Genomic DNA, 183,199 nt, shown 5'->3' with positions numbered 1-183,199 from the left:
TTGCACTACCTATGAGGAGACCGACCAATCGGCTCGGATTGATGTCAAAAAATCGTAAACGCGAAACCGCCAATCAGCCGCGTCGAGTTGCTGCAAATTTTCTGAGTATGTCTGTTGGCTCATAGGGAGCTTGCGGTACTGGGGCGTCTCCCGTGTTTTCCAAAAACCAATCGATAGATAAGGATGCGATTTCACAGTACCGCGAAATCGCCGCCGATGGCGTTGATTTTGTGCCAGCAGAGTCACCGATGCGTGGAGCCGCCCAAAACACCAACCGCGAGCAAAACTTTGTACCGCCGATTTGCAAAATCTTGGACTCACGGATTGTTCAAACTGCCGGTACCACGAAAAGTGAAAAGAGAGACAAGGCGCACTATAGGAACGGGGCGTTCACATCGATGCAGGCCCTTCCGGCGGTGTACCAAAAAATGACAAAGGACAGCGTTAGCGCGGGACCACGGATTTGAAAAATCGTGGCACCATGATTTTGTGGCTGGATTGACGAATTCTTGTGCCACGAATCTGCGTGCCAGCGCGTACCGGAAATAAGCAAGAGTACCGCGCTCTCCGGCGAGGCTTGGCCGGTTTATCATGCGGCCACGGCGGGCAGTCTGATCATGGGGTCATCGCTCAAGGTGGCGATGATCGGCCAGCGTCATGATCACCCTTCCGGTTGGATCGGAATTTGGCTATTCTGGCGCCAATCAGGGGCGGATAAGCCGCCCATCTGGGAAATGACGGCTTGTATTCTGTTTCAGGATTGCAAGGGCCGCGTGGGGGGGCATGCATCCGGTATTAAGACGAATTATCTTCTGGCAGCCTTCGGGTCTGCTCCGCCCGGTAACGATGGTCGTTATCGTGCTGGTGGTGGCATTGCTTGTTGGCGCACACTTTCATTTGGGTCTCGAGTATGAGTTCCATCTTTTCCTTAGTTTGCCTGTCGTTATTGCTGCTTGGACTTTTGGTGCCGCCTTTGGCGTGGTGATCTCCACGTTGACGATTGTACTTTGGCTTTGGGCCGACTGGCTGCTAGACCAACACGAGACGCACACTATCCTGCTTGTCAATACCGGGATGCGGTATGTGATCTTGCTGACCGGTTTATTCCTGATCTCACAGATGCGGACCCTCTACGATTACTTCCACACGATGGCCCTCAAGGACCCACTGACCGGTTTGCCGAACCGGCGGGCATTTGAAGAGGTTGGGCACCAATCCTGGGCGATGGCGGTGCGGCAGCGGACCCCGTTTACCTCTATCTTTTTCGATCTTGATCGCTTCAAGGAAGTCAACGACACTCTCGGCCATCACGTCGGGGACCAATTGCTCAGGGTCGTAGCCGAAGGATTGCGGAAACATATTCGGGCCTGTGACGTGGCCGGCCGACTAGGTGGTGACGAATTCGCCCTACTGCTCCCGGACATGGGGCCGGTTCCTGCCGGGCGTTATGCTGATAACCTAAGGCTTGCACTCCTTGAGCTAATGAGGGCCAACGACTGGCCTGTGACCTTCAGCATTGGGGTTGCTTGCTACGTTGAGCCGCCGCCGAGTTTCCGGGCGATGTTGGCCGATGCGGACGGGCTGATGTATGAGGCGAAAAGAACCGGCAGAGACCGCATCCTGCAGCGTGAATTTGGTCCCAACGAAGCAGCTGATGACCTGCAAAACTCAACTGCTGGTTAAGATATGGCGCGACAATCTGAATGAGGATTGTCAGTTGCGGCGAAGAGGTGATCGGCGCTCCGCGCCATCAAATCAAGTTATATTTCGCCTTATCTTGAGTGACCGTTTCTGGCACATCCCGGTCATCCGCCAGGACGCAGCTACAGCACCTCTACCGCAGCGGCATCATCTGATCGTTGACCTCGATGTAGCGCTGCGTGGTGGACAGTCGGGTGGCCAGTTGCTCTTACACCTGATCAGCAAGCTCTACGAACAAACAACGGTGATCGTGACCACCAATCTGGCCTTCGGTGAATGGCCATCGGTGTTCGGAGATGCCAAGATGATGGCAACCAGCTGTGGCAGAACGACTTCACCTATCTCAAGGTGATTGGCTGGGGCTGGTTCTATCTCTCGAACTGCTCGCTTAAACGGATTCGCCCACATCTGACCTGTTTGTCCCGATCCCTGACCCGAAAAATTGTCCCGATAGTGTCACGACACGCTGCGGACAATGACGGTGAAACACCATAAAATCAGTTAGTTATTGGAACGCGTCGGCCATCCCCTAGGGGACGCCAATATTTCCATCACCTTGTAACGGTTTGACTTCCTGCTTTGCCGCAGGAGATGAAAGTACGAACTTTCTTGTCGTCACCGTTCTTTCAGTGACAGCACCAGCGTCATCGGCTGCGTGGGCGAGGCGATGAAACCAAAACGCTCGTAAAAGGCCTTGGCTTCTTCGGAAATCGCATGAACCAGCAGCCCGCGAATGCCAAGAATGTCTGCGGCTTCGGATGTGCGGATAACGGCATCTTGCAAGAGGGCAACACCCAATCCCTTGCCCTGCCAAGTCAGGTCAATCGCCAAGCGGCCAAGAATCGACATAGGTATCGGATCGGGCATGCTGCGCTTCACCTTGCCGGGGGCTTCGTTCAACGCCAACGCACCCGAGGCAAGGCAATAATAGCCGACAACTCGCTGCCCCTCGGCAACCACATAAGATCGGGAGGCCCCGCTGATCTGGTTTGGCCGCGCGCGCCGTTTCAGCCAATCGTCAAGGCTGGCGACACCGCAAGCAAATGTATCAAGCCCATGCTGATCTGATAGCAGAACCGGGGCCGACAGCATCAGGGAGTCCAGGGCTTCTTCGCCTTCATCAGGCGCTCGAATCCCTTGCCCTTGGGCGGTTGGTCGAGAACCTTGAGAAAGTGGTCGTAGGTTTGTTGATCAACGCGCACGAAGGTTTGATCCAACAACGCCTCCTCCGCCGCCCGCCTAGCCGCATCGATCATAAAATCCGAACGCGTTTTGCCGTGCGCCTTGGCGGCCCTGTCAATCAGGGTGCGGACATCATCGCGGACCCGCAGATTGACGGCATGGGTCGCTGAGGCGGAAGGGTGCGATTGCATGGCTATTCTCCTTAGCGGGAACCCTAGCACATTAGATACACAATGTGTATCCAATTCCGTGCCCGTCCCCCCTCTTAGAGAGTAACGGCAATCTCGAAGTTCCCGCTTTCATCCCCCGCGGCACGCCATCGCCCAATCCCCCCAAGCACCATAGTCTTTGAAAATCAATAATTATCGCTTGCTTCGCCGTGATGTGGATGGCCGTTCATATCCAATCCACATCCTGTCCACATCGCATCCCCAAGGTGAGGGTAGGGCCTTCTGGGTCCAAGCCATGTCCGCATTCAATCCTTTAGGGGGGAAGATTCATGTCATTTCAGCGTAAAGCGCTGGCCACGTTGCTTGGCTCGCTGTTGATCATTTTTGCGGCGGTCGCCTATCTGACCAGCAATCTGTTCGTGCAAAGCACCGAAAAGGCCGAGACCAGCCAGTACGAGCTGATGAAGAAGATCGTCGAATTCAACATCCAGGGTCTTGAGACCCGAGCGCTGGCCAGGGCCGAACTGGTTGCCAGCCTGCCCAATGTGCGCGACATGGTTGCCAAAAAGGACCGCGATGGTCTGGCCGCCGAATTGAAGCTGATGTTCGAGACACAGCGCGACAAGTTCGGCGTCGATCAGGCGCAGTTTCACCTTGCCCCCGCCACCTCGCTGCTGCGCTTGAACAATCTGCCCAAGTTCGGCGACGACTTAACTTCCTACCGCCCCATCGTGGTGGCGGTGAACAAGGACAATGTGGCCCGCAAGGGTCTGTCGATTTCGCGCTCGGGGCCTGGCGTGTTCGGCGTGGCTCCGGTGTTCGACCGCGCCGGCAAGCCGGTGGGCAGCTTCGAGTTCGGCAGCAATTTCAATTTGGTTCTGGACGGCATCAAGCGGGCTTATGGGCTGGAATCGGCGCTGTTCATGGACGAGGCGAGGCTTAAGTCGGCAGCGCCCGATCTGGGCGGCGACGTCTATTCCGAAAAGAACCGCATGGGCCGCTTCATCAAATACGGTTCGACCAATTGGGAATTGCTGCGCAATCTGGTGACCGATTCCGAATTGTCCGATCCCAGCATCGCCAGCAATCCCTATACCGCGGAATTCCAGGGCACGGCCTATGGCGTGGTCGCGGTTCCGCTGCTGAATTCGGCGGGCGACATGTTGGGCATGATCATCACGGCCAAGGATTTCAGCCCGACGCGCAGCACGTTGGGCCAATCCCTGATTTGGCTGAGCATGTTCGCCCTGTTCGGCCTCGTCTTCATGGCGGGCGTGATCATCGTGATCGTGCGCGGCGCCATCGCCAGCCCGCTGGCCGCCCTCAACCAGCGTTTCCAAAGTCTGGTCAAGGGCGAAGACGCCCAGCCGATCGAAAGCAGCGAAGGCTTCTATGGCGAGATCGGCGAGTTGGCGGAACATTACGAAAGCCTGCGCGCGCGCCAGTCAGCGGACGGCAGCAAGGCGGGTGCGCAATGATTCGCTGGCTGCTCGCAATTTTGTTCTCGCTGCAGGCCTTCGGGGCCGCAGCGCAGGACGACCCGGCGCAACTGCCCTGGGGACAGGGATTCCCGGTTCTGGTGCGCGCCGGTCTCAGTTTCGTCGAAGTGAAGGCGATCAACGAGAACGAAGGCAACTTCACCGCCACGGTGGATATGCGCCTGCGTTGGCGCGACTTGCGCTTGGCCTATCCGCCGTCGCAGGCCTCGTCAACCGGCTATGTCGACTATAAGGAAGACGCCGCCGAGAAGAAGCTAAGCGAAATCTGGAATCCCCGCTCCGAGTTCGGAAACATGAGCGGCGAGCCGACCTTCCAGAAGACCGGCCTGCGCATCTATCCCAACGGCCAAGCTGAATTGCTTCAGCGCACCACGGCCACTTTCAACACCGACTTCCCGCTGGAAAAATTTCCTTTCGACAACCAGCTTCTGACGGTGGAAATTCTGTCGCGCATCGAACCCTTGCAGAAAGTGCAGTTCGATTTCCGCCAGGACGAACTGGAATTCAGCAATACGCGCTACATTAAGGAAATCGATGGCTGGACGGTGGGGCTGGTCGAACTGGCTCCGACCCCGGTTCCATCTTGGCGCGGCGAAATGAATACCGGCGTAACGGTGGGGCTGGCGATCCAGCGCGATCAGGCCAGCCTGTTGGCCACCATCTTCGTGCCGCTCTTCTCATCGCTGCTGATTCCGCTGTTGGCCTTGTGGCTGAACAAGATGGAAGACGGTGAGTTCACCGTCGATGCGACGGAACTGACCAATATCAGCATCGGCGGCCTGTTCGCCGTCGTCGGCTTGAACTTCACGGTGAATTCAAGCTTCGTCAATCTGGCGGTTGGCGACAATCCGGTGATGCGCCTGTTCGGCTTGAACTACTTCTTGCTGGGCCTGTGCATCGCCATCGGCATTGTCTTCTATCGCTTCAATGCCGTGAAGAAGCTGTTCGGCCATCATGTGCAGAACGAATTGTTCGTCTACATGAACTGGGCCATTCCCTTGCTGGTGCTGTGTACGGCGACAGCCATGGTGATGATGGCGATGTTCTAAGGACGCGCTCGCCACCCTGCCGGGATGTTTCCGGCAGGGTGGGGCGCATGCCGCATGAAGCAGCAGGATCAGACCACGTATTTTTTGTCTTCAAGCAAGATATGGTTGCGCAGCCAGTCGGCCACGAAGTTGGCGACCTTGTCGCCCAGGCTGTCGTTGCCTTCGTAGAAATTCGCGCGGATGGCCCTTAGCTCATCGACCAGATCGCGGTGGATCGCCTCGTGGCGCTCGATGCCGCTAAAACCGATCCGGCGCAGATGCTCCTCTTCTCGCGTGAAATGGGCGGACGTATAGCCCAACAGCTCGTCCAGCACGAATTCCAGCACCGTCCGGTCGCAGCGATTGGCGGGCAGGCTCATCTGATTGACCAGACCGATCAGCGTCTGATGATCGCGGTCAAGAACGGGATGGCCGACGCTCATCGTCTCCGACCAGCGGATGACCGGCGTTTTGCGACGTTCCTCAAGAACCAGCAGGGTCGCTGAAATGATTTGCGGATCGAACTGACGTCCCGCTTGCTGGGCCAGATAATTGATCGCCTCTTCCTCGGTCCATGCCCGCTTGTAGGTTCTGTCGCTGGTCAGGGCGTCGAAGACGTCGGCGACGGCAACGATGCGGGCTGCCAATGGTATCTTGTTCTTGCAAAGCCCCTCGGGATAGCCCGATCCGTCATAGCGTTCATGATGGTAGCGGGCAATCTCGGCGGCGATGCGCAAATACTCGCTGTCGGGCGCTAAGGACAGCGCCTTGGTCAAGATGGCGGCTCCGGCGGCGGAATGTTCCTGCATGGCCAGCCGCTCGACCTCGTCAAGCAGCCCCGGCTTTCTTAATAGATCGTCGCCTATCGCCACCTTGCCCACATCGTGCAGAATGCTGGCAAAGCCGATTTGGGCGCGGAAATCCTGGTCGATCTCGTTGGGAAAAACCCTGGCGTTGTCAAGTGCGCGGGTGATCTCCTGGGTCAGGCGCGCCACACGCATCACATGCTCGCCGGTGTCGGTGTCGCGAAACTCGGCCAAGTCGGCCAGGGCAAGCACGGTGGCGCGTTTGGCGTTCTTAAGCTGCACTGATGCGGCCAGCTCGGTCTTAATTTCGGCGTAACTGAAAGCGTAGCCGCCGCTGTCCAGCGGCGCTCCCGTCTCTTCCAACATGCGCCCATCAAGCAACAGCCATTGGCGGCAGATTCTTTGCCTGTTGCGAACCGGGGCCAGTCTTTCTTCCAAGATGGCGTCGTCGATATCTTGGCCAAACATGCCGCGTTCTGAAAATATCCGAATGATAGCCGCGTAATCGGCCTTGGCGTGGCAGACGCGCTCCTTCAGGTCGAACAGACGGCGATATTTGGCGCTTGCAAATGCGATTCTGGCGCGGGCATCCAGAATAAGCACGGCTTGGTCCAGGCTGTCGAAGGCCTCGGCCATCGACAATGCTGGCGTCGCTTCAAGACGATCCAAGGGTGATTCCCTCGTCTCGGAATCAAGATGGGACATTCGCAGCTCCTAAAGACGATGCAGATTGTTTAAATAGGCATAAAATATTGACAGCATATGCATGGCCTGTGAATGGCGGTCCACAAGGTTACAATCTTGCACCCTTTTCCTGGACGCAGCGCTTACGAAGACATTACCATAAAAAGTTGCCTGACATTGGAGTTCGTTGTGCGTCGCCTAGGTATCTTCCTTTACTGTGTTATGTGCCTTGTCCTTTGCGGACAAGCTGCCCTTGCCAAGGCGTTGCCTTGGGATATGGTCGTTCCGCCCGCCTTCAAACATTTGAACTCCGCCAATGGACTGCCCTATCCGGTGGCCTTCTCGATCGAGCAGGACGGCGACGGATATATCTGGGTGGCGACGCCTGGCGGCTTGGCGCGTTGGGATGGGCTGCGCCTGTCCGTGTTCAGACACGATGAAAAGGACAACGGCTCGCTGCCTGAAAACATCGTTACCCATCTGCACACGGATCGGCAGGGAAGGTTGTGGATCAGCAGCGCATCCGGAATCATCTCAAGGTTCGACGCGCCAAACCGCAAATTCATTTCCTATCGCGACAATGGCAGCGGCGTTGGCCGGGTGCTCGATCTGGCCAGTGACGACAAGGGCGGCGTTTGGATTGCGGGCAGGCGAGGCTTGGCCAAGCTGGATTCCAAGACGGGGGATTGGAAAGCGCAAGGCGCGGCAGAGGGCATGCCGCAAGGCGAAGTGACCAGCCTTCTCGTCGACAGCAAGGGCCGCGTATGGGTGGGAAGCGCCGAAGGCTTGATGCGAAAGGATGATGCCGATCAGCCGTTCCAGCGCGTGGCTATGCCGACGCGCCCCAAGGTCGGGAAACTGACGGCCTTGTTCGAGGACAGCCGCAACACAATTTGGTTCGGAACCGGGAAGGGCTCCGTCGGCACGGTGGATGTGGAAAAAGGTCAGTTGAATTTCGAGCCGACCCTGCCGCTGACCGGACATCAGGTTTCCGCCATCGTTGAAGTTGGTCCGGGGGTGCTGTGGGTCAGCGAATTCGGAAACGGAATTCGCGAGCTTCGCACGCCGTCCTTCCAAACCAGACACTTCCAGAACAATCCCTCTCTGCCAGCCAGCCTTGGCGACAATTCGGTCACCGGATTGTTGGTTGACCGCTCGGGCATCGTCTGGGCCAGCACACAGGCAGGCGTCAGCTACAGCCTTCCCGTCAACCGACAGATCATGACCATCGTTCCCAGCCCGCCGAGGGGGTTTCAAGGAACGGATGTCAGAAGCCTTGCCGCATCGGAAAAGGGCCGCGTGTGGGTTGGCCATAGAAGAGGCGGCATCGCCCTGCTCGATCCGGTCTCGAATGTGCTCAAATCCATTCCAACCGGCAACCAGCCCGGCGACCTGCCGGTCGGCACCGTCCAGACCATTCTTGACAGCGGCGACGGCAAGCTGTGGGTCGGTCTTCCCTCGGGCCTGTATCGGGTCGATCCGGCAAGTGGACAGACCGCTCCCTACATGCCCTTGGCGAACACGGATGTGCGCGCCCTGCTTTTGGACAAGCGGGGCCTTTGGGTGACGGGTTCGGAAGGGCTGGCGCTAATCGCGTCCGAGAATGCGCCGCCTAAATTCTTTCGCCCGTCGCGCGACGATCCAACCAGCATCAGCGACGCAAGCGGTATGGCGTTGGGCCAGGACAAGCTGGGCCGAATATGGGTGGCGACGCAAAGGGGGCTTAACCTGCTGGAAGACGAGAAGGAGGGCAAATTCCGCCGCTTCGTCGCCGATCCAGGCAACCCCGATGGCTTGCGCAGCGACGTCGTTGCCAGCATTGGGTCGGACAGCTTAGGTAGGTTCTGGCTGGGCACAGGCGAAGGCATCGTCATATTCGATCCTACGCAGCCGGGAGAGCCGAAGTTCAAACGTTTGGGCGTTGAGCAAGGGCTTCCTCATGACACGGTTCTGTCGGTGATTGAGGGCGCCGATGGATTGATGTTTGCGGGAACCGGCGGCGGCTTGGCCGTCATCGATCCCAAGGACTTTTCAATTCGCACCATCGAAGCGGCGCAAGGTGCTCAGATCGGCACCTTCTGGGCGGGATCGGCGACAAGGCTTGGCGATGGAACCTTGGCGCTGGGCGGCTTCGGCGGCATGGTGGTGATCCGTCCCGGTCCGCTTCCGGAATGGAATTTCAAGCCGCCCGTGGTGCTGACCGAGGTGCGTGTTGGCCGCAGGGCGGTTGCGGCATCAGGCGCCATCGCCATCGATCCAGAACATCGCGGCTTTTCGGTGGAATTCGCCTCGCTCGATTTCACGGCGCCTGAAAAGATCCGCTATGCCTACCGCTTGGTGGGCAGCGACAGGGATTGGATCAGCATTCCGGCGCGCCAACGCTTTATCCGCTACGCCAATTTGTCGCCGGGAAAATATCGCCTGGAGGTCAAGGGTAGCAACAGCGCTGGCAGCATGAACGCCGAACCGGCAAGCCTCGATATTCTGGTTCTGCCCGCCTGGCATCAAACTTGGTGGTTCAGGCTGTTGATCGCGCTGGCCTGTCTTGCCGCCTTGGTTGGGCTTTGGCACGGGCGCAAGCTCTATTATCTGCGCCGCGAACGGGAGCTAACCTTGCAGGTGGCGGCCAAGACGAGCGAGGCGGAGGCGGCCATGCGTCGCGCGATGGCGGGAGAGGAGGAGGCCAAACGGGCCAAGGAAACGGCTGAATCCGCCGATCAAATGAAATCGCGTTTTCTGGCGATCATCGGCCACGAAATCCGCACGCCCTTGAATGGCCTGCTAGGCATGCTGCAACTGCTTGATCCACGCTCGCTCGAGAAGGGGCCGCGCGAATTGCTGAGCACGGCGAAAGAGGCTGGCAATAATTTGCGCTATCTGGTCGAGAGTATTTTGGAATATGGCCGCAGCAGCGTCAAAGATCCCGAGATTGCCTTGAGCGACGTCGAGCTGCATCGGCTGGCGGCCGACACGCTGGCGCTGATCCGCCCGCAGGCGCAGGCGAAGGGCCTTGACCTGATCTTGAAGGTGCGCCCGGAGCAACCGCTTTGGATACGCTGCGATCATATCAAGCTGACGCGTATCTTGATCAATCTATTGGGCAACGCGGTCAAGTTCACCGATGCGGGAAGCATTACGGCGGACCTTTGCGTTCGGGGAGATGGCGATAACTTGCGCCTGTCAGCAGCCGTCATCGACACGGGAATCGGCATTGGCGAAGAAATGAGCGAAGCGATCTTCGGCGATTTCGTGCAGGCCGACGATTCGATAACAAGAAGATATGGCGGCGCTGGTTTGGGTCTGGCCATATCCAGGCGCATGGCCGCTCAAATGGGGGGGACGCTGACCGTAGACAGCCAAGTGGGGACGGGAAGCAAATTCCTACTCGACATCCAAGTTGAAGCGGCAAAGCCCATTCTTGAAGCCGAGGTTAGCGAAGTTCAGTCGTCAACGCCCAGTTTGCGGGTCTTCGTGGTGGATGACGACGAAATCAATCTGCGCGTCGCCAGGCAATTGCTGTTGCGCCTTGGCCACAGCCCCACTTGCTTCAAGAGCGCCAAGGATGCGATCAAGGCGCTGCCCGGCGCCGACGTCGATGCGATTCTGATGGATCTGCGCATGCCCGCCATGGACGGCATGGAGGCGACGCGCCGGATCCGGCAGTGGGAGAAGGATCGCCATGGCAGGCTGCGGATTCTGGCGATGACGGCCGATCTGTCCAAAGACATTTGGCGGCAATGCGAGGAAGCGGGCATGGATGGCGGCGTATCGAAACCCGTGCAGATGGAGAAGTTGAAAGAGGCCCTTGACGAGATCGAGCTGCCTGACCTGCCGATCTATCCGCGCGGCAACGCCCTGGACAAAGGATTTATTAGCGCGCAGTTGGAGATGTTGGGGGCTGGCGAAATGATTCGCCTGGCGCGCTTGTTTCAAAGGTCGTCGCGTCTCATGATTGATGTCATGGAGGCGGCTGCCCTGGCGGGCGACAATCAGACCGTCGAGGCCCAGGCGCACAGAATGCGTAGCGCGGCAGGCCCGCTTGGCTTGGTGGATGTGGCCGACAAGGCTGGGCGGGTCGAGGAAGAATCGCGAGGCGCTTCTACAGCGCATCTTCAGACGCTGGTCGGCATGCTTCGCAAGGCGCGCCGATCCGGCTTGGAGGCGCTGGGCGCCGCCTCGCGCAGCCTTGGCGCGGATCAGGACGAAACGACGGGGGCGGCGAACCTGTAGCCGACGCCGGGCACTGTGACGATGACGGTGCTTAACCCACTCAACAGGTTCAGCTTGCGTCTTAGGCGGGAAACCAGGGAATCGACGGTGCGCGTATCGCCTTCGCCCGAGCGCGTGCTGACCACTTCGGCCAGAAAATCGCGGTACAGGGGCCGTCCTTCCGCTTCGACCAGGGCCGCCAACAGGTCGAACTCGCCGCGCGTCAAGGCGATCTGCTCGCCGGAATTGACGGCCAGTTCGCGCCGCGTCAGGTCAAGAATATAGGGGCCGAAGGACAGAATGGTGGGCCGCTTGCCGGGCGCGCTGTACAGCTTTCGCCTGCGCAACAAGGCGCGCGCGCGCGCCATCAATTCGCGCAAATTGACCGGCTTGGTCACGTAATCGTCGCCAGCCGATTCCAATCCGACGACGCGGTCGATTTCATTGTCGTTCTGGGTCACGAAGATGATGCCGACTTGACTGGCGGCGCGCACTTCCTGGGAAAAGGAAATGCCGTTGGCGTCGGGAAGGCGTATGTCGACGAACAATAAATCAATCGGGCCGCGCTTCAGGATCTTGCGGCATTCCGAAGCGGTTCCGGCTTCCTGAACGTCGAACCCCTCGCCGGAAAAGTAATTTCCGATCATCGATCTGGTGACCGGGTCATCATCCAGCACGACAAGGCTGGGCCGAGCCTCTCTACTCGCCCTCGATATCAGCTGGCTATTTTCAAACATTCTTTTTCACGTCAAACAAGCCTCTTGGGGAAAAATTATAGTTCTTCAAGCTCTTATTCACAAGAAGCGAAGGGGTTATAAGCCTTTTGGCGGATCGTGCGATAATTAGCGTCGATCTACGGGGGCGCATACTGATCGGCGAAATCGCCGCTCAACCCCTTCTTCGCAGGATCGGTGACATTTCCGCACTCCCCGTACTTTTTCGTCATCGTAATTAAGGGAAGGGTTTCATTTCAGTGCGCGGGCTGTAAATAGTACAAATGCATCAAAGCCGCACATTTGGATAGCGCACGCTCGTATAACTCCGAGTCACTCTGCGACGCGGAGTTATACGTGAATCTGCTCTAGGCGGTTACGGCTTGTCCGGCCCGCTTCGCAAGGTGCGCGACGCCAGGATATTCGTCAGTTCGCCTTTATCAGAAACGCCGACTTTCTTGTAAATGTTGGCCAGCGTGTTGCGCACCGTAATCGGGGAAATTTCCAACTGACGGGCGACTTCCTTATAGCTAAGTCCGCTCGCGAACAGGCCTGCGACTTGCTTTTCTCTGCGTGTCAGATCGTCGAAGCGGTCTTTGCGCCTTGCGGAAAGAAGAAACAATTCTCCCTGGGGTTGAGACAGAATGACGATTCTGACTCCGACAAATTGGCAAGGCGTCGCATTCAATAAGTTGCGTGGCGCGATGGCCCCCGGTAATTGGGGACCCTGCCAGTCCGGCCATTCCTCCTTGATGATTTCAAGAAACAAGGGATGGGTGTGATGGAGCGCTCCGCCGGAATCGGCGACGGCCATCGAGCTTCCCCGATCTTGCATGGCGACAGAATGGTCTAAAAAAGCCAGTGCCTGCGAGCGCAACACCGCTTGGATGTGGGGCGAGGCAAGCTCGTGAAGACAGCGCTCGGACTCCGTATAGGGAACGTCCTTAAAGCGATAGAGGGAAATAATGCTGAATAGTTTCGTGGCTGGGTCGAGCAGGTAGATGGCAAGAAGATGACGGATGCCGTGGCTGGAGAACAGTTGGGGAAATACTCGCTCAAAGCCTGGCGTGTGCGCATTCACGATATTCCCTTTGCCAGGATTTGCCAGCTGATGGGCGATCATTTTCGCCCGCGCCTCATAATTTTCCGGCAACTGCCAGAAAGCAGAAATCTCGTTGGGCAGATTGTAGAAATGCATGTAGTGGATGGCGGGGTCGTGGGGAAAGCTGGGTCCGTACCGCGTGCCGCTCCAAAGGGCGGCGTCATGCGCAATCAGCTTGGCGTAGCGGTCAAAAATAAGGTCGATGAACTTTGACCGGTCGCAACGCGTATCGACTTGATAGATGTCAATAAGGCAGTTGCTTAATTGATGCAGCCGATCCAGGGCAAGGGGCTGGTCTTGCTGTGTCGACATCGGCAAAGGATCAAGGAAAGACATTCAAGACCCATGAACTAATCTGACGAAGCGAAGCCGCAAAAGTTTGAACCGCGCCATGCCGCCCCTGTTCGTTAAAGCAATTACTTGTTCTTTGGAAAGGAGCCGCATGCCAGGAAGTTACCTGATTTGCCGGAATGGTAAAACAACGGCTTCACGCAAAATAAGCCATAAGTTTTCGATCGATTAGCTAATGAAATGCCCGCAGTCCGCTTGTCAGCGAGGGAACCCTCGGATGGATGCGGCCTGTTTAGAAAACAACCCATTGCAAACATGGACATGACATCTTTGGGTAGGATTCGGGAAAACGCCAAGCTGTGGATGGCTGTCAATATCCCATCGACATATTATCCATATATTGAATTTACTATCAAAAATATAAGCTAGCCACTCGATTGAATTCACACGAATTCATGGGCTGCTTAATGAAACATCCAGGAGGGTGAGGGTATGAGAAAATTGATTCTGGCCGCGGCGACAGCCCTGGTTCTGCATTCCGGCATGGCCATGGCAGCTGGCGCCATCGCGGTTGACGACGAAGCGGGGATCGGGGCCAGCGATGTCGGCTTCGGCGTCGGTTCTGGTTCGACCCGCGAGGAAGCCGGGGCCGACGCCGTGCGCGAATGCAAGAAGGCGGGCAATAAAAGCTGCAAGGTTGCCGTGCGCTACGACACCTGCGGTGCCTATGCCGTTTCCAAGGAATATTCAGGCATCGGTTGGGGCAGCAGCGAATCCGCGGCGAAGAAGAAAGCGTTGGATGAATGCGGCTCGGGCTGCAGGATCGTCGTCTCCGACTGCGACAATTAATCCGCTAGCGCTTTGGCGCACAGGAAGGGTCCTCGCAAGGGGGCCTTTCCTGGCGCGCCAAGGGCAATAAATTCGTAGCTATGACATGAAATCGTTTGGGGGAGCCTGACATGGGTCTTATCGAAAAGATCGTCGACAACAAGACATTCCAGTGGTTCATCATCGGGGTGATTCTGGCCAACGCGGCCATCCTTGGTTTGATGACCATGGAACTTACGCCCGAGACCCACCATTTGCTGGAAGTTCTGGACAATGCCTGTCTGGTCATCTTCTGCATCGAAATCGCCATGAAGCTGCTGGTCAGGCGCTTGGCCTTCTTCAAGGACGGCTGGAACGTGTTCGACTTGATCGTGGTTGGCATCGCCCTGGCGCCGGCGACCGGCGAACTTGCCGTGTTGCGAGCCTTGCGCGTCCTGCGACTGATGCGTCTGGCCTCGGCGATTCCCTCCATGCGCCGCGTGATCAACGGCATGTTCGCCGCCATTCCCGGCGGCGGTTCGGTGGCCGCCGTTCTGTTCGTCATGTACTATGTGGCGGCGATCATGGGCACCAACTTCTTCGGCAAGACCGTTCCCGCCCATTTCGGCGATTTGGGAACGACCTTCTTCACGCTGTTCAAGATGATGACGTTGGAAGGCTGGCCGGATATCGCATCCGACGTGCTGGAACATCATCCCAGGGCGTGGATCTTCTTCGTCATCTTCATCGTCTTTACGACCTTCACCACCTTGAACCTGCTGTTCGGCATCATCGTTGACGCCATGGAACAGGCCAAGGAGGCGGATGCCCGCACCAAGATGGCCGAACAGGGCGTCGAGATGAGCGAAGAGTCGAATGAAATGCGTTTGGCGATCATCGAAGGCGACGTCAAATACATCCGCACGCTGCTGACCGAAATGGCGCCCGACAAGGTGCCGCACCGGCCCGCCGGGGAATAGTGGGCAAAGGGGAACGGGGGTTCCCTGACGATACAGACTGGGACGGTGAAATCCATCAGTCATGGATTTCGATGGGGGGGGAAGGCGCTGCATCAAATTTGATGGATGCAGACGCCTTGGGTGCGCGCGCGACGATGCGATCGACAACGCAACTTTACGAATCGGCCACAATGCAAACTGAGGCGGCAAGACATATGTGTTTCTTCGCGTCAAAAAGGGTCCTTGTCATGCTGGGTATCCTGTTGACTATCGCGTCTGCGCAAGCGGAGCCCGTTCAGGAGCGCGCCATTCAAAAGATCCTTGACGGCTATGTCGAGCAAGAGGATTTGCCCGGCGGCGTGTTGCTGGTTTCGATGCCGGGGCAACGCATCCTGGCCGTATCGGGAATGGCTGATCGGCGTCGCAAGACGCCGGTCGAGGCGGACAGCCGCTTCTACGTAGCGTCGGTTGGGAAGTTGGCGACGGCGACGGCGGCGCTGCAGTTGATCGAGGAAGGAAAGCTGGACGAAAACGCGCCAGTGGCGTCGCTGGTGGGCAAGCTGCCAAATATCGGAAAGCTGCCCAACGCCAAAAAGGCCAAGCTGGGTCAGCTTCTCGATCACACATCGGGCATTCCCGATTACCTGACCGACGATTTTGCGCAATTCTACCATGCCAACACAACCCGCCTGACGCCGGAACGCGTGCTGCCCTTCGCCTTTGAGGAAGAGGCGACTGGGCGCCCCGGCGAGGCGCATGAATACAGCAACAGCAACTATGTCTTGTTGGGCGCCGTTGTGGCGCAAGCCGATGGCGCGTCATTCGAAAGCGCGCTGCAAAAGCGCGTGCTGGACAAGGCCGGGATGCGCGACACGACGGTCGGCGCCACAGGCGAAAACGTGAAGCTGGCGCACGGCTACGCAGATCTGGAGGAAGACGGCGAGGAGGTGGATGTTAGCCAGTCTGCCTGGAACAGCCCGCTTGGCGATGGCCCGCTGGTCACGACGGCAGGTGACCTTGAGCGCTTCGTCTTCGCGCTGTTCAGAGACGGAAAGCTGCTCAAGCCCAGCACGCTGGCGCGCATGATCAAACCTTCGGTTCACGATGAAGAATATGGTTTGGGCGTTCAGTTGGGCGAAAGCAAGTGGGGCCAATGGGTCGGTCATGATGGCCTGGAAGATGGGTTCGAAGCCGAGGTGAGGTACTACCCCGAGCGTCAAACGGCGATCATCTTCATGACGAACGGCAACGCGATCAGCGACGAGAGCGTTACGGACAAGGTGGCGATTGCGCTGTTCAAGGCGGAGAAATCCGAGAAGGATCCGTCAAAAAAGCGCAGATGATTTGCGGCTTGGCGCTGGGCGTTTTCCCGGCGCGAATTGGAAAGGGGAAAGACCTTCCCCAAAGCAATGTGAGCGGATTGGCCGTTCATATCAAGCGTGGCGGCCTCAAAGCCGACATGCAGAAAAGGAGCGTTACATGAAGTCGATGATGATTATGCTTGCCGCTCTGTTCTCGTTGAGCGTTTCAAGCGCCGCTTTCGCGGCCGACGAGTACAACAAGGTTCCCGCCGGAGACGCTCAGTACAAGGCTTGCAAGGCCTATGCGCTGAAGAAGTACGAAGGCGGCGAAGAAAAGAGCCCCATCGCCGGTCAGACCAAGGCGGAAGCTTGGTGTACCTGCATGTGGAACGAGACGCCTGAAGACTTCAAGGGCAGCTTGGCCAAGTTCTCCGAGACCGCCAAGGGTGCTAAGACCAACAAGATCTGCGAAAAGTACTCCAATTGGGGTGATTGATCGCTGTTGCGGCGCTAAAAACGCCGCACCGGTATAAATGCAAAATGCCGACGGATGCCCCTAGCGTTCGTCGGCATTTTCATGCGCTAGTGGCGCGACGGGGCGCAAATGTCGGAATGGGCCACTAGTGGAGCGAATTTGACATTCGAGTCCCACGGTCAGCGCGCTTGATCTCGAATGTCAAATACAAAAGCTCCACTAGAAACATATAGTTGCTAGTGGTCCTGTTGATTCCGACATTTGCTTTCGAGACTGCCGCGACGGGGCGCAAATGTCGGAATGGGCCACTAGCCATGGACATTCCAGGTAGAAATACATATTATAAAATTCACGGCGAAAATGGGGCCGGACCCATGCTATCCAAACAGCGTCGCTTCCCGGCTCCCACCCAACTGGGTTATCCTGTCCTGGGGTGCGTCAATGACAGCAAATCGGGGACAATTGCCGATGAATCACGGACCTTCGCGGATGAAGCCGCTTAGAAGCGGCAAACCCGCTTCGTTGCTTTATGAGCTTCCACCGCTTGGCATGGACGAAGAGGCACTGACCCTGGATGTGCGCCGCTATTTCGGCAGCCTTTTGGGGCGCGACAAACATTGCCGTTCGTCGCACTATCCCTACCGCGCCTTTGTGCTGGCGGTGCGCGACCGTTTGATGGAACGCTACAAGAGAACGCGCAACGCCTATGAGGCGGCGGACGCCAAGCACGCCTATTACCTGTCACTGGAATTCTTGATGGGTCGCAGCCTGTCCAACGCGCTGCTCAATCTGGGGCTGGGCACGGCCAGCGAAGCGGCGATGAAACGGCTTGGCCTGGATTTGGAAGAGCTGATTGACAACGAACAGGATGCGGGGCTGGGCAATGGCGGCCTGGGCCGTCTGGCCGCCTGCTTTCTGGATAGCTGCGCCAGTCTAAGTTTTCCGGTCATGGGCTATGGCATCCGCTATGAATACGGCATGTTCCGCCAGAACATCGAGAACGGACGCCAGGTCGAAGAGCCCGATCATTGGCTGAGAGACGGCAATCCTTGGGAATTGGAGCGCCCCGAACATACTAGGCGCGTGCAATATTACGGGCGCACCGAACATTACCGCGATCCAAGGGGCCGTCTTTACGTGCGCTGGGTGGATAGCAAGGATGTGCTGGCCGTTCCCTATGACGTGTTGGTGCCGGGATACCGGAATGGCACGGTGAATGTATTAAGGTTGTGGAGCGCTGCGGCGACCGACGAATTCGACCTGGGCGAGTTCAATGCCGGTTCGTATCCTGAATCGGTGGCGGCCAAGAATGCCGCCGAAAACATCACCATGGTTCTGTATCCCAACGACGCCAGCGAGAACGGCAAGGAATTGCGTTTGCGCCAGCAATATTTCCTGGCCTCGGCCAGTCTGCAAGACGTGCTGGAACGCTGGGAATTGCATCATGGCGACGACTTTTCGCAATTCGCCGCCAAGAACTGTTTCCAGTTGAACGACACTCATCCCAGTTGCGCCGTGCCGGAACTGATGCGCCTCTTGATGGACGAGCAAGGCCTGGAATGGGACGAGGCCTGGAGGGTCGTCACCTCGACCATGGCCTACACCAATCACACATTGCTGCCCGAAGCGCTGGAAAAGTGGCCGGTTCGCCTGTTTGGCTTGCTGTTGCCGCGCCTTTTGGAAATCATCTACGAGATCAACGCCCGCTTCCTGACCGAAGTGTCGCGCCGCTGGCCGGGCGACAGCGCTCGCATGGCCCGCATGTCCTTGATCGAAGAAGGCCCCGATCCGCAGGTACGCATGGCCTATCTGGCCATCGCGGGCAGTTTCTCGGTCAATGGCGTGGCGGCCCTGCATTCCGATCTGCTGCAAAAGGGTCTGTTTCGCGATTTCTACGAATTATGGCCGCACAAGTTCAACAACAAGACCAATGGCGTCACGCAACGCCGCTGGCTGGCCTCGGCCAATCCCGAACTGTCGCGCCTGATCTCAGACGTCATCGGCGAAGGCTGGATCACCAAGCTGGATCAGTTAAGCGCCCTGGCCGGCAAAATCGACGACGCCTCCTTCAAGGAACAGTGGCGGCGCACCAAGCGGCTGAACAAGGAGCGCCTAGCCCGCATGGTTAGGCATGACTGCAAGGTCGATTTCGATCCCGACGCCCTGTTCGACGTGCAGGTCAAGCGCATCCATGAATACAAGCGCCAGCTTTTGAACATCTTGCACGTCATCCATTTGTACGCCCGCCTGAAAAACGGCGACAACGCCAACTGGACGAACCGCTGCGTGTTGATCGGCGGCAAGGCAGCACCTGGCTACAAGATGGCGAAAAGCATCATCAGCCTGATTTGCAAAGTGGCCGATGTGGTCAATAGCGACCCCGACATCGATGGCCGCTTGAAGGTGGCCTTCCTGCCCAACTACCGCGTATCGGCGATGGAAGTCATAGCGCCCGGCACCGATCTGTCCGAGCAGATTTCGACGGCGGGCAAAGAGGCGTCGGGAACGGGCAACATGAAATTCATGATGAACGGGGCCGTCACCATCGGCACGCTGGACGGGGCCAATATCGAAATTCTGGAAGAAGTGGGCGAGGAAAATTTCTTCTTGTTCGGCTTGACGGCCGAGCAGGTGGAAGCCGCCAGAGCCGCTTACGATCCCCAGGCCATCATCGATGCCGATCCCGATTTGGCGCGGGTGATGGAACTGCTGGAATCCGGCCATTTCAACCGCTTCGAAAAGGGGCTGTTCGATTCCATCATCGACGCCATTCGCAGCCCGCACGATCCTTGGCTGGTGGCGGCCGATTTCGGCTCGTTCGTCCAAGCGCAGGAAAAGGCGGCGGCGGCTTACCGCGACCAAGACAAGTGGACGCGCATGAGCATCTTGAACACCGCCCGCTCCGGCAAGTTCTCGACCGACCGCACGATGGAAGAATACAACGCCGAAATCTGGAAGCTGACGCCGGTGACGGCGGGTTAAGATGTCGCTTGCATAAGCAGTGGGTGCGTCGGTTCCGAGAATGGATCGACGACGGTCGTGCCCCGCCATGTGAAGCCGTGTTGCATGTCTTCGGAAAGAAGGATCCGGCATCCATTCTCGGCAACGACGCTGAGTATCAGCGCATCCCAGATCGAAAGGCGATGGGCAACTGTCAAATCCAAAGCGGATTGAAAGGCCGTTGCGGTGGTTGCGCAGGTGGAAAAAGCATCCTGCCAACAGGCGATGGCGTCTCTGGCCTGCTGGTTTGGCCGCTTCATTTTTGACGTCAGGACGCGAAACAGCTCACCCAACGCCTGCACCGGCACCATGACGCCATTTGCCGGAAGGGCCTGAAGCAGGGCAACAGAGCGTTCCTGGCGGAACGCGTCGTTCACACCCTCGGCATAGGCCAGGATATTGGTGTCGAGGCCGACGATCACGCCTCATCCTCATACAACTCGTCACGATCAAAGCTGATGCCCATGGCGGGTTGGGCGGACAGATGCTTGAACAAGTTGGCGCGGGCCAGCCGTTTCGGTTCAGCCAAGGCCGGGGTGGCTGGCAAGATGACGGCGACCGGGCGACCGTGCGACGTCACCGTCACGCTTTCACCTTCCTGAACGTTGCGAAGCAATTGCGAGAAGTGCCGGTTGGCGTCGGCGGCTGAGACATGGCGCATGGCACCCTCATGTAGATAATTACACTACAATATCGCCAGGTGCTGGAATGATCAAGCAAAACAAAAGGGCCGCCCCGAAAGGCGGCCCAGTGCTTGATGCGCGTCCGCTTACCGGCCGCCCCACCAACCCAGGCGCGCGGCCGCGTGATCGGGGCGTGGACTTTGGAAGTCCATGCCGCTCATGCCGCAACAAAGCTAAAGAAGGCTTGGAATATCCCGGTAGCCGCTGAGAACGCGGACGATTTCTAAGGCAGTGCCCTTCCTGTAGACGATCAGGTATCGAAGTACGGGCCAGAATAGAACGGGCTGGCTTGTCAGATCGGATCGCTGATGCCCAATGCCCGGCGCGGCGGCAAGTCGTGCGAACGCTTCATCGAACCTGTCGATCAAACGGTCTGCCGCAGCTGTGTCGCTATCGGCAACAAAATTCCAGATGTCGATTAAGTCCTGCCTGGCCGCCGGGGCGACAATAAAATCAGGCATGGCGCCTTTGATCGCGCATGCTTTTCAACTCGGACAGAACCTGCGCTCCATCCAGTCCCTGGCCCTCGTCCAATTGATCCAGTCCAAGCTGAATGGCCTTGCGAAGCTGGTTCTTGCCTTCGAGCGAGGAAAGAGACTTCTCGCTTTCCAACTCGTTCAAGATCAGGCACGCCACGAATTCCTGCATGTCGTCAGGCTGGCGCTGCAATTCGGTCAAGGCTTTCTCAAGCATCTTGTTCATGGCGTCATTATAGCTTCAGCCGACCCAAAACAAAAGGGCCGCCCCGAAGGGCGGCCCCAATGCGTTAGGCAACTAGGTGGCTGGACTTTAGAAGTCCATGCCGCCCATGCCGCCCATGCCACCGCCCATGCCGCCCATGTCGGGCATGCCGGGGCCGTCCTTCTTGGGCTTTTCAGCGATCATGGCTTCCGTGGTGATCAGCAGACCGGCCACCGAGGCGGCGTCCTGCAGAGCCGTGCGCACGACCTTGGTGGGGTCGATGATGCCAGCCTTGATCATGTCGCAGAAAACACCTTTCTGGGCGTCGAAGCCGAAATTGGTGTCCTTGCTTTCCATCAGCTTGCCAGCGATCACGGCGCCGTCTTCGCCCGCGTTCTCGGCGATCTGACGAGCCGGGGTCTGCAAAGCGCGACGCACGATTTCCACGCCGACCTTCTGGTCGTCGTTGGCAACCTTGACCTTCTCGAGGCAGCGAACGGCGTAGAGAAGAGCGGCGCCGCCACCGGCGACGATGCCTTCCTCGACGGCGGCGCGCGTGGCGTGCAGCGCGTCGTCAACGCGGTCCTTGCGTTCCTTCACTTCGACTTCGGTGGCGCCGCCGACCTTGATCAGAGCCACGCCGCCGGCCAGCTTGGCCAGACGTTCTTGCAGCTTTTCCTTGTCGTAGTCCGAGGTGGTTTCCTCGATCTGCGCGCGGATCTGCTTGCAGCGGGCTTCGATGTCGGCCTTCTTGCCAGCGCCGTCGACGATGGTGGTGTCGTCCTTGGTGATGGTGACGCGCTTGGCCTTGCCCAGCATGGCCATCGTGACGCTTTCCAGCTTGATGCCGAGATCTTCGCTGATCACCTGACCGGCGGTCAGGATGGCGATGTCTTCCAGCATGGCCTTGCGGCGATCGCCGAAGCCAGGAGCCTTGACGGCGGCAACCTTCAGGCCGCCGCGCAGCTTGTTGACCACCAGGGTGGCCAGGGCTTCGCCTTCAACTTCCTCGGCGATGATCAGCAGGGGCTTGCCCGACTGAACGACCGCTTCCAGCACCGGCAGCAGGGGCTGCAGGCCCGAGAGCTTCTTTTCGAACAACAAGATGTACGGGCTTTCCAGCTCGCAGATCATCTTGTCGGCGTTGGTGATGAAATAGGGGCTGGTGTAGCCGCGGTCGAACTGCATGCCTTCCACGACGTCCAGTTCGGTTTCCAGGCCCTTGGCCTCTTCCACCGTGATCACGCCCTCGTTGCCGACCTTTTCCATTGCCTTGGCGATCATCTGGCCGATATCGGCTTCGCCGTTGGCCGAGATGGTGCCGACCTGGGCGATTTCCTGGCCGGTGGTGATCTTCTTGGTGCGCTTCTTCAGGTCTTCCAACACCGCTTCGACCGCGAGGTCGACGCCGCGCTTCAGATCCATCGGATTCATGCCGGCGGCCACGGACTTGCAGCCTTCGCGCACGATCGATTGAGCCAGAACGGTGGCGGTGGTGGTGCCGTCACCGGCGATGTCGTTGGTCTTCGAGGCCACTTCGCGCACCATCTGTGCGCCCATGTTCTCGAACTTGTCGGCCAACTCGATCTCCTTGGCGACGGTCACGCCGTCCTTGGTGATGCGAGGAGCGCCGAACGACTTCTCGATGACGACGTTGCGGCCCTTGGGGCCCAGCGTCACCTTGACGGCGTCGGCGAGGATATCGACGCCGCGCAGCATGCGCGCGCGGGCATCGGTGGAGAATTTAACGTCCTTGGCAGCCATGTTGGCGCGCTCCTTATTTCGACTTCTTGGCGGGCGAGGATTCGATCACGCCCATGATGTCGGATTCCTTCATGATGATCAGGTCCTTGCCATCGAGCTTGACCTCGGTGCCGGACCACTTGCCGAACAGCACGCGGTCGCCGACCTTGACGTCAAGCGCAACCAGCTTGCCGTCTTCGCGGGCACCCGGGCCAACGGCCAGGATCTCGCCCTCTTGGGGCTTTTCCTTGGCGGTATCGGGGATGATGATCCCCCCGGCGGTCTTCTCCTCCTGCTCGATGCGGCGCACAACGACGCGATCGTGGAGCGGTCGGAACTTCATGGGTTCGTTCTCCGTCATAATTGAAAGTTTAGGATACCCCGGCTTGTTAGCACTCAAGGCCGGCGAGTGCTAACCAAATAGTGCAGGAAGCCGCCCCTGTCAAGCGGACGGACCAAAATTTGCGGAAATCACTTTATTTAGAGAGGTCTAATTCTCTTCGTCCAAATCGGCGTCCAGGCCGCGATCCTTGCGGAAGCGCCGATATAGGAACACGCCAAGCCCCGCCGAGACGACGAAAAGGGCGACGCTTAGGCTGGTGCGCAGCCCGGTATCGACCTGAATGCCACTGCCCAGCAGCACGAAAACAAGAGTTTGCGGGATATATCCCAAGGCCGAGCCGCTAAAAAAGGGCATTGGCTTGATGCTGGAGACGCCGCTCGCGATGTTGGTCAACAGGTTCGACCCCAGGGGCAGCAGGCGGATCAGCAGGGTCATGGTAAAGGGATTGCCCGCCAGAAAACCGTCGATCTTTTGAATTCTGGCCCCGAACCAGCGCTGTACCAGCGAACGGCCCAGATGGCGGGCGTAATAGAAGCAAAGCACGCAGCCCAGCACCGAGGCCAGCATCGACCAGCCCAGCCCCTCAAGGAAGCCGAAGGCGTAGCCGCCCATGAAACAAACGACTTGGCGGGGAAAGCCAGCCCCGACCAGCAGGCTGCCTGCCAGCAGGTAGGCCATTTCGCCCTTCAAGCCCTGGCCCTTGACGGCGTTGTCGACCCAATGTTCGCTGAGATCCGTGCCGATCCCCAGCCATTTCAAGGCGTAACCGGCGGCAATCAGCGACAAGATCAGGATGGCGCCCTTGATCAGGACCTTTCGGGCAAGCCGGGCCTGGCTCATCGGCCTTCGACTTCCGTCACCTTTGGGGCCATCGGGCGGGTCATCAGCCACATTACGCCGAACAGATCGACGATACCCACCCACAGGCGATTCCAAAGACCATATTTGGACATGCCACGCTCGCGGGGGCGGTGGTTGACCGGCACGCTGAGGACGCGCCCGCCCTGGCGGATCATCATGGCGGGCAAGAAACGGTGCAAATGGTTGAAATGGGCCATGTCCAGGAAGGATTGGCGGGGAAACAGCTTCAATCCGCAGCCGGTGTCGGGCGTGGCGTCGTTCAGCAAGAACTGGCGCACCCCATTGGCGACCCTAGATGAAAAGCGGCGAAGCCAAGTGTCGCGGCGCTTGGCGCGCTGGCCCGCCATCATGACCGGCTGTCCGTTCGGGGGCAGCGCGTTCAGCGCTTTGACCAGGGCGGGAATGTCGGCCGGATCGTTTTGTCCATCGCCATCCAGGGTGGCGATCCAGGGATACTGCGCCGCCTTAACGCCCGAGCGGATGGCGACACTTTGCCCGCTGCCCTTGGCGTGGCGCAGGATGACAAGGTTTGGAAAGCGGGTTCTGGCCTGCTGCAGACGCTGCCAAGTGGCGTCGGTGCTGCCGTCATCGACGAAGACCATCTCGAAATCGATGAAGCCGTTCAGGGCCTTATCGATTTCCTCGATCAGCGGCACCACGTTTTCATCTTCGTTCTGGGCGGGCACGACCACGGAAACCTGGCGGCAAGGCGGCGGCGGGGCGAAAGGGGCGGGTATCTCAATCATGATGCGGCGCATTATCCAGAGTGCGGCAAGTTTGGCAAGCTGTGGCCGAATGGTATATAAAGAAATATGAGCGATGTCCTGACTGAGTTGCGCGATGCGGTGGCCGAGTGCGCCGTGCGTGGCAAAACCCCCCACCTGATCCGGGTTGGACCGGGTTTGTTCAATGAATTGAAGGACAAGTACTGGATTGCCCAGCGTCCGCCCGACGAAGGCGGGGTGGCCGCCGATCTTTGGTTCTATCAGGGCATCCCCGTCGAGCGCGAGGAATCGCTCTCGCCTCGTGAATTTAGGATGACGGTGCTGTAAATGATCGACTTTTACAGCTGGGCCACCCCCAACGGGCGCAAAATCTCCATAGCGCTCGAGGAAATGGGCTTGGCCTACCGGCTACATAAAGTGGATATCACCAAGGGCGAGCAGTTCACCCCTGGCTTCCTGGCCCTGAACCCCAACAACAAAATTCCGGTGATCCAAGACCAGGATGGGCCGGACGGCCAGCCGATCACGGTCTTCGAATCCGGGGCCATCCTGATTTATCTGGCCGAAAAAACCGGCCAGTTCCTGCCGCAAGACCGGCGCGGGCGAACCTTGACGCTGCAATGGCTGATGTTTCAGATGGGCGGGCTGGGGCCGATGCTGGGCCAAACCCACCATTTTTTGCATTTCGCGCCCGAGAAGGTGCCCTATGGGATCGAGCGCTACAAAGGCGAGACCAAACGGCTTTACGGCGTGCTGAACAGGCGCCTGGGCGAAGCCGCCTTCATGGCGGGCGATTATTCCATCGCCGACATGGCGGCCTATCCTTGGATCGCGGTGCATCCGCGCCAGGAAATCGACATCGGCGACTTTCCCAATGTGGCGCGCTGGCTTGCCGAGTTGTCGGCACGGCCTGCGGTGCAGCGTGGCATGGCGGTGGGATGATGCTCGACCTTGAAACCAAGGAACTTCTCGCCAAGCTGCGCGAGGTGGAAGAGGCGTTGGAAGCGCGGCTGGATGCCAAGCGGGCCTTGTTCAATTACCAGATCGAGCAAGGCCGGGTCGTCTTTGAAAGCGAAATCCGGGAAAGACACAAGCGGCTCAAGACCGGGCTGCTGACCTTCCTGCGCCATTCGCAACTGTCGCGACTGATCACGGCGCCGGTGATCTATTCCCTGATCGTTCCCTTCGCGGTCCTTGATCTGTCGGTCGCCCTTTATCAGGCGGTCTGCTTTCCGATCTGGGGCATCAAACCCGCCAAGCGCTCCGATTACATCATCATCGACCGCCATCAACTGGCCTATCTCAACGCGGTCGAGAAGCTGAACTGCGTCTATTGCGGTTACGCCAACGGGCTGGCGGCCCTGGTCAGTGAAGTGGCCAGCCGGACCGAGCAATATTGGTGCCCGATCAAACATGCGTCGCGGGTGAAGAATCCCCATGCCCGCTACAGCCGCTTTGTCGATTACGGCGACGCCGAAGGCTTCAGGGCCATACTGGAAGAACTGCGCGAGGAAGTCAGGAATAGTTAGGCAGCGTCAACAATCGCCATCAACCGATCCAATTGCCGGTTCCAACTGAACGGGACCAGATGCGAAGCCGCCGCCAATCCCAGGGCTTTCGCTTCATCTCGCTTTTCATAGGCTCGTTCCATCGCCGCCAACACTTCTTCGACCGAGGATTCGCCCCAGCCTTCGGTGGAACGATGAAAGGGCACGTCCTGCACACGCCCCTGCTGTGAAAGCACATAGGCGATCTTGGGGTCGGCGAAATCGAGATGTCCGCTATTGGCCGACAAGATGATGGGCAGACCCGACGCCATCGCTTCCATGGCGGGCAAGTTGGTGCCGGGTTCGCAGCGGCTGGGAAAGAGGGCCAGATCGGCTTCGCGCAGCAGGGGGGCCAGTTGGAAATTGGGCAGTTCGGGCAGCAGCAGCACATCGTCGTCGCCAAAGCCTTGCAGCGCCAGCCAGGCCTTGATGTCCGGCCTGTCGTCGCCGTCCAGGGGGACGGGGGGCATGGCGTGCGGCGACAATTCGATGCTGGCCGCCGATTTGGCCCAGCCATTGTGCCAAGCCGCCATCAGCAGGGCCTCGGGATGGCGGCGCTTGAACTGGCGATAGGCGGCCAGCACGATATCCTGGCCTTTCCTGAATTCCAGCTTGCCGCCCGAAAAAATGACAAAGCGTTCCGCCAGCAGGCCCGCCTTGGGGGCCAGATGAAATGCGCCGGTATCAATGCCTTGAATGACCAGATGCACGCGGGGCACGCCTGCCGCTTCCAGCAGCACGGCGTTCCAGGTCGAGCCTGCGATCACGCCGTCCAACCCATGGCCGATGGCGCGCGCCTCGGCCCCCAGCGCCGGATCGACGAAGAAGGTGACGCCGACGTTTTTCGCCCCCCGTATTTCGCGCCCGCCCATGGGTGGGAGCAATAATTCTTCGCCCAGCCCGTGCAGCAAGGTGGCGGGCAGTTCCAGGCGCTGGCCTTCGCCCAAGCAGCGGAAATGGTCTTGCAGCTCGTAAGATTGCTGCGCGATTGCCTGAAATTGGCGGCTTTCAAGCGGTGGAGCCAGGCAATCGGCAGGTGGCCATAAAAGCCGAACATCGCGTCCTTGCATATGCAGATGCAAGGCGAGATTGAAACCGTACAGCCCCCAGCCCGAGCCGGTCCCGGCCTGCCAATTGATGACGATGGGGAGGTGCATGTCCGGATTTCGGTTCAAAGCAGGCATCCCCATCCTTCGAGACGCTTCGCTCCTCAGGATGAGGATGCTGGGAATTTGAATCAAGCCTCATCCTGAGGAGGCCCAAAGGGCCGTCTCGATGGATGAGGGCAAAAACTATCCCTTGTCTTCCGGATCGCGCAGCACATAGCCGCGCCCCCAGACGGTTTCGATATAGCTTTCGCCGCCGGTGGCCTGGGCCAGCTTCTTGCGCAGCTTGCAAATGAAGACGTCGATGATCTTCAGTTCCGGCTCGTCGATGCCGCCATACAGATGATTGAGGAAGGTTTCCTTGGTCAGCGTGGCGCCCTTGCGCAGGCTGAGCAATTCCAAGATGCCGTATTCCTTGCCCGTCAGCTTCAAGGGTTCATTGTTGACGCTGGCCACGCGGCTTTCCAGATTGACCGCCAGCTTGCCGGTATGAATCACCGATTGCGCATGGCCCTTGGCGCGGCGCACGATGGCTTGCAGGCGCGCGATCAGCTCGCCCTTGTCGAAGGGCTTGGTCAGGTAATCGTCGGCGCCGCCGGAAAGCCCCTTGACCTTGCGGTCGGTGTCGGCCAAGCCGGTCAGAATCAGAACCGGCGTTTCCACCTTGTTGGCGCGCAAACGACGCAGCACTTCGAAGCCGTCCATGTCGGGCAGCATCAGATCCAGGATGACGATGTCGTAATCGTACAGCTTGGCGATATCCAGCCCGTCTTCGCCCAGGCCTGCGGCATCCACCACCATGCCTTCGCTCTTCAGCATCAGTTCGATGCTTTTGCTGGTCGCCGGATCGTCTTCCACCAACAAGACGCGCATGCCAAGCCCCCCTCTTTAAGATATATTAACTTTATGCCGAGATTGTTAACTGTTCAAGCTGCGGTTTCCCATGGTCCTGCTGCGAAATCTTCTAAACGACATTGATCGGGTGCCCGATAACCAGATTTACGGTCGGGTGACGGCTGTCCAGGGCATGCTGGTCGAGATCGGCGGGGTTCAGAACAACCTGTCGGTGGGCGACCGTTGCCAGATCGTGGCCCGCGCCAACCGGCTAGTAACCTGCGAAGTCGTGGGATTCCGCGAAGGGCGCGCCCTTCTGATGCCCTTTTCCCCCTTGGACGGGGTGGGGCTGGGTTGCCGGGTCGAAGTCGCCAACGCGGAACCCGTGCTTTATCCCGACAATGCCTGGCTGGGCCGGGTGATCAACGCCATGGGCGAACCGATCGACGGCAAGGGGCCGCTACCGGGTGGCGAAAAACCCTATCCTATCCACAACCGGCCACCACCCGCGCATTCCCGGCAAAGGGTGGCGGGCAAGATCGATCTGGGCATTCGGGCCATCAACACCTTCCTCACCTGCTGTCGCGGCCAGCGCATGGGCATTTTCGCAGGCTCGGGCGTGGGCAAATCCAGCGTGCTTTCGATGATGGCCAAACATACCAAGGCCCAGGTCAGCGTGGTCGGGCTGATCGGCGAGCGCGGGCGGGAAGCCCGCGAATTCATCGAGGACGATCTGGGCGAGGAGGGCCTCAAACATTCGGTGGTGGTGGTCGCCACGTCGGACGAATCGCCGCTCATGCGCAGGCAGGCCGCCTATGTCACGATGGCGGTCGCGGAATATTATCGCGACGTCGGCAATGACGTGCTGTGCCTGATGGACTCGGTCACGCGCTTCGCCATGGCCCAGCGCGAGATCAGCCTGTCGGCGGGTGAGCCGCCTGCCTCCAAGGGCTACACGCCGTCGGTCTTCGCCGAATTGCCGAAATTGCTGGAACGCGCCGGACCCGGCGGGCCGGGCCAGGGCAACATCACCGGCCTGTTCACCGTGCTGGTCGAGGGCGACGACACCAACGAGCCGATTTCGGATGCCGTGCGCGCCATTCTGGACGGCCATATCGTGCTGGACCGCGCCATCGCCGAGCGCGGGCGCTATCCCTCGATCAACATTCTGCGCAGCGTGTCTCGAACCATGCCGGGCTGCAATACCGACGAGGAGAACGCCATCGTCTCGAAGGCCAGGCGATTGCTGGCGGTCTATGAGGACATGGCCGAACTGATCCGCCTGGGCGCCTACCGCAAAGGTACCGATCCGGCGGTGGACGAAGCGATCAAATATTATCCCGCCATCGAGGCGTTCTTGTCGCAAGGCAAGAAGGAAGCGGCCGATCTGGCCAGCGGCTATCAGCAGTTGGCTGATATTCTGGCGCAGTAAACGGCGATGGCCAAGAAACTAAAGACGCTGATCCGTCTGAACAAATGGACGGTGGATGAACGCCGACGCGAGTTGGGCCAGCTGCTGGCGCGCGAAGACGAATTGCGCACGCTGCTGGCCGTTTTGGAACAAGACCTGCTCGACGAGCAGAAGACGGCGGCCGAAGACCCCACGCTGGCGGGCTTCACCTATGGCGGCTACGCCCAGCGCTATCTCGACAACAAGGCCAAGCTGCTGCGCCTGCTGGCAGCACTCGCCAAGGAGATTCTGGCTGCGCAGGAGCGCTTGGCCGAAGCCTACCGCGCCCTGAAAACCGTGGAGGAGGTCGAGAAGACCCGCGCCAAGAAGGAATTGGAAGAGGCCAATCGAAAAGAGCAAAAGATGCTGGACGAAATCGCCAGCACAAGACATCAAAGGGCTAAGGAAGGAAATTAGAAATAACCAAATTTATTCTTGCTCTAAACTGAGCGGTCTTATTGAAGAAAAGTAAAGTAATCAGATAAATTTGTGTGAACCAAAGGCGATGTAATATACTGATTGTAAGCAAGAACAGCCCTGGCGGCTAAACAAGCATCCTTGCCGAGGGAAGAATGCCGGACACGTCAGTCCATGATGGGGACCCACAGGAACTGGGCGTCGGCAAGCCGCAGCCCCGGAAGGTTGGGGCGTTGCCAGACAAGGGCTTTGCTTCGGTCATCTTGTTCGTAGCTGCGACCTTGGTGTCCCTGGGCGTCATTCTTTTCGTCATGTTGAGCGGAAGCCTCGGACAAGAAGAGGAGAAGGCGGAAAGTTCGTCGCGCGGCCAGGCGGACATCCTGGAAGCATATTTGCGCAGCGCCGTTCACGAAGTCGATTTAGTGATGCTTTCGGCTGTCGAGGAGATCGGCCATCAGCAGGAGACGGGAAAGATAATCCCCGACGCCTTGAACGCGTATCTTGCGCGGCAACAGGCGCGATTGCCACAAATCATCAGCCTGCGTGTGACCGATGCCACAGGGAATGTCCGGTTTGGGCCGGGCGTCCAGGAAGCGGCGCCCACCAATGTGTCCGACCGCTCATTCTTCATGGCGCAAAGGGATAATGCAAACTCAGGCCTAGTTTTCGGACCGCCGGTCATGGCCAGAATTTCCAAGCGCTGGGTTCTTCCGCTATCCCGGCGCCTGACGAACCCCGACGGGTCTTTCGGCGGCATTGTTTACGCGAACATCGCTCTGGATTATTTCAGTCAAATTTTTTCCAAGGTTGATACAGGCCCCAACGGAACGGTCACCCTGCTCGATGCTGGGCGGTCCGTCATTGCCCGCCATCCATCGCCTAGCGATCAAGGCGGATTTATCGGGCGCGTCCTTTCCTCGCCGCAAATCGTCGAGATCATGAATGCCGGAAAAACAGAGGCCAGCTTTTCGGCATTGGGCACGTTGGACGGAATAACCCGTGCTTTCTCGATCAAGAAGCTTGAAAACTATCCGTTGTATATCAGTGTTGGTCTGGCCGAGTTGGACTATCTGGCCTCGTGGCGCCAGCAAACCAGGATTGCCCTTGCTACCTTTACGGTGTTCGCGGTCATTCTCTTTGTTTCGTCTGCCCTGTTGCTGCAGTCCTGGAAACGCCAGGGCCGGACAATGGCGGAACTGGTCCAGGCCCAGGCGGCGGCTGGCCGGTCCATGATTGAGCTGCGCAAAAGCGTTTCCGTGCAGCGGGCGACCGCAGCCCGGCTGGAACTGGTCTTGAAAACGGCGGCCGAGGGAATTGTCGGCATCGACCCCGAAAGCAAGATCACCTTTGCAAATCCCGAAGCCGCCGCCTTGCTGGGCTATTGCGGGCCAGAAGAAATGCTTGGTCTGACGACGATAGACGCCTTCAAACATCGATTGGCGCAAGGTCAGCTTTGTACGGATGGTTTCTGCGCCATTCGTCAGACCCTGCAGGATGGCGAGGTCCGCCGCGCTAGCGATGAAAGTTTCGAAGGGGTGGGCGGCAAACCTATTCCCGTCGAATATGCGGTTGCGCCACTGAGAATCGAAGACAGAATTGCTGGCGTCGCTCTGATCTTTCATGACATCAGCGAGCGAAGGGACATGGAGGCCGAGCTTAAGCGTTCGAACGCCGAATTGGAGCAATTTGCTTATGCGGCTTCGCATGATTTGCGCGAACCCTTGCGCATGGTCAGCAGTTTCGTCACGCTTTTGGAAAAGAAATATGCCAGCACGTTGAATGACGAGGCCCGCGAATTCATCGGCTTTGCCCGCGATGGCGCCCAACGCATGGATCGGATGATCCACCATCTTTTGGATTATTCGCGTATCGGACGATCCAAGGAACCTTTCCGTCCCGTCGATCTGAATCTGGTCATGAAGGATGTTCTGCAAGACCTTGGGCCTTCCATCCTGCAATTGCAGGCCAGCGTCGAGGCGGATGGATCCTTGCCCGTCGTTTTGGGGGACAGCGAAGAGTTGTCGCGTCTATTGCAGAATCTGGTGGCCAACGCGCTCAAATACCGATTGGCCGAGCGCCGGACCGAGATTCGCGTCAAGGCCAGGATCGAGGGGAGGTTCTGCACGCTATCCGTTCAAGATAACGGCATCGGCATTCCCGCCGAACATCAAGATCGCATCTTTGCCATTTTCCAGCGTCTGCACACCCAAAGCCAGTATGAGGGAACAGGCATCGGCTTGGCCTTGTGCAAGAAGATCGTCGAGCGGCATGGCGGGCGGATTTGGGTGGAAAGCCAGCCAGGGGAAGGCAGCACCTTTTTCTTTACGCTTCCTTTGGCCCATCAATGAGCTTTGATTCTAGCCAAGTATGCAGGCTGGCGTCCCAGGGATGGCCTGCGACATTGAAAGCGGCTGCCAGTTCACCGTGCAGCTCCGTGAAACTTTGGCCGCGCGCGCCGTCAAGGTCGTTGGTGAAATGCATGAAACTTTCAATCATGTCGCAATATTGCACATCGGCTTTTTGCTCGAGAAAGTCGATCACCGAATTTGCCGCCGATCTGGCATTGACGGTTTCAAGCCTTTCCTTCGTGTCTTTGATGCGATTGATCGCCGTCTGGCGAATGGCGGGCGGCAACACCAGGACGCTCAAGAAGCCGGGGCCAAGTAGGATACTGGCGATGCAAGGCAAATTGTGGCGGTCGCAATAGACAAGAATGTCTGGAAAGTTCAAAAGATTGTAAGCCTGCACGGCGACGGCAAAGGCCAGGGAAATGTTGGGCGTCTGCTTGACGCGGGCAACATTGCGGTCGATCACATCCCATTTGGCGGGATAACGAATGTATTCGAAGACGGGGCCTATGCCATCGACGCTGGCCCACAGTTCTACATGCTTGAACCGGGACAACAGCTCTAGCGTTCGGTCGCTGAGTTGGGTGAAGTTGGTGACGATTTGCAGGTGAATGTTTTGCGCCGCGCCGGAAACGATCAGATGATCCAGAATTTCCGGCGTTTCCTTATTCAGGAGGGATTCCCCGCCTTGCAAGATGAGCCGACGCAGCGAAGGAAGCTCTGCCATCAACTCGCCGAACAACAGGCTTCGCTGCGTCCACCAGCCGCCCGGCTCGGAAAAGCGCGTCAGGCTCAGTTTCTCCGTTCCCGAGTGGGGTTGGCTGGTGACAGCCAAATTCAGAATGCCAATGCCGAAGGACTTGTCGCTTTCTGGAACGCCAACGGTCGAACTGAGCATGCGCAGCCGGAATGTCGTGGCGGGAAACAGTTCTGAAATATCGACATCGACGTCCGTCGCCTGTTCGCCGACTTGGCCGAAAAAGATTTCAAAGCCGTTCAACATGATCTTAAGCGTCAGTTCCGTGCCAGGAGGGGCGCGAAGCGTCGCCTTCAGGCGCCCGAAACTCGCGCCTTCTGGCGGCGAGAAAGAGATGTCGCCGTTGCCCGCACTCCACCTGACCAGTCGACGCTTGTCATCCAGCTCTTCGGAATAAAAGCCGTCAAAATGTATGTTGGTGTAGGCCGTTGGCCCCAAATTCAGGGTGTCGCCCCGCCATTTTGCCATGTCTTGCAGCATGCCCGGACTCCAGGCCGACAAGACGGGATCGGCGGCAATCCTCGAGGAATAGTCGCTGTTGCACATCCGGCAAGCCAGGTTGCACAGATTGCCCATGTTCAGTTGATAGTGAACCGGGCGGCCTGGGATGAGGTAGCCGTTCCCGGCGGCGCTTTCCAAAAGACCTTCCAAAGACAGGCCCAACTCGCCAGACGACAGGGCGTTCATCTGGGTGCGAAAGCTGATGCCCAAACCGGCTTCGTCGCGATAGCAGCGATTGCAAGCGCCGGTCTGACGGCCTTCCGCCATAGCCCGTCGAACATCGACCATGTAGTTGGAATTCCAGATCTCCTCAAACGAATGGCTGTAAAGCGACATGGGCGTGCCGCGCTTTTGCACCTCTTCCTGCGCCACGCAGCACAGCTTGACCGTTCCGGTCGGCGTGATCTGAAGATGCGAGAAGGGCAGGGAACAAAAAGTGCTTGGAAGCATAAAATGCCGTCCTGTAAGCCAACTAGCTGGGAAAAAGAGAATATCAACTTGCAAGTGGCACGGGTAACGAAAATCCTGTGTCGGCCCCTGCTGTTTGCCATGTTACCGGCAGAATCCTGGAAACAGGGAGAAAGGGAGGGAAATCCGCCCGAATTTCGATCCCCTGGTTGACTTCCCCCCCTGAACCCGCTATACGACCACGCTCGATTTCCAAGACTTGCCTAAAACCGGAGTATGTACCGTGAAGCGCACTTTTCAGCCCAGCAAGATCGTTCGCGCCCGCCGTCACGGCTTTCGCGCCCGCATGGCCACCGTTGGCGGTCGCAGCGTGATCAACCGTCGCCGCGCCCGGGGCCGCAAGCGGCTGTCGGCCTAGCTTTCGCATGAGCAAGCTCGGCCGCCTTAAGCAGCGGGCCGAGTTCCTGCGATTGGCGGGTTCCGGCCGCAAAGCCGCCTCGCCGGGCCTGGTTCTCCAGGCTGGCCCCCGTCCTGATCAGGGCGGGGTTTTCGATTCAAAAGACCTGCCCCGCATCGGCTTTACCTGTTCGCGCAAGGTGGGCAATGCCGTGGCCCGCAACCGCGCCCGGCGGCGCCTGAAGGCGGCAGCCGATCAGGTTTTGGCGCAACACGCCAGGGAAGATTACGATTTTGTCATCATCGGGCGGACGGAAACTCTGGTCCGTCCCTTCGCTCTGTTGTTGCAAGACCTGCTTGGGTCGCTTAAACGTGTGGGCGCCATGAAACCCGCCAACCCCCAAGATGGCCAGCCCGCAGCATGAGTCCCGCCGCCCACCTTCTTAGGCTCCTGATCCGCGCCTATCAGCTTGTGCTGTCCCCGTTGGTGGGGCCGACCTGCCGATTTGGCCCCTCCTGCTCGGCCTATGCTGCCGAGGCGGTGGCAGTTCATGGGGCGGTCAAGGGCGGCTGGCTGGCCGCCAAGCGCCTGGGGCGCTGTCATCCCTGGGGCGGTTCGGGCTATGACCCGGTGCCCGCCAAAGAAACGCCTATAAGCTCGAGGAACCCTGCCGATGTCCGATAACCGCAATATGATCCTGTTCGTCGCTTTAACGGCGATGGTCCTGATCGGCTGGGAATACATGTTCGGAAAGTCGTTCCAGCCGCAAGACCCGACCGTGCAGGCGGTATCGACCCAATCATCGGTTCCCACGCCGGCGGCGTCAGCCCCTGGCGTCACGCCAGCAGCGCCCGCCATCGCCGCCATTGCCCCCAACCCCGAACTGTTGCGCTCGAAGGCCTTAAGCGAAGCGCCGCGCCTGCGCATTTCCACGCCCAAGCTGCATGGTTCCGTCTCGCTGGCGGGCGGTCGGTTGGACGACATCACCCTGGCCAAGTTCCGAGAAGCGCTCGACCCCACCAGCCCCGAGATCGTGATGTTCTCGCCCGCTGGCTCGGCCGCGCCCTATTACGCCGAATTCGGCTGGGTCGCGGCGGGCGAGGCTAGGCCCAAGCTGCCCGGTCCCGACAGCCTGTGGACGACCGCCACCCCCACCCTAGAGCCGGGCAAGCCGGTCACCCTGTCTTGGTCGAACGGCGAGGGGCTGACCTTCCTGCGCACCATCGAGGTGGACGAGGAATATATGTTCACCATCACCGATCAGGTGAAGAATGACGGAGCGAGCGCCTACAGCCTTGCCCCTTACGGGCTGGTGTCGCGCACCGACAAGCCCAAGCTGGAAAATCTGTACATCCTGCATGAGGGGCCGATCGGCGTGTTCGGCGGCGCTTCCAAGGAAGTGAAGTACGAAGACCTGGACGAGAGGGGCGAGATCGTCGAAAAGAACGTCACCGGCGGCTGGGTCGGCATCACCGACAAATATTGGCTGGCCGCCGTTGCCCCCGATCCCAAGTCCGAGGTCGACGCCCGCTTCTTGCATCGCCGCCTGGACCAGCACGACAAGTATCAGACCGACTTCCTGGGCCGCGTGCAAGCGCTGGCACCCGGCGCCAGCATCCAGTTCAAGTCGTACCTGTTCGCGGGCGCCAAGCATGTGCTGCTGCTCGACGTCTATTCCGAGAAGCTGGGCATCCAGCGGCTTGATCTGGCCATCGATTTCGGCTGGTTCTATTTCCTGACCAAGCCCTTCTTCTACATCTTGCAATGGCTGCACGGGCTGCTGGGCAATTTCGGGCTGGCCATTCTGGCCATGACCGTCTTCCTGCGCGGGCTGATGTTCCCGCTGGCCAACAAGTCGTACAAGGCGATGAGCAAGATGAAGGCCTTGCAGCCCCAGATGAAGGAGCTGCAAACCAAATTCGCCGACGACAAGAACCGCCTGAACCAAGAGATGATGGCGCTTTACAAGAACGAGAAGGTCAATCCCATGGCGGGCTGTTTGCCCATCCTGGTGCAGATTCCCATCTTCTTCGCCCTGTATAAGGTGCTGTACGTCACCATCGAAATGCGCCACGCCCCCTTCTATGGCTGGATTCACGATCTGTCGGCGCCCGATCCCACCAACCTGTTCACCCTGTTCGGCCTGCTGCCCTGGAACCCGCCCGCCTTCCTGATGCTGGGCATCTGGCCGATCATCATGGGTGTGACCATGTTCTTGCAGCAGAAGCTGAACCCGCAGCCCGCCGATCCCGTGCAGGCCCGCATGTTCATGATCCTGCCCTTCGTCTTCACCTTCATGCTGGCCACCTTCCCGGCCGGTCTGGTCATCTACTGGGCCTGGAGCAATGTGCTGTCCATCATCCAGCAATGGGTGATCATGAAGCGCATGGGCGTGAAAGTCGGATAGATGGACGAGGCGGCGAAGCCGGATATCGAAGCCGGACGGCTGCTGTTCGCCAGGCCCTGCAGCTTCATCAAGGGCGTGGTGGCGGTGGATGGCCTGCCGCCGGAACAGGGCGTCGAGGTGGCCTTCGCCGGGCGCTCGAACGTGGGCAAGTCTTCGCTCATCAATGCGCTGACCGGCCATCACGGGCTGGCCAGGGCCTCGAACACGCCGGGGCGCACCCAGGAAATCAATTTCTTCAATCTGGACGGTCACCTGATGTTGACCGATCTGCCGGGCTATGGTTTCGCCCAGGCCCCCAAGGACAAGGTGGACGCCTGGACGCGCCTGATCAAAACCTATCTCAAGGGCCGTTCGGTGTTGAGGCGCGCCCTGCTGCTGATCGATGCCCGCCACGGCGTCAAGGACGTCGACCGCGAGATCATGAAGCTGCTGGACACTTGCGCCGTCGTTTACCAGGGCGTGCTGACCAAGGCCGACAAGCTGAAGGACGCCCAGTTGCTGGCCGTGACCGAGGCGGTAGGGGCCGAGCTGAAAAAGCGCCCCGCCGCCCATCCCATTCTACATGTCACCAGTTCCGAGACCGGTTTGGGCATTGCCGAACTTCGGGCCGAACTGGCAGAATTGGCCGAATTCAAGACAGGAGCCGCCCCATGACCAGCCGCAAGCCGGACGCCGGCGCCAAGGACGTTCACGCCAACGCCAAGGTGCTTTCGGAAGCGCTGCCCTATATGCGCCGCTTCGCGGGCGAAAGTTTCGTCATCAAATATGGCGGCCATGCGATGGGCGAGGAGCATCTGGCCCAATTGTTCGCCCGCGACGTGGTGCTGCTAAAGCAGGTGGGCATCAATCCCATCGTGGTGCATGGCGGCGGCCCTCAGATCAACAGCATGCTGAAGCGCCTAGCCGTGCAAAGCAGTTTCATCGACGGCTTGCGGGTGACCGATCAGGAAACCGTGGACGTGGTCGAGATGGTGCTGTCGGGATCGATCAACAAGCAGTTGGTGACCGCCATCAACGGCCAGGGCGGTTTCGCCATCGGCCTGTCGGGCAAGGACGGGAATCTCATCAAGGCGCGCAAGCTGAAGCGCACCAAGAAGGACGCGTCGACCAATGTCGAGCAGATCATCGATCTGGGCTTCGTGGGCGAGCCTTCGGAGATCAATCCGCATATCCTGGACTTCTTTGCCGAATCCGACATCATCCCGGTGATCGCCCCCATTGGCGTGGGCGAGAAGGGCGAGACCTACAACATCAATGCCGACACTGCCGCCGGCGCGGTGGCGGGGGCGGTGGGTGCTGCCCGCATGTTGATGCTGACCGACGTGCAGGGCGTGCTGGACAAGAACGGCAATCTGATCAGCGAGCTGACGCTGGGCGAGGCCAAGAAGCTGATCAAGGACGGCACGATCAGCGGCGGCATGATCCCCAAGGTGGAAACCTGCATGCAGGCGGTGGAGGGCGGCGTGGAAGCCGCCGTCATCGTCGATGGCCGGGTCGAACACGCCATCTTGCTGGAAATCTTCACCGAAAAAGGTGCGGGGACGTTGATTAAACGGGGGTAGGGCTTAATCGCCCACCCCTTGCCGCTATCGCATAATTGCGATAATATGCGCTCATGGATTGGCGGGTTGTAGCGCTATGAGAACTCCGGTAAGAAAACTTCACGAAGAGTGGATGAAAGACCCGGCATATCGCGCCGCCTATGACGCGCTGGAGCCAGAGTTTGCGCTTGCCAGCGAACTGATCAAGGCGCGTTCAAAGGCGGGCATGACCCAGGCAGAAGTGGCCGAGCGCATGGGTACCACTCAATCGGTTGTGGCCCGCATCGAAGGCGGGCGCACGCCGCCCAATTTGAAGACGCTCGAGAAGTACGCCGCCGCCGTTGGACGGCGGGTAAAGGTGAAACTGGTTCCGGCGGCGTGATGTCATGGCCGATTTTGCCCCCGCTCATCCCGGCGAAGTTTTGAAGGAAGATTTCCTGAAGCCCATGGGCCTCAGCCAATATGGCTTGGCCAAGGCGATTGGCGTGCCGCAAATCCGCATCAGCGAAATCGTCAACGCCAAACGTGCCGTGACACCCGACACCGCGCTGCGCCTAGCCCGCTATTTCGGAACCAGTGCAGAATTCTGGATCGGCATGCAGGCGACCTATGATTTGGAAATCGCCCGCGATCAGGTAGGCACGGAGATTGAAGCGCAGATTCACCCAAGGGCGGCGTGAGGGGAAATTTGCCCTGCTTGGACCTGATGGCTCACCTAAATTAATTCTGTTCGAAGCTTTTCAATGTCACTCTGGGAATACCCGCGACAGCACAGCCAGTCTGAGAATTTTAACTGTCTTCAAACTGCCTGGAAATCGGATTGATAATTTGCAATCTGCCTGTTTCTGGATTGATCGCTAATAACACAGTGCCGCCAATTGCTCTTGTTTGAACAAGCGCGTCATTCATTGTGTCGTCGAGCGAGTTTGAATAATGTGCAACAAGGAAATCAGCAATAACTTCTATACTTCTATCCGCCTCTTCATCTGAAACATCCATTGGGATGAGAAACTTAATTTTCCTATTCGGCCCAGCTTCAGCCAGAATTGAGTAGAGAAGCGAATATGGCTGCTCTCGATGTACCTTGCCTTGGGAGCCAACGAGAGTGACTGTCCTTCTGCCAAAGTGCTTCAGTAGATGCTTCATGCCGCTCTTGAGAAGATGGTAGTGTTCCTTTCCCGCTTCGCTAAGAAAGCCTTCGAAATAAGCCTTCCCAATGAAAAGAACAACTGCGGTTGAGAGTAGCCACTCCAAGCCCGCAAATGGTCCTGGCGGAGGGTGTGACTCTATTCGAATATCTAACCCATCAGCGGAGACAATTCTGCGAAAGTCTGAAATTGGGTCCTCGGGTAACGAGTCATCATAACTTAAACCGATATGTAGTTTGGTTGCTGTCATTATGTTTGGCCCTTCATTTTGGCAATTGCGAAATCAAAAGTGGCTCAAGCAGGCAAGCATGAAACATCCTATGGGTTTCCTTCAAGCCGCCACCTTCTCGCCCGACACCTGATCGACCACGATTTCCAAGCGGTCGAAGGTGAGGCGCGGGGCCTTGGAACGTCCGGCTTCCGCCATCCGCACCAAGCCGTATTCCTCCATCTTCGCCAGGGTGCGCGACAGGCTGGGCAACGAGCGCCCGGTCATCTCGGCCACTTCAGTCAACGAAGCGGGCTTGCCATCGCGGATCGTAGCCAACAACGCCATGTTCTCTTCGTTCAGCAATTGGGCAAGGCTGGCCAGCGACGACAGCCAGACCGTGGGTTCGTTCTTGGCGCGTTTGGCTTGTCCCCTGGCGACAGCCAGCAGGCGGGCCTTGGCTTCCTCGTGGCTGCGAATGCCGATGCGCAGTAATTTCATAAACTTATATTAACATGCTGTGTTAATATGGCAAGGGGGCGCTTAAGGGGTTTCCCCACCCTCCAACGCCTCATGGGCGGCTAGCCACACAAGCTCGGCGGCTTCAAGTTCGCGATCCAGCGCGCCGATATCCAATTGCAGCTTGGTCATCGCATCAGCCGGGCCATCGTACAATTTGGGATCGGCCAGCTTGGCCTTCAGCGCCGCTTTCTTCTCGTGCAGTTTCGCCAGCACGGCGTCGGCGTCCTTGGCTGCCTTGCGCAAAGGGGCCAGCTTGGCGCGCGCTTCGGCCGCCAATCGGCGCTCGTCCTTGCGAGACGGCTGGCTTTGTTGGCTGGGCGCCGAGGGGTCGGAACCCGCCGAGCGCCGGTTCTCGGACAAAAGGCCGCGATAGTCGTCAAGGTCGCCGTCGAAGGGCGTGCAGGTGCCATCGCCCACCCGCCATAATTCGTCGCAGGCCAGTTCGATCAAGTGCGCGTCGTGGCTGACGATCACCACCGCGCCGTCGAAGGCGTTCAGCGCCTGCACCAAGGCCTCGCGGGCGTCGATGTCCAGATGGTTTGTGGGTTCGTCCAGCACCATCAAGGATGGCGCGTCGCGGCACATCAGGGCGAACAGCAAACGCGCCTTTTCGCCGCCCGACAGATTGCCCACTTTGGTTTCGACATGATTGGCGGTAAAGCCGAAGCGGGCCAGATGGTTGCGCATCCGCTCGGGCGTCAATTGCGGCGCCAGGGAACGCATATGGCCAAGCGGCGTGTCGGCCATATCCAATTCGTCGGCCTGATCTTGAGAGAAATAGCCGACGCGCAGTTTGGATGGCTTCGTGATATTGCCCGTCATTGGCGCCAGCCTTCCCGCCAGCAGACGCGCCAAGGTGGTCTTGCCGTTGCCGTTGGGTCCCAACAGGGCGACGCGGCCGTCGGGATCAAGCCTGAGATTGAGGTTTTTCAAGACCGGTTGGCCTGGCGTATAGCCGACGGACACATCATCGATGGCGATCAGGGGCGGCGAGAAAGCCTCGGGTGCTGGAAAGTCAAAGCTGATCGGCTGGTCTTCCACCACCGGCACCGCCAGTTCCATCTTCTCAAGCATCTTCAAGCGGCTTTGCGCTTGGCGGGCCTTGGTCGCCTTGGCGCGGAAACGATCGACGAAAGATTGGATGTGGCGGCGCTGCTCCATTTGCTTCGTATAGGCCTTGGCCTGCAAATCCAGGCGCTCGCGCCTGGTGCGTTCGAAACGATCGAAATTGCCTTGATAGGCGTTCAGCTTCAAACCCTCGATATGGGCGATGCGATCCGCCACCGCATTCAGAAGGTCGCGATCATGGCTGATCATCACCATCGTGCCCTGCCATTTGGCCAGATGTTGGGTCAGCCACAGCACGGCTTCCAGATCGAGATGGTTGGTGGGTTCGTCGAGCAGCAGCAGATCGGGTTTGGTGAACAGCGTGCGGGCCAGGGCGACGCGCATGCGCCAGCCGCCCGAGAATTCGCCGATGGGACGGGCCTGGGCTTCGGCGTCGAAGCCTAGGCCAGCCAGAATGGCGCCAGCGCGGGCCGGAGCGCCATGGGCGTCGATGTCGGTCAGGCGTTGATGAATATCGGCGATGCGATGGCCGTCTTCTTCGGTTTCGGCATCCTGCAAAAGTTGCGTGCGTTCTTCATCGGCGGCCAGCACGATGTCGTGGGGCGTGACGTCGCCCGACGGCATGTCCTGCGCCACGTGCCCTACCCGAATGCGTGGGCGCAAATTCACCTCGCCGCCATCGGGATGAATCTCGCCTAGAAGAAGCCTAAAGAGCGTCGTTTTGCCCGAGCCATTGCGGCCAATCAGGCCCAAATGCTGGCCTTGCGGCACGTGCAAGGTGGCCCCCGAGAAAAGGAGCCGACCCGATTGGCGAAAGACAAGATCATTAATGTGCAACATGGGGAGGGGGTTTAACACGTTAACAATTAAAGCGCCATTGCTAGGCGCAGGAATTAGGGCTATAACCCCCGCCGCGCCAAGGGCAGCCTTTGGCCATAAGTGTTAACAACCAAGGACACCTATAAGATGGCCATCGAACGCACGCTCTCGATCATCAAGCCGGACGCCACGCGCCGCAACCTCACGGGAAAGATCAATGCCCGTTTCGAAGATGCCGGTTTAAGGATCGTGGCGCAGAAGCGCATTCACCTGACGCTGGGTCAGGCGCAGGGCTTTTACGCCGTGCATGCCGAACGTTCGTTCTTCAACGATCTGTGCGCTTTCATGACGTCGGGTCCCGTGGTCGTGCAGGTGCTGGAAGGCGAGAACGCCGTGGTCCGCAATCGCGAGATCATGGGGGCCACCAACCCCAGCAACGCCGACGCCGGCACCATCCGCAAGGACTTTGCGGAATCGATCGAAGCCAATTCGGTCCATGGTTCGGACAGCCTTGAGAACGCCGCCAAGGAAGTGGCCTATTTCTTCTCGGCCATCGAGATCGTCGGCTAAACAGTTTCCGACATTCGAAGATCAAACAGCCCCGGTCGAAGCCGGGGCTGTTTTCATTCGTACAGGCTTTCCAGCTTGGCGCCCCACAGCTTGCGGATGACGTGCCGCCTGATCTTCAAGGTCGGCGTCATCATTTCGTTGGCGACGGTGAAAGGTTCCGGCACCAGCAAGAATCGGCGCACTTTCTCGATATTGGACAAGTTGCGATTGACGCGGTCCAGGGCGGCGAACACGGCCTTGTGGAAACGCGCATCCTCGGCCAGGGCTTCCATGCTGAAGGGCACGCCGTTGTCGGTGGCCCAGCCTTTGGCGAATTCCTCGTCCGGCACGATCAGCGCCACCAGATGCGGGCGCTTGTCGCCATACACCATGGCTTGCGACACTTCCGGTTCCAGCGACAGCAGCCCTTCGATGCGCTGGGGCGAAATGTTGTCACCGCCTGAATTGACGATGATGTCCTTCTTGCGGTCGGTGATCTGCAAATAGCCGTCGGCGTCGAATCGGCCGATGTCGCCGGTATGCAGCCAGCCGTTCTTCAACACTTCGGCGCTGGCCTCGGGATGGTTCCAATAGCCCTGCATCACCAACTCGCCCTTAACCAGAATTTCCCCATCCTCGGCGATCTTCACCTCGGTATTGGCCAGGGGCGGTCCCACCGTATGCAGCTTCGAGCGCAAGGGCGTGTTGCAAGAAATGACGGGGGCCGATTCCGTCTGCCCATAGCCTTGCAGAATGCGAAGACCAAGGGCGGTGAAGAACAGACCGACATCGTAATTCAAGGGCGCTCCGCCCGACACCAGGGCCTTCAAGCGTCCGCCGAAGCGGGCGCGCACCTTATCGCGCACCAATCGTTCAAGCGCGGCGTCGATCAAGCGTTCCATCAGCGACAGCGAGCCGGGCTTTTCATAGGCCTTGACGCCAAGCGCCAGCGCCTTCATGAACATCGCCTTCTTAAGGCCGCCCGCCCGCTCGACCCCTTTCAGAATTCTGGCGCGCATGTTTTCATACAGCCTGGGCACGGCGGTCATGATGGTGGGCTTGGCTTCGACCATGTTGTCGGCCAGCTTTTCAACGCCTTCGCTGAAATAGATTTGGGCGCCGATCGCCATCGGAAACATCAGGCCCGCCGTATGTTCGTAAGAATGCGAGAGCGGCAGGAAGGACAGGAACACCTCGTCCTTCAATCCCAGGCTTTCCAGCAAGATGCGCGCACCCTCGACATTGTGCAAAAGCGATCCATGCGACAGCATGACGCCCTTGGGCACGCCGCCGGTGCCCGACGTATAGATCAGGCAGGCGGTGTCGCTGCGCTCGAGTGCCGGGAAATTGTGATCGGCGAAAGCGGTGCCGAGATCCAGCGCGTCTTGCCAGCGGATGATTTCAAGCCCCGGATTCTGATCCAGGTTTGGCGGCTCGATGGAAATGATTCTGGGCTGGTGGCGGGTGGACAAGGCCGCCTTCATGACCCGCTCGGTCAGGGCCGCGCTGGAAACGATGACCAGTCTGGCCCCACTGTCATTCAGCACATGCTGGTGGTCGGCGGGCGTGTTGGTGACATAGGCGGGAACCGAAATGGCTCCGACCGTCATGATGGCCATGTCGGCGATGAACCATTCAGGGCGGCTTTCCGAAACCAGCATCACCCGGTCGCCGGGTTCGATCCCCAGGGCCTGCAGGGCCTTGGCGGCCTTCTGAACCAGGTCGGCGGTTTCTTGCCAGGACAGGGACCGCCATGCGCCATCCTGCTTGCTCCACAAGAAGGGCTGGAAGCCGCCATGCTGGGCTTTGGTTTCGAACGCATGGGGAATCGAGGGACAGGCCATCAAATCCAAAGCCACCGCTGCTCTCCCTGAATATCGTTGACACTTTCCCGTCACGATACCCATATGCCCAGGGTACGCAAGGAGATATCGATGACACATATGCCGTCCCCCGATTTGACCCCCCCGCTGCCCGAATGGGATCTGGCCGACCTTTATGCAGGGCCGAAAGCCCCCGAGCTTGAGCGCGATCTGACCGCGGCCATGCACGACGCCAAGGCTTTGGAAGCCGAGGTCAAAGGGCGTTTGGCCAGCCTGTCGGGGGCCGAATTCGGGGCCGTCATCGGGCGCTTCGAGCGGGTCTACGAAACCCTGGGCCGGGTGCTCAGCTACGCCCAATTGCTGCATGCCGCCGACGTGGCCGATCCCGAGCGCGGGCGATTCTCCCAGACCATGCAGGAGCGGGCCACCGACATTTCAACCCATACCCTGTTTTTCACGCTGGAAATCAATCGGCTGGACGACGACACGCTGGCCGACAAGCTGAAAGACCCCGCCGCCGCGCGCTATGCGCCCTGGCTGCGCGACCTTAGATCCTTCCGGCCGCACCAATTGTCGGACGAGCTTGAGAAGTTGCTGCATGAAAAGGAAGTGACGGGCCGCTCGGCTTGGATGCGCCTCTTCGACGAAACCATGGCCCGGCTCAAATTCCCCATCGAGGGACGCGAGATGTCGATCACCCAGGCCACCGATCTTTTGTCCGATCCTGACCGGGCGCGCCGCCAGATGGCGGGCCAAGCGATTGGCAAGGTGCTGGGCGATCACGCGCCAACCTTTTCGCTGATCACCAATGTGTTGGCCAAGGACAAGGCGATCGAGGACGACTGGCGCAAATATCCGCACCCGGTCAGCGCTCGCAACCTGTCCAATCAGGTCGAAGACGAGGTGGTGGACGCGCTGGTCACGGCGGTCAAGGGTGCGTGGGATCAGTTGGCGCACCGTTACTACAAGATGAAGGGCCGCTGGATGGGCCTGGATCACATGGATTATTTCGACCGCAACGCGCCGCTGCCCGAAGACATGGATCGGCGCTATGGCTGGGGGGAAGCGGTCGACCTGGTGCTGTCCGCCTATGGACGCTTTTCACCCGAATTGGCGCAAATAGGCAAGCGCTTCTTCGACAATCCCTGGATCGACGCAAGCATCCGCCCAGGCAAGGCGCCCGGCGCTTTCGCCCACCCCACGGTGCCTTGCGCGCATCCCTATCTGCTGGTCAATTTCATGGGCCGCGCCCGCGACGTGATGACGCTGGCCCATGAATTGGGCCACGGCGTGCATCAGGTGCTGGCGGGCGCCCAGGGACCGCTGCTGTCCGAAACGCCGCTGACGCTGGCTGAAACCGCCTCGGTCTTCGGCGAGATGCTGGTCTTCAGGGCGATGCTGGCCGACGAACCCGATCCCAAGAACCGGCGCGTGCTGCTGGCGGGCAAGGTCGAGGACATGCTGAACACCGTGGTCCGTCAGGTGGCCTTCTACGAATTCGAGCATCGGGTGCATTCCGAGCGGCGCTTAGGCGAAATCGGACCCGACCGCTTGGGCGACATGTGGCTGGACGTGCAGAAGGAAAGCCTGGGTCCCGCCTTCAAGTTCTCGGACGAGTACCGCCATTTCTGGTCCTACATTCCGCACTTCATCCATTCGCCCTTTTACGTCTACGCCTATGCCTTCGGCGATTGCCTGGTCAATTCACTCTATGAAAGCTATCGCCAGGGGCTACCCGCTTTCGAGGAACATTATGTCGAAATGCTGAAGGCGGGCGGCACCAAGCGGCATCGCGACCTGCTGAAGCCCTTCGGCCTGGACGCCTCGAATCCCGCCTTCTGGCGACAAGGTCTGGACGTTATCACCGGCTTCATCGACGAGTTGGAGAAGATAGGGTGAGTTAAGCGCCTTGAAGAAGATGAATAACCACCAAGACGCCAAGCCGTTGCCTGTTCCCGAATTTCGTCATGCCCGCGCTTGACGCGGGCATCCACGCCCTTTTCCTTCCTGCCGGATGGATCGCCGGGTCAAGCCCGGCGATGACGAAGAAAAGAGGGTGATGCAATGCAAGATCGCACCAATCATTTATCAGGTCGCGTCAAGCGCTATGCCCAGGTGGGCAGGGCGATGGGCGGCGTGGCTTTGGGCGGTCAGGATCAGCGGGCCAGAAAACTGAAGGAAGCGCTGGGCGGCTTGAAAGGGCCTTTGATGAAGGTGGCGCAGATCATGGCCACCATTCCCGAGGCGCTGCCAGCCGAATATGCCGCCGAACTTCGCCAATTGCAGTCGAACGCGCCGCGCATGGGCTGGCCCTTCGTGAAGCGGCGCATGGCGGGAGAGTTGGGTTCTGACTGGCAGGCTAGGTTCCGCCACTTCGAGCCTGAGGCGGCGCACGCCGCGTCGCTGGGCCAGGTTCACCGGGCGGTGGGGCTGGAGGGCGCCGATCTGGCGGTCAAGCTGCAATATCCGGGCATGGATTCGGTGGTGGCGGCCGATCTGAAGCAATTGAAGCTGATCTTCGCCCTGTACAGGGCCTTCGACAAGGCAATCGATCCCGCCGACATTCACGCAGAATTGGCCGAGCGGCTGGCCGAGGAACTGGATTACGAGCGCGAGGCCGCGCATATGCGCCTCTATGCCGCCATGCTGGCAGACGAGCCGGGCGTTGCGGTTCCCACTCCCGTCCCCGATCTATCGACCAAGCGTCTGCTGACCATGACGTGGCTGGATGGCGCGCCGCTGCTGATGTTGAAAGACGCCCCGCAGGACATGCGCGACCGCGTGGCCGTGAACATGTTCCGCGCTTGGTATGCGCCTTTCTATCGCTATGGCGTCATCCATGGCGATCCGCATCTGGGCAATTACTCGATTCGTTCGGATGGCACGGTCAATCTGCTGGATTTCGGCTGCGTGCGAGTTTTCTCGCCCCGTTTCGTGCAAGGCGTGCTGGATTTGTACAAAGCCGTCGAGACCGGCGACGAGGAACTGGCGGTGGCGGCCTATGAGGGCTGGGGGTTCGCGAAACCCGACAAGGCCTTGATCGCTGTTTTGAACCGCTGGGCCTCGTTCCTGTTCGCGCCGCTGCTGGAAGACCGGCCCCGCCTGATCCAGGAAACCCCCTCGCCGGGCGCTGAAGGTTACAAGATCGTTTCCCATTTGCGCGAGGACCTTAGCCGTTTGGGTGGGGTCCGCCCTCCCCGCGAATTCGTGCTCATGGACCGGGCCGCCATCGGGTTGGGGTCGGTCTTTTTGCACCTGCGAGCAAGCGTCAATTGGCACCGCCTATTTCACAGTCTGATTGGCGAGTTTTCCCAAGAAGAGCTAGGGAAACGCCAGGAAGCAGAACTTTTGGCGGCCGGTGTTGCACCCGCGAAAAAATGACGAAGCATCGGCTTGCGTGGGCAAGGTGAGTGTGGTAGACAAACCACGCGCTTGGGCAGGGCTGTCCCAAGCCGAACGGTAATTTTTTGACAAATCAGGCCTTTGGTTTTCCGAAGGCCCTTCTTCGAGGGCATCAAGCGCGTGTCTAGCGAATCATCCGGCCTTGCCGAAAGATATGCTTCGGCGCTGTACCAATTGGCCCAGGAAGGTGGAAACCTCGACCGGGTGGCTTCCGACCTCAAGGACCTGAAGGCCATGATGGCAGGCTCGGAAGAGCTGCGCCGCTTTCTCAAGAATCCGATCCATTCCCGCCAGGAACATGAACAGGTGCTGCAAGCCCTGGCCGAAAAGGCCGGCTTCGATGGGCTGACGCGCCGTTTCCTGGGGCTGGTCGCGCGTTCGCGCCGCCAATCCGGGCTTTCCGGCATGATCGGCGCCTATCTTGCCCGTCTGGGCAAAAGCCGCGGCGAAATGACCGCCGTGGTGCGCGCCGCCCAGCCGATGACCGATGCGCAGACCGCCGCCCTGAAGGCCGAACTGTCCAAGACCTCGGGCGGCAAGGTCGATCTCGATATTACCGTCGATCCCTCGCTTCTGGGCGGACTTGTGGTCCGCTTGGGTTCGCGCATGATCGACTCGTCGCTGAAAACCAAGTTGCAAAACCTCAAGCTCGCTATGAAAGGGGTCGGGTAATGGAAATCCGCGCCGCCGAAATCTCTGCCATTCTCAAGCAGCAGATCGCCAAATTCGACACCGAGGCCAAGGTAGCCGAGGTGGGACAAGTGCTGTCGGTCGGCGACGGCATTGCCCGCATTCACGGCCTCGACAACGTCCAGGCGGGCGAAATGATCGAGTTCCCGGGTTCCATCATGGGCATGGCGCTCAACCTTGAAATCGACAATGTCGGCGCCGTGATTTTCGGCGATGACCGCACGATCAAGGAAGGCGACACCGTCAAGCGCACCGGCGCCATCGTCGAGGTGCCGGTCGGCAAGGGCCTGTTGGGCCGCGTGGTCGACGCTTTGGGCAATCCCATCGACGGCAAGGGTCCGATCAAGGCCGATTCGCGCCAGCGCGTCGACGTCAAGGCGCCCGGCATCATTCCCAGGCGTTCGGTGCACGAGCCGATGCAGTCGGGCATCAAGGCGGTCGACGCCCTGATCCCGGTCGGTCGCGGCCAGCGCGAACTGGTGATCGGCGATCGTCAGACCGGCAAGACCGCCGTTCTGCTCGACACCATCATCAATCAGAAAAACGTCAACGCCGGCACCGACGAGAAGCAGAAGCTGTACTGCATCTACGTCGCCATCGGCCAGAAGCGCTCGACGGTCGCCCAGATCGTCAAAACGCTGACCGATCACGGCGCCATGGACTACACCATCGTGGTCGCCGCCACCGCTTCCGAGCCCGCCCCCCTTCAGTATCTGGCCCCCTATACGGGCTGCACGATGGGCGAGTTCTTCCGCGACAACGGCATGCACGCCCTGATCATCTATGACGATCTTTCCAAGCAGGCCGTGGCCTATCGTCAGATGTCGCTGCTGCTGCGTCGTCCGCCCGGACGCGAAGCCTATCCCGGCGACGTTTTCTATCTGCACTCCCGCTTGCTGGAACGCGCCGCCAAGATGAGCGATTCGCACGGCTCGGGTTCGCTGACGGCGCTGCCGGTCATTGAAACGCAGGCCAACGACGTGTCGGCCTACATTCCGACCAACGTGATTTCGATCACCGACGGCCAGATCTTCTTGGAAACCGAACTGTTCTACAAGGGCATCCGCCCCGCTCTGAACGTCGGTCTCTCGGTGTCGCGCGTCGGCTCGGCCGCCCAGATCAAGGCCATGAAGCAGGTCGCCGGTTCGATCAAGCTGGAACTGGCCCAGTACCGCGAAATGGCGTCCTTCGCCCAGTTCGCCTCCGACCTCGATCCGGCCACGCAAAAGCTGCTCAATCGCGGCGCCCGCCTGACCGAATTGCTCAAGCAGGCGCAGTATTCGCCGATGCCGGTCGAAGAGCAGGTGGTGTCGATTTATGCGGGCGTGAAGGGCTATCTCGACAAGCTGGCCGTCAACGACGTGACCCGTTTCGAAGCGGCCATGCTGAACGAGTTGCGCGCCAAGCAGGGCGCTCTGCTCGAGGCCATCCGCACCGAGAAGGCGCTGACCCCGGCCATTGAGGAAAAGGTCAAGGCCTTCCTCGACGGCTTCGCCAAGACTTTTGCGTAAACCCTAAGGGAAGAAAGCGGTTCGCCGATGGCAAACCTTAAGGACTTGCGGGTCAGGATCAGCAGCGTCAAGTCGACGCGAAAGATCACGTCGGCCATGAAGATGGTTGCCGCCTCGAAGTTGAGGCGCGCCCAATCGGCTGCCGAGGCGGCTCGTCCTTACGCCGAGCGCATGGACCGCATGGTCGGTTCGCTGGCCGCCAATCTGCCCCAAGGCGTGCAGGGTCCTGCGCTTCTGTCGGGCAACGGCAACGATCTGATCCATTTGATCGTGCTGCTCACGTCGGATCGCGGCCTGTGCGGCGGCTTCAACAGTTCGGCCGTGCGCAACGCCAAGCAATTCGTCAACGAAAAGCTGGCGGCGGGCAAAGAGGTCAGAATTCTGTGCGTGGGCCGCAAGGGCCGCGACCAGTTGAAGCGCGAATACGGCCAGTTCATCATCGACACTTATGAAGGCCTTGGCCGCAAGGGCATGCGCTATTCCGAGGCCGTCGAGGTGGCCAACCGCATCACGACGCTGTTCGAAGAAGGCAAGTTCGACGTCGCCACCCTGATCTACAGCCGCTTCAAGTCGGCGATCAGCCAAGTGCCGACGCGCCATCAGATGATCCCCTTCGAAAGCGGCGACGTGGCCGAAGAGTCCGGCGATCCCGCCATGAAGGCGATGTACGAGATGGAACCCTCGGACGAGGAAATTCTGGCCAAGCTGCTGCCGCGCAATCTGGCCACCCAGGTCTTCCGCGCCCTTTTGGAAAGTTTCGCCTCCGAGCAAGGGGCGCGCATGACGGCCATGGACAATGCGACCCGCAACGCAGGCGACATGCTGAATGCGCTGACGCTGCGCTACAACCGCACGCGTCAGGCCAACATCACCAAGGAACTGATCGAAATTATTTCCGGCGCCGAAGCGCTGTGACGAACGCGTAAAGGAGTTCATCCATGAGTGACAGCAAAACCGGCTTCATTACCCAGGTTCTGGGCGCCGTCGTCGACGTGAGATTCGAAGGCGAACTGCCGGAAATCCTCTCGGCGCTGCATGTGCAGCATCAGGGACACACGCTGGTGCTCGAAGTGGCGCAGCATCTGGGCGAATCGACCGTGCGCACCATCGCCATGGACTCGACCGACGGTTTGGTGCGCGGCCAGCAGGCCGTCGCGACCGGCGCTCCGATCACGGTTCCCGTGGGTCCGGAAACGCTGGGCCGCATCATCAACGTGGTCGGCGAGCCGGTGGACGAGCGCGGCCCCGTGAAGACGGCCAGGCGCTTTCCCATTCACCGTTCGGCCCCTGAATTCGTCGATCAGTCGACGGAAACCGAAGTGCTGGTCACCGGCATCAAGGTCATCGATCTTCTGGCGCCTTACTCCAAGGGCGGCAAGATCGGCCTGTTCGGCGGCGCTGGCGTCGGCAAGACCGTGCTGATCATGGAGTTGATCAACAACGTCGCCAAGGCGCATGGCGGTTATTCGGTGTTCGCTGGCGTCGGCGAGCGTACCCGCGAAGGCAACGACCTGTATCACGAAATGATCGAATCGGGCGTCATCAACCTGCAGGGTTCCGGCTCGAAGGTGGCGCTGGTGTACGGTCAGATGAACGAGCCGCCGGGTGCCCGCGCCCGCGTCGCCCTGTCGGGCCTGACCGTCGCCGAATATTTCCGCGACGAAGAAGGCCAGGACGTGCTGTTCTTCGTGGACAACATCTTCCGCTTCACGCAGGCCGGTTCCGAAGTGTCGGCCCTTCTGGGCCGCATTCCTTCGGCGGTGGGCTATCAGCCGACGCTGGCCACCGACATGGGCACGCTGCAAGAACGCATCACTTCGACCAAGAAGGGGTCAATCACTTCGGTGCAGGCCATTTACGTGCCCGCCGACGATTTGACCGATCCGGCGCCCGCCACGTCCTTCTCGCACTTGGACGCCACCACGGTGTTGTCGCGCCAGATCGCCGAGTTGGGCATCTATCCCGCCGTCGATCCCCTGGACTCGACCTCGCGCATTCTGGACCCCAACGTGGTCGGCAAAGAGCATTACACCGTCGCCCGCGAAGTCCAAAGGGTGCTGCAGACCTACAAGTCGCTGCAAGACATCATCGCCATTCTGGGCATGGACGAATTGTCGGAAGAAGACAAGATGGTGGTGGCCCGCGCCCGCAAGATCCAGCGCTTCCTGTCGCAGCCCTTCCATGTGGCCGAAGTCTTCACCGGCAGCCCCGGCAAGCTGGTCAGCCTGGAAGACACCATCAAGGGCTTCAAGGGCATCGTGGCTGGCGAATACGACCATCTGCCCGAGTCGGCCTTCTACATGGTTGGCGGCATCGAGGAAGCGGTCGAGAAAGCCAAGAAGATGGCCGCCGAAGCGGCGTAAAGGGTAAAAGGTCATGGACATCAACAAGGTACAGTTCGACCTAGTCAGTCCCGAGCGGCTTTTGGTGTCCGATCTCTATGACATGGTCGTGGCTCCGGGCGAGGAGGGCGATTTCGGCGTCCTGCCCGGCCATTCGCCCATGATCGCCAATCTGCGTCCCGGCGTGATCGACATCTACGAGAACGGCGTCATTACCGACCGCTTGTTCGTGGCGGGCGGCTTTGCCGAAGTGACCGGCGAGCGCCTGACCGTTTTGGCCGAGGAAGCGATCCCGGTGCATGAAATCAGCGCCGAAGACGCCAAGGCGCGCCTGAAGGCGGGCCAGCAGGCCTATGAGGAGGCGGACACCGACGCCGCCCGCGCCGAGGCCGAGGCCCAGATCGCCATCGCCGACGCCATGATGGCCGCCATTTCCAAGGCCGACGGCGCGGGGCATTAACCTTTTCCCGACGGCCTTCTTGCGATCAGCGGGCTTTGGAGGCAAACTCCTGATTGGGTAAGGAGTTGCTCATGAACAAGCATTGGAACATGGATACGGATATCCCCTGGGACCGGTTCGACCGCTCCTTGGTGGATGACGACACCGTCAAGGTCATCAAGGCGGCGGCGCTGACCGAATACAACGCGCCGCATTACACGGTCTATCTGCGCAACATCTTTCACGCCGATTCCAAATTCCAGGCCATTTCCTACCAATGGGCCGACGAAGAAGTGCAGCATGGGCTGGCGCTGGGGCGCTGGTCGGAACTGGCCGATCCCGGCTACGATTTCCAGGCGGCCTTCAAGAAATTCACCAGCGCCTATGTAATTCCCGTCGACAAGGACAAGTCGATCCGCGGCACCTTGCAAGGCGAGTTGCTGGCCCGCTGTCTGGTCGAAACCGGCACCAGCTCCATGTATTCGGCCATCGCCGACAGCGTGGACGAGCCGGTGCTGAAATTGCTGTGCCGCAAGATCGCCGCCGACGAATTCAGGCACTACAAGCTGTTCTACACCTACATGCAGCAGGTTCCCGCGTCTGAGAAGGCGTCGCTGCTGGGGCGCATTCAGGTGGCGGTGGGGCGCTTGCGCGAGGTGGACGACGACGAGCTGGCCATCGCCTTTCATTGCGCCAACGAAGCCGATCAGCCCTATGATCTGGCGCGCTGCAACAAGGCTTATTCCAGCCGCGCCTTCTCCTATTACCGGCGCTATCACGTCGAGCGCGCCATCGGCATGATCTTCAAGGCCGTGGGGCTGAAGCCCTATTCATGGATGGCTAAGCTGGCCAGTACCTATGCGCAAGGGGTCATGAAAGACCGCGTGGCGGCATGATCGACATCGATCAGGTCCGCCATGTCTATCCCGGCGGCAGGAAGACGGGACCACGAGCGGCGCTGGCCCAACTGTCGCTCTGCGTGACCGAAGGCGAGTTGACGATTCTGTCCGGCCCCAACGGTTCTGGAAAATCGACCCTGTTTCGCATCCTGACCGGTCTTCTGCGGCCCAGTTCGGGAACCGTGCGCATCGGCGGCCACGACCTGTTTGCCGACGCGGCCAAGGCGCGCGCCCTGATGGGGGTGGTCTTCCAAAGTCCGGCCCTGGACAAGCATCTGACCGTGATCGAAAACATCCGACTGCAAGGTGCCCTATACGGCCTTTCCGGTTCCTTGCTGGAAAGTCGGATCGAAGAGGCGCTGGGTTGGAGCGATGTGAAATCGCGCCTCGACGACAAGGTGATGGCGCTGTCTGGCGGCTTGGCCAGACAGGTGGAACTGACGAAATGCCTGCTGGCCCGGCCCCGTTTGTTGCTGCTCGACGAGCCGACGACCGGGTTGGACCCCGCTAGTCGTCGCGCCTTTCAAGACACGCTGGCCCGCCTGCATGCCGAGCGCGGCATGACAGTGCTGATGACCAGCCATATCTTCGCCGAGGCCGAAAATGCGGACCGCGTCGCCATTCTGAAGAACGGCCATCTTTTGGCCTATGACACGCCTGGAAATCTGCGCTCGAAACTGGGGCGCGAGATGATCGTCATTCGTTCGAACGCGCTGGAAAATCTGGAAGCCAAATTGAAGGGCGAGACCGGAGTCATGAAACTGCGCCGCTATGGCGACGAGTTGCGCATCGAGGATGTGGCGCAAGAAGAGTGCCTGCCTTTGCTGGAGCGGCTGCTTGAGCGCCATCGCGACGACATCGTCAGCATCGCCATCAAGCAGCCCGAGCTGGAAGACGTGTTCCTGCACGTAACCGGCCATCACATCGATCCGCTGGGCAACGACGCCGAGGAGTTGGCGGCATGAGCGCCAATGCCAACGTCGCCGTCGCCCTGGCGGGGCGCGAATGGGTGCGCTTCATCCGTCAGCCGCAGCGCGTGCTGGGCAGCATCGGCCAGCCTTTGCTGTTCTGGCTGTTCTTAGGTTCCGGCTTTTCGCCCTCGTTCAAGCCGCCCGGCATGGGCGAGATCAGCTATCTGGAATATTTTTTCCCGGGCGCGCTGCTGATGATGTTGCTGTTCGCTGGCGTCTTTTCCTGCATCACCGTGATCGAGGATCGCGACCAGGGCTTCTTGCAAAGCGTTCTGGCCGCCCCGGTGGCGCGCTTTTCGATCGTGGCGGGCAAGGTGGGCGGGGCCGCGCTGATCGCGCTGTTTCAGTGCCTGATCTTGCTGGTGGCGGCGCCCATGGTGGGGCTGGTTCCCAGCCTGGGCGGCGCGGGGCTGTTGCTGCTGGGGCTGCTTGTGGCGTCGGTGGGCTTTACGGCGCTGGGCTTCGGCATCGCCTGGGGCATGAACAGCACGTCGGGTTTTCATGCCGTGATGATGGTCTTTCTGATGCCGCTTTGGATGCTGTCGGGCGCCCTGTTCCCCACGGCGGGCGCGCCCCTGTGGCTTGAGGCCGTCATGCTGATCAACCCGGTCAGTCACGCGCTGACCCTGATCCGCGCTCCCTTTTACGCCGACGTGCCGCAACTACTGTCCAATGGCGGCTATCTGACGGCCCTGGCGGTCGCCAGCTTGTGGGCCGCCTTGTGCCTAGCCTTCTCGCTTTGGCGTGTGGGACGGGTCGAGAAAGGTATATAAATTTGGCTCATCGACGTTGGGCGTGGAATTTATCGGATTCCTCAATCCGTCATGGCCGGGCTTGACCCGGCCATCCACGATGTTCTGCAAAAACAGGCAAGGCGTGGATGCCCGGCTCAAGGCCGGGCATGACGATGTGTTGAAAGATTTGCAAATCCAGCTAAAACTTCGAAGGGCCTTAAATCTCAGGGCATCTTAAGCTGGACAGCAGTCTTTCGCCCGAGCCATAGCGGCCAAGATCGCGCATATGCCTAAAGACTTGTTCCGATCCTGCGAAGGCGTGCAGCACCGGCGCTACGCTGGTGACCAGGGATTGCGGGACCAGCGCGGCAATGCCCGATGGCGTTCGCCACAGGGGCTGAAAGACAAGGCCATGTTCGGCCCCCAGCGCCTCGACGGCGCTTAACAGGGAAAAGCTGATGGCGTCATGGAACAGCCATAGCGCTTCTGGGCTGGCGAAGGGGCGCGCCGCCGCAAAATCGATCGCCACCTGCAGCGGCGTATGCTCGCCATCAATGAACAACATGTCCCAGGGCGTTTCCTTGGCGTGCTCGTGGGCAAGGCGTTCGATGTCGGTGGGCGAATGGCCGCGCACCGCCAGCAAGTTCGACAAACCTTCCTCGGACGCGATGCGATTGGTGAGCGCTAGGCCTTCGACGGTGAAAACGTCGTCGCCGGAATCGATGGCCAGCACCCGGCTGCCCGGAAAGGCCAGCGCCATGGCGACGGCGCTCCAGCCGAAGGAATTGCCGACGATCAGGATGTGTCTGGGCTGCCAGGCCCCAGCCAGGGCTTCCAGGAAGTAAAGTTCCTGCACGGCGATTCCGGCCGCTGAATTGACCGCCTCGCCGTTCTGGAACAGATAGGTGAAAGGGGCGACCGGCTCGCCATAGACATGGGTGGGATTCAGGCCGGTCGAAATGTCGAAGCCCAGCCTCTCGTAAATCGAGGTCAAGCGGACCAGAATCGCCATCAGTCTATGCCGCTTCGGGATTGAGCGGCGAGGGCAGCTTCATCATGCGGGTCATCAGAAATTCCAAATCCTCGGCGCCGAACTGCACGTCATCCATGCCGTACTGGGTCAGGATGCGTTCCAGCATCAGGCGGGAATGACGCTCGCGGTCGCGGGGCGCTCCGTCATAGCGGGTTTCGCGCTCCACCTCGACGGCGACGTGGAACGCCTGGAATAATTGCTTGGGAAGGCCGGCCCGCTCGAAGATGGCGCGGAAACCCAGGCGGCCGGAATCATGGATCAGGATGCGGGTATTGACCACCGGCACGCCGGAAAGCTGCGACAGGCCAGCTTCGAAAAAGCGCAGGTCGCCCATGCACAGCGAGCGCAGAATGATCGAGGCGGTCAGGCGTTCGTTGCGGTGCAGATGGCGAACCAGCAATTCGACGTCGCCCATCTCATAGTCGCCAGCCAAGCCCAGCAGGGCGCGTTCGCGGCTTTGCAGCGCCACCATGTCGGCCTGCTCGGCGGTCATCTCCGGGCGGCTTAGGAGATAGCGGCGCAAATTCTCGGACGCCCTGGCCATCAGGCGCTCGGCCACCGTAATCGGCAGCTTGGCCCGGTGCGCCAGCTTGTCTTGCACGCTTTCATTGTCGCCAAAAGCGTCGACCACGGACTTCAGCGAGTTTTCGGAAATTTCGGCGCCCTCGTTGGCGACCAAGGTTTCCACGACGACGGCGCTCTTGGTTTCGACCAGGGCTTCGGAAACCGATTCAGACACTTTGGGGCGGCTGGCGATCGCCAGTTGATGGCCGGTGCCTTGGCTTTGCACGATCTCGATCAAGTCTTCGTCGGTCAGGATGTCCGAATATTTCAGCATCGGAACCGCCACCGTCTCGACGTCATGGGCCAGCTTCAGGGCCACGTCGCGGGGAACTTCGGGGCTGCTTTTCAGATGCAGGGAAAGGGCGCGGCGCACGCGCTCTTCGGCGTCGTGCATCATGATGCGGAAGATGTCTTCGGCTAGGCGGCGTTCCGAATCGGTCAGGGTGCGGGCGTTGAAGCCCTCGGCCAGCTTGGCTGCCGTATCGGCCCGCGCCTCTGCTGAGGGGTCGGCAAGCAGGCGTTGGACATCCGCCTCGGATAGGCCGCTTTTCACGCTCATCAACGTCTCAGCACGCTAGAAACATCCATCTCGTTCAGAATAAACGTCATTATGAGACTATACCTTTCGAATCGGGTTAACGCTACACTTCTTGCGGCGACGGGCCATGAACCGGACAATAGGCCTATAACCTATGTGGTTAACTTTTCGGGGGTTGCGATGCTTCTAGACGCTTCTCGCTCTTTTTTGGCGGTGATCGACATTCAAGAACGGCTGTTGCCGGTGATGGCCGAACCCCGTCAAGTGCTTTGGGGGGCCGCTATCTTGATGCGGGCGGCCAGTCGCCTGGGCATCCCCTTGATCGTGACCGAGCAGTATCCCAAGGGACTGGGGCCGACCCAGGCTGATCTAAGGCCCTTCATTCCCGACGACGCCTTGTTTACCAAGATGCATTTCGCCAGTACCGGCGAAGCGGGGTTCTTGGAGCGCGTGGCCGCATTCGGGCGGCCTCAGGCGGTTTTGGCGGGCATCGAATCCCATATCTGCGTCACTCAGACGGCGCTGGGGCTTCGTGCGGCGGGTTATGACGTGTTCGTCGCCCTCGACGCCTGTTCCTCGCGCCAACCGGCCAGCATCGAGACGGCCAAGCAGCGGCTGCAGAAGAACGGGGTGGATATCGTGACCGTCGAAATGGTTCTGTTCGAATGGATGGGCTGCGCCGGAACGCCTGAATTCAAGGAACTGTCCGCCCTGATCAAGTAGGAGACGACCCATGACCCAACCGGTCGTGCTGCTTCCCGGCCTGCTGTGCGACGGCGATCTGTTCGCCCCGGCGGTGGAGAGCCTTTCTGACCTTGCGCATTTCGAGGTGGCCGATCTGACGCAAGACGACGCCATCAAGGCGATGGCCAGCCGGGTTCTGGCCTCGGCGCCGCCCCGCTTCGCCCTTCTGGGCCTGTCGATGGGCGGCTATGTGGCGCAGGAAATCATGCGCCAAGCGCCGGGAAGAATCACGCGCCTGGCCCTGCTCGACACCAGTTTCAAACCCGATACGGCTGAGGCCAAGGAAAGAAGGCTGGGCTTGATCGATTTGGCGCAGACCGGCAATTTCAAGGGGGTAACCCCCCGCCTGCTGCCCATGCTGGTCCATCCCGATCATTTGCAGCGTCCCGAGGTGGCGGGAACCGTTCTGGCCATGGCCGAACGCGTGGGGATGGACGCCTTCATCCGTCAGCAAAAAGCGATCATGGGGCGCGTCGATGGGCGGGCCGATCTCGAGCGCATCGCGTGCCCGACCCTGGTTCTTTGCGGGCGACAGGATCAGTTGACCCCCTTCGAGATCCATCGCGAGATGGCGGCCTTGATCCCCGGCGCCAAACTGGTCGTGGTGGAAAAAAGCGGGCATCTGCCGCCCCTGGAGCAACCGATCGCAATCAGCGCCGTTTTGCGTTATTGGCTGGCTTCGTCTTGACCGCGGGCGCAGGGGCGGGACCGATGACTTGGCGCGTCGAGGCATAGGCGATGCGCATCGCCACCAACAGCAGCAACAGCAGGAAAACGGGCAGGGCGACGACCAGCAGAAGCTGGTGGTCCAACTCCTCGATCGGCGGCGTCCAGGCCAGCGGTTGGGCGCCCGGAACCGGCGTTCCTTGCGGGGCCAGGGCCGGAGGTGACGCGAAGCGTTGGCTGTAGGTATAGATCAGCCCTTCGCGAATTTCCGCCTGGGCCAGCACCGGCTCGGCGCCCGCCAGACCCTGTCGGCTGGAAAGAACCAGTCCTTCCGAAGGCACCAAAGTTGCTAGCCATAGATTGCGCAGTCGGTCGGGGCACTGCGAAGCGACCACCGAGACAGAACGGCGCAGAAGGCTTTTGAAACGCTCGCCGCCGATGTCGGTGGCCAGGGCGGCCGCCATGATGCCCTGCGCGGCGCAAGGCACCACGCGGCCCTGATCGTCGGCCTTGCCCACGGTAAAGACTTCGCTTTCCTCGTTCAGGCTGGCGCCCATCCAAGACAGGACCGAGCGGTTGGGCAGGCCGACCGCCAGTTTGGCGCTGCCGCTTTCGATGGCGTCGCCCAGGGGAACCCCGCCGATGAAGTTGGTTTCGTAATCGAACAAGGGAACCCATTTGCCCTGGATATCCTGGTTCTCGACCTTCAAACGGCCTTTTCCATCGGCCCTACCCTGGCGGCAAGCGCCTTCATAGGCAAAGCGGTATTTCGCCCAGGCTTGATCGCGTTTCATGCCGATCCATACCCAGCAAGGACCCGCATCGACCCAGCGGGCGGCGTCTTCCTCGGGATTCATGGCCTGCGCCGCCTTCAGAACGGCCAAGACCGGTTTTCTAAAATCCGTCTCCGCCATGGGTGGGGGGCCAGGGGGCACAAAGGCCGGAATGACCCTGGTCTCGACGGCCGCGCGCGGGGCTGGCGTGGCTTGTGGGGGCGACGCCCTTTGCGGGGCTGCGGTTGGCGGTTTGGCGGCCGGAGGCTGCAAGACGTTCTTTTCGCTGGCCTTGGCCGGTGGGGCTGCGGTCGGCTTGGTTTGCGCTTGCGATGAAATCGGGGCAAGCGAAAGCCCCAGGACGACAAAACTGCCAGCCAGCAAACGAAACACCGAACTCACGCCCACGTTCTTCCCCCTTGGATGATCGGACCCGACCAAATCACCCGAAACGCAACGGCCTGTGCTGGCGGATAATTTCATCCAGCATGCCGAAGACCGAAACTCCGGCGTAATAGTGATCCAGGAGCGTCTTTCCTTCAACGCCCAAATCGCGGATCGAGCGGCCAAAGCCTTCTTTCAGCCTAGTCTCGAGGTCGCCTTGCCAGTTCGTGAACTCGGAATCGAATAACGGATAGCCCATGGCCGCCTCCTGTCTTGCCGGTCCTGGACGGTTTTTCGGGGAAAAGGCGCCTATCCAGGCCTTCGGGAATCGGACGGTGCATCGGGCGTGCCAGCCTTGTCGCGGTGGCGAAGGGCATAAGATCAAGCGGTTGGGTCTTGTCCGCTCGGTAAACCGCCAAGAGGGGGCGGGCAGGACTTGCCGCTAGGCATAAATCGTCTCCCCAAGCGTCGCGATCGGAGTATGATCCGCGCCATGACCGACGCCTCTTATGCCTTCGACGACGACGCCCGCAAGGGGTTGTACCGCGCCATCTTTTCCAGGCGCGACGTGCGCGCCCAGTTCAAGCCCGATCCGGTGCCCAACGACGTATTGGCCCGCCTTTTGATGGCGGCGCATCATGCGCCTTCGGTGGGATTTATGCAGCCTTGGAGTTTTCTGCTGGTCCAAGATACGGCTCTTCGCGCTCGGGTGAAGGGCCTGTTCGACAAGGCCAACGCCGAGGCGAGGTCCATGTTCGAAGACGAAAAGGGGGCGGCCTATGCCCGCCTGAAGCTGGAAGGGATTCTGGAATCCCCCGTCAATTTGTGCGTCACCTGCGATCCCGACCGTGCCGGCAAGGTGGTGATCGGGCGCACCCATATTCCCGAGATGGACGAATACAGCACGGTCTGCGCCGTGATGAATCTGTGGCTGGCCGCCAGGGCCGAGGGGCTGGGCGTGGGCTGGGTGTCGATCATGGACCCCAAGGCGTTGAAGGAAACGCTGGGAATCCCCGAGCGCGTCGTGCCCGTCGCCTATCTATGCATCGGCTATGTCACCCATTTTCTGGACAAGCCCGAGCTGGAACTGGCGGGCTGGCGCCAACGCTTGCCGCTGGAAACATTGGTGCATCAGGACCGCTGGGGGAATGAGGCACCCGCTTGGCTGAAAGGCCAACTGGAAGGGAAAATAGACGGTCACCTATAGGTGCCGCCCCACATCCATGCTTTGGTGCAGGACGCGGACGATGGCAAGGCCAGATTCGGTAAAGCGGTAGAACACCAGATGGGAGCCGACCGGATATTTGAAATAACCCTCGCGGATATCGACCGGACGACCGGACTTTCTGCCCGCCGCCAGTCCCTCGACTGCATCGACGATGGCGTTGTGATAGCCATCCGCCTGCTCTAGCGACCAGTTCTTGAACGTATAGAGCCAGATGTCTTCGAGGTCGGTGACCGCTCGTGGGGAAAGCTGATAAGCGTGGCGGCTACCGGGCATGCCTAGTCCGCATGCGCTTTAGGAACGCCTTGTTGTCGAACGGCGCCAGTGGGCCGGACTCCTCTCCGGCGATAAGCGCCTCGCGAAGCGCTCTTACTTTGGCCTCGTGCTCTTCCAAAAGCCGCAGGCCCGCTCGCACAACGTCACTGGCCGAGCCGTAGCGACCGGTCTGAACCTGGGCGTCAATGAAGTCTGCGAAATGCTCGCCAAGCGAGACCGACGTGTTGCGCGCCATCTGGCACCTCCGTAATCGATGCCAATATATACCAAATTTTGGTATGGGGCAAACCCCGGCATTGGGGACGGACCCAACTAAAATCTCAGCAGGACCCTAAACATCCAGTTCCTGCACGAATTTGGCGCGTTCCTGGATGAACTGGAAGCGCAGCTCCGGGCGCTTGCCCATCAAAGTGTCGACCATGCGCGCCACTTCCTTGGCTTCCTCGATATCTTCCTCGTTGCGTCCATGCGCCAAGCGCACGCGCAACAGCGTGCGGCCCTTGCGGTTCATGGTGGTTTCCTTCAACTGCATGGGCGGCATTTCGCCCAGGCCCTTGAAGCGGCTGATCTCGACCTTGCCCTTGCCCTTGAATTCCTTGGCCAGCAGTTCTTCCTTGTGGGCGTCGTCGCGGGCATAGGCGCTTAGTTTGCCCGCCATCAAACGATAAAGCGGCGGCAAGGCCAGATACAGATGCCCGTTCTCGATCAGCTTGGGCATTTCCTGATAGAAGAAGGTCATGAGCAGCGAGGCGATATGCGCGCCGTCGACATCGGCGTCGGTCATGATGACGACTTTCTCGTAGCGCAACTTCTCGTCGTCGTAATTGGCGCGCGTGCCGCAGCCCAGCGCCTCGATCAGATCCTTCAGTTCCTGATTGCCGTGCAGCTTTTCAGCCGTGGCGCTGGCGACGTTCAAGATCTTGCCGCGCAAGGGCAGCACGGCCTGGGTTTCGCGCTCGCGGGCCTGCTTGGCCGAGCCGCCTGCCGAATCGCCCTCGACCAGGAACAGTTCGGTGCCGCCCGCCGTAGTGCGCGTGCAATCGGCCAACTTGCCGGGCAGGCGCAAGCGCCTGGTTGCCGACTGGCGCTTGGTTTCCTTGGCCTGCTTCTTGCGGGCGCGATCCTCGGCCTTTTCGATGCATTTTTCCAAAAGCAGGCGGGCGGCCTGCGGGTCCGAGGTCAGCCAGTGGTCGAAATGGTCCTTGATGGCGGTCTCTACCAGACGCGTCGCCTCGGCGGTGGCCAGCTTTTCCTTGGTCTGGCCCTGGAATTGCGGATCGCGGATGAACAGCGACAGCACGGCGGCGGCGCCGCCGATCACGTCGTCGGCGGTGATCTGCGAGGCTTTCTTGTTGCCCACCATCTCGCCATAGGCGCGCAAGCTGCGCCCCAGGGCCGAGCGCAATCCCTGCTCATGCGTGCCGCCTTCGGGCGTCGGCACCGTGTTGCAGTAGGAATTCAGGAAATTCTCTTCATCGGCGGGCCAGGCGACGGCCCATTCCACCTGCCCCATGTCGTCGGCCAAGGGGGCTTGGCCCGCGAAGATGGCGGGCACCACCAGCGCTCTGCCCGCCAGCGCCGCCGACAGGAAATCGCTTAAGCCGCCGGGGAAATGCAGTGTGTCCTTGGCAGGCGTGCTTTCGCCATCGCGGATCAGGGCGGGGTCGCAAGACCAGCGGATTTCGATGCCGCGAAACAGATAGGCCTTCGAGCGCGCCATGCGGTACATGGTGGCGGGCTTGAAAATCGCCCGGCTTCCGAAGATTTCGGGATCGGGATGGAAGCGCACTTGCGTGCCGCGCCGGTTGTTGACGGGACCCAGGGATTCCAGCTTGCCTTGGCTTTTGCCGCGCGCAAAGGCTTGGCGGTAAAGCTTCTTGTCCCTGGCCACTTCGACGACCAGCGAATCGGACAGGGCGTTGACCACCGATACGCCCACGCCATGCAAGCCGCCCGACACTTTATAGGCGTCACTGCCGAATTTGCCGCCCGAATGCAGCGTGGTCAGAATCACTTCCAGCGCCGATTGTTTGGGAAATTTGGGATGCGGATCGATGGGAATGCCGCGCCCGTTGTCGCGCACGGTGACGAATCCGTCGGCTTCCAGCACCAGATCGATCCAGGTGGCGTGGCCCGCTAGGGCCTCGTCCATGGCGTTGTCCAGCACTTCGGCGACCAGATGGTGAAGAGCGCGCTCGTCGGTGCCGCCGATATACATGCCAGGACGGCGCCGGACGGGTTCCAACCCCTCCAAAACCTCGATATCCTTGGCGGTGTAGGCGCTGCCCTTGGGGGCTAGATTTTGGAATAGATCAGACATGGCGGCGGATTATAGAAATCAAGCGATAGCACTTCAAGGATATCTCGTGGTAGCCTTGAAAATACTAACAACATCTTGTGGGCCAACAACTTTTTGTGGGTAAGTCGATGAGCGACCGGAATCCTGGCGATCTTCACTGCGGCATGCCGCGTTGCGACATCTGGATGCGGGCCATCGCCATGCCCGCCGACACCAATCCGCACGGCCAGATTTTCGGCGGCTGGCTGATGAGCCAGATGGATTTGGCGGGCGGCACTTGCGCCAATCGCCGGGCCAGGGGCACGGTCTCCACGGTGGCTGTCGATTCCATGACCTTTCACCAGCCGGTTTTCGTGGGCGATCAGCTGACCTGCTATTGCGACATCTTGAAGGTGGGGCGCACCTCGATCGCGGTGCGGGTCGAAGCCTGGGTGCGCCGCTTCAACAGCGACGAGGTGGTGAAGGTCACCGAAGGCGTTTACACCTATGTCGCCATCGACGAAAACCGCAGGCCCCGGCCCGTGCCGCCGGAATAAAAATCACCTAGCGTTCAGATAGGTGCGGACATCGATATAGGCGGTGTCGTGCTTGATCCAGCCCGCCTTGGGTTCATCGATGCGATACCAGTCCAATTGGCGCTCGACCACGCGCACCCTTGTGCCAGCCTTCAAACTGTCCAGCTTGCCCGCCCAGGTGCCGGGGCCGTCGCGCAGCAGCGCATCGTTTCTCATGATGGCGGGCAGGGACCAAGTGCCGCCATCCTTCTTGCGGGGCGGGTCGATGGTCAGGAAATCGTGGTAGAGCCAGCCTTTGCCGAAATCTCCGTAGGCCTCAAGGCCCGCCAGATACCAGCCGTCGGCCCCGTCCTCGATGGCGATCAAGGTGTTTGCGGGCAGCACCATCACCTTGGCCGATTTGCTGTCGGGGGCGACGCGGGCCGTGGTGGTGGCGGAAAGCACGGCCATCAGGTTCTCGGGCGCTCTTTCCACGGCTGGCGGCGTCTGGGCGCAGGCGGCAAGGCCCAGCATCATGATAGCGGTCGCGACTAGGCGCATGTTCGGTTTCCCCCTCATTCGAATTCGAAGATTGCGTCGGCTTCAACGGCGGCGTCAAGCGGCAGCGATGGGCAGCCGACCGTGGTGCGGACATGCTTGCCAGCATCGCCGAAGGCCAGGGCCATGATGTCGGAAGCGCCGTTGGCCACCTTCGGATGGTCGGTGAATTGTGCTGTGGTCGCCACGAAAACGCCCAGCCGCACAACGCGTTTGACGCGGCTAAGGTCACCCAGCGCCGCCTTGGCCTGGGCCAGCAGATTGATGGCGCATTGGCGGGCGGCAAGCTGGCCGTCTTCCAGCCCGACTTCGGCGCCCAGCTTGCCCACGGCCAGCAACTTGCCATCCTTCAGCGGCAATTGCCCGGCCATGAACAGCAGGTTTCCCGACAGCGCGAAGGGCACGTAATTGGCCACCGGGGCCGCGGCCTGGGGCAGGGCAATGCCTTGTTGGGCCAGTTTGTCTTCGACGGCGCTCATGGTTTTGCGACGATGTCCTTCAATTTGTCCGCCAGCCAATGGCCGATCCTGGCCGCACCCGGGGGCGTGTTGTGGACCAGATCGTAGAAGTCGCCCGCCTCGAATACAAGCTCGCTGGCAAGATCAAGGCAGATTGCCCCTTCCACCCGGCAAACATCCAGCGTGGCCTGGTTGTAAAGGTTCATGAGAATGTGATGATCGACGCCGTTGGTGACGGCTTTGTCCTCGACGACGCCCTCGACCGCGCCATTGGGAAGCTGGCGCCAATCGCCATGGCGTTGCGTGACCAGAATGGGCGTTGCCCCCAAGGCGCGGATATGGACCAGCAGGGCGCGGATGCGGCCCTTATAGGCTTCCAACGCCTGGGCGCGGGCCTGGGGCCAGTCTTGGCGCGTCGGAATGTTTGTCCAGCGGGCAGTCTCGAAATCGACCCTGCGGTGAACCATGCGCCCCTTGTTGGCGGCCAGCACGCCTTTGACGGTTTGAACCAGCCGGTAAATGGCGCTCTTGCGCCGGATATGGTGCTGAGCCGAAGGGAAATGCTCCAGCCGGTCGGCATTGGCGCTGTCGCCGACCAGAATGTCGTTCAGCCCCACATAGGCCAGCACCCATTTGGGTTTCAGGTTGGGCACTTGGGGGAACCAGCGTTCGAAGGCGGCCAGATGGCCGATGCTGCTTTGGCCGTCGATGGCCGCCGAGGCGATGCGCAGATTGAGGGCCTGGCCCAGCACCGCCTGCCATGTTTGATCGTCGCGCAGATAAATCTGGTTGGCCGTGCTGCCGCCGATGGTGAGCAGCTCGATCTGGGCTGGGTCGCCCCCGTATTCGCCCCTGAAACCCCAGCGGTCGCGCTTATAGACGATCTCGCCCGCCCCCTCGTACAGACCCTGGGCGGAATAGCGGATTTGATAGTCGCGCTGGACATTCAGCGAGGACAGGCCGTCGGCGAACCAGTCGCCGAAAATCAGCTCGACCGCCACCGCGCCCGCCAGCAGCAGGCCCAGATTGACGGCGATGAGTTTGAAGGCGGAACGGAGAGTCATACCGGAAAAGCCACTTCAGGCATTGTCTATCTCGCCCAGCGCCGCACGAACTTGACGCTCAAGATCGGGAACGGCGGCGCGGCAAGTGGTCCAGACGACGTCGTAGTTGATGGAGTGATAGCCATGGAACAGATGACAACGCATGTCCCAGATTTGACCTAACGGGATTTCCGGGTGCTGCGAAGCAAACAAGGGAAATTGCTTTCGGATGTCGTCAGCCGCTTCCCCCATCGTTCCGAGATTAAGAACCACTGCGTCCCTGATCTGTCGCCCTTGGCGGGAATCGGCGAGAAACTGGGTTTTGGAAAGTCCATCCGTATCCTCGTCAACGCGCTCAATGGCTTGCAGCAGAAAACCCAAAAGGTCCTTCAGGGTAAACCGCTGGCCGTTCGCCGTCACAGGGGTTTCGCCTCGCCAAGCACGCGGGCGCGGATGCTGACGTGAAGGTCTTCAAGGGTTCGTACATCGACCGGAACGCCCAGCAGAGATTCCGCCTCGGACTTCAGGGCCACTATGTCAAAGAGGGTGGTGAGATCGGGCAGAGGATCGACCAGCAGATCAAGGTCGCTACTTTCTCCGTCCTCGCCACGCGCCACCGAGCCGAAAACCCGAATGTTGGTCAGCCGGTGACGTTCCGAAAGCTTGGCAAGCGCCTTTCGGTTGGCATCACTGGCAAGGGCAATCGACGGGCGCATGACCGTAAATCCGCATTGGTATGTTGCCGCTCATCATACGTCAGGACGAAGAATGGCGCAAATCGAAGAAACAATGGGAAGTTGGTATTAGCGTACAGCATTGGCGGCAGGTCGCCTTAGTCGATATCAAAATCCACTCGCTGACACCAATATGGGAGAAATTTACTGAAATCCCTAAAGCTAAAGCGGTAAACACGCGAGTTAAGGTATTTAAGAATCTCGGTGGTTTCTTCCGGAAAATGACTGAAACTCTCTGTTTGATGTGCACGATGAAGGTCCCTAAACATCTTTAAATCGCGTTGGGTAGTTTCTTCCTGCAACTGTGTCAGTTTGTTTTCAATTAAGTCGCCAGCCAGCTTGTGAGCCTCCGCCTTGCCAAGAAGAACTCCTGAAAATATATCCGGCTCTGCAACCTTAAGGGCAACAGGCCAAGCCAAAAATGATATCTCTTCTCCATTTGCACCAGCCAAGGCAAGTAAAGTGTATCCACGCTCAAGATGGCGAAACGAAAAATCGAGAAGGGTGGCTATGGTTCCAAAGGTTTCTGTGAAATTGCTCACTTCGTTAGTCGGCTGGAAACCAAGGATTCGTGCGAGATGCCTACAGTACTGGATGCTGTGGTTTTGCGAAGTTTGATAAAGGCTGTTTCGCTTTGGCAATCGCAGAAATAGGTGAACAAACTTACCAAGATAGGTTGCGGCATCCGTCTTCTCACCATAAACACCACAGACAGCAGCTTCCAATTGCTGGCGATTGAGAAGCAGGACAAAGATGACCTTAGGCACGTCGAAGAAATGTTTGATACGTTCGATGGTGCGGACGGCGAAATCGGGGCGGCAGCGGTCAAGCTCGTCGATGAAAATGATGATAGGCTTCTCCTCGGCATCTGCTGCTTCGGCGAGCGTTTCGGCAAATCCATCAACACTCTTCTTAGCGGCTTCGTAATCTTCAAACCGTTTTGAGAAATAGTCCTTTGCAGCGTCCGCCGCGCTGGCGCTCACGTCCTCAACGGCTTTGCCAACCTCGCCGCAAATATCAGAAGTTCCAACAAGGCGACCGACTGCATTGATGCCAATTTTCAGTGCCGTCGGTGCCAGGGCCTTGGCAACCTTCAGGCCGGATTTTTTGACTTTGGCAGCCTTCTTTGATCCAAGTGCATTGATGATTTCGGCGCAGACCATGACGAAGGGGTCTTCAACATGGTCATGCTTGAAGGCGTCTATATAGGCAACTTTGTGGCCTTGGCTTTTCAACTGTTCTGCCCAACGCCTGCCGAACCAGCTTTTGCCCTCACCCCAGGGGGCATCTATGGCGATAACGCAGCCATCCCTCAGTCGGTCGATATAGCCGGTCAACCGATCCGCAAGTTGCTTGCGGCTGAAAACATCTTCGCCAAAAGGGTTGCTGGAATCAAACTCAGGGGGAATAAGAACGGGACGAGGGGCGGATGGTGTATTCATCTGCCGCCCCTTCCCGCTTCAAGCCTAACCCCTCACGAACACCCGCTCGTCGAGCCGCAGGTGTTGCACTTCAGGCAGGTGCCGTTGCGCACCAAGGTGAAGTTGCCGCATTCGCCGCAGGCGTCGCCCTCATAGCCCTTCATGCGGGCCATGCGGATTTGGTCCAGCTTGGAATCGAAGGCGGTCATGGTGGCCTGGCTCACCACCTGGGCGCTGGCTTGCATGCCAGCATCCAGCATCACTTCGGCGCCCACGGCTTGGGCCAGATGCGCCTCGGCTTCCACCGTTTTGGCCTTGGTCGCCATGCCGCCGTTCAACACATAGAAGTTGTTGCGCACATAGCCGTGGCTGGTGATGCGCTCGACCACCGCGCCCAGATTGGCGCCCATGCCGGGCCGTTCCGACAGATCGCCCTCGGCATGGCCCTTGCCCAGACTGTCGGGCTTCAAATCGTCGATCTCGACATGCGCCAGATCGTTGCGGCCCAGATAGGAAACCGCCAATTCGCGGAACAGGTAATCCAGGATCGAGGTCGCCATCTTGATCACCGAATTGCCCTCGACGATGCCCGAAGGATCGAAGCGGGTGAAGGTGAAGGCCTCCACGAATTCTTCCAGCGGCACGCCATATTGCAAGCCGATGGAAATGGCGATGGCGAAATTATTCATCAGGCTGCGGAAGGCCGCACCTTCCTTATGCATGTCGATGAAGATTTCACCCAACTTGCCGTCTTCATACTCGCCGGTGCGGATGTAAACCTTGTGACCGCCGACGATGCTTTTCTGGGTATAGCCCTTGCGCCGGTCGGGCAGGCGGCTGCGCTGGGCCTGCTTGATGATGCGCTCGACGATGCGTTCGGCCACCTGCTCGGTGCGGGCCGCCATCGATACCGGCTGCGGCGCGGCTTCGGCTTCCTCTGCTTCTTCTTCAAGATAGACCGCCGACAAAGGCTGCGAGAGCTTGGAGCCGTCGCGATAAAGCGCGTTGGCCTTCAGCCCCAGCCGCCAGGACAGCATATAGGCTTCCTTGCATTCCGAAACGCTGGCCGAGTTGGGCATGTTGATGGTTTTCGAAATGGCGCCCGAGATGAAAGGCTGGGCGGCGGCCATCATGCGGATATGGCTGTCCACCGACAGATAGCGCTTGCCGATGCGTCCGCAGGCGTTGGCGCAATCGAAGACGGGCAGATGCTCTGGCTTCAGATGCGGCGCGCCCTCAATGGTCATGGCGCCGCAGCAATAGGTGTTGGCGGCTTCGACTTCGGCCTTGGAAAAGCCCAGGGCGCTTAACATGTCGAAGGTCATGTCGTCCATCTGTTCGCGGGTATAGCCCAGCTTTTCCAGACAGAATTCTTCGCCCAGCGTCCATTTGTTGAAGGCGAACTTGATGTCGAAGGCGTTGGCCAGCGCGGCCTCCAGCCTGGACAGCGCCGCTTCGTCGAAGCCAAGGGCGGCCAGCGACTGGTGATTGATGAAGGGTGCGCCCGCCAGCGACCCGTGTCCCACCGCATAGGCGGCGATGGCGTCGCGCTGTTCCTGGCTGTAGCCCAGTTTCTTCAGGGCGTCGGGCACCATGCGGTTGATGATCTTGAAATAGCCGCCGCCCGCCAGCTTCTTGAATTTGACGATGGCGAAATCGGGTTCGATGCCGGTGGTGTCGCAATCCATCACCAAGCCGATGGTGCCGGTGGGTGCGATCACGCTGACTTGGGCGTTTCTGAAACCATGCGCTTCGCCCAGTTCCAAAGCCTGGTCCCAGGCCTTGCGGGCTGCGGCCACCAAGGTTTGGTTGGGGCAATTGGCGGCGTCCATGGGCATCGGCGCGGTGCTTAGGCGCTCATAGCCCTGGAAGTCGCCACGCGCCGCGCGCCGGTGATTGCGGATGACGCGCAGCATATGCTCGCGGTTGGCGTCATAGCCCGGAAAACTGCCCAACTCCTGGCTCATCTCGGCCGAGGTGGCATAGCAAATGCCGGTCATCAACGCCGTGATGCCGCCCGCCATGGCGCGGCCCTGGTCGCTGTCATAAGGCAGGCCCATCGACATCAACAGGCCGCCGAGATTGGCGTAGCCCAAGCCCAGCGTGCGGAACTGATAGGACAGTTCGGCGATCTTCGAGGACGGGAACTGCGCCATCATCACCGAGATTTCGAGAACCAATGTCCACAGGCGGCAGGCATGTTCGAATCCCTTGATGTCGAAACTGCCGTCGGCGTTCTTGAAGGTGGCGAGGTTCAACGACGCCAGATTGCAGGCGGTGTCGTCCAGGAACATGTATTCCGAGCACGGGTTGGACGCGTTGATGCGCCCCGATGCCGGGCAGGTGTGCCAGTCGTTGATGGTGGTGTCGAACTGAAGACCGGGATCGGCCGAGGCCCAGGCGGCTGCGGAAATCTGATCCATCAGGTCGCGGGCCTTCAAGGTCTTGACCACCTTGCCGTCGGTGCGCCGCTGAAGGTTCCAATCGCCGTCGTTCAAGACCGCCTGCATGAAACCGTCGGTCAGACGCACGGAATTGTTGGAGTTCTGACCCGAAACGGTGAGATAGGCTTCCGAATCCCAATCGGTGTCGTAGACCGGGAATTCGATCGCGGTGAAGCCCTGGCGCGCGAACTGAATGGCGCGCTGAATGTAGTTCTCGGGCAACATCGCCCGGCGCGCCCCCAGAATCGCCTTCTTCAGCGACTTGTTGACCAAGGGGTCGAAGCGCTGACCGTCGTCCTTGCCGTCCCATTCGCGGCAGGCCTTCATCACTTCGTTCAGATGCTTGTCGGCCAATTTCGAGCCGGCGACCAGGGCGGCCACCTTCTGCTCTTCCGTGACTTTCCAATTGATGTAGGTCTCGATGTCGGGATGGTCGGCGTCGACCACCACCATCTTGGCGGCGCGCCTTGTGGTGCCGCCCGATTTGATGGCTCCGGCGGCGCGGTCGCCGATTTTCAGGAAGCTCATCAGGCCCGACGATTTGCCGCCGCCCGAAAGCGGCTCGTTCTCGCCGCGCAGGCGCGAGAAATTGGTGCCGGTGCCCGAGCCGTATTTGAACAATCTGGCCTCGCGCACCCACAAATCCATGATGCCGCCTTCATTGACCAGATCGTCGCTGATCGACTGGATAAAGCATGCGTGGGGCTGCGGATGCTCGTAAGCCGATTCCGACTTTTGCAAAATGCCGGTGAAGGGATCGACATAATGATGGCCCTGCGAAGGCCCGTCGATGCCATAGGCCCAGTGCAGGCCGGTGTTGAACCATTGCGGGCTGTTGGGGGCGCCCATCTGGCGGGCCAGCATGGCGCACATTTCGTCGAAGAAGGCGCGCGCGTCGCGCTCGGTGTCGAAATAACCGCCCTTCCAGCCCCAATAGGTCCAGGTGCCGGCCAGGCGGTCGAAAACCTGGGTGGAACTGTCCTCGCCGACGAACCGCTCCTTCTCGGCCAAGGTGGCCAGCGCCGCCTGATCGGGTTCGCGCCTCCACAGCCAATTGGGGACGTCCGCTTCTTCCACCGCCTTGGTGACGGCAGGAATGCCCTTCCTGCGGAAATATTTCTGGGCCAGCACATCGGCGGCCACCTGCGTCCAACTGGCGGGGACGCGAATCTTGTCTTGCTTGAACACCACCGATCCGTCGGGGTTGCGGATCTCGCTTGTCGCTTCGCGAAACTCAATGCCTTCGTATGCAGACTTGCCTTCGGTGGTATAGTAGCGAGCGATTCGCATAGCGGCCCCTCTATGAATCGACTGTGATTTCGGACGAGAATCCCGGTTTTCCCAAGATATTGTTGGTGTATCCCCCAAGACCCACAAGACTAGGGTAGAGCGGATCAAAGCGCAACCAGATTTTGCGTTAACGCGCCCTTAACCCCACATCATGTAGTTTCTTCGTTCCTCTGGACGATTAAGCGCTCCGATGCCATAGTCCCTGCGTTTTGCGTTGTGACTCGAGGGGTCTCATGGATATCGGCACCCATCTTTACACCCTGTTTCGGGGCCTGCTTGTCGGCACCGATTCCCAGGGGAATCGCTATTACAAGGCCAAAAGCTGGAAACCGGCCGCCGGATCGCTGCGCCGTGAAAAGCGCTGGGTGATCTTCAAGGGCGACAAGGATTCCAGCCGCGTTCCGGCCGAATGGCATGCTTGGCTGCACGCCACCAGCGATTCGCCCCTGACTCCCGATCCCGCCAAGGGCTGGCAGAGGGAACACCAAGCCAACAAGACGGGTTCCGCCCATGCCTATCTGCCGCCAGGGCATGATCTGATGGGCGGCAAACGCGAAAAAGCCAGCGGCGATTACCAGCCCTGGCGGCCCAACTAAGGATCGGCAGCGCGATGGGGGGACATTCATGCCGTTGATGCGGGTTGGCCGCGGGGTTGAAGCATTGACCGGAGGCGCGGTTATCGCCGCCGGGGCGCTTCTGCTGGCCTATGTTTATTCCGGAACCGGAAAGAAGGAGGAGCCGGGCTACGACGTGCGCGCCACCTTCAAGCGCACCGATGGCCTGTCCTACGGGGCGCAGGTGCGCCTTTCCGGCATGGTGGTGGGCAAGGTGGCCGGCTACAAACTAGACGAGTCCTACCGCGCCATCGTGACCTTGCGCTTGAAGCCCGGCGTCGAACTGCCCAAGGACAGCTCGGCCTTGATCCATACCGACGGCTTGCTGGGCGCCAAATATATCGAATTGCAGCCGGGCGGCGACGCCGAAAATCTCAAGGCGGGCAGCGCCATCACCTATACCCAGGATTCGGTCGATCTGGTCGATCTTCTGGAAAAGATCGTCGGCATGGCCAAGGCCAGACGGGCCGAATTCGCCAAATCCCTGGCGCCGCCAGCGCCGGCGCCGGAAACGGCCGACCAGCCTTCCTTGCCCACGTCAGGGCCAATTTTATTACAGGGACGCTCGCCATGAACCGCAATCCCGTCGAAACCATCCTGGGCGCCGTGGTCCTGGTGGCCGCCGCGATGTTTCTCATTTTCGCCTACGGCACGGCCGATGTGAAAAAGATCAAGGGCTACGAGTTGACGGCCAGCTTTTCCAAGATCGGCGGCCTGCCGACCGGGGCCGATGTGCGCATCAACGGCATCAAGGTCGGCACCGTTACCGGCCAGAAACTGGACCCCATCAGCTTCAGCGCCGTCCTAAGCCTGTCGATCGCCGCCGAAATCAAGTTGCCCGCCGACAGCCAGGCCAGCATCGGTTCGGACGGTCTTCTGGGCGACACCTACGTCAAAATCGAACCGGGAAGCGCCAAAACCAACCTCGAGCCGGGTGGCCAATTGGCCAAGACCAAGGACCAGAAGGCGCTGGAGGAACTGGTGGGCGAGATCATCTTCCTGGCGACCGAAGATCCCGCCAAACCGCCCAAGGACGCCGAGCCGGAATGACGCGTTGTCTTCTCCGGCTGTTGCCGCTTGGCGCTCTGGCGCTGGGGATTTCGTTTTCCAAGCCGGTTCTGGCCGACGATGTGGCCATGCCGCTTGCCGTCTTGCAAGCGCTGGACAAGATCACTGCCCGCGTGCAGACCATCGAGGCGCCGGTGGGCGATACGCTGCGCTTCGGCACGCTGCAAATGATCGTGCGCGTCTGCTATCGCCGCCCGGCCGAGGAAACGCCCGAAAGCACGGCCTTTCTTGATGTTTGGGACATGCGCCGCCATGAGACGCCGCAAAGCGTCTTTCGCGGCTGGATGTTCGCCTCCAGCCCGGCCCTGTCGGGGGTGGAACATCCGGTCTATGACGTCTGGCTTCTGGATTGCCGCTCGGGCAAAGGGCGGTAATTTCGCATAACCGGGGGAGATGAACCCGCCAAACGAAAAGGGACCCCAATGGGGTCCCTTCGCATTTCAAAATATTGTGGCCGTTACGGCGTTTCGGTGGCGCTGACGCCGACGGCCAGATCGCCGTCCATCACATTCTCGAGCGCCAGCGCGGGATCGGCTTCCAGACGCTCGCCCTTCATGGGCAGCTCTGCGTCGGTGGCCATGGTGATTTCCACGCCATCCTCGGCGGGCGAGTAGATGAATCCGTAGATCGGATAGCTCTTGGAGCCGAGATCCTTGACCGGATCGTACCAAACGCGGACCTGCGACCAGTCGTTCTCTTCCGAGACGTCGATCACGGCGACATGGGTGTTGACCTTGCCCTTATTGCGGCCGCGGTCCCAATTAGCGTGATCGATCAAGATTTTGCGTTCGTCGATCACCGTGGTCACGACGGCAACATGGCCGCGCTTCATCTTGCCGTGCTGCTTGAAGACCATGACCGATCCCACCTGGGGAAGCTGGCCGCGCTCGTAAAGACCCTCGGCGGCTTTCCACCAGCGCCAAGCGTCACCGCGCAGGGTGATGTCGGAATTCAGGCGGGCGAAGGGAACGCACTGCCATTTCTTGGGAAGGGTCTTTTCGACCGATGCTTTTTTGCTGGGAGCTGCTTGAGAAGTGACGGGGACCGCCGCAATCATCAGCGCGGCCGCCATGGCGAACAAAGCCTTCTTACCCCTCATGCGTCTTCCCCTTCTTCAGGCGGGCGGGAGGGTGTTCCCTCTCCAAATTAAGCTCCTTGGTGCGGAGCCTTGTAACCCTTCGTTGCTGAACCATGAACCAAACCCGCGAGGTCATCCACACGGACTGTTTCAATCTGTGACAAAGCTGCTTACCTTGATTCGAAGGGGTCGGGCAAGGAAAAACAGACTTTTTCCACAAATTTTATCGATCCGGGATAGAAACAAGAATTTGGGGATGATGTATCTGAAATACACAATAGTTGGTAAAACCAAGGTTAATTTGCCTGTATTTGATCTGCCTCAAAAAAGAATGGGCGTGATTCAAAATGAATCGACAAACTCCTTAACGCGACTCGCGCTAAAAGTTAACAAAGTGGTTAATGAGCTTCGCCCCAATTGGTGCCGACACCGGTTTCGGCGATCAGGGGAACCGACAGGCTGACGGCACCTTCCATGACCGATTTGACCAGGGCCGCGGCCTCTAGGGCCTCCGACTCGGGGGCCTCCAAGACCAATTCGTCGTGAACCTGCAGCAGCAGACGGGTTTTCAGCCCCGCCTTCAGCAAGGCCGGGGGCAGGCGGATCATGGCCCGCTTGATGATGTCGGCGGCCCCGCCTTGGATCGGCGCGTTGATGGCGGCTCTTTCGGCGAATCCCCGCTCGTTCGGGTTTTTGGAGGCGATGCCCGGCGTATGGCAGTGCCGCCCGAACAAGGTGGTGACATAGCCCTTGGCCTTGGCCGTCTCCTTGGTGCGCTCCATATATATGCGGATTTCCGGGAAGCGGGCCAGATAGGCCTCGATGAAGCGGCTGGCCTCGCCGACCGGAATGCCCAATTGCTGCGACAGGCCAAAGGCCCCCATGCCGTAGATGATGCCGAAATTGATCGCCTTGGCCTGGCGGCGCAGGCTGGGGTCCATGCCTTCGATGGGCACGCCGAAAACCTGCGATGCCGTGCTGGCGTGAATGTCCGCCCCCATGGCGAAGGCGTCTTTTAATGCTTTCACGTCCGCCACATGGGCGACGAGGCGCAGTTCGATCTGCGAGTAATCGGCGGAAATCAGCACATGTCCGGGTTCGGCGATGAAGGCCGTGCGGATTTTGCGCCCCTCCTCGGTGCGGATGGGGATGTTTTGCAAATTGGGTTCCGACGAAGACAGGCGGCCCGTGCTGGTCACCGCCTGCGAAAAGCTGGTATGGACCCGGTGATGACGGTCCGCCATGGCGATCAGGGCGTCGATATAGGTGCTTTTCAGTTTGGCCAACTGGCGCCATTCCAGCACTTTGGCGGGCAGGGCGTGACCTTCGCCGGCCAGACTTTCCAGCACCGAGGCGTCGGTGCCCCAGGCCCCGGTCTTAGCGCTTTTCTTGCCGCCCGGCAGGCTCATCTCGTCGAACAAGACCTCGCCCAACTGCTTGGGCGAGCCGATATTGAAGGGGCGTCCGGCCAGCTCCTGGGCCTCGGCTTCAAAAATCGCCATGCGTTTGGCGAAATCCTCGCCCAAAGCACTTAGGCGCTGCATGTCGATCTTGATGCCCTGGCGCTCCATGTCGCCCAGCACCGGCACCAAGGGACGCTCCAATTCCTCGTAAATGCCGGTCAATCGCTGGGCGGCCAAACGGGGCTTTAAGGTCTGGTGCAGGCAGAAGGTGACGTCGGCGTCTTCGGCGGCATAGGCCAGCGCCTTGTCCATTTCGACCTGGGCGAAGCCGATCTGATCTTTGCCTTTGCCGCAGACGGCTTCGAATTTGATGGTGTCGCGGTCCAGATGCAGCTTGGCCAGTTCGTCCATGCCGTGGCCGTGCAGGCTGCCGTCCAACACATAGGAGATCAGCATGGTGTCGTCGAAGGGCAAAACGTCGATGCCATGTCTTGCCAGCACATGGCGGTCGTATTTGATGTTCTGGCCGATCTTCAAGACGGCCTCGTCTTCCAGCAAGGGCTTCAGGATGTCCAGCGCCGCCGCCAGCGGAATCTGCTTCGGGCGCGGGATGGGCGCGCTCAACAGGTCGCCTTGCGACCCCTTACCCTCATGGCCCAGCGGGATGTAGCAGGCCTTGCCTGGGCCAAGCGCCAGCGAGACGCCGACCAGATCGGCCGCAAGGGCGTCAAGGCTGGTGGTTTCCGTATCCACCGCCAGCAAGCCTTGCTTCGCCGCATCCCTGATCCAGGCCTTTAGGCGTTCCTCGTCTTGGATCAGTTCGTAGCCGCTCTCGGTTGCGGCTGGCTTTGGCGCGGCGGGGGCCAGCGGCGCCGAGAAGGCGGGTCCCAGCTTGGCCAGTAACGAGCGGAATTCCATGCGGTTGAAGAAATCGCGCAACCGGGTGGGATCGGGCGGCCTGCGCTCCATCGCCTCCAGACCCAAGGGGGTGGGGGTGTCGCATTTCAGGCGCACCAACTCGCGCGACATCAGGGCCTTGTCACGATTGGCCAGCAAGGTTTCGCGCCGCTTGGGCTGTTTGATCTCGCTTGCCTTGGCAAGCAGCCCGTCCAGATCGCCGTACAGCCCGATCAATTCCGCCGCTGTTTTAACGCCGATGCCCGGCACGCCCGGCACATTGTCGGTGGGATCGCCGATCAAGGCCTGAACATCCACCACTTTGTTCGGTGGGACGCCGAACTTCAAGATGACCTCGGCTTCGCCGATCGCCTTGTTTTTAAGCGGGTCCAAAAGGCCGATGCCCGGGCGGATCAGCTGCATCAGGTCCTTGTCGGAGGAAACGATGGTGACCTGGGCGCCCTGGCTTTGGGCCAAAGCGGCATAGGTGGCGATCAGATCGTCGGCTTCGAACCCTTCAAGCTCGACCTGGGCGACCCCGAAAGCCTCGACCGCTTCCCTGATCAGGGGGAACTGGGGCACCAATTCCTCGGGCGCTGGCGGTCGATGCGCCTTGTAGTCGGGATAGATCTCGTTGCGGAACGTCTTGCGTCCGGCGTCGAAAATCACCGCCAAGTGATCGGCGTCGCTTTCGACCATCAGCCGAGACAGCATGGTGGCAAAGCCGTAAACGGCGTTGGTCGGCGTGCCATCGGAACGGGTCATCATCGGAAGACCGTGAAAGGCCCTGAAAATAAAGCCCGATCCGTCGACCAGATACAGATGCTTGATGGGAACGCTCACCGGCCTAATGGCCGCCATCAAGCGCCAGGCCATCCTTCAGTTGGAACAGGCGTCCGCAATAGGGGCATTCGACCTGACGGCTGTCGTCCATTTTCAGAAAGACCAGGGGATGGCCAAGCGCACCTTCGCCCCCATCGCAGCCGACGACGGCGGTTTCAACGGTCACGATGTCTTTGTGGTCGGGTTTCATGGCTGGCCTCGGGCTGAACTCGCTGGGCCGGATGATAGCCCAACCAACAAAGCCTGTTAACCCCTCTTGCCCCAGGGGGCTACCGGCATGATATAGTCGCGTGCCATGAAAAGGAACCAGCCCTTGTCTCTTCGCCGTCCCCTTGCCCTCGCCCTGGGTCTCCTGGCGCTTGCCGCCTGCGCCTCGAAAGAGGAGGAATATGTCGAACGCCCGGTCGAGGAAATCTACAACCAGGCGATGGATCAATTGGACAAGGGCAATCTGGGCGCCGCCGCCAAGGAATTCGACGAGGTCGAACGCCAACATCCCTATTCGGCCTGGGCCACCCAGGCCCAGCTTCAGGCCGCCTACACCAACTACGAGGCGCGCAAGTACGATGACGCCATTCTGGCCCTGGATCGTTTCATTCAGCTGCATCCCGGCCACCGCAACATCGCCTATGCCTATTATCTGAAGGGGCTTTGCTATTACGACCAGATCGCCGATGTGGGGCGCGATCAGAAAATGACCCAGTTGGCCCTGCAGTCGCTGTCCGAAGTGGTGACGCGCTTTCCCACCAGCCGCTATGCGCGCGACGCCCAGTTGAAGATCGACCTGACCCGCGACCATCTGGCGGGCAAGGAAATGACCGTGGGGCGCTATTACCAGAAGCAAGGCCATTTCCTGGCGGCGATCAACCGCTACAAGGTCGTGGTCGATCAGTATCAGACCACGACCCATGTGCCGGAAGCCTTGCATCGCCTCGTCGAAAGCTATGAGTCGCTGGGACTGGCCGACGAGGCCAAGAAGGTCGCCAGCGTGCTGGGCCACAATTTTCCTGGCAGCGAGTGGTATATCGACAGCTACGAAAATGTCGAGAACGTCAAGGTTCGTCCCGACAAGAAAGAAAAGTCCTGGTGGAAGCTGTGGTAGCCGTCCGGCCTTAAGGGGAATTCGATGCTGCGCGCCCTGGCCATCCGCGACGTGGTGCTGATCGAGCGCTTGGACATCGATTTCCAAAGCGGGCTTTCGGCCCTGACCGGCGAGACCGGCGCCGGCAAATCCATCCTTCTTGATTCACTGGCCCTCGCCCTGGGGGCGCGGTCGGATTCCGGCCTTGTGCGGGCGGGCGCTGGGCAAGCCAGCGTCGCCGCCGTTTTCGATCTTCCTTCCGGCCATTTGGCGTCGGCGATTCTGGCCGAGCAGGGACTTGACGGCGGCAGCGAACTGGTTCTGCGACGGATCGTGGAAGCCAATGGGCGCTCGCGAGCCTTCGTCAACGATCAGCCCGCCAGCGTCGGCTTGATGCGTCAATTGGGCGACGCGCTGGTGGAAATTCATGGCCAGTTCGAAAGCCACAGCCTGCTCAATCCCGCCACCCATCGCGCGGTGTTGGACGCCTTCGGCCAGTTGGATGGCCTGATTTCCCAGGTGCGGGGCGGCTTCGCCCTGTGGCGGGCCGCCGCTTCGGCGCGCAAGCAGGCCGAAGCCGATTTGGCCAAGGCCAGGGCCGAGGAAGAGGAATTGCGCTTCGCGGTCGACGAGTTGAAGAAACTGGCCCCGCAGGCGGGCGAGGAAGCCCAACTGGCTGAAAAGCGCGCCCTGATGATGCATGCCGAGAAATTGGCCGAGGGCGTGAACGGAGCGCTGCAAACGCTTACCCGCCCCGCTTCGGTGGAAGGCGCTTTGCGCACCGCTTGCCGCCAGCTTGAGAAAGTGGCCGAGAAGGCGGGCGGCGCCCTGACCGGGGCCATTCAGGCCTTGGAACGCGCCGCCATCGAGGCCGAAGAGGGCTTGGCGCAGATCGAGCGGCTGCAAGGCGAAATCGATCTTGATCCGGCGCATCTGGAACAGGTCGAGGAACGCCTGTTCACGTTAAAGCAAGTGGCGCGCAAACATGGCGTCGAGGTTGGGCAATTGGCCGATCTGGCGGCAAGGCTCGAGAATCGCTTGGCCGATCTGGATGGCGGCGGCAAGGGCTTGGCGCGTTTGGCCCAGGCCGAGGCCGAGGCCAGGGAATCCTACCTTAAGCTGGCGCGCCAACTGACGGCCCAGCGCGGCAAGGCGGCTGCGAAGCTGGACGACGCCGTGGCCAAGGAGTTGGCGCCCTTGAAGCTGGAAAAGGCGCGTTTCGCCACCTTGCTCGAGCCTTTGGGCGAAGCCGACTGGAGCGAAACCGGCATGGAGCGCGTGGCCTTCCAGGTGGCGACCAATCCGGGCGCTCAGCCCGGTCCCTTGAACAAGATCGCGTCGGGCGGCGAATTGTCGCGCTTCATGCTGGCACTCAAGGTCGTGCTGGCGGGCATCAGCCCGGTGACCAGCTTGGTCTTCGACGAAGTGGACAGCGGCATCGGCGGCGCGGTGGCGGCGGCGGTGGGCGAGCGATTGAAGCGCTTGGCATCCTCGCTTCAATTGCTGGTGGTGACCCATTCGCCCCAGGTGGCGGCGCAGGCCGACCATCATTACCGGGTGGCGAAGGCGGAAGCCAAGGGCGCCATGACCACGCGCATCGATCTGCTGGACCCTGAGAACCGCATCGAGGAAGTGGCGCGCATGTTGTCGGGGGCCGAGATTTCCGGCGAGGCCCGCCAAGCCGCTTGGCGTCTGATGGGCAGGGCATGAGCGGCAAGGAGATTCCGGTCTCTGCCTTGACCGATCTGGAAGCGTCGGGCGAACTGGCGCATCTGGCCCGCGAAATCGCCAAGCTCGACAAGGCCTATTACCAAGACGACGCGCCGCTGGTCACCGACGCCGAGTATGACGCGCTGATGAAGCGGCTTGAGGCCATCGAGGCCAAATTTCCGCATCTGAAGCGCCAAGACAGCCCCAAGCGCAAGGTGGGGGCGGCCCCTGCCCAGGGATTCGCCAAAATCCGGCACGCCGCTCCCATGCTGTCGCTCGACAACGCTTTCGACGAAGCGGACGTCGAGGCTTTCATCTCCTCGGTGCGCCGTTACTTAAAGGAATTGCGAGACAATCCAGACCACACGGTGGATTTCTTTGCCGATCTGAAAATCGATGGCCTTTCTGCGTCGCTGACCTATGAGAAGGGAGAATTCGTCAAGGGTGCTACGCGCGGCGATGGCGAGGTGGGCGAGGACGTAACGGCGAATTTGAAAACCATCGCCGATATCCCGCATCGCCTGAAAGGCGTCTTTCCCGATTTCATCGAAATTCGCGGCGAAGTGTATATGAGCCGCCAGGATTTCTTCGCGCTGAACGAGGCGCAGGAAAAAGCGGGCGAAAAGATTTTCGCCAATCCCAGAAACGCCGCCGCCGGCAGTCTGCGCCAGCTTGATCCAAGCGTCACGGCAAAGCGCCCCTTAAGTTTCTTCGCCTACGCCTGGGGGGCTTGCAGTGAGAAAGGGTTTTGGCAAACGCAAAATGACTTTATCGACCAACTGAGATGCTGGGGCTTCAAGATTCATCAAATGGGGGATCTGGGGCGGAATGCAAAGGAGCTTGTTGCTTATTGGCAAAAAATTGCAAGTGAGCGGGCCAGTCTTCCCTTCGACATCGACGGCGTGGTCTACAAGGTCAACATTGTTGAGTGGCAAGAAAGATTGGGGGCGTCGGACCGAGCGCCCCGCTGGGCCATCGCCCATAAATTCCCCGCCGAGCAGGCCGAAACCATTTTGGAAAAAATCGACATCCAGGTCGGGCGCACCGGCGTGTTGACCCCGGTGGCGCATCTGGCTCCGATCAATGTCGGCGGCGTTCTGGTCTCGCGCGCCACCTTGCACAATGAAGATTACATCGCCGAGAAGGACATTCGCGAAGGCGACCGGGTGATCATACAGCGTGCGGGTGATGTAATACCTCAAGTCGTCAGGGTAATACCTGAAAAAAGACAGTCTTACCTGCCGGTTTTCGAATTCCCCACCGTCTGCCCGGTTTGCGGCAGTGTGGCGGCGCGAGAAGAAGGGCAGGCCGCCAAGCGATGCACCGGCGGGTTGATCTGTCCGGCCCAGGTGGTCGAGCGCGTGCGCCATTTCGTTTCGCGCGGCGCTTTCGACATCGAGGGACTGGGCGAAAAAAATGTCGAGGCCTTTCTGGCCGAAGGGCTGATCTCCCATCCCGCCGACATCTTCCGCCTTGAGGAACGCGACCGCCAGTCGTTGACCCCGCTGCGCAACCGTCCCGGCTGGGGGGCGAAGTCGGCCGAGAATTTGTTCGCCGCCATCAATGCCAGGCGCGTCATCTCGCTTGAGCGATTCATCTATGCGCTGGGCATTCCGCAAGTGGGCGAGGCGACGGCCCGTCTGCTGGCCCAGCATTACGAGAGCTTCGAAAATTTCCGCGATGCCTGCCTTGCCGCGGCTGACAGCGCTTCAGAGGCGCGAAGCGATCTGGAGGCCATCAACGGCATCGGCCCCAAGATGGCCGCCGATCTGGTGGGCTTCTTCGCCGAGGACCACAATAAACAGGGCGTCGACGAATTGGCGGGCCTTCTGACCATCCAGCCCGCCGCCAAGCTGGCCAGCGTCGATTCCGCCGTTGCCGGAAAAACCGTGGTCTTCACCGGGGCGCTGACCCGCTTCACCCGCGACGAAGCCAAGGCCAAGGCCATGGCGCTGGGCGCCAAGGTGACGGATTCGGTTTCCAAGAAAACCGATTTCGTGGTGGCGGGCGCCGATGCCGGATCGAAGGCCGCCAAGGCCCGCGAGCTTGGCGTTCCTCTTCTGACGGAAGACGAGTGGCTGGCGCTGATTGGCGGCTGAAACCGGTTCAGCTTGCGTTCAGCCGGGTTTGCTTATCTTGGGGACCAGATTGTTTCCCAAGGAGCGTTTCCATGCTGAAAAAGACACTGGCCTTCATTCTTCTGGGCATCGTCCTGGCGGGCGCCGGGGCGGCCTATTCCGGCGGCCTGCCGTCCGGCGACAAGCATCACTCGGACCGCGATCACGACCGGGACGACGACTGATGCGCAACCTTTCGTTCAATCTGCTGCTGTTCTGGCACGGGCTGTTCGCAGGCTCGTACATCGTGGCCTTTCTGACGGGCGACGACGCCATGGGCATGCATATCGCCTCGGGCTGGTTCGTGATCGGGCTTGGCGCTTGGCGGCTGCTGATCGCTCTGTTGGCCCCCGAACGGTCGCCCTGGTCGCTGCCTTGGCCCAATGCCGTATTGATCAAGGCCTTTCGCCGCCAGCTTCTTGATCTTGATCCGCAGGCCTTGCAGGGCCGCAATCTGCTGATCGTGGCTTCGGGCCTGATCGTGCTGATGGGGGCGGTTCTAGCCTCGCTGTCGGGCTATCTGCCCAGCGACGATCTGCATGAGGGCTTCGCCAACCTGTCGCTGGCTTTCGTGCTGGGCCATGTCGCGCTGATCTTGATCTCGCAAGCCTTCAAAAAAGTCAAAGCGGCGTCGTCGCCCGCTCCAGCCAAGCCCTTGGCTTCCCCTCCAGCCCAGAGCCGAGCGCCCGTCTAATCCCCAGGTGATAGGCGTTCAGCCACTGGCGCTCGGGCTTCGTCAAAAGTCCGGGCGCCAGCAGGCGTTTGTCGATGGGCGCTTGGGTCAGGATTTCAAAGGCCAGCATGTCGCGCTCGCCCTTCTTAGAGCGCTTTGCCGCAACGACCAGCGCCAGACTTTCGATGCGGATGCCCAGAACGCCCGCCCGGTAATAGCCGGGCTCGATCGACAGAATCATGCCTTCTTCCAAAGCAGCCGTGCTGCCCGATTTGGCGATGCGCTGCGGCCCTTCATGCACCGACAGATAACTGCCGACCCCATGGCCGGTGCCGTGGTCATAGTCCAGCCCTTCTTGCCACAGGAATTGGCGGGCCAAAGCATCCAACTGGCCGCCCTGCGTTCCCTTGGGAAAGACCGCCGACGCCAGCGCGATATGGCCTTTCAAGACCAGCGTGAACAGGCGTTTCATGTCCGCCGTCGGTTGACCGGGTCCGATGAAAACCGTGCGCGTGACGTCGGTGGTGCCGTCAAGATATTGGCCGCCCGAATCCAGCAAGAACAGGTTGCCGGGCTTGAGTTTTGCGTCGCGCCCGGGCCTTGCGCGGTAATGCACGATGGCTCCATTGGCGCCCTGGGCGGCGATGGTGCCGAAACTGGGGCCTTGCGCCAAATCCTCTTTGGCGCGCTCGGCATCGACCGCCTTGGCGGCCTGCGTTTCGCGGACGCCCGCCTTCAGATTGGCTAGAAAGCGAACCAGCGCGGCGCCGTCTCGCCGGTGCGCCGCCCTGGCTCCGGCGATCTCGACCGGGTTTTTGACGGCGCGAAGACCCAGGCATGGATCAGGGCCGTGAACGATCCTGGCGCCTGAAAATTTCAGGCAGTCCGTCAGCAACAGGGGCGTTTGCGCCGGATCGACGCTGATGGATTTTCGAGCGCGCCCCAGGGCGCTCAGTTGCGAGATCAGGCTGTCCTGGCGGTGCAGGCGCACGCCGTCGCCCAGGCTGGTCTTCAGCCGGTCTTGATCCAGGAATAAATCGACGCTGGCATCGGCATGCAGCAGTGCGAAAGCGCGCAGCAAGGGCGCATAGGGCACGTCGGCGGCCCGCAGATTCAACAGCCAGCAGAGCGATTCTGGGGAAGCGATCAAGGCGGCATCGCATTTGGCCTGGGCCAGCAACCGGCTGGCCCGTAAGCGTTTGGCCGCCTGTTCCTCGCCCGCGAACCTGACGTCTTGCGCTACGACCGGCGAGTTTGGCGGGGCGGGGCGATCCTTCCAAATGGCGTCCAGGGGGTTGGCGTCCAAAAGACGCAGGCTGGCGCCAGCCTTGGAGCAAGCATCTTCCAACAGCCTTGATCCATTCGCCGTAACCAGCCAGGGGTCGATGCCCAACACTTGTCCGGCTTTCAGATTTTCGCCCAGCCAATCGGAAAGCGATTTCTCCTGAGTGGGGACAAGGCAAAACCGTTTGGCGTCGGTTTCTTGGGCGGCTTGAAGCGTATAGCGCCCATCGACGAAAAGCCCCGCCTTGGCGGACAGGACGACGCATTGGCCCATCGAGCCGGTAAAACCGGAGATCCAGGCCAGCCTGCGGTCGGAGGCGGGTACATATTCGCCCTGGAAGGCGTCGGCGCTGGGGATCAGAAAGCCGTCGATCCCCAGGCGCTTCATCTCTCTGCGCAGGCAAGACAGGCGTTTGGCGAAGTCTGGTTTGTCGGTCATTTCAACACCTTCCTCTCTTCAAGTTAAGGAGGAATGGGGCCGTCGGCAATAAGTCTGGATAAGTCAGCATATTTGACCTATATTATGCTGCAGTGCAATATCGCAGATGCGAGCAACCGAAAGAGGCGCCCCATGTGGCCCTACAACAACGAAGAATCCGACTGGCTCGACTGACCGGGACCCCCCGTCTCGCAGCGTCGAATCCCGTCAGATTGCTTAACCGATCTTAACCCCTCAGCCCTTGACATATTGTGTGCTTGGCCCGCATAGTCTACTAACTTTGGTAGGGGCGGAGCCGATTCGCATGTCATCCACAAGATCGCTGATACTGGCCGGGCTGGGAGCTGTCGCTCTTGGCGGCGCGGCAGCGGGCGTTGTGGGTCTGGCAAGCGAAGCGCCCACGCGCTTGGAGCGCATATCCCTGGCCATGCCGCCAAGCCTTGAGCTGGCACCCTTCGACGACGAAGAAACCATCATCGATACCGCTTTTGGCCCGGCCATGTCGCAGGCTGTGCAATTGGTCAGCAACGAGGGCGAAGCGCCGTTGACCGTCCCGCCGCCGATGGTGAAGGAAGGCGAGGAAGAGCCGCCCAAGCCATCAGCGTCCCCCGTTCCCAAGGTTGAAGGGCCGCTTCCCGAACCCATGTCGCCCAGTCGGGCCGGTACCGCGACGGTTGGCGATGTCCCCCCCTTGATGGCGCCTGAAGTTCTGGCGACCGTTCAGGGTCTCAGGGTCGGCCACAGCGGCGACAAAACGCGCGTCATCATTGATCTGTCGGCCAGCACCGATTTCGCCTATTCGGTCGGCAAGGACGGAAAATCGGTTTCGGTGGTTCTGCCGGGTGCAACCTGGAAGACCGCCGCCAAGGGGTCGACCAAGGCGGGCGGTCGCATCACCGGCTACGAATATCAAGCCGTCGATGGCGGATCGAAAGTGACCCTTTCGGCCAGCGAGCCGGTCGAAATCGTTCAGGTCGAGCCGCATCCCGCCAACGGCCAGGGCTATCAGTTGGTCATCGATCTGGTCGATGCCCAGGGCGCTCAGGTGCGCCGTGGCGGCATGGCCTTCTGGTGGACCAAGGAAACGCCCCCCAAGCTGGCTGAAGCTCAGCCAGCACCTTTGCCCACCCCCCAGGTGGCCGACGCAACCGCAGCAAGGGCCGAACCCGTTATGGCGCCGACGCCCATCGCCGATTACAAAAAGGCGCGCGATTGGTCGGGCTTCTATCTGGGCGCTCAGGCGGGTTACGACTTGGCGATGACCAAGGAAAAGCATTCGGTGCGCGGTTCGAAAACGCATACGGTGGACGGCGCCGAGGGCGGATTGTTCCTTGGCTGGGGCAAACAAATGGGGTCGCTGTATTTGGGCGGCGAACTGGCGGGGGCCTATGCCCACGCTTCGGCCAAGCAGAAGATAGACAATGGCAAGCATGAATTGTCGAAGTCGTGGAATTACGGCGGCGCGCTTCGCATTGGCACGCCGGTGTTCGACGATGGCTTGATCTATCTGAAAGGCGGCTATCAGGCCTCGTCCTTCAAGCTGGCCAGCAATCGACCGGGCGATGCGGGCGCGCCCAGCGTTTCCAAGTCGAAGACGCTGCACGGCCCCCTGGTCGGCGTCGGCTTCGACTATCTGATGACCGACAACTGGTTTTTGCGCACCGACGCCAGCTATGTCTTCTACAACAGCATGAACTACACCGACAGCGCCGGCGGAACGGGTAAGATCAGCCCCAACGACATCAGCCTGCGCTTGGGCGTCGCGTATAAATTCTAGCTCTAATCCAATCCCAGTTCGCCAGCAGGACGGCTAGGCCAAGCCACGCCACGCGCGCTTGATAGCGGTCGGCCAGCGACGACAATCCCCCGCAGGCCAGCGCATTGCCGACAAGCCCCGCCAGAATCAATCCGGCCAGCAGCGCCCGGGGCCGGTCTTGGCCGCGAACGGCCAGAAACAGCATCAGCATCAGCCCGCAAAGGCCCAGCGCCATGGAGGCGACGCCGACATATTGAAGCCAAGCCTTGCCCTGGCTCCATCCATGTTCCTGACGGGCGTTTTGCAGCTGTTCGATCTGACTGGGCCAGCGGCGCTCGAAGGAGCGCTGCATGTGAAAAGACATAGGGTCGAAAACGTCGCCGGGTCCGAAGGCGAAGAATTGCTTTGCTGCCGTGCTCAGCATGAAACCCGCTGTTTCGGCGGGATGGGCCAAGACGGTTCGTTTCAGCAGCTCCGGGGCCTCGACCATCCAGACATCGATGGACCCGGCGCGCCCAAAGAACACGCCGCCACGCCCCCACAGAAATTCATTCTCGTCGCCCTGCAGACGATCTTGCATGGCGCAGATCAGATAGGGCTTCTCGGCGCACAGGCTTGGCAAATCCTTTTGGATCACGCCGCCCGAGACCAGACGGGCCAACAGGAAAACCGATCCGCCCTTGTTGTAGAACCAGCCGCCCTGCGCCATGGCGTGCAGGCTGGGCACCGCCAGCCAGGCGATCAGCGTAGCGCCCGCCAAAGCCAGCGCCGCCTGCTTGGGGGCCTGGCGCAAGGCCCATAGGATCAAACCGATCAGGCTCAGTCCCGCCAGCACCAAGAGATGCGTGGCATGGACCATGCCAAAAAGCGGCAGCAAGAGCAGGGCCAGATATTTCAGCCGCCCCAGCTGCTTCCAGCCCGCCAAAACCAGCACCCCGGTCAGAATAGCGGGGGCCGCGAAGGCGTCCGGCATGATCAATCCCGCATACCAGGAAGCGGGGGTGAGAATGGCTGTGCCCAGCGCAACCGCCAAAAACCGCCCCGGCATCCCTTTTCGTCCGCCCAGTTGGACCAGGAGGACCAGAACCAGCAAACAGGCCACGATCTGCATCAGGACCACGGGCCACAAACTGTCCGCAACCCGGCCAAGCGAAACAAGAAAAGCGTAGGGCAGCAGGCGGAAAGGCGGCATGTCGAAGGTGAAGGCGGCCTCGATGTAATCGGCTGAATCGTAGAAGACGAAAGGATAGCCGTTCCACAGCGCGGGGGTCAGAAAGGCGGCCAGGGCGGCACCGCCCGCCAAAATCCATGCCAAGGGAAAAACAGGGTTCATCTTCAGGCCATCTTGACGCAAAGCATATCTTTACCAAAATAGTATGGAACAGGCCATGATGGTCTGCCGTTCGAAGGCGCTGCCCAGCGGGCCTTTCGAGCCAATCGCCCTCGCTTCATCAGGAGGACGCAGTTATGTCGCGCATGCCGGTATTCAATAGTCCGTTGCTTTTGGGTTTTGATCAGTTCGAGCGCGTGCTGGACAGGATATCCAAGGCCTCCGCCGATGGCTATCCGCCCTACAACATCGAACAGGTCGGCGAGAACGGGTTGCGCATCACGCTGGCGGTGGCCGGTTTTTCTCTCGACGACCTTGTGGTCGCGACCGAGGACAACCAGTTGACCGTCAGGGGGCGTCAGGCCGACGAGGTGGAGGGACGCGTTTTCCTTCATCGCGGCATTGCGGCCCGCCAGTTTCAGCGCAGCTTCGTCCTGGCGGAAGGCATCGAGGTGTTTGGCGCTCATCTCGACAACGGACTTTTGCATATCGACCTTATGCGTCCGCAACCGGAAAGCCGGGTGCGCACGATCAAGATCGAAGGCGGCCAGACGGGCAACCGCAAGGCCGGCGTCAAGAAAGACGCCAAGACCATCGACGTGGAGACTGTGTGATGAAAAACACGATAAGCAGCAAATCAATCCCTGAGGCGCAAGCGCATCACGTGATGCTGACCGCCCAGGATTTCGCCGCCTTGGGCGCGCAGAATTTGGCCTTCGTCAGGAAGGTCGAAGAGGGTGGCGCCAGCCAATGGGCCATTTTCTCGGCCGACGGCACGCCGATCGGCATGGCCCCTTCGCGCGACGTCGCCTTCGCCGCCGTTCGCCAGCACGAACTGGAACCCCAAAGCGTGCATTGAGGGTTTCCTTTTCAGCGCTCCTGCGTTCTGGTTCTAACGAAGCGCATGGTGGCGAGCGTTTTTTCGTCTTCCTGCCTAGGAATGAGCGCGGGGGTTGGGCTGGCGACGGACTCGATTCTCTCTTCGGCGATTCCCTTTTGAATTAAATATTCTCGAGCCGCCCGCGCTCGCTTAAGCGCAAGGTTGCTGGGAGTTTGCAAGGCGCGGCTTTCTTTGCTGTCGACAAATCCCTCTGTGATGGCGAGTAGTTCAGGATAAGCAAGCAATATGGTTGTCTGACGGTCAAGCGTGGCCTTGGCTTGCAAAGTCAGCAGGGCCGTTCCGGATGGAAAGAAAATCTTCGCATCGGCCTCCTCAATGGGGCTATGCAGAAAACAAGGAAGGGAATAATCAATCCCATTGCGTGGCTTGTCTTCGGGACACGAAGGGCTATCGGCCCAGGCTAGAGGACTGGCCAACAACAAGAGTTTAAGAGTCGGAAGAAATGCTTTGAGCACTTTAAACCCTCCATAGGCGGAGGAGTAGGTGAACGCCCCTCCGCCGGTGAGATTAGTACGGACTGCGGTTGGCGTGCGCGGTTGGTCAATAGGTCAGAGCGTAAGTTTCTCTGCGCGCGCGGAAGGGCCAGAAACCCTTGCTGGCTAAGTCTTCGCGCAGGTCCTGGGCAGCCCGACGTCCCTTGAGCGCCGCTTCGGGCGGCAACTGGGCGATCAGATCGCCCCAGACCTGAGAGACATCCAACAGCACAAGGCCTTCATAGCCTTCCATGGCAACAAGCAAATTGAATTCCTCTTGCAATAGATAGGCCCACGCCAAGGCCTTCTGGAAATCACGCGCCACGTCCTGGCCGTGAGCGTACATGACAACGAGATTCAGCATGGCGGGCGCATTGCCCTGCTGTGCGGCACGCAACAACAAATCCACGCCGCGTTGACCATCTTTATGGCCGAGCCGCTCGTTGGAGAAAATCAGCCCTATCACGGCAAACCCTTCCGGCTCGTCTTGAACGGCTGCCCTTTGCGCCCAAGACAGGGCATTCTCCATGTCAGCTTTCCCCCCAAAACCTTGGGCTAGAAGGCGGGCAAAACGGGCCATGGCCTTGGCGTTTCCCGCCTGGGCTGCTTTCGCGTACCAGTGCCGCGCCTTCTTCTGGTCGGGCTTGAAGCTCTTGGCTTCATCGCGCAGAGCAAAGAGTGCCGTTTCCTTCCTGGACGGAGAAACGAAGAAGTCGTCCATGCGCGCCTCATAAAGCATTCCCAAATGCAACATCGACGGTACAGAACCGATTGCGGCGGCTCTCTCGCAGGTGCTTAGAGGGCGGCGGGAGAAACGGGAGATATTGGAGGAAGAAAGACACAAGACCTCCATGGCGCTCACATCGCCCTTGGTTGCAGCGTCATTCAAGAGGCGGCTAGCTTCATAGCGATTGATGAGGGGTTTATTCATAATCCTCTCCGCCCTCAGCAAAAATGCGGCTTCATCCGGCAATATTCTCGCCGCTCTTTCGAGCCAGCTACGCGCGATCTGTTGCTGGGTGGGATCGGCAGAAATCATCTCTGCGTATTCCAGCATGGCGAAAACATTCCCGCCTTCTGCCGCCTTCAGATACCAGTTGAGAGATTGGGCTTGGTCATATAGCGGGGATAGGTCGTGGCCGTTTGAACGGGCAAGGTAAAATTGCGCAGCCGGATCGCCATTTTCAGCAAAGGGCGTCATGCCCTGGTTCAATTTCCATAATTGCTGCTTGATGTCGGCAGAGGGCGTCTTGCTTTCCCATTCGTAGAGAACAGTCGAATAGTCCTCTGCGTTAGCCGCTTGCTGGAATATGAGCAAGCCCGCAAGAGCGACAACAAGGAAACGGCATTTGGAAAATTGCATGACGTGCTCCGCAAAATGTGTTCCCGGCAGGAGCGCCTGCCGGGAACCAAAAGGTTACTTGCGTCGGTAGGGAGGAAGCGGGTTTTTGTTTCTTTCCCCCGTATCCTGCCAATTGTCGCGTGGATCATACCAGGGTCTAGGCTTGCATTTGTAGATTGCGCCAGTGTTTGAGTCTCTGGCGGTATATTCATCGATTCTATCCCAGCCCGGGCCCGAGGCATTGCAATCCTTTTGATTGTTGCCCTGGTGTGAAGGCATCGGGACAGGTTTGTTGAACTTATCCCTTTCGTTTTCCGCCAGCCGCTGGCCGATCTGGGCTTCTGTCGGCCCTCCGGGGCGCATGAGGCCATCGACCTTCAATCCCTCGTCCTTCTGAAAGGCCTTTAAGGAATTGAACATCAGCCGGTCGGGATAGGGCGTCAAACCGTAGCTTTGCGGTGGGCTGTAATAGCCCAGACGATTGAGAGCCTGTTTAGTGTTTAGGGTGTCGTCGGGATCGACGCTGTGGTCGTCCCCGATCACCTTCCTTACTTTGAATGCGGATTGAAGCATGGTGAAATAGTCCTTCATTGGCGGCCACAGGCAATCCGGCACAGGCGCGGTTGTCGCGCCATTGCCGCCTGCGGCGGATGGTTGCTGACGATTGTGGCTTGGGAAGCCTCTGAGTTCTCGCCCCATCGGCAGGGCTTGGCGCTGCTGGCCAGCGCGCTCAAGTTATCCTGACTGGCGGAACGGCTCGGGAAGCTCGAAGAGAGCCTATGACTAACAGGAGAATATTGTCAAGAACAAAAACGGATTGGTGGTTATGCCTGTCTCGAACTTACCAAGTAAAGGTGGGAATGACTGCGGTGGGCGTGAGCTTCGGTCAATAGGTCAGAGCGTAAGTTTCTCTGCGCGCGCGGAAGGGCCAGAAGCCCTTGCTAGCCAAGTCCTCTCGCAGGTCCTGGGCAGCCCGGCGTCCCTTGAGCGCCGCTTCGGAGGTGACAAGTTGCTTGAGATCGGCAATTGCCTGCTGGGGGGGGAGCAACAGAAGGTAATCCGTGTAGCCCTCCGTTTCGCGCTCAATGTCGAATTCCTCTTGCAATAAATAATACCAAGCAAGAGCCATCGAGAGGTCGCGTGGCGCGTCTTGTCCGTGCGCATACATTACAATCAGATCGATCATGGCTGCCGGATTGCCTCGCTCTGCCGCACGGATCAAGTAGTCGAGGCCCTGCTTGGCTTCCTTGCCGCCCAAACGCTCGTTGACCAAAATCAGGCCGGCCAGGGCCAAGCCCTCAGCTTCTCCCTGCGCAGCCGACTTCTTTGCCCATTCGAAAGCCTGTTGAAGAGAAAAGGTTCCGCCCAAATTCTGGGACAAGAAGCGGGCGAGGCGGGCTTGTGCCTTTGGGTTTCCTGCCGCCGCAGCCCTTTCGTACCACGACTGAGCCTTCTTCATGTCGCGTCTATATTCTTTGGCGTCATTGCGCAGATAGAAGTTAGCCAAAGTCAGGTCGCCATATTCGCCTGGAACGATGTCGAAATCCGCCATCCGCCTTTCGTAAAGCATGCCGAGCCGAAGCATGGCTTCAGAAGACCCCCCTTTGGCGGCATCCTCGCAATTGCGGATCGGATGTCCATCTGTCGCGCCTGAGAAGATCATGCCGTAGCGGCACAATATTCCCAGCGCCTTGACATTCCCGGCTCTTGCCGACATTTCCAACAAGCCGCTTGCCTCGAACGCGCCGCGAGGCAACTTATCCAGCACTTCGAAAACATCGAGCAGGAACAGCGCCTCGACGCTTCCGTGTCTCGCCGCCTTGCCGAGCCAGGACAGTTTCTGTTCGTGATTGCCCTCCAGAAGCCCAGCATAGAAAATCTGTGCATCGGCGTGCCCGCTTTCTGCGGACTCCTTTAGCCACCGGATGCCTTTGGACATGTCGAACAAGGGGGAATCCTTGCGCGTGTAAGAATGCGAAATCCAAAATTGGGCAAAAGGGTCGCCAGCAGTCGCTGCCTGCATGTTCCCTTCGTTCTGCTTTTGCATGGCATCTGCAGCGCTCTTGAATGGATTTTTCCTTGTGTCCATGGCTTGGTGCAGCCAAGTCGTTAAGTCGGCTGCCAATGGCGCGTCAAACGCGGACATGGCAAAGACAAAAAACACGGCAAAGGTAATTCGTGAAATCTTCATGGCGATCCTCCGACAAGAACGTTCCCGGCAGGCGAGCCTGCCGGGAACTGTAGTCACCTATTTCTCGCTGGGCCACTGAAGGATACCCTGGTTCCGGCGATCCCACACGGACGGTTTTCCGCGAAGCTTGTCCAGGAGGCCGCCTTCTTTGCAGGTATAGTAAGTCCCATGAGGGTCAATTGCCTGGCCGTTTCCAGTTCGCTGCCAACCCTCAGGCAAAGGGCAATTCGAGGCATTTCCTGTAAGGTTCGGATTATAAGGTGGAGCATCAGGCGGGCGCTTCCATTCCTTTTTCTCCGCCAGCCGCTGGCCGATCTGGGCTTCTGTCGGCCCTCCGGGGCGCATGAGGCCATCGACCTTCAATCCCTCGTCCTTCTGAAAGGCCTTTAAGGAATTGAACATCAGCCGGTCGGGATAGGGCGTCAAACCGTAGCTTTGCGGTGGGCTGTAATAGCCCAGACGATTGAGAGCCTGTTTAGTGTTTAGGGTGTCGTCGGGATCGACGCTGTGGTCGTCCCCGATCACCTTCCTTACTTTGAATGCGGATTGAAGCATGGTGAAATAGTCCTTCATTGGCGGCCACAGGCAATCCGGCACAGGCGCGGTTGTCGCGCCATTGCCGCCTGCGGCGGATGGTTGCTGACGATTGTGGCTTGGGAAGCCTCTGAGTTCTCGCCCCATCGGCAGGGCTTGGCGCTGCTGGCCAGCGCGCTCAAGTTATCCTGACTGGCGGAACGGCTCGGGAAGCTCGAAGAGAGCCTATGACTAACAGGAGAATATTGTCAAGAACAAAAACGGATTGGTGGTTATGTCTGTCTCGGGCTTACCAAGTAAAGGTAGGAATGACCGCGGTTGGCGTCGCACCATGCCGATTGATCAGCATCTCCACGTCGGTTTGGCTTGGCGACTGACCCCAATCGATGCCCAACTCGGAACGGTGAATGCCGCCTATCACCAGCGCGCTGTCGATGGCGGCCGCATTGGCGCCCGCGATGTCGGTATGCAGGCCGTCGCCCACCGCCAGCGCCTTCTGCCCCGGCTTCAGGCCCAGAGCCGATAGGCAGGCGGGGTAGATGGCCGGATCGGGTTTGCCGCGTTGGACCACGCTGCCGCCCAAGGCGCGGTAACGTTCGGCCAAAGCGCCCGCGCAGACCACGGGTTCGCCCAGGCGGATCACCGTCAGATCGGGATTGGCGCAAACCATCGGCAAGTTCCTGGCCGCCGCCTTGGCCAGCACGTCCTCATAATCGGCGACCGTTTCCGAAAAATCGACCGGCCCGGTATTCAAGACGAAATCCGCCTCGTCTAGCGAAGCGTCGCGGTAATCCAGCCCCTCAAAGACGTTGCGGTCGCGCTCCGGCCCCAGATGGTAGATGCGCCGCCCCAAATTCTTGAAGAAGGGGTCGGTTCTGGCTTTCAGTTCCAGATAGACGGCTTCGCCCGACGACATGACCGAACCATACAGATCGCGCCCGATGCCCATTTTGCCCATCGCCTCGATCAGGGCGAAGCCGCGCCTGGGCGCGTTCGACAAAAGCACGGTCGGTTTGCCCAATTCCTTCAAGCGGGACAGCGTGTCGGCGGCCCCTGGATAGGGCTGGGTTCCGTCATGGATGACCCCCCACAAATCCAGGATGAAGCCGTCATAGCGGTCCGCCAGGACCGCGATGCCTGGAAGAATATCGACGCTCATCGATGGTCCGCCCCGATCGCCTGACCAAGTTGCGTGAATCCGTCGCGGCGCAATAGATGATAAAGCTCGCCCTTGATGCGCTCAACCAGCCCCGGCCCCTTATAGACCAGGGCCGAATAGACCTGAACCAGCGAGGCGCCGGCGCGAATTTTGGCGTAGGCGTCGGCGCCCGAGGTGATGCCGCCAGCGCCGATCAAGGGAATGGCGCCTTTGGTCAGACGGTAAAAATCGGCCAGCACCTCGGTGGAGGGAGCGAACAAAGGCTTGCCGCTAAGGCCGCCCGTTTCTTCTCGCTGTGTCGAGCGCAGGCTGGCGGGCCTTGCGATGGTGGTGTTGGAGACGATCAGCCCGTCGATGCCGTTGGCCAGAACGACGTCGGCGATATCCTTGCGGTCCTGGCTTTCCAAATCCGGGGCCACTTTGACCAGCAGGGGCGGCGAATTTTCGGGAACGGCGGTTTTCAGCGCCGCCTTGGTGCGACCCAATAGGGCCGACAGCGCATCGCGGCCCTGCAGGGCGCGAAGGCCGGGCGTATTGGGAGACGAGATGTTGACCACCAGATAGCTGGCCATGGGCGCCAGCAGAACGGCGCCTTTTTCATAGTCGGCGGCGGCGTCCTCGGTGGTCTTGTTCTTGCCGATATTGACGCCGATGATGCCGGGCCTGCTTTTGTGGCGGGCCAGTCTGCCCCGCACGGCGATGGCTCCGTCATTGTTGAAGCCCATGCGGTTGATGATGGCCTCGTCCTCGGCCAGCCTGAACAGGCGGGGGCGCGGATTGCCTGCCTGGGGCTGGGGGGTCACGGTGCCGATCTCGACGAAGCCGAAGCCCAGATTCAATAGCGCGTCAGGCACTTCGGCGTTTTTGTCGAACCCCGCCGCCAAACCGACCGGATTGGGGAAATGCAATCCCCACAGGTCCTGACCCAGCATCTGGGGGTCGGGGTGCGCCAGCTTGGGAAACAGGCCGGAAGACAGGGTCCTTAAGGCCAGCAGATGCGCTTCCTCGGGGTCGAGGCGCTTCAGAAACGGCCAAAGCAGCGGATAAATGTCAAACAAGGGATCAGTCCGTCAGCAGGGGGAATTCGTGCTCGCCCGTGGGACCCAGGGAAAGCGGCACCACTTCAAGAACGGCGGAAAGGGGCAGGGCTGCGTAAAGATGAGGGTAAAGCTCGCCAGAAGATGAGGCCTCCCAGCGCAGTGCCTCGCCCAACAAGGCGGAATCGGCGACCAGCATCAACAGATCGGCCTCGCCCGCGCGGTGGCGGGCCGCACTTTCCTCGATCTGATCGCTGGTGGAAAAATGCAGGAACCCGTCCGACCTGTCCTGGTCCGAACCTTCATAGACCCCCTTGGCGGCGGCCAAAAGCCAATCCGCCTGACGGCACAAATGATAGATGCGTTTCCCGGTCATGGCCGGAAGCTAACCGAAGTTGCGCCGGATCGCCATATTTTTGCGGCAACCGGGCGGGTAGGGCAAATATTCTGTGTATAACTTTTGGCCGGTCTGGTGGATGACCGATGCGAGACCCATATCAGATGAAAGCGACCAAAAGCGGCAAAAGCCGCGAAGTTAGGAAAAGGATAGCGGGTCATGGCTGAATCGATGCAATTTCGCGAAGGGGCGCGCCTGGAGGCGGCTCTGGACTTGGTTGAAAAGCTGGGCCAGGAAAATCTGGCCTTCGTACCCAGGCTGCCTAGCAACAACATGCTGGCGGCGGCAGTGCTGGCGGGCGACATTTCGCCCGATCGGGCCGGGCGGGTTTGGAAGGCGATGTTGGCGGCCTCGCAGGAGGCGTAAGCCACAGATCCCTCTTTGAAGCTGGGCGGAAAAAATTTCCCAGTTCTCGGCAAAAATTGCCGGGCGTTAACCTCTTTTTCACGCGGTTGGAGCAGACTCGAAGCTAGGAAAGCCCCTTGATGACAAGGGGCAAGCCGTTGCGACGTTCTTGATCGAGGCCTGCCGTGAACGCCTTTCTACAATCGCTGCGCAATCTGGGACCCGCCCGTCTGGCCGCCATGGTCGGCGTGGCCATCGGCATGATCGGATTCATCATCTTCATCGCGGCCCGCGTCAGTTCCGCGCCGATGGAGCTGCTGTACGGCGATTTGGAGGCGTCAGACGCCGGACATGTCGCCCAGCGTCTCGATGGGCTGAAGATTCCCTATGAAGTCCGCAACGGCAATCAGATCTTCGTGCCCGCCGATCAGGTGGGCAAGCTGCGCATGCAATTGGCCGAGCAGGCGCTGCCTTCCTCGGGCGGCTCGGTAGGTTATGAGATTTTCGACAAATCCGATCCTCTGGGATCGACCAGCTTCATGCAAAACCTGAATTTGGTCAGGGCGTTGGAAGGCGAATTGGCCCGCTCGATCAAGACGGTCGGCAACGTCAAGACGGCCAGGGTGCATCTGGTCATGCCGAGACGCGAAATGTTCTCGCGCGAGGTGCAAGAACCCTCCGCCTCGATCATCTTGAAAATGAATGGCGGCGGGCGCCTGAACGCCCAGCAGGTGTCGTCGATCCAGCATTTGGTGGCGGCCGCCGTGCCGCGCTTGCAGCCGACAAAGATTTCGATCGTCGACGACAAGGGCACGCTGCTGGCCAGGGGCTTCGAGGACGACAAGCAGTTGATGAACCGCAATGCCGAGGAAATGCGCATTTCCTACGAGCAGCGTTTGGCCCGCCAGATCGAGGATCTGCTTGAAAAGACGGTCGGATTCGGAAAAGTCCGGGCCGAAGTCCGGGCCGATATCGACTTCGACCAACTGGTGGTGAACGAAGAGAAATACGATCCGGAATCGCAGGTCGTGCGCTCGACCCGCACCATTACCGAGGATGTTCAGGCCCAAGATCAGGAATCCATGCCGGTGACGGTGGGTCAGAACCTGCCCGACACCAACGCCAACATCGCGGGTGCTACCAAGAATCAGAATAAGGAAGCCAGAAACGACGAGCTGGTGAATTACGAAATCTCGAAGAAGGTCACCAAGCAGGTGCGCGAAACCGGCGTGGTGAAGCGTCTTTCCGTGGCCGTTCTGGTGGATGGCGTCTATAATAAGGATGGCGATCAGCGCGCCTACGAAACCCGCAAGCAAGAAGAGATGGACCAGATCGCAACCCTGGTCCGCTCGGCCATCGGCTTCGACGACAAGCGTGGCGATCAAGTCGATGTCGTGAACATGCGCTTCGCCGAGGGCGATGCGGAAGTCGACAAGCCGCTTGATTTGATCTTCGGCTTCGAGCAGGCGCAGATCATGCGCATGGCCGAAATTCTGGTCTTGAGCGTGGTGGCGATCCTGGTCATCTTGCTGGTGGTTCGCCCGCTGGTCACCAGGGCCTTCGAGACCATGCCGGCGGCGGCGGGCGAGGCCGGGCGCAAGCTCTTGGCCGAGCCGGGCATGTCGCCCGCCCTGTCGGGTCCGGGCATGCCGCCAGCGCCCGGCGTGCCGATGGAAGAAGAGATGGAATCCCTGGACGAGCTTATCGACATCGACAAGGTCGAAGGCCGGGTCAAGGCGTCGTCGATCAAGAAAATCGGCGAGATCATCGAGAAGCATCCGGAAGAGGCGCTGTCGATCATCCGCAATTGGATGTATCAGGAAGCATAGGCCGGGGAGAGCTAGGTCGTGGCGCGCATCAAGGAAGACTTTCGCACTTTGACCGGGCAGCAGAAGGCCGCCATCTTCATGCTGGCCATCGGCGAACAGCATTCCTCGAGATTGTTCTCGATCATGGACGACGAGGAAATCAAGGAACTCTCGCAGGTGATGGCCAATCTGGGTTCGGTCAACGCCACCTTGGTCGAGCGCTTGTTCATCGAATTCGCCGACCAGCTGGCCTCGACCGGTTCGCTGGTAGGCTCGTTCGAAAGCACCGAGCGCCTGCTGATGAAGGGCCTGCCCAAGGACCGCGTCGACCTGATCATGGAAGAAATTCGCGGCCCGGCGGGCCGCACCATGTGGGACAAGCTGGGCAATGTGAACGAACAGGTGTTGGCCAACTATCTGAAGAACGAGTATCCGCAGACCGTCGCGGTGGTGATGAGCAAGATCAAATCCGACCATGGCGCCCGCGTCTTGTCGCTACTGCCCGAGAATTTCGCCATGGAAGTGGTAATGCGCATGCTGCGCATGGAAGCTGTGCAAAAGGAAGTGCTGGACGGCGTTGAAAAGACGCTGCGAACGGAGTTCATGAGCAATCTGGCCCGCACCGCCAGGCGCGACTCGCACGAGGTGATGGCGGAAATCTTCAACAACCTCGACCGCAACACCGAGGCGCGTTTCATGTCGGCCCTGGAGGAACGCAACCGCGAATCGGCCGAGCGCATCAAGCAGCTCATGTTCACCTTCGAGGATCTTACCCGCGTCGATTCCTCGGGCATTCAGATCCTGCTGCGCAACGTCGAGAAGGAAAAACTGGCGCTGGCGCTCAAGGGCGGCTCGGACGCTGTCAAGGAACTCTTCTTCAAGAACATGTCCGAGCGCCTGGGCAAGATGCTGAAGGAAGACATGGAAGCGCTTGGCCCCGTGCGCCTGAAGGACGTCGACGAGGCGCAGACCGCCATCGTGATGGTGGCCAAAGACCTTTCGGCCAGCGGCCAGATCGTCATTTCCGAGGGCGGCGCCGAAGACGAATTGGTATACTAATGCCCGTACAAACTGGGAAAGAAGCCGGAATGGCGCAGGTGCGCAAATTCATGTTCGATCTGTCGTTCGACAAGCCGGTGGTCAAGCCGCAGCCGAAGAACGTGGTCGAGGATGTCGAAGAGGCAAGCGAACCCGAGCCGCCGCCGCCGCCCGTGTTTACCGAAGAGGAGCTGTATTTCGCCAGGGAGGAAAGCTACCAGAAAGGGCGCGAGGATGGCCTGCGCGAAGCCGAGGAAAGCCGGGCCTTTTTGGAAAGCAACGCCGAGCGCGCGATTTCCGAGCAACTGGCCGGCCTGTTCGCCGCCGAAAAAAGGTCGGCCGAGGCCAATCAGCGGGCTTCCATCCAGGTGGCTCAGGCCTTGCTTAGAAAACTGGCCCCCGGATTGGCGAAACGGGAAGGGCTGGGCGATATCGAAGGCCTGCTGCGCGACTGCCTGATGCGCCTTGGCAAGGAACCCCGCGTCGTCGTGCGCGTGGCCGAGGAACTGACGGAGGGCGTGCGCGCCAAGATCGACGGGCTGGTCACGGAAAGCGGCTTCGAAGGCCGCGTGGTGGTGATCGGCGCGCCGGGGCTGGCCTCGACCGATTGCAAGGTTGAATGGGCCGATGGCGGCGCCGAGCGCGATTTCGAGCGCCTGCTGGCCGAAGTGGATGCGGTCGTCGAAAGATATTTGGCGCCCGAGGGCGATGAAGCCCAAACGGATGATGCAGAGTAGATCTGGAGGATGTCATGGCCGACAATTTGGAACTGAACGAACTGAGGGGCGATCCCGAGGAAGAACATATCGAGCTGCCGGATATTCCGCGCTCGTCGCGCGATCTTGAAGCCGTCTACGACATTCCGGTGCAGGTTTCCGCCGTGCTGGGCAAGGCCACCATGCAGGTGCATCAGCTTCTCAAGCTGGGTCGCGGCGCCGTGGTGGAGTTGGATCGCAAGGTCGGCGAGGCCATCGACATCTACGTCAACAACCGGCTGGTGGCGCGCGGCGAAGTGGTGGTCGTGGAAGACCGCCTCGGCGTGACCATGACGGAAATCATCAAGGCGGATCGCAGCTAGGCTGTCAAGGATACGGGGTTACCATGCGCCTTCTCATCATCGGATCTTTGGGTGGACAGATCGGGGCCGCCAGCCAGATCGCCATCGGACGCGGCGCCAAGGTGACGCATGCCGACGACATCGAGCCGGGGCTGGAGATTCTGCGCTCCGGCAAGGGCGCCGATCTGGTGATGATCGATGTCCGCCAGGACGTGAAGGGGCTGGTCGATCAACTGGCCGCCGAGCGCATCATCGTTCCCGTGGTCGCCTGCGGCACCTCGACCGACACCCAGGCGGCCGTGCGCGCCATCCGGGCGGGCGCTCGCGAATATGTGCCGCTGCCGCCCGACGCCGAACTGATCGCCGCCGTTCTGGCGGCCGTGGCCGAGGAAAGCCACGCCATGATCTCGGCCGATCCCAAGATGGCCCAAGTCTTGAAACTGGCCGATCAGGTGTCGCCTTCCGACGCGTCGATTTTGATCACCGGCGAGTCCGGCACCGGCAAGGAATTGATGGCGCGTTACATCCATAGAAAAAGCAAGCGCGCCGACAAGCCCTTCGTGGCGGTCAATTGCGCCGCCATTCCCGAAACGCTGCTGGAATCTGAACTGTTCGGCCATGAAAAGGGCGCTTTCACCGGCGCTGTCGCCAGACGGCTGGGCAAGTTCGAGGAAGCGCAAGGCGGCACCTTGCTCCTCGATGAAATCAGCGAAATGGACGTGCGGCTGCAATCGAAGCTGCTGCGCGCCATCCAGGAGCGCGAGATCGATCGCTTGGGCGGATCGAAACCGGTCAAGGTGGATGTGCGCATCATCGCCACCACCAACCGGGCGCTGCAAGACGAAGTCAAAAAGGGCACCTTCCGCGAGGATCTGTATTTTCGCCTCAACGTCATGACGCTGTTGTTGCCGCCCTTGCGCGAGCGCCCCAAGGACATCGAGATTCTGGCGCATCATTTCGCCAAGTTCTACGCCGCCGCCAACAGCGTCGCCGAGCGGCCCCTTAGCGAAGAGGCGCTCAATCTTCTGAAACGCCATGTCTGGCGGGGCAATGTGCGCGAGTTGGAAAATACCCTGCACCGCGCCGTGCTGCTGGCCACCAACAGCACGATCGGACCCGAAGCGATCATGCTGAACAATAGCGACGGCCAATCGCAAGGCGAGGCGACCGTCGCTACCGACAAGACGACGCAGGGATTGATCGGGCGCACGGTTGCCGATGTCGAGCGCGACCTCATTCTCGACACCTTGTATCACTGCCTGGGCAACCGCACCCACGCCGCCAATATCCTGGGCATCTCGATCCGCACGCTCAGGAACAAGCTGAAGCAGTATGGCGAGGAAGGCTACAAGGTGCCGCCGCCCGGCGAGGGCGAGCGGGCTGGCCTTTAAGGAATGAAGGAGACCTAAATGGCCGAAGCGCCAATCGATGGTGCTGCCGAGGAAGATGGCGCTGGCATTGGCGCCGGCGCAGGCGTGACCATGGGATCATGGGGTCCGGCGATGAACCGCTTTGCCGCGGCGATGCGCCGCGGCGACATCGCCTTCGCCATGGCGGTCGTGCTGATTCTGGTCATGCTGATCCTGCCCATGCCGCCCTGGCTGATGGATTTGGCGCTGGCCGTTTCGATTACCTTCGCCGTGCTGATCTTGATGGTCTCGATCTTCATCGAACGACCTTTGCAATTCAGTTCATACCCGACCGTGCTGCTGCTGGCCACCATGTTGCGCCTAGCGCTCAACATGGCGACCACGCGCCTGATCCTCTCCAAGGGCCATGAAGGAACCGATGCGGCTGGCCATGTCGTCGAGGCCTTTGCCGGTTTCGTGATGGGCGGCAATTTCGTGATCGGAATCGTGATCTTCGCCATCCTGGTCATCGTCAATTTCGTGGTCATCACCAAAGGCTCGACCCGCATCGCCGAAGTTGCCGCCCGATTCACCTTAGACGCCATGCCCGGCAAGCAGATGGCCATCGACGCCGATCTGTCGTCGGGCCTGATCGACGAGAACACGGCCAGGAAGCGGCGCAAGGAACTGGAAGAGGAAAGTTCCTTCTACGGCGCCATGGATGGCGCCTCGAAATTCGTGCGCGGCGACGCCGTGGCCGGGTTGATGATCACCTTCATCAACGTTCTGGGCGGCATCTTCATCGGCGTCGTGCAGATGAACTTGCCCTTCATGACGGCGCTTGACACCTATACCCAATTGACGGTGGGCGATGGCTTGGTCAGCCAGATTCCGGCGCTGATCGTTTCCACCTCGGCCGGTCTTCTGGTGTCCAAGGCGGGTTTGAGCGAAACCGCCGACAAGGCCTTGTCCCGCCAGTTGGGCGGCTATCCCAAAGCGCTGGGCGTCAGCTCCTTCCTGATCGCCTTCCTGGGCCTGATGCCGGGACTGCCCTTCCTGCCCTTCGCCATTCTGGCCGGCGTCACCGGCGGCTTGGCTTGGCGGATCGACCAAACCCAGCGCGTGAAGACCGAACAGGAAGAGGCGGTCGCCGAGGCGCAGGCCAGACAGGAAGTGCCGGTGGCCGAGGAACCGATCTCGTCGGCGCTCAAGATCGATCTGGTTCGCCTGGAGCTTGGCTATGGGCTGCTGTCGCTGATCAACAGCCCCAAGGGCCAACGCTTGACCGAGCAAATCAAGGCCCTGCGCCGCGCCTTGGCCTCGGACATGGGTTTCGTCATGCCGTCGGTGCGCATCCAAGACAATATGCAGCTGCCCGCCAACGCCTATGTCGTTTACGTCAAGGAGGTCGAGGCTGGCCGCGGCGACCTGCGTCCCGACATGTTGCTGGTCATGGACCCCAGGGGCGAGGAAATCACCATCCCCGGCGAAAAGACTCGCGAACCCACCTTCGGCCTGCCCGCGCTTTGGATCGACCTGACCTCTCGCGAGGAGGCTTTGTTCCGCGGCTATACGGTCGTCGATCCGCCGACCGTGATCACCACCCATCTGACCGAAGTGGTGAAGGACAATATGAGCGAGCTTCTGTCCTTCGCCGAAACGCAAAAGCTGCTGGACGAGTTGGACAGGGAGCATCAGAAGCTGGTCAGCGACTTGATCCCCAGCCAGATCACGGTGGGCGGCGTCCAGCGCGCCTTGCAGAACCTGTTGACCGAACGCATCTCGATCCGCGATCTGCCCACCATCCTGGAAGGCATTTCCGAGGCTTGCGGCCATACCCGCAACGTCATGACCATCACCGAACATGTGCGCGCGCGCCTGGCCCGCCAGATCAGCGATTCGAACACTTCGGATCAGGGATTCATTCCGCTGGTCACGCTCAGCCCCGAATGGGAGCAGGCCTTCGCCGAGTCCCTGATCGGCGCGGGCGAAGAAAAGCAATTGTCGATGGCGCCTTCCAGGCTTCAGGAATTCATCGCCAAGGTGCGCCAGAATTTCGAGCGTTTCGCCATGCAGGGCGAAACGCCGGTGCTGCTGACCAGTCCGATGATCAGGCCCTATGTGCGCTCGATCATCGAGCGCTTCCGTCCCATGACCGTGGTGATGTCGCAAAGCGAAATCCACCCCAAGGCGAAAATCAAAACCCTGGGGCAGATATGATGACGGTGGCCTCGATCACCCGCATCCTGCCTTTTCGCTTCGCTGACTTCCGGCGCTTGAGGGGCCATGCGGAGCGAGCGAAAGCGAGCGACTGGGCCATTGTGGCCCCGCGCGCCGATGCGCGCGCAAGCCAAGTGAGCGGCGCGAACGCCCGGCGTTTGAGGGGCAGATATAATGCGTCTTAAAACGTTTACCGCTCCCGGCATGGCGGAGGCCATGCAGACCGTGCGCCGCGAGCTGGGCGACGAGGCGATCATCGTTTCGACCCAGAAAGACCCGGATACGGGCGAGGTGCATATCACGGCGGCGCTGGAAAGCTCGGACGCCGAGGAAGACGCCATCGAGCGCATGCTGGGCGGCGGCATGCGCCCCTTCATCTCTGAGGCAGTGCGCCAAGCCCTGGCGTTTCACGGCGTGCCGGGACGCTTGATCGAGCGTTTGGTGGTGGCGGCGGCGGCGGTGGATTCGGAAGATCCCGTCATGGCCTGCGCCGCGGCGCTGGACGCCAATTTCATTTTTGCGCCGCTGCCCGATAAAAGTGCGCCGCGTCCTTTCATCTTGCTGGGGCCGCCCGGCGGCGGCAAGACGATCACGGTGGCCAAGCTGGCCGCACGCTCGGTGATGAAGGGCAGGCGGGTCGGCGTCATCACCACCGATTCCGTTCGCGCGGGCGTGGTCGAGCAACTGGCATCGTTCACCCGCATCATGGATATCGAATTGAAGGTGGCAAGAGGCCCCGAAGCCTTGAAGCGTCTTTTGGAAGACAATGCCGGTCTTTACGATCTGACCTTCATCGATTCGCCCGGCCTCAATCCCTTTCAGGACCGCGATCATGCCTATCTGGCCGATCTGGTGGAAGCCAGCAAGGCCGAGCCGATCATGGTGATGGCGGCGGGCGGCGATTCTTCCGAAGCCAGCGAGATGGGCGAAATCTATGCTGGCCTTGGCGTCACGCGCCTGCTGGCGACAAGGCTTGACGCCACGCGCCGATTGGGTGCCGTGCTGGCGGCGGCGGCAAGTGCCGAAGCCATGTTCTGCGAAGTGGCCGTCAGCCCGCATGTCGCCAGCGGTTTGGTGGCGCTTAATCCCGTTTCCCTGGCCCGCCTTCTGATCGCCGATCCCGACGAGCAGGTGGCCAATGCCCTGCACGAACATCCCTCTTATTCCGAGGCCCTGACATGACGATACCGCCGATCACCCCCACGCTTGCCCATCGTCCGCAGGCCAGGCCCAAGGGACGCAACATGACGGCGATCGCGTCCGGCAAGGGAGGCGTGGGTAAGACATGGTTCGCCATTACCTTGACCCATGCCATGGCCCGCAAGAATCAACGAGCGCTTTTGTTCGACGGCGATCTTGGTCTGGCCAATGTCGATATTCAATTGGGCCTGATGCCAAGGCAGGATCTGGGCGGCGTGATCGCGGGAAGGCTGACGCTGAACCAAGCGGCCACCAATTTTCCGGAAGGCGGCTTCGACGTCATCGCCGGGCGCTCAGGCTCGGGAAGCCTGGCCAACATCCCCTTAAGCCGCTTGCAACTTCTGACCGACGATCTGGTGCTGTTGAGCGGCGCCTACGACCAGGTGGTGCTCGATCTGGGGGCGGGCGTCGAGAAAACCGTGCGCATGCTGGCGGAAACGGCAGCTACCGTGCTGGTGGTCTGCACCGACGAACCAACATCGCTGACCGACGCCTACGCCTTCATCAAGGTCATGCATATGGAGCGTCCGGGGCTTGATCTGCGCATCGTCATCAACATGGCCAATTCCGTGCGCGAGGGCGAGCGCACCTTCGCCACGCTGAAGAAAGCCTGCGAGGGCTTCTTGAAATTCAGTCCCCCGCTGGCGGGTGTGGTGCGCAGGGACACCAAGGTTCGCGACACCATCCGCAGCCAAACGCCGATCCTGATCCGCTCGCCCAATGCCGAAGCGGCGCAGGATGTCGAGGCGATCGCCGAACAACTCTTGAGCTCGCCTCTGCCATGATCCCTCCCGCCGTCACGCCCGAGTTGTTGCAGCGCATTCAAGACATTCAGAATGCGCAAACGACTTTGACGACGGCGGCCAGCGCGCAATCGCGCGCCCTTCCCCTGGATATCTTTAATCTGTCGCCGGGGGCGAGCTTCAACGCCACCATCTCGCAGATCGACGCCAAGGGCCTGCTGACCCTGTCTACCGACACCGGCAATTTCCAATTGCGCCTTTCCGTGCCGCAAAGTCTGGCGGTGGGAACTCAACTGACCTTGCAGGTCAATCAGATCGGCGACCAGTCGGCGCAGTTTCGCATCATGGCGGTCGATGGCCAGCCGGTGGCCCAGGCGCAGGCGACGCAATTGCCCAACGCCGTTCCCGGCGTGGCGGGCGCGCAAAACAACGCCCAGCTGCAGGCGGACGCGGCGGCGACGGTGCGCACGCCCACCGCTCCGGCGATGGCGGGGATTCCCGCTACGGTTCTCGCCTCGACCGAATCCGGGCAGGGTTTGCAGACCTCTTTGGCCGAACCCTGGCAGCCTGGCACCCAACTTGCCGTGCGCATCGTGGCGGTCACGCCGCCTGCCGCCTCGCAGGCCCTGGCCGGGCAGGCGGCCGCGCAGACCAATCCATCTTTGGCCACGGGCGCCATACCCGCACCGGGCATACCACAAGCAGTCGCCACGCAAACGGCTGGCGCTGTTGCCGCGCCCACGGCCGGAGCTGAGTCGCAAGGTGCTCGCGACGCCACGCTGCAATTCGGCATGAATATGCAAGGCAGGCAGCCTGCGCCGCAGCAAGCGCCGGTGGCGGCGCCAGTGGCGCCCACGCCCTGGATGTCGACCAGCCGCGACAACTGGGCGCCTTATTCGCCCACATTGTTCATGCCGCCCGAGAATCCCAATATCAGTCAGCGTCCGGCGGCTGCGCCGCTGCTTCTGACCGGCACCGTGGCCCCCAACACGTCGAACGGGCAGCCGATCGTGGCCACCAATGCCGGGCTGCTGGCCATCAATGCCGGGCCGATGACGCCGGGGACGAAATTGACGCTGGAGGTGGTGGGGCAGCCCATTCCCCCGCAGGCGGTCAAGGACGCCGCCCTGGCGCAAAGCACGCCTTACGCTTCTTCGGCTTGGCCTGCGATGGAGGAAACGCTTGATGCGCTGAAGTTCAGCGATCCGTCTGGCGCTCAGCGGCTGCTGGCCGCCTTGCCCAGCCTGACGCCGCGCTTGGCCGCCAACATGGCGGCCTATATGGGGGCCGTGCGCCAAGGCGACCTCAAATCCTGGCTGGGCGAAAGAACCATCGAATCGATCGAACGCAAAAGCGGGCGGGAATTGGTCAAGCGCTTGGAATCCGAATTCGGCGAGTTGGCGGAAATATCGGCGCGTCCGCGCTCGACCTCGTCGGGCAATTGGAGCAGCCACATCATTCCCATGATGAATGGGCAGCATATCGAAGCCATTCAACTCAACGTGCGCAACACGCCCGATGAGGTGGACGATGCGCAAGGACAGGGCGGCAGGAAGGGCAAGGGCGGCGGCACGCGATTCGTCGTCGATCTCGATTTATCGAAACTCGGCCCCATGCAAATCGACGGGCTGATGCGCGGGCCTGAAAAGAAGATCGATTTCATCATCCGCACGCCTGCGGCCCTGCCCAGCGAGATGCGCTTTGGGCTTAACCGCATCGTCGAGAACGTCACCTCGGCTTCGGGTCTGCAAGGCACGGTGGTGTTTCAGGCCAGCGCCCGCTTCGTCGACACGCCCAAGCTGGATTTTCCAAAATCGAAGCGCAAACCCGGCGTCGAAGTTTAGAACGAACCATCCTTCAGAATTTTCTCGATCTCGTCTAGGATGGCCGGAACGTCGGCCAGTTTGGTGTGATGGAAGAAACGTCCGCCTGGGGTCAGACGCAGATTGGGGCCTTTGGCGCACTCGCCCAGACAATGCAAGCGTTCAACGGTCAGCGCCAAGCCGCGCTCGAGAAGGCCCTGTTCCAAAGCATCGGCGATGGCTTCCGAGCCGCCCAGCGCGCAGGAAGGTCGGCTGGCCGTGAAACGGTTGTTGATGCAAACGACGATGCCGCTAGGACGTTCGCTCACGTCGCCGCCGCCGCCATGGCCGGTTCGTCTTCGCCCAGATTCAGGCGCACGCCCGGCGGCAGTTTGGTTTGCATATTGCGCCTGGTCTTGTTGATCTGGGCCTGGGTCAAACCTTCGGCCGAGGAAAGATCGGTGTCGTTGATCATCGTATCTAGCATGATGGCGCCATGCATCTGCGCCCCTTCCAAATCGGCGCCGCGCAGGTCGGCGCCCGATAGATCGGCGCCGCGCAGATTGGCGCCTTTCAGCTTGGCGCCCTCCAGATTGACGTGGCGCAGGCGCGCAGCCCCCAGCACCGCTTCGGTCAAGTCGGCCCCCGCCATCTCGGCATAGCGCAAATCGGCGCCGTCCAGGCGGGCCTCGGAACATTCCGCGCCCGTCATGCGGCAATAGGTCAGGTCGGCCTGGGTCAGAATGGCGCCCGACAGATCGACCCCCACCATCACCTGGCGGGAAAGGGCGGCCCGTCCCCCTTCAGTGCCGCGCGACAGAACCCAAGTGCGGTGCGCGTCCAGAACGCCGTTCAGGTCGAAGGCCAGTTTGACCGGCTTTACCTTGGGCCTGGGTGGTGGGGCAGGGGCGGCGGGCGGCGGAACTGGCGCGGCGGCAACCATCGCGGGTTTGGCTGCTTGAACGGGCGGCGCGCCCATGTCCAATTTTGTCCCGGCGGTTTTCGCGGCCAGGGGCGGCGCTTCGCCCAGTTCCAGCTTCGTGCCCGCGCCGACTGGCTTGTGGACAGCAATGGCGGCGGCTGGTTTGGCGACGGGGGCCGGGGCCGACGTTTTGGCGGGCGCTGGCTTTGCTTCGGGCGCTGCAGCCTGCTTGAATTGCGGTACCGGGGGCAGCGGCGGCAAGGCGGCAATTGCCGCGGCGACCGCTGGGGTTGCTGGTTTTGGCGCGGCGGACACTGGGGCTGCAGGCGCAGCCGCCGGTTTGGCGGCAACGGTCAGGGGCGGCGCTTGCGGAGCCTTGGGCCTGTCGGGCGCAGGGATCGGCGATAGGGGGACGGGCGCAACAGGATTGCTGGCCTGCTTTGGCGCTTGCGCGATTGGCGTGGTTGGGGCTTTGGGCGGCTCGGGCCGCTTTGCAGCGGGGGCCATCACGACGGCGGGTCTTGGACGATCCTCGGCCAAGATAGGTTCCGATGGGCGTCGCCGTTCTGGTCCGCCAAAAGCCTCGCTGTTGTCAATGATCCGCCGGTCGGGTCCCAGATAGCCCGGCGCGATCACCATGCGCTTCGGTTCGATGATCATCTGGCTGACGCGTCTGGTCAGCCCCTCCTGCGAGACTGGTTTGCGCAGCAAACCCTCAATGCCGAAGCGACAGATTTTCTGGATGAAGGCGGGGTTCTTGGAATCGGTCAAGGCCGTCACCGGCACATCCGGGCAGGGGCTTGCCTTGCGGTCGCGCAGCCAGCGCAGGAATTCGACGCCGCCCGGCTCGTTTTCGGCCACCCCGACCAGACAGGCGCTGACCGGCGACGCCATCAGATGCAGCACCGCTTCGGCCATCGAGGAGGTGCTCAGGACTTCGCTGGTGCGTTGGCGCTGGAACAAGGTTCGGGCCATGAATCGAAACTGATCATCCTTATCCAAAATAAGGATGCGCTGCGATTCCCACTTGAAATTAGGAGGTGGGGCGGTTTGCGCCGTGGCGTTCAACATGATTCCGAATAGCTGCCTTTAAGGTGCCGTTCACTGTTCTATCACAGTTCGAGCGCATCTAAAAAGAGTCGTAACAGACTCTGCCCGCGCCTATTTAACGCTGTAAATCGTCATTAATGAGACGGCATTCGGCACCTTATCGGGCTATCACCTCATTGCTTCAGGATTTTGGGCACCCTGTAATTGCGCAAATGGAAGGCGTCGGGCATGCCCGAACCGATCAGCGGGCGACAATACATCAGGAAGTCGCGGGTCACGTTGTTGCCCTCGGGCACGATGAAATTGTCGGGCATCACCTTGGTTTTGCCGCCGATTTCGTCGAGGCGCTTCAGGTGATATTCCACTGAATAGAAGCCGGTGCGCTCGATGACCACCGAACCGTCCGAATCGCGCCAGCGCGCGTACTGCACGGCCTTTTCGCCAACCTCGCGGGCTTCTCGCTGATCGACGTCGGAAACGCAACCCAGGAAGGAGCGTTGCAGATAGCCGAACGTGTCGCCGCGCACGCGTTTGACGCCCAGCGTCTTCTTGACATGATCGGTCAGAAGGTCGGCCAGCGCCCCGGTGCCCGACAATTGCACGTTGCCATGCGCGTCGCGTTCGATTTTTTGCATCAGCTTGCTGATGATCGGCTCGCCCGTTTCGTCGTGAATGCCTTCGGAAACAGCGACGATGCAGCGCCCATGCTCGTCGTGAACGCGCTTCACGTCGGCGATGAAACGGTCCAGGCTGAAATTCTTCTCGGGCAGATAGATCAGATGCGGGCCGTCGGCATTGTATTTGCGGCCCAAGGCCGAGGCGGCGGTCAGAAAGCCCGCATGCCGGCCCATGACGACGCCGATATAGACGGACGGCAGGGCGCGGTTGTCGAGATTGACGCCTGCGAAGGCTGACGCCACGAAACGGGCCGCCGAGCCGAAGCCCGGCGTGTGGTCGTTGATCACCAGATCGTTGTCGATGGTTTTGGGAATGTGGAAGCAGCGCAGATTGTAGCCAGCCTTGCTGGCTTCTTCCGAGACGATCCGGGCGGTGTCCGAGGAATCGTTGCCGCCAATATAAAAGAAGGTGGTGATTTCGTGGGCCTTGCAGACCTTGAAGATTTCCTGGCAATAGGCCAAGTCAGGCTTGTCGCGGGTGGAACCCAGGGCGGAAGCGGGCGTGTTGGCCACCAGTTCCAGATTGTTGGTGGTTTCCTGCGTCAGGTCGATGAAGTCTTCGTTCACGATGCCGCGCACGCCGTGATAGGCGCCGTAAACCTGCGTCACGGTCGAAAACTTGCGCGCCTCGATGACCACGCCTGCCAGCGACTGGTTGATGACCGCCGTCGGGCCGCCGCCCTGCGCCACCAGAATTTTGCCTTCCAACATCGTCAAGTCCCCTGCTTGCTCCACCAAGGAGCGAAGCCTATACCCGACGGGGTGGGTTTGGCTACTGCGGGCTACACGCCGCCCAGATAGGCGGCCTTGACCTGATCGTTGGATAGCAATTCGCGCCCTGTGCCCTGCAGCACGACCTTGCCGGTTTCCAAGACATAGCCGCGATCGGCGATGGCCAGGGCCGCCGTGGCGTTCTGCTCGACCAGGAAAATGGTGGTGCCTTGCGATTTCAGTTCGACCACGGTGCGAAAGATTTCCTCGACCAGCAAGGGCGACAGGCCCATCGACGGCTCATCGAGCAGCAGCAGCTTGGGATGGCTCATCAGCGCCCGGCCAATGGCCAGCATTTGCTGCTGGCCGCCCGACAGATTGCCCGCAGGCTGGTCGCGGCGCTGTTTCAGGATCGGGAATTGGGCGTAGACCTTTTCCAAATCGGCGGCGACGTCTGGGCCTCGGCGGCGATAGGCGCCCAGCTTCAGATTGTCTTCGATCGACAGAGGCCCGAAAATCTGACGGCCCTCCGGCACCTGGGCGATTCCCATGGCGACGCGATCGGACGGTTTGCGCCTTGTGATGTCCTGGCCTTCGAACCAGACGGCGCCCTGGCTCATCGGCTGCACGCCCGAGATGGCGCGCAGCATGGTGGTTTTTCCCGCTCCGTTGGCGCCGACCAGGGCCACCAGCTCGCCTTTTTCGATCTTCAGGTCGATGCCGGAAAGGGCCTGAATGCGGCCATAGTGGCTGACCATTCCGCGAATTTCCATCATCAGTGGGCACCCCCCAGATAGGCGGCCACCACGGCGGGGTTGTTGCGCACCTCGGTGGGCGTGCCCTCGGCCAGCTTCTTGCCGTAATCCAACACCAGAATATGGTCTGAAATGCCCATCACCATCTTCATGTCATGTTCGACCAGCACCACGGTAACGCCGCTTTGCGCCACCTTCACGATCACCTCGTCGATTTCGCGGCTTTCCGTGGCGTTCAATCCGGCGGCCGGTTCATCCAGCAGCAACAGCTTGGGTTCGGCCGCCAAGGCTCTGGCGATTTCCAGGCGCTTGAGTGCGCCGTAGGGCATGGCGTCAGCATCGGCGTCGAGATAGGCTTCCAGGCCCACGAAGCGCATCAGTTCCGCCGATTTCTCGCGGGCCAGAGCGTCAGATTTGGCAATGCCGGGCAGGCGCAATAGCGAGGGCAAGAAGCGTTGGTCCAGATGCAGATGCCTGCCCACCATGACGTTTTCAATGGCCGTCATGTTGAAGAATATCTGCAAATTCTGGAAGGTGCGCGACATGCCGCGCTTGGCCAATTCGTAGGGCGCCTTGCCCGCCGTCGATTTGTCGTCGAACAATATCGTGCCCAGGCTGGGCGTGTAGACGCCGGTGATCAGGTTGAACAGCGTGGTCTTGCCAGCACCATTGGGGCCGATGATCGAATGAATGGTTCCCGGATTGATGACGAAGGACAATTCCGACACGGCATGAATGCCGCCGAATTCCTTGCTTAGGTTTTCGACCCGAAGGAGCGTCATGAGCGCCTCCGCTGGATGAAGGCGGCGATGGTCGGAACCAGCCCCTTGGGCATGAAGATCATGGTGCCCATCATGATGCCGCCCAGGATGATCGGCTCGTAATCTTCGAACACGGTCAGGAATTGCGGCAAGGTGGTCAGGAAGGCGGCGCCCACCAAGGCGCCGAAAGTGGAGGCCATGCCGCCGAAGACAACCATGGTGACCAGCTCGATCGACTTGAAGAAGTCGGCCTTGGTCGGCGTCAGTTGCGGAACATAGTGGGCGAACAGGCTGCCCGCCACGCTGGCGATGACGGCCGAGACCACGAAGACCATGACCTTGTAGCGCGTGGTATCGACGCCCACCACTTCGGCGCCCACCTCGGAGCCGTGCAGGGCGCGCAAGGCCCGGCCAACCGGCGAATCGACCAGATTGGTGGCCAGCCAGATGGTCAGCAGCAACAGGCAGGCCACCACCCAATACCAGTCGCGCTCGCCTTGCAGGGTAAAGCCGCCCAGGGTGAAGGGACCCGCCGCGATGCCGTCGGGTCCGCCGGTGACGCCCGCCTCGGTGTTGATGACGATGGAAATGATGATGCCGATGCCCAGCGTGGCCATGGCCAGATAATGGCCCTTCAGCTTGAGGATCGGGCGCGCGATGGCAAAGGCGATCAAGCCCACCAGGACGGCGCCGGCCAGCAGCGCCAGCACGGGCGACCAGCCGTGATGCGTGACCAGCACCGCCGAACTATAGGCCCCCAGGCCGAAGAAGCCCGCATGGCCCAGGCTGATCTGGCCCGCATAGCCGATCAGAAGATTAAGGCCGACGCAGATGATGGCGTTGAACCCGGCCAGCACGGCGATGTCGACGTAATAATTATTGGGCAGCGCTTGCGGCAGCACGGCCAGAAAAACGGCCAGGGCGCCAAGTCCTGCCCAGCGAGACACGCCCTTCATCACACGCGCTCCGTTCCCTTGCGCCCGAACAATCCGTTGGGCAGGAAGATCAACACGGCCAGGATGATGACGAAGGCCACGGCGTCTTTATAGGCGCTGGACAGGTAGCCAGCCGCCATCGATTCCGCGATGCCGACGACCAAACCGCCCACCACGGCGCCCATGCCGTTGCCAAGGCCGCCCAGAACGGCGGCCGAGAAGCCCTTCAACCCCAGCATGATGCCGTTGTCGTAGGCGGTGAAGGTGATGGGCGTGATCACGATGCCGCCGATGGCGCCCAAGGCCGCCGAAAGGGCGAAGCTGATCATGAGGACCCGCTTGGTGTTGATGCCCATCAATTGGGCGGCCAGCGGGTTGAACGAAGTGGCCAGCATGGCCTTGCCTTCCAGCGTGCGGTTGAAGAACCAAGCCAGAAGCAGAATGACGATGACCGCTACGCCGAGAACCCACAGGGTCTGCGGCATCAGGACGGCGCCCAGAAGGTTGATCGGCACCTCGCCGGTGAAGGGTTCCAGTTTATGGAAATTCTTGTCCCACACTTCTTGGGCCAGACCGCGCAGGAAAATGGAGGCGCCAATGGTGATGATGATCAGCGTGGTGACGCTGGCGCGCTTGGCCGGTTCGACGGCCAGTTTCTCCAGCAGAACGCCCACGGCCATCGTGACCAGGATGGCCAGCACGATGGCCAGCGGCATGGGCACGCCCGCATCGACCAGCGCCACGGCGCTCATGGCGCCGATCATGATGAACTCGCCCTGGGCGAAGTTGATCACGTGGCTGGCGTTGTAGATGATCGAGAATCCAAGGCCGCACAGCGCGTAGATGGCGCCCACGGTCACCCCTGAAATCAGGAATTGGAGAAAGGCCGAAAGCATGGATAGCCCCTTTGTCGAGTTTCCTTCGCCCTGCTTGCAAACAGGGCGAAGGATCACTCATCAAATGACGTGAGATCAGTTGCTAAGAGCGAAGTCGCCCTTCTTGATCTCGACCATGTGGAAGGCCGAGAGATTGAGGCCCATATGGTCGGTAGCGCTCATATGGACGGTGCCGCCGGTGCCGATATAGCCCGAGGTCTTCTCGATCTCGTCCCTGACCTTGGCCTTGTCGGTTCCGCCCGCGCGCTGCATGGCGGCCAGCGCCATTTGCAGACCGTCGAAGGCGTGACCGGCAAAGGTCGAGGCTTCGGCCTTGAAGTCGGCCTGATATTCCTTCTGGAATTTCACGACGACGGCCTTTTGCATGTCGCTGTCAGGCAGTTGGTTGGCCACCACCAGACCGGCGGCGGGCAGACGAACGCCTTCGGCGGCATCGCCAGCCAGCTTGATATAGTCCTTCGAGGCCACGCCGTGCGACTGGTACAGGGGCGCCGAAATGCCAAGCTGCTTGTAGTTTTTGGTCACCACTGCCGGGCTTTGGCCAAAGCCCCAATTGATGACGGCCTGAACGCCCGGCGTGTTCTTGATCTTGGTCAACTGCGCCGTGACGTCGGGGTCCTTGGGGGCATAGGTTTCGTCGGCAACCAGGGTCATGCCGTAATTGCCCTGCACCTTCAAGGTTTCGTCATGGCCCGATTTGCCGAAACCGGCGTTCTCGGAAATCATGGCGTATTTAGTGATGCCCTTCTTCTTCATGTCGGTGAAGATCTTTTCAGCCGCCATGCGGTCGGTGTGAGGGGTCTTGAAGACCCACTTCTTCACCGGCTCGATGATGACGACGGCGCCCGCCAGCGAAATGAAGGGCACGCCCGCCGCCTCGACCAGGGGAACGGCCGCCATGGTGGTGCCGGTGGTCGAACCGCCGACGATCACATCGACTTTGTCGTTCTCGATCAGGCGCTTGACGAAGCTGGAGGCCTTGTCGGCGGCGCCCGCGTCGTCATAAAGGATCAGATCGATCTTGCGGCCCATGATGCCGCCCGCCTTGTTGTATTCGGCGACGTACTTTTCCAACACCTTCTTTTCCGGGTCGCCCAGGAACGAGGCTGGGCCGGTAGCCGACAGGAACGCGCCGATCTTGATGGGTTCAGCCGCCTGGGCCGCGCCGAAAGAGGCGGTCAGGGCCACGGCAGCCGCCGAGGCAAGGTTTTTCCACGATTTCATGCTCATCCAATCCTCCCATAAACTTGTTCGTGCCGCGTTAATCCGGCTTTGTAGTACCATTTTGCCGCAATTTTTTGCCTGAAGCTAGCAAAATCTGTATCATATTGCCGGACCAACGGCGCATCGGGCATTATGGACACGATTTCCTATTGGTCAAAGGTTTGATTCTGCGTATGAGTTTCTTGTGGCCGCCTCGTTTCGAAAGTTTTTCTCGCCGTGAATGCCAAGCCCCGTCTGATCGCCCTTACCCATAAGCTGCTTGCGGAGTTGAAGCCCCGGGCCAAGTCGCTGATCGTCACGGTCTATGGCGACGCCATCGGCCCGCATGGCGGCACGGTGTGGCTGGGCAACCTGATCGGGCTGATGGAGCCTTTGGGCATGTCCGAGCGCATGGTGCGCACGGCGGTTTTTCGTCTGATCAAGGACGAATGGCTGAAGGCGACCCCCATCGGGCGGCGTTCGACCTATGGCCTGACGGAAATCGGCTGGCGGCGCTTCGAGGCGGCTTACCGGCGCATTTACGCCCCCTTGGAAATCGCCTGGGACGGCGATTGGCATTTGGTGCTGATTTTGACAGGCGGCGTTTCGACCGAGCGGCGCGACCTGCTGCGCAACGAACTGGCTTGGCAGGGGTTCGGCCAAGTGGGGCCAAACTTGCTGGCGCATCCCAATGCGGACGCCGCCGAACTGGCGGCCACGCTGGACACGCATGAAATGATCGACGACGTGGTGGTGATGAAGTCGCGCCATGTGCGTCCCCAAGGCGCGCAGGCCCTGAAGGAACTGGTGCGCGAAAGCTGGGACCTGGACGGTCTGTCCAAGGGCTATCAGGGCTTTCTGTCCCGCTTCAAACCGGTTCTCGATCAGTTGGCGGCGGGCGAGAAACCAGATTCGGCCACCGCTTTTGCGCTTCGCATCTTGATGCTGCACGATTTTCGCCGGGTGCTGCTGCGCGATCCCTTGCTGCCCAGCGAACTGCTGCCCGAGAAATGGGCCGGAACCCAGGCCCGGCGGCTGTGCAAGGAGATTTACACCCATTTGCACGAAGGCGCCGAGGCGCAACTGATGAACGGATTGGAGACGGCGGAAGGCCCTCTGCCTCCCTTGCATCCATCCTATTTCTTCCGCTTTGGCGGCATCCTTCGCTAAAGCTAAGGCCGTTTTACGGGCTTCTTTGCGTTGCTGGTTTCTTCTGGCGCCGGAGCCTCGGGCGCCGTCAGGCGGCAGGCCCCCGCATGTCGGTCGACGCTGGCGACAACAGCCGACTTGCGGCCAGCCAGCAGGCGTCCCTTGGCGTCGCGCATCCCCTCGCGCAGATGCAAGGGGGTTAGCGCGAAGTGATTGTTGGCGAAGCGGACCGGCCCTCTGGCGCCTTGCACTTGGGAATTGGCCAAGGCCTTGGCGAACTGGCTGCGCTCGGCCACCCGGCCGCCCATGTTCTTGACGGCCTGATCGAGAAGCAGGGCCAGATCGTAGCCGAGGGCTGCGAAACTGGACGGCGGCGTTCTATATTCGTCCTCGAAATCGGTTGCGAATTTGTGGCTTATGGGGTTCTCGGCATCGTCGGCCCAGGGCGCAATCGTCCTTAAACCGATGGCGGCTTCGCCCAGGGCCTGCAAATGGGCTGGTTCCATCAAGGGCCAGTCGACGTAAACGGTCTTGCCGCCTTTCAGACTTTTGGCGTGCATCTGGCGCAGAAAGCCAATGCCAACGCCGCCGCCCAGCAGAACCGCGACGCTTCTGGGCTGGCTCGCCTTGATGGCCTGAAAGGATTTGTCGAAAACAAGTTCGCCAGCCGCCGTCTCAAGCAGTTCCAGGTCGGGCAGAAGGGCGCGCATGGTTTCCGCCTGCCTAGCCGCCCGCAAGACATTGGCGGGGATCAGGGCTGCCACTGCGCCGCCCGGCGATTCACTGGCCAAGGCGCGAGCCAAGGTTTCCGCAAACACGTCGTCCGAGGGAACCAGCGAGAAGAAACCCAGACGGCAATCCGCTCCGGCCAGCGAGACGGGTCCGAAGGCGGGGCTGACGAATAAGGGGCCGCCATCTGTTTTGACCGCTGCCGCAACCGCCAGAACGGTCTCCGGCGACGCAGGTCCGCTGATCAGATGCACATGCTCGCGCTCGATCATGCGCCCGACAGCCTTGACGGCGGCTTCCGGCTGGCCCTGGTCGTCGATTAGGATCAAATCCGTCTCGACCCCGCCAAGCCTTCCGCCCAGGCCTTTCAGTCCCAGCTTGAATCCGTCCGCGAAATCCTGGCCTCGATTGGCCGTGCCGCCGCTGAGCGAGGTTACGAAGCCCAGCTTCAAGATTTCCGCAGCCTGGCCTGCCTGCGGGCAGAAAAATGCGTGGGCGGCCAGCAATATGATGGCTGGCCGCGAAATGCGCTTTACATGGCGTAAGGAATAACGGAAATAAGTCAGCATCTTCCTGATGTTGCATGGATGGGGCAGGAATGTCCATCCTGGCCGTTTCCAGGTGCTTGCGTTGGGTAGGGAAACGAGGTAGTAAGGCACCACCCATAAGTGGGGTGCCTTGCTTGATCAAGCACAGGCATTCTCTTCCATCCGAAACCCAGAGCTTTGAGGTTCTTCTATGGCACGCAAAAAGATCGCACTGGTCGGCGCCGGCAATATCGGCGGCACATTGGCTCACCTGATCGGCCTTAAGGAACTGGGCGACGTCGTGATGTTCGACATCGCCGAAGGCGTTCCCCAGGGCAAGGCGCTGGACATCGCCCAGTCGACGCCCATCGAAGGCTGCAACGCCGCCTATAGCGGCACCAACGACTATGCCGATTTGAAGGGCGCCGACGTGGTGATCGTCACCGCTGGCGTGCCGCGCAAACCCGGCATGAGCCGCGACGATCTGGTCGGCATCAATCTGAAAGTGATGCAATCGGTGGGCGCTGGCATCAAGGCCAATTGCCCCAACGCCTTCATCGTCTGCATCACCAACCCGCTGGACGTCATGGTCTGGGCGCTTAGAGAAGCCTCGGGCGTGCCCGCCCACATGATCGTCGGCATGGCTGGCGTGCTTGATTCGGCGCGTTTCCGCCTGTTCCTGGCCCGCGAATTCAACGTCTCGGTGGAAGACGTGACGGCTTTCGTGCTGGGCGGTCACGGCGACACTATGGTGCCGCTGGCCCGCTATTCGACCATTGCCGGCATCCCGCTGCCCGATCTGGTGAAGATGGGCTGGACGACGCAGGAAAAGCTGGACGCCATGATCCAGCGCACCCGCGACGGCGGCGCCGAGATCGTCAATCTTCTGAAGACCGGTTCGGCCTTTTATGCGCCCGCCGCGGCAGGCGTCGAGATGGCGGAATGTTTCTTGAAGGACAAGAAGCGCGTGCTGCCTTGCGCCGCCCTGGTCAAGAAGGGCATGTACAAGCAGCCAGACGACATCTTCGTGGGCGTGCCGGTGGTGATCGGCGCCAAGGGCGTCGAGCGCGTCGTCGAGATCGAACTGGATGCCGAAGAGCAGGCCGGTTTCGACAAGTCGGCCAATGCGGTGCGGGCGCTGATCGCCACCGCCAAGGGGCTGATGGGATAAGATCAATAAGGGCAAGGAGACGTTTTAGATGAATATCCATGAGTATCAGGCCAAGCAGCTTTTGGCCAAGTACGGCGTGGCCGTGCTGCAAGGCGGCGTCGCCTATTCGGCCAAGGAGGCCGAGGATGTGGCGAAGTCTCTGCCGGGTCCGGTCTATGTCGTGAAAAGCCAGATCCACGCTGGCGGACGCGGCAAGGGCAAGTTCAAGGGCAAGGAAAGCTCGGGCGGCGGCGTGCGTCTGGCCAAGTCGGTCGACGAGGTCAAGTCGCATGCCAACGAAATGCTGGGCGGCGTACTGGTCACCAAACAGACCGGCGCCACCGGCAAGGAAGTCAAGCGTCTCTATATCGAGGCCGGTTGCGACATCAAGCGCGAGCTGTATCTCGGCATGCTGATCGACCGCGCCACGTCGCAGGTCACCATCATGGCCTCGACCGAAGGCGGCATGGAGATCGAGGAAGTGGCGGCCCATACGCCTGAAAAAATCCTGAAGCAGGCCATCGATCCGGTGACCGGCGTTCAGGGCTATCACTGCCGCAAGCTGGCCTTCGGGCTGGGGCTTGAGGGCAAGCAGGTGGGGGCTTTCACCAAGTTCGTCTCGGGCATGTACGAAGCCTTCCTGGGCCTCGACGCTTCGGTGGTGGAAATCAATCCGCTGGTCGTCACGGGGGCGGGCGAGGTGATCGCGCTCGACGCCAAGATGAACTTTGACGACAACGCGCTTTACCGCCAGAAGGCGGTGGAAGAAATGCGCGACGAAAGCGAAGAGGATCCGGCCGAGTTGGAAGCCGCCCGCCATTCGCTCAACTACATCAAGCTGGACGGTTCCATCGGCTGCATGGTCAACGGCGCCGGTCTGGCGATGGCCACCATGGACATCATCAAGCTGTATGGCGGCGAGCCTGCCAACTTCCTGGACGTCGGCGGCGGCGCCACCAAGGAGCGCGTCACCACCGCCTTCAAGATCATCCTGTCCGACCCGAACGTCGAAGGCATTCTGGTCAACATCTTCGGCGGCATCATGCGTTGCGACGTCATCGCCGAGGGCGTCGTCGCGGCGGCCCGCGAAGTCAGCCTGAACGTGCCCCTGGTGGTGCGTCTGGAAGGCACCAACGTGGCGCTGGGCAAGAAGATCATGGCCGATTCCGGCCTGCCCATCGTTTCAGCCGACAATCTCGCCGACGCCGCCGAAAAGGTGGTCAAGGCCGTCAAGGAGGCTAAGTAAGATGGCCGTTCTCGTTAATGCACAGACCAAGGTGATCTGCCAGGGCTTTACCGGCGCGCAGGGCACCTTCCATTCCGAACAGGCCATCGCCTATGGCACCAAGATGGTGGGCGGCGTGACACCCGGCAAGGGCGGCACCAAGCATCTTGACCTGCCGGTCTTCAACACGGTGGCCGACGCCGTGGCCGCCACCGGCGCCACCGCTTCCGCGATCTATGTTCCGCCGCCCTTCGCGGCCGACGCCATCTTGGAAGCCATGGACGCCGGAATCGAACTGGCCGTCTGCATCACCGAAGGCATTCCCGTGCTGGACATGGTGCGGGTGAAAAGGGCGCTGGCCGGGTCGAAGACCCGTCTGATCGGACCCAACTGCCCGGGCATCATCACGCCGGGCGCTTGCAAGATCGGCATCATGCCGGGCCATATCCATCAGAAGGGGTCGGTCGGCATCGTGTCGCGCTCGGGCACCCTGACCTATGAAGCGGTGGCGCAAACCACCGCCGCCGGTCTGGGCCAGACCACCTGCATCGGCATCGGCGGCGATCCGGTCAACGGCACCAACTTCATCGACTGCCTGGACCTGTTCTTAAGCGATCCCGAGACGCAGTCGATCATTATGATCGGCGAAATCGGCGGTTCGGCCGAAGAAGAGGCTGCCGACTTCCTGAAGCGTTCCAAGATCAAGAAGCCCGTCGTCGGCTTCATCGCTGGCGTGACCGCTCCTCCGGGGCGGCGCATGGGCCATGCCGGAGCCATCATTTCGGGCGGCAAGGGCACGGCTGGCGACAAGATGGAAGCCATGCGTTCGGCAGGCATTGCCGTGGCGGAAAGCCCGGCGGCGCTGGGCAGCACCATGGTCAAGCTCTTGAAAGGCTGAGAGGCAATACCCATTAAACCGGTGTGGGGAGGCGGGAGAGGCCTCCCCATGACCGGCAATAACAAAATCAAATTCGGAGAGCACCAGCACTTGGACCCAACCGCCCTATACGGCGCCAACGCCGTGTTTCTGTCCCAGATGCAATCGCGCTGGGCCGAGAACCCTGCCTCTGTCGATCCGGGCTGGGCTTCGTTTTTCCAAGAGCTGGCCGACAGCGCTCCCAATGTGCTGAAGGATTTGCAAGGTGCCAGTTGGCGGCCTTCGGACGCCAAGGTGATCGGCAGCCTTGATCCCGACGCCAAGCCGGCAACGCCCGCCAAGGGCAAGGACGCCAAGGCGGGAGGCATCACGCCCGAACAGGTGCGCGCCGCCACGCTGGATTCCATCCGCGCCCTAATGCTGATCCGCAGTTTTCGCGTGCGCGGCCATCTGCTGGCCGATCTCGATCCCTTGCAGTTGGAAGAGCCGCAGCCCCATCCCGAGCTTGACTGGCGGACCTACGGCTTTACCGAGGCCGATCTCGACCGGCCGATCTTTCTCGATTACGTGCTGGGCCTGGAAACGGCCACGCTGCGCCAGATCACCCAGGTCTTGAAGGAGACCTATGCCGGTTCGATCGGCGTCGAGTTCATGCATATCCAGGATCCTGATCAGAAGGCCTGGATTCAGAAGCGCATCGAAAATGTCGGCAACCGCACGGAATTCACCGACAAGGGCAAGCAAGCGATCCTGGAGCGCCTGACCGAAGCCGAAGGTTTCGAGAAATTCCTGCAGGTGAAATATACCGGCACCAAGCGCTTTGGCCTGGAAGGCGGCGAGACGGTCATTCCCGCCATCGAGCAGATCATCAAGCGCGGCAGCCAGATGGGCCTTAGGGAAATCATCTTCGGCATGGCGCATCGCGGCCGCTTGAACGTGCTGGCCAACATTCTGCACAAGCCCTACCGCGCCATCTTCTCGGAATTCCAGGGCAATCCCTCGCACACCGAGAATGTGCAAGGTTCCGGCGACGTGAAATATCATCTTGGCACCTCGGCTGACCGCGAATTCGACGGCAACACCGTGCATCTGTCGCTGACGCCCAATCCCTCGCATCTGGAAATCGTCGATCCGGTGGTGCTGGGCAAGGTCAGGGCCAAGCAGGACCAGCGCGGCGATGCCGAGCGCAGCCAGGTGATGGCCGTGCTGCTACATGGCGACGCCGCCTTCGCGGGCCAGGGCGTGGTGGCGGAATGTTTCGCGCTGTCGCAACTGACCGGCTACATGACGGGCGGCACCATCCATATCGTCATCAACAACCAGATCGGCTTTACCACCAGCCCGCGCTTCTCGCGCTCAAGCCCCTATTGCACCGATGTCGCCAAGATGGTGCAGGCCCCCATCTTCCATGTGAACGCCGACGATCCCGAGGCGGTGGTGCATGTGGCCAGAATCGCCACCGAATTCCGCCAGACCTTCAAGGCCGACGTGGTGCTGGACATGGTCTGCTATCGCCGCCAGGGCCATAACGAGGCCGACGAACCCGCCTTCACCCAGCCTCAGATGTACAAAAAGATCGCGGCCCACCCGACGACGCGCACCATCTACGCCGCGAAGCTGGCCAGCCAGGGCGTGCTGGATCAGGCGGGCGGCAAGGCCATGTACGACAAGTTCCTGTCCATGCTGGAAGCGGAATATCAGGCGGCGCAGAGTTTCAAAACCAACAAGGACGATTGGCTGGAAGGCAAGTGGCAGGGGCTGGCCCAGTTGAGCGAGGAAGAGGAATTCCGCGACGAGCCGACCGCCGTCTCGCTTGAGCGTTTGAAGGAAGTGGGCGCCAAACTATGCGTGGTGCCCCAGGGTTTCGACGCCAACAAGAAAATCCTGCGCCAGCTTGAAGCCAAGAAGCAGGCGGTTGAATCGGGCCAAGGCATCGATTGGTCGACCGGCGAAGCGTTGGCCTTCGGCACGCTGATGATGGAAAAGACGCCGGTGCGCCTGTCGGGCCAGGATTGCGGGCGCGGCACCTTTTCGCAGCGCCATGCCGTGCTGACCGATCAGACGACCGAAAAGCGCTTTGCGCCCTTGTCGAATCTGTCGCCCGATCAGGCCCGTTTCGAAGTGATCGATTCGCCGCTTTCGGAAGCCAGCGTTCTGGGCTTCGATTACGGCTATTCGACCACCGAGCCGCATGCGTTGGTTTTGTGGGAAGCCCAGTTCGGCGATTTCGCCAACGGCGCCCAGGTGGTGGTCGATCAGTTCATTTCATCGGGCGAAAGCAAGTGGCTGCGCATGTCGGGCTTGGTCATGCTGTTGCCGCACGGCATGGAAGGCCAGGGGCCGGAACATTCCTCGGCCCGGATGGAACGCTATCTGCAAATGTGCGCCGAGGACAATATCCAGGTGTTGAATTGCACCACGCCCGCCAATTTCTTCCATGCGCTTCGTCGCCAGGTGCGGCGCAATTTCAGGAAGCCCCTGATCGTCATGACGCCCAAGTCGCTGTTGCGGCACAAGGCCTGCGTCAGCCCGCTGGCCGATTTCGGACCCGGCTCGCGCTTCTGGCGCCTGCTGGCCGAGAAGGAGGAGTTGGTGGCCGACAAGTCGGTCAAGCGCGTGGTGCTGTGTTCGGGCAAGGTCTATTACGATCTGGCCGAGGAACGCGCCAAGCGCGGCCTTAAGGATGTCGCCATCCTGCGCGTCGAGCAGCTTTATCCCTGGCCCAAGGACCACCTGTTGAAGGAACTGGCGCGCTATTCCAACGCCAGGGTCATTTGGTGCCAGGAAGAGGCGGCCAATATGGGAGCCTGGATGTTCGTGCTGCCCCGCCTGCAATTCGCGCTTGATGAAGTGGGCCACAAACATCGTCACGCCTATTACGCCGGGCGCAAGGCGTCGGCCTCGCCAGCCACCGGCTGGCATCGCCAGCATGTGCAGGAACAGGCCGAGTTGGTCGATCAGGCTCTGGCTTGGAGCTTCGACAGTTTGACGCAGCCATTCCGGCGCGCCACCCCCTTATCACGCATCACCGTCAAGAGGTAGAGCATGGCCAGTCCCATCACCGTTCCGGCGCTTGGCGAATCGGTTACCGAAGCCACGGTGGCCAAATGGTTCAAGGCGGTTGGCGAGGCCGTGGCCTCGGGCGAGCCGCTGGTCGAGTTGGAAACCGACAAGGTCACGGTCGAAGTGCCCGCTCCGGCCTCGGGCGTTCTGGCCGCTATCGACGCCCCTGCGGGGTCCAATGTCGGCGTCGGCGCGCTTCTGGGCAGCGTGGACGCCAAGGCGGGGGCGCAGCCCGCGCCCAAGCCCGCCGTTGCCGCAGCACCCGCATCCGTGCTTGCCGTCCAGCCCGAAGCCGCCCCCTTGATGCCCGCCGCCAAACGCATGGTGGAAGAGCACAAGCTGGACGCATCGGCGATTTCAGGAACCGGCAAGGATGGCCGGGTGACCAAGGAAGACGTGGTCAATCACCTCGAGAAGAAACCAGCGCCCGCCGCCGCCCCGCAGCCCGTTGCCGCCCCGGCGGCGCCCCGCGCGCCCCAGGCCAACGAGGAACGCGTGCGCATGACGCGGCTTAGAAAGCGCATTGCCGAGCGCCTGAAGGAAGCCCAGAACACGGCGGCCATGCTGACCACCTTCAACGAGGTGGACATGACGGCCCTGCTGGCCCTGCGCAACCAGTACAAGGACGGTTTCGAAAAGAAACATGGCGTGCGCATGGGCTTCATGAGTTTCTTCGTCAAGGCCGCCATTGTGGGCCTGAAGGAATTCCCCGCCGTCAATGGCGAGATCGACGGCGACGAACTGGTCTACAAAAACCATTACGACATCGGCGTCGCCGTCGGCACGCCCCAAGGCTTGGTGGTGCCGGTGGTGCGCAATGCCGACCAACTGTCCTTTTCTCAGGTCGAGAAGACCATCGGCGATTTGGGCAGAAAGGCGCGCGACGGCAAGCTGGGCCTGGACGACCTGACGGGCGGCACCTTCACCATTTCGAATGGCGGCGTTTACGGGTCGCTGATGAGCACCCCCATCTTGAACCCGCCCCAGTCCGGCATATTAGGCATGCATAAAGTTCAGGAGCGCCCGATGGTGGTGAATGGCCAGATCGTGGCCCGCCCGATGATGTATCTGGCTCTTTCCTACGATCACCGGATCATCGATGGGCGGGAAGCCGTCTCCTTCCTGGTCCGGGTCAAGGAGTGCATTGAAGACCCCCAGCGGATTCTTCTTGATATCTAACTCTTTTCCGGTTTCCCTAAACGTCAGCTTCGCGTGTCAAAAGGGAGAAGTCGATGCTGCGCAAAGTCACCACCGTCGTTCTGGTCTGCCTGGGTCTGTCGGCCTGCTATCTGGGAGATAGCGGCACCAAGTTGATGCAGGATCTGAAGGACATGAACGACAAAGCCGTACAGGAATCCAGCAAGAAGTAAGCACCAGCGTTTCTACGAAACAAAAGGGAGGGAGTATGATGTTCAAGAAAATTTCCACGGTAGCGTTGATCTGTTTTGGCCTGGCCGCCTGCGGCGGCGAGGCGATGGACAAGTTCGTGGCCGACAATGCCGCCAAGGACAGTGCTGCCGCGGCTCCGGCCAAGGCGGCTGCGGCGCCCGCTCCGGCGGCTGCTCCGGCGCTGACCAAGTGCCAGACTGAATTGAAGAAGCTGGATGGCGCCATTCTGGGGGCTTACACCAAGCTCACCCCCACCCAGTTCGACAAGGCTGGCCAGCTGCGCGACCAGTTGGCGACCGCCTGCACGTCCAAGGCCAGCGACGCTCAGGTCGATGCCCTGGTCGCCGAGGCCAACAAGGTGCTGACCGCTCCTCCGGCTCCGGCCAAGAAGGTGGTCAAGAAGGCGCCCGTCAAGAAGTAAGGGACTATTCGTGAGCCAAGAATTCGATCTGGTTGTCATCGGCGGTGGGCCTGGCGGTTATGTGGCCGCCATCCGCGCCGCCCAATTGGGTCTGAAGGCGGCTTGCGTTGAGAAGCGGGGAACCTTGGGAGGGACATGCCTGAATGTGGGCTGCATCCCTTCCAAGGCCTTGCTGACCTCGTCGCACCATTTCGAGGCGGCGGGACATGACTTTGCCCGTCATGGCGTGAAGCTGGGCGGCATCGAACTCGACCTTCCCGCCATGATGGCCCACAAGGACAAGGTGGTGGCCGACAACACCAAGGGCATCGAGTTTCTGTTCAAGAAAAACAAGGTGGCCTATTTCGTCGGTTCGGGGCGGGTCATCGCTCCGGGGCAGGTTGACGTCTCGTTGAACGCGGGCGGCGCCGAGAAACTGGCGGCCAAGAATATTCTGATCGCCACCGGTTCGGACGTGATGCGTCTGCCCGGCATCGAGATCGACGAGAAAAAGATCGTTTCATCCACCGGCGCGCTGGCGCTGCCCAAGGTGCCCAAATCGATGGCGGTGATCGGGGCTGGCGTGATCGGGCTGGAATTGGGATCGGTTTGGCGCCGCTTGGGCGCCGACGTCACCGTGATCGAATATCTCGACCGGATTTTGCCGCCGTTTGACGGCGAAGTGGCCAAGCATGCGCAGCGCATCCTGGCCAAGCAGGGCGTGACTTTCAAATTGTCGCGCAAGGTGGTCGCCGCCAAGACCGGCAAATCCGGCGTGACTTTGTCCACCGAGGCCGCCGCTGGCGGTTCGCCCGAAGACATCGTAGCCGAATGCGTGCTGGTGGCCGTGGGCCGCAAACCCTATGTCGATGCCTTGGGGCTGGATCAGGCGGGCGTCGAACTCACGCCCAAGGGTTTCGTGAAGGTTGATCGGCATTTCCAAACCAATGTGCCGGGCATTTACGCCATCGGCGACGTGATCGGCGGCGCCATGCTGGCCCACAAGGCCGAGGACGAGGGCATGGCCGTGGCCGAGCTGTTGGCGGGCAAGGCCGGGCATGTCAATTACGACGCCATTCCCAGCGTGGTCTATACTTGGCCGGAAATCGCCTCGGTGGGCCGCAACGAAGAGGAATTGAAGGCGGCAGGGGTTGCCTACAAGACCGGCAAGTTCCCCTTCACCGCCAATGGCCGAGCGCGCGCCATGGGCGAGAGCGAGGGGTTCGTCAAACTGCTGGCCGACGCCAGAACCGATCGCGTGCTGGGCGTTCACATCATCGGCCCCCATGCGGGCGACCTGATCGCCGAAGCCGTGCTGGCTATGGAATTCGGGGCGTCCTCGGAAGACATCGCCCGCACCTGCCATGCCCATCCGGCTTTGGGCGAAGCCTTGAAGGAAGCGGCGCTGGCCGCCGATGGCCGGGCCATCCATATCTGAGCAATCAGCTTTCTGCCGTGAAAGCTGACCGCTGAGGGCTTTGAACCTATGAAGCCTGTTCCGCTCGTCGCCATCATGTGCCTGTCCCTGGTGGGGGCGGTGATGGGTGTCTTCGCCTTTCCGTCCTTGCTGCCGCTGCTGCAGGCGCAGTGGGGGCTTTCCAACGCGCAGGCGGGCTGGATCAACGGCATCTATTTCGCGGGCTACACGCTGGCCGTGGCTTGGCTGTCCGCCCTGGCCGACCGCGTCGACGCCAAGCGCATCTTCCTGCTGGGCGCTTTCATCTTGCTGCTGTCCAATCTGGCCTTCGCCTTGTTGGCGGACGGTTTTTGGACCGCCCTTATCTTTCAGGGGCTGGCAGGCGTTGGGTTGGCTGCCGTCTATATGCCAGGCCTGAAGGCGCTTCTTGATCGCTATGAAGGTTCCAAATCGGCCCGGGTCAGCGCCTTTTACACCGCCAGTTTCGGCCTGGGTTCGGCTTTGGGTTACGCCGTTTCGGGTTGGTCGGCCCAGCATCTGGGATGGCAGGCGGCATTTTTGCTATCTTCCACGGGTGCCGCCTCGGCCCTTCTGCTGGCCTTCGTCTTTCTTGCGAGGCGCGTGCCGCCCCCGCCGCAACCCGGGCATCTTTTGGATTTCCGCCCCGTGCTGCGCAACAAAGAAGCGATGGGCTATATCCTGGCTTACGGCGCTCATTGCTGGGAATTGTTCGGACAGCGCGGCTGGATGGTGGCCTTTCTGACTTACGCGGCGGCGCAATCATCAAGCGACGATTTGGGGGCACCCGGTCCGGCTGCCATGGCCAGTCTGGTGTCGTTGTCGGGCATGGCCTCCAGCATTATCGGCGGCGAGTTGGCCATGAAGTTCGGGCGGCGCAAATCCGTGCTGGCGGCGCTTCTGGCCAGCGGGGCGCTGGCCGTGGGCATCGGATTCGCGGCTGAAGGCCCGTATGTCTGGGTGGCAAGCCTGTGTCTGCTGCATGGCATTCTGATCCTGGGCGATTCGGCGGCCTTGACGGCGGGCGCCATTCAGGCGGCCGAACAGGGGCGTCGCGGAGCCACCATGGCCTTGCATTCCGTGGTGGGGTTCGGCTGCGCCTTCGCGGCCCCCGTCGCCATGGGCATGGCCATCGATCTGGGCGGCGGAGCCTCGTCCTTGGGGTACGGACTGGGCTTCGCCGTTCTGGGCTTGGCCGCCATTCCCGGAGCCTTGGCCCTGGCCCTGCTGGCCAAACCGGCGCTACGCTAAAAATTCACCTATGTCACGGCTTGAACTTTCCGGCCTAGCTCCCCACTCTTTGTGGGTGTTTATGCCCTTTCAACTGGAGAGATTTGATCCATGGCTTCGATTACCCTCAAAGGCAATCCCATCAACACCAACGGCCAGCTTCCCGCCAATGGCGCTTCCGCTCCCGACTTCAAGCTGGTCAATACCGATCTTGGCGATGTCAGCCTGAAGGATCTGGCCGACAAGACGGTGGTTCTGAACATCTTCCCCAGCGTCGATACGCCGGTTTGCGCCGCCTCGGTGCGCCGCTTCAACGCCGAAATCAGTAAGCTGGGCAGCGCCGTCGTGCTGTGCGCCTCGGCCGATCTGCCCTTCGCCCTCAAGCGCTTTTGCGGCGCCGAAGGCCTTGACCGGGTGATGTCGGTTTCCGACATGCGCGACAAGGATTTCGGAACCCGCTACGGCGTGAAGATCGTCGATGGCCCGCTGGCTGGCCTGCTGGCCCGCGCGGTGGTGGTGATCAAGGGCGGCAAGGTGACCTATTCGCAACTGGTTCCCGAAATCGCGCAGGAACCCGATTACGACGCCGCCGTCGCCGCCGCCAAGTAACTTTTCCTTGGGTCGTACGAGCAGACAAGCCCCCGGGAAACCGGGGGCTTATTGCTGTTTGTCGTCTACCCTTTCCCACACCACCAGATCGTCCACCTGCACGCCCAGAGCGCGAGCGATTTTGGCCATGGCGTCCAGGCTGCCGGGCTTTTTGCCGGACTCGATTTCTGAAAGATAGGCGGCGCTGACGCCAGCCTTTTCCGCCAACGCCTTGGCGGTCAGGCCGCGATGTTCGCGCCAGACGCGCACCGGATGCTCGCCCTCGATCAGGCGCATGACCAACTCGCCGGGAACCGCCTCAGCGCGGTAGGCTTCCTTGCCAACTCGCGCTTCCTCGGCTTCGGCTGCTTTCAGCGTCGCAATGTCTTCCGCATCCTCCAGCGCTTCCAGCAAACCCTCGTAGTCGGCTCGGGTCAGCGTTACGGTGTCTTTGGTTTCAGCCAATGGGCGGATCACGTTCATCGGTACACCTCTTCTCGCTTGGCAATTCTGTCCACAATCATTTCGCCTGTTTCAAAGTCCAGACGATAGATGGCGCGCCAGTCGCCGTGTCGAATGCGAAAGCCCGGATGGTTGGTCAAACGCAAGGCCCAGGGATAATCCCCCTTCGGGTTCTGCGCTACCGCCTTCATTTTTTCCATCAATGCCCGCGTGTCCCTGGCGGGAAGTCTCGAAAGCACTTTGATCGCTGCGGGGACCAGAATGAGCTTCATACCTCCATCTTCGCTAATAGCGAATATCGCGTCAAGAGGGAAATTCGCTGATAGCGAATGAACTTACCCCTTCGCCCTGGGATGGGCGGCGTTGTAGGTGCGCATGAGAGATGCCTCGTCCACCGCCGTATAGCGCTGGGTGGTCGAGAGCGAGGCATGGCCCAGCAATTCCTGGATGGTGCGCAGATCGCCGCCGGACCCCAGCAGATGGGTGGCGAAACTGTGGCGCAGCGCGTGCGGGGTCGCACTGTCGGGCAAGCCCAGCAGGGTTCTCACGCGGCGCATCTGGCGCTGCACGACGCCGGGATTCAAGGGTCCACCCCTGGCCCCCACGAACAAAAGCGCCTCGCCATCGCCCTGATAGGGACATTGCGCCGCGTAATTCGCCACCGCTTCGGCCACCAAGGGCAAGATGGGCACGATGCGGGTCTTGTCGCCCTTGCCGGTGATGGCCATGGCGTCGCCTAGGGGAAGATCGCCCCGCTTTAAGGACAGCGCCTCGGCCAAGCGCAGCCCGGCCCCGTACAGCAGCGCGAACAGGGCCTGATCGCGGGCCTTCATCCAGGCGGGCTGGTCGAGGTCGTTGGTGGCGTCAAGTGCCGCCAGCGCGTCGTCCTGGTTCAAGGCCTTGGGCACGCTGCGGGGCAGTTTGGGCGAGCGGATGGCGGCGATGGCCGGATTATGCACCAAGCCATTGCTGTCCAGATGGCGAAAGAAACCGCGCAGGGCCGACAATTCACGAGCCAGCGAGGTGCGCGAGATGTTCTGGGCCTGGCGCTTGGCCAGGAAGGCGCGCAGATCGAAGGGCTTCAAGCCCTGCAAGGCGCTAAGCGTGGCGGGCGCGCCCAGATGCTGGGTCAGGAAGGAGAGGAAGGCCGCCAGATCGCGGCCATAGGCGTCCAACGTGTGTTTGGAAGCGCGCTTTTCATTCCTAAGCCAGCCCAGCCAATCCAGGGCCGCTTGCGCCACGTCGGGCGCCGCCTGGAAGGCGAGATTGCTCATCGGTGATTGAGAACGCGTTCGGCCATGCGTTCGATGGCGCGGGCCAGGAACATGAACAGGTCAAGCCCCTGGCCGGGTTCGAACATGCCTTCATAGCGCGACCCCAGGCACATCAGGCCGGGCACGCCATTGACCGACAGGCGGCCCAACCCATCCGACAGAATCAGCGGGGCGGCGGCGCCGTACAGGCCCTCTTCAATGGACAGGCTGGCGCGCAACAAGGCTTCCTTGCCCAGCATCAATCCGGCCACCGTGCCGGTTTCCAGTCTGGCGACGACGGGCGAATGGAATTCGGGAAAGATGTCTTCCTCGAAGGCCAGCACGGCGGCATCCAGGTCCAGCAGCATCGGCAGGTCTTCGGCGATGACGCGCAGAAAGCCGTTTACATCCTGGGCTTCCAAAAGGGCCAGCACCACGGCATGGGTGCGCGCCTGGCTGGACAGATTGGCCCTGGTGATGGCCACCACCTCGCCCGCATCGGCCTTTAATCGCTCCATGCGCTCTTGCAGGCGGCGCATCATCATATTCTGCATATCGACCACGCGCCGCTCGCCAAAGCGGTCAGGCGGGGCCAGAATGTCCAGCGCCTGGGGATGATGGGACAGGAAATCGGGATTGCGCTCCAGGAATTTCAGAACCTGAATGGCGTCGATTTCGAAGGGCTTTTCACTCATGGTGTCGTCATTCCCAAAGCTGCTAATCTATGTCGATGACCGCGCCCGATACCCGCCTTGCCGTGTTGCTGCCCCTGCCTTTGGCGGGGCCCTATGACTATGTGGCGCCAGCGGGTCTGATGGCCCAGCCCGGACAGTATGTGCGCGTTCCGTTAGGGAATCGTTATCTTGTCGGCATCGTTTGGGACGGCCCGCCCGGCGATGTGGCGTCCAGCCGCTTAAAGCCCATCGAGGCGGCGCTGGACCTGCCCCCCATGCCGCAAGTGACGCGCCGCTTCATCGATTGGGTGGCGGCCTATACCTTGTCGCCGCCGGGCGCGGTGCTCAAGATGGCCCTAAGCGTGCCCGAAGCGCTAGAGCCGCCAAGGAACGTGGCCGCCTATCGCTGGCATATGGTCGAGACCGTCAAGCCGACGCCAGCCCGCCAGCGCATCCAAGAGCTTCTTGCCGATGGATTGGCCCGCCCTGCCCCCGAGATCGCAAAAGGGGCCGGCGTAGGGCCGGGGGCCGTGCGCGATCTGATCCGCCTGGGCGCACTGGCCGAAGCCCCGATGGCGCCGCACAGATTGTTCCAAGCGCCTGATCTGCATCTGCCCGGAGCGATCTTGTCGCCCGATCAGCGTATAGCGGCGGACGATCTGCGCCAAAGCGAGGGATTTTCTGTGACGCTGCTGGACGGCGTAACCGGATCGGGCAAGACGGAAGTTTATTTCGAGGCGATTGCTGCGGCCTTGCAAAAGGGGCTGCAGGTTCTGGTGCTGTTGCCGGAAATCGCCCTCTCGGCGCAATGGCTGGAGCGCTTTAAAGGCCGGTTCGGGGTGGCTCCGGCGGTCTGGCATTCCGAGATCACCCCGGCCAGGCGGCGCGACACTTGGCGCGCCGTGGCCAGCGGAGAGGCGAGGTTGGTGGTGGGCGCTCGCTCGGCCTTGTTTCTGCCCTATCCCGATCTGGGGCTGATCGTGGTGGACGAGGAACATGACCAAGCCTTCAAGCAGGAAGAAGGCGTCATCTATCACGCGCGCGACATGGCGGTGGTGCGCGCCCATCTGGGCGACTTTCCCTGCATCCTGGCCTCGGCGACGCCTTCCTTGGAGACGGCGGCCAACGCCCGCCAGGGCCGCTATAAGCGCCTGCATCTGGCCGAGCGGCATGGGTCGGCTGAACTGCCCCTGATCAAGCGCATCGATCTGCGCAAATTTCCGCCCAGGCGCAATTCATGGCTGTCGGAACCTTTGGCGCAGGCCTTGGAAGAAACCTTGAGGGCGGGCGAGCAGTCGCTGCTGTTTCTGAACCGGCGCGGCTATGCGCCGCTCACCTTATGCCGGGCTTGCGGCTATCGCTTTCAATGCCCCAACTGCACGGCCTGGATGGTCGAACATCGTTCCCAACGCAAACTGGTCTGCCATCATTGCGGCCATACATTGCCGCCGCCCGACGCCTGCCCTTCCTGCCATGAAAAGGAAACGCTGGTCGCCCTTGGCCCCGGCGTCGAGCGGCTGGCCGAGGAAACCGTGGCGCGATTTCCGGATGCCCGCGTCGAAGTGATGGCCAGCGATCTGATGGAAAGCCCACGGGCCATCGGCGAGTTGGTGGGGCGCATGGAGCGCCATGAGATCGATATCCTGATCGGCACGCAGATGGTGGCCAAGGGACATCACTTTCCGCAACTGACTTTGGTGGGCGTGGTCGATGCCGATCTGGGCCTGGAGGGCGGCGATCTGCGCGCTGGCGAGAAAAGTTTTCAGCTGCTCTGGCAGGTGGCGGGACGAGCGGGTCGCGCCGAAAAGCCGGGCCGCGTGTTCTTGCAGACGTGGCAACCCGATCATCCGGTAATGGCGGCGCTGGCCAGCGGCGATATCGAACGTTTCCTTGATGCCGAGGCGGATGCGCGCAACAAGGCGGGCATGCCGCCCTTCGGACGGTTGGCGGGCATTATCGTTTCCAGTCCCGACGCAGCGATGACGGCGCGCGCCGCCCATGCGCTGGCTTATGGCGCGCCAAGGCAAGAGGGCGTCGATGTGCTGGGACCGGCGCCAGCCCCCTTGGCCCTTCTGCGCGGACGTCATCGGGCGCGCCTGCTGGTCAAGGCGGCGCATGGCGTTAAAATTCAAACCTATCTGCGGGCCTGGCTGGCCGCCGTCGCCCTGCCCAAGCAGGCGCGCATTCAGGTCGATATCGATCCGGTCAGTTTTTATTAAGCCTGGCACGGCGATTGCTTCCCTACTTGCGTTCACCAAGAAAGGATTCGCGCCATGGTCACTGAAGCCGCCCTGCGCATTGACATCAGGCAGATGAAGCAGATCGATCCCGAGAAGTTGAAAATACACCGCCTAAGTCCCCAAGAGGAAAAGGCCTTCAAGCTCGAAGAGAAAAAGATAATCGAGCAGATGTTCACTCGCCCCACCGGAAAAACCAGCTACGGCGAATATGCCAGGGTGGTGTTGAACGGCAAGACGGTGGCAACTCTCAGCAATGAGGGATATGCCGAAATGTCGAATGCTTTCGGGGGGGTGATCGGCTCGAAGCTGCCCAATAACGGCAGTGGGCCGGAATTGGCGCAGAGGCGCGCCGAGATGATCGCCAAGGCCACCGGCGGCACGGTGGTCATGAATGAGTCGGCGATGACGCAAAGACAGTGGATAAACCGCGAGCCGATCAAGTTCGCCGTCGATCTTGTCGCGATGGAACGGGAAGGATTCCTGGAACGCTGGCAGGAATTGTCCGGATCGAACGCGGCGTTCAGCGCGCAGATGATCGGACAGGAAGGGGCGGCATAGTTTTCCCCGTCCGGCATTATTTGCCGGGCAGTCTAGTATCCTGCTGGTGGTTGAAGGCTTCCAGCGCCTGATCGAACTCGGCCACCATTTCCTTGGTGACAGGTTGGCCGCACTCATAGCAGGCGTTGGCCATGCGGTCGAACCAGCGGCAGCCGCAATTGTCGCAGGCCAGTTCCGGCGCACCCATCGGATTGTGGAAAATGCTCACCGGCACGCCCCCATGAAGGCCAACCCCAACTGGTCGAGGAAATCCTCCCAGCCGACATCGATCAGCGTGCATTTGGTGCGCATGACGAAGAACAAAACATCGCCCTCGTGGATGCTGTCCTTCAAAAGGCCGAAGCGTTCGTCGGGCTTGGCCTGATCCAGTCTGTCAAACGAATCGCGAAGCCCCACGAACAGCATGTCGGCCTGGCAGTTGGCCGCTCCCGCCCAGCTTTGCGCCTGGGCCAGCATGCGATTTCCGTTCAGTCGGCATTCCAGGGCGTCGCCCTGTCCGGCGTCCCAGGTGGATTTGTCCAAGAAAGCCAGCGAGCGCCCGTCTTCCAACGCCTCGAACAAATTGGCGTGACGGTCGAAGACGGGTTGCCAGCTTTGCGGCGACGGCATCATCAGATGCGCACCCCCAGCCAATAGCCGTAATGGATGGCCTGGGTCAGGCCGCGCGGCACCATGGAATCGCCGCAGCCATGCACCTCGTCGATCATCCATTCCAACTCGTGGATCAGGTCTTGATTGGGTCTGCGAGGACCCGCCACGATCACCGTGTCGGCGGGTACAATCGTTTCCTCGCCCTTGTCGTTGGCGATCTTCACGCCGCCATCACCGATGGCCAGCACCTTCGACGAGGTGAGCGCGGGAATTTTCAATTCCTGGATCCATTGCGAATGACGCCATTTGAAGCTGGGCATCACATCGCCTGCGATCCGCTTTTCGGATTCCACCAGCGTCACCTGATGGCCCTTGGTGGCCAGGGCTTCGGCCAGCGTCAATCCGATCTTGCCCGCCCCCAAGATGACGACGCGCTTGCCGGGCACCGCCTTGCCGATCGCCACATCCTTGGCGTCCATCATCAGGCCGTCTTGCGAGCAGGCGGGATAACGTTCTGTCTCCACCCTGGCTCCGGTCGCCACCACGGCGACGTCGTACTGATGCAACAGGCTGCGCATCAGTTTGGGGTCCATGCCGGTATTGAATTTGACCTCGATCCCCTTCTTCTGGGCCATGGTTTCGTAATAGCGCACGATGTCGAGCAGGTCTTCCTTGTGCGCCAGATCGTTCATGGCATAGCCCAACAACGCGCCGCCGATGCGATCCGAACGCTCGAACACCGTCACCTCATGGCCGCGTCCGCGCGCTGCAATGGCGCATTCCATGCCAGCCGGTCCGGCGCCGATCACCATCACCTTCTTTTTCACCGCCGCCGGGGTGATGTGATATTCGGGTTCCACCTCATGGCCCAGGGCCGGATTGACGGTGCAGGTATAGGGCAGGTCGCGGAACAGGCGCGACAAGCAGTTGAGCGAACCAACACAGCGGCGCACCTCGTCGTCCCTGCCTTCTCGCACCTTTTCCAGCATCTCGGGATCGGAAAGCAGCGGGCGGCAAACCTCCCACAGATCGAACTCGCCTTTTTCGATGCAGTCGTTGGCCATTTCCGGACTGGGCAAGCGCACGCCGAACGTGATCGGCATGCTGGGCAGCAGCTTCTTGGCCCTGGCCGCCAGATGATTCCAATAGCCGGGCGGGATGTCGCGCCCGATGGATGATTCAGGCGCTTCCTGCCAGCCCACGGTGACGCTGATCATGTCGACGCCGCAATCGGCGGCCTGTTGCATCAACTCGAAACAGTCATCCATCGAGTTGCCGCCCCAGCGGTCCATCAGTTCGGTGCCGTTCAAGCGCACGATCAGCGGATTGTCAGGTGTGGCGCTTTTGATCTCGTGGATCATTTCGCGCATGAAGCGCCCGCGGTTTTCGATGCTGCCGCCATATTCGTCCGAACGCTGGTTGGTGAAGCGCGAACAGAAATTGGCCAGCAGATAGCCCATGAAGCTGGTGATTTCGGTGGCGTCGAAACCGGCCTTCACGGCGCGCTTGGCGGCGTCGGCATGTTCCTTGATGGTTTGGCGGATGTCGTCCTTGGACAGCTCTCTCGGCGGGCGGAAGTGCGGCAGGGTCTGCGGCACCACCGAGGGCTGGACGCAATAGCCAAGATCGATGCCGCCATAACGCCCAGCATGCAAAATCTGCTGCACGGCCAAAGCACCCGCGTCGTGGATGAATCCGGCGATTTCCTCGAACTGCGGCAGGAACTTGTCGTCATGGATGGCGACCTGGCGGAAATAAGCCTTGCCTTCGCCTCGGGGGTCGGGATAGGCGCCCTGGTTGGTGATCATGCCGCAGCCGGTTTTCGAGATCACGCGGGTGCGCGCCAGTTCTCGGGGCGTGATGCGCCCATCGCGCTCGTTGTAGTTCGAAACGCAGCAAGCCCCGTATTTCACGCGGTTCTTCAGCTTGAAGCGACCCCACTGATAGGGCTGGAACAAAGTGGGCAGTCTGTCTTCGCCGGGGAATTTGCCGCTCATCTCAGTTTCCTTTTTCATCGGCCAGCTTGGCCTCGATCATGTCGCGCAGGGTCCGGCGCAGAATCTTGCCTGCCGGGCTGATGGGAAATTCGTCCAGCACTTCCAGGCGCTCGGGCAGTTTGAACTTTGCGATGCCCTGGGCCAGAAGGAAATCGGAAAGATTTTTGAAATCCATCCGCTGGCCTTCCTTCAAGGTCACGAAGGCGCAAGCCTTCTCGCCATAGATGGGGTCGGGCATGGCCACCACGGCGACGCTGTTTGCCGCCGGATGTTTCAAGATCAGATTCTCGATTTCATCGACGCTGATCTTCTCGCCGCCCCGGTTGATCAAATCGCCCTTGCGCCCTTCGGCCCAGATGACGCGTCCTTGCTTCCTGACCACATCGCCCATTTTGTAAAAGCCGTCTTCGGTAAAGGCCTTGGCGTTGGCGGTGGGGTTGTTGTAATAGCCGCGAATGGTGTAGGGGCCGCGCACCGCCAGTTCGCCCGGCTCGCCGTCCGGCACTTCGTTGCCGTTGGCGTCCAGCACCTTGATCTCGTCTTGATCGCAAATGGGCTGGCCGGAACTGGTCAGCTGCACCTCTTCGGGGTCGTCGTGGCGGGTAAGGTTGATCAGCCCTTCGGCGGTGCCGTAATCTTCCTGCGTCAGGCATCCCAGATGGGCGCGCAATTTCACGCGCAATTCGGTGGATAGCCGAGCGCCGCCGTTCTGCACCAAGCGCAAGGATGACAGATCATACTTTTTGGGAATGTCGGAATTGACCCAAGAGGCGATCAGCGGCACCGCCGCCGGAATGACCGTGATGCGCTGCTGCTCGACGGTCTTGAAAATGGCGTCGGCGTCGTGGCCTGGCGAGATCACCACTTTGCCGCCATAGGTGAAGGCGGCCAGAATGCCGGGGCAAGCCAGGGAATAATTGTGGGCCAGCGGCAGCACCGCCAGAAAGACGGTGGTCTCGTCGAACTGGCAAGCACTTCCCGCCAGTTTCGCGTTCAGCACATAGTCGTTATGGGTGCGCGGAATCAGTTTGGGCAGAGCCGTGGTGCCGCCCGACAGCAACATCAGGGCAACTTCGGACGGATCGGGGCGCAAGTCGGGCGGGGGGGCTGCGCTGGCCATCAAAGTTGACAGCGCCACCTGTCCTTGATCAGCCTCGCCGCTGACGATGACATGGCGCAGGGCCGGATTCTCGGCCTGCATCTCGCGGGCCATGGTCCGGTAATCGAAATTGCGCACTCGGTCGGGAATCAGATAGGCGACGGCGCCCGAGAATTTCAAGAAATGGCGGATTTCGTTTTGGCGGTGCGGCGGCAGAGCCATCACCGGAATGACGCCGATGCGCAACAGGGCCAGAAACGCGATCACGAAAGCGCCCGAGTTGGACAGCTGGAACACCACGCGGTCCAGGGGCTTCAATCCCAGTTCGTGAAAGCCCGCCGAAAGCCGCCTCGCCTGCTCGACCAATTGGGCATAGGTGATCTGCTGCAAGCCATCCACGATGGCGACGCGATCCGGCCAGCGCTGGGCCGAACGCTCCATCATTTCGAACAAGGTGATGTCTTGCCAAAGGCCCATGGCGCGATAGCGCTTGGCGAAGTCATCGGGCCAGGGAACGCACCCTTCCAACATGACGTCTCATCCCTACTCGTTATTGATTGCCGACATGATAGTTGCATTTGCAACAAAGGCAAGCCAGAATTTCGTTGGCCTTTGCAATGGGCTTGTCGTTATATTTCACATATCGCATGCACGGAGACGGGCTTGGACAGCGCACAATTCGATCTCGACCGATTTACCCCCTACCTGCTCAACCGGGCGGCGGGCCGCATCGTTCTCGCTTTCGAGAAGGACCTTGCAAGTTACGACGTGTCGCTGGGCCAATGGCGGGTGCTGGCCTGCGTCTGGCATGTCGGCCAGTTGATGCAGTCGGACATCGCTCGCCATACCAGCATCGATCCTTCGACCCTGTCTCGCATGATCGGCGGCATGGAAAAAAGGGGACTGCTCAAGCGCGAGAAAAGCCCCCAAGATTCCCGAGCGGTTCTGGTGCGCCTGACCGGCAAAGGCAAAAAGATCGCCGAGGCGCTGATACCCAAGGCGCTGGCGGTCGAGCGGGCAGCTTTGGAAGGTTTCTCGCCAGCCGAGATAGCCAAGCTGCACGGCCTGATGCGCCGGATCTACGCAAATCTGGGTGATTGACCGCCTGTTTCGCTCCGGCAACAAATGAACTTCAAAAGGAGTTCAGCGCTTTTTGCCGGCATCCTTGATCAGTCCCGCCAATTCGATGGCCGTGCTGGCCACAATCTCGCCCGCCATCGGCCCCCAGGGCTTTTCCAGCAATCCCGCAGGAACCGCGCCATCCAGTTCCAGAAGGGCCATTTCGGCGCCGTTAGGATCAAGCAAGCGCCATTCCAAATGCAACGATTCGCTGTTGCTGCCCGCCTTGGCGACATTGGCCTGGCCTTGCAGACGGAATGCCCCGGGGCCAGCCTGCTCGATCAAGCCGATGCCATTGGCCGACATGGCCAAGCGCATGGCGCGCGTCAGCGCTTCGTTGCCGTCGCCGGGCGCTCCCTTGACGAATTCAAGAACAAGAAGCTGTTTGTCGGCTGGCTTGCTAGGCGCGTTGACCAAGGGGCGCGTGCCATCCTCGATGGGCATTAAGCCTGCCAGCTTCGGGGCGGCTTCGTCGGCTAAACGCTTCATCAGGGCCGGGGCGCCCCTCTCCCAATCGGAAAGTGCGACGTTGGCCAACTGGTCGTAATGGCCGATCGCCAGCCCTTCGGCATCTTGCAACTGCCAGAACATCTCCAGTTCCGTCAGGCCCGTGCGCTCAGACCCCTTGCGCAGCTGAAGCCGCAAGGCCAGCGCACTTTGCGGAGCGCCTTCCAGAAAGACGGGAACGTCCATGCGGTTCATGGAATCGCGAAGCGCCGTGGCGAAATTTCTAGACACGCCCGATTCCAAAATCAGCGCGACGCCAGCGCGGCCATCCAGGCGCAAAAGCGGGTTGACCCCGTCATGCTGAAAGGGCTGCGGCAATTGCGGACAGGCTGACAGCAGCAGGAGAAGCAGAAGAAGCAAAAAGCGGCGCAGGCGGAAAATCATTCCTCGAGAACGATGGCCGACAATTGGCGACCGTAATTTTCCTCACCCAGAAGGCACGAACGGCGATAGCTGAAGAAACGATCCGCTTCAAGGCAGGTGTCGCAGGGTGTATGGGTGACGGTGGAAACGCCAAGCCGCGACAGTTTGCGCGAGATATAGCCGGGCAGGTCGAATTTATAGCGGTCCTCGACCACCGATTCTTGGAAGAAATAGCCGTTCTCGTTGGTTTCGGCCATGAAGGCGATCAGGAAGTCGCGGTTGACTTCGTAAGAACGTCTGGTGATCGAAGGGCCGATGCCGACCACGATATTCTGGTGCTTGGCGCCCATGTCGGTCATCAGCTTCAAGGTGGATTCCAAAATGCCCGCCAGTGCGCCGCGCCATCCCGCATGCGCTGCCCCGATCACTCCGGCCTTGCCGTCGGCGAACAGAACCGGGGCGCAATCTGCCGTCAGCACGCCCAGCACCAAATTCTTACGATCCGTCACCAGCGCGTCGGCCACCGGGCGTTGGTCCACGGCAAAGGGCGCGTCCACGGCAATCGCCTTGATCGTGTGTTCCTGGCGTACCGTAACCAATGACGAGAGCGGCTGTTCCATGACCGCCAGCGCCGCCTTGCGGTTGGCGGTCACCTTGGCGGCATCGTCGCCCGACCCATAGCCGCAGTTCAGGGATTCGTAGATGCCTTCGCTGATGCCGCCCTGGCGCGTGAAGAAACCGTGGCGGACGCGTGAGACATCATTCAGCGCGGAAACGGAGATCATGTCACCTCGAAACCCGTTGGAGCGGAAACGGCAGGCTGGGTCAGGGCCAAGACCTTGAACAGAGTGCCCATTTCTTGCGGATCGATCAAGCGTCTGGTTCCCGATATCAGCAAGTCGCGTTGCCGGTCATCAGCCTGGGCCGACAATTGGCGGGTTCTTTCCAAGATGCCCATGCGTTGCAGCCAAACGCCCTGCGGCACCGGCCCCCAGGCCTTTATGCCCTGCGCGACAGCCTGTCTGGCCAGGGCCGCGAAGTCCACATGCGCCGTCAAATCGGCCCCGCCAGGATCATGCAGCACTTCTGCGAAGGCATGGCCTTTCACGGCCTGCAAACTGTCGCCCAAGCCGCTTTCCATGGGGCCGTAGTCGAAAAACAGGGCCGCGCCGCCGTGTTGGCCAAGCCGATGCGACAGTTCCTTGATCAAGGAAAGGGCCTGCGTGCAGATTTCGGCAATGCTGCCGTCGGGCGCTTCGGCCATATGTGACGGAAGTACGAGGCCTGGGTCGGGGTCTGATTTGGTTTGCCAGACCAACTGTCCGCTTTCGTCGAGCCCGATCAACCTTTCATGCCAGCCCGTGCTTCGGCGCACATACTGGCGTATGGGAAGCGCATCCAGAAATTCGTTGGCGACCAGAATCATGGGCGCGTCATGGGGGATGGTTTCCAGGCGGTCGTGCCATTGCGGCGCATATCCATCCAGCGCCTTGGCCTGCTGGGCGCGCAGCGCTGGGCTGGCTTCGACCAGATGCAGGCGTGCCGCCATTTGAAAGCCGGGCAACATTTGTGCTGCGCGCAACAAATCGGCCATCAAAGCGCCGCGCCCCGGCCCCAACTCGACCAGATGGAAGAGATCGGGGCGGCCCAGGCTTTCCCAGGTCAGGCAACACCAAGCGCCGATCAATTCGCCGAAAATTTGGCTGATCTCGGGGGCGGTGGTGAAATCGCCCGTTCGCCCGAAAGCCGTGCCCCTTGCGTAATAGTCTTGCACCGCCAGCGCCATGAACCGCTCGAGGTCGATGGGGCCGTGGCTTCGGATCAGGCCTTTGATGCTGCTTGGCGCCATGCGAAAACCATGAGGGCGAGTCCGACCATGATCATCGGCACGGACAAGAGCTGGCCCATGGTGGCCCCGCCCGCCAGGAATCCCAGGAACGAGTCGGGCTGGCGGAAGAATTCGGCCATGCTGCGCGTGACGCCATAGCCGACCAGAAAGGCGCCCGCCAGAAAACCGGGCTTCTGGCGCAGCCGCTCATTGCGCCACAAGACCGCCATGATCAAGAACAGGACAGCGCCTTCAAGCGCCGCTTCGTACAGTTGGCTGGGATGTCTGGGCACGGGGCCGCCGGTGGGAAAGATCATCGCCCAGGGCAAATCTTCGGGCGCTTCGCGGCCCCATAATTCGCCATTGATGAAATTGGCGATGCGCCCCAGCAACAGGCCGATGGGCACGGCGGCGCAGATCAGATCGCCGATTTTCAGGAAGGACAGCTTGTGCTTGCGGGCGAACAGCCACAGGGCCGCGATCACGCCGAGTGCTCCGCCGTGAAAGGCCATGCCGCCCTTCCAGACCGAGAAGATTTCCAGCGGATTGGCTAGGTAATGACCCGGCTGATAGAACAGCACATAGCCTAAGCGTCCGCCCAGAACCACGCCGACGGTGGCCCAGGTCAGGAAATCGTCGACCTGCTCGGGAGACATCGGATGCGGCGGATGAACGCACAGCCTGCGGATATAGCGCCAGCCCAAAACCAGCCCCAGGATATAGGCCAGCGCGTACCAGCGAATCAGCAAAGGGCCGAGGGCGATGGCCACCGGATCGAAGGCCGGAAAGGGAATGGCGAGCAGGCTCATGACCGATCCTGGCTATTTGTAGGGATCTTCGGCGGCGAGATATTTCTGCACATAACGGGTTACGCCGTCCTCCAGCGAGGTGAAGGGGCGCACATAGCCCGCCGCCCGCAAACGCGCCATGCGCGCCTCGGTGAAATACTGGTATTTCGAGCGGATCTCCATCGGCGTGTCGATGTATTTGAGATAGGGTTCCTTGCCCAGCGCCCGGTAAACGGCGCTGGCCAGATCGAGGAAGCTGCGCGCCTGTCCGGTGCCCAGATTGAACAGGCCGGACACTTGCGGATTGTCGAGCAGCCACATCATCACCTCGACGCAATCGTCGATATAGACGAAGTCGCGCAACTGTCCGCCATCGGGATATTTTGGATTGTGCGAACGGAATAGATGGGCGGGGTTGCCGCCATCCGCCTGCGGGAAAATCTGCGCCACCACGCTTTTCTGGCCGCCCTTGTGATATTCGTTGGGGCCATAGACGTTGAAGAATTTCAGCCCCACCCATTGCGGCGGACAGGCCTTGGGATTGTGCATCAGGCGCGAGACGCGCCGGTCGAACAGATGCTTCGACCAACCATAGGCGTTCATGGGATGCAGATGGGCCAGCCCTTCCGACGAACTGTCGTCGTTGAAGCCCGCTTCGCCATTGCCGTAGGTCGCCGCCGACGAGGCGTAGATGAAGCGGACGTGATTGGCCGTGCACCATACCCACAGGGCCAGGGACAGGCGGAAATTGTTGGTGATGATCAGGTCGGCGTCTTTTTCGGTGGTCGCCGAAATGGCGCCCATATGGAAGATGCATTTGATGGCGTCGGCGTTGGCGTCGAGATATTGGAACAGATTCTCGGGCGCTACGATGTCGGCCAGTTCGCGCTTGGCCAAGTTGCGCCATTTCTCGTTCGAGCGCAGCCGATCAACCACCACGATGTCGGTAATGCCCCGGGCTTCGAGCGCCGCCACGATATTCGAGCCGATGAAGCCAGCCCCCCCGGTAACCACATACATTGCCGCGTCTCCCATAATCTCAGAAGAAACGTTATACGTTGCCTTGGGTTAAACCTCAAGCCGGGGGGTTAAGGCTGAAGGGTGGTTCTGGCAACGACTTTTTCTGCGCTGGGGGCAACCAGCGGGTAATAAGTGGTTTCTTCCGCCATGAACATAACCGAATACAACTTCTCTTCCTTTACACCCATGACGGCAAACCCCTTCAAAAGGGGGCTGTTGTTCGTTCTCATCGTAAAATCAAGGCGCAAAGCCCTGGCACCGCCCAGGGTGGAGGGTTCCGTGCGGCTGATTTGAATGTCCGAATAACCGAAGTTGGCGAGGCTGGTTCGCATAAGCTCAGGAAATTCAACGAAACTCATGCCTTTCTTGTACCTGGGCATCGCTTTTCCGTGCTGCGACGGGGCGGCAGCCGCGGGTTCACCATCACCGGCAGGCTTAAAGAACAGCAGGCTATCCAGGTTCTGTCCGTGTTGCGTCCACAAAATGGAGTTGCCTACCGTTCTGGAGTTCCATGGAGCGTCGACCTCAACCCTGTAGGCATCAGCTATAGTCACAGCGCTGCTTGCCGGGACGAGCGTGTAATAAGTACATGAGGGCAGAACAGCTAAGAGGGCTAGGAAGAAAAAAGGGGCAATGGCTCTCATTTCAGTTCCTCAATCTGCATGCGGACAAGGTGGGCGTCCTGCGCCTTGGGGGATTTTGCGAGATAGGTCTCGAATTCAGTGCGGGCTTTGTCCTTTTGTCCCAGCGCGAGGCGGGCGAGGGCGATCGATTTATGAATTTCAGTGGGAAAGCCTTCGCTCTTGAGCGCCAACTCATAAAGTTTAAGCGCTTCCGTCGGGCCATCCTTTGCGTTGCCGCGGCGGTATATCTCGCCCTTGTAATAGTAAAGTTCGCCAAGACGAACGCCATCTTCGATCAGGATGTCGAGGACGGCCAAAGAATGTTTCTGCGGCTTTGTGGATATTTCGTCTTCGAGAAAAGAGGCCCTGTGCGGCAAGATGTGCTCAAGATATCTTTCTCGTCCCAATTCGCGATGGCTGATCCTAGACGCCAAACCATCGGCGATTTTTCTTTGCTCCGTCAGCCGTTCTGAAGACAGAGGGTGCGATAAGAAAATGCTGAAGGTTTCCTCTTCGCCCGTAGCAAGCTGATCTTCCTTCAGCGCCCTTTCCCACATGGCGGGGCTGGCATACAGATCGTAGTTGTTGTCGAACAAAACGCGTAGGCCATAACCATCCGCCTCTCGTTCATGATCGCGTGAAAATGCGCTAATGCTCGCAACTGCCGCCACGCCCATCAACTCTCTCGTGCCGGGTGGCGCTCCGATCACAGACAAGCCCAAGGAAGCGAAAGCAAACGCATCGGCCTTGGCGCTTGTGTCCCTATGGCGTTGCAACGTGTGACGGCGCAAATAATGTCCGAATTCATGACCTAAAACTGAGGCCATTTCCGCCTCGTTGCGCGCTCTTAGCAATAGACCTGAATTAACAATCATCATTCCGTTTGGATACATGCTTGCATTGAAAAGCGGCACGCGTACGAGATAAACGCGCAACTCCGGGCAGTATGGCCCGGTGATTTTGCAGACAACGCCTTTGACGTACGAATTCAGCTTGTCATCTGTTATCCGATTGCCTGCCAACCGGATTTTCGTTTCGTCGTCTTCGAGAGAGAGCCATAACCCTGCTTCATCGGTTTCCAGCGCCGGACGCTCGGTTGGCTTCATGTTGGCAAGGCTATAACTGCTCAGCGATGCTGTTGCGATCTCGTTGGAAGCGCTCCTTTCTCTTTGCGCGCTGTCGCCGGAAATCACCGGTTTGCCAATCGCGCCGTCCCTAAGCCCCTTTTCAAATTGTTCAGTGCTGTTCGCGCATGCTGAAATCGAAAGGGTAAGAAGTGCGAAGGCCAGCAACCGATCCGCATTCAGCATGATCCGCAATCCTTGCCCAGCGGGAAGCCAAGGAAAAGAGTGTCGATGGTTTCCTGGGCGCTTGCGTAGTTTCTTAAGTCGCCAGCATTTCTTGATAGGTGATTGAACCAAACGATATCGCCGGTTTCAAGATCGACCAGGGACGCGAAGCCCGTCTGCGTTCCACCTTCCGGGGCAACGCCAAAGAGAAGGGCTGAGGCAATAATGAGGGCGACTCTTCCCCCGCTGGCGTATGTGTCGTTGACGTGCAGAAATAGCGCGTATCTTGTCTTCGTCTTGTCTTGAAGTTGGCGCGCCAATGGCCCCATCGTCCAGTCGAGCTTGGCTCCTTTTGTAGGAAGAACCAGCGCCGGTTGGTATGAATGGGCCAGAATGGAAGCGCCGACAGCAGAATGCAGTCTTTGAAATGATAAGAATGTCTTTTCGTCGGGCGAGTCCACAGGGGGCAAGGACACTTCAACAACCTCGGCCCTGCCGAAGGATGGATTCTTGCGAAGGCCCTCAAGCAAATTTCTTTTTGCCTGCTCTGTCCAGACGGCATTGGGTTCCAGCATTCCCCCCGCTGTTTTTTCGCTCAGGAGGATGTCGAGTGGCATGAGGGCGACTTTGTTGTTGTCAGGCTTGCCGCCAACAGGACGCTCGGCAAGCCTGAACGACTGCTGACATGCCGACAAAAAAACGCAGCAGATGATTAACGCGCCAATTTTGCGCAAATCGAGCATGGCCACCCCTTGCCTCTCGTTTTCCAATCAGCAACTATTACAACTCAACCAATGCAAGTCAATTGCTCAGGACGCTCGCCCTTGGCTGAGGTTGTCGAGGCAAACAAAAAACGGCGGAAGATCGCTCTTCCGCCGTCTTGATGGCGCAGACTGACGCGCAGTGTCCTACTTCTTCTTGCCTTTCTTGGCCGCCGGCTTCTTGGCTGGGGCCTTCTTGGCGGGAGCCGCCTTTTTCGCCGCAGGCTTCTTGGCCGGGGCGGCTTTCTTGGGGGCGGGTTTCTTGGCGGGGGCCGCCTTTTTCGCCGCAGGCTTCTTGGCCGGAGCAGCTTTCTTGGGAGCGGCTTTCTTGGCGGGAGCCGCCTTCTTCGCCACAGGCTTCTTGGCCGGAGCGGCCTTCTTGGCGGGAGCCGCCTTCTTTGCCGCAGGCTTCTTGGCCGGAGGAGCGGCCTTTTTGGCGGGAGCTGCCTTTTTCGCCGCAGGTTTCTTGGCCGGGGCCGCCTTCTTTGCCGCCGCGGGCTTCTTGGCAGGAGCCGCCTTTTTCGCCGCAGGCTTTTTGGCCGGGGCGGCCTTCTTGGCGGGGGCTGCCTTTTTCGGCTCGGCCACCTTCTTCTCGTCCGGCGCTTTGGTGGGAGCCTGCTTGGTCTCGGCCTTCACGGGTGTCGGTGCCGGGGCTGGCTTGGGCGCGATCTTCTTGGGCATGGGGGGCGGAGCCAGCTTCTTGACCGAAGGCTTTTGGCCCAAGGCCGCCACGCCGGGCAGCATCTTGCCTTCCAGCCATTCCAGGAAGGCGCCGCCTGCCGTCGAAATGTAGGAGAATTGTTCCTCGACGCCGGCATGCGCCAGGGCGGACACGGTGTCGCCGCCGCCCGCCACGGTCAATAATTTGCCGGTTTGGGTCAGATGGGCGGCCGCCCGCGCCACTTCATTGGTGGCCATGTCGAAGGGGCGGGTTTCGAAGGCGCCCAGCGGGCCGTTCCAGACCAGGGTTTTGCAATCGGCCAAACGCTGCACGATGGCCCTGGCCGAATCGGGGCCGGTATCCAGCATCATCAGATCGGCAGGAATCTGTCCGATGGGCACCACCTGCGTGGCGACGCCTTCCTTCAGTTCCGCCGCCACCACGGCATCGGTGGGCAGCACGATCTGGCAACCGGCAGCACTTGCCTTGCCCAGAATCTCGCGCGCCGTGTCGGCCATGTCGCGTTCGCACAGCGAGCGGCCGATCTCAACGCCCTGGGCGAACAGGAAGGTATTGGCCATGCCGCCGCCGATGATCAGCATATCGACCTTGGAGACCAGGTTGCCCAGAAGGTCGAGCTTGGTCGAAACCTTGGCGCCGCCCACGATGGCTGCCACCGGGTGATCGGGCTTCTCAAGGGCTTTGCCCAATGCTTCCAGTTCCGCCTGCATCAGGCGGCCAGCCCCCGAAGGCAGAATGCGGGCGATCGCCTCGGTCGAGGCATGCGCCCGGTGCGCGCAGGAGAAGGCGTCGTTGACGTAAAGATCGCCCAAAGCCGCCAGCTTCTGGGCGAAATCGATGTCGTTCTTTTCTTCCTCGGGATGAAAACGCAAATTTTCCAGAAGCGCGACGTCGCCGGGCTTCAACCCGGCAATCGCCTTCATGGCGCCTTCACCAACGCAATCGTCTCCGAATGCCACGATCTTGCCATCCAGCGCCCGGGTGAGCGGACCCACCACGGGTTTCAGCGAGAAGGCAAGGTCGCGCCCCTTGGGGCGGCCGAAGTGAGAGATCACCACCACCTTGGCGCCGCGCCCCATCAAATCCTTGATGGTTTGCGCGGAGCGGTCGATGCGGGTGGTGTCGGTCACGCGCCCGTCTTTCACGGGCACGTTCAGGTCGGCGCGTACGACGACGCGCTTGCCTGCGACTTCGAGCTTGTCGAGGGTTGGGAAAGCGGGCATGGGCGTTTCACCTCTGCTTGTTGCTTTAGCCAAAAGTTACTTCAATTTGGACAGACAGATGGTGGTGTCGGCCATACGGGTCGAGAAGCCCCACTCATTGTCGTACCAAGCCAGGATGCGCACGAAATTCCCGCCGATCACCTGGGTCTGGGTCAGGTCGAAGGTGGCGCTGGCCGGGCAATGGTTGAAGTCGATCGAGACCAGATGTTCCTCGGTCACGTCCAGAACGCCCTTGAGATAGCCCTTCGAGGCCTTGACCATCGCCTTGTTGATGGCTTCGACCGTGGCGGGCTTTTCGGAAACGAAGGTCAGGTCGATCATCGAGACGTTGGGCGTGGGAACGCGCACCGAGGTGCCGTCGAGGCGGCCCTTCAACTCGGGCAGCACCAGACCGATGGCCTTGGCCGCACCCGTCGAGGTGGGGATCATCGACAGCGAGGCGGCCCTGGCGCGGCGCAGGTCCTTGTGCAGCGTGTCCACCGTGTTCTGATCGCCCGTGAAGGCGTGAATGGTGGTCATGAAGCCCTGCTTGATGCCCACCGTCTTGTGCAGCACGTCGGCCACCGGGGCCAAGCAGTTGGTGGTGCAAGAGGCGTTGGAGACGATCTTGTGTTCTTTCTTCAAGCTGGCATGGTTGATGCCGTAAACGATGGTGGCGTCCGCGTTTTCGCAAGGCGCCGAAACCAGAACGCGCTTGGCTCCCGAATCGAGATGGACGGCGGCCTTGTCGCGCTTGGTGAAAATGCCCGTGCATTCCATCACCACATCGACGTCCAGCGCCTTCCAGGGCAGCTTGGTGGGGTCGCGTTCGGCCATCACCTTGATCGAGCTGGAACCGATCTTCATGACGTCGCCCTTGACGGAGACGGCGCCGGGGAAGGTGCCATGGACAGAATCGTGCTTGAGCAGATGGGCGTTCGCTTCCGGCGAACCCAAATCGTTAATGCCAACCACCACGATGTCTTTGCGCTTGTTTTCGGCCAAAGACCGCAAGACCAAACGGCCGATGCGGCCAAAGCCGTTGATCGCGACGCGAACTGCCATGGGAAACCTCCGAGGGGAAGAAAAAACCTAAAGAGCTGATGGTTGTTTTTTCGCACAACTCATGCATCAAATCCAGAAGGAAGAAGAAGATTCCGTAAGGTTTTTCCCGATGTTGCGGCGCACAAGCCGTCTGCGGACAAGGACTTAGCCCCATCATATCGTAACATTCTAATATAATGTGCCTCTCCTTCTGGTCGATTGACCCTCAAGCCGGTCGGCATCGCTCTTGCAAGACTCGCAACTCTTGGAGATGGAGGACGACAGATGATCGGTGCAATCGAGACGGCAAAAACCCTGACCGGCGGGCTGGAAAATCTGGGCAAGGACAAGACATCGGCTGGCGCTTTCGATGCCGCGATGGCCGCCGCCCAGAAGACCGAACAGGCCGAAGAAGCCCGAAAGAGCGAGTTGCAATCCATTCGCGACAAGGGATTTCGCGGTTGGGTGGGCGAGATGCAGATCGAGAAGCTGAAGGCCGAGTTGCGCGAAAAAGTGATGCAGGCCATGGGCTTGACCGAGGAAGACCTAGCCCAGATGGCCCCCGCCATCCAGCAGATCCTGGAACAGAAGATCCAAGAGGAGCTGTCGCGCCAGCTAGAGGAAGAGCTGCGCAGCCAACAGGCCGAAGGCGCCAGTCAGACCCAAACCGGCGACAAGCAAGGCCAGGCGTCCAACCACACGGAGCAAGCCGGAAAGTTGGCGGCAGGCGTAGCCGCGTCCGGGCAAATTAATCCCCAGGACAAGGACAAGCAGGGCAAAACCTGCCCGGTCATTCCGTCTTTGGCCTGGCCGGGGTTAGGACCGGTCAGCCTGATTTAAGGCTGCTTCTCGACGCAGGCAACCGGCCAGATGGGTTTCGAGCCGTTGTCCACCCGTTGCCCCCGGCTGGTCATGACCGACACCGGCAAACGCTTTTGGTCTTCTGGCAGGCCAGCCAACGCGTGGTTGTTGGCCAGTCCAGGTCCGTAAAGCCCCATCGGGTCGAGATAGGCGATGACTTCCGGGCGCAGCATGGGACCCAAGACTGTAAAGGCGGGGCCAGGGCTTGCGAGCAAATTGATGTGCAGATGGGTATAACCCTGGGCGCCGTAATGCCCGCCGGTCGTTCCCGTATTTCCCGCTAGGCCTACGGTTTGACCGCGAACGACCTTGTCGCCGGGCTGCAACACGGCGGGGACGTCGAGATGCTGGTATTTCGCGAAAATATAGGCGGAAAGGCCGGTCGCTTCGGGAGCAAAGCGAATCCAGATGAAATTGCCGACCAAGCGACCCGCCGTCCCCACATGCGCCACCTCGCCATCGGCGACGGCCAGCAGGGGCGTGCCGGTTTCCAGCGTGATGTCCATGCCGTTGTGCAGGCCACCGAATTCGTTCTTGCGTGGACTGCCGTCGTAGCGCGTGGGCGAACCGAAGGGTGAGGCGATGGCTGAACAGGAAACGCCCTGTGGAAAAACGGGTGTAAGGCCAGTCGCGAACAGGCCGCGCGATGCCGGATCGCGCCCGCCTTCTTGATCGCCGTCCATCATGCGTCCGCTTTGCGCTAAGGCTGGAAAGTTGGCCATGATCAGCAAAGCCAGGACGGCAATTGCCAGGGAGCGGCCGATCATGGGTTTTGCCCCCTGCTCAAACGAAGCGCTAACGGGGCGAATTCAGCATGGATGGCCTCGTACAGGGGGCGTTTGAAGCCAACGATCAGGTGGGGCAGTTCGTCGAACGGCGCCCAGCGCCAGCGCACGAATTCGATCTCGTCGGGATGCGAGTCCAACCGAATGTCGCCGTCCTGGCCCAGAAAACGCAGTGCGAACCATTTCTGCTTCTGGCCCTTGAACTTGCCCTTCCACACTTTACGGCTTAGCTCGGCAGGCAGGTCGTAGGCCAGCCAGTCGGCCGACTCGGCGATGATTTCCGCCTTGTCGGTGCCGGTTTCCTCGCGCAGCTCGCGCAGGGCGGCGTCCTTGGGATCTTCGCCCTTGTCGATGCCGCCCTGCGGCATCTGCCAAGCCCCCGGCGTGTCCGCCCGCATGCCGGTGAACACATGGCCCTGGCGATTGAACAAGATCACGCCAACGCCAAGCCGGTAGGGGCGTTCGTCACTTGTCATGGCGCTTTACCTGGAACGATGGCGGAGACGGGAGCCAACGCAATGCCGCGCGCCGACAAATCCTTGGCCCAGGCCGCCACGCGGTCCATGGCGAGCGGGCGGGCGGGAATCAGCACCAAGGCGCGGCCCTTGGCCTGCGCGTCATCCTCGGCCTTGCGCAGGCGGATATCGATGGCGGCGCGGAAATGCCTATCGTCGATCATGATGTTGGCCTTGGCATAGGGCAGGTCCAGGGCTTCGGCCAAACGGGCCGCCGTTGGATCGCCCGACATGCCATTGTCGATGAACATCAACCCGCTTTGCTTGACGACCCGAAACATCGTATCGACCTGCTGCGTGGCCCCCAAGAAGCGTTGTCCGTCGATGGCCAGCAGGCCGCTATAGCCCTGTGCCTTGGCCAGCAGGGATTCCAAGCGGCGCTGGTTTTCCGAGGTCGAAAGCGATGAAATCAGTCCCAGGGGGCCGGGGTCACGCATGGGAAACGAGCGCGAATCCATCGGCAGGTCCAAAAACACTTCGTGACCGGCGGCGCGCGAGCGCTTGACCCAATCGTCGAGCTTCAGGCTGTAGGGCGAGAAGGAAAGCGCCACTTCGGGCGGCATCCGGGCGATGCCCGCTTCCCCCGCCTCCTTGATCAGTCCCAGATCGAACACGACGATGGCGATGCGTGGCCGCTTGTCGGCCAGATCGAAGGGGCGTGCATAGGCCTTCCAGGATTCGCGCCCGTCCGGGGCGACGATGGGAATGTTACCGGCGTCGGTCTTCTTAAGCAGCGCCGATTGCGGGGCCTCTGGCATCGGCACAGGCTGGGCGGGTGGTGCTACGGCTGGAAGTTCAGCATATTTGGGAACCGACATCTGTCCAGAATTGGCGGGCAGCTTGGGTTCGCCGGTGACCGGGCTTAGCGACGTCACTTTCGCGACTTGACTGTCCTTCAAGGAAGGCGGCGCGAAATCAGGCCGGGCGGGCGTGCTTGGCAAGGCAGGCGCGCCAGCGCTCGGCGTTTCGGTGGCGGCTGGGGGAGCGCCCGCCATTTGAGCCGATGGAGGAGTGGGCGGGGCTTCGCCAGAAGGTGTCTGGGCCTGCGGCAAGGTTGCGGTTGCCGGTTGTTCCATCGTCGGCGGCGCTGAAGGCTGGGGCAGGCCAGAGGCGGCGCTTTCCTGTCCGGGCGGCGGCGAAGGGCTGAGGAGCGACGCGCCGGGACCGGCCCGGGGGGGCATGGGCAGGCTGATGCTGGGGGTGTTGTCCGAGGATTGCGTGGTTTCCTTGGCCGGGCCTTTCATCAGCCAGAAGCCCAGTCCGATCAGGAAACCCAGGCCCAGAACACCCAGGCCAGCGAACAGGGCCGTGCGCTTTTTCTCGGGAACATGTTCCGCCTCGAACTCGAAGGCGGGCGGCATCTCGACATGATCGCCGTCCTGGCCCTCTGCATGATCGGTCAGATGGTCCGTCACATGGTGGAATTCTTCCTCCGCCTTGTCGACCAAAGGGGCCAACTTGGCGCGCAACGGCCCCAGTATCCCGCCCAGTTTGGCTCCCACTGGGCCAAGCAGCGCCGAGACCTTCGAGAGAAGCGGGGCCAGCTTCGAGAAAAGCGGGGCCAGTTTCGAGAAGGGCAAAGCCAGTTTCGAGAACAGACCGGCAGGGCTGGGCAGCCGGGATGTCAGCCCGCCCGCCAGTGATGAAATGCGCAAGCCAATTCCTGAAAAGCTAGGTAGCTTCAGGAGACTGTCCTCCCCTTGGACTTATTTGCCGCGCAGGAATTCAAGCGCCCGCTTAAGCTGCACGTCTTCCTCGTCCTCGTCGTCCTTAGCGTTCGGCGCCGCTTCCTTCGCTGGCTTGGCCTTGGGCGGAGTCTGCGGCTTCTGAGCAGGCTTGGCAGACGGCGGGGTTTCGTTGGCCGTGTCGTTTTTAAGCGCGTGGGGAAGACTGGCCTCGCCCCGCTTGGCGTCGCTTTGCATGGCCAGATCGCGGGCCGTCTTGACCTCGATGTCTGGTTCGATTCCCACCTGCTGAATCGAGCGTCCCGACGGCGTGTAATACTTTGCCGTGGTCAGCTTGATGGCGCCGTAGCCCGGCAGCGGGATGATGGTCTGAACGCTGCCCTTGCCGAAACTCTTGGTGCCGATCAGGGTGGCGCGCTTATGGTCTTGCAGCGCGCCAGCCACGATCTCGCTGGCCGAGGCGGAACCTTCGTTGATCAGCACGGCCAGCGGCGCGCCGCTGGTGATGTCGCCCTTGCGGGCGTTGAAGCGCTGGGTTTCCTCGGGCTTTCTGGAACGGGTCGAGACGATTTCGCCCTGGTCGAGGAAATCGTCGGAAACCGCCACCGCCTGATCCAAAAGGCCGCCCGGATTGTTGCGCAGGTCGATCACATAACCTTTGGGGTTATGCCCCAGCTTGGCCTTGGCGTCGGTCACCGCCTTCTTGAGCGCGCTGTTGGTCTGTTCGTTGAACGAGGTGATGCGCAAGACGCCGATCTCGCCTTCCATCTTCAGGCGCACAGGTTGGATCTTAATCACCGCCCTGATCAGCGTCAGGTCGAAAGGGTCCTTGCCCGCCCGCCTAAGCGTCAGCTTGATCGGCGTATTGGGCGCGCCGCGCATGCGTTCGACAGCTTCGTTGAGCGACAGGCCCATTACCGATTCGCCGTCGAGATGGGTGATGAAGTCTCCGGGCCGCACCCCTGCCTTGTGGGCTGGCGTGTCGTCGATGGGCGACACGACCTTGACCCAGCCGCCTTCCATGGTCACTTCAATGCCGAGGCCGCCGAATTCGCCCCTGGTCTGGACCTGCATGTCCTTGAAGGTCTTGGCGTTCAGATAGGCCGAATGGGGGTCCAGGGCTTGCAGCATGCCGTTCAGCCCTTGTTCGATCAGTTCCTGATCGCCCACCGGTTCGACATATTCCGAACGCACGCGCTCGAAAACGTCGCCGAACAGGTTAAGCAGCCGGTACGTGTCGGCTTGGTTCTTTTCCTGGGCGAATGCCGGAGCTGCCATCAAGGCGATGACGGCGCTTGCGATCCATGCTGTGCGATTCATCCGCTGACCTTGTCCTTCAAAGCCGCAAGCCACGGCGAGGGATTCACCGGCTGGCCGTTTCGGCGCAACTCGACATACAACACTGCCTTGCCGGTGGCTCCGCCCATCTGCCCGATGGGTTCTCCGGCGACCACCGTCTGACCGGCTGCGCCGTCGATGCGGCCCAGTCCGGCAATCAGGGTAAGATAGCCTTCTCCATGCTCGATGATCAAGAGACGCCCATAAGAACGGAAAGTTCCCGCATAAGCGATCTGTCCCTCATAGGGGGCGACCACCTGGGCGCCGGGCCTGGTCTCGATGCTGATCCCCTTCGAGGGCGCCCCCAGGTCGTTCGTCTGGCCGTATTGGATGACGATTTCGCCGCGGGCGGGCAGGGGAATCTGCCCCTTGGCCTGGCTGAAGGGCTTGGCTGGGCCTTCATAATGGGACAAACCTTGTTGGGATTCGCGCTTGGGGGGCTGTTTCGACTTGGCCCTTGCCTCGCGCTCGCGGGCCGCCGCCTCGGCCCTGGCCCTCCGCTCCTCCTCGATTCGCTGCAGCAATTCCTTGAGATCGGCGGCTTCCGAAGCCAACTTGGCCACCCGTTTCTCGGCCTGTTCGCGCTCTTCGCTGGTATGCGCCATCACATCCGACTTGCGCCGCATCAGCCCATCCAGGCGCTTTTGCTCGTCTTCCAGGCGAACCAGGGCCTGCGAGCGCTGTTCTCTCTGTTTGGCGATGTCGGCCCGTACCTGGGCCAGCCCCTCAAGCTCGCGCCGAATGCTGGCGGCTTCCAATTCGATCTGGGGGACGGCGGAGCGCAACAGAATGGCGCTGCGCACAGCGTCGGCGGGGCGCGTCGGCTGGGCGATCAAGGATTCGGTGGGCCGCCAGGCCATGCGTTCCAGCGCCATCAGCACATTGCCCATCTGGCCGCGCTTGCGCTCCAGGCTGTGGCTCATCGCGGCGTCCTTGGCCCTCAGTTTTCCCAGGCGGGCTTCCAGAAGGGTCAGCGTGTCTTCCTGTTCCTGGGCTGATTTGGCGGCGCCGACCAGTCCGGCCTTTAAATGTTCCAACTCGTCGGCCAGCGCTTTTTGCCTGCGCGACAGTTCTTCTTGTTCCTGACGGCCCTTTTCCAGCTCTTTCTCGATGGTCTTCAATTGCCGGTCGGGCGAAACGGGCTTTAGCTGCCTTTCCGCAGCCAGCGCGACGCTTCCCATCGCGCCCAGGGCCAGCAGGACCAGAAAGAGGCGAAGGGGTTTAGGCGGCATCAAGCAGCGACCGCCCCGTCATCTCAATGGGTTGCGCCAAATTCATCAAGGACAGCAAGGTGGGCGCCACGTCGGCCAGCCGTCCATGGCGAAGGCGCGCCCCCTTGGGGCCGTTGATCAGGATGGCCTGCACCGGCCCCACAGTGTGGGCGGTATAGGGCTGGCCGTTCGTTTGGTCCTTCATCAGTTCCAGATTGCCATGGTCGGCGGTCAGCAGCATCACGCCGCCCGCCTTCTTGACCGAGGCTTCCAGCCGGGCCAGACAGGCATCGACCGTTTCCGCCGCCTTGATGGCGGCGGCAAGAATGCCGGTATGGCCCACCATGTCGCCGTTGGCGAAATTCACCACTATCAGGTCGAAGACGTTCGAATCGATTGCCGACACCAGACGGTCGCAAACCAGGGTGGCCGACATTTCGGGCTGAAGATCGTAGGTCGCCACTTTGGGCGACGGCACCAAGATGCGTTCCTCGCCTTCAAAGACGCGTTCCTCGCCGCCGTTGAAGAAGAAAGTGACATGGGCGTATTTTTCGGTTTCGGCGATGCGCAACTGCTTCATGCCGGCCTTCGAAATCACTTCGCCCAGAATGTTGGTCAGCGCTTCGGCTGGAAACATGGTTTGCATCCAGGCATTGTGGCGGCTCGAATATTCGGTCATGCCCAGCGCCGTGGCGAATTTGACGATTCTTTGACGGGCGAAACCCGAAAAGGCGGGGTCGAGCAGGGCTTCCAGAATTTCGCGCGCCCGATCCGCCCTGAAATTGGCCATCAGCAGGCCGTCGCCATCTTGCATGCCCGCATAACCCGCCACCACGCAGGGCTTGACGAATTCGTCGTTCTCGCCCTTGGCGTAGGATTGCGAAATGGCGCCAAGTCCGTCCGGCGCTGTTGCGCCTTGTCCTAGAACCATCGCGTTGTAGGCCAGTTCCACGCGGTCCCAGCGCTTGTCGCGATCCATGGCGAAATAACGGCCCGACACCACGCCGATGGCCGCATTGGTTCCTTGGATGTCGTTCTGGAACTTGGCCAGATAGTCCTTGGCGCTTTGCGGCGGCGTGTCGCGCCCGTCCAGAAAAGCATGCACGACCACCTGAACGCCCTTGGCACTCGCCGCCTTGACCAGTGCTGCCATGTGATCTTGATGCGAATGGACGCCGCCGGGGCTGATCAATCCCATCAGATGCAGCTTGCCGCCGCTGGCTTTCAAGGCTTCCATCGCCTGGATGAAGGCGGGAAGGCTGGCGATGCTGCCATCGGCCACCGCTTGGTCGATGCGCGGCAGGTCCTGCATCACCACGCGACCAGCTCCCAGATTCGTATGGCCCACTTCCGAATTGCCCATCTGGCCGTCGGGCAGGCCGACTTCCAAACCCGACGTTTCCACCAGCGCATGCGGGTTGGCGGCCAGCAGGCGGTCCCAGGTTGGGGTGTTGGCCAGCGCGATGGCGTTGTCGGCAGTTTCGGCGCGCCAGCCCCATCCGTCCAGGATGCACAGAACGACGGGGCGGGGGCGGTTGGCGCTGACGGTCATGGTTATTTTCCTGAGTAATCGGTTCGTTGGAATATTAGGGCATTCGGCGGGGCGTTTCCAACCTATCCGCGATGATAGGGATGCCCGCTGTTGATGCTGAAGGCTCGCCACAACTGCTCGGCCAGCATGGTGCGGACCAGAAGATGCGGCCAGACCATGGCCCCGAAGGAAAGTTTGGCTTCGGCGCGGGCCAGAACCGTCTCGTCAAGACCATCGGCCCCGCCGACGACAAAGGCTAGGTCGCGGCCCAGTTCCTGCCAGCGGGTCAGCTTTCCCGCCAGCCCTTCGCTGGACAGAGCCTCGCCCTTGGGATCGAGGGCCACCGCGAAGGCGTTCTTGGGCAGCTTGGCCAGCAGCAGCTGCGCTTCCTTCGCCTTGCGCTCGGCGCCCGAGATCGGGCGCTTCTCCTCGACCTCGATCACGTCCAGCGGCCAGGGCAGGCGCTTGGCGTAATGCTCGAACAAGACCTGTTCGGGACTGCCCTTGGCCTTTCCCACCGCCAGAATCAGAAAGCGCATCAGCCCTTCTTCTTGGGGGATGGCTTCTTGGCGGCGGGCTTTTTAGCGGGCGCCGCCTTTTTGGCCGGTGCGGCCTTCTTGACCGCAGGTTTCTTGGCGGGGGTCGCCTTTTTCACAGGGGCCGCCTTTTTGTCTGTCGCAACTTTTTTGGCTGCGGGCTTTTTGGCTGCGGGCTTTTTGGCCGGAGCCGCTTTCTTGGCAGGGGCCGGTTTCTTGGCCGCCGGTTTCACGGCTGTCGGTTTCCTGGCCGCTGGCTTCCTGGCTGGTGCTTCTTCGGCCGGGGCCGCTTCGGGCGTCGCGTCCGGCGCGGCAGGCTTGGCCTTGGGGCTGGCCTTCGTCTTGGATTCGGCCAAGGACCACATGCCTTCCAGGTCATAGAAGCTGCGGACTTCGGGGCGGAACAGATGCACCACTACATCGCCGCCATCCACGGCCACCCAATCGGCCTGCGGCAGGCCTTCGTCGCGGGGCTTGATGCCGATCGTCTTCAGCTTCTCGCTGACATGGGCGGCCATCGAAGCGACATGGCGGGCCGAGGTGCCGGAAGCGATCACCATCCAATCGGCGATGCTCGAACGTCCGGTAATGTCGATGGCGACGACATCAACGGCCTTGTTGTCTTCGAGCGTGGCCAGGACAAGGGTCAGAGCCTGCGGCTTTTCGGATTTCGAACTTTTGGCCGGAACCCTGGGTTTGGCGACGGCGGCGGATTTGGCGGCCGGTTTCTTGGCGGGAGCCTTTTTGGCTTGCGCTTTCTTCGGGGCGGTGGGAATGGCGGGTCTCCTTAACCTTGTGACTGAGATGTGCGAATCTTGCTGGCCGAGGCGGGATGTTCCCTAAGCCAAAGGAAACTCCAGGCGGGTGGCGTCGCCTTGACCAGTCTGCGCGCCGGGGTGCGGAAACGCTCGAACCGTTTGGCCGCCTTGCCCGCCAGCGCCGGTAAAGAATAGGCCGGGCGGGCCATCACCGCAACGGGCAGCAAGCGCATCAGGCGGGTCCAACCCCGCCAACGCGGCAATTGGGCCAGATTGTCCGCCCCGATCAGCCAGACGAAGCGCAATCCGGGCAGCCTTTTTTGCAATATGGCCACCGTGTCGGCGGTGTAGCGCGTGCCCAACTTGGATTCGACATCGCTGATCTTGATGAAGGGAATGAGGGCGGTCAGGGTCTTTGCCTGCTCCATCCGGGTTCTGAAAGGGGCCATGCCGCTGATGGGCTTTAATGGATTCTGGGGCGAGACCAGCCACCAAACCTCGTCCAGCCCCAGGGCCTGCTTGGCCATGCGGCTGACATGCACATGACCTTCATGGGCTGGGTTGAACGAGCCGCCCAGCAGCCCGACGGCTCGTTTTCGCCGGTCTCCCTGTCTGGGCAGGGGCGGTTTCCACATCAGCCTGGACGAACCTGGCCCGACCCCAGGACCCGGTATTTGTAGGTGGTCAATTGTTCGACGCCGACCGGCCCCCTGGCGTGCAGCTTGCCGGTGGCGATGCCGATCTCGGCGCCCATGCCGAATTCGCCGCCATCGGCGAACTGGGTCGAGGCGTTGTGCAGGACGATGGCCGAATTGACCTCGTTCAGGAATTTTTCGGCCCTGGCCGGGTCATCGGTCACGATGCTGTCGGTATGCTGCGAGCCATGCCGGTTGATGAAGGCGATGGCGTCTTCCAGCCCATCGACGAGGCGGGCCGAGATGATGGCGTCCAGATATTCCGTGTTCCAGTCCTCGTCCTGGGCGGCCACTACGCGCGCATCGACGGTGCGCACGCTTTCGTCGCCGCGCACTTCGCAGCCCGCGTCCAGAAGGTCCTGGATGATGGGAGCCAGATGCGTCGCTGCCCCGGCCCGGTCGATCAGCAGGGTTTCGGTGGCCCCGCAAATGCCGGTGCGCCGCATCTTGGCGTTCAGCACGATCCGGCGCGCCATTTCAAGATCGGCCTTGCCATCAACATAGGTGTGGCACAACCCCTCCAGATGCTGGAACAGGGGAATGCGGCTTTCCTTGATCACGCGCTCGATCAGCGACTTGCCGCCCCTGGGCACGATGACGTCAATATATTTCGTCATGGTCAGCATATGGCCGACGGCGGCGCGGTCGGCGACCGGCACCATCTGCAGCGCTTCTTGGGGAAGACCCGCTTGGCGCAGTCCGGCTTGCAGGCAATCCATGATGGCGCCCGAGGAATTGATGCTTTCCGAGCCGCCGCGCAAGATGGCCGCGTTGCCCGATTTCAGGCACAGCCCGCCCGCATCCGCGGTGACGTTGGGGCGCGATTCGTAAATGATGCCGATAACGCCCAGGGGAACCCGCACGCGCTGGATCCGCAGCCCGTTGGGTCTGGTCCACTCGGCCATGGTTTCGCCCACCGGGTCGGCCAAGTCCGCCACCTCTTCCAGGCCCTTGGCCATGGCTTCGACGCGCTTTTCATCCAGCTTGAGACGGTCCAGCAAAGCGCCCGACAGGCCCTTGGCCCTGGCGCTCGCCATGTCGAGCGCGTTGGCGGCCAAGATGGCCTGGGCGTTTTGGCGAATGAAGGCGGCGGCGCTCAACAGGGCGGCGTCCTTGGCTTGCCGTTTGGCCTGCGCCAGCATGGAGGATGCTTGGCGGGCCTTCTGGCCGATGCCGTCCATCAAGGCCTGGATATCCGAAGTCGATGACGTCACGTTGCTTGTCCCAAAAATCTGTCTGTCTGGATCATAAACTTGAGGCGCTGTCCTGTCATGGGAAACCCATGAGGCGGTTCAGGCGGTTTTGTTCGTCTGGGGACAGGGCGTTCCACCAGGCGGCGGCGGCCTGCGACTGGCTGGCGTCTTTCGCTCCCAAGGGGGGCGTCTCGCCCACGGCCAAGAAATGCGCGGCATATTGGGTGGTGAAGGCGACGCTGCGCTCTGACGAAACGGCGGTCTTGAAGCCCTGCGCCATCAGCATTTGCCAGAAGATGCGGTCGCAGATGGGGGCCAATGGCTGAGGAATGGCCGCCCACAGGGGCGCAACCTCCATCGCCTTGCCGGTCAGCATCAGACAACTGGTGTCGGCATAATGAAGGCCGTCGCCCTTTTCGCTCAAGCCTTCGATTTCGGAACCGTCGGCGCGGTGGAAGCTGCGCCCGGCCACCAGGACCGAAGCCCCCGTCTCGCCATGCAGGCGCACAAGCGTTTCCAAATGTCTTGCCCGGTACCAGTTGTCGGCGTCCAGAAAGGCCAGCGCCTCGAATCCTTCAGATAGCGCGTAGTCGGCGCCAATGCCGCGCGGCGTGTCGCCATTGTCGCCATGAGATTGGTCCAGCTTCAAATGGACGGCGTTGGGCCATCGGTCAGCCAAGGGATTGGGAAAGCCGTCGGCGACCAGAATATGCATGCAGGGGTGGGTTTGTCCGGCAACGCTGTCCAGGCAGCGCGTCAGAACGAGATCGGACTCGCGGTAATAGGGCGTGACGACGGCGATGCGCAAAGCGCTCAGGTCTTGGCGGCAAACCCTGGCGGGGCTTGCGGGGCCGGATCCTTGTTGATGCCGTAGATGCCGCGCTGGTTGGGAATGGGCTTGAACTTGTCGGAAATGCCCAGAACCGTTTCGGCGCCACCCAGATACAAGAACCCATCGTCGGGCATCAGCCCCGCAATATTGCCAAGCACGCGGGTTTTGGTCGGCTGGTCGAAATAGATCAGCACGTTGCGGCAGAACACGACGTCGAACTGGCCCAGCGCCTTCAGGTCGGTCAAAAGGTTCCATTCGCGATACTGGACCATGGCGCGGATGGCGGCATCGATCTGCCACACTTCGTCTTTCTTCTTGAAGTATTTGACGAGCAGCGTGATGGGCAGGCCTCTTTGCACTTCGAATTGCGAATAGACGCCCGCCTTGGCCTTTTCCAGCATTTCGGTCGAAATGTCGGTGCCGACGATATCGATTTTCCAGCCCGCCAGTTTGGCCTGCTCTTCTTTCAAGATCATGGCCAGCGAATAGGGTTCCTGGCCCGAAGACGAGGCTGCGCACCAGATGCGGAAACTTTTCTTGGCCGCCCGAACCTTCAGGATGTGGGGCAGAACCATGTCCTTGAACTGGTCGAAGGGCTTCGAATCGCGAAAGAAGAACGACTCGTTGGTCGTCATCGCTTCGGTGATTTCGCGGCCCAAGGCCTCGTCGCGGCTGGCCCTGACCGTGCCGATCAGTTCGTCCAGACCCTTCAAGCCCCTTTTGCGGGCGATGGGCATCAAACGGCTTTCCAGCAGATAGGATTTGTCGCTGGTCAGCACCAGTCCCGACCGGTCCTTGATGAATTTCGCGATGAAGTCGAAATCTTCGGGCTTCATGGCTTCACCTGCGCTGCGAAACTTTGAGGATGTAGGGCGCCACTTCCGGCAACGGCAGAACGGCCGAGCAAATGCCCGCCGTGGCCACCGCGCCCGGCATGCCCCACACCACGCTGGTGGCTTCGTCCTGGGCGATCATCGTCGCCCCGCCCTGCACCAGAACTTGCCCGCCCTTCATGCCGTCCTGGCCCATGCCGGTCAGCACGACGGCCAGCACGCGCTTGCCATAGGCCTGCGCGATGCTGCGAAACATCGGATCGACCGCCGGGCGGCAGAAATTCTCGGGCGGATTCTTATTAAGGCGAATGACCTTGTTGGTTCCCTGGACCTCGACCACCATGTGAAAGTCGCCGGGCGCTATGTAAACGCGCCCGCTTTGGATCACTTCTCCGTCCTTGCCTTCCGCCGCGTTCCAACCCGACAGGCGGGTGATGTGCTCGGCCAAAATCGTGGTGAAGGTGGCGGGCATGTGCTGAGTGATCAGGATCGGCTGGCGGATGGGAGCGCCCTTCAGAGCGCCCAGCACGGCGAACAGGGCCTGCGGGCCGCCGGTCGAACTGCCGATGGCGATCAGATCGACCGAATCGGTGCTGGCTGGGCGCAAGGTGACCGCGCCGGCATATAAGGGAACCGAGGGCCTGACGGCGGCTTGCCCGGCCGGAACCTTGGCGCGTTCGGGGAATCCGCCCGGAGGCGCCGCGCGCTTGGGTTTTCTGCGTCTGGCCTGGCCCCAAACCTTGACCTTCTCGATCAGTTCGTTCTTGAACTGACCTGCGCCCAGATCCTTCGACGAGGTGGGCTTGGGCACGTAGTCTGCGGCTCCGGCTTCCATGGCGCGCAGGGTGACATCGGCATTCTTGTGGGTCAGCGTCGAGGACATGATGACCTGGATGTCGGGGTCCTTTTTCAGCAGCAGAGGAAGCGCCGTCAGCCCGTCCATGACCGGCATTTCGATATCGAGCACGATCACTTCGACGTCGTAGCGCTCCAGCGCGTTCAGGGCCATCTGGCCGTTGCCAACCGAAGAGACGACCTGGATGGCCTTGTCTTCTTCCAGCATCTTGGTGACGATGCCGCGCACGACGGCGGAATCATCGACGACCATTACCCGGAAGGGGTCTGTTCCATTGGCCTGAGGCGGGCGCGCCGCCCCGGTTTCGATACCCATTCGACTATCTCACCCCATACCCTTCACAGCAGTCCGACTTGCGAAAACTTGGCTTGTAGGATTTCGCTGTCAAAGGGCTTCATGATGTACTCGTTGGCGCCTGCCAGTATCGCCTCTTGAATATGCTCGATGTCGTTCTCGGTGGTGCAGAACACCACCTTCGGACCATCGCCGCCGGGCAGCTTGCGAAGCTCGCGCAGAAATTCGATGCCGCTCATGACCGGCATGTTCCAGTCGAGAAGGATGGCGTCGGGGAGTCTTTTTTGACACAACTCGAGAGCGGCCTTGCCGTCGGCGGCTTCGTCCACTTCGAACGTGAGTTCCTGCAAAATCTTCCGGGCCACCATGCGGATGACCTTTGAATCATCGACCACGAGACAGAGTTTCATGTTGTTTCAGAGCCTTCGCTTCGATTCGGCTGTTTCGGACGTTCCCAAATGCAATAGTTGATCACTAGCTTTCCGAGCGGCCCAGGTCAAGCAGCCGCTGGACGTCGAGCACCACCAGGAGCTTGCCGTCCAGGCGGTAGATGCCCGTCGAAAACTCGCGCCAGAGGGCGTCAAGGGTGGGGGGGTTGCGCTCGAAAGATGCCGAGCGCAGGCTTAGGACCTCTCCCACCGAATCGATGAGCAGGCTGTACAACTCGCCGTTCATGTCGACCACGACACTCATGCCGGGCTTGGTGACGCCTTCGCGGTCCTTCAATCCCAGGCGTCTGCGCACGTCGATGGCGGTCACGATGCGGCCGCGTAGATTGAGCGATCCCGCTACTTCGCGGGGAGCCAGGGGAATGCGGGTGACTTTCTGCGGACCCAGAACGTCTTGAACGGTCAACACGGGGATGCCAAACATCTGCCCGTCGATGAACATGGTGACGTAGTCTTGGGTTTCAGCCGTGACTTCGGCGAGCGAACGCTTGCCTGCGGGAACGAGCTGGTTCATGCCGCGCCTCCAAGGGTGACGATCTGGTTCAGGGTTTCAAGCAGCGCATCGCGGTCGAACTTGGCGACATAGTCGTTGAAGCCCACCTTGCGTCCGCGTTCGAAGTCTTTCTCGGTGGCGTGCGAGGACAAAGCGATCATCGGCACCGTCATCCAGCGCGCGTCGCCGCGCACGGCTTCGGCGAACTGGAAGCCGTTCAGGCCCGGCATCTCGATGTCGCTGATGATGGCGTCGAAAGTGTAGCCCTGCTCTCTCAGCTGCAGCGCCTTGTCGACCGCTTCCACCGCCGTCACCTCGAAGCCGGCCACCGAAAGAAGCGGCGTCAGCAGGTTGCGGAAGAACAGGCTGTCATCGACCAGTAGAATGCGCTTGCTGGCTCCCTCTTCGCCGAAGGCCGAGGTTTCCTTGGCCACGCCGAACCAGTCGCCGAAGGCCTGGGTCAGGTAGAAACCGGCGTCGATCACGTCGGTCGCCTTGCCGGCGATCACGGCGGTGCCGATCAGACCGGGCTGGGCCACGGTGATCTCGACCTTCAAGATGTCTTCTACGATGTCGACGATTTCGTCGACCACCAAGCCCATCGAGCGTTCGTGATCCGAGAAGACCAGAACCGCCTGGCGTCCCTCGGCCTGCAACTGGCAGCGCTCGTTGACCATGATGAGCGGCATGAGGTGGCCGCGATACTGGACCACCGGCTTGCCGTGCGACTGTTCGACCGCGCCAACATCGATTTCCTCGAGTCTGGCCACCAGGGCCAGCGGCACGGCCTTGAGGTCCTCGCCGCCAGCGCGGAAGACCAGCAGCGAGGTCTTTTCCTCGCCATGCATGTCCTTGAGATGCGCCTGCTCCGTGGCCTGCGAACTGCCCGCCATGGCGCCCGTGGCGGCGGCGATGCCGTTGGGGTCAAGGATCATGATCACCGAACCGTCGCCCAGGATGGTGTTGCCCGAGAACATGGTGATGTTGCGCAGGATGGGGGCCACCGGCTTGACCACGATTTCCTCGGTGTCGAAGACGCGGTCCACGACGATGCCGAAGGAATAGGTGCCGACCTGCGCCACCACGATGAAGGTTTCCTCGAGCTTCTCGTCTTCCGGCTTGCCCAGCTTGAGCAGCGTCTTCAGCGACACCAGCGGCAGCAGGCGATCCCTGAGGCGCAGCACCGGCGCGTTGTTGATCATCTCGATGGCGTTTTCGCTGGTGCCGGTGGTGCGCACCAGTTCCAGCACGCTGATCTGCGGAATGGCGAAGCGCTCGCCGCCGCATTCGACGATCAGCGCCGAAACGATGGCCAGGGTCAGCGGGATCTTGATGGTGAAGTTGGTGCCCTTGCCCTCGACGGACTTCAATTCGATGGTGCCGCCGATCTTTTCGATGTTGGTGCGCACCACGTCCATGCCGACGCCGCGACCCGAAACGCTGGTCACCTTTTCGGCGGTCGAGAAACCGGCCTTGAAGATGTACTGCTGGATCTGCTGGTCGGACATGCTGTCCAACTCGGCCTCGCTGGCCAAGCCGTTCTGCACGATCTTGGTGCGGATGCGGCCCATGTTGAGGCCCCTGCCGTCGTCATTGATCTCGATGATGATGTGGCCGCCCTCGTGATAGGCGTTCAGCACGATCTTGCCCAGTTCGGGTTTGCCCGCCTTCTTGCGGTCCTCGGTGCCTTCAAGGCCGTGATCGGCCGAGTTGCGCACCATGTGGGTCAGCGGATCCTTGATCAGTTCCAACACCTGGCGGTCAAGTTCGGTTTCGGCGCCGATCATCTGCAAATCGATCTTCTTGCCGGTTTCCACCGACAGATCGCGCACGATGCGCGGCAGCTTGGCCCAGGCGTTGCCGATGGGCTGCATGCGGGTCTTCATCACGCCTTCCTGCAGGTCGGTGGTGATGTGCGACAAACGCTGCAAGGGGGCCGAGAATTCCGAATCGTCTCTGCCGCGCACCATCTGCAAAAGCTGGTTGCGGGTCAGCACCAACTCGGAAACCAGGGTCATCAGGTTTTCGAGTAGTTCGACGTTGACGCGGATGGTCTGGGCGGCGACTGCCGATTCCTTGGCATCGCCCGACATCGCCGGGGCCTTCGATTCACCTTGGGTGGCGGGCAAGCCAGCCGCGTTGGCGGGCAGGCCCGCTTTGGCTTCATGCGGCTCGGAAGGATGGGCTGGCTGCGATTGTTCCTGCGCCGGAGGCGGCGGCGGAGGCGCCATATCCGCCGGGCCAGGGGTGGCGTCGAAGATGCGCTGCAGTTCCTCGTCGCTCAACTCGCCGGGCAGGGGTTCCTTCTTCGAGACCGAAGGTTGCGGTGGCGGTGGGGGCGGCGGTGGGGGCGGCGCAGCCGCGGCTGCCGCTGGCGGGGCCTTGCCCTCGGCCATGGCGTTCAACTGAACGATCAGATCCTGGTCGTTGCCTTCCGGCTCTGCCTCGTGCTGCTCAAGATGCGACAGGATCAGTTTGATGCGGTCGATCGACCCCAAGATCAGGGTGACGGCCTGGGCGCCGACTTCCAACTCGCCGTCGCGGAATTTGCCAAGAACGTTTTCCGCCGAATGGGCCACCGCTTCCAGGCGGGGCAGACCCAGAAATCCGCAGGTGCCTTTGATCGTGTGGACCAGGCGAAAGATGTTCTGGAGAATTTCACGGTCGTTTGGATTCTGTTCCAGATTGACCAGGGCGACGTCGAGAACGGAAATGCTTTCAGACGTCTCGGTCAGAAATTCGCTTAACAGGTCATCCATGTTCATTCTCCATCAGGCGACATTCGCGGCGCAAAGCCTAGGTGAGCCCGATGACGCCAATTCCGGCCATTCGGACTTCTTTTTTCCCCTCACTACTTTATTACCATGCAAAAGAGTCCGAACGGAAGCCCTCCATTCGGCTAACCCGCCCGTTTTTCAGGAAATTATCGCAAGGCCGCCAGAACCACCCGGCCAGAACCGCTTTGCGCGGCGATGGTCCAGCCAGCTATTTTTGCCAACCCCATAGCTAGTAGGAGAGGGGCTGTTTTAGGGCTAGGGGCTGGGGGAGGGGCTGATGGGTTGGCCAGAACGGCCAAGTCTTCCGACAGGACGGCGCCGTTTCCCTCGGCCAGAACTTCCATTTTTCCCTGGTCGGCCATGACGGTCAGGCGTCCGCCACGCGGCAGAGCCTCGGAACCCAGCAGCACAAGAAGCAGCAGGATTTTCAAGCCCACCGGCCCGGGGTCCGACCCGGCGGGGCCTTCAAAGGCGAATCTGGGCGGCTGCCCGGCCAGCGGGGCCAGGAAGTCGGCGCAGATTTTGCCCGCTTCGGCAAGGTCCTTGGCTCCCCCGCCTTCCCAACCAAAGGCGGCGCGGAAAAAGCGCAGGCGAGCGGCGATCTGACCGGCGGCGCCCGCCATCAGGGCCGTCGCCTCGTCTTGCATCGCCGGATCGTCTTCTTCCAGCAATTCCGCGCCATTGGAGACGGCGCCCACCGGCCCCGCCAGATCGTGGCACAGTCTTGCGCACAACACTTCCGCCAGACGAATCGAATCTTCCATCAGCCCCTCTCTTGATCTTTGCCCATCAAACGGGCCAAGCTGGGCCATGTCAACCGCGCAACCCTATCGGCGACCGGCGGCCATCCTGTCCCAGCCGGACTCGGCCACCTCTCAACGTCATCTGATCGCTTTCGCCCGCAAGCTGCTGGCGAAGGGCCTGCGCGTCCAGGGGTTGATCCAGGAAACCAGGCGCGAGGCGGGGCGCAAGACGGCCATGGAACTGGTCGAGATCGACAGCGGCAAGCGCTTCTCGATCAAGCAGAATCTGGGTCAGTCGGCCAGTTGCCAAGTGGATGTGCAAGGGGTAGCCGACGCCACCCAGTGCCTAAGGCGCGCGCTGGCGGAACGGCCCGATCTGGTGGTGGTCAACAAATTCTCGCATTTGGAAAGCGAAGGCCAGGGGCTGGCCCATGAAATGCTGGCCCTGATGGCCGAGGAGATTCCCGTCCTGACCACCGTGGCCCCCGATTACCGCGAGGCCTGGGAAAAGTTCACCGGCGGCATGGCGGTGCTGCTGGCGCCTAGCGAGGCGGCGCTTCAAGACTGGTGGCTGCCTCCAGGTCCTGGGGGCAGTTGACGTTCATGAAGGGGTCGCGCCCGTTAGCCAGCGGAAAGTCGGCCATCGCCCTTTTATAGCGTCTGGCGAACTGGCCGACCTTGTGAAGCCTCTCCACGGTCAGGGCGTGGCGCAAATCGTCGGCCAGAGACAGCGGCCACAGACCGATCACCGGATGATCGCGCCCGCAAGAAGACGCCTGGGCCAGTTCGGCCCCCCCGTTTTGCACGGCGCTGAGCAGCCTTTCGGCCAGATCAAGGGGGATGAAGGGGGCGTCGCAGGGAACGGTCAACAGCCATTGTCCATCGGGGAAATGGCTTCTAGCCCAGTCCATGCCCGCCAGAATGCCCGCCAGCGGGCCTGGAAAACCGGGCACGAGATCAGGCAGCACCGGCAGTCCGAAATCGGCAAAACGGGCCGGATCGCCATTGGCGCTGATCGCCAGCCTGCCCGCCTGGGATTCTTGCAGGCGCAAGATCACATGGGCGATCAGCGGCTTGCCCGCCAGATCGATCAGAGCCTTGTCGGCCCCGCCCATGCGTTTCGCCTGCCCGCCCGCCAAGATCAGTCTTGCGATCATGATCCGATGATGGCCCGCAGTCTTGCCCAAGACAAGCCATGTTGACGGATGGGGCGGGGAGTCCTATCAACGTCCCCTCAATGTCATGAAGGCCGTCCGCCATGTCCGATCTTTCCGCCCTTGCCCATAGCTCGAGCTCCTGGCCCTTCCAGGAAGCCAAGATGCTGCTCGAAGAGCGTTTGAAGGGCAAAGCGCCCGAGAAAGGCTATGTCTTGTTCGAGACCGGCTATGGTCCTTCGGGCCTGCCGCATATCGGCACTTTCGGCGAAGTGGTGCGCACCACCATGGTGCGCAACGCCTTCAAGCTGTTGGCGCCGCAGATTCCCACCCGCCTGTTCGCCTTTTCCGACGACATGGACGGCCTGCGCAAAATTCCCGACAACATCCCCAACAAGGACATCGTGGCCCCGCATCTGGGCAAGCCCTTGACCGTCATTCCCGACCCATTCGGCACGCATGAGAGCTTCGGCCATCACAACAATGCAAGGCTGCGCGGCTTTCTCGATTCCTTCGGTTTCGACTACGAATTCCAGTCGGCCACCGACTGGTACAAGTCGGGCCGTTTCGACCGCGCCGCCCTGCGCGTGCTGGAATGCTATGACGACGTGATCAATGTCGTTCTGCCCACCTTGGGGCCGGAACGCCGCGAAACTTATTCGCCCTTTCTGCCGGTCTGCCCAACCACGGGCCGGGTGCTGCAAGTGCCGGTGGTCGAGCGCAATCTGGCGGCGGGCGCCATCGTTTATAAGGACGAGGACGGCAGCTTCAAGGAAACGCCGGTGACCGGCGGGCACTGCAAGATGCAGTGGAAATGCGACTGGGCGATGCGCTGGTACGCGCTGGGCGTCGATTACGAAATGAGCGGCAAGGACTTGATCGATTCGGTCACTTTGTCTTCGAAGATTTGCCGCATCCTGGGCGGACAACCGCCCTTGAATTTGACCTACGAGCTGTTCTTGGACGACAAGGGTCAGAAAATTTCCAAGTCGAAAGGCAACGGCTTGGCGGTGGAAGACTGGCTGAAATATGCGCCCGAGGAAAGCCTGGCTTGGTACATGTATCAAGCACCCAAGCGGGCCAAGCGTCTGTTCTTCGACGTCATTCCGCGTGCGGTCGATGATTACCTGTCTGGCGTCGAGAAATTTCCGGCCCAGGAGGAAAAAGCGCGGTTGGACAATCCAGTCTGGCACATTCATGCCGGACAGCCGCCAATCAACGCCGCCCCGGTGGGGTTCGCGATGCTGCTAAATTTGGTGTCGGTGGCGCATGCCGAGGATAAAGCTACCATCTGGCGCTATATCCAGCGCTACGCGCCCACGGCGTCGCCCGAAACCCATCCCATGCTGGACCGTCTGGCGGGCTACGCCATCGCCTATTACGACGACTTCGTGAAGCCAGCGAAAACCTATCGCAAGGCCAGCGCCGCCGAGGCCAAGGCTTTGTCCGATCTGGCCGTTGCCCTAAAGGCGGCGCCGGTGGAAGCCGAGGCCTTGCAATCGGCGGTCTATGAAACCGGCAAGGCCCATGCCGAGACCTTCCCCGAATTGAAGGACTGGTTCAAGGCGCTCTACCAAATTCTGCTGGGCCAGGATCAGGGGCCGCGCATGGGCGGCTTCTTCGCGCTGTATGGCATTGCCGAAAGCGTTGCCCTGCTGGAACGCGCCGCCCGGGGCGAGGAGATGGCCTAACCAGCATTTTATTCCCCGCCGATGGCAGGATTTGCCCTGTCCGGACCAGTTCGTGACCAAGAAAACGGCGGCTTTCCGCCGTTTTTCTTTTGGCGCAATGATTGCAAAGGCGTTTTCGGACGAGTCTGCGCAAGGGAGGAGCCGCCATGTTCGATGCCATCAAGAATGTCTCGGCGTTCAATAGCCGGGGACAGAGCGACTTGTTCGCCTCTTGCGGTTCGGCCCAGGAGATCACCGACGCCTTCCAGCAGGAACTGGCCCGCACGATTGCCGATTCCCAGAATGTGAAGCCCTATATCGTGGGCGGCGACGCCTGCCAGGGCGTGTTCGGCAAGATTGACGCCAGCGGCGACGGTTCGCTTAGCAAGGACGAAGCCATGCAGGCCTTGATGCCGGTGGTCGAGGACGCCGACATCGCCGAGCGCATCTACGGCATTCTGGACCCCACCGGCAGCGGGCAGGTCAGCCAGGAACGTTTCAATGAATGCCTGGATACGGTGATCAAGGTCACCAGCTTCGAGGCGCATCTGAACATCACGGAAATCACCCAGGTCTCGGGAAGTTTTGCCAGCGAAGGCGATTTCGAGGAGGTCGTGGCGAGCCTTCGCAACCAGGACGGCATTTCCGGCCAGGCGGTCGGTACCGGCGGACTTAGCGTGGACGCCTTCTGGATGAAGCTGATGGAAGAGCTGGATAAGAACAACGGCCGCAAGCCAAGCGCTTCCGGCGATGCGCCCTCCACCTCCCCGCAGGCTTCGGCCGCAGCCGGAGGGGCGCAGGCCAGCTTCCAGTCGGCCACTTATGCCGAAGCCAGCATTTCGGTGGAAACGGTCAGCGCCAATCTGGGAGCCGTCTTCTCGACCATGGCCTGATCATCAGGCTGCAATATCGCAGGCTCTAAGGAATGGCGGCGTCGTCGATGACCAACTGGGCGGATCTTCTGCCCTGCCAACTGTCGGCGCGCAGCGTTCCTGCGATATGAATGGGGTCGCCCTTCGAGGACAGTAGGGCGTGGCCCAGTTCGGAATCAGCCGATTTAAAGGCGATGCCCTTCAGCCAGCCGCCGCCGGGTCCCGCCAGATTCACCCGCACATGGCCCATGCCCACGATGTCGGCCTTGGCAATGCGAACGCCCGCCAGGGCGAATTTCGGCTCTTCGTTGCCAGCGCCATAGGGGCCGCAGCGCTCCAGCGTTTCCACCAGATCGAAATTGGCCCCGCCCGGTTCCAACGCGCCGTCCAAGGTAAGGACAGGGGCAAGGCCTGAATTGGCCTGCAGGCGCAAGCGTTCCGCCAGGAAATGAGCCAGTTCGGGAAGGCGGTCGGCGCTTACGGTAAAGCCCGCCGCCATGGCGTGTCCGCCGCCATTGATCAGCAAGCCGCTTTGGCGGGCGGCGATGATGGCCGCACCCAGATCGACGCCGTTGACCGAACGGCCAGACCCTTTGCCGACGCCGTTCTCGATCGCCACCACGCAAGCCGGGCGGGCGTAGCGTTCCTTCAAACGCCCGGCCACAATGCCGATGACCCCAGGATGCCAGCCGTCGCCATAGGCGAACAGCAAAGGCGCGTCCTCGCTGGCCGTGCTTTCCACCTGCTCGATGGCTTGCAGCAAAACGACGGCCTCGATCTCTTGGCGCTGCAAATTTAGCTCGTTCAGCTTGGCCGCCAGTTGCGCGGCTTCGATAGGATCGTCGCAAGACAGAAGGCGCGTGCCGAGATCGGCGGCGCCGACGCGCCCACCCGCATTGATGCGCGGCCCCAGCAGAAAACCGGCATGCCAGGCATTGGGCTTCTCGGTCAGTTTGGCGGCGTCGCCAAGGGCGGCCAAGCCGATATTGGCGCGCTTGGCCATGATCTTCAGCCCTTGCGTGACCAGCGCCCGGTTCAAGCCCTTCAGGGGAACCACGTCGCAAACCGTGCCCAGCGCCACCAGATCGAGCCATTGCATCAAATCGGGTTCCGCACGCTGGGGGCCATACCATCCGGCTTGGCGCAAGGTGCGGTTGGCAGCGACGGCCAGCAGAAAAACGACGCCAACTGCGGCCAGATGGCCCAAGCCCCGCGCTTCGTCGATGCGGTTGGGATTGACCACGGCCAGCGCCTTGGGCAAGCGCGGCTCGGCTTCGTGATGGTCGGCGACGATAACGTCCAGGCCGAAATTGGCGGCTTCCTCCAAGGCGTCGAAGGCGGTGGTGCCGCAATCGACCGTGACCACGACGCCCGCCCCCTCGTCCTTCAGCTTGCGCAGCGCCGGGGCGTTGGGGCCATATCCTTCGGCCACGCGGTCGGGGATGTAAACCCGCACGCGTCCGCCCGCACGCTCCAAAAAGCGTTTCAGCAGGGCCGACGAGGTGGCGCCATCGACGTCGTAATCGCCGAAAACGGCGATCAGCTCGCCCGCCATCACGGCGCTGGCCAGTCGCTCGGCTGCTGCGTCCATGTCCTTTAGGCTGCTGGGGTCGGGCAGAAAGGTGCGCAGGGACGGGTTCAGGTAGGATTCTGCGTCGTCCAGGGTGACGCCGCGCCCGGCCATGACGCGCCCAACAATTTCCGCCACGCGCAGGCGTTGTGAAAAAGTAAGCGCTAGTCGCTCGTCGGCGTCTCGCAACATCCAGCGCCGCCCGTTGATCGACCGCGAGACGCCAAGAAAGGCGTTCATGCGGCTTCGCCGGAATCCTTGAGAAGGAAATTATGGTGCGACTCGACGAGGCGCATGGTGCCGCTGCGGGCGCGCATGACCAGCGAATGGGTGATGGCGCCGCCGCTGTGCCTGCGCACGCCCATCAGCATGGCGCCGTCGGTGACGCCGGTGGCCGAGAACATGGCCTCGCCGCGCACCATATCGGCAATGGTCAGCTTGCCCGACTGGTCGCAATGTCCGGCGGCGCGCGCCCTGGCCTTCTCGGCTTCGTTGCGAAACATCAGGCGGCACTGCATCTGAGCGCCCGCGCAAGCCAGGGCGGTGGCGGCCAGCACGCCTTCAGGGGCGCCGCCAGAACCCATATAGATGTCGATGCCGCTGCCGGGAAGCGCCGTGGCGATCACGCCCGACACGTCGCCGTCTGTGATCAGAACGATTCTGGCGCCCGCGTCGCGCACCTTGCCGATCAAGTCCTCGTGGCGAGGACGGTCCAGGATGCAGACCATCAGATCCTCGACCTCGACGCCCTTGGCCATGGCCAGCCTGCGCAGGTTCTCCGAGGGCTCGTCGTCGATGTCGATGACGCCGACCGGCAGTCCGGGGCCGACGGCGATCTTTTCCATATGGATGTCGGGGACAGGCAGAAAGCCGCCATTCTCGGTCAGCGCCAGCACGGCCACTGCATTATGGCCGCCCTTGGCGACGATGGAGGTTCCCTCCAACGCATCCAAGGCCAGATCAATGGCCGGTCCCTTGCCGTTGCCGACCCGATCGCCGGTGAACAGCATCGGCACCTGGCCCACGTCGCCTTCGCCCACCACCACGCGTCCGTCGATGAACAGGGCGGAAAGGGCGGCGCGCATGGCTTCCATGGCCGCCGTGTCGGCCGCCTGTTCGTCGCCGCGTCCGATGAAGCGCGACGCCGCCAGGGCGGCGGCCTCGGTGACCCGCACGGCTTCCAGCGCCAGATTGCGGTCCATGGGCAGACGGGGTTCGGACATCGGCATGGTGAAACCTCGGTTAAGCGGACTCGATGCGGATCAGATGCGGCGGTTCCGACAGGGCCGGAAGGGCCGCAATGCGGGCCAGCGCCTTTTGCATGGAAGATTCGGCGGTTTCGTGCAGGGTCATGACCACCGGCACCGCTTCGCCGGGATCGCGTCCGCGCTGGATGATCTGCTCCATCGACACGTTCTCGTCGCGCAGCGCCGCAGCGATGTCGGCGAAGACGCCCGGTTCGTCCTTGACCATCAGGCGGATGTAGTAGGCGCTAAGATGATCGCCCGCAGGAGCCGCCGGTTGCGGCTTCAGGAAAGACAGCGGCACGCCGAAGGCGGGCGTGACATGGCCCCTGGCGATATCGACCAGATCGGCAACCACGGCGGAAGCGGTCGGCTTAGCGCCTGCGCCGCGGCCTTCCAGCACCGTGCGGCCCACGAAGTCGCCCTCGGTGACGATGGCGTTGAACACGCCATCGACATGCGCCAAGGGGAAGGACAGCGGCACCATGGCCGGATAAACCCTGGCTTCGACGCCCTTGTCCGATTGCCTAGCGATGCCCAGCAGCTTGATGCGATAGCCCAACTCGTCGGCATATTGGATGTCCAGCGCCGAAACGTGGCGGATGCCTTCGCAGGTCACGGCTTCAAGGTCGATCGGCATGGCGAAGGCCAGCGAGGCCAGAATGGCCAGCTTGTGCGCGGTGTCCACGCCGTCGATGTCGAAGCTGGGATCAGCCTCGGCATAGCCCAGCTTCTGCGCCTCGGCCAGCACGTCGGAAAAATCGCGCCCCGTCGCCCGCATGGTGGTCAGGATGTAATTGCAGGTGCCGTTCAAGATGCCCTTGACCGAAACGACCCGGTTGCCCGCCAATCCTTCGCGCAGGCTTTTGATGATGGGAATGCCGCCGCCCACCGACGCCTCGAAACCGATCGACGCGCCCAGCGTGTCGGCCAGCTTGGCCAGTTCCACGCCATGATGGGCGATCATCGCTTTGTTGGCGGTGACGACATGCTTGCCCTTGGCCAAAGCGCCCTTGACGATCTCAAGGGCGATGCCCGAAGCACCGCCGATCAATTCGACCAGCACGTCGTAATCGGCCTCGGCCACCATCTTGCGGGCGTCTTCATAGAAGGCGGCAGCGCCCAGATCAAGGCCCGCCGGGCGTTCAAGCGCCGAAACGGCCACCAGCCGCAAGGGGCGGCCCGCCCTGGCTTCCAACAATCCAGCCTGTTCGTGCAACAGGCTGGCCGTTCCGCCGCCGACCGTTCCCAGGCCCGCCAGCGCGATTTTCAAAGGTTCGACATTCATCCCGCAACCCGCTTCTTTTCCGCGTCTTCCAGAACCTTGTCGTAGCTGGACAGGAAGGTCTTGATGTTGCGCACGGCTTGGCGCGTGCGGTGGACGTTCTCGACCAGACCGATGCGCACATGCGTATCGCCATGCTCGCCAAAGCCGATGCCGGGCGCCACCGCCACCTTGGCCTCCTGCATCAGGATCTTCGAGAATTCCAGGGAACCCAAATGCGCGAAGGCGGGCGGAATGGGCGCCCAGGCGAACATGGTGGCGGGAGGATTGGGAATGTCCCAGCCGGCCTGCTGCAAGCCTTCGATCAGCACGTCGCGCCGTTGCTTGTACATCAGGCGGATTTCATCGACGCAGTCCTGCGGGCCGTTCAAGGCCGCCGCCGCCGCCACCTGGATGGGGGTGAAGGCGCCGTAGTCCAGATACGACTTGATGCGGGTCAAGGCCGAGATCAGCCGCTTGTTGCCCGCGGCGAAACCGATGCGCCAGCCCGGCATGTTGTAGGTCTTGCTCATCGAGGTGAACTCGACGGCAATTTCGCGGGCACCCGGCACCTGCAGAATCGACGGCGGCGGGGTGATGTCGAAATAGATTTCCGAATAGGCCAGGTCCGACAGGATGTAGATGCCGTGATGGCGGCAGAAATCCACCACCTGGGCATAGAAATCGAGGTCGGCGATGTAGGCCGTGGGATTCGACGGATAATTCAGCACGATGGCCACCGGTTTGGGCACGCTGTGATGCACGCCGCGCTCGATGGCTTTCAGCAATTCAGGCCCCGGCGCCACCGGAATGTAGCGGCAGGTGCCGCCCGCGATGATGAAGCCGAAAGGATGGATGGGATAGCTGGGATTGGGCACCAGCACCACGTCGCCCGGGCTGGTGATGGCCGAGGCCAGATTGGCCAAGCCTTCCTTGGACCCCAAGGTGACGACGACTTCGCTTTCCGGGTCGAGATCGACGCCGAACCGTCTGGCGTAGTAGGAGGACAGGGCCTTGCGCAGGCCTGGGATGCCCTTGGACATGCTGTAGCGGTGCGCCTTGGGATTGTCGGCGGCTTCCTTCAGCTTGTCCACGATGTGCTTGGGCGTCGGCTGGTCGGGATTGCCCATGCCGAAATCGATGATGTCATCGCCCGCCGCGCGGGCCTTGGCCTTCATGGCGTTGACTTCCGCGAAGACGTAGGGGGGCAACCGCTTGATGCGATGGAATTCCTGGTCCATGTGAGACTGCCTTGATGTCGGAGTTATTCGAAGAAGATTTCGACTCGCCGGTTCGCGGCCTCGACGTTGGACACGGGTTGGGTGTCGGCCAGCGCCATCACCGTCACCGCGCCGGGCGGCACGCCGAGGCCGATGATAGCTCGGGCGACCGCGTTGGCGCGGGCCGAGGAAATGTCGCCCATGCCACCCGCCGTATCGGTCATGCGGTTGGCGGAATGTCCGGCGATGCGAATGCGCTTGTTCTGCGCCACGGCTGATTGGGCCAGCTGGCGCAGTTGCGATTGCGCCTGGGCGCTCAACTCGGCCGAACCCGATTCGAAAGGAAGGGTGGCGATGGCCGACGATCCCAACATCTGCGACTTGGGAATCGAACCCGTGGGCGCCATCGACGCGGGGGAGGGCGCCGCCGAGGGCGCCTGGCCGGGACCGGTGAAAAAGCCCTGCATCATCATTTCGGGCGTCAGCTTGGGCGAATTCTGTTCGGCGATGCGTCGCTGGAACATTTCTTGCGCGCTCAGCGGTTGGCCGGCGGGTTGGGCGGCGGCGACGGGCTGGCGGGCTGGCATGGCCGCCTGACCGCCGGATGGCATGACGGGAGCCGTCGTGACCGGGGCCGAGACGCCAGCGGGCCTTGCCGCGGCCGCACCCGTGTCGCGCCTGATTTCCTCGTCGGAATATTTGGCTCGTTCCGAATCGGCGGCCAGACCCTTGGCGGCCAGGGCGCGTTGATTTTCAGGCGTTACCGCCGGGCGTTCCGGCACGCTGGACAGGCTGGGGAACTCGCCCGCCTCTTCCTTGCGGGCCGCCGTGTTGGCGGCCGGAGCCTTGTCATTGGCCTTGGTTTCGTCCCCTCCTGCGATGTAATCGCGGGTCCCCTTATACCATTCGATGGGGTTGACGGCGTCGGGCACCGATGAGCAGGCGGCCAGGAGAGTCGAGGCCAGCAGCGTGGCGGCCAAGGGGCCGGATTTGCGCTGGGCTTGGGCTTTCAGGGCAAAAATCCCCGGTCGGGTCTCGAACGTCATGGCGCCTTCGGGCTCCTTACAGCGATGAGCGGCTTTTAAGAGGCTGGAAATAATCCAGACAGGCTTTCGGCCACAAGGGAAATAGGAGTATATAGACACTAACAACGAAAGCCCAGCGCCCGGAAAGGGGCGGGCCAGCGCACCGGATCATAAGGGGAGAGCAATGTCCGAGCAACCGCAACCCGACTTGAAACTGCCAGATCCCAAGGAATTGTCGCAAGCGGTGGCCAGCATCGCCGAGAGAAGCCAGCGTCTGATGGCCGATTTTGTGTCCAGACAGGCCGAAAGCCCCAGCATGGGCATGGCCGATCCCTTGAATATCGGGCGGGCCTTTGCCGAAATGATGGGCCAATTGGCCGCCAATCCGGCCCGTCTGGTCGAAGCCCAGATGAATTTATGGAACGATTACATGCGGTTGTGGCAGAACACGGCCAGGCGCATGCTGGGCGAGGAGGCCGACCCCATCGTGGCGCCGGAACCCGCCGACCGGCGCTTCAAGGACGAAGCCTGGCAGAGCAACGAGGTTTTCGACTACATCAAGCAATCCTACCTGCTGACCGCCCGTTGGGTTCAATCGGTGGTTGGGTCGGTCGAGGGGCTGGACGAGAAAACGGCCCGCAAGGTCGATTTCTATACCCGCCAGTTCGTCGACGCCATGGCCCCCACCAATTTCGCGATGACCAATCCCGAAGTTCTGCGCCTGACCGCCGAGACTGGCGGCGAGAATCTGGTCAAGGGGCTGGACAATCTGCTGTCCGACCTCGAGCGCGGCAAAGGCACGCTGTCGATCCGCATGACCGACCTGGACGCCTTCAAGATCGGCCAGAACATCGCGGCCACGCCGGGCAAGGTGGTCTATCAGAACGATTTGATCCAATTGATCCAGTACGATCCCACTACCAAGGACGTTCTGGCGCGTCCCTTGATGATCATTCCGCCTTGGATCAACAAATATTATATCCTCGACCTTAAGCCCAAGAATTCATTCGTGAAATGGGCGGTGGACCAAGGCCATACCGTTTTCATGCTCTCGTGGGTCAATCCCGACGAAAGCTTAGCCGCCAAGGGTTTTTCGGACTACATGAAGGAAGGGCCGCTGGCGGCGCTCGACGCCATCTTGAAGATTACCGGCGAGAAAGAGATCAACGCCATCGGCTATTGCCTGGGCGGAACCTTGCTGGCGACCACCCTGGCCTATATGGCGGCCAAGAAGGACAAGCGGATCGCCTCGGCCACCTTCTTCACCACCATGGTCGATTTTGAGGAATCGGGCGAGCTTGAGGTCTTCATCGACGAAGAGCAGATCGCCAGCCTGGAAGAGCGCATGAACAAGCGCGGCTTCCTGGAGGGCCACGAGATGGCCACCACCTTCAACATGCTGCGCGCCAACGACCTGATCTGGTCCTTCGTAATCAACAATTACCTGATGGGCAAGGAACCCTTCCCCTTCGATCTTCTGTACTGGAATTCTGATTCGACCCGCATGCCCGCCGCCATGCACAGCTTCTATCTGCGCAACATGTACCAGAAGAACAAGCTGATCGAGCCGGGCGGCATCGTGATTGACAAGGTGCCGATCGATCTGAAAAAGATCGAACAGCCGATCTACATCCTGGCCACCCGAGAGGATCATATCGCCCCTTGGAAAAGCGCCTTTGCCGGGACCAAGGCTTATTCCGGGCCGGTGCGTTTCGTGTTGGCGGCCTCGGGCCACATCGCGGGCGTGGTCAACCCCCCGGCGGCCAACAAGTACAATCACTGGATCAATGCGAAGAAGGCCGAAACGCCAGATGCTTGGTTGAAGGGCGCCGTCTCGCACGAGGGATCTTGGTGGACCGATTGGCACGCCTGGCTGTCCAAGCTGTCGCCTAAGAAGGTCAAGGCGCGAAAGCCCGGCGGCGGCAAGGTCAAGCCGCTTGAAGACGCGCCGGGGTCTTATGTTCAGGTCCGCTTGATGTGATCCTGATCGCGCTGGGGGCTAATCTGTCCAGCATGGTCGGCCCGCCCGAAGCCACCTTTCGGGCGGCGGCGGCGGCGCTTGAGGAGCAGGGCGACATCCGGCTGACCCTTTGGTCGCGGATATATCGCAGCCCGGCCTGGCCAGATCCTTCCGAGCCAGAATTCCGAAATGCGGTAGCGGCGCTTGAAACGGCGCTTTTGCCCGCGGCGCTGCTGGCGCGCCTGCACGAGACAGAGGCCAGGTTCGGTCGCCGACGCGACATCGCCATCGCCAACGCCCCCCGCCCACTCGACCTCGATCTTCTGGATTGCGATGGACAGGTCAGCGGCGTTTCGCCGCTGCTTCCCCATCCCAGGATTCACGAACGCGCCTTCGTTCTGCTGCCCTTGCAAGACGTCGCCCCCCAGTGGCGCCATCCGATTTCGGGACTGTCCGTGGCCTCCCTGCTGGCGGATTTGCCCAAGGGATTGATGCAGGGCGTCGTTCCCGTATAATATCGACTTATGCGTATCCTGGTCGTCGAGGATGAACCCCATTTGGCGGAACTGGTCCGCGACCATCTGTCGCGCGTTCCCTTTGCCGTCGATCTGGCGGGCGGCCTTGACGAGGGCATGTCCCTGCTGGCGGCCAATCGCTATGACGCCATCGTTTTGGATCGCGGTTTGCCCGACGGCGACGGCATCGAGCTTTTGCGTCTGCTGCGCGCCAAGGGCGACGCCACGCCCGTTTTGGCCGCCACGGCCCGAGACCAGATCACCGATCGCATCCACGGCCTGGATCTGGGCATGGACGATTACCTGGTCAAACCTTACGACCTGGGAGAGCTGACGGCCAGGCTTAAGGCGCTTTTGCGCCGTTCCGGCCAGGCGTTGGGGGGCGTGCAGACGGCGGGCAATGTTACTTTGGATACGGTCAGGGGATCGGCCGAGGTAGAAGGCAGGCCGGTTACCCTGGCGCGCCGCCAATTGATGCTTTTGGAAACCCTGATGCGTTCGACTGGCCGCGTCGTGTCGCGCCAGCACATCGAGGACAATCTGTACGGCATCGACGATCTCATCGACTCGAATGCGCTGGAGGCCAATATCTCGCGTTTGCGCAAGATTCTGGCCGATCAGCACGCCAGCGTCGCCATCCATACGGTGCGCGGCGTCGGCTATATGCTGTCCGAAGACAAGTCAGCATGAGCGATTCGTTCTCCTTCTCGCTGGGCAAGCGGCTGATCGGCGGCATTGCCGTCGCCAATCTGATCGTTCTTGGAATCAACACCCCCTATTTTCTGTGGCGCGGCTATCTTGATCATGATCTGGAAATCGAAAGCGGGCGCGAGGCCTTCAGCAACTGGCTGACGCACGAGATCGTGACCGACGTCATTCCCCTGACTGTTCCTTTGCTGGTTGTCAATTTGCTGCTTATCGTCTGGATCGTCAGGACGAGTCTAGCCCCGCTTCAGGCCCTGTCGCACCATGCCGCAGGCTTTGACGCCGCGCATCTAGGTGAGCGACTGTCCACCAAGGGCGTGCCGCAAGAAATTCTTCCCCTGATCAAGGCGGTGAATGCCGGGCTTGACCGAATTGCCGAGGGGTTCGACAGCCAAAAGCGCTTCACCGCCAACGCCGCGCACGAATTGCGAACGCCTTTGGCGGTGCTGAAGGCCCGCTGTTCGGGGCGCGACTGCAGCACATCGCCCAAACTGGCGGCGGACGTCGACCGCATGGCCAGGATCGTCGATCAGCTTCTGTCCATCGCCCGGCTGGACATGCGCCAGATTCCCATGGACATGCCGGTTGACTTGAACGCCGTCTGCCAGCAGCAAGTGGCCGACCTTTATCCCCTGGCGCTCGAGAAGAAATGCGATCTGGCCTTCTCGGCAGAGGGGCGCTGGAAGCTGGAATCGGGCAACGACATCTTGCTGGGCGATGCGATCCGCAATCTGATCGAAAACGCCATTCGCCATTCCCCCGAAGGCGAAACCGTCGATGTCGAGCTGCAAGCGCCCGGCATCATCCGCGTTCTCGATCATGGCCCCGGCATTCCGTCCGGGATGAAAGACGACGTCTTTCTGCCCTTCAGGCGGGGCAACAGCACCAAGGGCGGCGGCGCCGGACTGGGCCTTAGCATCGCCACCGAAGCCGTGGGCCTGCATGGCGGAACGCTTTCGGTGAACGACCGCGAAGGCGGGGGGGCGGTATTTACCATCGATTTAAGTGGAACGGCCCTGCCGTCAGGCTGAGGTAATGTTGCTGCGCAATAATAGCCTTCTATTCCTTATGGAAATTATGGGAGGTTTGCATGCGCTTTTCTTGGAAATTTATGGGGATGTTGGTTGCCGGGGCCGTGGCCCTGACCAGCACCACGGCCTCTGCGGCCGAAGATGCGTCCTCGATTGCCAGGGGCGGACGCCTCTATGA

General features: G+C 60.9%; 180 protein-coding genes and 1 pseudogene (1 of these 181 cut by a window edge). 84 read left to right on the top strand and 97 right to left on the bottom strand.

All coding sequences use genetic code 11. The annotated features are described in order from the left end of the window. Nucleotides 1-152 precede the first annotated feature (152 nt). The 3 genes and pseudogenes from HQL44_11335 to HQL44_11325 all read left to right on the top strand — a co-directional run bounded on the left by HQL44_11335 (nucleotide 153) and on the right by HQL44_11325 (nucleotide 2,053). On the top strand, nucleotides 153-467 hold the full coding sequence (locus HQL44_11335; GenBank protein ID MBF0269173.1) for a hypothetical protein: 315 nt from the start codon (nucleotides 153-155) through the stop codon (nucleotides 465-467). 316 nt (nucleotides 468-783) lie between these two features. After that, nucleotides 784-1,683 carry a GGDEF domain-containing protein gene (locus tag HQL44_11330; protein ID MBF0269172.1) on the top strand — a complete coding sequence of 300 codons (900 nt, stop codon included), beginning with the start codon at nucleotides 784-786 and terminating at the stop codon, nucleotides 1,681-1,683. A 205-nt stretch (nucleotides 1,684-1,888) separates the two neighbouring features. Then, nucleotides 1,889-2,053: pseudogene (locus HQL44_11325) on the top strand (ATP-binding protein). A 263-nt stretch (nucleotides 2,054-2,316) separates the two neighbouring features. On the opposite strand, the gene HQL44_11320 reads toward HQL44_11325, so the two are convergent. Together HQL44_11320 and HQL44_11315 are read right to left on the bottom strand one after the other, a co-directional pair. Continuing rightward, entirely contained in the window at nucleotides 2,317-2,793 is a 477-nt protein-coding gene (locus HQL44_11320; GenBank protein ID MBF0269171.1) for a GNAT family N-acetyltransferase, read from the bottom strand. Next, nucleotides 2,793-3,074, bottom strand: a complete 282-nt coding sequence (locus tag HQL44_11315; GenBank protein MBF0269170.1) for a DUF1778 domain-containing protein — start codon at nucleotides 3,072-3,074, stop codon at nucleotides 2,793-2,795. The genes HQL44_11320 and HQL44_11315 overlap by 1 nt, the downstream gene beginning before the upstream one ends. A gap of 308 nt (nucleotides 3,075-3,382) precedes the next feature. On the opposite strand from HQL44_11315, the gene HQL44_11310 reads away from it, so the two are divergent. Beyond that, complete coding sequence (locus tag HQL44_11310; protein ID MBF0269169.1) at nucleotides 3,383-4,531, top strand: hypothetical protein; 1,149 nt, start codon at nucleotides 3,383-3,385, stop codon at nucleotides 4,529-4,531. Continuing rightward, the gene (locus HQL44_11305) at nucleotides 4,528-5,601 is read left to right on the top strand and encodes a hypothetical protein (GenBank protein MBF0269168.1); all 1,074 of its coding nucleotides are present in this window, start codon (nucleotides 4,528-4,530) and stop codon (nucleotides 5,599-5,601) included. The genes HQL44_11310 and HQL44_11305 overlap by 4 nt, the downstream gene beginning before the upstream one ends. 68 nt (nucleotides 5,602-5,669) lie before the next feature. Here HQL44_11305 and HQL44_11300 read toward each other — a convergent pair whose 3' ends face one another. Then, entirely contained in the window at nucleotides 5,670-7,091 is a 1,422-nt protein-coding gene (locus HQL44_11300) for a bacteriohemerythrin (GenBank protein MBF0269167.1), read from the bottom strand. 255 nt (nucleotides 7,092-7,346) lie between these two features. Here HQL44_11300 and HQL44_11295 point away from each other — a divergent pair, with 255 nt between their 5' ends. Then, complete coding sequence (locus tag HQL44_11295) at nucleotides 7,347-11,300, top strand: response regulator (protein MBF0269166.1); 3,954 nt, start codon at nucleotides 7,347-7,349, stop codon at nucleotides 11,298-11,300. Here the strand turns inward: HQL44_11295 and HQL44_11290 are convergent. Next, entirely contained in the window at nucleotides 11,267-12,016 is a 750-nt protein-coding gene (locus tag HQL44_11290; protein ID MBF0269165.1) for a response regulator transcription factor, read from the bottom strand. The genes HQL44_11295 and HQL44_11290 overlap by 34 nt on opposite strands. Nucleotides 12,017-12,368: 352 nt before the next feature. Next, nucleotides 12,369-13,190 carry a helix-turn-helix transcriptional regulator gene (locus HQL44_11285; protein MBF0269164.1) on the bottom strand — a complete coding sequence of 274 codons (822 nt, stop codon included), beginning with the start codon at nucleotides 13,188-13,190 and terminating at the stop codon, nucleotides 12,369-12,371. A 687-nt stretch (nucleotides 13,191-13,877) separates the two neighbouring features. On the opposite strand from HQL44_11285, the gene HQL44_11280 reads away from it, so the two are divergent. From HQL44_11280 to HQL44_11260, 5 genes are all read left to right on the top strand, one after another. Then, on the top strand, nucleotides 13,878-14,234 hold the full coding sequence (locus HQL44_11280) for a DUF4189 domain-containing protein (protein ID MBF0269163.1): 357 nt from the start codon (nucleotides 13,878-13,880) through the stop codon (nucleotides 14,232-14,234). Nucleotides 14,235-14,344: 110 nt separating this feature from the next. After that, nucleotides 14,345-15,172 (top strand): ion transporter, encoded by an 828-nt coding sequence (locus HQL44_11275; GenBank protein MBF0269162.1) that lies wholly within the window; start codon nucleotides 14,345-14,347, stop codon nucleotides 15,170-15,172. Between the two features lie 227 nt (nucleotides 15,173-15,399). Next, complete coding sequence (locus HQL44_11270; protein MBF0269161.1) at nucleotides 15,400-16,494, top strand: beta-lactamase family protein; 1,095 nt, start codon at nucleotides 15,400-15,402, stop codon at nucleotides 16,492-16,494. Between the two features lie 136 nt (nucleotides 16,495-16,630). Beyond that, the gene (locus HQL44_11265) at nucleotides 16,631-16,948 is read left to right on the top strand and encodes a hypothetical protein (GenBank protein MBF0269160.1); all 318 of its coding nucleotides are present in this window, start codon (nucleotides 16,631-16,633) and stop codon (nucleotides 16,946-16,948) included. A gap of 528 nt (nucleotides 16,949-17,476) precedes the next feature. Continuing rightward, nucleotides 17,477-19,909 carry a glycogen/starch/alpha-glucan phosphorylase gene (locus tag HQL44_11260; protein MBF0269159.1) on the top strand — a complete coding sequence of 811 codons (2,433 nt, stop codon included), beginning with the start codon at nucleotides 17,477-17,479 and terminating at the stop codon, nucleotides 19,907-19,909. Here HQL44_11260 and HQL44_11255 read toward each other — a convergent pair. The 8 genes from HQL44_11255 to HQL44_11220 form a co-directional block, all read right to left on the bottom strand. Next, entirely contained in the window at nucleotides 19,906-20,349 is a 444-nt protein-coding gene (locus HQL44_11255) for a PIN domain-containing protein (protein MBF0269158.1), read from the bottom strand. The genes HQL44_11260 and HQL44_11255 overlap by 4 nt on opposite strands. Further along, nucleotides 20,346-20,588, bottom strand: a complete 243-nt coding sequence (locus tag HQL44_11250; protein MBF0269157.1) for a type II toxin-antitoxin system Phd/YefM family antitoxin — start codon at nucleotides 20,586-20,588, stop codon at nucleotides 20,346-20,348. The genes HQL44_11255 and HQL44_11250 overlap by 4 nt, the downstream gene beginning before the upstream one ends. A 195-nt stretch (nucleotides 20,589-20,783) precedes the next feature. Next, nucleotides 20,784-21,071 carry a type II toxin-antitoxin system RelE/ParE family toxin gene (locus HQL44_11245; GenBank protein ID MBF0269156.1) on the bottom strand — a complete coding sequence of 96 codons (288 nt, stop codon included), beginning with the start codon at nucleotides 21,069-21,071 and terminating at the stop codon, nucleotides 20,784-20,786. Continuing rightward, nucleotides 21,064-21,312, bottom strand: coding sequence for a hypothetical protein (locus HQL44_11240; protein ID MBF0269155.1), 249 nt, complete (start codon nucleotides 21,310-21,312; stop codon nucleotides 21,064-21,066). The genes HQL44_11245 and HQL44_11240 overlap by 8 nt, the downstream gene beginning before the upstream one ends. Before the next feature lie 87 nt (nucleotides 21,313-21,399). Beyond that, on the bottom strand, nucleotides 21,400-23,055 hold the full coding sequence (gene groL, locus HQL44_11235; GenBank protein MBF0269154.1) for a chaperonin GroEL: 1,656 nt from the start codon (nucleotides 23,053-23,055) through the stop codon (nucleotides 21,400-21,402). Nucleotides 23,056-23,068: 13 nt separating this feature from the next. Beyond that, nucleotides 23,069-23,377: a co-chaperone GroES gene (groES, locus tag HQL44_11230; protein MBF0269153.1), complete on the bottom strand. Its 309-nt coding sequence runs from the start codon at nucleotides 23,375-23,377 to the stop codon at nucleotides 23,069-23,071. A 147-nt stretch (nucleotides 23,378-23,524) separates the two neighbouring features. Continuing rightward, the gene (locus tag HQL44_11225; GenBank protein ID MBF0269152.1) at nucleotides 23,525-24,217 is read right to left on the bottom strand and encodes a TVP38/TMEM64 family protein; all 693 of its coding nucleotides are present in this window, start codon (nucleotides 24,215-24,217) and stop codon (nucleotides 23,525-23,527) included. Next, nucleotides 24,214-24,984 (bottom strand): glycosyltransferase family 2 protein, encoded by a 771-nt coding sequence (locus HQL44_11220; GenBank protein ID MBF0269151.1) that lies wholly within the window; start codon nucleotides 24,982-24,984, stop codon nucleotides 24,214-24,216. Before HQL44_11220 ends, HQL44_11225 begins: the two co-directional genes overlap by 4 nt. Nucleotides 24,985-25,050: 66 nt before the next feature. On the opposite strand from HQL44_11220, the gene HQL44_11215 reads away from it, so the two are divergent. Genes HQL44_11215 through HQL44_11205 form a run of 3 tightly spaced genes read left to right on the top strand, consistent with a single transcriptional unit; the run spans nucleotide 25,051 to nucleotide 26,492 of the window. Then, nucleotides 25,051-25,290: a hypothetical protein gene (locus HQL44_11215; protein ID MBF0269150.1), complete on the top strand. Its 240-nt coding sequence runs from the start codon at nucleotides 25,051-25,053 to the stop codon at nucleotides 25,288-25,290. Further along, nucleotides 25,291-25,905, top strand: coding sequence for a glutathione S-transferase N-terminal domain-containing protein (locus HQL44_11210; GenBank protein ID MBF0269149.1), 615 nt, complete (start codon nucleotides 25,291-25,293; stop codon nucleotides 25,903-25,905). Next, nucleotides 25,902-26,492 (top strand): hypothetical protein, encoded by a 591-nt coding sequence (locus tag HQL44_11205; protein ID MBF0269148.1) that lies wholly within the window; start codon nucleotides 25,902-25,904, stop codon nucleotides 26,490-26,492. Before HQL44_11210 ends, HQL44_11205 begins: the two co-directional genes overlap by 4 nt. On the opposite strand, the gene HQL44_11200 is transcribed toward HQL44_11205, so the two are convergent. Beyond that, nucleotides 26,489-27,667: a glycosyltransferase family 4 protein gene (locus HQL44_11200; protein MBF0269147.1), complete on the bottom strand. Its 1,179-nt coding sequence runs from the start codon at nucleotides 27,665-27,667 to the stop codon at nucleotides 26,489-26,491. The genes HQL44_11205 and HQL44_11200 overlap by 4 nt on opposite strands. A gap of 135 nt (nucleotides 27,668-27,802) precedes the next feature. Beyond that, nucleotides 27,803-28,489: a response regulator transcription factor gene (locus HQL44_11195; GenBank protein ID MBF0269146.1), complete on the bottom strand. Its 687-nt coding sequence runs from the start codon at nucleotides 28,487-28,489 to the stop codon at nucleotides 27,803-27,805. 70 nt (nucleotides 28,490-28,559) lie between these two features. On the opposite strand from HQL44_11195, the gene fliI reads away from it, so the two are divergent. The 3 genes from fliI to HQL44_11180 all read left to right on the top strand — a co-directional run bounded on the left by fliI (nucleotide 28,560) and on the right by HQL44_11180 (nucleotide 32,665). Further along, entirely contained in the window at nucleotides 28,560-29,882 is a 1,323-nt protein-coding gene (fliI, locus tag HQL44_11190) for a flagellar protein export ATPase FliI (GenBank protein MBF0269145.1), read from the top strand. Nucleotides 29,883-29,888: 6 nt separating this feature from the next. After that, nucleotides 29,889-30,317: a flagellar FliJ family protein gene (locus HQL44_11185; protein ID MBF0269144.1), complete on the top strand. Its 429-nt coding sequence runs from the start codon at nucleotides 29,889-29,891 to the stop codon at nucleotides 30,315-30,317. Between the two features lie 155 nt (nucleotides 30,318-30,472). Beyond that, entirely contained in the window at nucleotides 30,473-32,665 is a 2,193-nt protein-coding gene (locus HQL44_11180; protein MBF0269143.1) for a PAS domain S-box protein, read from the top strand. Here HQL44_11180 and HQL44_11175 read toward each other — a convergent pair. Next, entirely contained in the window at nucleotides 32,640-34,373 is a 1,734-nt protein-coding gene (locus HQL44_11175; protein ID MBF0269142.1) for a twitch domain-containing radical SAM protein, read from the bottom strand. The genes HQL44_11180 and HQL44_11175 overlap by 26 nt on opposite strands. A gap of 241 nt (nucleotides 34,374-34,614) precedes the next feature. Between HQL44_11175 and rpmH the strand changes: the two genes are divergently transcribed. The 8 genes from rpmH (at nucleotide 34,615) to HQL44_11135 (ending at nucleotide 39,356) form a co-directional block, all read left to right on the top strand. Then, complete coding sequence (rpmH, locus tag HQL44_11170) at nucleotides 34,615-34,749, top strand: 50S ribosomal protein L34 (GenBank protein MBF0269141.1); 135 nt, start codon at nucleotides 34,615-34,617, stop codon at nucleotides 34,747-34,749. Nucleotides 34,750-34,756: 7 nt separating this feature from the next. Further along, nucleotides 34,757-35,152 (top strand): ribonuclease P protein component, encoded by a 396-nt coding sequence (rnpA, locus tag HQL44_11165; protein ID MBF0269140.1) that lies wholly within the window; start codon nucleotides 34,757-34,759, stop codon nucleotides 35,150-35,152. Then, complete coding sequence (gene yidD, locus HQL44_11160) at nucleotides 35,149-35,412, top strand: membrane protein insertion efficiency factor YidD (GenBank protein ID MBF0269139.1); 264 nt, start codon at nucleotides 35,149-35,151, stop codon at nucleotides 35,410-35,412. The genes rnpA and yidD overlap by 4 nt, the downstream gene beginning before the upstream one ends. Then, on the top strand, nucleotides 35,402-37,135 hold the full coding sequence (gene yidC / locus HQL44_11155; GenBank protein MBF0269138.1) for a membrane protein insertase YidC: 1,734 nt from the start codon (nucleotides 35,402-35,404) through the stop codon (nucleotides 37,133-37,135). The genes yidD and yidC overlap by 11 nt, the downstream gene beginning before the upstream one ends. Continuing rightward, nucleotides 37,136-37,789, top strand: coding sequence for a YihA family ribosome biogenesis GTP-binding protein (locus tag HQL44_11150; GenBank protein MBF0269137.1), 654 nt, complete (start codon nucleotides 37,136-37,138; stop codon nucleotides 37,787-37,789). Then, the gene (gene argB / locus HQL44_11145; GenBank protein MBF0269136.1) at nucleotides 37,786-38,697 is read left to right on the top strand and encodes an acetylglutamate kinase; all 912 of its coding nucleotides are present in this window, start codon (nucleotides 37,786-37,788) and stop codon (nucleotides 38,695-38,697) included. The genes HQL44_11150 and argB overlap by 4 nt, the downstream gene beginning before the upstream one ends. A gap of 76 nt (nucleotides 38,698-38,773) precedes the next feature. Beyond that, on the top strand, nucleotides 38,774-39,058 hold the full coding sequence (locus HQL44_11140) for a helix-turn-helix transcriptional regulator (GenBank protein ID MBF0269135.1): 285 nt from the start codon (nucleotides 38,774-38,776) through the stop codon (nucleotides 39,056-39,058). Between the two features lie 4 nt (nucleotides 39,059-39,062). After that, nucleotides 39,063-39,356, top strand: coding sequence for a HigA family addiction module antidote protein (locus HQL44_11135; GenBank protein MBF0269134.1), 294 nt, complete (start codon nucleotides 39,063-39,065; stop codon nucleotides 39,354-39,356). Nucleotides 39,357-39,465: 109 nt separating this feature from the next. Here the strand turns inward: HQL44_11135 and HQL44_11130 are convergent, their stop codons facing one another. The 3 genes from HQL44_11130 to HQL44_11120 all read right to left on the bottom strand — a co-directional run bounded on the left by HQL44_11130 (nucleotide 39,466) and on the right by HQL44_11120 (nucleotide 42,462). After that, complete coding sequence (locus HQL44_11130; GenBank protein MBF0269133.1) at nucleotides 39,466-40,074, bottom strand: hypothetical protein; 609 nt, start codon at nucleotides 40,072-40,074, stop codon at nucleotides 39,466-39,468. An 81-nt stretch (nucleotides 40,075-40,155) separates the two neighbouring features. After that, nucleotides 40,156-40,533 (bottom strand): winged helix DNA-binding protein, encoded by a 378-nt coding sequence (locus tag HQL44_11125; GenBank protein ID MBF0269132.1) that lies wholly within the window; start codon nucleotides 40,531-40,533, stop codon nucleotides 40,156-40,158. 42 nt (nucleotides 40,534-40,575) lie between these two features. Then, on the bottom strand, nucleotides 40,576-42,462 hold the full coding sequence (locus HQL44_11120) for an ABC-F family ATP-binding cassette domain-containing protein (GenBank protein MBF0269131.1): 1,887 nt from the start codon (nucleotides 42,460-42,462) through the stop codon (nucleotides 40,576-40,578). A 126-nt stretch (nucleotides 42,463-42,588) separates the two neighbouring features. On the opposite strand from HQL44_11120, the gene ndk reads away from it, so the two are divergent. Next, complete coding sequence (gene ndk, locus HQL44_11115) at nucleotides 42,589-43,011, top strand: nucleoside-diphosphate kinase (protein ID MBF0269130.1); 423 nt, start codon at nucleotides 42,589-42,591, stop codon at nucleotides 43,009-43,011. A 53-nt stretch (nucleotides 43,012-43,064) separates the two neighbouring features. Here the strand turns inward: ndk and HQL44_11110 are convergent, their stop codons facing one another. Next, a complete protein-coding gene (locus HQL44_11110) occupies nucleotides 43,065-44,834 on the bottom strand; it encodes a long-chain fatty acid--CoA ligase (GenBank protein ID MBF0269129.1) in 1,770 nt (589 codons plus the stop codon). A 90-nt stretch (nucleotides 44,835-44,924) separates the two neighbouring features. Between HQL44_11110 and HQL44_11105 the strand changes: the two genes are divergently transcribed. The 10 genes from HQL44_11105 to HQL44_11060 all read left to right on the top strand — a co-directional run bounded on the left by HQL44_11105 (nucleotide 44,925) and on the right by HQL44_11060 (nucleotide 55,840). Then, a complete protein-coding gene (locus HQL44_11105; protein ID MBF0269128.1) occupies nucleotides 44,925-46,712 on the top strand; it encodes a M3 family oligoendopeptidase in 1,788 nt (595 codons plus the stop codon). Between the two features lie 165 nt (nucleotides 46,713-46,877). Then, on the top strand, nucleotides 46,878-48,194 hold the full coding sequence (locus tag HQL44_11100) for an AarF/ABC1/UbiB kinase family protein (protein ID MBF0269127.1): 1,317 nt from the start codon (nucleotides 46,878-46,880) through the stop codon (nucleotides 48,192-48,194). 141 nt (nucleotides 48,195-48,335) lie between these two features. Beyond that, entirely contained in the window at nucleotides 48,336-48,887 is a 552-nt protein-coding gene (locus tag HQL44_11095) for a F0F1 ATP synthase subunit delta (GenBank protein MBF0269126.1), read from the top strand. Further along, nucleotides 48,887-50,416: a F0F1 ATP synthase subunit alpha gene (locus tag HQL44_11090; protein MBF0269125.1), complete on the top strand. Its 1,530-nt coding sequence runs from the start codon at nucleotides 48,887-48,889 to the stop codon at nucleotides 50,414-50,416. The genes HQL44_11095 and HQL44_11090 overlap by 1 nt, the downstream gene beginning before the upstream one ends. 27 nt (nucleotides 50,417-50,443) lie before the next feature. After that, nucleotides 50,444-51,331, top strand: coding sequence for a F0F1 ATP synthase subunit gamma (locus HQL44_11085; GenBank protein ID MBF0269124.1), 888 nt, complete (start codon nucleotides 50,444-50,446; stop codon nucleotides 51,329-51,331). 23 nt (nucleotides 51,332-51,354) lie between these two features. Beyond that, nucleotides 51,355-52,779, top strand: coding sequence for a F0F1 ATP synthase subunit beta (gene atpD, locus HQL44_11080; protein MBF0269123.1), 1,425 nt, complete (start codon nucleotides 51,355-51,357; stop codon nucleotides 52,777-52,779). Nucleotides 52,780-52,792: 13 nt separating this feature from the next. After that, entirely contained in the window at nucleotides 52,793-53,218 is a 426-nt protein-coding gene (gene atpC / locus HQL44_11075; GenBank protein MBF0269122.1) for an ATP synthase F1 subunit epsilon, read from the top strand. Nucleotides 53,219-53,289: 71 nt separating this feature from the next. After that, complete coding sequence (locus HQL44_11070; GenBank protein ID MBF0269121.1) at nucleotides 53,290-54,093, top strand: acyl-ACP desaturase; 804 nt, start codon at nucleotides 53,290-53,292, stop codon at nucleotides 54,091-54,093. Continuing rightward, nucleotides 54,090-55,061: an ABC transporter ATP-binding protein gene (locus HQL44_11065; GenBank protein ID MBF0269120.1), complete on the top strand. Its 972-nt coding sequence runs from the start codon at nucleotides 54,090-54,092 to the stop codon at nucleotides 55,059-55,061. The genes HQL44_11070 and HQL44_11065 overlap by 4 nt, the downstream gene beginning before the upstream one ends. Then, nucleotides 55,058-55,840 carry an ABC transporter permease gene (locus HQL44_11060; protein MBF0269119.1) on the top strand — a complete coding sequence of 261 codons (783 nt, stop codon included), beginning with the start codon at nucleotides 55,058-55,060 and terminating at the stop codon, nucleotides 55,838-55,840. The genes HQL44_11065 and HQL44_11060 overlap by 4 nt, the downstream gene beginning before the upstream one ends. Before the next feature lie 178 nt (nucleotides 55,841-56,018). Here the strand turns inward: HQL44_11060 and HQL44_11055 are convergent, their stop codons facing one another. Continuing rightward, the gene (locus HQL44_11055; protein MBF0269118.1) at nucleotides 56,019-56,813 is read right to left on the bottom strand and encodes a class I SAM-dependent methyltransferase; all 795 of its coding nucleotides are present in this window, start codon (nucleotides 56,811-56,813) and stop codon (nucleotides 56,019-56,021) included. A 4-nt stretch (nucleotides 56,814-56,817) separates the two neighbouring features. Continuing rightward, on the bottom strand, nucleotides 56,818-57,957 hold the full coding sequence (locus tag HQL44_11050) for a DUF2336 domain-containing protein (protein ID MBF0269117.1): 1,140 nt from the start codon (nucleotides 57,955-57,957) through the stop codon (nucleotides 56,818-56,820). A 159-nt stretch (nucleotides 57,958-58,116) separates the two neighbouring features. On the opposite strand from HQL44_11050, the gene HQL44_11045 reads away from it, so the two are divergent. Continuing rightward, nucleotides 58,117-58,659 carry a hydrolase gene (locus tag HQL44_11045; GenBank protein MBF0269116.1) on the top strand — a complete coding sequence of 181 codons (543 nt, stop codon included), beginning with the start codon at nucleotides 58,117-58,119 and terminating at the stop codon, nucleotides 58,657-58,659. A 10-nt stretch (nucleotides 58,660-58,669) separates the two neighbouring features. Then, nucleotides 58,670-59,368, top strand: a complete 699-nt coding sequence (locus tag HQL44_11040; protein ID MBF0269115.1) for an alpha/beta fold hydrolase — start codon at nucleotides 58,670-58,672, stop codon at nucleotides 59,366-59,368. Here the strand turns inward: HQL44_11040 and HQL44_11035 are convergent. Together HQL44_11035 and HQL44_11030 are read right to left on the bottom strand one after the other, a co-directional pair. Beyond that, nucleotides 59,331-60,521, bottom strand: a complete 1,191-nt coding sequence (locus HQL44_11035) for a hypothetical protein (GenBank protein ID MBF0269114.1) — start codon at nucleotides 60,519-60,521, stop codon at nucleotides 59,331-59,333. The two genes, HQL44_11040 and HQL44_11035, sit on opposite strands and share 38 nt — an antisense overlap. Before the next feature lie 40 nt (nucleotides 60,522-60,561). Then, nucleotides 60,562-60,762 (bottom strand): hypothetical protein, encoded by a 201-nt coding sequence (locus HQL44_11030; protein MBF0269113.1) that lies wholly within the window; start codon nucleotides 60,760-60,762, stop codon nucleotides 60,562-60,564. A 234-nt stretch (nucleotides 60,763-60,996) separates the two neighbouring features. Between HQL44_11030 and bluB the strand changes: the two genes are divergently transcribed. After that, on the top strand, nucleotides 60,997-61,710 hold the full coding sequence (bluB, locus tag HQL44_11025) for a 5,6-dimethylbenzimidazole synthase (GenBank protein MBF0269112.1): 714 nt from the start codon (nucleotides 60,997-60,999) through the stop codon (nucleotides 61,708-61,710). Here the strand turns inward: bluB and HQL44_11020 are convergent. The 3 genes from HQL44_11020 to parE form a co-directional block, all read right to left on the bottom strand. After that, nucleotides 61,705-62,004 carry a type II toxin-antitoxin system RelE/ParE family toxin gene (locus HQL44_11020; protein ID MBF0269111.1) on the bottom strand — a complete coding sequence of 100 codons (300 nt, stop codon included), beginning with the start codon at nucleotides 62,002-62,004 and terminating at the stop codon, nucleotides 61,705-61,707. The two genes, bluB and HQL44_11020, sit on opposite strands and share 6 nt — an antisense overlap. Beyond that, the gene (locus tag HQL44_11015) at nucleotides 61,994-62,239 is read right to left on the bottom strand and encodes a type II toxin-antitoxin system ParD family antitoxin (GenBank protein MBF0269110.1); all 246 of its coding nucleotides are present in this window, start codon (nucleotides 62,237-62,239) and stop codon (nucleotides 61,994-61,996) included. Before HQL44_11015 ends, HQL44_11020 begins: the two co-directional genes overlap by 11 nt. A gap of 96 nt (nucleotides 62,240-62,335) precedes the next feature. Further along, on the bottom strand, nucleotides 62,336-64,324 hold the full coding sequence (parE, locus tag HQL44_11010) for a DNA topoisomerase IV subunit B (GenBank protein ID MBF0269109.1): 1,989 nt from the start codon (nucleotides 64,322-64,324) through the stop codon (nucleotides 62,336-62,338). 179 nt (nucleotides 64,325-64,503) lie between these two features. On the opposite strand from parE, the gene HQL44_11005 reads away from it, so the two are divergent. Further along, a complete protein-coding gene (locus tag HQL44_11005; GenBank protein ID MBF0269108.1) occupies nucleotides 64,504-64,839 on the top strand; it encodes an acyl-CoA thioesterase in 336 nt (111 codons plus the stop codon). A 3-nt stretch (nucleotides 64,840-64,842) separates the two neighbouring features. On the opposite strand, the gene HQL44_11000 is transcribed toward HQL44_11005, so the two are convergent. The 7 genes from HQL44_11000 to HQL44_10970 all read right to left on the bottom strand — a co-directional run bounded on the left by HQL44_11000 (nucleotide 64,843) and on the right by HQL44_10970 (nucleotide 72,745). Beyond that, nucleotides 64,843-65,358 carry an SH3 domain-containing protein gene (locus tag HQL44_11000; protein ID MBF0269107.1) on the bottom strand — a complete coding sequence of 172 codons (516 nt, stop codon included), beginning with the start codon at nucleotides 65,356-65,358 and terminating at the stop codon, nucleotides 64,843-64,845. Between the two features lie 14 nt (nucleotides 65,359-65,372). Beyond that, nucleotides 65,373-65,834, bottom strand: a complete 462-nt coding sequence (locus HQL44_10995; GenBank protein MBF0269106.1) for a RidA family protein — start codon at nucleotides 65,832-65,834, stop codon at nucleotides 65,373-65,375. Continuing rightward, nucleotides 65,831-66,877 (bottom strand): hypothetical protein, encoded by a 1,047-nt coding sequence (locus HQL44_10990; GenBank protein ID MBF0269105.1) that lies wholly within the window; start codon nucleotides 66,875-66,877, stop codon nucleotides 65,831-65,833. Before HQL44_10990 ends, HQL44_10995 begins: the two co-directional genes overlap by 4 nt. A 15-nt stretch (nucleotides 66,878-66,892) precedes the next feature. After that, nucleotides 66,893-67,276, bottom strand: coding sequence for a DUF86 domain-containing protein (locus HQL44_10985; GenBank protein ID MBF0269104.1), 384 nt, complete (start codon nucleotides 67,274-67,276; stop codon nucleotides 66,893-66,895). After that, nucleotides 67,273-67,572 carry a nucleotidyltransferase family protein gene (locus tag HQL44_10980; protein ID MBF0269103.1) on the bottom strand — a complete coding sequence of 100 codons (300 nt, stop codon included), beginning with the start codon at nucleotides 67,570-67,572 and terminating at the stop codon, nucleotides 67,273-67,275. The genes HQL44_10985 and HQL44_10980 overlap by 4 nt, the downstream gene beginning before the upstream one ends. A gap of 116 nt (nucleotides 67,573-67,688) precedes the next feature. Next, nucleotides 67,689-69,032, bottom strand: a complete 1,344-nt coding sequence (locus HQL44_10975) for a hypothetical protein (GenBank protein MBF0269102.1) — start codon at nucleotides 69,030-69,032, stop codon at nucleotides 67,689-67,691. A gap of 32 nt (nucleotides 69,033-69,064) precedes the next feature. Beyond that, complete coding sequence (locus tag HQL44_10970) at nucleotides 69,065-72,745, bottom strand: vitamin B12-dependent ribonucleotide reductase (protein MBF0269101.1); 3,681 nt, start codon at nucleotides 72,743-72,745, stop codon at nucleotides 69,065-69,067. 233 nt (nucleotides 72,746-72,978) lie between these two features. On the opposite strand from HQL44_10970, the gene HQL44_10965 reads away from it, so the two are divergent. From HQL44_10965 to HQL44_10950, 4 genes are read left to right on the top strand one after another with little or no spacing between them, the layout of a single operon-like run. Continuing rightward, nucleotides 72,979-73,341: an NADH:ubiquinone oxidoreductase subunit NDUFA12 gene (locus HQL44_10965; protein MBF0269100.1), complete on the top strand. Its 363-nt coding sequence runs from the start codon at nucleotides 72,979-72,981 to the stop codon at nucleotides 73,339-73,341. A gap of 28 nt (nucleotides 73,342-73,369) precedes the next feature. After that, nucleotides 73,370-73,933, top strand: a complete 564-nt coding sequence (locus HQL44_10960; GenBank protein ID MBF0269099.1) for an outer membrane lipid asymmetry maintenance protein MlaD — start codon at nucleotides 73,370-73,372, stop codon at nucleotides 73,931-73,933. After that, entirely contained in the window at nucleotides 73,930-74,409 is a 480-nt protein-coding gene (gene mlaD, locus HQL44_10955; GenBank protein MBF0269098.1) for an outer membrane lipid asymmetry maintenance protein MlaD, read from the top strand. The genes HQL44_10960 and mlaD overlap by 4 nt, the downstream gene beginning before the upstream one ends. Next, complete coding sequence (locus HQL44_10950; GenBank protein MBF0269097.1) at nucleotides 74,406-74,801, top strand: DUF2155 domain-containing protein; 396 nt, start codon at nucleotides 74,406-74,408, stop codon at nucleotides 74,799-74,801. Before mlaD ends, HQL44_10950 begins: the two co-directional genes overlap by 4 nt. Before the next feature lie 83 nt (nucleotides 74,802-74,884). Here HQL44_10950 and HQL44_10945 read toward each other — a convergent pair whose 3' ends face one another. From HQL44_10945 to HQL44_10935, 3 genes are all read right to left on the bottom strand, one after another. Next, nucleotides 74,885-75,526 (bottom strand): CHAP domain-containing protein, encoded by a 642-nt coding sequence (locus tag HQL44_10945; GenBank protein ID MBF0269096.1) that lies wholly within the window; start codon nucleotides 75,524-75,526, stop codon nucleotides 74,885-74,887. A gap of 377 nt (nucleotides 75,527-75,903) precedes the next feature. Then, nucleotides 75,904-78,666 carry a DNA polymerase I gene (polA, locus tag HQL44_10940; protein ID MBF0269095.1) on the bottom strand — a complete coding sequence of 921 codons (2,763 nt, stop codon included), beginning with the start codon at nucleotides 78,664-78,666 and terminating at the stop codon, nucleotides 75,904-75,906. Next, the gene (locus tag HQL44_10935) at nucleotides 78,653-78,838 is read right to left on the bottom strand and encodes a zinc-finger domain-containing protein (GenBank protein MBF0269094.1); all 186 of its coding nucleotides are present in this window, start codon (nucleotides 78,836-78,838) and stop codon (nucleotides 78,653-78,655) included. Before HQL44_10935 ends, polA begins: the two co-directional genes overlap by 14 nt. 105 nt (nucleotides 78,839-78,943) lie before the next feature. Here HQL44_10935 and HQL44_10930 point away from each other — a divergent pair, with 105 nt between their 5' ends. The 4 genes from HQL44_10930 (at nucleotide 78,944) to HQL44_10915 (ending at nucleotide 84,250) form a co-directional block, all read left to right on the top strand. Further along, nucleotides 78,944-79,750 (top strand): outer membrane protein assembly factor BamD, encoded by an 807-nt coding sequence (locus HQL44_10930; GenBank protein ID MBF0269093.1) that lies wholly within the window; start codon nucleotides 78,944-78,946, stop codon nucleotides 79,748-79,750. 24 nt (nucleotides 79,751-79,774) lie between these two features. After that, nucleotides 79,775-81,439, top strand: coding sequence for a DNA repair protein RecN (gene recN / locus HQL44_10925; protein MBF0269092.1), 1,665 nt, complete (start codon nucleotides 79,775-79,777; stop codon nucleotides 81,437-81,439). Then, the gene (gene ligA, locus HQL44_10920; GenBank protein MBF0269091.1) at nucleotides 81,436-83,538 is read left to right on the top strand and encodes an NAD-dependent DNA ligase LigA; all 2,103 of its coding nucleotides are present in this window, start codon (nucleotides 81,436-81,438) and stop codon (nucleotides 83,536-83,538) included. Before recN ends, ligA begins: the two co-directional genes overlap by 4 nt. A 202-nt stretch (nucleotides 83,539-83,740) precedes the next feature. Then, nucleotides 83,741-84,250 carry a hypothetical protein gene (locus HQL44_10915; GenBank protein ID MBF0269090.1) on the top strand — a complete coding sequence of 170 codons (510 nt, stop codon included), beginning with the start codon at nucleotides 83,741-83,743 and terminating at the stop codon, nucleotides 84,248-84,250. On the opposite strand, the gene HQL44_10910 is transcribed toward HQL44_10915, so the two are convergent. Continuing rightward, complete coding sequence (locus HQL44_10910) at nucleotides 84,177-85,952, bottom strand: aminopeptidase P family protein (protein MBF0269089.1); 1,776 nt, start codon at nucleotides 85,950-85,952, stop codon at nucleotides 84,177-84,179. The two genes, HQL44_10915 and HQL44_10910, sit on opposite strands and share 74 nt — an antisense overlap. Before the next feature lie 304 nt (nucleotides 85,953-86,256). Here HQL44_10910 and HQL44_10905 point away from each other — a divergent pair, with 304 nt between their 5' ends. Beyond that, nucleotides 86,257-87,729: an outer membrane beta-barrel protein gene (locus HQL44_10905; protein ID MBF0269088.1), complete on the top strand. Its 1,473-nt coding sequence runs from the start codon at nucleotides 86,257-86,259 to the stop codon at nucleotides 87,727-87,729. Here HQL44_10905 and HQL44_10900 read toward each other — a convergent pair. Next, the gene (locus tag HQL44_10900; protein ID MBF0269087.1) at nucleotides 87,695-89,041 is read right to left on the bottom strand and encodes a hypothetical protein; all 1,347 of its coding nucleotides are present in this window, start codon (nucleotides 89,039-89,041) and stop codon (nucleotides 87,695-87,697) included. The two genes, HQL44_10905 and HQL44_10900, sit on opposite strands and share 35 nt — an antisense overlap. Before the next feature lie 134 nt (nucleotides 89,042-89,175). Between HQL44_10900 and HQL44_10895 the strand changes: the two genes are divergently transcribed. Then, complete coding sequence (locus HQL44_10895) at nucleotides 89,176-89,652, top strand: Hsp20 family protein (GenBank protein MBF0269086.1); 477 nt, start codon at nucleotides 89,176-89,178, stop codon at nucleotides 89,650-89,652. Next, nucleotides 89,652-89,897, top strand: coding sequence for a DUF1150 family protein (locus HQL44_10890; GenBank protein ID MBF0269085.1), 246 nt, complete (start codon nucleotides 89,652-89,654; stop codon nucleotides 89,895-89,897). The genes HQL44_10895 and HQL44_10890 overlap by 1 nt, the downstream gene beginning before the upstream one ends. Before the next feature lie 11 nt (nucleotides 89,898-89,908). Here the strand turns inward: HQL44_10890 and HQL44_10885 are convergent, their stop codons facing one another. From HQL44_10885 to HQL44_10850, 8 genes are all read right to left on the bottom strand, one after another. Then, nucleotides 89,909-90,394, bottom strand: coding sequence for an OmpA family protein (locus tag HQL44_10885; protein ID MBF0269084.1), 486 nt, complete (start codon nucleotides 90,392-90,394; stop codon nucleotides 89,909-89,911). Nucleotides 90,395-90,479: 85 nt separating this feature from the next. Further along, nucleotides 90,480-91,775, bottom strand: a complete 1,296-nt coding sequence (locus HQL44_10880; GenBank protein ID MBF0269083.1) for a sel1 repeat family protein — start codon at nucleotides 91,773-91,775, stop codon at nucleotides 90,480-90,482. A gap of 54 nt (nucleotides 91,776-91,829) precedes the next feature. Beyond that, a complete protein-coding gene (locus HQL44_10875; GenBank protein MBF0269082.1) occupies nucleotides 91,830-92,453 on the bottom strand; it encodes a peptidoglycan-binding protein in 624 nt (207 codons plus the stop codon). Between the two features lie 187 nt (nucleotides 92,454-92,640). Beyond that, entirely contained in the window at nucleotides 92,641-93,945 is a 1,305-nt protein-coding gene (locus HQL44_10870) for a sel1 repeat family protein (protein MBF0269081.1), read from the bottom strand. Nucleotides 93,946-94,002: 57 nt separating this feature from the next. After that, nucleotides 94,003-94,626 (bottom strand): peptidoglycan-binding protein, encoded by a 624-nt coding sequence (locus HQL44_10865; protein ID MBF0269080.1) that lies wholly within the window; start codon nucleotides 94,624-94,626, stop codon nucleotides 94,003-94,005. 142 nt (nucleotides 94,627-94,768) lie between these two features. Further along, a complete protein-coding gene (locus HQL44_10860) occupies nucleotides 94,769-95,638 on the bottom strand; it encodes a TIGR01459 family HAD-type hydrolase (protein ID MBF0269079.1) in 870 nt (289 codons plus the stop codon). After that, nucleotides 95,635-96,696 carry a quinone-dependent dihydroorotate dehydrogenase gene (locus HQL44_10855; GenBank protein ID MBF0269078.1) on the bottom strand — a complete coding sequence of 354 codons (1,062 nt, stop codon included), beginning with the start codon at nucleotides 96,694-96,696 and terminating at the stop codon, nucleotides 95,635-95,637. The genes HQL44_10860 and HQL44_10855 overlap by 4 nt, the downstream gene beginning before the upstream one ends. 4 nt (nucleotides 96,697-96,700) lie before the next feature. Further along, nucleotides 96,701-97,051, bottom strand: coding sequence for a DUF952 domain-containing protein (locus HQL44_10850; GenBank protein MBF0269077.1), 351 nt, complete (start codon nucleotides 97,049-97,051; stop codon nucleotides 96,701-96,703). A gap of 180 nt (nucleotides 97,052-97,231) precedes the next feature. On the opposite strand from HQL44_10850, the gene HQL44_10845 reads away from it, so the two are divergent. From HQL44_10845 to HQL44_10800, 10 genes are all read left to right on the top strand, one after another. Then, entirely contained in the window at nucleotides 97,232-97,438 is a 207-nt protein-coding gene (locus tag HQL44_10845; protein ID MBF0269076.1) for a hypothetical protein, read from the top strand. A 164-nt stretch (nucleotides 97,439-97,602) separates the two neighbouring features. Further along, on the top strand, nucleotides 97,603-99,246 hold the full coding sequence (gene fliF, locus HQL44_10840; GenBank protein MBF0269075.1) for a flagellar M-ring protein FliF: 1,644 nt from the start codon (nucleotides 97,603-97,605) through the stop codon (nucleotides 99,244-99,246). Nucleotides 99,247-99,264: 18 nt separating this feature from the next. Next, nucleotides 99,265-100,284 carry a flagellar motor switch protein FliG gene (fliG, locus tag HQL44_10835; GenBank protein ID MBF0269074.1) on the top strand — a complete coding sequence of 340 codons (1,020 nt, stop codon included), beginning with the start codon at nucleotides 99,265-99,267 and terminating at the stop codon, nucleotides 100,282-100,284. Between the two features lie 29 nt (nucleotides 100,285-100,313). Continuing rightward, entirely contained in the window at nucleotides 100,314-101,000 is a 687-nt protein-coding gene (locus HQL44_10830; protein MBF0269073.1) for a flagellar assembly protein FliH, read from the top strand. 14 nt (nucleotides 101,001-101,014) lie between these two features. Beyond that, a complete protein-coding gene (fliN, locus tag HQL44_10825; GenBank protein ID MBF0269072.1) occupies nucleotides 101,015-101,341 on the top strand; it encodes a flagellar motor switch protein FliN in 327 nt (108 codons plus the stop codon). A gap of 23 nt (nucleotides 101,342-101,364) precedes the next feature. Continuing rightward, a complete protein-coding gene (locus tag HQL44_10820) occupies nucleotides 101,365-102,711 on the top strand; it encodes a sigma-54-dependent Fis family transcriptional regulator (GenBank protein MBF0269071.1) in 1,347 nt (448 codons plus the stop codon). Between the two features lie 90 nt (nucleotides 102,712-102,801). Then, the gene (gene flhA / locus HQL44_10815) at nucleotides 102,802-104,889 is read left to right on the top strand and encodes a flagellar biosynthesis protein FlhA (protein MBF0269070.1); all 2,088 of its coding nucleotides are present in this window, start codon (nucleotides 102,802-102,804) and stop codon (nucleotides 104,887-104,889) included. Nucleotides 104,890-105,063: 174 nt separating this feature from the next. Further along, entirely contained in the window at nucleotides 105,064-106,071 is a 1,008-nt protein-coding gene (locus HQL44_10810) for a GTP-binding protein (protein ID MBF0269069.1), read from the top strand. Then, nucleotides 106,068-106,874, top strand: a complete 807-nt coding sequence (locus HQL44_10805; GenBank protein MBF0269068.1) for a MinD/ParA family protein — start codon at nucleotides 106,068-106,070, stop codon at nucleotides 106,872-106,874. Before HQL44_10810 ends, HQL44_10805 begins: the two co-directional genes overlap by 4 nt. Beyond that, nucleotides 106,871-108,676, top strand: a complete 1,806-nt coding sequence (locus HQL44_10800) for a hypothetical protein (protein MBF0269067.1) — start codon at nucleotides 106,871-106,873, stop codon at nucleotides 108,674-108,676. Before HQL44_10805 ends, HQL44_10800 begins: the two co-directional genes overlap by 4 nt. On the opposite strand, the gene HQL44_10795 is transcribed toward HQL44_10800, so the two are convergent. The 8 genes from HQL44_10795 to HQL44_10760 form a co-directional block, all read right to left on the bottom strand. Beyond that, the gene (locus tag HQL44_10795) at nucleotides 108,673-108,963 is read right to left on the bottom strand and encodes a (2Fe-2S) ferredoxin domain-containing protein (GenBank protein ID MBF0269066.1); all 291 of its coding nucleotides are present in this window, start codon (nucleotides 108,961-108,963) and stop codon (nucleotides 108,673-108,675) included. The genes HQL44_10800 and HQL44_10795 overlap by 4 nt on opposite strands. Beyond that, nucleotides 108,960-110,531, bottom strand: a complete 1,572-nt coding sequence (locus HQL44_10790; protein ID MBF0269065.1) for a pentapeptide repeat-containing protein — start codon at nucleotides 110,529-110,531, stop codon at nucleotides 108,960-108,962. Before HQL44_10790 ends, HQL44_10795 begins: the two co-directional genes overlap by 4 nt. A 248-nt stretch (nucleotides 110,532-110,779) precedes the next feature. Further along, nucleotides 110,780-111,994: a 6-phosphofructokinase gene (locus tag HQL44_10785; GenBank protein MBF0269064.1), complete on the bottom strand. Its 1,215-nt coding sequence runs from the start codon at nucleotides 111,992-111,994 to the stop codon at nucleotides 110,780-110,782. Between the two features lie 71 nt (nucleotides 111,995-112,065). Next, a complete protein-coding gene (locus HQL44_10780; GenBank protein MBF0269063.1) occupies nucleotides 112,066-112,770 on the bottom strand; it encodes an ABC transporter ATP-binding protein in 705 nt (234 codons plus the stop codon). Next, complete coding sequence (locus tag HQL44_10775; protein ID MBF0269062.1) at nucleotides 112,770-113,531, bottom strand: ABC transporter ATP-binding protein; 762 nt, start codon at nucleotides 113,529-113,531, stop codon at nucleotides 112,770-112,772. The genes HQL44_10780 and HQL44_10775 overlap by 1 nt, the downstream gene beginning before the upstream one ends. Continuing rightward, complete coding sequence (locus HQL44_10770) at nucleotides 113,528-114,466, bottom strand: branched-chain amino acid ABC transporter permease (GenBank protein ID MBF0269061.1); 939 nt, start codon at nucleotides 114,464-114,466, stop codon at nucleotides 113,528-113,530. Before HQL44_10770 ends, HQL44_10775 begins: the two co-directional genes overlap by 4 nt. Next, nucleotides 114,466-115,341, bottom strand: coding sequence for a branched-chain amino acid ABC transporter permease (locus HQL44_10765; GenBank protein MBF0269060.1), 876 nt, complete (start codon nucleotides 115,339-115,341; stop codon nucleotides 114,466-114,468). Before HQL44_10765 ends, HQL44_10770 begins: the two co-directional genes overlap by 1 nt. A 75-nt stretch (nucleotides 115,342-115,416) precedes the next feature. Next, nucleotides 115,417-116,565 (bottom strand): ABC transporter substrate-binding protein, encoded by a 1,149-nt coding sequence (locus HQL44_10760; protein MBF0269059.1) that lies wholly within the window; start codon nucleotides 116,563-116,565, stop codon nucleotides 115,417-115,419. 216 nt (nucleotides 116,566-116,781) lie between these two features. Between HQL44_10760 and paaX the strand changes: the two genes are divergently transcribed. Beyond that, nucleotides 116,782-117,714 (top strand): phenylacetic acid degradation operon negative regulatory protein PaaX, encoded by a 933-nt coding sequence (gene paaX, locus HQL44_10755; protein MBF0269058.1) that lies wholly within the window; start codon nucleotides 116,782-116,784, stop codon nucleotides 117,712-117,714. 2 nt (nucleotides 117,715-117,716) lie between these two features. On the opposite strand, the gene HQL44_10750 is transcribed toward paaX, so the two are convergent. Beyond that, entirely contained in the window at nucleotides 117,717-118,991 is a 1,275-nt protein-coding gene (locus tag HQL44_10750) for an ABC transporter substrate-binding protein (GenBank protein ID MBF0269057.1), read from the bottom strand. 169 nt (nucleotides 118,992-119,160) lie between these two features. Between HQL44_10750 and mdh the strand changes: the two genes are divergently transcribed. The 10 genes from mdh (at nucleotide 119,161) to tpx (ending at nucleotide 130,327) form a co-directional block, all read left to right on the top strand. After that, the gene (gene mdh, locus HQL44_10745; protein MBF0269056.1) at nucleotides 119,161-120,120 is read left to right on the top strand and encodes a malate dehydrogenase; all 960 of its coding nucleotides are present in this window, start codon (nucleotides 119,161-119,163) and stop codon (nucleotides 120,118-120,120) included. Between the two features lie 28 nt (nucleotides 120,121-120,148). After that, nucleotides 120,149-121,345 (top strand): ADP-forming succinate--CoA ligase subunit beta, encoded by a 1,197-nt coding sequence (sucC, locus tag HQL44_10740; protein ID MBF0269055.1) that lies wholly within the window; start codon nucleotides 120,149-120,151, stop codon nucleotides 121,343-121,345. 1 nt (nucleotide 121,346) lies between these two features. After that, a complete protein-coding gene (gene sucD, locus HQL44_10735) occupies nucleotides 121,347-122,222 on the top strand; it encodes a succinate--CoA ligase subunit alpha (protein ID MBF0269054.1) in 876 nt (291 codons plus the stop codon). A gap of 48 nt (nucleotides 122,223-122,270) precedes the next feature. Beyond that, nucleotides 122,271-125,243, top strand: coding sequence for a 2-oxoglutarate dehydrogenase E1 component (locus HQL44_10730; protein ID MBF0269053.1), 2,973 nt, complete (start codon nucleotides 122,271-122,273; stop codon nucleotides 125,241-125,243). Between the two features lie 3 nt (nucleotides 125,244-125,246). Then, on the top strand, nucleotides 125,247-126,443 hold the full coding sequence (odhB, locus tag HQL44_10725) for a 2-oxoglutarate dehydrogenase complex dihydrolipoyllysine-residue succinyltransferase (GenBank protein MBF0269052.1): 1,197 nt from the start codon (nucleotides 125,247-125,249) through the stop codon (nucleotides 126,441-126,443). 53 nt (nucleotides 126,444-126,496) lie between these two features. Beyond that, nucleotides 126,497-126,634 (top strand): hypothetical protein, encoded by a 138-nt coding sequence (locus HQL44_10720; GenBank protein ID MBF0269051.1) that lies wholly within the window; start codon nucleotides 126,497-126,499, stop codon nucleotides 126,632-126,634. Between the two features lie 35 nt (nucleotides 126,635-126,669). Next, on the top strand, nucleotides 126,670-127,074 hold the full coding sequence (locus HQL44_10715; GenBank protein ID MBF0269050.1) for a hypothetical protein: 405 nt from the start codon (nucleotides 126,670-126,672) through the stop codon (nucleotides 127,072-127,074). Between the two features lie 10 nt (nucleotides 127,075-127,084). Further along, the gene (locus HQL44_10710; GenBank protein ID MBF0269049.1) at nucleotides 127,085-128,491 is read left to right on the top strand and encodes a dihydrolipoyl dehydrogenase; all 1,407 of its coding nucleotides are present in this window, start codon (nucleotides 127,085-127,087) and stop codon (nucleotides 128,489-128,491) included. 75 nt (nucleotides 128,492-128,566) lie between these two features. Then, on the top strand, nucleotides 128,567-129,739 hold the full coding sequence (locus HQL44_10705; GenBank protein MBF0269048.1) for an MFS transporter: 1,173 nt from the start codon (nucleotides 128,567-128,569) through the stop codon (nucleotides 129,737-129,739). Between the two features lie 90 nt (nucleotides 129,740-129,829). Further along, nucleotides 129,830-130,327, top strand: a complete 498-nt coding sequence (gene tpx / locus HQL44_10700) for a thiol peroxidase (protein MBF0269047.1) — start codon at nucleotides 129,830-129,832, stop codon at nucleotides 130,325-130,327. A gap of 48 nt (nucleotides 130,328-130,375) precedes the next feature. Here tpx and HQL44_10695 read toward each other — a convergent pair whose 3' ends face one another. The 4 genes from HQL44_10695 to HQL44_10680 form a co-directional block, all read right to left on the bottom strand. Beyond that, nucleotides 130,376-130,789 (bottom strand): helix-turn-helix transcriptional regulator, encoded by a 414-nt coding sequence (locus HQL44_10695; GenBank protein MBF0269046.1) that lies wholly within the window; start codon nucleotides 130,787-130,789, stop codon nucleotides 130,376-130,378. Beyond that, on the bottom strand, nucleotides 130,786-131,040 hold the full coding sequence (locus HQL44_10690) for a type II toxin-antitoxin system RelE/ParE family toxin (protein MBF0269045.1): 255 nt from the start codon (nucleotides 131,038-131,040) through the stop codon (nucleotides 130,786-130,788). Before HQL44_10690 ends, HQL44_10695 begins: the two co-directional genes overlap by 4 nt. A gap of 63 nt (nucleotides 131,041-131,103) precedes the next feature. After that, nucleotides 131,104-132,042: a tyrosine recombinase XerC gene (locus tag HQL44_10685; protein MBF0269044.1), complete on the bottom strand. Its 939-nt coding sequence runs from the start codon at nucleotides 132,040-132,042 to the stop codon at nucleotides 131,104-131,106. Further along, entirely contained in the window at nucleotides 132,039-132,716 is a 678-nt protein-coding gene (locus HQL44_10680) for a DUF484 family protein (protein MBF0269043.1), read from the bottom strand. The genes HQL44_10685 and HQL44_10680 overlap by 4 nt, the downstream gene beginning before the upstream one ends. 29 nt (nucleotides 132,717-132,745) lie before the next feature. On the opposite strand from HQL44_10680, the gene HQL44_10675 reads away from it, so the two are divergent. Both HQL44_10675 and HQL44_10670 read left to right on the top strand, forming a co-directional pair. After that, nucleotides 132,746-134,914, top strand: a complete 2,169-nt coding sequence (locus tag HQL44_10675; GenBank protein MBF0269042.1) for a primosomal protein N' — start codon at nucleotides 132,746-132,748, stop codon at nucleotides 134,912-134,914. Between the two features lie 54 nt (nucleotides 134,915-134,968). Next, a complete protein-coding gene (locus tag HQL44_10670; protein MBF0269041.1) occupies nucleotides 134,969-135,493 on the top strand; it encodes a hypothetical protein in 525 nt (174 codons plus the stop codon). Between the two features lie 16 nt (nucleotides 135,494-135,509). On the opposite strand, the gene HQL44_10665 is transcribed toward HQL44_10670, so the two are convergent. From HQL44_10665 to HQL44_10650, 4 genes are read right to left on the bottom strand one after another with little or no spacing between them, the layout of a single operon-like run. Beyond that, entirely contained in the window at nucleotides 135,510-135,680 is a 171-nt protein-coding gene (locus tag HQL44_10665) for a cysteine protease (GenBank protein ID MBF0269040.1), read from the bottom strand. Between the two features lie 17 nt (nucleotides 135,681-135,697). Then, nucleotides 135,698-136,105: a hypothetical protein gene (locus HQL44_10660; GenBank protein ID MBF0269039.1), complete on the bottom strand. Its 408-nt coding sequence runs from the start codon at nucleotides 136,103-136,105 to the stop codon at nucleotides 135,698-135,700. Further along, nucleotides 136,105-138,081: an FAD-dependent oxidoreductase gene (locus HQL44_10655; GenBank protein ID MBF0269038.1), complete on the bottom strand. Its 1,977-nt coding sequence runs from the start codon at nucleotides 138,079-138,081 to the stop codon at nucleotides 136,105-136,107. The genes HQL44_10660 and HQL44_10655 overlap by 1 nt, the downstream gene beginning before the upstream one ends. Nucleotide 138,082: 1 nt before the next feature. Next, entirely contained in the window at nucleotides 138,083-139,711 is a 1,629-nt protein-coding gene (locus HQL44_10650) for an AMP-binding protein (protein MBF0269037.1), read from the bottom strand. A gap of 132 nt (nucleotides 139,712-139,843) precedes the next feature. Here HQL44_10650 and HQL44_10645 point away from each other — a divergent pair, with 132 nt between their 5' ends. Further along, the gene (locus HQL44_10645; protein MBF0269036.1) at nucleotides 139,844-140,281 is read left to right on the top strand and encodes a MarR family transcriptional regulator; all 438 of its coding nucleotides are present in this window, start codon (nucleotides 139,844-139,846) and stop codon (nucleotides 140,279-140,281) included. Between the two features lie 42 nt (nucleotides 140,282-140,323). Here HQL44_10645 and HQL44_10640 read toward each other — a convergent pair whose 3' ends face one another. From HQL44_10640 to gap, 10 genes are all read right to left on the bottom strand, one after another. Next, nucleotides 140,324-141,190 carry a hypothetical protein gene (locus HQL44_10640; GenBank protein MBF0269035.1) on the bottom strand — a complete coding sequence of 289 codons (867 nt, stop codon included), beginning with the start codon at nucleotides 141,188-141,190 and terminating at the stop codon, nucleotides 140,324-140,326. Then, nucleotides 141,187-141,954, bottom strand: a complete 768-nt coding sequence (gene pgeF / locus HQL44_10635; protein MBF0269034.1) for a peptidoglycan editing factor PgeF — start codon at nucleotides 141,952-141,954, stop codon at nucleotides 141,187-141,189. The genes HQL44_10640 and pgeF overlap by 4 nt, the downstream gene beginning before the upstream one ends. Further along, nucleotides 141,951-143,018 (bottom strand): SAM-dependent methyltransferase, encoded by a 1,068-nt coding sequence (locus HQL44_10630; protein ID MBF0269033.1) that lies wholly within the window; start codon nucleotides 143,016-143,018, stop codon nucleotides 141,951-141,953. Before HQL44_10630 ends, pgeF begins: the two co-directional genes overlap by 4 nt. Next, nucleotides 142,991-143,806 carry a prolipoprotein diacylglyceryl transferase gene (locus tag HQL44_10625; protein MBF0269032.1) on the bottom strand — a complete coding sequence of 272 codons (816 nt, stop codon included), beginning with the start codon at nucleotides 143,804-143,806 and terminating at the stop codon, nucleotides 142,991-142,993. The genes HQL44_10630 and HQL44_10625 overlap by 28 nt, the downstream gene beginning before the upstream one ends. A gap of 12 nt (nucleotides 143,807-143,818) precedes the next feature. After that, on the bottom strand, nucleotides 143,819-144,805 hold the full coding sequence (gene rfaD / locus HQL44_10620; GenBank protein MBF0269031.1) for an ADP-glyceromanno-heptose 6-epimerase: 987 nt from the start codon (nucleotides 144,803-144,805) through the stop codon (nucleotides 143,819-143,821). A 68-nt stretch (nucleotides 144,806-144,873) separates the two neighbouring features. Next, nucleotides 144,874-145,449 (bottom strand): hypothetical protein, encoded by a 576-nt coding sequence (locus HQL44_10615; GenBank protein ID MBF0269030.1) that lies wholly within the window; start codon nucleotides 145,447-145,449, stop codon nucleotides 144,874-144,876. After that, a complete protein-coding gene (locus tag HQL44_10610; protein MBF0269029.1) occupies nucleotides 145,446-146,738 on the bottom strand; it encodes a M48 family metalloprotease in 1,293 nt (430 codons plus the stop codon). The genes HQL44_10615 and HQL44_10610 overlap by 4 nt, the downstream gene beginning before the upstream one ends. Further along, nucleotides 146,732-147,460, bottom strand: coding sequence for a hypothetical protein (locus tag HQL44_10605; GenBank protein MBF0269028.1), 729 nt, complete (start codon nucleotides 147,458-147,460; stop codon nucleotides 146,732-146,734). Before HQL44_10605 ends, HQL44_10610 begins: the two co-directional genes overlap by 7 nt. Nucleotides 147,461-147,625: 165 nt before the next feature. Then, a complete protein-coding gene (locus HQL44_10600; protein MBF0269027.1) occupies nucleotides 147,626-149,383 on the bottom strand; it encodes a phosphoglycerate kinase in 1,758 nt (585 codons plus the stop codon). Between the two features lie 36 nt (nucleotides 149,384-149,419). After that, nucleotides 149,420-150,427: a type I glyceraldehyde-3-phosphate dehydrogenase gene (gap, locus tag HQL44_10595; GenBank protein MBF0269026.1), complete on the bottom strand. Its 1,008-nt coding sequence runs from the start codon at nucleotides 150,425-150,427 to the stop codon at nucleotides 149,420-149,422. Nucleotides 150,428-150,691: 264 nt separating this feature from the next. Here gap and HQL44_10590 point away from each other — a divergent pair, with 264 nt between their 5' ends. Next, nucleotides 150,692-151,246 carry a hypothetical protein gene (locus HQL44_10590; GenBank protein ID MBF0269025.1) on the top strand — a complete coding sequence of 185 codons (555 nt, stop codon included), beginning with the start codon at nucleotides 150,692-150,694 and terminating at the stop codon, nucleotides 151,244-151,246. Here HQL44_10590 and HQL44_10585 read toward each other — a convergent pair. The 17 genes from HQL44_10585 to HQL44_10505 all read right to left on the bottom strand — a co-directional run bounded on the left by HQL44_10585 (nucleotide 151,243) and on the right by HQL44_10505 (nucleotide 168,812). Then, complete coding sequence (locus HQL44_10585) at nucleotides 151,243-152,034, bottom strand: M23 family metallopeptidase (GenBank protein ID MBF0269024.1); 792 nt, start codon at nucleotides 152,032-152,034, stop codon at nucleotides 151,243-151,245. The two genes, HQL44_10590 and HQL44_10585, sit on opposite strands and share 4 nt — an antisense overlap. After that, on the bottom strand, nucleotides 152,031-152,528 hold the full coding sequence (locus tag HQL44_10580; GenBank protein ID MBF0269023.1) for an RNA pyrophosphohydrolase: 498 nt from the start codon (nucleotides 152,526-152,528) through the stop codon (nucleotides 152,031-152,033). The genes HQL44_10585 and HQL44_10580 overlap by 4 nt, the downstream gene beginning before the upstream one ends. After that, nucleotides 152,525-154,222: a divergent polysaccharide deacetylase family protein gene (locus HQL44_10575; GenBank protein MBF0269022.1), complete on the bottom strand. Its 1,698-nt coding sequence runs from the start codon at nucleotides 154,220-154,222 to the stop codon at nucleotides 152,525-152,527. Before HQL44_10575 ends, HQL44_10580 begins: the two co-directional genes overlap by 4 nt. Before the next feature lie 51 nt (nucleotides 154,223-154,273). Continuing rightward, nucleotides 154,274-155,572 carry a S41 family peptidase gene (locus HQL44_10570; protein MBF0269021.1) on the bottom strand — a complete coding sequence of 433 codons (1,299 nt, stop codon included), beginning with the start codon at nucleotides 155,570-155,572 and terminating at the stop codon, nucleotides 154,274-154,276. Then, entirely contained in the window at nucleotides 155,569-156,771 is a 1,203-nt protein-coding gene (locus HQL44_10565; protein MBF0269020.1) for a peptidoglycan DD-metalloendopeptidase family protein, read from the bottom strand. Before HQL44_10565 ends, HQL44_10570 begins: the two co-directional genes overlap by 4 nt. Before the next feature lie 40 nt (nucleotides 156,772-156,811). Continuing rightward, nucleotides 156,812-158,353 carry a 2,3-bisphosphoglycerate-independent phosphoglycerate mutase gene (locus HQL44_10560; GenBank protein ID MBF0269019.1) on the bottom strand — a complete coding sequence of 514 codons (1,542 nt, stop codon included), beginning with the start codon at nucleotides 158,351-158,353 and terminating at the stop codon, nucleotides 156,812-156,814. A 62-nt stretch (nucleotides 158,354-158,415) separates the two neighbouring features. Further along, entirely contained in the window at nucleotides 158,416-158,871 is a 456-nt protein-coding gene (locus tag HQL44_10555) for a 23S rRNA (pseudouridine(1915)-N(3))-methyltransferase RlmH (protein ID MBF0269018.1), read from the bottom strand. Next, the gene (gene rsfS, locus HQL44_10550) at nucleotides 158,871-159,644 is read right to left on the bottom strand and encodes a ribosome silencing factor (GenBank protein MBF0269017.1); all 774 of its coding nucleotides are present in this window, start codon (nucleotides 159,642-159,644) and stop codon (nucleotides 158,871-158,873) included. The genes HQL44_10555 and rsfS overlap by 1 nt, the downstream gene beginning before the upstream one ends. Nucleotides 159,645-159,655: 11 nt before the next feature. Further along, the gene (locus tag HQL44_10545) at nucleotides 159,656-160,261 is read right to left on the bottom strand and encodes a nicotinate-nucleotide adenylyltransferase (protein MBF0269016.1); all 606 of its coding nucleotides are present in this window, start codon (nucleotides 160,259-160,261) and stop codon (nucleotides 159,656-159,658) included. Further along, nucleotides 160,261-161,502, bottom strand: coding sequence for a glutamate-5-semialdehyde dehydrogenase (locus tag HQL44_10540; protein MBF0269015.1), 1,242 nt, complete (start codon nucleotides 161,500-161,502; stop codon nucleotides 160,261-160,263). The genes HQL44_10545 and HQL44_10540 overlap by 1 nt, the downstream gene beginning before the upstream one ends. 88 nt (nucleotides 161,503-161,590) lie before the next feature. Next, on the bottom strand, nucleotides 161,591-162,322 hold the full coding sequence (locus HQL44_10535; GenBank protein MBF0269014.1) for a glycosyltransferase: 732 nt from the start codon (nucleotides 162,320-162,322) through the stop codon (nucleotides 161,591-161,593). A 5-nt stretch (nucleotides 162,323-162,327) separates the two neighbouring features. Next, complete coding sequence (locus HQL44_10530) at nucleotides 162,328-163,182, bottom strand: protein-glutamate O-methyltransferase (GenBank protein MBF0269013.1); 855 nt, start codon at nucleotides 163,180-163,182, stop codon at nucleotides 162,328-162,330. A 4-nt stretch (nucleotides 163,183-163,186) separates the two neighbouring features. Next, nucleotides 163,187-164,287 carry a chemotaxis response regulator protein-glutamate methylesterase gene (locus HQL44_10525; protein MBF0269012.1) on the bottom strand — a complete coding sequence of 367 codons (1,101 nt, stop codon included), beginning with the start codon at nucleotides 164,285-164,287 and terminating at the stop codon, nucleotides 163,187-163,189. An 86-nt stretch (nucleotides 164,288-164,373) separates the two neighbouring features. Further along, the gene (locus HQL44_10520) at nucleotides 164,374-164,739 is read right to left on the bottom strand and encodes a response regulator (GenBank protein MBF0269011.1); all 366 of its coding nucleotides are present in this window, start codon (nucleotides 164,737-164,739) and stop codon (nucleotides 164,374-164,376) included. Between the two features lie 64 nt (nucleotides 164,740-164,803). Then, nucleotides 164,804-165,292, bottom strand: a complete 489-nt coding sequence (locus HQL44_10515; protein ID MBF0269010.1) for a chemotaxis protein CheW — start codon at nucleotides 165,290-165,292, stop codon at nucleotides 164,804-164,806. Continuing rightward, nucleotides 165,289-168,030 carry a chemotaxis protein CheW gene (locus HQL44_10510; GenBank protein MBF0269009.1) on the bottom strand — a complete coding sequence of 914 codons (2,742 nt, stop codon included), beginning with the start codon at nucleotides 168,028-168,030 and terminating at the stop codon, nucleotides 165,289-165,291. The genes HQL44_10515 and HQL44_10510 overlap by 4 nt, the downstream gene beginning before the upstream one ends. Before the next feature lie 164 nt (nucleotides 168,031-168,194). Beyond that, nucleotides 168,195-168,812, bottom strand: a complete 618-nt coding sequence (locus HQL44_10505; protein MBF0269008.1) for a hypothetical protein — start codon at nucleotides 168,810-168,812, stop codon at nucleotides 168,195-168,197. Between the two features lie 46 nt (nucleotides 168,813-168,858). Here HQL44_10505 and HQL44_10500 point away from each other — a divergent pair, with 46 nt between their 5' ends. Then, complete coding sequence (locus HQL44_10500; GenBank protein MBF0269007.1) at nucleotides 168,859-169,389, top strand: DUF2478 domain-containing protein; 531 nt, start codon at nucleotides 168,859-168,861, stop codon at nucleotides 169,387-169,389. Here the strand turns inward: HQL44_10500 and mobA are convergent. After that, nucleotides 169,334-169,948: a molybdenum cofactor guanylyltransferase MobA gene (gene mobA / locus HQL44_10495; GenBank protein ID MBF0269006.1), complete on the bottom strand. Its 615-nt coding sequence runs from the start codon at nucleotides 169,946-169,948 to the stop codon at nucleotides 169,334-169,336. The two genes, HQL44_10500 and mobA, sit on opposite strands and share 56 nt — an antisense overlap. A 101-nt stretch (nucleotides 169,949-170,049) precedes the next feature. Here mobA and HQL44_10490 point away from each other — a divergent pair, with 101 nt between their 5' ends. Continuing rightward, on the top strand, nucleotides 170,050-171,636 hold the full coding sequence (locus HQL44_10490) for a lysine--tRNA ligase (protein MBF0269005.1): 1,587 nt from the start codon (nucleotides 170,050-170,052) through the stop codon (nucleotides 171,634-171,636). Nucleotides 171,637-171,782: 146 nt separating this feature from the next. After that, nucleotides 171,783-172,508, top strand: coding sequence for a hypothetical protein (locus tag HQL44_10485; GenBank protein ID MBF0269004.1), 726 nt, complete (start codon nucleotides 171,783-171,785; stop codon nucleotides 172,506-172,508). A 25-nt stretch (nucleotides 172,509-172,533) separates the two neighbouring features. Here the strand turns inward: HQL44_10485 and recJ are convergent, their stop codons facing one another. The 5 genes from recJ to HQL44_10460 are packed head-to-tail and all read right to left on the bottom strand — an operon-like array spanning nucleotide 172,534 to nucleotide 178,831. Then, nucleotides 172,534-174,297: a single-stranded-DNA-specific exonuclease RecJ gene (gene recJ, locus HQL44_10480; GenBank protein MBF0269003.1), complete on the bottom strand. Its 1,764-nt coding sequence runs from the start codon at nucleotides 174,295-174,297 to the stop codon at nucleotides 172,534-172,536. Beyond that, nucleotides 174,294-175,280: a class II fructose-bisphosphatase gene (gene glpX / locus HQL44_10475; GenBank protein ID MBF0269002.1), complete on the bottom strand. Its 987-nt coding sequence runs from the start codon at nucleotides 175,278-175,280 to the stop codon at nucleotides 174,294-174,296. The genes recJ and glpX overlap by 4 nt, the downstream gene beginning before the upstream one ends. Nucleotides 175,281-175,299: 19 nt before the next feature. Continuing rightward, a complete protein-coding gene (locus HQL44_10470; GenBank protein ID MBF0269001.1) occupies nucleotides 175,300-176,589 on the bottom strand; it encodes a homoserine dehydrogenase in 1,290 nt (429 codons plus the stop codon). After that, the gene (locus HQL44_10465) at nucleotides 176,586-177,806 is read right to left on the bottom strand and encodes an LL-diaminopimelate aminotransferase (GenBank protein MBF0269000.1); all 1,221 of its coding nucleotides are present in this window, start codon (nucleotides 177,804-177,806) and stop codon (nucleotides 176,586-176,588) included. The genes HQL44_10470 and HQL44_10465 overlap by 4 nt, the downstream gene beginning before the upstream one ends. A gap of 23 nt (nucleotides 177,807-177,829) precedes the next feature. Continuing rightward, on the bottom strand, nucleotides 177,830-178,831 hold the full coding sequence (locus HQL44_10460; GenBank protein MBF0268999.1) for an OmpA family protein: 1,002 nt from the start codon (nucleotides 178,829-178,831) through the stop codon (nucleotides 177,830-177,832). 163 nt (nucleotides 178,832-178,994) lie between these two features. Here HQL44_10460 and phaC point away from each other — a divergent pair, with 163 nt between their 5' ends. The 5 genes in view from phaC to HQL44_10435 are tightly spaced (at most 59 nt apart) and all read left to right on the top strand, a layout consistent with a single transcriptional unit that may run on beyond the window. Beyond that, on the top strand, nucleotides 178,995-180,791 hold the full coding sequence (phaC, locus tag HQL44_10455) for a class I poly(R)-hydroxyalkanoic acid synthase (GenBank protein MBF0268998.1): 1,797 nt from the start codon (nucleotides 178,995-178,997) through the stop codon (nucleotides 180,789-180,791). Further along, nucleotides 180,788-181,285 (top strand): 2-amino-4-hydroxy-6-hydroxymethyldihydropteridine diphosphokinase, encoded by a 498-nt coding sequence (folK, locus tag HQL44_10450; GenBank protein MBF0268997.1) that lies wholly within the window; start codon nucleotides 180,788-180,790, stop codon nucleotides 181,283-181,285. The genes phaC and folK overlap by 4 nt, the downstream gene beginning before the upstream one ends. A gap of 9 nt (nucleotides 181,286-181,294) precedes the next feature. Further along, on the top strand, nucleotides 181,295-181,975 hold the full coding sequence (locus HQL44_10445) for a response regulator transcription factor (GenBank protein ID MBF0268996.1): 681 nt from the start codon (nucleotides 181,295-181,297) through the stop codon (nucleotides 181,973-181,975). After that, a complete protein-coding gene (locus HQL44_10440) occupies nucleotides 181,972-183,021 on the top strand; it encodes a hypothetical protein (protein MBF0268995.1) in 1,050 nt (349 codons plus the stop codon). Before HQL44_10445 ends, HQL44_10440 begins: the two co-directional genes overlap by 4 nt. Nucleotides 183,022-183,080: 59 nt before the next feature. Then, nucleotides 183,081-183,199 carry the 5' portion of a c-type cytochrome gene (locus tag HQL44_10435; GenBank protein MBF0268994.1) on the top strand. Its footprint extends 589 nt past the window's final position, so the window shows 119 of its 708 coding nt (coding positions 1-119); its start codon is at nucleotides 183,081-183,083; the stop codon falls past the right edge of the window.

Source organism: Alphaproteobacteria bacterium (genome assembly GCA_015231795.1).
In the GTDB taxonomy this organism is placed as follows: Bacteria; Pseudomonadota; Alphaproteobacteria; order Rhodospirillales; family WMHbin7; genus WMHbin7.
Note: the sequence above shows the minus strand (reverse complement) of the source record. Positions and strands in the feature narration are given on the sequence as shown.

Bases quoted from the DNA above. Each gene is read 5' to 3' on its own strand.
- HQL44_10565 (MBF0269020.1), bottom strand. From the start codon at position 156,771: ATGGGAAGCGTCGCGCTGGCTGCGGAAAGGCAGCTAAAGCCCGTTTCG.
- HQL44_10775 (MBF0269062.1), bottom strand. From the start codon at position 113,531: ATGACGCTCCTTCGGGTCGAAAACCTAAGCAAGGAATTCGGCGGCATT.
- HQL44_10675 (MBF0269042.1), top strand. From the start codon at position 132,746: ATGTCGATGACCGCGCCCGATACCCGCCTTGCCGTGTTGCTGCCCCTG.
- HQL44_10960 (MBF0269099.1), top strand. From the start codon at position 73,370: ATGCCGTTGATGCGGGTTGGCCGCGGGGTTGAAGCATTGACCGGAGGC.
- HQL44_11065 (MBF0269120.1), top strand. From the start codon at position 54,090: ATGATCGACATCGATCAGGTCCGCCATGTCTATCCCGGCGGCAGGAAG.
- HQL44_11000 (MBF0269107.1), bottom strand. From the start codon at position 65,358: ATGCGCCTAGTCGCGACCGCTATCATGATGCTGGGCCTTGCCGCCTGC.
- glpX (MBF0269002.1), bottom strand. From the start codon at position 175,280: ATGTCCGAACCCCGTCTGCCCATGGACCGCAATCTGGCGCTGGAAGCC.
- HQL44_10790 (MBF0269065.1), bottom strand. From the start codon at position 110,531: ATGGCCCGAACCTTGTTCCAGCGCCAACGCACCAGCGAAGTCCTGAGC.
- HQL44_11130 (MBF0269133.1), bottom strand. From the start codon at position 40,074: ATGACAGCAACCAAACTACATATCGGTTTAAGTTATGATGACTCGTTA.
- HQL44_11310 (MBF0269169.1), top strand. From the start codon at position 3,383: ATGTCATTTCAGCGTAAAGCGCTGGCCACGTTGCTTGGCTCGCTGTTG.
- HQL44_10765 (MBF0269060.1), bottom strand. From the start codon at position 115,341: ATGCTTTCGGCCTTTCTCCAATTCCTGATTTCAGGGGTGACCGTGGGC.
- HQL44_10445 (MBF0268996.1), top strand. From the start codon at position 181,295: ATGCGTATCCTGGTCGTCGAGGATGAACCCCATTTGGCGGAACTGGTC.
- recJ (MBF0269003.1), bottom strand. From the start codon at position 174,297: ATGAACGCCTTTCTTGGCGTCTCGCGGTCGATCAACGGGCGGCGCTGG.
- HQL44_11220 (MBF0269151.1), bottom strand. From the start codon at position 24,984: ATGATTGAGATACCCGCCCCTTTCGCCCCGCCGCCGCCTTGCCGCCAG.
- recN (MBF0269092.1), top strand. From the start codon at position 79,775: ATGCTGCGCGCCCTGGCCATCCGCGACGTGGTGCTGATCGAGCGCTTG.
- HQL44_10560 (MBF0269019.1), bottom strand. From the start codon at position 158,353: ATGACCGTCAGCGCCAACCGCCCCCGCCCCGTCGTTCTGTGCATCCTG.
- HQL44_11205 (MBF0269148.1), top strand. From the start codon at position 25,902: ATGATGCTCGACCTTGAAACCAAGGAACTTCTCGCCAAGCTGCGCGAG.
- HQL44_11005 (MBF0269108.1), top strand. From the start codon at position 64,504: ATGCCCGCCGACACCAATCCGCACGGCCAGATTTTCGGCGGCTGGCTG.
- HQL44_10570 (MBF0269021.1), bottom strand. From the start codon at position 155,572: ATGAATCGCACAGCATGGATCGCAAGCGCCGTCATCGCCTTGATGGCA.
- HQL44_11300 (MBF0269167.1), bottom strand. From the start codon at position 7,091: ATGTCCCATCTTGATTCCGAGACGAGGGAATCACCCTTGGATCGTCTT.
- HQL44_10980 (MBF0269103.1), bottom strand. From the start codon at position 67,572: ATGCGCCCGTCGATTGCCCTTGCCAGTGATGCCAACCGAAAGGCGCTT.
- HQL44_10810 (MBF0269069.1), top strand. From the start codon at position 105,064: ATGCGTCTTAAAACGTTTACCGCTCCCGGCATGGCGGAGGCCATGCAG.
- HQL44_11020 (MBF0269111.1), bottom strand. From the start codon at position 62,004: ATGCCCGGTAGCCGCCACGCTTATCAGCTTTCCCCACGAGCGGTCACC.
- HQL44_10625 (MBF0269032.1), bottom strand. From the start codon at position 143,806: ATGAGCCTGCTCGCCATTCCCTTTCCGGCCTTCGATCCGGTGGCCATC.
- HQL44_11240 (MBF0269155.1), bottom strand. From the start codon at position 21,312: ATGAACAAGATGCTTGAGAAAGCCTTGACCGAATTGCAGCGCCAGCCT.
- HQL44_10760 (MBF0269059.1), bottom strand. From the start codon at position 116,565: ATGAAATCGTGGAAAAACCTTGCCTCGGCGGCTGCCGTGGCCCTGACC.
- sucC (MBF0269055.1), top strand. From the start codon at position 120,149: ATGAATATCCATGAGTATCAGGCCAAGCAGCTTTTGGCCAAGTACGGC.
- HQL44_10965 (MBF0269100.1), top strand. From the start codon at position 72,979: ATGGATATCGGCACCCATCTTTACACCCTGTTTCGGGGCCTGCTTGTC.
- HQL44_10470 (MBF0269001.1), bottom strand. From the start codon at position 176,589: ATGAATGTCGAACCTTTGAAAATCGCGCTGGCGGGCCTGGGAACGGTC.
- HQL44_10465 (MBF0269000.1), bottom strand. From the start codon at position 177,806: ATGGACCAGGAATTCCATCGCATCAAGCGGTTGCCCCCCTACGTCTTC.
- HQL44_10580 (MBF0269023.1), bottom strand. From the start codon at position 152,528: ATGACAAGTGACGAACGCCCCTACCGGCTTGGCGTTGGCGTGATCTTG.
- argB (MBF0269136.1), top strand. From the start codon at position 37,786: ATGACCAGCCGCAAGCCGGACGCCGGCGCCAAGGACGTTCACGCCAAC.
- HQL44_11120 (MBF0269131.1), bottom strand. From the start codon at position 42,462: ATGTTGCACATTAATGATCTTGTCTTTCGCCAATCGGGTCGGCTCCTT.
- HQL44_10520 (MBF0269011.1), bottom strand. From the start codon at position 164,739: ATGAAACTCTGTCTCGTGGTCGATGATTCAAAGGTCATCCGCATGGTG.
- HQL44_10900 (MBF0269087.1), bottom strand. From the start codon at position 89,041: ATGAACCCTGTTTTTCCCTTGGCATGGATTTTGGCGGGCGGTGCCGCC.
- HQL44_10555 (MBF0269018.1), bottom strand. From the start codon at position 158,871: ATGCGCTTTCTGATTCTGGCGGTGGGAAAGGCCAAGGGCAGTCCCGAA.
- HQL44_10910 (MBF0269089.1), bottom strand. From the start codon at position 85,952: ATGACCGACAAACCAGACTTCGCCAAACGCCTGTCTTGCCTGCGCAGA.
- HQL44_11030 (MBF0269113.1), bottom strand. From the start codon at position 60,762: ATGGGCTATCCGTTATTCGATTCCGAGTTCACGAACTGGCAAGGCGAC.
- mdh (MBF0269056.1), top strand. From the start codon at position 119,161: ATGGCACGCAAAAAGATCGCACTGGTCGGCGCCGGCAATATCGGCGGC.
- HQL44_10630 (MBF0269033.1), bottom strand. From the start codon at position 143,018: ATGGCGCCAAGCAGCATCAAAGGCCTGATCCGAAGCCACGGCCCCATC.
- atpC (MBF0269122.1), top strand. From the start codon at position 52,793: ATGGACATCAACAAGGTACAGTTCGACCTAGTCAGTCCCGAGCGGCTT.
- HQL44_10895 (MBF0269086.1), top strand. From the start codon at position 89,176: ATGTCGCGCATGCCGGTATTCAATAGTCCGTTGCTTTTGGGTTTTGAT.
- rfaD (MBF0269031.1), bottom strand. From the start codon at position 144,805: ATGTATGTGGTTACCGGGGGGGCTGGCTTCATCGGCTCGAATATCGTG.
- HQL44_10545 (MBF0269016.1), bottom strand. From the start codon at position 160,261: ATGTGGAAACCGCCCCTGCCCAGACAGGGAGACCGGCGAAAACGAGCC.
- HQL44_10515 (MBF0269010.1), bottom strand. From the start codon at position 165,292: ATGAACCAGCTCGTTCCCGCAGGCAAGCGTTCGCTCGCCGAAGTCACG.
- HQL44_11055 (MBF0269118.1), bottom strand. From the start codon at position 56,813: ATGGCGATTCTGGTCCGCTTGACCTCGATTTACGAGAGGCTGGGCTTC.
- flhA (MBF0269070.1), top strand. From the start codon at position 102,802: ATGGGATCATGGGGTCCGGCGATGAACCGCTTTGCCGCGGCGATGCGC.
- HQL44_10615 (MBF0269030.1), bottom strand. From the start codon at position 145,449: ATGAGAGCCATTGCCCCTTTTTTCTTCCTAGCCCTCTTAGCTGTTCTG.
- fliI (MBF0269145.1), top strand. From the start codon at position 28,560: ATGGTCCTGCTGCGAAATCTTCTAAACGACATTGATCGGGTGCCCGAT.
- HQL44_10660 (MBF0269039.1), bottom strand. From the start codon at position 136,105: ATGATGCCGTCGCCGCAAAGCTGGCAACCCGTCTTCGACCGTCACGCC.
- HQL44_10800 (MBF0269067.1), top strand. From the start codon at position 106,871: ATGATCCCTCCCGCCGTCACGCCCGAGTTGTTGCAGCGCATTCAAGAC.
- HQL44_11150 (MBF0269137.1), top strand. From the start codon at position 37,136: ATGGACGAGGCGGCGAAGCCGGATATCGAAGCCGGACGGCTGCTGTTC.
- atpD (MBF0269123.1), top strand. From the start codon at position 51,355: ATGAGTGACAGCAAAACCGGCTTCATTACCCAGGTTCTGGGCGCCGTC.
- HQL44_11270 (MBF0269161.1), top strand. From the start codon at position 15,400: ATGCTGGGTATCCTGTTGACTATCGCGTCTGCGCAAGCGGAGCCCGTT.
- HQL44_11175 (MBF0269142.1), bottom strand. From the start codon at position 34,373: ATGCTTCCAAGCACTTTTTGTTCCCTGCCCTTCTCGCATCTTCAGATC.
- HQL44_10830 (MBF0269073.1), top strand. From the start codon at position 100,314: ATGGCGCAGGTGCGCAAATTCATGTTCGATCTGTCGTTCGACAAGCCG.
- mlaD (MBF0269098.1), top strand. From the start codon at position 73,930: ATGAACCGCAATCCCGTCGAAACCATCCTGGGCGCCGTGGTCCTGGTG.
- HQL44_10730 (MBF0269053.1), top strand. From the start codon at position 122,271: ATGACCGGCAATAACAAAATCAAATTCGGAGAGCACCAGCACTTGGAC.
- HQL44_11045 (MBF0269116.1), top strand. From the start codon at position 58,117: ATGCTTCTAGACGCTTCTCGCTCTTTTTTGGCGGTGATCGACATTCAA.
- HQL44_10820 (MBF0269071.1), top strand. From the start codon at position 101,365: ATGCGCCTTCTCATCATCGGATCTTTGGGTGGACAGATCGGGGCCGCC.
- HQL44_10805 (MBF0269068.1), top strand. From the start codon at position 106,068: ATGACGATACCGCCGATCACCCCCACGCTTGCCCATCGTCCGCAGGCC.
- yidD (MBF0269139.1), top strand. From the start codon at position 35,149: ATGAGTCCCGCCGCCCACCTTCTTAGGCTCCTGATCCGCGCCTATCAG.
- HQL44_11265 (MBF0269160.1), top strand. From the start codon at position 16,631: ATGAAGTCGATGATGATTATGCTTGCCGCTCTGTTCTCGTTGAGCGTT.
- HQL44_11285 (MBF0269164.1), bottom strand. From the start codon at position 13,190: ATGCATTTCTACAATCTGCCCAACGAGATTTCTGCTTTCTGGCAGTTG.
- groL (MBF0269154.1), bottom strand. From the start codon at position 23,055: ATGGCTGCCAAGGACGTTAAATTCTCCACCGATGCCCGCGCGCGCATG.
- HQL44_11215 (MBF0269150.1), top strand. From the start codon at position 25,051: ATGAGCGATGTCCTGACTGAGTTGCGCGATGCGGTGGCCGAGTGCGCC.
- HQL44_10705 (MBF0269048.1), top strand. From the start codon at position 128,567: ATGTGCCTGTCCCTGGTGGGGGCGGTGATGGGTGTCTTCGCCTTTCCG.
- HQL44_11225 (MBF0269152.1), bottom strand. From the start codon at position 24,217: ATGAGCCAGGCCCGGCTTGCCCGAAAGGTCCTGATCAAGGGCGCCATC.
- ligA (MBF0269091.1), top strand. From the start codon at position 81,436: ATGAGCGGCAAGGAGATTCCGGTCTCTGCCTTGACCGATCTGGAAGCG.
- HQL44_10850 (MBF0269077.1), bottom strand. From the start codon at position 97,051: ATGACCGGGAAACGCATCTATCATTTGTGCCGTCAGGCGGATTGGCTT.
- HQL44_10880 (MBF0269083.1), bottom strand. From the start codon at position 91,775: ATGCAATTTTCCAAATGCCGTTTCCTTGTTGTCGCTCTTGCGGGCTTG.
- HQL44_10770 (MBF0269061.1), bottom strand. From the start codon at position 114,466: ATGAAGGGCGTGTCTCGCTGGGCAGGACTTGGCGCCCTGGCCGTTTTT.
- HQL44_10860 (MBF0269079.1), bottom strand. From the start codon at position 95,638: ATGAGCGTCGATATTCTTCCAGGCATCGCGGTCCTGGCGGACCGCTAT.
- HQL44_11250 (MBF0269157.1), bottom strand. From the start codon at position 20,588: ATGCGCCATGTCTCAGCCGCCGACGCCAACCGGCACTTCTCGCAATTG.
- HQL44_11135 (MBF0269134.1), top strand. From the start codon at position 39,063: ATGGCCGATTTTGCCCCCGCTCATCCCGGCGAAGTTTTGAAGGAAGAT.
- HQL44_10750 (MBF0269057.1), bottom strand. From the start codon at position 118,991: ATGCTGACTTATTTCCGTTATTCCTTACGCCATGTAAAGCGCATTTCG.
- gap (MBF0269026.1), bottom strand. From the start codon at position 150,427: ATGGCAGTTCGCGTCGCGATCAACGGCTTTGGCCGCATCGGCCGTTTG.
- HQL44_11185 (MBF0269144.1), top strand. From the start codon at position 29,889: ATGGCCAAGAAACTAAAGACGCTGATCCGTCTGAACAAATGGACGGTG.
- HQL44_10695 (MBF0269046.1), bottom strand. From the start codon at position 130,789: ATGAACGTGATCCGCCCATTGGCTGAAACCAAAGACACCGTAACGCTG.
- HQL44_10720 (MBF0269051.1), top strand. From the start codon at position 126,497: ATGCTGCGCAAAGTCACCACCGTCGTTCTGGTCTGCCTGGGTCTGTCG.
- HQL44_10905 (MBF0269088.1), top strand. From the start codon at position 86,257: ATGTCATCCACAAGATCGCTGATACTGGCCGGGCTGGGAGCTGTCGCT.
- bluB (MBF0269112.1), top strand. From the start codon at position 60,997: ATGACCGACGCCTCTTATGCCTTCGACGACGACGCCCGCAAGGGGTTG.
- phaC (MBF0268998.1), top strand. From the start codon at position 178,995: ATGTCCGAGCAACCGCAACCCGACTTGAAACTGCCAGATCCCAAGGAA.
- HQL44_10845 (MBF0269076.1), top strand. From the start codon at position 97,232: ATGGCTGAATCGATGCAATTTCGCGAAGGGGCGCGCCTGGAGGCGGCT.
- groES (MBF0269153.1), bottom strand. From the start codon at position 23,377: ATGAAGTTCCGACCGCTCCACGATCGCGTCGTTGTGCGCCGCATCGAG.
- HQL44_10970 (MBF0269101.1), bottom strand. From the start codon at position 72,745: ATGCGAATCGCTCGCTACTATACCACCGAAGGCAAGTCTGCATACGAA.
- HQL44_11200 (MBF0269147.1), bottom strand. From the start codon at position 27,667: ATGCACCTCCCCATCGTCATCAATTGGCAGGCCGGGACCGGCTCGGGC.
- rnpA (MBF0269140.1), top strand. From the start codon at position 34,757: ATGAGCAAGCTCGGCCGCCTTAAGCAGCGGGCCGAGTTCCTGCGATTG.
- HQL44_10875 (MBF0269082.1), bottom strand. From the start codon at position 92,453: ATGGGGCGAGAACTCAGAGGCTTCCCAAGCCACAATCGTCAGCAACCA.
- HQL44_10690 (MBF0269045.1), bottom strand. From the start codon at position 131,040: ATGAAGCTCATTCTGGTCCCCGCAGCGATCAAAGTGCTTTCGAGACTT.
- tpx (MBF0269047.1), top strand. From the start codon at position 129,830: ATGGCTTCGATTACCCTCAAAGGCAATCCCATCAACACCAACGGCCAG.
- HQL44_10870 (MBF0269081.1), bottom strand. From the start codon at position 93,945: ATGAAGATTTCACGAATTACCTTTGCCGTGTTTTTTGTCTTTGCCATG.
- HQL44_11260 (MBF0269159.1), top strand. From the start codon at position 17,477: ATGGACGAAGAGGCACTGACCCTGGATGTGCGCCGCTATTTCGGCAGC.
- HQL44_10935 (MBF0269094.1), bottom strand. From the start codon at position 78,838: ATGAAACCCGACCACAAAGACATCGTGACCGTTGAAACCGCCGTCGTC.
- sucD (MBF0269054.1), top strand. From the start codon at position 121,347: ATGGCCGTTCTCGTTAATGCACAGACCAAGGTGATCTGCCAGGGCTTT.
- HQL44_11295 (MBF0269166.1), top strand. From the start codon at position 7,347: ATGGTCGTTCCGCCCGCCTTCAAACATTTGAACTCCGCCAATGGACTG.
- HQL44_11070 (MBF0269121.1), top strand. From the start codon at position 53,290: ATGAACAAGCATTGGAACATGGATACGGATATCCCCTGGGACCGGTTC.
- ndk (MBF0269130.1), top strand. From the start codon at position 42,589: ATGGCCATCGAACGCACGCTCTCGATCATCAAGCCGGACGCCACGCGC.
- HQL44_10605 (MBF0269028.1), bottom strand. From the start codon at position 147,460: ATGCTCGATTTGCGCAAAATTGGCGCGTTAATCATCTGCTGCGTTTTT.
- HQL44_10585 (MBF0269024.1), bottom strand. From the start codon at position 152,034: ATGATCGGCCGCTCCCTGGCAATTGCCGTCCTGGCTTTGCTGATCATG.
- odhB (MBF0269052.1), top strand. From the start codon at position 125,247: ATGGCCAGTCCCATCACCGTTCCGGCGCTTGGCGAATCGGTTACCGAA.
- HQL44_11100 (MBF0269127.1), top strand. From the start codon at position 46,878: ATGCAAGATCGCACCAATCATTTATCAGGTCGCGTCAAGCGCTATGCC.
- mobA (MBF0269006.1), bottom strand. From the start codon at position 169,948: ATGATCGCAAGACTGATCTTGGCGGGCGGGCAGGCGAAACGCATGGGC.
- HQL44_11290 (MBF0269165.1), bottom strand. From the start codon at position 12,016: ATGTTTGAAAATAGCCAGCTGATATCGAGGGCGAGTAGAGAGGCTCGG.
- parE (MBF0269109.1), bottom strand. From the start codon at position 64,324: ATGTCTGATCTATTCCAAAATCTAGCCCCCAAGGGCAGCGCCTACACC.
- HQL44_10485 (MBF0269004.1), top strand. From the start codon at position 171,783: ATGTTCGATGCCATCAAGAATGTCTCGGCGTTCAATAGCCGGGGACAG.
- HQL44_11195 (MBF0269146.1), bottom strand. From the start codon at position 28,489: ATGCGCGTCTTGTTGGTGGAAGACGATCCGGCGACCAGCAAAAGCATC.
- HQL44_10665 (MBF0269040.1), bottom strand. From the start codon at position 135,680: ATGGGTGCGCCGGAACTGGCCTGCGACAATTGCGGCTGCCGCTGGTTC.
- HQL44_10590 (MBF0269025.1), top strand. From the start codon at position 150,692: ATGATCGGTGCAATCGAGACGGCAAAAACCCTGACCGGCGGGCTGGAA.
- HQL44_11040 (MBF0269115.1), top strand. From the start codon at position 58,670: ATGACCCAACCGGTCGTGCTGCTTCCCGGCCTGCTGTGCGACGGCGAT.
- HQL44_11125 (MBF0269132.1), bottom strand. From the start codon at position 40,533: ATGAAATTACTGCGCATCGGCATTCGCAGCCACGAGGAAGCCAAGGCC.
- HQL44_10915 (MBF0269090.1), top strand. From the start codon at position 83,741: ATGCGCAACCTTTCGTTCAATCTGCTGCTGTTCTGGCACGGGCTGTTC.
- HQL44_11320 (MBF0269171.1), bottom strand. From the start codon at position 2,793: ATGCTGTCGGCCCCGGTTCTGCTATCAGATCAGCATGGGCTTGATACA.
- HQL44_10785 (MBF0269064.1), bottom strand. From the start codon at position 111,994: ATGTTGGAAGGCAAAATTCTGGTGGCGCAGGGCGGCGGCCCGACGGCG.
- HQL44_10650 (MBF0269037.1), bottom strand. From the start codon at position 139,711: ATGTTGGAAGGGTGCGTTCCCTGGCCCGATGACTTCGCCAAGCGCTAT.
- HQL44_10525 (MBF0269012.1), bottom strand. From the start codon at position 164,287: ATGGTCGTCGATGATTCCGCCGTCGTGCGCGGCATCGTCACCAAGATG.
- HQL44_10640 (MBF0269035.1), bottom strand. From the start codon at position 141,190: ATGATTTTCCGCCTGCGCCGCTTTTTGCTTCTTCTGCTTCTCCTGCTG.
- HQL44_10990 (MBF0269105.1), bottom strand. From the start codon at position 66,877: ATGACTCTCCGTTCCGCCTTCAAACTCATCGCCGTCAATCTGGGCCTG.
- HQL44_11180 (MBF0269143.1), top strand. From the start codon at position 30,473: ATGCCGGACACGTCAGTCCATGATGGGGACCCACAGGAACTGGGCGTC.
- pgeF (MBF0269034.1), bottom strand. From the start codon at position 141,954: ATGATCTCCGTTTCCGCGCTGAATGATGTCTCACGCGTCCGCCACGGT.
- HQL44_11140 (MBF0269135.1), top strand. From the start codon at position 38,774: ATGAGAACTCCGGTAAGAAAACTTCACGAAGAGTGGATGAAAGACCCG.
- HQL44_10685 (MBF0269044.1), bottom strand. From the start codon at position 132,042: ATGAGCAATCTCGCCTTCCAGGCGGCGCCCGACGTGGCGCAAGCGGCC.
- HQL44_11275 (MBF0269162.1), top strand. From the start codon at position 14,345: ATGGGTCTTATCGAAAAGATCGTCGACAACAAGACATTCCAGTGGTTC.
- HQL44_11330 (MBF0269172.1), top strand. From the start codon at position 784: ATGCATCCGGTATTAAGACGAATTATCTTCTGGCAGCCTTCGGGTCTG.
- fliN (MBF0269072.1), top strand. From the start codon at position 101,015: ATGGCCGACAATTTGGAACTGAACGAACTGAGGGGCGATCCCGAGGAA.
- HQL44_10440 (MBF0268995.1), top strand. From the start codon at position 181,972: ATGAGCGATTCGTTCTCCTTCTCGCTGGGCAAGCGGCTGATCGGCGGC.
- polA (MBF0269095.1), bottom strand. From the start codon at position 78,666: ATGGCGGCCATTAGGCCGGTGAGCGTTCCCATCAAGCATCTGTATCTG.
- HQL44_11210 (MBF0269149.1), top strand. From the start codon at position 25,291: ATGATCGACTTTTACAGCTGGGCCACCCCCAACGGGCGCAAAATCTCC.
- yidC (MBF0269138.1), top strand. From the start codon at position 35,402: ATGTCCGATAACCGCAATATGATCCTGTTCGTCGCTTTAACGGCGATG.
- HQL44_10510 (MBF0269009.1), bottom strand. From the start codon at position 168,030: ATGGATGACCTGTTAAGCGAATTTCTGACCGAGACGTCTGAAAGCATT.
- HQL44_10680 (MBF0269043.1), bottom strand. From the start codon at position 132,716: ATGAGTGAAAAGCCCTTCGAAATCGACGCCATTCAGGTTCTGAAATTC.
- HQL44_10505 (MBF0269008.1), bottom strand. From the start codon at position 168,812: ATGGAAGATTCGATTCGTCTGGCGGAAGTGTTGTGCGCAAGACTGTGC.
- HQL44_10600 (MBF0269027.1), bottom strand. From the start codon at position 149,383: ATGCCCGCTTTCCCAACCCTCGACAAGCTCGAAGTCGCAGGCAAGCGC.
- HQL44_10995 (MBF0269106.1), bottom strand. From the start codon at position 65,834: ATGAGCGCCGTCGAAGACAAACTGGCCCAACAAGGCATTGCCCTGCCC.
- HQL44_10610 (MBF0269029.1), bottom strand. From the start codon at position 146,738: ATGCTGAATGCGGATCGGTTGCTGGCCTTCGCACTTCTTACCCTTTCG.
- HQL44_10780 (MBF0269063.1), bottom strand. From the start codon at position 112,770: ATGATGGAAATTCGCGGAATGGTCAGCCACTATGGCCGCATTCAGGCC.
- HQL44_11090 (MBF0269125.1), top strand. From the start codon at position 48,887: ATGGAAATCCGCGCCGCCGAAATCTCTGCCATTCTCAAGCAGCAGATC.
- HQL44_10490 (MBF0269005.1), top strand. From the start codon at position 170,050: ATGTCCGATCTTTCCGCCCTTGCCCATAGCTCGAGCTCCTGGCCCTTC.
- HQL44_10945 (MBF0269096.1), bottom strand. From the start codon at position 75,526: ATGAGGGGTAAGAAGGCTTTGTTCGCCATGGCGGCCGCGCTGATGATT.
- HQL44_10890 (MBF0269085.1), top strand. From the start codon at position 89,652: ATGAAAAACACGATAAGCAGCAAATCAATCCCTGAGGCGCAAGCGCAT.
- HQL44_10500 (MBF0269007.1), top strand. From the start codon at position 168,859: ATGTCAACCGCGCAACCCTATCGGCGACCGGCGGCCATCCTGTCCCAG.
- HQL44_11280 (MBF0269163.1), top strand. From the start codon at position 13,878: ATGAGAAAATTGATTCTGGCCGCGGCGACAGCCCTGGTTCTGCATTCC.
- HQL44_10930 (MBF0269093.1), top strand. From the start codon at position 78,944: ATGAAAAGGAACCAGCCCTTGTCTCTTCGCCGTCCCCTTGCCCTCGCC.
- HQL44_11085 (MBF0269124.1), top strand. From the start codon at position 50,444: ATGGCAAACCTTAAGGACTTGCGGGTCAGGATCAGCAGCGTCAAGTCG.
- HQL44_11245 (MBF0269156.1), bottom strand. From the start codon at position 21,071: ATGCCTGATTTTATTGTCGCCCCGGCGGCCAGGCAGGACTTAATCGAC.
- HQL44_11315 (MBF0269170.1), bottom strand. From the start codon at position 3,074: ATGCAATCGCACCCTTCCGCCTCAGCGACCCATGCCGTCAATCTGCGG.
- HQL44_10670 (MBF0269041.1), top strand. From the start codon at position 134,969: ATGGTCACTGAAGCCGCCCTGCGCATTGACATCAGGCAGATGAAGCAG.
- HQL44_11110 (MBF0269129.1), bottom strand. From the start codon at position 44,834: ATGGCCTGTCCCTCGATTCCCCATGCGTTCGAAACCAAAGCCCAGCAT.
- HQL44_10460 (MBF0268999.1), bottom strand. From the start codon at position 178,831: ATGACGTTCGAGACCCGACCGGGGATTTTTGCCCTGAAAGCCCAAGCC.
- HQL44_10865 (MBF0269080.1), bottom strand. From the start codon at position 94,626: ATGGGGCGAGAACTCAGAGGCTTCCCAAGCCACAATCGTCAGCAACCA.
- HQL44_10975 (MBF0269102.1), bottom strand. From the start codon at position 69,032: ATGAATACACCATCCGCCCCTCGTCCCGTTCTTATTCCCCCTGAGTTT.
- HQL44_10715 (MBF0269050.1), top strand. From the start codon at position 126,670: ATGATGTTCAAGAAAATTTCCACGGTAGCGTTGATCTGTTTTGGCCTG.
- HQL44_11305 (MBF0269168.1), top strand. From the start codon at position 4,528: ATGATTCGCTGGCTGCTCGCAATTTTGTTCTCGCTGCAGGCCTTCGGG.
- HQL44_11060 (MBF0269119.1), top strand. From the start codon at position 55,058: ATGAGCGCCAATGCCAACGTCGCCGTCGCCCTGGCGGGGCGCGAATGG.
- HQL44_11015 (MBF0269110.1), bottom strand. From the start codon at position 62,239: ATGGCGCGCAACACGTCGGTCTCGCTTGGCGAGCATTTCGCAGACTTC.
- HQL44_10950 (MBF0269097.1), top strand. From the start codon at position 74,406: ATGACGCGTTGTCTTCTCCGGCTGTTGCCGCTTGGCGCTCTGGCGCTG.
- HQL44_11105 (MBF0269128.1), top strand. From the start codon at position 44,925: ATGACACATATGCCGTCCCCCGATTTGACCCCCCCGCTGCCCGAATGG.
- HQL44_10530 (MBF0269013.1), bottom strand. From the start codon at position 163,182: ATGAAGCCCGAAGATTTCGACTTCATCGCGAAATTCATCAAGGACCGG.
- HQL44_10540 (MBF0269015.1), bottom strand. From the start codon at position 161,502: ATGGACGGCATCGGCCAGAAGGCCCGCCAAGCATCCTCCATGCTGGCG.
- HQL44_11050 (MBF0269117.1), bottom strand. From the start codon at position 57,957: ATGAGCGTGAAAAGCGGCCTATCCGAGGCGGATGTCCAACGCCTGCTT.
- HQL44_10655 (MBF0269038.1), bottom strand. From the start codon at position 138,081: ATGAGCGGCAAATTCCCCGGCGAAGACAGACTGCCCACTTTGTTCCAG.